This window comes from Mucilaginibacter ginsenosidivorax (genome assembly GCF_007971525.1).
Taxonomy (GTDB): Bacteria; Bacteroidota; Bacteroidia; order Sphingobacteriales; family Sphingobacteriaceae; genus Mucilaginibacter; species Mucilaginibacter ginsenosidivorax.
Genome location: NZ_CP042437.1, coordinates 916,560 through 1,147,245, shown reverse-complemented (window position 1 = coordinate 1,147,245; position 230,686 = coordinate 916,560). Strand labels below are relative to the sequence as shown.

General features: G+C 43.4%; 152 protein-coding genes, 2 pseudogenes and 1 riboswitch (2 of these 155 only partly in view). Of the genes and pseudogenes, 100 read left to right on the top strand and 54 right to left on the bottom strand.

Annotated elements, in window-relative coordinates; translation table 11 throughout:
- The 3 genes in view from FSB76_RS04545 to FSB76_RS04535 are tightly spaced (each overlapping or abutting the next) and all read left to right on the top strand, a layout consistent with a single transcriptional unit that may run on beyond the window.
- Positions 1-1,030, top strand: partial view of a CitMHS family transporter gene (locus FSB76_RS04545; protein ID WP_147052396.1) — the 3' portion only. Its footprint begins 269 nt before the window's first position; the window shows 1,030 of its 1,299 coding nt (coding positions 270-1,299); the start codon falls outside the window, past its left edge; its stop codon occupies positions 1,028-1,030.
- Positions 1,031-2,365, top strand: a complete 1,335-nt coding sequence (locus tag FSB76_RS04540) for an acyclic terpene utilization AtuA family protein (RefSeq protein WP_147052395.1) — start codon at positions 1,031-1,033, stop codon at positions 2,363-2,365. It begins immediately after the preceding gene.
- On the top strand, positions 2,355-2,678 hold the full coding sequence (locus FSB76_RS04535) for an AtuA-related protein (protein WP_147052394.1): 324 nt from the start codon (positions 2,355-2,357) through the stop codon (positions 2,676-2,678). Before FSB76_RS04540 ends, FSB76_RS04535 begins: the two co-directional genes overlap by 11 nt.
- A gap of 8 nt (positions 2,679-2,686) precedes the next feature.
- Here the strand turns inward: FSB76_RS04535 and FSB76_RS04530 are convergent, their stop codons facing one another.
- A complete protein-coding gene (locus tag FSB76_RS04530; RefSeq protein WP_147052393.1) occupies positions 2,687-3,463 on the bottom strand; it encodes an NUDIX hydrolase in 777 nt (258 codons plus the stop codon).
- Positions 3,464-3,583: 120 nt separating this feature from the next.
- Between FSB76_RS04530 and FSB76_RS04525 the strand changes: the two genes are divergently transcribed.
- The 6 genes from FSB76_RS04525 (at position 3,584) to FSB76_RS04500 (ending at position 12,427) form a co-directional block, all read left to right on the top strand.
- Complete coding sequence (locus FSB76_RS04525; RefSeq protein WP_147052392.1) at positions 3,584-6,088, top strand: sugar-binding domain-containing protein; 2,505 nt, start codon at positions 3,584-3,586, stop codon at positions 6,086-6,088.
- Positions 6,089-6,107: 19 nt separating this feature from the next.
- The gene (locus FSB76_RS04520) at positions 6,108-6,485 is read left to right on the top strand and encodes a hypothetical protein (protein ID WP_147052391.1); all 378 of its coding nucleotides are present in this window, start codon (positions 6,108-6,110) and stop codon (positions 6,483-6,485) included.
- 35 nt (positions 6,486-6,520) lie between these two features.
- The gene (locus FSB76_RS04515) at positions 6,521-8,830 is read left to right on the top strand and encodes a beta-glucosidase family protein (protein ID WP_147052390.1); all 2,310 of its coding nucleotides are present in this window, start codon (positions 6,521-6,523) and stop codon (positions 8,828-8,830) included.
- Positions 8,827-11,205, top strand: a complete 2,379-nt coding sequence (locus tag FSB76_RS04510; RefSeq protein ID WP_225976424.1) for a glycoside hydrolase family 3 C-terminal domain-containing protein — start codon at positions 8,827-8,829, stop codon at positions 11,203-11,205. Before FSB76_RS04515 ends, FSB76_RS04510 begins: the two co-directional genes overlap by 4 nt.
- A gap of 5 nt (positions 11,206-11,210) precedes the next feature.
- The gene (locus FSB76_RS04505; RefSeq protein WP_147052389.1) at positions 11,211-11,510 is read left to right on the top strand and encodes an SDR family oxidoreductase; all 300 of its coding nucleotides are present in this window, start codon (positions 11,211-11,213) and stop codon (positions 11,508-11,510) included.
- A gap of 137 nt (positions 11,511-11,647) precedes the next feature.
- Positions 11,648-12,427, top strand: coding sequence for a DUF3667 domain-containing protein (locus tag FSB76_RS04500; protein WP_147052388.1), 780 nt, complete (start codon positions 11,648-11,650; stop codon positions 12,425-12,427).
- A gap of 658 nt (positions 12,428-13,085) precedes the next feature.
- Here FSB76_RS04500 and FSB76_RS04495 read toward each other — a convergent pair.
- A complete protein-coding gene (locus FSB76_RS04495; RefSeq protein WP_225976423.1) occupies positions 13,086-14,606 on the bottom strand; it encodes a cellulase family glycosylhydrolase in 1,521 nt (506 codons plus the stop codon).
- 115 nt (positions 14,607-14,721) lie between these two features.
- Complete coding sequence (locus FSB76_RS32330) at positions 14,722-15,027, bottom strand: hypothetical protein (protein ID WP_192910178.1); 306 nt, start codon at positions 15,025-15,027, stop codon at positions 14,722-14,724.
- A gap of 651 nt (positions 15,028-15,678) precedes the next feature.
- Between FSB76_RS32330 and FSB76_RS04490 the strand changes: the two genes are divergently transcribed.
- The 12 genes from FSB76_RS04490 (at position 15,679) to FSB76_RS04435 (ending at position 40,598) form a co-directional block, all read left to right on the top strand.
- A complete protein-coding gene (locus tag FSB76_RS04490) occupies positions 15,679-19,884 on the top strand; it encodes a hybrid sensor histidine kinase/response regulator transcription factor (RefSeq protein WP_147052386.1) in 4,206 nt (1,401 codons plus the stop codon).
- Between the two features lie 856 nt (positions 19,885-20,740).
- Positions 20,741-23,938, top strand: coding sequence for a SusC/RagA family TonB-linked outer membrane protein (locus tag FSB76_RS04485; protein WP_147052385.1), 3,198 nt, complete (start codon positions 20,741-20,743; stop codon positions 23,936-23,938).
- Positions 23,939-23,970: 32 nt separating this feature from the next.
- Positions 23,971-25,584, top strand: coding sequence for a RagB/SusD family nutrient uptake outer membrane protein (locus tag FSB76_RS04480; protein ID WP_147052384.1), 1,614 nt, complete (start codon positions 23,971-23,973; stop codon positions 25,582-25,584).
- Positions 25,585-25,610: 26 nt separating this feature from the next.
- On the top strand, positions 25,611-27,113 hold the full coding sequence (locus FSB76_RS04475; protein ID WP_147052383.1) for a glycan-binding surface protein: 1,503 nt from the start codon (positions 25,611-25,613) through the stop codon (positions 27,111-27,113).
- A gap of 257 nt (positions 27,114-27,370) precedes the next feature.
- On the top strand, positions 27,371-27,922 hold the full coding sequence (locus FSB76_RS04470) for a hypothetical protein (protein WP_147052382.1): 552 nt from the start codon (positions 27,371-27,373) through the stop codon (positions 27,920-27,922).
- 638 nt (positions 27,923-28,560) lie between these two features.
- Positions 28,561-30,036 (top strand): cellulase family glycosylhydrolase, encoded by a 1,476-nt coding sequence (locus FSB76_RS04465; RefSeq protein ID WP_147052381.1) that lies wholly within the window; start codon positions 28,561-28,563, stop codon positions 30,034-30,036.
- A gap of 114 nt (positions 30,037-30,150) precedes the next feature.
- Positions 30,151-31,968, top strand: a complete 1,818-nt coding sequence (locus FSB76_RS04460; protein ID WP_225976422.1) for a family 43 glycosylhydrolase — start codon at positions 30,151-30,153, stop codon at positions 31,966-31,968.
- A gap of 328 nt (positions 31,969-32,296) precedes the next feature.
- Positions 32,297-32,605, top strand: a complete 309-nt coding sequence (locus tag FSB76_RS04455; protein ID WP_147052380.1) for a hypothetical protein — start codon at positions 32,297-32,299, stop codon at positions 32,603-32,605.
- A gap of 88 nt (positions 32,606-32,693) precedes the next feature.
- Entirely contained in the window at positions 32,694-34,850 is a 2,157-nt protein-coding gene (locus FSB76_RS04450; protein ID WP_147052379.1) for a glycoside hydrolase family 3 C-terminal domain-containing protein, read from the top strand.
- Between the two features lie 117 nt (positions 34,851-34,967).
- Positions 34,968-37,082 (top strand): alpha-L-arabinofuranosidase C-terminal domain-containing protein, encoded by a 2,115-nt coding sequence (locus FSB76_RS04445; RefSeq protein WP_147052378.1) that lies wholly within the window; start codon positions 34,968-34,970, stop codon positions 37,080-37,082.
- A gap of 45 nt (positions 37,083-37,127) precedes the next feature.
- Positions 37,128-38,702: a glycoside hydrolase family 43 protein gene (locus FSB76_RS04440; protein WP_147052377.1), complete on the top strand. Its 1,575-nt coding sequence runs from the start codon at positions 37,128-37,130 to the stop codon at positions 38,700-38,702.
- 453 nt (positions 38,703-39,155) lie between these two features.
- Positions 39,156-40,598 (top strand): DUF1593 domain-containing protein, encoded by a 1,443-nt coding sequence (locus tag FSB76_RS04435; RefSeq protein ID WP_147052376.1) that lies wholly within the window; start codon positions 39,156-39,158, stop codon positions 40,596-40,598.
- A 788-nt stretch (positions 40,599-41,386) separates the two neighbouring features.
- Here the strand turns inward: FSB76_RS04435 and FSB76_RS04430 are convergent.
- From FSB76_RS04430 to FSB76_RS04415, 4 genes are all read right to left on the bottom strand, one after another.
- Entirely contained in the window at positions 41,387-42,562 is a 1,176-nt protein-coding gene (locus FSB76_RS04430) for an FAD-dependent oxidoreductase (protein ID WP_225976421.1), read from the bottom strand.
- Between the two features lie 73 nt (positions 42,563-42,635).
- Positions 42,636-43,493 (bottom strand): AraC family transcriptional regulator, encoded by an 858-nt coding sequence (locus tag FSB76_RS04425; RefSeq protein WP_147052375.1) that lies wholly within the window; start codon positions 43,491-43,493, stop codon positions 42,636-42,638.
- A 259-nt stretch (positions 43,494-43,752) separates the two neighbouring features.
- Entirely contained in the window at positions 43,753-44,091 is a 339-nt protein-coding gene (locus FSB76_RS04420; protein WP_147052374.1) for a zinc ribbon domain-containing protein YjdM, read from the bottom strand.
- A gap of 6 nt (positions 44,092-44,097) precedes the next feature.
- The gene (locus FSB76_RS04415) at positions 44,098-44,349 is read right to left on the bottom strand and encodes a hypothetical protein (protein WP_147052373.1); all 252 of its coding nucleotides are present in this window, start codon (positions 44,347-44,349) and stop codon (positions 44,098-44,100) included.
- Between the two features lie 601 nt (positions 44,350-44,950).
- Here FSB76_RS04415 and FSB76_RS04410 point away from each other — a divergent pair.
- Together FSB76_RS04410 and FSB76_RS04405 are read left to right on the top strand one after the other, a co-directional pair.
- On the top strand, positions 44,951-47,938 hold the full coding sequence (locus FSB76_RS04410) for a SusC/RagA family TonB-linked outer membrane protein (protein WP_147052372.1): 2,988 nt from the start codon (positions 44,951-44,953) through the stop codon (positions 47,936-47,938).
- Between the two features lie 11 nt (positions 47,939-47,949).
- Positions 47,950-49,680 (top strand): RagB/SusD family nutrient uptake outer membrane protein, encoded by a 1,731-nt coding sequence (locus FSB76_RS04405; protein ID WP_147052371.1) that lies wholly within the window; start codon positions 47,950-47,952, stop codon positions 49,678-49,680.
- 73 nt (positions 49,681-49,753) lie between these two features.
- On the opposite strand, the gene FSB76_RS04400 is transcribed toward FSB76_RS04405, so the two are convergent.
- Positions 49,754-51,382: a DUF6377 domain-containing protein gene (locus tag FSB76_RS04400; RefSeq protein WP_147052370.1), complete on the bottom strand. Its 1,629-nt coding sequence runs from the start codon at positions 51,380-51,382 to the stop codon at positions 49,754-49,756.
- 403 nt (positions 51,383-51,785) lie between these two features.
- Here FSB76_RS04400 and FSB76_RS04395 point away from each other — a divergent pair, with 403 nt between their 5' ends.
- Positions 51,786-53,951: a TIM-barrel domain-containing protein gene (locus FSB76_RS04395; RefSeq protein ID WP_147052369.1), complete on the top strand. Its 2,166-nt coding sequence runs from the start codon at positions 51,786-51,788 to the stop codon at positions 53,949-53,951.
- 88 nt (positions 53,952-54,039) lie between these two features.
- Here the strand turns inward: FSB76_RS04395 and FSB76_RS04390 are convergent, their stop codons facing one another.
- The gene (locus FSB76_RS04390) at positions 54,040-54,648 is read right to left on the bottom strand and encodes a sigma-70 family RNA polymerase sigma factor (RefSeq protein ID WP_147052368.1); all 609 of its coding nucleotides are present in this window, start codon (positions 54,646-54,648) and stop codon (positions 54,040-54,042) included.
- A 171-nt stretch (positions 54,649-54,819) separates the two neighbouring features.
- On the opposite strand from FSB76_RS04390, the gene FSB76_RS04385 reads away from it, so the two are divergent.
- The 5 genes from FSB76_RS04385 (at position 54,820) to FSB76_RS32050 (ending at position 65,009) form a co-directional block, all read left to right on the top strand.
- Positions 54,820-55,965 (top strand): FecR family protein, encoded by a 1,146-nt coding sequence (locus FSB76_RS04385; protein WP_147052367.1) that lies wholly within the window; start codon positions 54,820-54,822, stop codon positions 55,963-55,965.
- A gap of 240 nt (positions 55,966-56,205) precedes the next feature.
- Positions 56,206-59,646 (top strand): TonB-dependent receptor, encoded by a 3,441-nt coding sequence (locus tag FSB76_RS04380; RefSeq protein ID WP_147052366.1) that lies wholly within the window; start codon positions 56,206-56,208, stop codon positions 59,644-59,646.
- Between the two features lie 10 nt (positions 59,647-59,656).
- Positions 59,657-61,525, top strand: a complete 1,869-nt coding sequence (locus FSB76_RS04375) for a RagB/SusD family nutrient uptake outer membrane protein (RefSeq protein WP_147052365.1) — start codon at positions 59,657-59,659, stop codon at positions 61,523-61,525.
- A 379-nt stretch (positions 61,526-61,904) separates the two neighbouring features.
- Entirely contained in the window at positions 61,905-64,487 is a 2,583-nt protein-coding gene (locus FSB76_RS04370) for a glycoside hydrolase family 31 protein (RefSeq protein WP_147052364.1), read from the top strand.
- A 381-nt stretch (positions 64,488-64,868) separates the two neighbouring features.
- Positions 64,869-65,009, top strand: a complete 141-nt coding sequence (locus FSB76_RS32050) for a hypothetical protein (protein ID WP_158642838.1) — start codon at positions 64,869-64,871, stop codon at positions 65,007-65,009.
- Between the two features lie 535 nt (positions 65,010-65,544).
- Here the strand turns inward: FSB76_RS32050 and FSB76_RS04360 are convergent.
- Together FSB76_RS04360 and FSB76_RS04355 are read right to left on the bottom strand one after the other, a co-directional pair.
- Positions 65,545-66,432 (bottom strand): NmrA family NAD(P)-binding protein, encoded by an 888-nt coding sequence (locus FSB76_RS04360; RefSeq protein ID WP_147052363.1) that lies wholly within the window; start codon positions 66,430-66,432, stop codon positions 65,545-65,547.
- 199 nt (positions 66,433-66,631) lie between these two features.
- Positions 66,632-67,615: a helix-turn-helix transcriptional regulator gene (locus FSB76_RS04355; protein WP_147052362.1), complete on the bottom strand. Its 984-nt coding sequence runs from the start codon at positions 67,613-67,615 to the stop codon at positions 66,632-66,634.
- A 914-nt stretch (positions 67,616-68,529) separates the two neighbouring features.
- Between FSB76_RS04355 and FSB76_RS04350 the strand changes: the two are divergent.
- From FSB76_RS04350 to FSB76_RS04280, 15 genes and pseudogenes are all read left to right on the top strand, one after another.
- Positions 68,530-70,448: pseudogene (locus FSB76_RS04350) on the top strand (glucosamine-6-phosphate deaminase).
- A gap of 58 nt (positions 70,449-70,506) precedes the next feature.
- Positions 70,507-71,856, top strand: coding sequence for a Gfo/Idh/MocA family protein (locus FSB76_RS04345; protein WP_147052361.1), 1,350 nt, complete (start codon positions 70,507-70,509; stop codon positions 71,854-71,856).
- A 440-nt stretch (positions 71,857-72,296) separates the two neighbouring features.
- Positions 72,297-73,679 (top strand): Gfo/Idh/MocA family protein, encoded by a 1,383-nt coding sequence (locus FSB76_RS04340; protein ID WP_147052360.1) that lies wholly within the window; start codon positions 72,297-72,299, stop codon positions 73,677-73,679.
- A gap of 168 nt (positions 73,680-73,847) precedes the next feature.
- Positions 73,848-74,627: a glucosamine-6-phosphate deaminase gene (locus FSB76_RS04335; protein ID WP_147052359.1), complete on the top strand. Its 780-nt coding sequence runs from the start codon at positions 73,848-73,850 to the stop codon at positions 74,625-74,627.
- A 48-nt stretch (positions 74,628-74,675) separates the two neighbouring features.
- Entirely contained in the window at positions 74,676-76,784 is a 2,109-nt protein-coding gene (locus FSB76_RS04330) for a glycoside hydrolase family 20 zincin-like fold domain-containing protein (protein ID WP_147052358.1), read from the top strand.
- A gap of 77 nt (positions 76,785-76,861) precedes the next feature.
- On the top strand, positions 76,862-79,978 hold the full coding sequence (locus FSB76_RS04325) for a SusC/RagA family TonB-linked outer membrane protein (protein ID WP_147052357.1): 3,117 nt from the start codon (positions 76,862-76,864) through the stop codon (positions 79,976-79,978).
- A gap of 12 nt (positions 79,979-79,990) precedes the next feature.
- Positions 79,991-81,412, top strand: a complete 1,422-nt coding sequence (locus FSB76_RS04320) for a RagB/SusD family nutrient uptake outer membrane protein (protein ID WP_158642837.1) — start codon at positions 79,991-79,993, stop codon at positions 81,410-81,412.
- Between the two features lie 144 nt (positions 81,413-81,556).
- Complete coding sequence (locus FSB76_RS04315) at positions 81,557-82,750, top strand: glycoside hydrolase family 88 protein (protein ID WP_225976420.1); 1,194 nt, start codon at positions 81,557-81,559, stop codon at positions 82,748-82,750.
- 10 nt (positions 82,751-82,760) lie between these two features.
- On the top strand, positions 82,761-83,891 hold the full coding sequence (locus tag FSB76_RS04310; protein ID WP_158642836.1) for an SGNH/GDSL hydrolase family protein: 1,131 nt from the start codon (positions 82,761-82,763) through the stop codon (positions 83,889-83,891).
- 3 nt (positions 83,892-83,894) lie between these two features.
- Entirely contained in the window at positions 83,895-84,980 is a 1,086-nt protein-coding gene (locus tag FSB76_RS04305; protein WP_147052354.1) for an acyltransferase family protein, read from the top strand.
- 30 nt (positions 84,981-85,010) lie between these two features.
- Entirely contained in the window at positions 85,011-86,123 is a 1,113-nt protein-coding gene (locus tag FSB76_RS04300) for an acyltransferase family protein (protein WP_192910127.1), read from the top strand.
- A gap of 38 nt (positions 86,124-86,161) precedes the next feature.
- Positions 86,162-87,331, top strand: coding sequence for an amidohydrolase family protein (locus FSB76_RS04295; RefSeq protein ID WP_225976419.1), 1,170 nt, complete (start codon positions 86,162-86,164; stop codon positions 87,329-87,331).
- 105 nt (positions 87,332-87,436) lie between these two features.
- Positions 87,437-88,723, top strand: a complete 1,287-nt coding sequence (locus FSB76_RS04290; protein WP_147052353.1) for an MFS transporter — start codon at positions 87,437-87,439, stop codon at positions 88,721-88,723.
- Positions 88,724-88,758: 35 nt separating this feature from the next.
- Positions 88,759-91,464 (top strand): alpha-L-rhamnosidase, encoded by a 2,706-nt coding sequence (locus tag FSB76_RS04285; RefSeq protein ID WP_147052352.1) that lies wholly within the window; start codon positions 88,759-88,761, stop codon positions 91,462-91,464.
- 167 nt (positions 91,465-91,631) lie between these two features.
- The gene (locus FSB76_RS04280; protein ID WP_147052351.1) at positions 91,632-92,648 is read left to right on the top strand and encodes a LacI family DNA-binding transcriptional regulator; all 1,017 of its coding nucleotides are present in this window, start codon (positions 91,632-91,634) and stop codon (positions 92,646-92,648) included.
- 140 nt (positions 92,649-92,788) lie between these two features.
- Here FSB76_RS04280 and FSB76_RS32930 read toward each other — a convergent pair.
- From FSB76_RS32930 to FSB76_RS04250, 6 genes and pseudogenes are all read right to left on the bottom strand, one after another.
- Positions 92,789-93,016: pseudogene (locus FSB76_RS32930) on the bottom strand (adenylyl-sulfate kinase); the annotation flags it as partial.
- Positions 93,017-93,138: 122 nt separating this feature from the next.
- Complete coding sequence (locus FSB76_RS04270; RefSeq protein WP_225976527.1) at positions 93,139-93,402, bottom strand: adenylyl-sulfate kinase; 264 nt, start codon at positions 93,400-93,402, stop codon at positions 93,139-93,141.
- 97 nt (positions 93,403-93,499) lie between these two features.
- Positions 93,500-94,549: a class 1 fructose-bisphosphatase gene (fbp, locus tag FSB76_RS04265; RefSeq protein ID WP_147052349.1), complete on the bottom strand. Its 1,050-nt coding sequence runs from the start codon at positions 94,547-94,549 to the stop codon at positions 93,500-93,502.
- Positions 94,550-94,706: 157 nt separating this feature from the next.
- A complete protein-coding gene (locus tag FSB76_RS04260) occupies positions 94,707-95,813 on the bottom strand; it encodes an alginate lyase family protein (RefSeq protein ID WP_147052348.1) in 1,107 nt (368 codons plus the stop codon).
- 46 nt (positions 95,814-95,859) lie between these two features.
- A complete protein-coding gene (locus FSB76_RS04255) occupies positions 95,860-96,222 on the bottom strand; it encodes a cupin domain-containing protein (RefSeq protein WP_147052347.1) in 363 nt (120 codons plus the stop codon).
- Between the two features lie 5 nt (positions 96,223-96,227).
- Positions 96,228-97,454, bottom strand: coding sequence for a glycoside hydrolase family 88 protein (locus tag FSB76_RS04250; RefSeq protein WP_147052346.1), 1,227 nt, complete (start codon positions 97,452-97,454; stop codon positions 96,228-96,230).
- A gap of 618 nt (positions 97,455-98,072) precedes the next feature.
- Between FSB76_RS04250 and FSB76_RS04245 the strand changes: the two genes are divergently transcribed.
- From FSB76_RS04245 to FSB76_RS04160, 18 genes are all read left to right on the top strand, one after another.
- Positions 98,073-99,500: an alpha-L-fucosidase gene (locus FSB76_RS04245; protein ID WP_147052345.1), complete on the top strand. Its 1,428-nt coding sequence runs from the start codon at positions 98,073-98,075 to the stop codon at positions 99,498-99,500.
- Positions 99,501-99,535: 35 nt separating this feature from the next.
- Entirely contained in the window at positions 99,536-100,426 is an 891-nt protein-coding gene (locus tag FSB76_RS04240) for an AraC family transcriptional regulator (protein WP_147052344.1), read from the top strand.
- Positions 100,419-102,587: an alpha-galactosidase gene (locus tag FSB76_RS04235; RefSeq protein ID WP_147052343.1), complete on the top strand. Its 2,169-nt coding sequence runs from the start codon at positions 100,419-100,421 to the stop codon at positions 102,585-102,587. The genes FSB76_RS04240 and FSB76_RS04235 overlap by 8 nt, the downstream gene beginning before the upstream one ends.
- A gap of 21 nt (positions 102,588-102,608) precedes the next feature.
- Complete coding sequence (locus tag FSB76_RS04230) at positions 102,609-103,409, top strand: DUF4350 domain-containing protein (RefSeq protein ID WP_147052342.1); 801 nt, start codon at positions 102,609-102,611, stop codon at positions 103,407-103,409.
- 382 nt (positions 103,410-103,791) lie between these two features.
- Positions 103,792-104,355, top strand: a complete 564-nt coding sequence (locus FSB76_RS04225; RefSeq protein WP_147052341.1) for an RNA polymerase sigma factor — start codon at positions 103,792-103,794, stop codon at positions 104,353-104,355.
- A 97-nt stretch (positions 104,356-104,452) separates the two neighbouring features.
- Complete coding sequence (locus FSB76_RS04220) at positions 104,453-105,340, top strand: FecR family protein (RefSeq protein ID WP_147052340.1); 888 nt, start codon at positions 104,453-104,455, stop codon at positions 105,338-105,340.
- Positions 105,341-105,504: 164 nt separating this feature from the next.
- Positions 105,505-108,870 carry a SusC/RagA family TonB-linked outer membrane protein gene (locus tag FSB76_RS04215; RefSeq protein ID WP_147052339.1) on the top strand — a complete coding sequence of 1,122 codons (3,366 nt, stop codon included), beginning with the start codon at positions 105,505-105,507 and terminating at the stop codon, positions 108,868-108,870.
- An 11-nt stretch (positions 108,871-108,881) separates the two neighbouring features.
- Positions 108,882-110,591 carry a RagB/SusD family nutrient uptake outer membrane protein gene (locus FSB76_RS04210; protein WP_147052338.1) on the top strand — a complete coding sequence of 570 codons (1,710 nt, stop codon included), beginning with the start codon at positions 108,882-108,884 and terminating at the stop codon, positions 110,589-110,591.
- A gap of 57 nt (positions 110,592-110,648) precedes the next feature.
- Positions 110,649-112,205 (top strand): rhamnogalacturonidase, encoded by a 1,557-nt coding sequence (locus FSB76_RS04205; RefSeq protein ID WP_147052337.1) that lies wholly within the window; start codon positions 110,649-110,651, stop codon positions 112,203-112,205.
- Between the two features lie 16 nt (positions 112,206-112,221).
- Positions 112,222-113,505, top strand: a complete 1,284-nt coding sequence (locus FSB76_RS04200) for a PQQ-dependent sugar dehydrogenase (RefSeq protein ID WP_147052336.1) — start codon at positions 112,222-112,224, stop codon at positions 113,503-113,505.
- 8 nt (positions 113,506-113,513) lie between these two features.
- Positions 113,514-113,954 (top strand): c-type cytochrome, encoded by a 441-nt coding sequence (locus tag FSB76_RS04195; RefSeq protein ID WP_147052335.1) that lies wholly within the window; start codon positions 113,514-113,516, stop codon positions 113,952-113,954.
- A gap of 27 nt (positions 113,955-113,981) precedes the next feature.
- The gene (locus FSB76_RS04190; protein ID WP_147052334.1) at positions 113,982-115,199 is read left to right on the top strand and encodes a glycoside hydrolase family 88/105 protein; all 1,218 of its coding nucleotides are present in this window, start codon (positions 113,982-113,984) and stop codon (positions 115,197-115,199) included.
- Positions 115,200-115,201: 2 nt separating this feature from the next.
- On the top strand, positions 115,202-116,803 hold the full coding sequence (locus FSB76_RS04185) for a glycoside hydrolase family 28 protein (RefSeq protein ID WP_147052333.1): 1,602 nt from the start codon (positions 115,202-115,204) through the stop codon (positions 116,801-116,803).
- 26 nt (positions 116,804-116,829) lie between these two features.
- Complete coding sequence (locus tag FSB76_RS04180; RefSeq protein ID WP_192910126.1) at positions 116,830-118,884, top strand: glucosidase family protein; 2,055 nt, start codon at positions 116,830-116,832, stop codon at positions 118,882-118,884.
- 28 nt (positions 118,885-118,912) lie between these two features.
- Entirely contained in the window at positions 118,913-119,758 is an 846-nt protein-coding gene (locus tag FSB76_RS04175; protein WP_225976418.1) for an SMP-30/gluconolactonase/LRE family protein, read from the top strand.
- A 31-nt stretch (positions 119,759-119,789) separates the two neighbouring features.
- Positions 119,790-122,225, top strand: coding sequence for a glycoside hydrolase family 2 protein (locus FSB76_RS04170; protein WP_225976417.1), 2,436 nt, complete (start codon positions 119,790-119,792; stop codon positions 122,223-122,225).
- A gap of 2 nt (positions 122,226-122,227) precedes the next feature.
- Positions 122,228-124,792, top strand: coding sequence for a glycoside hydrolase family 95 protein (locus tag FSB76_RS04165; RefSeq protein ID WP_147052331.1), 2,565 nt, complete (start codon positions 122,228-122,230; stop codon positions 124,790-124,792).
- A gap of 1 nt (position 124,793) precedes the next feature.
- Positions 124,794-126,947: a glycoside hydrolase family 31 protein gene (locus FSB76_RS04160; protein ID WP_147052330.1), complete on the top strand. Its 2,154-nt coding sequence runs from the start codon at positions 124,794-124,796 to the stop codon at positions 126,945-126,947.
- Between the two features lie 210 nt (positions 126,948-127,157).
- Here the strand turns inward: FSB76_RS04160 and FSB76_RS04155 are convergent, their stop codons facing one another.
- Complete coding sequence (locus FSB76_RS04155) at positions 127,158-128,792, bottom strand: ABC-F family ATP-binding cassette domain-containing protein (RefSeq protein WP_147052329.1); 1,635 nt, start codon at positions 128,790-128,792, stop codon at positions 127,158-127,160.
- Between the two features lie 355 nt (positions 128,793-129,147).
- On the opposite strand from FSB76_RS04155, the gene FSB76_RS04150 reads away from it, so the two are divergent.
- The 3 genes from FSB76_RS04150 (at position 129,148) to FSB76_RS04140 (ending at position 134,579) form a co-directional block, all read left to right on the top strand.
- Positions 129,148-130,791, top strand: a complete 1,644-nt coding sequence (locus FSB76_RS04150; RefSeq protein WP_225976416.1) for a glycoside hydrolase family 43 protein — start codon at positions 129,148-129,150, stop codon at positions 130,789-130,791.
- 44 nt (positions 130,792-130,835) lie between these two features.
- Positions 130,836-132,452, top strand: coding sequence for an alpha/beta hydrolase family protein (locus FSB76_RS04145; RefSeq protein WP_147052328.1), 1,617 nt, complete (start codon positions 130,836-130,838; stop codon positions 132,450-132,452).
- Between the two features lie 96 nt (positions 132,453-132,548).
- Complete coding sequence (locus FSB76_RS04140) at positions 132,549-134,579, top strand: alginate lyase family protein (RefSeq protein WP_147052327.1); 2,031 nt, start codon at positions 132,549-132,551, stop codon at positions 134,577-134,579.
- Positions 134,580-134,695: 116 nt separating this feature from the next.
- Here the strand turns inward: FSB76_RS04140 and FSB76_RS04135 are convergent, their stop codons facing one another.
- A complete protein-coding gene (locus FSB76_RS04135) occupies positions 134,696-135,088 on the bottom strand; it encodes a DUF1801 domain-containing protein (RefSeq protein WP_147052326.1) in 393 nt (130 codons plus the stop codon).
- Positions 135,089-135,124: 36 nt separating this feature from the next.
- Here FSB76_RS04135 and FSB76_RS04130 point away from each other — a divergent pair, with 36 nt between their 5' ends.
- Positions 135,125-135,526: a hypothetical protein gene (locus FSB76_RS04130; protein WP_147052325.1), complete on the top strand. Its 402-nt coding sequence runs from the start codon at positions 135,125-135,127 to the stop codon at positions 135,524-135,526.
- Between the two features lie 104 nt (positions 135,527-135,630).
- Here the strand turns inward: FSB76_RS04130 and FSB76_RS04125 are convergent, their stop codons facing one another.
- Positions 135,631-136,374 carry an SDR family oxidoreductase gene (locus FSB76_RS04125; protein ID WP_147052324.1) on the bottom strand — a complete coding sequence of 248 codons (744 nt, stop codon included), beginning with the start codon at positions 136,372-136,374 and terminating at the stop codon, positions 135,631-135,633.
- 60 nt (positions 136,375-136,434) lie between these two features.
- On the opposite strand from FSB76_RS04125, the gene FSB76_RS04120 reads away from it, so the two are divergent.
- Positions 136,435-136,806 (top strand): winged helix-turn-helix transcriptional regulator, encoded by a 372-nt coding sequence (locus FSB76_RS04120; protein ID WP_147052323.1) that lies wholly within the window; start codon positions 136,435-136,437, stop codon positions 136,804-136,806.
- On the opposite strand, the gene FSB76_RS04115 is transcribed toward FSB76_RS04120, so the two are convergent.
- The 3 genes from FSB76_RS04115 to FSB76_RS04105 form a co-directional block, all read right to left on the bottom strand.
- Entirely contained in the window at positions 136,790-138,376 is a 1,587-nt protein-coding gene (locus FSB76_RS04115) for an ABC-F family ATP-binding cassette domain-containing protein (protein ID WP_147052322.1), read from the bottom strand. The genes FSB76_RS04120 and FSB76_RS04115 overlap by 17 nt on opposite strands.
- Before the next feature lie 539 nt (positions 138,377-138,915).
- Entirely contained in the window at positions 138,916-140,247 is a 1,332-nt protein-coding gene (locus tag FSB76_RS04110; protein WP_147052321.1) for a HupE/UreJ family protein, read from the bottom strand.
- A gap of 17 nt (positions 140,248-140,264) precedes the next feature.
- Positions 140,265-141,695: a DUF3500 domain-containing protein gene (locus tag FSB76_RS04105; RefSeq protein ID WP_147052320.1), complete on the bottom strand. Its 1,431-nt coding sequence runs from the start codon at positions 141,693-141,695 to the stop codon at positions 140,265-140,267.
- A gap of 527 nt (positions 141,696-142,222) precedes the next feature.
- Between FSB76_RS04105 and FSB76_RS04100 the strand changes: the two genes are divergently transcribed.
- Complete coding sequence (locus FSB76_RS04100; protein WP_147052319.1) at positions 142,223-143,716, top strand: glycosyl hydrolase family 28 protein; 1,494 nt, start codon at positions 142,223-142,225, stop codon at positions 143,714-143,716.
- A gap of 6 nt (positions 143,717-143,722) precedes the next feature.
- Here FSB76_RS04100 and FSB76_RS04095 read toward each other — a convergent pair whose 3' ends face one another.
- Positions 143,723-146,434: a bifunctional YncE family protein/alkaline phosphatase family protein gene (locus FSB76_RS04095; RefSeq protein ID WP_147052318.1), complete on the bottom strand. Its 2,712-nt coding sequence runs from the start codon at positions 146,432-146,434 to the stop codon at positions 143,723-143,725.
- A 155-nt stretch (positions 146,435-146,589) separates the two neighbouring features.
- Between FSB76_RS04095 and FSB76_RS04090 the strand changes: the two genes are divergently transcribed.
- On the top strand, positions 146,590-147,516 hold the full coding sequence (locus FSB76_RS04090) for a hypothetical protein (RefSeq protein ID WP_147052317.1): 927 nt from the start codon (positions 146,590-146,592) through the stop codon (positions 147,514-147,516).
- Between the two features lie 3 nt (positions 147,517-147,519).
- On the opposite strand, the gene FSB76_RS04085 is transcribed toward FSB76_RS04090, so the two are convergent.
- The gene (locus FSB76_RS04085; protein ID WP_147052316.1) at positions 147,520-148,395 is read right to left on the bottom strand and encodes a glycoside hydrolase family 25 protein; all 876 of its coding nucleotides are present in this window, start codon (positions 148,393-148,395) and stop codon (positions 147,520-147,522) included.
- A gap of 84 nt (positions 148,396-148,479) precedes the next feature.
- A complete protein-coding gene (locus tag FSB76_RS04080) occupies positions 148,480-148,836 on the bottom strand; it encodes a group III truncated hemoglobin (RefSeq protein WP_225976415.1) in 357 nt (118 codons plus the stop codon).
- A gap of 135 nt (positions 148,837-148,971) precedes the next feature.
- Between FSB76_RS04080 and FSB76_RS04075 the strand changes: the two genes are divergently transcribed.
- The 5 genes from FSB76_RS04075 (at position 148,972) to FSB76_RS04055 (ending at position 152,816) form a co-directional block, all read left to right on the top strand.
- Positions 148,972-149,409 carry a MarR family winged helix-turn-helix transcriptional regulator gene (locus FSB76_RS04075; RefSeq protein WP_147052315.1) on the top strand — a complete coding sequence of 146 codons (438 nt, stop codon included), beginning with the start codon at positions 148,972-148,974 and terminating at the stop codon, positions 149,407-149,409.
- A gap of 27 nt (positions 149,410-149,436) precedes the next feature.
- Entirely contained in the window at positions 149,437-150,702 is a 1,266-nt protein-coding gene (locus tag FSB76_RS04070) for an MFS transporter (protein ID WP_147052314.1), read from the top strand.
- Positions 150,703-150,771: 69 nt separating this feature from the next.
- The gene (locus tag FSB76_RS04065; RefSeq protein WP_147052313.1) at positions 150,772-151,338 is read left to right on the top strand and encodes an isochorismatase family protein; all 567 of its coding nucleotides are present in this window, start codon (positions 150,772-150,774) and stop codon (positions 151,336-151,338) included.
- A 149-nt stretch (positions 151,339-151,487) separates the two neighbouring features.
- Positions 151,488-152,339 (top strand): YitT family protein, encoded by an 852-nt coding sequence (locus FSB76_RS04060; protein ID WP_225976414.1) that lies wholly within the window; start codon positions 151,488-151,490, stop codon positions 152,337-152,339.
- A 48-nt stretch (positions 152,340-152,387) separates the two neighbouring features.
- Positions 152,388-152,816 carry a VOC family protein gene (locus FSB76_RS04055; RefSeq protein WP_147052311.1) on the top strand — a complete coding sequence of 143 codons (429 nt, stop codon included), beginning with the start codon at positions 152,388-152,390 and terminating at the stop codon, positions 152,814-152,816.
- On the opposite strand, the gene FSB76_RS04050 is transcribed toward FSB76_RS04055, so the two are convergent.
- From FSB76_RS04050 to FSB76_RS04025, 6 genes are all read right to left on the bottom strand, one after another.
- The gene (locus FSB76_RS04050; protein WP_147052310.1) at positions 152,817-153,590 is read right to left on the bottom strand and encodes an SGNH/GDSL hydrolase family protein; all 774 of its coding nucleotides are present in this window, start codon (positions 153,588-153,590) and stop codon (positions 152,817-152,819) included.
- A 48-nt stretch (positions 153,591-153,638) separates the two neighbouring features.
- Positions 153,639-156,107: a glycoside hydrolase family 95 protein gene (locus tag FSB76_RS04045; RefSeq protein ID WP_147052309.1), complete on the bottom strand. Its 2,469-nt coding sequence runs from the start codon at positions 156,105-156,107 to the stop codon at positions 153,639-153,641.
- Positions 156,108-156,198: 91 nt separating this feature from the next.
- Positions 156,199-156,585 (bottom strand): acyl-CoA thioesterase, encoded by a 387-nt coding sequence (locus FSB76_RS04040; RefSeq protein ID WP_090648882.1) that lies wholly within the window; start codon positions 156,583-156,585, stop codon positions 156,199-156,201.
- 224 nt (positions 156,586-156,809) lie between these two features.
- Positions 156,810-157,814 (bottom strand): beta-ketoacyl-ACP synthase III, encoded by a 1,005-nt coding sequence (locus FSB76_RS04035; protein WP_147052308.1) that lies wholly within the window; start codon positions 157,812-157,814, stop codon positions 156,810-156,812.
- Positions 157,815-157,872: 58 nt separating this feature from the next.
- Positions 157,873-160,179 (bottom strand): 5-methyltetrahydropteroyltriglutamate--homocysteine S-methyltransferase, encoded by a 2,307-nt coding sequence (gene metE / locus FSB76_RS04030; protein ID WP_147052307.1) that lies wholly within the window; start codon positions 160,177-160,179, stop codon positions 157,873-157,875.
- A gap of 168 nt (positions 160,180-160,347) precedes the next feature.
- Positions 160,348-160,549: riboswitch (cobalamin riboswitch) on the bottom strand.
- A 496-nt stretch (positions 160,550-161,045) separates the two neighbouring features.
- Complete coding sequence (locus tag FSB76_RS04025; protein ID WP_225976413.1) at positions 161,046-161,663, bottom strand: phosphatase PAP2 family protein; 618 nt, start codon at positions 161,661-161,663, stop codon at positions 161,046-161,048.
- 184 nt (positions 161,664-161,847) lie between these two features.
- Here FSB76_RS04025 and FSB76_RS04020 point away from each other — a divergent pair, with 184 nt between their 5' ends.
- Genes FSB76_RS04020 through FSB76_RS04010 form a run of 3 tightly spaced genes read left to right on the top strand, consistent with a single transcriptional unit; the run spans position 161,848 to position 163,819 of the window.
- On the top strand, positions 161,848-162,591 hold the full coding sequence (locus FSB76_RS04020; RefSeq protein WP_147052306.1) for a dioxygenase family protein: 744 nt from the start codon (positions 161,848-161,850) through the stop codon (positions 162,589-162,591).
- A 12-nt stretch (positions 162,592-162,603) separates the two neighbouring features.
- On the top strand, positions 162,604-163,155 hold the full coding sequence (locus tag FSB76_RS04015) for a hypothetical protein (protein ID WP_147052305.1): 552 nt from the start codon (positions 162,604-162,606) through the stop codon (positions 163,153-163,155).
- Positions 163,118-163,819 carry a pirin family protein gene (locus FSB76_RS04010; RefSeq protein WP_147052304.1) on the top strand — a complete coding sequence of 234 codons (702 nt, stop codon included), beginning with the start codon at positions 163,118-163,120 and terminating at the stop codon, positions 163,817-163,819. Before FSB76_RS04015 ends, FSB76_RS04010 begins: the two co-directional genes overlap by 38 nt.
- 396 nt (positions 163,820-164,215) lie before the next feature.
- Here FSB76_RS04010 and FSB76_RS04005 read toward each other — a convergent pair whose 3' ends face one another.
- The 5 genes from FSB76_RS04005 to FSB76_RS03985 form a co-directional block, all read right to left on the bottom strand.
- Positions 164,216-164,371 (bottom strand): Sec-independent protein translocase subunit TatA/TatB, encoded by a 156-nt coding sequence (locus FSB76_RS04005; RefSeq protein WP_147052303.1) that lies wholly within the window; start codon positions 164,369-164,371, stop codon positions 164,216-164,218.
- Between the two features lie 140 nt (positions 164,372-164,511).
- The gene (locus tag FSB76_RS04000; RefSeq protein ID WP_147052302.1) at positions 164,512-165,768 is read right to left on the bottom strand and encodes an aspartate kinase; all 1,257 of its coding nucleotides are present in this window, start codon (positions 165,766-165,768) and stop codon (positions 164,512-164,514) included.
- A complete protein-coding gene (locus FSB76_RS03995) occupies positions 165,769-166,563 on the bottom strand; it encodes an RsiV family protein (RefSeq protein WP_147052301.1) in 795 nt (264 codons plus the stop codon).
- Positions 166,564-166,837: 274 nt separating this feature from the next.
- Positions 166,838-167,257 (bottom strand): GNAT family N-acetyltransferase, encoded by a 420-nt coding sequence (locus FSB76_RS03990; RefSeq protein WP_147060872.1) that lies wholly within the window; start codon positions 167,255-167,257, stop codon positions 166,838-166,840.
- 194 nt (positions 167,258-167,451) lie between these two features.
- Positions 167,452-168,141 carry a YggS family pyridoxal phosphate-dependent enzyme gene (locus FSB76_RS03985; protein ID WP_147052300.1) on the bottom strand — a complete coding sequence of 230 codons (690 nt, stop codon included), beginning with the start codon at positions 168,139-168,141 and terminating at the stop codon, positions 167,452-167,454.
- 43 nt (positions 168,142-168,184) lie between these two features.
- On the opposite strand from FSB76_RS03985, the gene FSB76_RS03980 reads away from it, so the two are divergent.
- From FSB76_RS03980 to FSB76_RS03965, 4 genes are all read left to right on the top strand, one after another.
- Entirely contained in the window at positions 168,185-168,793 is a 609-nt protein-coding gene (locus tag FSB76_RS03980; RefSeq protein ID WP_147052299.1) for a DUF4296 domain-containing protein, read from the top strand.
- Positions 168,777-171,146: an endonuclease MutS2 gene (locus tag FSB76_RS03975; protein ID WP_147052298.1), complete on the top strand. Its 2,370-nt coding sequence runs from the start codon at positions 168,777-168,779 to the stop codon at positions 171,144-171,146. Before FSB76_RS03980 ends, FSB76_RS03975 begins: the two co-directional genes overlap by 17 nt.
- 243 nt (positions 171,147-171,389) lie before the next feature.
- On the top strand, positions 171,390-171,752 hold the full coding sequence (locus tag FSB76_RS03970; protein ID WP_147052297.1) for a VOC family protein: 363 nt from the start codon (positions 171,390-171,392) through the stop codon (positions 171,750-171,752).
- Between the two features lie 199 nt (positions 171,753-171,951).
- Entirely contained in the window at positions 171,952-173,037 is a 1,086-nt protein-coding gene (locus tag FSB76_RS03965; protein ID WP_147052296.1) for an SGNH/GDSL hydrolase family protein, read from the top strand.
- A gap of 183 nt (positions 173,038-173,220) precedes the next feature.
- On the opposite strand, the gene FSB76_RS03960 is transcribed toward FSB76_RS03965, so the two are convergent.
- Complete coding sequence (locus FSB76_RS03960; RefSeq protein WP_147052295.1) at positions 173,221-173,763, bottom strand: hypothetical protein; 543 nt, start codon at positions 173,761-173,763, stop codon at positions 173,221-173,223.
- A gap of 228 nt (positions 173,764-173,991) precedes the next feature.
- Between FSB76_RS03960 and FSB76_RS03955 the strand changes: the two genes are divergently transcribed.
- The 4 genes from FSB76_RS03955 to FSB76_RS03940 all read left to right on the top strand — a co-directional run bounded on the left by FSB76_RS03955 (position 173,992) and on the right by FSB76_RS03940 (position 176,238).
- Positions 173,992-174,687 (top strand): CoA transferase subunit A, encoded by a 696-nt coding sequence (locus FSB76_RS03955; RefSeq protein ID WP_147052294.1) that lies wholly within the window; start codon positions 173,992-173,994, stop codon positions 174,685-174,687.
- A 56-nt stretch (positions 174,688-174,743) separates the two neighbouring features.
- Positions 174,744-175,094, top strand: a complete 351-nt coding sequence (locus FSB76_RS03950; protein ID WP_147052293.1) for a four helix bundle protein — start codon at positions 174,744-174,746, stop codon at positions 175,092-175,094.
- Between the two features lie 57 nt (positions 175,095-175,151).
- The gene (locus FSB76_RS03945; protein WP_147052292.1) at positions 175,152-175,808 is read left to right on the top strand and encodes a 3-oxoacid CoA-transferase subunit B; all 657 of its coding nucleotides are present in this window, start codon (positions 175,152-175,154) and stop codon (positions 175,806-175,808) included.
- Between the two features lie 94 nt (positions 175,809-175,902).
- The gene (locus tag FSB76_RS03940; RefSeq protein ID WP_147052291.1) at positions 175,903-176,238 is read left to right on the top strand and encodes a superinfection immunity protein; all 336 of its coding nucleotides are present in this window, start codon (positions 175,903-175,905) and stop codon (positions 176,236-176,238) included.
- Positions 176,239-176,329: 91 nt separating this feature from the next.
- Here FSB76_RS03940 and FSB76_RS03935 read toward each other — a convergent pair whose 3' ends face one another.
- From FSB76_RS03935 to FSB76_RS03925, 3 genes are read right to left on the bottom strand one after another with little or no spacing between them, the layout of a single operon-like run.
- Complete coding sequence (locus FSB76_RS03935; protein ID WP_147052290.1) at positions 176,330-176,962, bottom strand: uridine kinase family protein; 633 nt, start codon at positions 176,960-176,962, stop codon at positions 176,330-176,332.
- The gene (locus FSB76_RS03930; protein WP_147052289.1) at positions 176,955-177,980 is read right to left on the bottom strand and encodes a LysM peptidoglycan-binding domain-containing protein; all 1,026 of its coding nucleotides are present in this window, start codon (positions 177,978-177,980) and stop codon (positions 176,955-176,957) included. Before FSB76_RS03930 ends, FSB76_RS03935 begins: the two co-directional genes overlap by 8 nt.
- 6 nt (positions 177,981-177,986) lie before the next feature.
- The gene (locus FSB76_RS03925; protein ID WP_158642834.1) at positions 177,987-178,766 is read right to left on the bottom strand and encodes a DUF4905 domain-containing protein; all 780 of its coding nucleotides are present in this window, start codon (positions 178,764-178,766) and stop codon (positions 177,987-177,989) included.
- Between the two features lie 95 nt (positions 178,767-178,861).
- On the opposite strand from FSB76_RS03925, the gene FSB76_RS03920 reads away from it, so the two are divergent.
- A complete protein-coding gene (locus FSB76_RS03920; protein ID WP_147052287.1) occupies positions 178,862-179,341 on the top strand; it encodes a Dps family protein in 480 nt (159 codons plus the stop codon).
- Between the two features lie 182 nt (positions 179,342-179,523).
- Entirely contained in the window at positions 179,524-179,931 is a 408-nt protein-coding gene (locus FSB76_RS03915; RefSeq protein WP_147052286.1) for a DUF6855 family protein, read from the top strand.
- 29 nt (positions 179,932-179,960) lie between these two features.
- Here FSB76_RS03915 and FSB76_RS03910 read toward each other — a convergent pair whose 3' ends face one another.
- From FSB76_RS03910 to FSB76_RS03900, 3 genes are all read right to left on the bottom strand, one after another.
- The gene (locus FSB76_RS03910) at positions 179,961-180,632 is read right to left on the bottom strand and encodes a DUF4272 domain-containing protein (RefSeq protein WP_147052285.1); all 672 of its coding nucleotides are present in this window, start codon (positions 180,630-180,632) and stop codon (positions 179,961-179,963) included.
- Positions 180,633-180,639: 7 nt separating this feature from the next.
- Positions 180,640-180,996 carry a hypothetical protein gene (locus tag FSB76_RS03905; RefSeq protein ID WP_147052284.1) on the bottom strand — a complete coding sequence of 119 codons (357 nt, stop codon included), beginning with the start codon at positions 180,994-180,996 and terminating at the stop codon, positions 180,640-180,642.
- Positions 180,997-181,076: 80 nt separating this feature from the next.
- On the bottom strand, positions 181,077-182,009 hold the full coding sequence (locus FSB76_RS03900) for a helix-turn-helix domain-containing protein (protein WP_147052283.1): 933 nt from the start codon (positions 182,007-182,009) through the stop codon (positions 181,077-181,079).
- A 226-nt stretch (positions 182,010-182,235) separates the two neighbouring features.
- Here FSB76_RS03900 and FSB76_RS03895 point away from each other — a divergent pair, with 226 nt between their 5' ends.
- Both FSB76_RS03895 and FSB76_RS03890 read left to right on the top strand, forming a co-directional pair.
- Positions 182,236-183,018, top strand: a complete 783-nt coding sequence (locus tag FSB76_RS03895) for an SDR family oxidoreductase (protein WP_147052282.1) — start codon at positions 182,236-182,238, stop codon at positions 183,016-183,018.
- 136 nt (positions 183,019-183,154) lie between these two features.
- The gene (locus tag FSB76_RS03890) at positions 183,155-183,583 is read left to right on the top strand and encodes an SRPBCC family protein (protein WP_147052281.1); all 429 of its coding nucleotides are present in this window, start codon (positions 183,155-183,157) and stop codon (positions 183,581-183,583) included.
- 295 nt (positions 183,584-183,878) lie between these two features.
- Here FSB76_RS03890 and FSB76_RS03880 read toward each other — a convergent pair whose 3' ends face one another.
- The 6 genes from FSB76_RS03880 to FSB76_RS03855 all read right to left on the bottom strand — a co-directional run bounded on the left by FSB76_RS03880 (position 183,879) and on the right by FSB76_RS03855 (position 200,310).
- Positions 183,879-185,702 (bottom strand): glycoside hydrolase family 35 protein, encoded by a 1,824-nt coding sequence (locus FSB76_RS03880; protein WP_147052280.1) that lies wholly within the window; start codon positions 185,700-185,702, stop codon positions 183,879-183,881.
- 84 nt (positions 185,703-185,786) lie between these two features.
- Positions 185,787-187,124 (bottom strand): vanadium-dependent haloperoxidase, encoded by a 1,338-nt coding sequence (locus FSB76_RS03875; RefSeq protein ID WP_225976412.1) that lies wholly within the window; start codon positions 187,122-187,124, stop codon positions 185,787-185,789.
- Between the two features lie 4 nt (positions 187,125-187,128).
- Positions 187,129-190,464, bottom strand: a complete 3,336-nt coding sequence (locus tag FSB76_RS03870) for a VCBS repeat-containing protein (protein WP_225976411.1) — start codon at positions 190,462-190,464, stop codon at positions 187,129-187,131.
- A 96-nt stretch (positions 190,465-190,560) separates the two neighbouring features.
- Complete coding sequence (locus FSB76_RS03865; RefSeq protein ID WP_147052279.1) at positions 190,561-192,420, bottom strand: RagB/SusD family nutrient uptake outer membrane protein; 1,860 nt, start codon at positions 192,418-192,420, stop codon at positions 190,561-190,563.
- 10 nt (positions 192,421-192,430) lie between these two features.
- Positions 192,431-195,703, bottom strand: coding sequence for a SusC/RagA family TonB-linked outer membrane protein (locus tag FSB76_RS03860; RefSeq protein ID WP_147052278.1), 3,273 nt, complete (start codon positions 195,701-195,703; stop codon positions 192,431-192,433).
- A 500-nt stretch (positions 195,704-196,203) separates the two neighbouring features.
- Positions 196,204-200,310: a hybrid sensor histidine kinase/response regulator transcription factor gene (locus FSB76_RS03855; protein ID WP_158642833.1), complete on the bottom strand. Its 4,107-nt coding sequence runs from the start codon at positions 200,308-200,310 to the stop codon at positions 196,204-196,206.
- 436 nt (positions 200,311-200,746) lie between these two features.
- Here FSB76_RS03855 and FSB76_RS03850 point away from each other — a divergent pair, with 436 nt between their 5' ends.
- Positions 200,747-203,908, top strand: a complete 3,162-nt coding sequence (locus FSB76_RS03850) for a GH92 family glycosyl hydrolase (RefSeq protein ID WP_147052276.1) — start codon at positions 200,747-200,749, stop codon at positions 203,906-203,908.
- A 660-nt stretch (positions 203,909-204,568) separates the two neighbouring features.
- On the opposite strand, the gene FSB76_RS03845 is transcribed toward FSB76_RS03850, so the two are convergent.
- From FSB76_RS03845 to FSB76_RS03830, 4 genes are all read right to left on the bottom strand, one after another.
- Positions 204,569-206,842, bottom strand: coding sequence for a GH92 family glycosyl hydrolase (locus FSB76_RS03845; RefSeq protein ID WP_147052275.1), 2,274 nt, complete (start codon positions 206,840-206,842; stop codon positions 204,569-204,571).
- A 312-nt stretch (positions 206,843-207,154) separates the two neighbouring features.
- Positions 207,155-208,564 carry a sugar porter family MFS transporter gene (locus FSB76_RS03840; RefSeq protein WP_147052274.1) on the bottom strand — a complete coding sequence of 470 codons (1,410 nt, stop codon included), beginning with the start codon at positions 208,562-208,564 and terminating at the stop codon, positions 207,155-207,157.
- 46 nt (positions 208,565-208,610) lie between these two features.
- The gene (locus tag FSB76_RS03835; RefSeq protein ID WP_225976410.1) at positions 208,611-210,422 is read right to left on the bottom strand and encodes a class I mannose-6-phosphate isomerase; all 1,812 of its coding nucleotides are present in this window, start codon (positions 210,420-210,422) and stop codon (positions 208,611-208,613) included.
- An 80-nt stretch (positions 210,423-210,502) separates the two neighbouring features.
- Positions 210,503-211,237 (bottom strand): GntR family transcriptional regulator, encoded by a 735-nt coding sequence (locus tag FSB76_RS03830; protein ID WP_147052273.1) that lies wholly within the window; start codon positions 211,235-211,237, stop codon positions 210,503-210,505.
- A gap of 290 nt (positions 211,238-211,527) precedes the next feature.
- On the opposite strand from FSB76_RS03830, the gene FSB76_RS03825 reads away from it, so the two are divergent.
- From FSB76_RS03825 to FSB76_RS03780, 10 genes are all read left to right on the top strand, one after another.
- Positions 211,528-212,826 (top strand): glucosidase family protein, encoded by a 1,299-nt coding sequence (locus FSB76_RS03825; RefSeq protein ID WP_147052272.1) that lies wholly within the window; start codon positions 211,528-211,530, stop codon positions 212,824-212,826.
- 1,060 nt (positions 212,827-213,886) lie between these two features.
- Positions 213,887-217,033, top strand: a complete 3,147-nt coding sequence (locus FSB76_RS03820; protein ID WP_147052271.1) for a SusC/RagA family TonB-linked outer membrane protein — start codon at positions 213,887-213,889, stop codon at positions 217,031-217,033.
- A gap of 22 nt (positions 217,034-217,055) precedes the next feature.
- Entirely contained in the window at positions 217,056-218,999 is a 1,944-nt protein-coding gene (locus tag FSB76_RS03815; protein WP_147052270.1) for a RagB/SusD family nutrient uptake outer membrane protein, read from the top strand.
- Between the two features lie 56 nt (positions 219,000-219,055).
- Positions 219,056-220,228, top strand: a complete 1,173-nt coding sequence (locus tag FSB76_RS03810; RefSeq protein WP_158642832.1) for a DUF5000 domain-containing lipoprotein — start codon at positions 219,056-219,058, stop codon at positions 220,226-220,228.
- A gap of 18 nt (positions 220,229-220,246) precedes the next feature.
- Positions 220,247-221,458: a DUF4998 domain-containing protein gene (locus tag FSB76_RS03805; protein WP_147052268.1), complete on the top strand. Its 1,212-nt coding sequence runs from the start codon at positions 220,247-220,249 to the stop codon at positions 221,456-221,458.
- A 715-nt stretch (positions 221,459-222,173) separates the two neighbouring features.
- Positions 222,174-224,525, top strand: a complete 2,352-nt coding sequence (locus FSB76_RS03800; protein ID WP_147052267.1) for a GH92 family glycosyl hydrolase — start codon at positions 222,174-222,176, stop codon at positions 224,523-224,525.
- A gap of 108 nt (positions 224,526-224,633) precedes the next feature.
- Entirely contained in the window at positions 224,634-226,331 is a 1,698-nt protein-coding gene (locus FSB76_RS03795; protein ID WP_147052266.1) for an RICIN domain-containing protein, read from the top strand.
- 325 nt (positions 226,332-226,656) lie between these two features.
- Complete coding sequence (locus tag FSB76_RS03790) at positions 226,657-228,042, top strand: SGNH/GDSL hydrolase family protein (RefSeq protein WP_147052265.1); 1,386 nt, start codon at positions 226,657-226,659, stop codon at positions 228,040-228,042.
- A gap of 27 nt (positions 228,043-228,069) precedes the next feature.
- A complete protein-coding gene (locus FSB76_RS03785; RefSeq protein WP_147052264.1) occupies positions 228,070-228,891 on the top strand; it encodes an alpha/beta hydrolase in 822 nt (273 codons plus the stop codon).
- Between the two features lie 310 nt (positions 228,892-229,201).
- On the top strand, positions 229,202-230,686 hold the 5' portion of the coding sequence (locus FSB76_RS03780; RefSeq protein WP_147052263.1) for a RagB/SusD family nutrient uptake outer membrane protein. 267 nt of this gene lie beyond the right edge of the window; 1,485 of the gene's 1,752 nt are visible here — the first part of the coding sequence; the start codon lies at positions 229,202-229,204; the stop codon falls past the right edge of the window.

The following is a 230,686-nucleotide window of genomic DNA, read 5'->3' as shown; positions in this document are numbered from 1 at the left end:
TGCCAAAGGCGATCCGTTGAAAATTACCCTGGGAACCGCTATTTTGGCTATGCTAGTTCACCTGGATGGAGACGGTACGGCCACTTTTATGATCACCATCACTGCTTTATTCCCTATTTACAAAAAGTTGGGAATGAATAAGCTGATACTCCCCTGCATCGTCGCGCTCAGTGCGGGCGTTATGCATTTGGTGCCCTGGTCGGGCACTGTAGCCAGGGCTTTAAATGTGATGAAAACCGACCCTGCACATTTGATAATTCCGATTCTGCCGTCCATGATCGGAGGGATACTTTGGGTGTTATTTGTGGCATTTTGGCTTGGCAAAAAAGAGCGTAAGCGTTTAGGCGTTGTTCAGCTGGATTATAATCACCAACAGGAACTTTCTGATGAACAAAAAGAAAGCCGCCGTCCGGCTTTGTTCTGGTTCAACGCGGTTCTGACCATTATTTTGATCGCAGCGCTTATTTTGTCGCTGGCGCCCCCATCGGCTTTATTCATTATCGGTTTTGCCGTAGCGATACTGGTTAACTATCCCTCGCAGGCCGAACAAAGAAAAAGGATACAGGCACATGCAGCCAACGTGTTTTCGGTTTCTATCATCGTTTTTGCAGCCGGGGTATTTTCCGGTATACTCACCGGAACCAAAATGATCGACGCTATGGCATTATCGATGGTTTCCATCATTCCCAAAGAGCATGCGGGTTATTTGCCGGCATTGGTCGGCGTCACCAGTATGCCATTGAGTTTGGTTTTTACCCCCGATGCCTATTATTTTGGCGTAATCCCGGTTTTAAAAACCGCGGCTACCCATTATGGCATAAATTCCATAGAAATTGGCCGGGCGGCAATTTTAGGGCAGATGACAACAGGTTTCCCGTTAAGTCCATTGACTGCCTCAACATTTGTTTTGGTAGGATTGTCGGAAGTTGAATTGTCGGATCACCAGAAATTCACTTTTAAATGGGCTTTCGGTACCACTATAATCATGACAATAATAGCAATAGCATTTGGGGCGATAAGCATATTATAAATGAAACAGAGAGATAAAGTCCGTATTGGTTGTGGTGCAGGTTTTTCGGGGGACCGGCTCGAACCCGCCGTGATTTTAGCCGAAAAGGGTGATTTGGATTACCTGGTGCTGGAGTGCCTGGCCGAGCGTACCATCGCGTTAGCTCAAAAAAGGAAAGCGACAGACCCGGCGCAAGGGTATGATCCGCTGCTGGAACGACGCATAACGTTGCTGTTGCCCTTGCTTAAAAAAAATAAAATCCGCCTCATCACCAATATGGGGGCGGCAAATCCGGTCGCGGCAGCAGGGAAAATTATTGAAATAGCAAAAAGACAAGGCATCTCCATCAAAGTAGCGGCAGTTACTGGTGATGATGTTTTGAAATCTATCAGCGGCGATGAGATCGCTATGGAAACAGGTAAGCCTATTTCCGAGTCAGGACAAGTCATTTCAGCCAATGCCTATTTAGGTGCGGATGCTATTTTACCGGCGCTGGAAACAGGCGCCGATATTATCATAACCGGGCGTGTTGCCGATCCATCGTTATTTGTCGCGCCACTGGTACATGAGTTCGGCTGGTCTTTGGATGATGTGGATATAATTGCCAAAGCAACGGTGACCGGGCACCTGATGGAATGTGCGGGGCAAATTACAGGTGGTTATTTTGCCGATCCGGTTAAAAAGCCAATCGAGAATATGAGTACATTGGGTCATCCTTTTGCAGATGTTTGGCCGGACGGCAGTGCAACTATAAGCAAAGTAAATGAGACGGGAGGCAATATAACCTTAGCGACTGTTAAAGAACAACTGTTGTATGAAGTAACAAATCCTCATCAATACCTGACGCCTGACGTATCAGCAGATTTCACCACGGTATTCTTGAAACAGGATGGAAAAAATCGTATTAAGGTAACCGGCGGCAGCGGCAATAAAAAGCCATCCACCTTGAAAGTCAGCATTGGGTACAAGGCAGGCTTTACCGGCGAAGGGGAGATCACTTATGCGGGGGCAGGAGCACGAGAAAGGGCGCATTTAGCAGGTGAAATTATTCAGCAACGATTAAAAAGCCAATTTCCTGATTTAAGGACCGACTATATCGGCCATACATCGGTTCATCCTTCTTCGCTTGCAAATGACTGTCAGCCTTATGAAGTACGTTTGCGAGTAGCCGGAAAGGGTGCCACAGCTGATCAGGCAGCGATTATAGGTGAAGAAGTGGAAGCGCTTTATACCAATGGGCCGGCGGGTGGTGGCGGGGTGCGAAAATACGTAAATGAGGTGATCGGTATAGTGTCGGTACTGATCGACAGGAACAAAATAAAACCATCGGTAATTGTGAAAAGTTATGGGCATTAAACTTTATGAGATAGCTCACAGCCGAGCAGGTGATAAAGGCAATACCTTGATTTTATCGCTGATACCTTATGAAGAAAAGGATTATGAACTGCTGCGCAATTTGATAACTGTCGATAAAGTAAAAGAACATTTCAAAGAGATCATACATGGAGAAATTGTTCGGTATGAGCTGCCCAATATTTCAGCCCTGCAGTTTGTATGCCTGCAGGCTTTGGCAGGTGGGGTTACTACTTCCTTAGTGATGGATACCCACGGCAAAACCTTAAGTTATGCACTGCTGGAGATGAATCTTGAGTTGCCGGAAATTACCTGATATTAGCTTTAAAACACCAACGCCACCCCGCTTTTTAGTCCTTCCTGATAATGTTCCTTATCAAACTTGTAAAGGAAAGGCGACCGATGCCTTCCTATTTTGCGGGTTTCGTCTAATTTGGTAATGATTTTAGTCAGCAACAGTTTTTTGGTGAAGTTACGGTCATCAAGTGATTTACCCAATATGGTTTCATAAAGGCTGTGGATCTCGGGTAAGGTGAATTTCTCCGGTAATAACTCGTAGCCGATTGGAAAGTGGGCGATGTGCAAGCGCAAAGCAGATAATGCTTCATTGATGATATGCGCGTGATCAAACATCATGGGCGGCAGTTCATTAACAGGCCACCATCTGGAATCTGCCTCCAGTTCGCCTTTCGTGGATTCTACTTTCGAAAACTCGGTAAGCGTGTAGAACGCTACGGAAACAAAATAGTCAAAGATCCATGAATCCGCCGGGAGCTCAAAACCTGTTATTTTCCCTATACGTTGGGGTGTAAAGCCATCATCGATTACACGCTGAGGGTTCCCGAATGAGCCGAATTGCTTCAGGTAAAGACCTTTGATACCAGTGCGGTCAAAAGCAATTCTGCTGGCGGCATCTTCGATGGACTCTGTTTTTTTGATGTATCCACCTGTCACTGTCCATTTTTCTAAGGTGTAAGGTTGTTGCAGCAATACTTTCAATTCTTTTTCGTGATACCCAAAAATTACATTGTCTACAGCTACGTTCCTGAGGAATTGGTCGGAATATTCGGAGAAACTGGCGAAGCCTGGCGGTATAATCATGATTCAAATTTGCTTTCCAAAGATACAAAAATTATTAATTCCGTTAAAAATACGGAATTAATTTGGATATGTGAAAGCGCCACCATATCTTTATTCCGTTTTTAATACGGAATTAAAATTATGAAAAGCATCCAATTCTTTTTTATCTTACTTGTCTTGCTTTTGTCAGTTGGAATTACCCACGCTCAGGACAGTAGTGAGATATCATTTGACAACAATTGGCGTTTCAGAAAAGACACCTTAAATGGTGCACAAAATCCGGCGTTTAACGATTCGGGTTGGCGTATTTTAAACTTGCCGCACGACTGGAGTATTGAAGATCTCCCAAATCAAAAAGAAGGTGAAGTTCAGGGACCTTTTACCAAAACATCTGTGGGCAAAGCCGCGACAGGATTTACCGAAGGTGGGACCGGCTGGTATCGTAAAACTTTTACTTTAAACAATAATTACAAAGGAAAAAAAACATACATCCTGTTTGACGGCGTCTACATGGATGCTGACGTCTGGATCAACGGGCACCATTTAGGCAATCATCCTTACGGCTATACGTCATTTTCTTATGATCTCACTAATTATTTAACAACCAATGGCAAATCAAATGTAATTGCCGTACGGGCTAAGAATTTAGGTAAGAACAGCCGCTGGTATTCAGGCTCCGGTATTTATCGCCACGTCTGGTTGTTGGCTGTCAATCCAATCCATACGAAACTTTGGGGGAATTATATCACGACACCCGAAGTCTCAAAGGATAAGGCAACAGTAAAAGTTCAAACTTCGATAGAAAACAAGTCATTAAACCAAAAGACAGTAATTGTAAAACTCGATCTGCTTAATCCTTCAGGCCAGGTTGTGGCTTCACGAAAAATGCCGCTGACTGTCCCTGCTGATAGCAGCGCTGACTTAACTCAAAAGTTATCCGTAACTAATCCGGGTTTATGGGATTTAGATCACCCAATACTATATAAGGCCAGGGTTACGCTGATTGATGGCAGCCAAACCATCGATCAGACAATCACGCCCTTTGGCATTCGCAGCCTGCAATTTGATGGGCAAAAGGGCCTCCTGCTTAACGGACAAGTGATAAAATTGAAAGGCGGATGCATTCATCATGATCTCGGCCCTTTGGGGGCAGCGAGTTTTGACCGGGCTGAAGAACGAAAAGTGGAACTGATCAAAAAGGCGGGTTATAATGCATTGCGCATGAGCCACAATCCCCCTTCGCCGGGTTTGCTCAATGCCTGTGATCGCCTGGGAATGCTGGTTCTCGACGAGGCATTTGATATGTGGGAACTGCCTAAAAACCCTCAGGACTATCATCTTTATTTTAAAGATTGGTGGCAAAGAGATTTAACCTCAATGGTTTTGAAGGACAGGAACCACCCATCAGTGATCATGTGGAGCATAGGTAATGAAATTTACGAAGCCCCTGACTCATCGGGCATTCAAAATGCAATGCGACTTTCAAATGAAGTCAGAAGACTTGATCCAACAAGGCCAGTTACTGATGCCATCGTTTTCCTACCACCCTACACCAAAAAACCGTGGAAGGATTATGAGGCGCACGTAGCCAATCTCGATGTTGATGGCTACAATTACTTCCTTGACCAATCTGTTTATTTTCAAAGGGACAGCGTGACCCTCCACAGGTTCGAGACCGAACGGGCCAAACACCCCAATAAGTTGTATATGTCAACAGAATATCTTCCAAATGCAGCATTGGAAAACTGGGATGCGACTGAAAAATATCCCTGGTTCTTGGGCGGGTTTTGCTGGACGGCTATGGATTATATAGGTGAGGCCGGAATAGGTAAATCGATATTGGTTCCTGAATCTCAAAAGCTATCAAAGGGTCTGATGGGTATGGGCTTGTTCTACCGCAACAATTGGCCGGTATTTAACGCCTACTGCGGCGATCTTGACCTGATTGGCGACCGCAAAGCGGAATCCTATTATAAGAATGTAGTATGGCGCAACAGCCCGATAGAAGTCCTGGTGCGCCGTCCGATTCCTGAGGGACAGAAGGAAGTGATCGCTACCTGGGGAATGCCGGACGAAATCAAATCATGGACCTGGCCCGGCCAGGAGGGCAAGAAAATGCAGGTTGACGTATATACGCGTAGCAAAAATGTGAAGCTGGAACTCAACGGAAAAGTGATAGCCGAGCAGACTGTTCCTGAAGGATCGATTACAGCGACGTTCCAGGTCGAGTACCAGCCCGGAACATTGGTAGCTAAAAGTTATGACAACGGAAAGGAAGCCGGTTCAAGCGTATTATCGACCACTGGCAAACCTACTGCGATCCGGCTTATTGCTGATCGTAAAATAATAAAGTCAAATCATAACGACCTTTCATTTATAAGTGTCCAGATTGTTGACAGCAAAGGCAATGTTGTTCCTTCAGTTGATGACACAGAAATCAATTTTAAACTTTCAGGCAATGCGACGATTGCTGCTGTTGGGAATGGTAACCCATCGGATATGTCCAGTTTTCAGCAGCCGCATAAAAAGGCTTACCAGGGCAGAGCGCAGGTGATCCTTAAGTCATCATCGAAACGAGGCCTTGCGACTTTAACAGCCTCGGCTCCAGGACTAAAAGAAAATACTATTCAAATAAAAATCAATTAAACATAAAAAATAAAAGATCATGAAAAAATTAAGCTTCGTTTTTACAGTAATCATCGGACTATTTATCTCCGTAAATGTTAACGCTCAAACTAAACCGGATTATTATCCGGGCAAGTGGAATGTCCTTGTGATGGGCACCCCTAACGGCGATTCTAAAATGACTTTCATTCTCGAAAGGAAGGATGGTAAGTTAACCGGAGCTGTACAGGATTCAGCAGGTAAGGAAATAACTAAAATTACTTCTATAGAAGAGAAAGATAAAACCGCAACCTTAGCATTTACGGTCCAAAGTTATGATGTTACACTTTCGCTTGATCCGGTAGATGACGACCATGTAAAAGGCAGCCTGATGGGCATGTTTGATGCTAAAGGAGTACGTGTAAAGGAAAATAAATAACCTGAATAATTTAACCATATTCCTAAGTAGTTACCATGAAGACTGTCCAGTTTCGTCAAGTTATTGCCGTTGCCTTTTTGTTGGTTGGCCATACCGCATTTTCACAGGAAAAGTTACCCCAACTGGGTCATGCCCCGGTTAGTGAGATCATTAAGTTAATGACACTTGAGGAAAAAGCGTCTGTAGTCGCCGGAACCGGCATGCGCTTCCAGGGCCATGGCGCTGTCATTGGAGAAGCAGACGGACGTGTGCCGGGCGCTGCCGGAAATACCATGAGCATTAATCGTTTCGGCATTCCGGGTACGGTTCTTTCTGACGGGCCCGCCGGGGTACGTATCGATCCTTTTCGCAAAGGTGATAGTACGAAATCTTATTATGCTACGGCATGGCCGGTTGGCACCTTACTGGCTTCTTCATGGGACACGGCTTTGGTTAAAAAGGTTGGCGTAGGATTTGGTAATGAAATTAAAGAGTATGGCGTAGATGTGATCCTGGCACCAGGTATGAACATTCAGCGCAACCCATTGAATGGCCGCAACTTCGAGTATTTTTCGGAGGACCCCTATGTTTCCGGATATATGGCTGCGGCTATGGTAAATGGCATCCAATCAAATGGGGTAGGCACCTCTATAAAGCATTTCGCAGCTAACAACCAGGAGAGCAACCGTAATGCGGTAAATGCAATCATCAGTGAGCGGGCGCTTAGGGAATTATACTTGCGCAGTTTTGAGATCGCTGTTAAGCGGTCGCAGCCTATGACGGTAATGAGTTCCTATAATAAGATCAATGGAACGTATACTTCCGAAAGCTATGACTTACTGACAAAGATACTGCGTGAAGAATGGGGATTTAAAGGTATGGTAATGACGGACTGGTTCGGTGGTAAAGATCCTGTTGCTCAAATGAAAGCCGGAAATGATTTACTTGAACCGGGTACTCCGAGGCAGCAACAAGCAATAATTGACGCCGTAAAAAATGGAACTTTAGAGGTCAAAGTGCTCGATCAAAATGTGGAGCGGGTATTATTGTACATCCTTAAAACTCCTTCGTTCAGAAAATATCAATATGCTAACACACCCAATCTTAAGTCACACGCAACCTTATCCAGGAGTGCGGCAGCGGACGGCATGGTACTATTAAAAAATGACAATTCCGCTCTTCCGCTAAACAAAAGCCAAAAAGTGGCATTATTTGGTATCGGATCTTACAAACCGGTGATTGGTGGAACAGGAAGCGGAGCCGTTGTGGTAGCTTACACTGTTGCTCTTGAAAAAGGCCTTTCCCAAATCGGCTATGTGCCCGATACGGCTTTGAAAACAATTTACGTTACCCAGATCAAAGCTGACCTGAAAACGCACCCCGAAAAAAACATGGTATTAGGTAGTCCGCATTTGGTGCCGGAGCCTGAATTAAGAGCGACAGATATCAGCTCAGCAGCAGACCAGGATGATATCGGTATTTTTACCATAAGGCGGAACGCCGGTGAAGGTGCTGACCGAAAAGTGGAAGATTTTTATCTTTCAGAAGCCGAGAAAACACAACTAAAAGCTGTGGCTGATGCTTTCCACGCCAAAGGGAAAAAACTAATAGTTGTATTGAATATTGGCGGCGCTATAGAAATGGAAAGCTGGAACAAAAATGTTGATGCCATTTTATTAGCCTGGCAACCCGGACTGGAAGCAGGAAACGCTATTGCCGATGTTTTGAGCGGAGGGGTTGATCCATCAGGTAAGCTGGCAACAACGTTCCCGGTTAAATATGAAGATGAGCCATCTGCAAAAAGTTTTCCGGGTACACCCGCTAACCGCCCGGCTGAAAGTATATACGACGAAGGAATATATGTAGGCTACCGGTATTTTAATACGTTCAGCGTAAAGACCTCGTATCCGTTTGGCTATGGCCTAAGCTATACCAGATTTGCCTACAGTAATCTAAAATTGAGTGCGGCTACCTTCAGCAAAAAACTAACTGCAACAGTTACTGTCATCAATTCCGGAAAAGTTGCAGGTAAAGAGGTTGTGCAACTTTATTTAAGCGCCCCGAATAAAACATTGGACAAACCTTCAGAGGAATTGAAGGGATTTGGCAAAACAAGGTTACTTCAGCCTGGTGCATCACAAACACTCACTTTTACAATTGATCCTAAAAATCTTGCTTCTTTTAATACTGAAAAGTCAAGCTGGATAGCTGATGCCGGAAAGTATACCGTAAAGATCGGGGCTTCGAGCGAGGATATCAGAATGACTAAGCCATTTGTATTAGCTAAAATGCTGATCGTTGAAAAGGATCATAAAGCAATTGTTCCACAGGTCAGCATCAATGAATTAAAAAAACTGACGAAATGATACCATCAAAAAAATTATCACCCCATATCCTCTTGCTTTTATGCGTCTGCGGATTTTCGTTATCAGTTCGGGGACAGCAATTGACAGAGTTGCCACAGTTAGGAAAGTCTTCTGTAAAGGAAGTGATTGCCGCTATGACGCTTGAGGAAAAAGCCTCGTTGGTTGTGGGTGGAGGGCTCAATATCCCTCCTGCGATGAGGAAGAATAAAATGTTTGCTGGCATGGTTGCACAGCCGGGTACTTTAGCAGCAAATACGGTTAATCCTGTACCAGGTACTGCCGGAAACACGATTGCGATACCAAGGCTGGGCATACCCTGTATTGTGGTAAACGATGGCCCGGCAGGCTTACGCATGATAGGGGGCTTTGGAGGGCAGAAGTATAAATGCACGGCGTTCCCGGTGGGAACGCTGTTAGCATCAAGTTGGGATAAAGACCTGATTTTTAAGACCGGGCAAGCGTATGGCAATGACGTATTGGAATATGGGGTGGATATATTGCTCGCCCCTGGTATGAACATACAGCGAAATCCGTTATGCGGCAGGAATTTCGAATACTATTCTGAAGACCCATTGTTGTCAGGCACCATAGCTGCAGCCATGGTAAACGGTATTCAATCGCAGGGTGTAGGCGTATCAATAAAACATTTTGCCGCAAATAACCAGGAGACAGACCGTCAAACGGTAAATACGATTGCAAGCCAACGGGCACTTCGCGAGATATATCTTGAAGGTTTCAGGGTCGCATCCAGGGAATCACACCCATGGACCGTCATGTCCTCCTACAATTTACTAAACGGGAAATACACATCCGAAAACTACGATCTGCTAACTACAGTATTAAGAAAAGAATGGGGTTACCGCGGGCTTGTGATGAGCGATTGGGGTGCCGGAAAAGACGCGGTTGCACAGATGAAAGCAGGCAACGATCTGCTGATGCCCGGCCCTAACCAGGTTAGCACCATAATACAAGCTGTTCAAGATGGCAAATTGGATGAGAAGGTGCTCGACAGAAATGTGGAAGATATCCTCAACCTTATTCTCAAAACTCCCCGTTTCAAAAATTACAAGTATTCAAATAAGCCTAATACAGTAGCAAATGCTGCAATGTCGCGAGAGGCAGCTACCGAGGGAATGATCTTATTGAAAAACACCGATAGCGCGCTTCCGTTTACCAAAAAAACAAAAAGTGTTGCACTGTTTGGCAACACCTCCTATCAGGCTTATTTAGGCGGTTCAGGAAGCGGCTATGTTGCCGTAGCTTATTCCGTAAACTTGATAGACGGTTTGAAGAACGCTGGTTATGTAACCGACGAACCCCTGAAAGAAAAATACAAGACCTATATGGCGGAAAATGCTCCCAAAGGCGGCGATATGATCGCGAACATAATGGGTGGCAAAAAACGTGCGCCTGAGATGCCTGTAACAGACTCGCTGGCTGAAGAAATGGCTGGGAAATATGATATAGCGATTTTTACAGTTGGGCGCAACTCGGGAGAGGGTGAAGACAGAAATCTGGATAACGATTTTAATCTTTCGAGTGCGGAAATAGCTTCAATAAACACTATTTGCAAGGCATTTCATGCGAAAGGGAAAAAGGTTGTTGTAGTCCTCAATATCGGCGGGGTTATAGAAACAGCCAGTTGGAAAAGCAACCCTGACGCCATATTGCTCGCCTGGCAGCCGGGTCTTGAAGCGGGAAATGCTATAACAGATTTACTCAGTGGTAAAGTAAATCCTTCCGGTAAGCTGGCGCAAACGTTTCCGGTATCTTATGCCGATGTTCCATCGGTGAAGAACTTTCCCGGTATTGAAGTAAAAGATGATTCGACCGTAAAAAGAAAAGTGGTTTATGAAGAAGGTATTTATGTAGGTTATCGCTATTATAACACCTTTAAGGTGAAACCTGCCTATGAATTTGGCTATGGTTTATCTTATACCAATTTTACCTATAGCAACCTCAAATTGAGTTCAACTTCATTCGCCGGCAAGATCGCGATAAGTGTTGACGTAAAAAATACAGGAAAAGTTGCCGGAAAAGAAGTTGTACAGGTTTACCTGAAAGCACCCAAAGGAGATCTGGATAAACCTGCGGAAGAATTGAAGGCGTTTGCTAAAACCGGATTATTAAAACCAGGCGAATCGCAGACACTCAATTTTACTATCAATGCAAAAGACCTTGCGTCGTTCAACACAGACCAATCAGCCTGGGTCGCGGACCCAGGACGATATGAAGTAAAGATTGGCGCTTCCAGCGAGGATATTAAACAAACCACTTCGTTTACATTGAATAGAAGAACGATCGTTGAAAAAGTTAGCAATGTGCTGATGCTTCCACTGGCCGTTTCTGAACTTAAAAGCAAAAACCAGAAATAACGAAAATGAAAGCTGAGAACTTGTCGGGCACGAATGTAAGAGTGACTGTAGTATTTCCAGGCGGTGTTAGCACCAATATCCTATCCAATTCGGGCCTTGTAGACCGACTGCCCTCTTCCGCAGAAGGGGCACGGAAGATTCTTTCTGCCGATAAGGCAGCGGCGATGATTATCGCGGGGATGGAGCAAAACCGTTACCGGGTGTTGGTGGGCAAGGATGCTAAAATGTTGGACCTCCTTTATCGCTTGAACCCTGCGTATGCGGCAGGACTGATCGCAAAGAAAATGGGGGCATTACTTTTTTGAAAATAAAGATAATTCATATGCGATCATGGATACAAAGAACCGGTGTTTACCGGATATGACCATTAATTAAACTTATAAACTCAATACAAAATCGTAAGTTTAAGCATTGTTAGTTCAAAGTTGAACAAAGAAAGCAAATGGGGAAAACATTGAAAAAAACTACTCAGAAAATAAATACTACGATCATTTGCAAAAATTGCGGTTGCCAGGTATCGGGCGATTTTTGTAGTAGTTGTGGACAACGGGCAGACACCCAGAGACTGAACATGCATTTTATTTTGCATGAGCTGCAACATGGACTGATTCATTTTGACAAAGGGGTTTTGTACACTGCTAAGCAACTTCTGACAAGACCCGGTCACACTATCCGCGATTTTTTGGAAGGAAAAAGAGTCAGGCATTTTCAGCCACTATCCTTTGCTATTGTACTTGCCACTTTTTATGGATTACTCTGGCATTACTTAATTTTCGACCGGCTTCACGCGAGTCTAATTGACCCCAGAAACGACATAACCAGGGCTTCCGGAAAAATCATTACCTGGATAACTGAGCATTTTGCTTTTGACGGTCTGATCCTGATCATAACCAGCACCATGGTTTCTTATGTCATTTTTAAAAAACGGAAATATAATCTTGCAGAACACCTCGTTTTGAATACATACTTAATGGGATTGTTTTTAATTGTTAGCCTGCTCGTTTTTCCCATTGTATATATTTTCGGTAACGCATTAACTCTCCAATATGGCATAGTCCAACAGGGTTTTCTACTCGTTTTAATGTGCTGGTGTTATTCCCAGTTCTTCAACAATACTTCGAAAGCTAAAATAATCGGCCTCACTTTAGGTGCCTTTTTTATTATTTCGCTTCTAAATCTGGCTATTGGATATTTTGCCGGTTGGATTGTGACGCAATTTTAGAGGCAGAAATAAAAAATGAAGTATTACAAAACCAGCGATAAAAGATTTATAAAAATGGCTTCAATATTCATTCGGTTTTGTGGCAAAGTGGATCCAATGGGAATTGATCTCTGAACTTCATTTTAGACTCCTGCCAAAATCTGCAAACTAGTAATTAAATGATTCGGGTTTAATCGTGCTGCGGCTCGTGTTTTGTCAGGCGAACGTTAACCGTTTTGAACTTTATCACGACTCTACTGTAATTAAAAAGGCTGTACTGCGTTTTCGTAAGGCTCTGATAATAGCGCTTGAGAAATTTTTTTGTTATTGACGTAGTTTTCGCGTTGGTTCGAATTTGCCCCATGACCGTACTCAAATTCGAGCAATTTTTTTCAAGTCAGCAATAAAGTTATTTGAAAATAAACCTATGACCGACCCGGTTTTTTAAAAAGTCTTTTTACTATGGTAAAAGGCTTTTTTATGCTCTCATGGCAGGTTTGTCGATAAAAATACTACACATCAAGCAGAGTTTTTATGAAAGCCAGGCTCATCTGACCAGCACAAGTCATTCAATCCATCAATATCTAATAAAAAATCTCTAACACCTCATTTGAAACAGGGGTATTAGAGATTTTTGGCAGTTTTGTGAAATAACTTAATTGATTTCTTTGTGTTTTACTTATATTTTCACAAACGCCCATTGCTGGTTTTTGCCTCCAAAGTAATCAAATTGGTCGGCCACACTACCATTTCTGAATGGAACTGCCGCATTATTTCCTAACCCAACTTCGAGGGCTTTTCCGCTATTTACGTTTATGATTTTATAGAATCCATCGTAGGTGGGCTGAATTAACCAGTTTTGATTGGGATTGCCAGTACCTGTATAATCCCAAATATCCACGGGACTGCTGTTAGCGCCAGACCAACCCCATACCTCCAAACACCTACCGCTAATGTGCATGGGGGTTAACAGGTAGCTGCCATTTGCCGCAGCCTGCACTTTAAATTGCTGATTTGCTCCGCCATTATAATCCCATTGATCTGCCAGCGACCCATTAGCACTTAACCAGCCACCTATCTCTAAAGGCTTAAAACTATACCTATTGATGATTTGGTACACACCACCAGCCTGAAATGTTTGAGTTGAGTTAGTTTGTGTCCCTTGTACAAGGGCCGCTAATTCACGTTGATCTTGTACCGCGTAAGTTGACCTGTTGATGAGATGCCCAACGTCCCAAAGAAATGGGTGTAAACCGTTCGCCAAAGCCTGATGCACATTGTAATTATACCAATATGCTTTGGAAGCAAGATTGAAATTTAAAGAGTCGCCCGTAAGGGGTCGCTCCATTACTGCAAATTCGCCCATTATTACCGGGATGCCTTTGCTTGTAAACTTTCTCTGCATCCTTTGGTATTCTCCGCTAATATACGATTCCTCACCCCAGGTCGGATTGTTCGCAACATCGAAAGTGGTGTGATATCCCGAGCCCCAATAGAAAAACCTGTTACCATATGATGCGTCTTTGTCCAACAAAGTGAAGTTCCAGGGAGTGTAGTTATGGATTTCCACCATCAAACGACTGGATGCCGGATCAGTTGGCATGGTGTTCATCAGACTGTCTGTATAAATCATATCACCTCCCTTGGGACCCTGGATTACCAGCGTCCTGTAACTGTTGTGTCCGCCGGTTGACCTCACCGCGTTGATAAAAGTTTGATGATAAGAGAGCAGAACTCTCATCCCTGTAGTATCCGTTGCGTTAGGCTCATTCGCGCTGGCAAAAAGCAGGTGTTGATCAAAACCACGCATTTGTGTTGCAATTTGTTCCCAAAGTGCTTTTTGTTTGGCATTAACGGCGGCCTGCGCGGCGGTTGTGCAATTAAGTTCCAACCATCCGCCGTCCCAATGTATATTTAATATCGCATACATCCCATCGTTAATGCAGTATTGCACAACCTGCTGCACACGGGCAAGCCAGGCTGGGTCTATTTTTGCAGTTGTTGAATCTGGTACATGCGACCAATTCCAATTGCAGGGAATCCTTATGGCGTTAAACCCCATTCGTTTATAGCCGTCGATGAGTGCCTGGGTAATATTGGGTTGTCCCCACCCGTTTTCGTTATATTGGGCTTCCAGTGTGTTGCCAATATTGATACCTAAGGTCATATTTGCAGCGATTTGAGGTGCGGTACTGGTCATCCCTGTTTGATCGGGAGGTAGCGGTGAAATGTTGTAACTCGGGTAACTGGCGGCGGCGAGTTTTTTAGTGCTCGTTTTAGCAAGAGGTTTAACATCCGGAAAAGCGATTTGTTGCTTAGTGCACCTTGTCAATGCCGGGATTGCAAGAATGCATAAAAAATAACTTAAAGTTTTCTTCATAAAAAATTGGTTTGGTTGGCAGATATTTAAATCTGCCGCTATTAATAAATTGGTTAATTGCGAGTGAAAGTGTCAGGCAACCAGGTAAAACGATGATATATTTATCATTGGTTTTAAGGTTTATATAGGTATTGGTGTAGGCAGTTAGGTGGATAACTGCCTTTAGCCAACGGGGTATTAAAAAAAATAACGATAAGGCAGTTGCCGTTCCACGTAAGGCGGAGTTTAATATTAGTTTCATTTTTTGATAGGATAAACAGGCCGGAACCGGTTTATTTATTTAATTGGTTAAATTTTGTTTTTCAGAAAGCTGGAGTACAATTAATACAAGCAGTGCAATTAAAATCAACATAATACAGCGGTTGGAACAACGGTAATGTATTATTGAGCAATAGTTGAATTGGTACCAGGTTTATTAATTGAGTAGTAAAACTACAGAAGAGATAATTTAATGATGGGACGCAAATGTTAGTAAATAGGCAGGTAAATGTTAAGCTTTAAGAAAAAAGCTTGGGTTCGGCAGGAATTTTGTATAAACAATCGTCTTATCCGAAGTGGAATTTATAAAACGGTGTAGAGAATATGTGTTAATTATTTAATAAACTGTAGTAAGTTAAGGGTGTTTCATCGCTTTTTTAACCAGATGATCCGGGTAGCCTCTTAAAGGCTCTCTTGTAACAAGCTTTATTTCACGGTAATTTCGGGCATGGTTTGTACCATAGCACCGGCAATAGGTTTCCTTCAGAGGTTGGTTTTTTTTTCCGCTGATCAAATCACAGAATCGGCACTTTTATCTCGTTAATTACGAATTAATCTTACTTTTATGCTACCTTAGGGTACCGGCCTGCTAAAGGGCCAAATTCCTGATTTCGAAGATCTCAACCAAATTTTAATGCGTATAAAACTTTATATTGTCGTTTCAGCATTGTTTTTTGCTTACACGAACAATTTTGCGCAAAACAGCCAATACCAGTTTTCGCGGCTCAATATAAGCAACGGGCTCTCTCACAACAAGGTTACTTGCATATTTAAAGATGCCAAAGGCTTCATGTGGTTCGGTACGGCTTCGGGCCTTAACCGTTATGACGGTTATACTTTCAAGGTATTTAAGCACGACGCAAATAATAAAAACTCCATTAATGACGATTTTATAAACAATATTTTTGAAGGGCCTGACAAAAAATTATGGATAACAACCCCGGCCGGATATTCCTTTTATGACCCCGAAACGGAGCAGTTTAACAATGACGTATCTTCAGTGCTCCTTGCTTGCAAACTTCCGGGGTATCCGTTTGTTTCCAAAATACTTCACAACGGGAAAGGCGACTTCTGGTTTTTGTGCCCCAATTCGGGCCTTTACAGGTATAATGAACTAAAAAAAACTGCCACGCGCTATTATCATCACCACAGTTCCAGCCCATCATTATATTCAAATTCTGTCACAGACATGGAGCAGGATGCAAGCGGGAATTTATGGCTTGCTTATAACGATGGCGCGGTAGAGTTATTTGATGTAAAACGCAATGCAATTACGTACCATACCGATATTTTTAAAAAAGCCGCTAATAACAGGGGGCGGGACTATTCGATAACTATCGATAGCGATGGCGATCTCTGGGTGTTTAACCCCAATATGGATTCCGGCGTTTATTATTACAGCCGCCGTACCGGCCGGTTTCGGTACATCACAAAAGAATCGGCAGAAACTCCGCTTACATCCAATAACATTACTAATATCGTTCAGGCTGACGACGGCCTTATGTGGATCTCCACCGATCATGGCGGAATAAACTTATTGGATAAAAAAAGCGGCAGAATTACTTATTTACTGAACAGGGAAGATGATGCAAAATCGTTAGGGCAGAACACGGCATCGCTTTACAAAGACAACAAAGGCATTATTTGGGCCCGTACACTCAGAGAGGGGATAAGTTATTATCATAAAAATATTATCAGGTTCCCGTTATACAGGCACTTTGCCTCAGATCCCCGGAGCCTTAGGTTTGAAGATGTTAATAAGTTTGCCGGGGATAAAAAAGGTAATTTATGGATTGGGACCAATGGGGGCGGTTTAATTTATTTTGATCGTAAAACAGGCGAGTTTACCCAGTATAAACACGATCCGGCAAACCCGAACAGCCTCAGTAGTGATATTATTGTAAGCTTATGTATCGACCATGATCAGCAACTATGGATAGGTACCTATTTTGGCGGGCTGGATCATTTTGACGGAAAAAAATTTATACACTACAAACACAATGACAAGGTACCCACAAGCATTGCTGATGACCGGGTATGGAATATCCTGGAAGATTCATCGAACCGGTTATGGATAGGCACTTTTGCGGCGGGTTTGCAAATATTTGACAGAGACAAACAAATATTTTCATCTCCCTTTAAGCAAACGGATATCAGGGCGCCTTATGTATCCGCACTCTTTGAGGACACCAAAGGTAATCTCTGGGTAGGAGGATATTTGGGCATAGATAAAATATTAAAAAACGGACGTGGCGTTATTCATTATAATAATAAGAATAACGACCCTAACAGTTTGACCGGCGATGATATCAATAGTATCACCCAGGATAGTCGCGGCTTGATGTGGATAGCGACAAGGGACGGACTGAGCATATTGAACCCCGAATCCAACCGTTTTATTTCGCTGACTAAAAAAGACGGGCTGCCCGACAACCAGGTGTTGAATGCATTGGAAGATAACAGCGGGGCCATGTGGCTAAGTACATCAAACGGGCTGGGCCGGATAACGTTGATACCAGGCAACGGCACCTATAAGTTTCAATTTGAAAACTTTGACGAAACGGATGGCCTGCAGGGCAGGGAGTTCAGTATAAATGCAGCTTTAAAAACTAATAGAGGGGAATTGGTATTTGGCGGCTCGCACGGCTTCAATATTTTTGACCCACAGAGTATACATCCGAATATTGATGAGCCCAAATTAATTTTCACCGGGTTTCAATTATTCAACAAAACCGTAGCAGCCAATGAAGAAATTGACGGCCATATCGTATTATCTAAAGCAATTTCGGCCACACAGGAGATAACCCTGAATCACAGCGAAAATGTGTTTACCATTGAATTTGCCGCCATCAATTTCTTTAACCCCAATAAAATAACGCACCAGTATATGATGGAGGGTTTTGATAAAGGGTGGCTTACTGCAAGCAATGCCACTCGGAAAGCTACCTATACCAACCTTGACGGAGGCGATTATACTTTTAAGGTACGGGCTATTGGCCAGGACGGAAAATGGAAACCCAGCTATATAAAATTAAAAATTAAAGTATTGCCCCCGTTCTGGAAATCTACTTTGGCTTATGTTATTTACCTGTTGCTGATAGCCGGAACGCTTTTTTTGATACGCCGGCGCGGAATACAAAAAATAAGAAGACAATTTATAGCAGAGAAAGAAAAATTTATAGCAGAGAAAGAAAAACAGGAAGCAAAGCTGTTAATTGAACAAGAGCGGCAGGAAGTTAAGCGAATGCAAGATCTTGATCAACTGAAAACTAAATTTTTGACCAACGTAAGCCACGAGTTCCGGACACCGATTTCGCTGATTATGGCACCGGTCGAAAAAATGCTTACCCGCGCTGATCAGGAACAGCAACAACAGCTGGGCATGATAGGGAAAAACGCCAGGCGATTATTGAACCTGGTAAACCAGTTGCTTGATTTTAGGAAAATGGAAGTTCAGGAGTTGAAACTACATAGCAAGCCAGGAGATATTGTGAAGTTCATCAACGAGATATACCTTTCATTTACTGATATCGCTGAACAAAAAGAGATTGATTTTATTTTTGATACCTCGATTGATTCGCTGTTTACTGATTTTGACCATGATAAGATAGAAAGGATATTGTTTAACCTGTTATCAAATGCCTTTAAATTTACACTGCCCGGCGGCCAGGTAAGCCTATTGCTTAATGCAGATAGCGAAATTGGCGACGCTCCGCTTGAAATTAAAGTGATTGATACCGGTATTGGTATTCCGCATGAAAAACAGGGTAAAATTTTCGAACGTTTTTTTCAACACGATATTCCCGAGTCGATGATTAACCAGGGCAGCGGCATTGGCCTTGCCATTACGCACGAGTTTGTGAAGATGCACGGAGGAGAAATAACAGTTGAGAGTGAGCCCGATCATGGCAGTTGCTTTACCGTTAAATTACCGTTTGTTATCTATAACAGTAGGGAAACAGAGATGCCATCTGACGATGACATTAATTACGATAGTGTAAACGAAATTATTCATAATGAAGATAAAAGTATTGTCAAAGAGCCGCGATCAAATAAAAAGCCGGTAGTTCTGTTAGTTGAGGATAACGACGATTTTCGTTTTTACCTGAAAGACAATTTAAAGGATGTGTTTTTTTTAATCGAAGCTTCAAACGGCAGGGAAGGCTGGCAAAAAGCCCTATCGCAACATCCTGATATTATCATAAGTGATATCAGCATGCCCGAGACGACAGGAATTGAGTTGTGTAAAAAGCTAAAGAAGGACAAGCGTACATCGCACATCCCCGTTGTGCTGTTAACCGCCTTAACGGGTGACGAAGAACAGATAAAGGGCCTGGAAATTGGCGCCAATGATTACATAACAAAACCATTTAATTTTGAAATACTCCTTTCAAAAATCAAAAATATCTTAACTCTTAGGGACACCTATAAACGCACGTACAAAAAGCAGATGGATGTGCAATTGCAGGAAACTCCCTTAGAAAATGAAGATGAAAAACTGTTAAGGTGTATTGTTGAATATATAGAATCGAATATAGTAAACGAAAACCTTTCGGTAATGGAACTAAGCAGCAAGATGAATATGAGCCGGGTATCACTTTATAAAAAAGTTTTAATGCTTACGGGTAAGTCACCTGTTGACTTTATCCGTTCTATAAGACTTAAAAAAGCCGTGTACTTGCTGGAGACCAGCCAGTTGACGATCAGCCAGATTGGCTACGAAGTTGGCTTTAATTCGCCCAAATATTTTACAAAAGCATTTAAGGATGAGTATAACATCCCGCCCTCTGCTTATGTCAGTTCAATTCGTCAACAGAAACTGGAAGAAAAGAACAGTTAATCAAATTTAACCAATTATTGCACGGGGTCAACACAGTTAATTGGGTTAACATAATAACACACTTCGAATGTATTTTTTATAAATATTTGATAATCAATATTTTATATTTAATCATGGTTAGCGCTAAACTGATGGCGCAACTCAGCGCATCCAAATATTTGTGCTTGTTGTTGGCCAACACAAGCCCCTTTGGTACCCGGATCAGCCAATAAAAACGAGGCATCGTTTGATGGTTATATCTTACCAACGTCATAAGCTTATTCCGTTAGCTATTATTAAGTAACAGGTTATCGCCGTTAACTATTTAGATGCGTTTCCCCGATTTATTGCCAGCCCTTTCTTGTCTGCATTGTAACATCCAATTACTCCCGATTGTTGTCATTGAAGTCAATATTTTGCAAAAAAATAAAGGAAACATGAAAGTTAAGTTGTTTAAATCAATTTAAATAATTGATTTTCAGTGTTTTATAAAGTGGTTAACATTTTGGGTCGTATTCATTATCAAATTCGGTAGTCCTTTCCTTTTAACAATCATAGTTTCATCCCCCGGAATATTAGCTCAAGGTAATGTATTTAAAGATGTTGCTTTTGAACAATGTTCCACCAATAACCAATAGGACCAACAGTTAACTTTTTTTGAATTAGTAAACATGCGTCTGACTGCACCTGAAGTTTTTTAACTGATTGTTCAGGCAGCTGTTCCATGTAACGAAACTAACAGTAAAGTAGTTTTCAAAGGTTGTTTTGGGCTATCTAAAATGCGATAGCAAAATAAATTATGAATGAGAGAAAAACCAATTAATTACTAACCAAACACCAATGTACCAATTATCAAACCTTAAAATCCTTTTAAAAGATGGATAAAAATTTACAAAAGAGAGTGAAATACCAAATTTCATTAATTATCGCGGGCATATTTCTTTATATATCTGCACATGCACAAACCGTAAGTATTACGGGGAAAATAACAGGCGCCGACGATGGCCAGCCAATGCCGGGCGTAAGCATCAAAATTAAAGGGACAGTCCTGGGCACAATCTCCAGCATTGATGGCAGCTATAATATAGCCGCTGAGCCAGGCAAAGTGCTTGTTTTTAACTTTTTAGGCTATGCGCCACAGGAAATAACTGTTAAGCAAGCCGGTGCAATTAACGTCAGGCTCAGTTCAAATTCCAGCAATTTGAACGAGGTTGTTGTTATTGGTTATGCTAAGGCAAAAAGAAAAGACGTTACAGGGTCTATAAGTTCATTATCAGGAGCCAGTTTGCGCCAAACGCAGCCAACTACTTTTGACCAGGCCTTGCAGGGCAAAGTTGCAGGGGTTGTGGTTCAACAGGTGTCGGGCCAGCCTGGTGGCGGGGTATCAATTCAAATACGTGGCGTGTCGTCGATAACCGGCTCTAATTCGCCATTGTACGTAATAGATGGTATTATTATTCCACCGGTGGGTGATCCCGGAAGCGGTTCAAATCCATTAAATACTATCAATCCTGCCGAAATTGAATCAATAGATGTATTGAAAGATGCTTCGGCAACAGCCATATACGGTTCGCAGGCAACCAATGGCGTAGTTGTTATCACTACAAAAAGGGGTAAAGCCGGGGCACCGCAGATATCGTATGATCTTTATGGCGGTTACCAGGAAATAGCAAAGCGGATGCCTGCGGTGAATTTGCCGCAGTTTGCGTCTATCATTAACGACCGGTCTGTTGCCTGGGGGTTTGATTTCAGGCCCCAATTTGCCAATCCTCAATATTTAGGCCCCGGTACCGACTGGCAAAAAGCATTATTCCGGAAAGCGCCCGAGATGAGCCACACAATTACCGTAAGCGGTGGAGACGACAGAACCCAATATTTACTGTCAACCTCGTATTTTGACCAGACCGGGATAGCCCTTGGCTCTGATTTTAAAAGATCCTCGGTAAGGCTGAATTTAGATAACAAAACAACTAAATGGCTAAAAATAGGAACGAGCCTTCAGTTGGTGCATGTTGATGAAAATGTAGCTGCGACCGGTAATAGTGTAATCAATACCGCGCTAAGCGTTACTCCAGATATTGCGGTAGTCAACCAAGACGGCTCCTATGGTGGTCAAACCGACCCCAACGGTTGGGTGGCAGCTTTTCCCAACCCGGTGGCATTAGCAAAACTTATCAAAGACCAAAGAAGGAGGAATCAAATATTCGGTAATGTATATGCCGAAATACAGTTGGCTAAAGAACTGTCGCTGCGGAGTGAGCTATCCGGTAACTTCGATTTTAGTACAGAAGATAGGTTTTCACCAACTTTTAAATTTGGTAAAGGTAACATCAGCCAGAACTATGGTTCCTCTAATTCCTACCAAAATTTTTATACGGTAATACGCAACTTTTTAAATTACTATCATAATTTCAAACCAGTTCATATTGATGCTTTAGCAGGGCACGAATCGCAGGAAGGCACTTTCCAAAATGTTGGCGCCTACCGAAGGAATTTTGCTTCAGACAATGTGCAGGCAATCAATGCCGGTGATTATACCACGGCCACAAACTTCGGCGATAATTCACAATCTACCCCTACCGGCGGTTCTGCACAAGAATCCTGGTTCGGCCGTTTCAATGTTTCCTTGCATGACAGATACATGCTAACAGGCAACGTACGGAATGATGGTTCTTCAAATTTTCCAAGCAACCATCGTTGGGTTACTACCTATTCGGGTGGATTCGCCTGGAAAATTAATAACGAGACATTTTTGAAAGGTGTGAAGAGTATAAATGAATTGAAACTAAGGCTTGGTTATGGGGTAACTAACAACCAGGGCATACCGGGCAATACCTTTGTAACCCAACTTAACACGGTTGCAAGTAGCTTATCAGGTACCGCACAGTCTCAAAACAATTTGGCAAATCCGGACGTGAGGTGGGAAAAAACCAATTATTATAATGCAGGAATTGACGGAACATTTTTTAATGGGCGGTTAAGTTTTACACTTGATGTTTACGACCGCGAAGTACATGGTCTCTTATTACAGGTGCCGCTTCCGGAATACTCAGCTACTGTAGCGGGTTGGGGGCCGGGGGCCATGCAAGCGCCTTATGCCAATGTCGGCTCGCTGAGTAACAAAGGGGTCGACTTCCAGATCAACTCTACAAATATTAATTCTAAAAATTTTAGCTGGAAAACCGGTTTTACCATATCGCGGAACATTAATAAAGTGACCAGTTTAGGTGCTGGTGGAGACCAGGCTAACTTAAGCCAGAAAACTTATCTTCCACAGGTTAACGACATAGTAGAAAAAACAGTGGTGGGCCAGCCCATTGGCGAATTTTATGGTTATGTATTTGATGGGATTTTTTCAAAGCCAAGTGATTTTCTAACTCATGCCCGGCCTGCTGACGCAAACGGTAACCCCTATCCTGTTTCTGCGGCAGGAGGAGGTATCTGGTACGGCGATCGTATGTTCAAGGATTTGAACGGCGACGGTGTCATCGACTCAAGGGACGAAACCTTTTTAGGCTCGCCGCTCCCAAAATTCCAGTACGGTATCAACAATACATTTACCTACAAAAATTTCGATCTGAATATTTTCTTCAGTGGCAGCTATGGCAACAAGGTATTCAATCAAATGGCTGTACCGGAAAACGATCCGGGAAATCATGGCACTTTTTTTACATCGGTACTAAACTATGCGAAACTGGCTCTGGTAGATCCTAACGGCTCCGCCTCCGATGTTAACAATGTATATGTTACCAACCCGAATACAACGATTGTAGGCCTGAGAAATGATAACACCAACGGTAATAACCGTCCTAATAGTTTGATGTTTGAGGATGCTTCATACCTGCGTTGCAAAAATATCACCTTAGGTTATAGGTTGCCAGAAAGCCTTTTATCCAAAATAGGCGTGCATTCAGTTAGGGTGTTTGCTACTGTGGCTAATGCATTTGTAATTACAAAATATAAGGGCATGGATCCTGAGATAGGCTCGTGGAACCCGCTTCAGGCAGGTTGGGACGGCGGTTATTATCCGCAGCCAAGGGTAGTTACCATGGGTGCAAACATAACCTTAAAATAAAAAAACGATCAACGATTTAAAAATATATGATTATGAGATCAATTCACAAAATTATCGTCGTCCTGTTATTTGCAGCCGCAATAGCCGGATGTAAAAAGAGTTTTTTGGACCGCCCGTCCAACTCGCAGATCAGTTCTGTTAATTTTTATAAAACCACTTCCGATTTGCGGCTGGCTACAGCAAGCCTGTACGGCGGTCAAACCTGGTGGCAATTCAGCAATGAGGCCTGGATACAACTTGGCGACGTATTGGCCGGTAACGCCAGTTTTCCGTATAACGGCGATCTGGTACAGCTTTTTACACGTACCGTTACCAGCTCAAATAATCTTATGACCAATGGCTGGGTTGGGTTGTACAATACCGTAGGGCAATGTAATGGCGTTATTAATGCTATACAGAAACAGGCGTCTTCGTCCATTTCGGCAAAAGACAAAAATGCGGCTATAGCCGAGGCAAGGTTTATACGTGCCGTAGCTTATTATCACCTGGCGGTTTATTTTGGAGATGTACCAATTATCGAAGATAACAGCAAACTGATAAAAGATCCGTTGCTTAACCGCAATATTCTTTCAGATGTCTATAAATTCGCTGCTAACGACCTGACTTATGCAGCAAATAATCTCCCAAAAACGGATGACAAAGGCCGGGTAACTACCTGGTCGGCACAAGGGATGCTGGGCAAGGTGTATTTAACAATGGCAGGTTTAGGCCAAAGTGGCGGGCAGCGCGACCAGAAATTGCTTGACAGTGCCAAAAAGTATGCGGGCAACGTGTGTAAAAATAGCAATTTACAGCTTTTTGGGCAGAATGATCCGAACCATCAAGGTTATTATGACTATTTCAGGCCGGCAAATAACGATAACCCTGAATCATTATTTTCTTTACAATGGGTTGGGGGCACAGGTTATGGAAATGGCAACGCCATACAACTCCTTTTTTCGCCAAATTCAATCCTTGTCCCTCAACGGGGAGGCGCATGGGAGCCCCTGCAGCCAACCTACGATTTATACCTGAATTATTCCCATAAAGATTCCATACGCCGCAAAGCTACTTTTATGCTCACCGGGGATCATTATCCAGAATTAGATCAAATCGATGGTGGTTATAAGGCAACCCAGCCGGGCTTGAAGAAACACGTTATTGGCACCGAAAAAGATAACAATTCGCCATCAATGGATGCCTGGTCAGATATTGAACACAATACAATTCTTAGGTTGGCCGATGTGTACCTGGTATATGCCGAGGCTATTCTCGGGAATAATGGTTCTACATCCGATGGGGATGCTCTTAAATATTTCAACCTGGTGCGCGCAAGGGCTGGCGTAGATCCTGTTCTTTCGCTGAACGCCGCAACATTGCTTAAAGAAAGAAGAATTGAACTTGCTTATGAAGGGCAATACTGGATAGACTTGGTTAGATATTCTTATTATGATCCGGCTAATGCCGTGCAGTTCGTTAATAGTGCGGATGTTAATCATGCCCGTATTTCGTTTACTTATGACCCTGCAACAAAAAAAACTACAAGAGATTCAATTGCGCCACCAATTACGCTTCCGGCAACTATAAGCTCATTTAGGCTGCCAATTCCGGCATCTGAGATGGTCTCCGACCCCAAATTGCTGGATCCACCGGTACCTTATTATTAATTTTTAGCATTTAAAAATATATTAACATGAAAAAAAATTTAGACATCCGCTTGTATTTATTGCCGCTATTACTGATGGTGGTGGCTTTATTGCCAGCTTGTAAAAAAAATATTGAGAGCTCTTCTAACCCACCGGTAATTACAGGCGTTAGGAGTTATGTTGCTTCACCCAATGACACTGTTTTAACCAGTGCCGTTCCAAAGGGCCAATGGGTGGTGATAACCGGGCAGAATTTAAAAAGTGCAACCCGAATAGAATTTGACGGCGTACCCGCAACTTTCAATTCTGTATTATTTGCGGAAAATAGCGCTGTTGTGCAAATTCCCCAGATAACGTTTTCAACTATTGACACAGCGAAGCTTTATACAGTAAAGGTTACAACAACAGGGGGGGCCGCCTCGTTCAATTTTAAACTGGGTCCGCCAGCGCCTGTTGTTTGGGGCATTTCAGATGTATTTGCCGCCCCGGGCGATTCGGTTTATCTTTTTGGTGGGAATTTGCTATTTGTAAAGAGCTTAACGTATGGAGGACTCCCCGTTCCACATTTTAATACAACTTTGTATGGAGACTCTCTTGGGTTTGTGATGCCGAGCGGAGTACAAAGCAGCAAACTGGTAATAGTAACGGCTAAATCTGGTACGGCCATGGATAGCATAACTGCGAAGCCAATCATTACCGGCATTTCCTACGTTAATCCCAAACTTGGCGATTCGGTTTATGTTTATGGTGCTTACCTTAAGACTATCTCGTCATTTTCTTTTGGCGGTGCTACTATTACTAATTTTACAGAAGGTCCACGTGGCGCTTATGTGAAATTTGTAGCTCCTGATGAGAACAGCTACTCAAGTGGGCCAGTGACCATTGTTACCAGTTATGGAACGGCTTCTACTGTTAATAAAGTAAATACTCAAAATAACGATAAAGTAGGTCTTTTAGGAGATTTTGAGTGGGGTGATAATTTTGGTTTTGGCTGGGCCCAATTTGAACATTTAACCGGGGAGTGGGAATATCCCCAATTTAATGGTCCCATGGGAAAAGATCATAGTCAGATGATGGTTATTGATTGTCCTAAAGATAACCCTGTTTTAGCTGCCGGTGCTAAGCAAGACATCCCATTGGGTAATTCTAATACGGGTAATCACTGGGTGCCTGTGGCAAATATTACAGATCCTCCTGCAAACTGGGCTTTTCAATTTGACATAAGTGTGGCCAAGCCATGGATGGGAGGTACTCTTCTTATTAAAACTCGATTTGCAGGTGACACTTATGTTGCGCGTTACGAGCCATGGAAAAGTAGTAAAGCTGGTTTTCAAACGAGAGGTTGGGAAACCGTAATTATTCCTTTATCTGCGTTCAAATCAACAGTTGACCAATTGGGCGATGGTGTATCAATTACCCGCATAAGCGATTTATTAGGTCCTACCGGTGCGAATCCTTATGATATGTACCTTCAAAATTTTGGTTCTTCGTCTATTGAAACTGGTTTTTATGCCGCTATCGACAATATTAGGTGTGTGAAAATTAAATAATTTATAACCCCGCGGCAGCATATAGCCGTGGGGTTTTTTAACCAATCGAAAGCATTGGATTCGCAAAACGGAGCAGGATTTTGGAGCCACGAAATTAACAGTAAAAAAATGATCAACGTACAATTGAGCCCCTATCATAGCGGGCAAAAAAAGATATCATGCCCGTATTTTTTTGCAGGGGATGTTTCTGCAATTTTTTCAAACAAATAATGAACAATTTTTAAACAACAATTAACAATATTTAAAACTCAAGTAAAATGAAAAAAATCGCACTATTATTTTGGGCTCTTACAACAGGGATGTTAGCAAAAGCACAGCAAACTGTGTATGCCGAAAATTTTGAATCAAATGTAGCCTACGTGAGTGATGCCTATATGTATTCATTTGCCCCATCTACAAAGGCAGGAACATGGAATGGTGGAGTAAATTTAAAAACCGATGGCGATGCCAAAATAAATTTGCGTCAAGGGTGGGGTAACGGATTTCTATTGAAAATAGAATTTAAAGGCGCTGCTGTTACTATACCTAATATCAATGTGGCTGGTTTTACAAATTTAAAGCTGTCTTATGAATTTGTTGTTGAAGATGAAGGAGATGCTGTAGTACCAAAAATTGAAGCAAGTATTGATGGCGGTGCTTCCTGGGTAACTCTACCTACAGTTGCCAGTGGTGCAGGGTGGAATAGAGATGCAAAATCGGTTGCTTTGCCTTCAGGAAATTATAAAACAATAAGCCTTAGAATGAATGCTAATACTTTGAGTGCCAATGCTATAATGTTTGACAATTTTGTAATTACCGGAACGAAGTAAGCTTGGCGACAGAATCGAACCAATCATGTGACAATTCAATTAAGATTTATCCAAATTCTATTTGTTAACGAATTTAAAGGTGAAGCTGTAAATTCTGATCAATCATTTTTTGTTTCCACTTTTGATATACCTGGAAGAAAAGTAGAGACAATAAATTTTTAAGCTAATTATCAATGGGATCTTCAATGAAATCAGGATTGTATATAGTTCAGATTGAAGGAGTAAAATCAAATTACTCCTTCAATCATTGAAGTTGGTTGAAAATAAATCATTAAATTTTTTACATGCAGGGCGGACGCATTACTATTGAGCCAGACCGCAACGCCACTAAATTAAAAGGATATCCGGCCGATCCGTTTTATTGCCGGTAAGTTCTTAGAGGCATTTTTTTAATTATTTAACAAAAGGCCAAAGCAAATAATGTACTGCCGCTTTTATGACCAGCAGCGTATTTGACCGGGCAACTAATACTGCAGGATGTAAGCAAATATCAGATTCGCTGAAAAAAGGTGCAGGGCTTTAGATAGGCAGCTTTAGTTAGTATAAACCGTTCCGTTAATACGCCTATTGTGGCCGAAGAAAAAATCCTCTGAACAGTATTGTTCAGAGGGCTCTTTTCAATAAAAATTAAGACAAAAATGAAAAAAATGTATTTTTTTAAATCAGTAATATTTTTTACTGCGATTATTGCACTTCTCGCATGTAAAAAGGCGAAAAGTCCGGCTCCAGAACTCATGGTTAGTATGTCGACCATGATGTTTGCGCCTGATGGTGGAAGTCAGGACATTACCGTTACCAGCAATGCCGACTGGAACATAAGCAACCCTGCTTTTTCATGGCTGCAACTAAGTGCTACATCCGGCACGAGCGGCAGTACCGTTATTCATGTAACAGTGACATCGCCAAATGGCACCGGGGCAAGCCAGTCTGCCATTTTAAACATAAGTTCGTCAAACGGGCAGGCAAGAAGGTTGACGGTTACCCAGGCCCCCACCTTATACCCAAGTTATAATAAATCGCCTATAGCGCCAGACATGACTGGAGTGGCCAGTACTGCCGTGCAACTGGCTGCAAAAATGGGAACGGGAATGGGAATGAATTTTGGCAATACCATGGACTCCCCGAACGATGGTGATTGGGTGACTGGTAAAATTACCGACGCCCAGGTGAAATTTGTAAAGCAAATAGGTTTCAGTGCTGTGCGGATTCCCATGAACTGGGTTTGGACCCATTTAAGCGATCGGAAAAAGGCAACTATTGACCCTGCATGGCTTGCGCGAGTGAAAGAGGTGGTTGGATATTGTGTGAATAATGGTGTGTATGTGATAGTAAATGCTCACGCGGATCTTGGCTGGCTGGAAGATAATGTCAACGCGTTAAAGAAAGATTCCGTTAATGCAATGCAAAAGGCGATTTGGGAGCAGATTGCTACAACCTTGCGTAATTTTGACGAGCACCTTATATTTGCCGGCACGAATGAAGCCAAGGCTGATAATGCCGGGCAAATGGCCATACTCAATGGTTATCACGAAACATTCATCAAAGCAGTTCGCTCTACCGGAGGCAGGAACGCTTACCGGGTGCTGGTTGTGCAGGGGCCTCACACTAATACTTCTATAACCCATACTTTGATGACTACTATGCCTCACGACCCGGTACCTAACAAGTTGATGCTCGAGGTGCACGACTATACGCCTTTTCAATTTACGCTAATGGATGCAGATGCAAGCTGGGGTAAAATGGTTTATTACTGGGGGGCTGGAAATGTTTCTACTATTGAGCCAGACCGCAACAACACCCCTGGAAATGGAGAAGAGGCTGCGATCGCTGCTCAACACCAATTGATGAAACAGGATTTTGTTGATAAAGGTATCCCTGTGGTGCTGGGTGAATATTCAACCATGAGGAGGAATGACCCTCATAATCCTATGCCTAAGGATACGTTGATGCACAACAGGTCTGTGGATTACTGGACAAAATATGTGACCAAAACAGCTAAAACGAATGGTATGCTGCCATTTTTTTGGGAGGTAGGGCAAATGTTAGACAGGGCTAATAATGTGATAAAAGACCAGCGTATGTATAATGCCCTTGTGGCTGGATATAAACAGTAATGTTGGATTAAAGCTTTTTCTGGAATAGCGGTACTGTGAACAGATTACACAGTACCGTTTTCTTAACGTACATGATTGGTATTGATTATGAAAATATAAATTAAACTAACAAAAATGAACAATATAATAAATATGAGAAAGGGTCTTGGTATATTTTTAGCCTTACAACTCTTTTTCACATTGCTTTCTTTTTCCTGTAATAAGAAACAGGCTGCGCCTCAACCTCAACTTCAATTCACTGTTTCGTCTGTGCAAGTTGTTTTTGGGTCGGAAGGAAGTAGTTCTAATGTTTCTATCACCAGCAATGGTACTTGGACAGCGACAACCAATAGCTCAACTATATGGTTCACGATAAGTCAGTCATCGGGAGGTCCGGGAAATGTTATGCTTAAATTAAATGCGGAAGCTAACAACACGGGGGCTGGCCGCGATGCTATAGTGACTATCAAAGCTTCGAATGGTGATACCAAACAAATTAAAGTTTCACAGCCAGATAATCAAAATCTGGAAGCAAAATTCGCAAGAGTTTCGCCGAAACTTCTCACCAATAATGGGAATCCTTTATTAGATTTTATGTTTACGGCCGACCCAACAGCTATAGAATACAATGGAAGAGTTTATGTGTATGCCACGAATGATAACCAACAGTATGAGAAGGTAGGAAAGAATGGACACAATAGTGCTGAGTCTATCCGTGCACTGGTCATGATGTCTTCCGCTGATATGGTTAACTGGACTTATCATGGCCTCATAAATACAGCAGTACTGGCGCCATGGAATGCTTCGTCCTGGGCGCCTTCTATTGAATCCAGAATGGAAGCAGATGGTAAAACGCATTTCTATATGTATTACTCCAATAACGCTTTTGGCACAGCCATGCTTACTGCCACCTCTCCCGTTGGCCCCTGGAAAGACCCATTAGGAAAGAACTTAGTCGACCGCTCTGTCCCCGGTGTGGATGTCGATGTTCCATACGATCCCGGAGTTGTGATTGACGGCCAAGGTACAGGCTGGCTTGTTTTTGGAGCCGGAACGCCTAAAACAAAGTATATGCCGGATAATGCCAGAATCGTCAAATTAGGAGCGGATATGATCAGTTTGGCCGGCAGTATTTCTAAGATACCCGCTCCTTATTTTAACGAGGCCAGCGACCTTAACTATATCAACGGAACCTGGGTTTATAGCTATTGTACAAATTGGGATGAACGCACCGTATGGCCTTATAGCAATATTGCTAAACCAACCGCATGCAACATATCTTATATGACGAGTAAAACACCCTTAGATCCGAATAGTTGGCAGTATCGCGATAATTATTTTAGAAATCCTGGCGAAAACGTGGGTGACAAAATAGGTCCTTTGACAAACAATCACTCTCACTTGTTCAAGTTTCAAGGGAAATGGTATTTTGCTTACCATGCCATGTATTTACAGGATTATTTTAACACTGCGGGCGGTTTTCGTAATGTGGGTATCGAAGAAGCAACGGTGGATGAAGGGAATGGCGTGAATATCCCTATGATCAACGGAACTTTTAAAGGTCCGTCACAAACTCACCTATTAAATCCGTTCGTTGTGCAGCAAGCAGAAACCACCGCAGGTACTTCGGGGCACGTCCAGTTCGATACTGTTGGTACTGTGGGTAATATGGTTGCCAAAGGGCAAATAGATAAACAATGTCTCATGGTCCGGGGTGCCGATTTTAGCAAACAGATTCCTTCCAAATTCGAAGCCCGGGTGAAAGGAACAGGTAGAATTGATGTTTATGTAAATAATCTTAAAGGCCCGGCTCTTGTTTCCCTTATGTGTGATGCGAAGGACTGGACTACGCTCTCAAAGCAAATAGAACTGAACATACCTAAAGGAGTGGGGAATATCTATTTTGTATTTTATGGAGAGGGTTTTTTGTTTGATGAATGGAAATTTTATTAAGCCCGGTTGCTGGTTTATTGATGCTATTTATAAGTAGATGTTCGATCAAAACGGGCTGGTACCGCCGCTTCGGTGAAACCGTTAAACCTTTCTTTTGGGAGCAAGGTAAGGTGCTTGATCAGTATGATGGATGCCATTAAAGCAGTGTATAACCAGTAAGGTTAGATTAAAGCTTTTTCTGGAATAGCGGTGCTGTGAACATATTAGTCAGTACCGTTTTCTGGTGAAAATTAAATAAGAGAGAGTTTAGTTGAATATAAGTGGATGCCTGGGGCCTTTACTGAGAGGTCCCGGCATTTTTTCTAACTCTGACAATTCTGTCTTCAACATGATGGAAATCAACGGTGATCTATTTGAGCGCATGACGGTTGCCGCGGCGAATGATACCTGGTTAAAAAAAGAGAACATGGAAAATCAAATTATTTCAAAAGCGCCGGAATTAGATGAAAGTGAAATTAAAGCTTTGATAGAGAATTTTGATACGATTGGTATGTTGCTTAAGGAGCACCCTGCTTTCTTCAGTAACCCTATCATATCGCCTGACTCGAAAAAAACACTTAACGAGGGCTTGGTACTTATTAAGAACTTCACTCAAAAATGTTTAGAACATTATGGGTTGCGTTACCTGTCAAAATAAGATTTCAACTACACGCTATGTGGATATGGGCCAGCGCTTGCCGCAACCAGGTAAAAAGCACCGATAAGAAGAAAAGAAATAATATTTTATGAAATATACCATTGCCTTTTTTATGGCATTTTTAGTGGCCGGCGGCGTTTCGGCACAAAACAAAAGTGAGGTTGCGCTTAAAGCGAAGATTAATAGCATCGTCGGCAAAATGACGCTGGAAGAAAAAATAGACATGCTCCATGGCAACGCGCTGTTTTCTTCGGCAGGTGTAAATCGTTTAGGTATCCCGGAGCTCACCTGCGATGACGGCCCGTTGGGTGTACGTGAAGAAATAAAGCGCTTTGATTGGGCATCGGCTAACTGGACAACCGATTCTGCTACGTTTTTACCAAATGGTTCGGCAATAGCAGCCACATGGAACCCCCTAATGGCCAACCGGTATGGGGTAGTTATAGGGGAAGAAGCAAATGCCCGTAAAAAAAATGTAATGCTTGCACCTGCATTCAATATTTGCCGAATGCCCCTTTGCGGCCGTACCTATGAATATTATTCGGAAGATCCTTATTTGAACAGCCAATTGGCTGTTCAAGCTGTAAAAGGAATTCAAAGCCAGCATGTAGCAGCCTGTATAAAACATTTTGCCGCCAATAACCAGGAACTTAACCGCGACAGCGTAAACACGATAGTTGAAGAAAGGGCCTTGCGAGAAATTTATTTCCCGGCATTTAAAGCAGCCATACAGCAGGGGAATGCTTACACCATTATGTCGGCTTACAATAAACTAAATGGTTATTGGTGTTCCGAGAATGATTTTTTATTAAATAAGGTGTTAAAAAGCGAATGGGGCTTTAAAGGCGTGGTCATGTCAGATTGGTCTGGGACACATCATACCGTTGCAGCGGCCAACAACGGGCTGGACATTGAAATGGGGTCAAGCGGGCCGTATGATCAATGGTATTTTGCGAGCCCGTTACTAAAAGCTGTTAAGGAAGGCCAGGTTCCGGTAGAAACGATTGACGATAAGGTACGCAGGATTTTGTGGGTAATGTACCACACCTCCATGAGTAACAATCATCCTGTAGGATCTATTGCTACAGCGGCACACGCCAAAACTGCCTATGATATTGCCTCAGAATCCATCGTTTTGCTAAAAAACGACAACCATTTATTGCCTTTGAAAGCGGGTAACATTAAAAGCATTGCAGTCATCGGTGATAATGCCATCCGCACATTTGCTTTGGGCGGGTACGGTGCTGGTGTAAAAGCCAAAAATGAGGTTACCGCGTTGGCAGGCATAAAATCAAGATTCGGTAAAACGGCCAGCATCTCCTTTGCCCAAGGCTATAAAGCAAATTATCTTGCAAGTAATAGTGACGAACAAAATCGTGGCTATGACTGGCCCGATCAAAAGCTGATTGATGAGGCGGTAGTGCTTGCAAAAAGCAACGATGTTGCCATTTTATGTATCGGTTCCAATCGTGAATATGAAAGCGAAGGTCATGATCGTAAAACCCTGGCACTGCCTTTTGGAGAGCAAGCGTTGGTTAACGCGGTTACAGCCGCTAATCCTAACACCATTATTGTAATTATGGCCGGTGCCCCATACGATCTTAATGAAATTAAAAAATCGAACCACGCGGTTGTTTGGTCGTGGTTTAACGGATCAGAGGCCGGCAATGCACTGGCCGACGTGTTAAAAGGTGTTGTAAATCCATCAGGCAGATTGCCATTTACTTTTCCTGTATCGTTAAAAGATTCTCCTGCTTCCGCATTAAATACTTATCCGGGTAAAGACCTGACGGCTGATTATAAAGAGGGCATACTGGTTGGATATCGTTGGTACGACACTAAGAAAATTCAACCCGAATTTCCTTTTGGTTATGGCCTTTCCTATACTGATTTTTCTATCAGCAAACTTTCTACAGATAAATCAAGCTATAGAAAGAGTGAAACCATCCGTGCAAAATTCACCATTAAGAATACGGGAAAAAGTTACGGGGCGGAAGTTGTGCAATTATATGTGAGCGATCCGGTTTGTTCGGTTTTGCGCCCTGAAAAAGAGCTTAAAGGTTTTGAAAAGATATTTTTAAAACCCGGCGAAACAAAAACAATTGAAATGCAGGTGAAAGTTGCCGACCTGGCATTTTATGATGCATTAAAAAAAGCATGGAATACCGAAGCCGGTGAATACATCCTTCAGTTAGGTAATTCATCCCGCAACATCATGCAGAAGGTGAAAATATCAGTTAAGTAAACCAAAATACAGGTTATCCTGAATACCGATAAACGCAAAAATAATTTTCAATGGAAATTACCCATTGGCTCTATAAAATAAGTGTAAAAAACACAATAAATAATATTAAATTTCACGATGAAAAAGTTATTATCCATTTCAAGTTTGTGCCTGTTTCTGTTCACAACAACAAGCTTAAAAGCGCAAAACCCTAAGCTAACGCTTGATTTAACCAAACCCGGCGCAAATGTAAGCTCGCAACTGTATGGCTTGATGACCGAAGAGATCAACCATTCGTACGATGGGGGTTTGTATGCCGAACTGATCAGAAACAGGATATTTAAAGACAACCCAAATACGCCGGAAGCATGGAGCGTGATCAGGGAAGGTTCTGCGAAGGCCACCATTCAATTAGTTGCCGCAAACCCCGGCAATGTACCCAACAATCAGCAGCGCCACGCCATTAACGGCGCGTTAACCACCTGTTTAAGGCTATCGGTGGACACCGGCGGCGGCCGGGCCGGTATTGCAAATGAAGGTTACTGGGGCATACCTGTTTTGCCTAATACAACTTATAGCGCTTCGTTTTATATGAAGGGCACGGACAGCAAGCCATTTCCCCCTCGCCCCTGGGAGCCCAAGCCTACGGTTACTGTTCCGGTAATTGCTGATAACACCGCCGGGCCTGTAACCGTAAGTATAGAAAGCAATGACGGTAAAACGGTTTATGCTTCGGGAACTATTAATTTGATAAAAAGCGCCTTTTGGAAAAAATATGAACTCAAATTAATAACAGGCGCCGGTGTTAAACCAACAACTGACGCCCGTTTTGTTATTTCGACAAACCGTACCGGGGTTTATTATTTTAACCTCGTCTCTTTATTTCCGCCAACCTATCATAACCGCCCGAATGGGAACCGGGTAGACATCATGAAATTACTGGCCGATATGAAACCCCGTTTTTTACGTTTCCCCGGCGGTAATTTTCTTGAAGGCCCGAAACTAACTGATGCCTTCCCGTGGAAGACCACTTTAGGCGCGCTTGAAAATCGTCCTGGCCATACCGGCTCATGGGGCTATCGCCCTACCGACGGAATGGGTTTACTTGAATTTTTAGAATGGTGCGAAGACCTGAAAATGGAACCGCTGCTTGCAGTTTATGCCGGCTATTCACTCGACGGCGACCATGTGGATGCCGGCCCGCTTTTAAAGCCATATGTGGATGATGCGCTTGATGAAATTGAATATGTTACGGGCGACATACACACCTACTGGGGCGCTAAGCGTGCGGCAGACGGGCACCCGGCGCCTTTTAAACTCAGCTATGTGGAGATTGGTAACGAGGACGGGTTTGACGAGTCTGGCAGTTATGACGGACGTTTTGCCCAGTTTTATGATGGCATTAAAGCCAAATACCCGAACCTTCATTGTATTGCAACCATCGGCGGTAAGGACTGGCTTGGGAGTAGGAGTAAATTAACTATCCGCAAGCCCGAAATTGTAGATGAACATTATTACCGCAATGCCTGGGGGATGGAAGAGGACGCAGCACACTATGATAAGTACGACCGCAATGGATATAAAGTGTTTGTAGGTGAATGGGCAACAACGGAAGGCATGCCCACCACCACTTTGAATGCTGCCCTTGGCGATGCCGCCTGGATGACCGGTATGGAGCGCAATTCGGACCTGGTTATCCGTTCATGCTATGCGCCATTACTTGCAAATGTAAATAAGGCTACTGCAACCGTGCCGAAAGCATGGCAATGGGAATCAAACCTGATAGGTTATGATGCATTGACAAGTTTTGGTTCGCCCTCGTACTATGTACAGGTAATGTTTAACAGCTATATCGGCAATAAAGTGGTGCCTGTAGCAGGCGCAAATATCCCCACCCAAACCAGGCCTGCCACCAAACAGGACAGCGCGGCGAACAACATGCCCAAACCTATACCAGGCATGTTTTATGTAGCTACCCGGGACACCAAAACGGGGAAACTGTTTCTTAAAGTAGTAAATGCAACAGGAAAGCCGCAGCAGGTTGATATTGATTTAAAGGGTGCCGGAAATTTGTCACCAGAAGGTACTCTGGTAGTAATAAAAGGTGATAAACCCGAAGATACGAACACGATCAGTGATCCGGTAAAAATAGTTCCGGTTACCTCCAGGATAAAAGTAGCCGGCGCTAAGTTTACCAGGACCTTCGATCCATATTCAGTAAGCGTGCTTCAAATAAATACATTAACTAAATAATTGAAACCAGGTAAGAATACCAGGACAAAAAAACCAAATGTCAATATGAGAAGTACGATATACAAGCTATGGATAACAACCTTAACTATCACCCTTACAGTGCCGTGTTTATACGCACAAAAAGCCACTAACCCTATTATTTATGCAGATGTACCGGACATATCAATAGAACGTGTAGGCAATAGCTATTACATGAGCAGCACAACAATGCATATGAGTCCCGGTGTCCCGATTATGAAGTCGAACGACCTGGTGACCTGGAAGACGGTGGGTTATGCGTATGATACTTTAGCAAATATTGATGCAACAAATCTTACAAATGGCAAAAACATGTATGGGGAGGGTTCGTGGGCAAGTTCTATTCGTTTCCATAATGGTACTTATTATGTAAGCACATTTTCTGCAAATACCGGCAAAATGCACATTTACAGTACTAAAAATATCGAAAAAGGCCCATGGAAAGCCAGGTCATTTGCCCCCGACCTGGGTGATCACTCCTTGTTTTTTGATGATGACGGAAAAGCGTATATGATTAGCGGGAGCGGAGATTTAAGGTTAGTTGAATTAAAGGACGATCTTTCCGGTATAAAACCTGGCGGAACGGACCAGGTTATCATTAAAAAAGCAAACGTGCCATCGGGCGGCATCGGCCTCGGTCCGGAGGGCTCTCAGCTGTTTAAGATAAACGGCAAATATTATCTTTTCAATATTACATGGCCACCGGGCCACGTACGCACTGTTATCATACACCGGGCAGATAAGATCACCGGCCCGTACGAAGGACGGATTGGCCTCCAGGATCTGGGTGTTGCCCAAGGCGGATTGGTTGAAGCGCCAAATGGAGCCTGGTATTCTTATTTGTTCCGTGATTATGGCTCGGTGGGCCGTATTCCCTATTTGGTCCCTGTAAAGTGGGAGGACGGATGGCCCGTTTTCGGCAACCACGGCAAAGTGACCGATACACTCGACCTTCCGGCCGGTAAAGGTTTGATCCCGGGAATTGTAGCTTCAGACGAGTTTGCCCGGAAAAAAGGTGAACGGGCATTACCATTGGTTTGGCAATGGAACCACAACCCGGATAATAGTTTGTGGTCTGTTACCGCGCGGAAAGGGTATTTACGACTCACCACCGGCAGGATTGACACCAATTTCCTGACGGCTCGAAATTCATTGACACAACGCACCATAGGCCCGGTATGCTCCGGGACAGTTTCGCTCGACGTTTCTAATATGAAAGATGGTGATTTTGCGGGTTTGGGCCTTTTGCAAAAAAATTACGGGTTGGCTGGTGTCAAAATAACCGGGGATAGCAAAGCTATCGTCATGATCAATGCAAGCACCGGAAAACCTGTAGAAGCGCAAACAATCCCCTTAAACCAAAAGGTAGTATACTTTAAGGCGGAATGCAATTTTACGAACAGAAAAGACGTGGCTAATTTTTTTTACAGCCTGGACGGGAAAACGTGGATACCATTGGGCACACAATTAAAAATGGCCTATACCTTCCCGCATTTCATGGGCTATCGTTTTGCTTTGTTTAACTACGCGACAAAAAATATAGGAGGGGCGGCCGACTTTGACTTTTTTCACATAACAGATTCCATTTCCCCGGAAAAATAAAGTGTATCAAATTAGCGAAAGCAAAAATTGAAAAATATATCTTACCGTTATTGTGCTTTGCGCCCCGGTTATTTCCGGGGTGCAAAACTACCAAAATTCGGTATTAGGTTTAAAGGCATCAGTTAATCGAATTTCGGATGATGTTCGCTTATTCAAAGACGGAATAGATACAAGGTCCATTACAAGCGAAACAGGGAAAATAAAAAAATCAAATACATTTCAGATTCAATGCCAGCCCAGAGACGGCTTCGCAGGAGGAGTGGGTGAGAAAGACTTGACCACACTTTAGCCGATATTGTTACAGTACAGATTGTCGTGTCCTAATAATGATTTTATCTCTGAGTATGGGGCGTTGATATTTTTTAATAAATTTATTGTCAACTATTTACGAGAAAAAATCACCCTTTGCTCTCTTTTTATATGCTTTTCTTATCCCGAACTCACGTTAAAATAATGAAAACAAGACTAAAACTAGTTGCGCTGGTTGTATTAAGTATTATACTTGTAACACACATTACGGCTTCTGCACAAACAATTGCCAAACATCGGCTGGTTGTTATTACAGACATCGGAAACGAGCCTGATGATTTTATGTCGATGGTCCGGTTAATGCTATACACAAATCAAATCGACATCGAAGGGCTCATCGCTTCAACATCCATTCATCAATCAAAAAAGGTTAGCCCGCAACTCATTGAAAAAGTTATTCGTAGTTATGAGAAGGTGCAACCTAATCTTCTAAAGCATGAACCGGGATTTCCGACAGCGCAAAAATTATTAAGCCTGGTAAAAAAAGGCCTCCCGGTTTATGGGATGGAAGGCGTAGGAAAAGGCAAAGATTCGGAAGGTTCGGACTGGGTGATCAAGATGCTTGAAAAGAATGACAGCCGCCCTTTATGGGTGACTGTTTGGGGCGGCCCGAATGTACTGGCGCAGGCACTCTGGAAAATAAGGGAGACTAAAAGCGAAGGGGAAGCAAAAAGGTTGATAAGCAAGCTCAGGGTATACACAATCTCCGACCAGGATAATTCGGGGCCATGGATACGGAGGAATTTCCCCGGTCTGTTCTACATTGCAAGCCCTGGAAATTATTATACGGCTACATGGTCGGCCATCTTGAGCGTATTTCCCGGCGCCAACAACGAAGTCGTGAGCAATGATTGGCTTATGCGAAATATCCAGCAGGGACATGGGCCGTTGGGGGCAATTTATCCCGATGTGTCTTTTGGTATGGAGGGTGATACCCCGTCCTGGCTCTCGCTGATTCCGAATGGACTGAACAACCCCGAGCATCCAAACTGGGGAGGTTGGGGTGGACGTTATGAATTTTACAAACCACCCTTCGACCCCAAACTGAAATGGATTGTTCCGCTGGAAGAAGAGACGAGACCATTTTGGACAAATGCCGAAGACGAATATACACCCTGGGTGCAGGGCAAATGGGGGCGTGCCATTGTAAAAGACACGGGTACATACAAAGACAACCATGTAACCATTTGGAGATGGAGAGAAGAAATCCAGCATGATTTTGCGGCAAGAATGGCCTGGTGCAATAAGGATTATAAAGCTGCCAATCACCCACCGGTTGCCAAACTCAATATGCCTGAACAGCTCACAGTAAAATCCGGCGAGACATTTAGTCTTGACGGCAGTGCATCCTATGACCCTGATGGGGATGCCCTGAGTTTTCACTGGTTTCAATACAAGGAAGCGGGAACGCTGCATAATACAATAGCGGTCGCTCCGGCAGAAAATATGTCTGTCATTCCAGAGTTAAAAGCGCCGGAGGTAGGTAGCCTCCAAACTACGCACTTCATTTTGAAGGTTACCGATAAAGGAACGCCCCGGCTAACCCGGTATAAAAGAGTAATTGTAACCATTCTTCCAAAGCAATGATTGCTCCTGCCCCGGCTGAACAATTTGTTTGATTTCGTTTTACGGGTTCTATTTCCCCGGAAAAATAAAGCCTGCTAAATTAACGAACGTAAAAAATATACCTTATTGTTATTGTGCTTACAGTCCCGGTTGTTTGCAGCGCGCAAAGCTATCAAATTACGGCATTAGGTTTTAAAGGCAGCAGTTAACTGAATTTCGGTTGAGGCTCACTTTTACCATCCAAAATAATCCGGGTGGTAAAAGTGCATAGGAAATGTTTTTTCCAAAGAAAGCCTTTCCATCGCCTAAAATTATAATCTCTCAACTTGCTGGTTTTTTGAAAATAGTGTATCTTTATTTAAGATTTACAGAGGTAATAAAAAGAGCGACATCTGTGGCGCCTGATTATCTCACGGTACTTAAAACGCTATAAATCAACATTATAATAGGCTAGGTTCCAATACCTCCCTCACCGCTGATAACAATATCAAAAACTAACAAAAGCCTGTAAATCATACGATTACAGGCTTTTGTATTTTCAGAAAACACTCAAAATATGCAATAAATCGCATATAAAAAATGTATAATTCGTTGAGTTGAATTCTTGGTAAAATTTACTCAATGAAAACCGATTAATTACCTGTATTGTAATATGTTAAGTGTTTGAGCGTCTTGAGTGCTGCCGAAAATTCGTGAAAATCAATCAGCTAAAATTGTAAACGTTTCGTCTATCGGCGGGAAATTGGCGATGCCATATCAGGGCTGGTATTTCGCTTCATGATATTGAGGAAAATCAATCTGATGTACTTTTAGCTGAGCATTTTAATCAAATCCTGCACGGAATCTTCCGTAGGGGCAGCAAAGTCGCTTATACCCTCAATCGTTTCTTTACACAATGGCGCAGCCCTGTCAAACATGATCTTTTCGTAAGCTGCAACAGCGTTTTTAAGGTTTGTAAAATGTGCATTAGCCAAACAATTTGACAGATCCAGGGCATCGAGCATGGCCAGGTTAACCCCCTCGCCATTAGGTGGCATCAGGTGGGCAGCATCACCTATAAGGGTGATGTTATCTTTGGTCTCCCATCTGTTTTCTAAAGGAAAGTAATTCAGCGGGCGGGGAACAAAATGGGTACAAGCTTTAAATAATGCATAAAACACAGGGTTCCAACCTTCGTAATGATTGATCAGGTAGTCTTGCACATCTTTAGGGTTACTGAAATCAATACCACTGGTTTTGACCCAGTTTTCCGGGTATAAGGATGCAGCGTAAAAAGTTAAGCCGCCATCGCCACGGGGTTGTGCTGCTATAGTTGCTCCGTTCCCCATGGCCATCAGATTCGCCTGGTTTACTAACTGGTAGAATTCCGGACAAGCTGTTTCCGGTTCATCTATTTCGCCCTGGATAATCGTCGCGCCGGAATATAGTGCTTTTACGTTAGTGAGGTAAGGCCGGATCATGGAGCGATAACCGTCTGATCCGATAACAATATCTGCGGTAGCGGTTTTTCCGTTCTTAAACTGCAATTCCCACTTATGATCAATTTCCTTCATGCTTACGAACTGGCTATCCCATATTACGGTGTCGGGCAGCAACCCGTCTATTAACAGATCTCTCAGTGCCCCTCTGTCTATTTCAGGCCTGAACTGCGGATTACCGAAATTTGGTTCGCCGGCCCGGTTACCTTCGTCTAACAAAATATTTCCCTTTGGGTCAAGCAAGCGGTATTTATCCGCACCTGCCATGTAATTTGTTTTGAATGCCTCCATGAGCCCGGTAGCTTCCATGGCTTTCAGGCCGGAATCGAAATGCAGGTCGACAATTGCACCCTGTACACGTGCTGCCTGGCTGTCATCGCGCTCATAAACTTTCACCCGCACGCCTTTTAGCTGCAAAAGCCTGGCAAGGGTAAGGCCACCCGGGCCGCCACCAACTATAGCAATATTTTTATGAAGTAACAATTCCGGTGTTTGCATTATTTCCATTGTGTGTTTTAATTAGCACAAAGGAACGGCGGAAATGAAAGAGAGACAATGATCGAATCTCGCAAGTGTAGGACTATTCGCGGTTTTTACTTCTGAAAATAATTGGCGACGAGCCCACAACCTTGGTGAACAATCGTGTAAAATAGGAATAGTCATTGTAGCCCAGTTCGCCGGCAATCTCTTTTACAGATTTGCCTGAATGATAAAGCAGCCGTTTCGCTTCCAGCACCACACGTTGCTGAATGTGGGAGGATACGGGCTTTCCCGAAGCAGCCTTCACGCATTCATTCAGGTATGAGGGGGATAAATTTAACCTGGCGGCATATTCAGATGGATTTTTTGTCGACTTATAATGTTTCTCCAATAAGGTTTTAAAATCCCTGGTTACATTCTCAAATCTGTTATGATGTTCAGATGGCTGGGATACTGTAAGATAATGCGAAATAATTAATGCGACCAGCGTATTAACGCTTTCCTTTAAAATGGAATGATAAAGTACGGCTGTTTTCTTTTCAGACAGTTTCATGCATAACGCCGCAGTTTCCGTGAGTATAGCAAGCGTGTCCGGAATAACCGGCAACACGTTTACCGGCGCAAGCCCTTCCAGCAGGCTTAAATATTCCGGGCGGAGGTTCTCCTCTGTTATAATCCAGGTACAGATCATCGCGTCTTCGAACGCTATAACCCTGTGCACCTGGTGAGGGTGGATAAAGATAACAGCCGGTGCCTGGATATGATGCGTTTGGAAATCAATTTCGATAAAGGTTTTCCCTTTTTCCTGGATAATAAAAGTATAACCGCCATCCCGGTGAGAACGTTCAACTTGTTCTGAATTGGGTGAACCGTTAAATGACTCCCGCATCATCATAATGCCACGGCAGCTTTCTTCGGGCAATTTATTTACAGGAATATGATTGGTTTTCTTGCTCATTATCTATCTGAAGGGACGCGGTGTCGTTGCCGTTATCAAAGGGATATTAAATGATAAAATGGAAATAAGGCCCGGACTATCAAATGTGATGAAGTGGATGAGCCGGGTCGCTCCGGATTTCTTCACAAAACTTATTAATAAAAATATAAAGAAGGCAAAACTAAAAGCCGCTACTATTTCTTTCTTGTGATGCCGGATGCCGCTGGCAGGCAAAGTGTAAGCCTCATTAACGCTAAGGAATAGCCCGATATCGGGGATATTAAGCTTTTTTAACAAATTCTGATTTGAGCGCCATCGCGCCGAAGCCTTCGATCTTACAGTCAATATTATGGTCGCTTTCTACTAAGCGGATATTTTTGACCTTAGTGCCGGCCTTAATGGTTTGGGATGTTCCTTTTACCGGAAGGTTTTTAACCGTAACCACCGTGTCGCCGTTCACCAGGATATTGCCGTTACTGTCTTTAACCACAAAGCCCTCCTGAGGTGTGGTTTCTGCTACGGTACGCCATTCATGCCCACATTCCGGGCAAACCAACAGGCTATCCAGTTCATAGGTATAGGGAGACCGGCAGACCGGGCAAGGTGGAAGTTCAGTCATGATAAATCAATTATGGAAAGCGCAAAGATAATAAAAGTGCCGAAATAGTCTGGTACATGGTTCGTCCGGCAGGTTGCCGGTTGTTGAACCTACCACTAAATTTAACGGCATACCATATTCTTTACCTTTTATACTGAATACCTGTTTTATGCCGCCAATGTTGATGATTTCTGTGATATCAATACCAGCGGGTTTAACTTGGCCGATAGCAATATATCCTGATAAAAATATTACAAAAAAAATAATAGCCTTTTTCATTTGGTAAATAGGGTGTCGATTAAACAAATGTACGAATGGTTTCGTATTTCTTGGTTTTAAGAAAACGATTTTTTTCATGAAAATAACATCAAAAAACTCTGTCGTTCAATTTAGGTAAGTTTTGACAATCAGTTGTGTTTGTTATTGAATGGCTGATAGTTAATTCATTGAATATTTGTTTGGTATTTCAACACGGCGGGTTGCCCGCCTCAAATAATTGTTTAGCATTACTCCTGATACTGCCGGTTCCACTTAATTCGTCGCCGTTTTAATGCAGGTATCCAATAACCCGGTACGTTATTTCTGTTGAGATTTTTTGTCAATCGAGCGATGTTATCGTGCTTGTATACAGTATTTTGTATTTTATTTCTCTGAGATTTTCTCCTGGCTGAAACCAGGATTGTGATTTTATAAATGGTTACTTTCTAATTTCACAACCAACCAATCGGCGATCTGCCACGCCGAACAACCAACAAAATCTAACATCATGAAAACAGAGAACAGGACACATTCACCTCCTTTATGGTACGCTTTTCGCCGTGGCCCGAGGCGTTATTTCCGGGCCAATTTAACCTCAAAAACCAATTTATAACTTCCTTTTATGTACAAGAAAATTTTACTCAGACTAAGCGCGTTAGCGCTCTGTTGTATATTTACCGCACCTGTGCTGGCTCAGAACAGAACTATATCTGGTACCGTTACGGATGTAGCCGATGGCACGCCTTTACCGGGTGTTAGCGTGGTGGTAACCGGTATATCGGTCGGCACTACATCTAACGCTAAGGGTGTTTATACACTTAATGTACCGGCATCCGCAAAAACTATCTCTTTCTCTTATGTCGGTTATGCTACCCGCGAGGTACCGATAACTCAGGATGCTACTTTAAACGTGGCACTTGCTGCCGCGAGTAATTCACTCCGGGAAGTTGTTGTAGTAAGCGTTGGATACGGAACGCTCGACAAGCGCGAGGTGTCAAGCGCTATCACACACGTTTCATCAAAAGACCTGCTTCCTGTGGCGTCAAACAGCCCTTTAATGTCATTGCAGGGCAAAGTTGCCGGCCTTAGCATCACTAATACAGCCGGCGCCGATCCAAATTCATCGCCTAACGTACAGTTGCGGGGCGTATCGTCGCGTAATGCCGGTTTAGGGCCGCTATACGTGGTAAACGGTGTACCAGGAGGCAATATCGATAATATCAACCAAAATGATATAGAAAGTATAGATGTGCTTAAAGGTGGGGCCGCTTCTGCTATTTACGGAACAAGGGGAAGTAACGGTGTTATTATTATTACCACCAAAAAAGGCTCGTCACAAGCGCGCACGTTTTATGAAGGTTATGCCAGTTTCGACTATTTAACCAACCGGCTGCAAAACCTTACCCCCGATGAGTTTATTGCCGACAGGGTAAAAAATAGTCAGGGGCAGGATTATGGTGCCAAAACAAACTGGATGGACGCGGTCACCAATTCGCCGGCTTTTGCTCAAAAACACACGGTTCAATTGTCGGGCGGTTCTGGTAAAACGAATTACTTTGCATCGGCCGATTATCGTAATGCCGATGGTATTGACCTGCGCGCACATAAAAAAGAGTATGGTGCAAGGATCAATGTGAACCATACTTCTGATAATGGCGTGTTTATAGCAACATTGAATATTGCTCCCAGGTACATGAATACCAAGAATTCCGACCAGGGCAATTTTAACAATGCGCTTACCTTAAACCCAACTTACCCCATCTATGATACCGCTGGGAAGTATAACTATATCAATACCGGTTTCTTCTCCAATAACCCGGTTGAGAATGCAAATGTGATTAAATCAGAAGCGCAAATTAAAGAGATGGACATTAACGGATCGTTAAGGGTGAACATCCTGAAAAACCTGAGCACAACGGTAACCGTATCTGAGATCAGCCGGTCGGTGAGGAGCCTGAACTTCACACCCTCAACGCTATCATCAATTGTGCACGCCGGTAAAATAACCCAAACCAACTTCGCGTCGCAGCGGCAGGAAGAAAACGATCAGAAAAATGTTGAATGGACGGGTAATTACTCGTTTAACCTGGGCCGAAATCACATCAAAGCATTGGGTGGCTATTCTTATACATTATATAATTACAACACCTTTTATGCCCAGAATTATGATTTTCCATTTGATTCATACCTGTGGAATAACCTTGGCTCCGGGCTGTATAATGGCGGTGCCGCGGGCCAGGGACAATCGGCTGTAAGTTCAACTCAAAATGGTTCTACATTGATCTCATTCTTCGGTCGTTTAAATTATGATTTCAATAATCGTTACATTTTGACAGCCAGCTTGCGCCGTGAAGGATCATCCAAGTTTGGTATTAAAAACAAATGGGGCAATTTTCCTGCTGTTTCGGGCGCATGGCGCGTTTCTGAAGAAAATTTCATGAAAGGTGCACTTCCATGGATAAACGACCTTAAGTTACGTGCAGATTACGGCATTACTGGTAATCAGGATTTCGATAACTATCTTTCCCTGCTTTTATATGGTGGCGCAGGCTATTTCCCGTATAACGGGCAGGTTTACCAGGTTTATGGCCCTACTTCAAATGTTAATCCGGATTTGAAATGGGAAAAGTCGATCAATTTCAACGCAGGTATTGACTTTTCTATACTGGATAATCGGATCTCGGGCTCACTGGATTATTACATCCGTAAAAACAAGGACTTACTGGGGTATTATAACGTGCCATTGCCGCCAAATTCTCAGTCGCAAACCTTCGCTAACGTAGGCACAATGAAAAATTACGGATTAGAGCTGGCACTGAACGGATCTGTTATCAGAAATACGGAATTTGGCTATAATATAACCGCCGCGCTGGCTTACAATCGTAATAAGTTCATTTCGTTTTCTAACAACGTTTATAAAGGCACACCCTTTGTGGAGCTGGCTGGTTTGCCTGCTCCGGGCTCTCCGGGTAATATACAGCGCATTCAGGAAGGCCGTAGCATAGGCGAGTTTTATACACTACGTTCTGCAGGGGTGAATAAAGATGGCGCCTTACAGGTTTATAAAAAAGATGGTACCATAGTTCAGGCCAACCAGGCATCGTCGGATGATAAGCAATTTGTAGGCAACGGTTTGCCGAAGTTTACAGGCTCAATAGGCAATACCTTCAGGTACAAAAGGTTTGATATGGGGATTTTCCTGCGCGGTACATTTGGCTATAAAATATTTAATACCGCGGCATTTTACATCGGTACACCATCAAGCCAGAGCGATGCTAACGTGCTTAAATCGGCCTACAATGGCAAAAGCAAATATTCTTTGCTAACCAACCCGGCAACAACCGCCATCGCGTCCGACTATTTTCTGGAGAATGGCTCGTTTGTAAAAATAGATAATGTGGCCTTAGGTTATACCCAGCCGTTTAAAATCAAATACCTCAAATCAATACGTGTTTATGCCACAGGCAGAAACCTGCACACGTTTACCGGGTTTACCGGAGGTGATCCCGACCTGGTGAATGTTAATGGGCTTACACCGGGTGTGAATACTTCACTGAACTATTATCCGGCTACACTTCAATTAATCCTTGGCCTGCAGGCAACCTTTTAAATCTGAAAGACATGAAAAAATATAAACTATATATCGGAGGTGTTTTACTGTCGGCCATGCTGACCGGCAGCTGTACCAAACTGGATGAACACGTATATGATAAGGTAGATGCTGCCAGCTTCCTGAGCCGGCGGGATGATGTGATAAGGGATTTCCTACGCCCGTTTGAGCACGCTTACTGGAGCATACAGGGTAATGACGTTTATGCGGCAAGCGAAGACTGCACAGATGAAATAGGTACTTACAATCGCCAGGGCGACTGGCAGGACGGCGGTTATTATCAGCGTATGCACTACCATACCTGGACCATAACTGATGGCTTTACCAGCGGCGCCTGGACAAACTTTTACCAGGGTATTGTATTGGCAACCAATTCATTGACAGATATGGAAGGCATCAAAGACCCTTCAAAGCTCAGTGTTACGGATGCTGAATTAACCGACTTCAAAGCGGAGCTGCATACATTGCGGGCCTGGTTTTACTTAAGGGCTTTTGATTTTTATCGTAACATCGAGATTGTTACCGATGTGAAAACCGCCACCCACGGTAACCCGCAGTCAAGCCCGCAGGAAATATTCAGCTATATTGAATCAGAACTGAAAAGCGCCATCGACGGCCTGCCTACCCGGCAGCAACTTGGAGCCCCGGGTATAGGGCGGTGGACTAAGGCCGGGGCCGCAGCATTGTTGGCCCGCCTTTACCTCAACGCTAAAGTTTATATCGGTACCGATAAATACGCCGAGTGTGAGGCCATTTGCCGGGATATCATCGGCGGCAAATATGGCGCTTACCAGCTTGATACGCGATGGGATGCGCCTTTTGATTATACCAACACCACTTTAAACTCAGAGGTGATCTACGGCTTTCCGGGTTCATTGGCACGTACGCACTGGCAGTACGACGGCGGGATGTTTTTTTGGGGGATGACATATGATGCGGCACCGCTATACTGTGGTTTTACCGACTTTAGTCAGTCAAATCCGCGTTACGCGTTACAGCCCGGCCGGGATGTGGATAGCGTTGAATATACTTTTCAATTGGGCAAGCCCTTTGTTAAGTTTCAGAAGTATCCGGATGACCTGCGTTTAAAAAAGTATAAAAACCTGGGTAACAGTACGCGTGAGGGTATGTTCCTGTTTGGGTATCTGCCTTACACCCATTTGGTAAACGGTGTAAGCCGTACGGATACGGTAAAAGGCAATAAAGGCCCATATCCACTGTTCATCCGCGACCAGGTGGGGATGTTCCTTGGAGCAAAACCCGGAATCAAAATTGCCGACAAGGAATCGGACATGAACCATGCCGATCATAACTCGGGGGTGTTCCTGGTAAAATATCCGTTTTACCCAACGCCAGATCCGAACCGGATTACCTCGGCTTACGCGGAGATCCGCCTTTCGGAGATTTACTATACCCTGGCCGAATGCCGTTACCGTGCAGGGGATAAAGCCGGTGCCGCTGGTTATCTGAACCAGGTACGGCGACGAAATTACCCGGATGGTTCATCAAGTCTTTATAAATCTGATGGTAGCCAACTGACCGACCAGGAAATGCTGGATGAATGGGGAAGGGAATTTATTGGTGAAAACCGGAGGCGTACCGACCTTATCCGTTGGGGAGTATTTAACACAGGGACCTGGTGGGACAAAAAAGCCGACGGTGATAAACACACGGAGATTTTTCCGATTGGCCGCGACATTATGAATGTTAACCCGCAATTCAAACAAAATCCGGGTTATTAACTCAGTTATTTAACAAAACAGCCGCCGATTGTAATGATGTCTGGTGGCTGTTTTATTTTGATATCTTTAGATTTTATGATGATGTGTTTATGGATTGTAAATCGTCAATAAACTTTATCTCCATTATTTTTCGTTCAAAATCTTCGGCAGGCACCAATGCCTTGACTTTTACGCGGTTTTTATAAGTATATACTGTGCTTACGCTGTAATCAAGGATTTTGGCAATAGTTTCCAATTCGCTTACGCCCAACCTAACCAGCGCAAAAATCCGGAGGGTGGCATTTAACATTTCGCCGGTTTTGGGCCAAATCTGGTCTTCCGTTTTTAACAGCGCATTAAAAGAAGTTACAAAATTGGGAAATAGGGTTAAAAACATCGTATCTAAAGTATCATACAACTGAGCTTTTTCTTTGTCGATCTGAACTTTTTCCAGCACAATGTTAGCATCATTATATTTGCCAAGCTTGATATTATGTTGCGCCCTGCGTTTAACTTTATCAAGCGTTTCAATATAGGATGAGCAGGTTTTAAAGAACAAGCCAATAAATTCCTCTTTGATCCGCGATGATTCCAATAGCTTACCATTAATGCTTTTTAGTTCGTTGTTTATTTCCTTAATCACGCGTTCGTTACTTTTTATCCGCTGCATCTGCCTCCGGTATACCACCAATACAAAAACAAGTATTACAGCAACAATCAGGAATATCAGGAAACCTATTAACAGTTTATCCCTTTCATGTTGTTTCTGGTCAATTACCTTACCGGCAACAAGCGGCAGGATCGATTCTATCTGTACTTCGCGGTTCCTTGCCCCATAAAACCGGGCATTTTTTACTGCGTGTTGCATCATGATATAAGCATCATCTGTTCGGTTCAATTGAAACAATTCCTGTCCGAGCAGGAATATCGCAAGTGTTTCTTTTGTTGATGACCGCACATCGTTTATAGCGGCAAGTGCCAGGAATAAAATCCGGTCATCGCCGGTGTAGGCAAAGCTTAGCCGGGTGGCTACCATAGCAATCTTGTGTTGGGACAGGCCGCGGCCGGTGATAAAGTTATAGTAAAAGTTGGGTGTGAGTTTTTTGTCCCTGACAGAATCAGGTTGGAAGGCTAAATTGATCGTCTTCTCGAAATCATTTGAGGGGGTGGTAATTTCTGCGCTTTTAAAATCCTGGTCCGAGCGCTGGCGATAAATTTTCGAAAAATAGGCGTCATTATCATAGTCGCCAATTCCTGCGTTTAACCTTGCACACAGGTTCAGATAATCTGATTTCAATGAATCTGATAAGCCATTTACATTAATGGTTGTAACAATATCAAATGCCTCTTTGTAAAAACCTGAATTGAGTAAAGTGCTGCCGAGTAATATTTTGCTTTTGATCAGGTTTTCAGGTTGGTTAAATTTCTCCGAAAGGGTAATCATTTTCCTCACATATACGAAAGCCGAATCAAATTTGAAAGAATGGTACTCTTCGAATATCCGGCCGCAAAGGGCGTATCGGTTATTGAAGTTTTTAATGTCTGTGTGATCGAGCTCATTGCGTAGTTGTTTTATCCGTTTTTCCTTATTAAGATCATAAAGGTGTTCCTTTTCAAGTTCCGATTTAAGGGTCGTTAATATTTTGTCAGATCTCAGCGCCTGGGGGTAACAGCTGGGGGCTATCAATAAAAATATAATGACGGATAGTAGATTTTTCTTCATTATCAACGTGTATTAATTCGAGCTGTTTCGGCCGGTGTCCATGTGTACTATAAGTATAGGGTATGGCATATACATTGTTCCAAAACCAGGTTTGTAAACAAAAAGAAGAATACTTTGTGCAAACGGTGATAAAATTACACCTAAAATGCACAACCTCAATTTTCAATAGTATTCTATCTGTTCGAAAACAATCGTTTTCTACTTCAGACGGCCCCTAAACAAGCCATTTTTATGAGATTTTCCGTGTGTGATTTTTGTTTAAGTATCTTATAATTAGAAAGTTGATGTTTTTTTATATTGGATTTTTTTGGTTATATAAACTTAGCGATACTGAAGATGTTGGGTTCATGTTTTACTTTGATCCTGGCGTTCAACTTTAGTATCCATCAACTATAAACTTTATATGACAACATCTTCCAGGTATTATCTTTTTCTCATTTTTTTGCTGGTCTTCGCTTCGGTTAAGGCAAAAAATATACCTATCCGGCAATCCGGGCTCATTGGGCATTCCATTGCAGAATTTATTCCCGAAGGTTTCGATGCTTCTCTCGTGCCATCCCTTATGCTTCAAAAGGAACCCGTTATAAAAAAGGCGCTTCCCGCCGGGTGGCATATCGTACCTGAATTTTCTTTTAATGAAGGTAAAGCCAGCGCTGTTGTCCATCTGCAGGGCGATATCAGCCTGTATGGCGGCGGCGAAGTTACGGGCCCTTTATTACGAAATGGCCAAACCATAAAACTCTGGAACACGGATAACGGAGCTTATGGTACAGACGGTGGAAAGCGGCTTTACCAAACGCATCCCTGGGTGTTGGGGGTAAGGAAAGATGGTACCGCCTTCGGGATACTTTTTGATAGCTATTGGAAGGCCGGGCTGAAAACGGATTCAAAAGCAATAGCTTTCAATACAGAAGGTGCACTATTTCGTGTTTTTGTGATCGACCGCAAATCGCCGCAAGAGGTAGTTAAGGGATTGGCTGAATTGACCGGTACTATCGAAATGCCTCCAAGGTGGTCATTGGGCTATCAGCAATGCCGCTTTTCTTATGCTTCTGAGCAGCAGGTAAAAGAAATTGCCGATACTTTTCGGGAAAAGCAAATACCCTGCGACGCCATTTGGATGGACATCGACTATATGGAAGGTTTTCGTGTTTTTACATTCAATAAAACCAATTTTCCTAATCCTAAACGGTTGAACAACTATCTTCATGCTAAAGGTTTTCATTCCGTTTTTATGATCGACCCCGGAGTTAAGGCTGATAGTACCTATGCTGTTTACAGGTCTGGCTCAGCTAAAGATATCTGGGTTAAAGATGTTGGCGGGCGGGAATATCATGGAAAAGTTTGGCCGGGAGACTGTGCTTTTCCTGATTTTACCATGCCCGATTGCCGCGACTGGTGGGCCGGTTTGTACAAGCAGTTTATGGCAACCGGTGTAGATGGCGTGTGGAACGATATGAACGAGCCGGCGGTTAATGATGAAGCTTTGCCAAAAGACCAGCGCCTGGGAACAATGCCTTATACTAATCAACATCGCGGCGGCGGCTCATTACCCGCCGGCCCGCATTTGCTTTATCATAACGCTTATGGCCGGTTAATGGTACAAGCTACACGGCAGGGAGTGATGGCTGCAAACCCCGGTAAGCGACCCTTTATTTTAACAAGGGCCAATTTATTAGGAGGCCAACGCTTTGCCGCAACCTGGACAGGCGATAACCTGGCCGATGAGCGGTTTATGAAGGTTTCTGTTCCGATGTGCATCACCCTTGGTTTATCAGGTCAACCGTTTAGTGGGCCGGATATTGGCGGTTTTTTGGGCAATACCAGTCCTGATTTGTGGGCCAAATGGCTTGGCTTTGGGGTGTTTTTGCCTTTTGCCCGCGGTCATGCCTGTGCCGGGACGAATAATAAGGAGCCATGGGCTTTTGGGGGCGCTGTAGAAGAGACATCCAGGATCGCAATCAGTCGCCGGTATCGTTTGTTGCCGTTGTTTTATACTTTGTTTTACAATGCCCATAAAACAGGGTTGCCGGTAATGCAGCCTTCGTTTTTTGCCGATCCTAAGGACCTGAGCCTGAGGGACGAGGAACAGACATTCTTATTAGGCAGCAACCTGTTGGTAGTCCCTTCTTTTGCCAAAGAACCAAAATTGCCTGCCGGAAAATGGGAAAAAATATCGCTTGTTGATGGCGAGCAGTCGGACCCCTATCAGGCTAAGTTATTGCTAAAAAGCGGGGCTATTATTCCGGCTGGAAACATTATTCAAAATACCGGGGAAAAATCACTGGAAACTTTGACGCTATTTGTTAATCCCGATAGCCGTGGCAATGCAACCGGCGAACTGTACTGGGACAGCGGGGAGGGCTGGGAATTTAATAAAGGTAATTTCAGCAGGCTGAAATTTCGGGCTAAAAAAAGCGGCAGCAAAACTATCCTCCATGTAGTTGCACATGAGGGTAGTTACCCAATCAATGAGCAGGTTGCGCATTTGAAGGTCATTGTTCTGAAAGATGGCAAGGAGTATAGCGAAACGGGGAGCTTAAAACAAGGTGTTTTGGTGCAGATGTGATCAAATGGTAAAAAGCATATATCATCAAGGGCCGGTGAGTTTTTGATACCGGCTTTTGATGCTTGAATAGAAACATCATGATTATAACTCACAACCGGAGCCTGGCATGTACAAGAATCAATTTTGCAACAATTAATACCGTTGGATAATGCTTGAAATGTGGTTTCAGATATTTGACAGCCAGGGAAATTTGGTTTTCGACGGCCCTTTTTGAAATGGACAGCCGTTCGGCGATCTCGGCATTTGTCAGTTGGCTAACCCTGCTCAAAAGGAAGATCTCTTTACACCTTGCCGGCAGTTTGTCCAGCAGTTTGTCCAGATCAGTGCTTAATTCATTAACCTCGAAATTGCTTTCGGCATTGTTATATACAACACTTAAATCATCCAGCTTTTCATAGTCTTCAACATATTTCAATTGTGATGTGTTGTTTGCTTTGATGGAATTGTATACGCGGTATCGGGCAGCAGCTGTGAGGTAATTTTTGAATGTGATAATGTTTAGCACCTCTCTCTTTTCCCATATATTAACAAATATGTCGTTCACAATACCCATACAGGACTCGGTATCATGTAAGTACGAAAAGGCTTTTTTATAAACCACCTCCCAATAACGATCATAAAGCTGGTTAAACGCTTTTTTATCATGGCGTTTAACTGCTGCAAATAAATCTTCATCTGTTTGTTGGGGATAGTTCATTTATAAGGATCTCAATCTAAGCTTGAATCGTGCAATTTAATAACAAACTTTTATTGTTGAGGGGGTAGCTGACTACCCGTTATCGATTGTTTGAAAAAAATCTAAAAAAAGAAACAAAAAGTGTGTGAGTTATTGCAAGGAGAATTGTCTATAAGAATAACCGTTATAGCCATGTCTTACGAAGAATTTATTAAATTATATGAGCGCTGCACTTTAGGCAACTGCACGCCGGAAGAGCAAAAAATATTTGAAGAATATCGTGACAACTTCGATTTGTCGGATATCCCATGGATCTCTGATTTCGGAGATAAAGCGGAAATTGAGAAACGTCTGAAAGTAGATTTGCATAGGAGGCTTTCTAAAAACCAGGTGCGAAGGCTTATGCCGGCGCGTTGGTGGGCCGCAGCAATTATAATTTTTGCTCTCGGAGGATTAATTGTTGTCAACAGGTATTTCAGTGGAAGTACTAAACCTTACGAGTTAACATCTGACAAAAACAGCATTAAACCGGGCAGTAATAAGGCTACGCTAACGCTTGCCGACGGAAGGCAGATTACCCTTGATGGCTCACGAAAAGGACGATTGTTTACACTTAACCATATTTCTGCCAATAACGACGTAGATAGCAGTGTGGTATATCAGAAAAACACATCCGAAATTACCACCACTCCACAACCTTATAATGTATTGTCAACACCTCGCGGCGGAAAGTACCAGCTTATCATGGCAGATGGGACTAAGGTTTGGCTGAATGCCGGTAGTACGATCAAATTCCCCGTCGATTTTACGAGTAACGAAAGAACTGTCGAATTGTCGGGGGAGGCGTACTTCGAAGTTGCTCATGATTCACACAGGCCGTTTAAAGTTTCGGGTGCAGGGCAGGTAGTAAAGGTGCTGGGTACACACTTTAATATTAATGCTTATCCCGAGGAGGGAGCAGTTAAAACAACCCTGCTGGAAGGCAGTGTGAAAGTTTATGCAAAGAGCCAAACTTCTGCTTCGCCGGGAATCATTATAAAACCAAATGAACAGGCGGTTTTTAAAAACGACAAATTATCTAAAACGACTGTAGATGCTGACGATTTTACTGCCTGGAAAAACGGTTTGATCTTATTCAGAGATGCTGATATCCACGATGTAATGCGCAAAATATCGAGATGGTACAACGTTGATGTGGAGTACCGGGGGCAGGTTGGCAATGATACCTACAACGGCGAAATCCCCAGGAATGCGGCTTTTTCCGAAGTTCTCAGAATCCTGAAACTGGACGATATCAATGTAAAACTAAGTGGTCAAAAACTGATTGTTTCCCAATAACAGCTATGATTCCCCAAAAACAATTATAAAACCAATAACCGATTATTAACCTCAAAATCCAAATTTCGATGAAGAAAAAAGATACTTAAAAAGCGCCCACCAAAATCTCATTCAAAAAAAATGCCGGCAGTGCTTCCAACACAACCGGCTGTATCCGCTTGCGCGGTAGTTTCTGGATTCGAGATTATTAGAAAACCGACGAAGTTTACTTTTTAACCAAACCAAAAACCAAACGAAACTATGAAAATTAATCTACGTAGTTCAAAAAACTACGAATTTCTGTTTTTAAGTCGAAGAACATTTTTAGTGATGAAGCTAATTATTTTGTTAACCATAGCTTTTGCTTTTCAAGTTAAAGCAGATGTGTTCGCCCAAAAGATCACCTTGTCAGAAAAGGGAGTACCGCTCGAAAAAATATTAAAGGATATCAACAAGCAAAGCGGCTACACTTTCTTTTATAAGCATAAGTTGCTGCAAAATTCGTCGCCTGTATCTATTAATGTTAAAGATGCTGATATAAAAGATGTGCTCGATGTTTTATTAAAAGGGCAGGCGCTGTTGTATAGCTTTGCCGAAAAAACCATCGTCATAAAAGGCAACGGCGAAGCAAACGGGGAAAATGTTGATAAAAACAAAGCCACTGTTGCAAATATCGAAGTTAAGGGAACCGTGGTAGACGAAACGGGCAAACCTTTGCCCGGCGCTTCGGTAAAAATTAAAGGAACAGGGCAGGGGATGACCACCAACGAAAAAGGTGAATTTGCCTTTAAAAATGTCCCCGAAAACAGCACACTGGTCATCTCTTTTGTAGGTTATGCAAATAAAGAAGTTCAGGTGGCCAAAGACCTTGGTGTTATTGCGCTCAGTCCGGGCACCGGCCTGCAGGAAATTGTTGTAGTAGGCTACGGAACCCAGCGTAAAGAACGGGTAACCGGTGCAATAGCAGCGGTGGGCACTAAAGAACTGCAGCAAAGCCCGGTTGCCAATTTAAGTAACGCCCTGGCTGGTCGCTTACCTGGTTTATTAACCATTCAAAACAGCGGTGAACCGGGAGCAGATGGCTCTTATTTAAATATCAGGGGCTTTGGTACCACTAACAATTCTGCCCCATTAGTCCTTGTTGATGGTATTCAAAGAGATTTTAGCGGCCTGGATGCCAATGAAGTAGAGAGTGTGAGTATCCTGAAAGATGCGGCCTCTACTGCGATATATGGTATTCAGGGTGCCAACGGTGTTGTGCTGGTGACCACCAAACGCGGAAAAATAGGCACATCGCGCATCTCTGCAACAGCGCAAAATGGCTGGCAATCACCAACTGCTTTACCGCAATATGTTGATTCATATACCGGGCGCAAGCTTTACAAAGAGGGCCTGGTGAATGATGGCCTGTTTGCAGATACCAGCGCTTACACGGATGTTTTATTGAATAAATACCGTGACAGATCGTATCCGGCATACCAGTATCTATATCCAAATGTCAATTGGACAAAAACAATGCTAAAGCCGTTTTCCTACCTGTCACAGGGTAATTTGAACGTAACCGGCGGTACTGAAAAAACAAGGTATTTTATCTCCTTATCCTATCTGCAGCAAAATGGTTTATATAATTATGAAGACGCGGTAAGCCAGTATGATATTCAGGCCATAACCCATAAATACAACTTCCGTTCAAATATCGACCTTAACCTTACCAAAAACCTGTCGATGGAGCTTAACCTGGGCGCCATTGTATATGACAGGAATTACCCGGGCGCAAATGCCTCGCAGATATTTAACGATATTAAACAAACGCCTTCGTGGTATTACCCGATAATCAACCCCGATGGTTCGCCGGGTGCCGCGCCCAATACTAATCAATCACCTTATGTCGATCTCACGCAATCGGGTTATCAACGGAACTTTGAAACCTCGCTGCAATCAACAGCTGGCTTTAAATGGGATTTGGGTTGGTTAACCAAAGGCCTGAGCACACGTGTCCGGTTATCTTTTGATAACGATAACTTCCGGAATGTAAGCAGGCCTTTATCTAACATTACCTACCAATATTTACTCAATCAGGGAGTTGCTGATACCGAAACGGATTTGGCCACCAACGGTCATTATGTAATTGTAAATAACGGTAATGGTACCCTCGATTACCAGGTAAACGCCAACGGCTCTCGCCGTACAGTGCTCGAAGCCTATATTAATTACGACCGCGATTTTGGCAAACACTCCGTAAAAGCTATGGCCATCTATAACCAATCGAGCTTTTTTGATGCTGTTGGCGGCGGCGTTGGAAACGCGAGCGCTGGTTTACCTTACAAATACCAGGGCGTTTTGGGCCGTGCCGCTTATGCTTATGATGATCGTTATCTTGCCGAGTTTAACTTCGGTTATAATGGGTCTGAAAACTTTGCACCGGGGCACCGGTTTGGATTTTTCCCCGCGGTTTCGGCAGGCTGGATAGCATCAAACGAACATTTTATTAAAGATAATTCATCACTTAGTTTTATTGATCAATTTAAATTAAGGGGATCGTACGGTATTGTTGGTAACGATAAAATAGGCTCAAGCAGGTTTCTTTATTTAAGTACATGGGTAAAAGAAGGTAATGCTTACAAGTTTGGTTTTAATAGCGATGGTAATGGTTATGACGGCTACCTGGAAGGCCAGGCCGGCAATACTTTATTAACATGGGAACGGTCAAAAAAGTTAAACCTGGGTCTTGACCTTAGTTTATGGAAAGGGATGTTCTCCCTTTCGGCAGACGTGTTTAAAGAGCGCCGCAACAATATATTGGCTACCTCACAACTGATACCGGCATTTATCGGTTTACCGCAGATACCCGCGGTTAACGCGGGTATAACCGATAACAGGGGGTATGAAATCTCGCTTACCCACAGGCATGATTTTAATAAAAAACAAGGATATAATATCACCATCAATTATGCTTACGCCACTAACAAAATCCTGTTTTACGCCCAACCTGATTACCCCGGCCGCGAATGGCAGGCTTTAAAAGGTACCAGCATCAACGAGATTTATGGGTATACAGCCCTCGGCCTGTTTAAAAGCCAGCACGATATTGACAACAGCCCATCGCAATCAAGCCTTGGTGTTACCAAGCCAGGAGATATCAAATATAAAGACCTGAACGGCGATGGCGTTATTAACAGCCTTGATGCCGGCTATCTTCCCGGAAAAGTGGCCAATCCAAAATCGCAGTTTGGTGTAGCATTGGGGTACCATTACGCTAACTTTGACGTGAGCGTACTGTTCCAGGGAGGCTTAGGTGGTTCTACTTTACTATCCGGATCAGGGGTATATGCCTTTTCGAGATTTGCCAGCGCATTAACCCAGGTTGTTGATAATCACTGGGTAGCTTCAAATCCGGATGCTAATTATATGTTCCCGCGTATTTCATCTGCTGATAATGTAAACAATCAGCAGGGTTCCACCTTCTGGATCTATTCATCAAATTATCTCCGTTTAAAAACTGTTGAACTGGGTTATACCCTGCCAGCAACCTTGATGAAAAAGATAGGGATAGAAAACGCACGCGTTTTTGTTAACGGCATTAACCTGCTGACCTGGAGCAAGCTTAAAGATTTCAATTTCGACCCTGAAATTGGCAACAACGGTACCGGAACATATCCGCAGCAAAAGGTGATCAACGCCGGTTTAAGGTTTACATTTTAAAACATTCAACATGAAAAGCAATAAATTTATATACCTGTTTTTATTTGCCTGCATCACTGCCATTTCCTGCAAAAAATATCTTAATGTGGTTCCTACAGAACTGGTTACACAGGATGCTGTTTTTAGCAATATCCAAAATGCAGAAGGTGCGTGGGCTCACTTATATAAATCGTTAAATAATAACGATGTACAGTTCATCCACGGCGGAGGAACCATTTTAGGAGCCTGTACAGATGAATGCAAAAATCACTGGGAAAATGTACCCGAACTGGCTTTTAATTCAGGTGCGTGGAATGCTACCAATAACTCGCTTGATATTTGGGGCAGCGCTTACCAGTATATCCGTTCGGCCAATATTTTTCTGGCAAGTATTGATAAAACACCCATCCCTGCCTCACGGAGTGATTATTACTCGCCCCGCATTCCGCTTTATAAAGCGGAAGCAAGGTTTCTGCGTGCCAATCAATATTTCGAATTGTTCAGAAGGTACGGTGCCGTGCCTCTGGTAAACACAGTTTTAGCCACTACAGATCCCGCCGCTACAACAACGTCAAGAAACACTGTTGACGATGTGGTGAAATTTATCAGTTCGGAGTGTGATGCTATTGCCGAAATTTTGCCGGTAAATTATGCCAATGGTTCGGCCGATTACGGGCGCATCACCAAAGGAGCGGCCTTAGCGCTTAAAGCGCGCACTTTACTTTATGCGGCCAGTCCGCTGTTTAATGGTAATACCATGTATGCCAATATTAAAAATGCCGATGGTACACAGTTGTTTCCTCAAACTTATGATAATAATAAGTGGTTACAGGCTGCCAATGCAGCTAAAGCCGTGTTGGATTTGAGTGCCTATTCATTATCCAACCCAAACCCGTTAAATCCGGTTGATAACTACGCTCAGCTGTTTTTTACCCGTAATTATAATGAAATTATACTGCCGCTGATTATTGGAGGTAACCGGGATTTTGAAGGTACTTATATGCCTAATGGCAGGGATGGAAACGCAGTTAACGGTAACGGAAAGATGAGCGTTTTCCAGGAGTTGGTTGATTCGTATGAAATGAATAACGGACGACCGATAACAGATCCGCAATCCGGCTATCAAACTACCGGCTTTTGGAACGGGCAAATGTGGGATGGTGTAAGGAATACCCCTGTCTCCAATATTTCGAACATGTATAAAAACAGGGATCCCCGTTTTTACGCTACTATATTTTTTCAGTACGATGTATGGAACTATAGCAACAATGCAAGGCCATTGAAATTTGCCTGGTTTGGCAACAATGGCGGAGGCTGTGACGGCTGGCCTAAACCGGGCACCAATTGTGAAACCGGTTATAATTGGCGAAAATGGGCCGATCCTGCTGTTAACTTAAAGGGCAATGGTAGCGCCAACCGGAATTTTCCGCTTATCCGCCTAGCCGAGATCTATTTAATTTATGCAGAGGCGATGAATGAATATTTGTCTGTACCTAACAGCGATGTTTACAATGCTGTAAACGCTGTAAGAAGCCGGGTATCTATGCCGGGGCTGCCTATCATAGCATCCGATAATACCAAAGAGGGCATGCGTAAAAGGATCCAAAACGAAAAGCGCATTGAATTTGCCTTCGAGAACCAGCGTTTTTGGGATGTGCGCCGTTGGCTGATAGCCAAAACTGCAGATAATGGAAATATGCATGGCATGAACGCCAGGCCAACGCCTGAAGAGCTGAACTCAACCGGATTTGATCCTAACAGTGAAGCCGCCGGTGTTGCGGTGTTTTACAAAACAGTGGTTGACCAGGCTCGTGTTTTTGCCGATCGACATTACCTGATGCCCATACCACAAACGGAGATCAATATTGATCCTGCATTGGTGCAAAATTATGGATGGTAACCCCGCGGGTATACCGATCATTTAGTTTTTAATAATAAAAGGTACCGGTTATAGCTATATCAATCATTCAACATTCCTATAAAATAATTCGGTTGTTCTTAAGGAGCAACCGAATTTAACCAAAAAGTTGGCCACGAGTTGCTGTATTTAAGAAATATACGCGGTTCTCAAAATGATTGCTCGCCGTATGCTTGTTCAGCTTTATAGAAAATATGTGATTTTTTAGTCTTTTTTTATTGACATGCAATTGATTGACAGTTAGATGCTGTTGCTGGTGTTGAGATTTTTTTTTGACAGTCCGTCGTAAGCTCATTTTATGCTGTTATACAATGCTTCCTTTGTGGCACTCACCCTGATCATGATTTAAATACACGTTAAAATGTCTATCATCTACAAACAAAAAATAAAAATACTTTTTCAGGCATTGGCTTGTGCTTTTGTCTTATTTACTACCAGCGCGCGCGCTCAGAGCGGCAGTCAATTGACACCAGATTCAAAGGCTGTTATACAATTGGGAAATGCCCGTTTTACCGTACTTACAGATCAACTGGTCAGGTTACAATGGGGGCAGCCCGCAAGTTATGATAATAGGGCCTCACTGGTTGTGGTTAACCGTAAGCTTCCTGTTCCTACATTTACCACCCGTACAGAGGATAACTGGTTTCATCTGAAAACGAAAAAGATAGAACTTGCTTATAAAATCAATTCCGGGGTATTTGATAGTACTAATCTAAAAATTCGCTTTTTGAACGCCGATACCGTTTTGTGGAAACCGGGGCAAAAGCAGAAATTTAATTTAAAAGGGACCTACCGCACTTTGGACGGGCAGGATGGTGAATTGAATTTATATAGCAGGCAAAAGATTCAACTGGAAGATGGGATACTTTCCAGAGATGGCTGGTTTTTCCTGGATGACTCTCAATCCCTCAGACTGGATAATTCTGAATGGCCATGGGTAGCTGCTCCCGGTACTCCAAAATTGGATTGGTATTTTTGGGGTTATGGCGACGACTATAAATCTGCCTTACTGGATTTTAGCAAAATTGCAGGTCACGTGCCAATGCTGTCACGATATGTGTTTGGCTACTGGTGGTCGCGGTATTGGAGTTATTCGGACAATGAGCTACGGGAATTGGTACAAAACCTTAAACGGTTTGATGTGCCAACCGATGTTTTGGTAATTGATATGGACTGGCATACCAAAGGCTGGACTGGCTACACCTGGAACAAAAACCTTTTCCCCGATCCCTCCGGCTTTCTGAAATGGACGAAAGAAAATCATCTGAAAACAACATTGAATTTGCATCCGGCAGATGGGATCCAACCAACAGAGGAACGTTACAACAGTTTTGCTGCCTACATGAAGGCGGATACATCTCAAAAGAAACCAATTCCGTTCGAAGCTTCCAACAAGGCTTTTATGCGTGGCCTGTTCGATATAGTGTTAAGGCCGATAGAGAAAGCAGGAGTTAATTTCTGGTGGTTGGACTGGCAGCAGTGGCCAAATGATAATAAGATCCCGGCGCTAAGTAACACCTGGTGGCTTAATTATACTTTTTTTACAGATAAGGCTATGCATGGTCAAACGCGGCCGTTGTTGTATCACCGTTGGGGAGGATTGGGTAATCATCGTTACCAGATCGGTTTTTCGGGAGATACCTTTATGTCGTGGGAATCGCTGGCCTACGAACCCTACTTTACAAGCACAGCTTCGAATGTGTTGTATACCTATTGGAGCCATGATATTGGCGGGCACATCCTCAAGGGAAATGAAAAAGGAGTAGAACCTGAGCTTTATACCCGTTGGTTGCAATATGGTTGTTTCAGTCCGATAATGCGAACGCACTCTACCAAAAACGCGGCAATTAAAAAAGAGATCTGGAATTTTGGGCCGGAATATGCCAAAGCCCAACATGATGCCATCAGGCTGCGGTATGCGCTTGTGCCCTACATCTACGCCATGTCCAGAAAAACCTTTGAAACGGGCATTGGACTTTGCCGGCCCATGTATTACGATTACGCAAAACAGCCCGAATCCTATATCTATAAAGAAGAATACATGTTTGGGGATAATATGCTGATCAGGCCGGTGACAACGCCATCTAAAGATGGGTTTGCTGCTGTTAAGGTTTGGCTTCCGTCAGGAAACGATTGGTATGAATGGCAAACAGGTACTTTGCTAAAGGGAGGACAGGTAATTGAGCGTTCGTTTTCTATCGATGAATATCCCATATATGTGAAAGCGGGCGCGGTGATACCGATGTATAATGATAAGGTCCAAAACCTCGATACCCTTCCCGGCAGTTTAATCATTGGGGTTTTTCCGGGAAACAGCGGTAAGTTTCAGCTTTATGAAGATAACGGGAACGATAAAAACTATGAAAGTGAATTTGCCACCACCAGTGTAACCACACGGAGCATTGGTGCTGAACAAATGGTAAATATCAATCCTGCAGTAGGTAAGTATCACAGCATGCCTTCGCGCAGAAAATTTACCGTTAAATTGTTCGGTACTCAACCTCCGTCAAAAGTATTGTTGAACGGTAAGCCGCTGCAATTTAATTCGGAAGGCAGGGATGGTAGCTGGAATTATGACGGATCTGATCTTTGTTTAAATATTTTTCTCCCGGATAAAGACTGCCGGGTTGCGCAGCAAGTACGTATAAGTTATAAAGGCGCACAGCAGCCCGGGATAACCGCCGGACTTGTTGAGCGTTTTAAACGCTTGTCGATGATAACAGTGGCCCTCAAAAGCGGTGATAACGGTAATGAAGGTATGTATATTCCCCAAAACCTTGGTTTTGCAGAAGAAACCAATCGTTTACTGGGCTACCGTCCGGATAATTTTCAACGTTATTTGCAGCAGTTCGAACACTCATATCAGCAAATACCAGATGAACTAAAACTGATCAGGCAACTGGATGAACAAAAACGTAGTAAACTAATAAGCCTGCTTCAATAAGAAGAGGATAATCAATTTGCTATACCTTAAACAGAAAGCCTTCAGATGATGTCATTTGGAGGCTTTTGGTGTTTTAATACTTAGAATTGGGCCACCCTTTTAACTGGTAGTAATACAAGGAGGGGTATACCTCGGCTATAGATGCTCAGTTCTACCCGGCTTTGGCACGGAAGGCGGCCCGGTTGGGCAAAGCTATCGAAGGTCATACGCTGACGATCAGGAACCAAATGCAATTGTCCAGCTATCTCAACCTCATACAGAAAAAACTGACCGATATTGCGGATGCGCTCTGCCGGATCGCTGAGCGGCCCGGGCCGAAAAGCTTGCAGGACTACGGTTGACTCAAACACAACATACAGAATAGCTGTAATACAAGTGATCATGATGGCCGCGAAAGTTGATTACAATTGCTATGCCGAATGCAGGGCATTGCAACTGGTGCGGTGGGATGAACTGAAACTATTTATACTTACCCACAGCAGCTCATCTGGCCCAGCTCAGCGGCCTATTGACCGAGATTAGCCTTGCTTTCGATCCTCCCGAGTTGTGCTAACCTTTTATTCCGTACTTTTTACTTTCAATGCGTTTCCTTATTCGGCTCAACGATGGGTTGGTGATACCCAGGTAAGACGAAATATGATAAGCTGGTATCTGCCTGGTAATAGCCGGGTGTGCTTCCAACAACCGGGTATATCGCTGCTCGGGCGAAAAAAAAAGGTTCTTCTGTCAGTATTTGAGCGATATTAAAGAACGATTCAGCCAACAGCCTACCAAATTTTCCCCAGTTCGGCAGGCTTCCATAAAGGTAGTTCAGGTCATGGTAGGCGATAACATAAGTTGTGAGTTCTCCAAACCGCTTGACTAATATTCCCTGCGCTCGGCTGTTGATATACCGGTCGAACTTATTTCTTCAGGACTGAAACAAAACGGTGCCGGGCAAAGGTATTTCATAAGATCGATAAATATTCTATCATAGTCACCTGTGTTTCCTCCGAAGGTCTATAATTTAACTTTGTTTGTTTCCATGATTTTGTGCGATATTATATACAAAAATGGTTTAAGCACGCAGGTACGCTGCTTTGAACTCTTCGGCAAACTGTTCCAGCTTAATGTGACCGGTTATCCTTGCGCCGTTGGTGAAAAAATCCCTGGTAATAATACCTGCCCTTACGCCCTGGCCCATTTCAACGATAAGGCCGGCTAATTCCGACGGTAATCCTCCGCCGAGCATGCCCTGTTTGAGTTGTTCATCAGGAATAACTGTCCAAACCAGTTCCGGTTTTCCAATGGCCTGGCCAAATATTGCCGCTATTTCGTCTCCGGTCGAAATATCACTCACCACGTATTTCACTTCAACCCCGTTTCCTACAGACTGTAATTCCTCTGCGATGGCTGTCGAAAGATCTTCCGGGTGTGTAAGGGTTAATTGATCGTGTCCGTTGTAATTATTGCCGAAGATTCCCTTGCTTTTAATTAGTGGGATATCGCGAAGAAAATTAATATAGAAAAATCCAGATCTCAGAATGGTCACCTTTACGCCGTCTAATTTCTCTAATATCCTTTCAACACGATGTACACCTTGTACAGGGCCAGTACCTTCGGCGGCATCGGCGCCAACGCTGCTCAGCATGACCACGCGGGTGACGCCTGCCGCTTTAACGGCGTTTGCGTAAGCCTGCCCCGCATCGGCAATGTTCTCTATCATGTTAATTGGCCCCATTGACGGCGGCATCATGATGTAAACCGCATCTGCATCGCTAAAAGCTTCAGTCAAAAATGCCTCGTCACGGATAGAACCGATAGCGGCCTTTGCACCTAAAGTCTCAATTTCGCCTTTACGGTCTTCTTTTGTGCTGATCACGGTTACTTCATGTCCGGCGGCGATCAGCTTTTTTACTAATGGCCTGGCTATATTTCCTAATGAGCCAGTGGTGGTAATTTTCATAGTTGTATGTTGTAATTGTTAAAAATTAGTAGCGTACGGGTAAATAAATTGGGGCTGGGTGAAATGCGGCTTTGCTATAGGGCGTGAGTAACTTTTTCATTTTGCATTATATATTTTTGTTTATACAGCAAAATTGCGCCTAATATTTAGGCGATAATAGCCTGAAAAGGCAAAAAATCAGTCCGATACGACGAAGAAGTTATGGCCGGGAAGAATACCGCTTAGGTGTAAGGCCGTAATGTTTTTCAAACAGCCTGCTAAAGTGACTTAAGTTGGTAAAGCCCAGTTCATAACCAACCTGAGCAACAGACCGCTTACCTTGTTTTAACAAAAAGGCCGCCTCCTCCATCCGTGCGCGTTGAAAGTAATTGTAAATGGTATCTCCAAAGGCCTGCTTGAAAAGTTGTTTGAGTTTGGTCTCGCTCATAGCGGCAATTTGTGCCAGTTCGGGCAAAGCAGGTGGTACGCCCAGGTTGCTGATAATTTCGTTACGGATATGAAGAAGCCTGGCGGCATCTGCGCTGTTTATGTTTTGATGCGGCAAGCTTTCCCGTTTTGATAGCTTTTGAAAAAGCAGGTAAAGCAGCTCCTGTACTTTTATCTGCATATAGAATTGGCTTAAGCTATCGTTCATATCAACCGCGCTTAAGTTTTTGAGCAGCAGTTTGGCCTCAGCCGTCATATTCTCAAAGTATAGAAATGTATTACCGGAGCCAGTAATTGTTTCGATTGTGGAATGTAGATTATTTAGGGCCAATAGTGTTTTTAGATAGGTTGGCATTATGGCAATTACAGCGTAACGTATTGTGTGCCCCGCCGGGAAGCGGATGGTTGAGTTAAGGTCATTAGAGGTAACCTGGATAGCGGAATCATCGCGTTCGGAAAATTGAATATTTGGATTGTTGTCAAACGCTATGCCGAGCGTTTGCTCGTTGCTGTAAAAAAATATAGTGATCAGTTCGTTACCCAGGCCGGATGCATTACGTTTGATGACCAGGTCCTCCTTTAGTACATAATGGTGCAGGGTAATCTTGAACTCCGGGTCAAACAAAATTTTGCGGATGTATCCATCCCCGATATGACCAGGAATGACCAGCAAGTTATGATGCACTGTTGCCCCGATATAACGGGCAAAATAAGTCATGAAATCAAACTCCGGTGTGGCCGTAAAACTAAAGATCATTAGCTTATATTATCTTAACGACCGAATTTAAGCATATTACAGAAAAAAATGCTTGCACCTGATTGTAAACATATAAAGCTTGTGGGGAATTATGCATTTTGACCTGGATGACTTTAATAGTAAACCGGCAAAATAACACAAAAAAGGGGATTCAATCAGCACCAGGCTCCCGGTGTTATTGTTAGGCATTAAAAAAAATGCAACTGGGAAAAGGATAAAAACTAACGAAGATGGTGCTGATGCCTCTTCAATATGAATAATGTTTTTAGGCTAAAAAAACGAGATTTCAATTTTCTGGTACAGTTAATTTGAAGACGAGACTCATAAAAAGCCGTATCACTCGTGCAAATGGTAAGCATCCTGTTTTGCCAAGTTACGACCTTACAGGACCGAAAAATGTCAAATATCGGTAGTGTACGCCCTTATCTAAAAGCTTTTGATGTTCTATAAAAGCAATGAAACACTGTTTTTTCGATAACGTTCTCGCTGATTTATATCCCAATGTCCGATACAAGGGTTTCATTTTTAATTAGTTTTACCTCAGGCAAGTGTCGGTTACCGGCTCAGGAAACTCACAATTTGATCATTTTTCCTGGTCGCTGGTTGTGTTTTAATCAAACAGTTTTTTATGGTTTTTGGTATTGTCAAAGGGCTGAATAGACAGGTGTGGGCTTTTTTTAGCATACAGTAGTGGATTTGTATAAGCCTACACGCCCGTTAGCCCAGATTCAATTATTTAAAATGCTTGAATCAAAAAGCACAAACTAACCGATATAATACAACAGGAATGGCTGCTATTAAAAAAAGATTTAAGGGTTTTGAATGCCTGAACCAATAAAATAGAATACGAGAAACAATCTGGTACTTATCCGGGCAGGTTGCCGGCAAACCATTAAATACATATCACATAAAGTATGCGAAGTTTAAATCTTTTAGAAGAAACAAGATTTGAGAAAGTTCCCGTTTCGGTTTTTCCGCATATGCTGGTTGCCTCTAAAGAGGTAGCTAAACGTATTGAAGCACTAATACGGCAAAAGGCGGCCGAAGGAAAAAAAGCTGTATTGGGTTTGGCTACCGGCGCCACGCCAATTATGGTTTACCAGGAGTTAGTGCGCCTGCACACAGAAGAAGGCCTGAGTTTTAAAAATGTGGTCATCTTTAATCTTGATGAGTATTTTCCAATAGAAGCATCTTCCGTTCAAAGTTATAAAGTGTTTATGCAAAAGCACTTGTTTGATCACGTAGATATCGACATCAATAATGTTCATATCCCCGATGGTACGATCAGAAAGGAAGATGTTGCCTTGTTTTCCATTGATTATGAAAGAAAAATAATTGCCAACGGCGGCCTTGACTTACAAATATTGGGTATAGGTCGTACCGGGCATATCGGGTTTAATGAACCCGGGTCGGCCCCTAATTCGGGTACCCGCCTGGTTTCTTTGGATGAACTTACCCGGAGCGACGCCGCACGTGACTTTGGTGGCAAAGCAAACGTGCCGTTAAAAGCAATTACCATGGGGATTGGGACAATATTGGCGGCGCGCAAAATAATTTTAATGGCCTGGAGTGAAAAAAAGGCCGAAATAGTCAGAAAAGCCATTGAGGGCGCAATCTCTGCCAAAATACCGGCGACATACCTCCAACTTTCAAATAATGTAGAATTTGTTCTGGACAATGATTCAGCATCGTTACTTACGCGCTACAACACGCCCTGGCTGGTAAAAGATTGTAACTGGGACGAGCCATTGATCAGGAAAGCAGTAATATGGCTGGCGCAATTGCTTCATAAACCAATATTGAAACTTACCGAAGATGATTATAATAACCATGGCATGGCACAACTGGCAACAGCAAAAGGCCCGGTTTATGACATCAATATACAGGTTTTTAATAAACTGCAGCATACGATAACCGGATGGCCCGGTGGTAAGCCGGGCGCAGATGACAGCAAACGACCGGAGCGTGCATTGCCCGTTAAAAAAAGCGTTATCATCTTCTCGCCTCACCCGGATGACGACGTAATCTCGATGGGTGGTACGTTTATACGGTTGACCGATCAAAATCATGATGTGCATGTGGCTTATCAAACATCCGGTAATACCGCTGTTTGGGACGATGATACCTTACGTTATATGGAGTTTGCAATTGATTTTGCTAAAAGCCAGGGGCATAGTACGCATCAGCTTGAAGCGCTTTATGAAAAGATGTGGCATTTTTTTCAAACAAAACAACCTAACCAAGCCGATTTGGCCGAAATACAGACGATAAAAGGGCTAATTAGAAAAGGCGAGGCGACGGCCGGCGCCCGGTTTGTTGGCTTGCCGGAGTTTTGTATCCAATTTATGGATCTTCCGTTTTATGACAGGGCTAAAAATCAAAGGCTTATAAGCTATGAAGATGATATTTTACAAACGATGGAATTGTTACAGGCAATTAAACCTCACCAGGTATTTGCCGCAGGTGACTTTGCAGACCCGCACGGGACCCATAAAGTTTGTTTCGATATTATTCTCCAGGCCTTAATCCGTTTAAAAGATACTGGAGAGTGGGTAAAAGATTGTTGGCTGTGGTTATACAGGGGGCCTGGCATGAGTTTGAAATTCACGAAATAGAAATGGCGGTACCGCTTTCGCCCGACGAGGTTAGGCGCAAACGTTTGGCAATTTTTAAACATCAATCACAAAAAGATATCCCGGTTTTTCCGGGTGATGATGCCCGGGAATTTTGGGTGCGGGCAGAGCATCGCACCGGCGAAACCGCCAGGATATATAACCAATTGGGCCTTGCAGAATATGAGGCTATAGAAGCTTTTGTGAGATTTAAATTTTGATTAAAAACCAAAGTTCCCGGGTAAGAGGATAACCGATTTAATACTTAATTAAACAAACATGAAAAGGAGAACATTTATAAAGCAAAGTGCAGTTGCCGCCGCCGGCATAGCTATGCTGCCTGCCGGCAGCCTGTTTGCTGCTGCCCCCCAAAAAGTAAAATTAGGATATATTGGAGTAGGAGTACGCGGAATGAGCCACATAAGCGAAGGACTGCTTCGGGACGATGTGGAAATTGTTGCGATATGCGATACGCAGGAACGTTCGCTAAAAATTTGCCGGGAATTTATAGCCAAAAACGGGCACCCTAAGGTAAAGGAATATACCGGCGGCCTGGATGCCTATAAGCGCTTACTTGATCATGAAGATATAGATGCGGTAATTATTGCTACCCCCTGGCAATTCCATTGCCAACAGTCGGTAGATGCCATGAAAGCCGGCAAATATGTTGGCTGCGAAGTTATAGCGGGGCTAACTGTTGAGGAGCACTGGGATATCGTAAAAACCTCGGAGGTAACAGGTATGCCTTATATGACCCTCGAAAACGTATGCTATCGTCGTGATGTAATGGCCGCACTAAACATGGTAAGGCAGGGCCTTTTTGGGGAGTTGGTTCACGTAGAGGGCGGTTACCAACATAACTTAAGGGCGGTGCTGTTCAATAATGGCAAGCAATTTCATGGCGGCGGGGTAGAATTTGGGCCCAATGCCATAAGTGAAGCCCAGTGGCGCACCCAGTTTAACGTTGATGTAGACGGCGATATATATCCAACCCATGGCGCAGGCCCATGTATGCATTATGCAAATATTAATGCGGGCAACCGCTTTACCAATTTGGTATCATTCAGCTCCAAATCGCGTGGTTTAGCGGCTTATGTACAGGAATTATCGCCCGGGCATAAAAATTCGAAGATCAATTATAAAAACGGCGATGTAACAACAACCATGATTAATTGTGCTAACGGCGAAACAGTAGTGCTAAGTCACGATACGCACTTACCAAGACCCTACTCGTTGGGTTTCCGAGTCCAGGGCACAAAAGGAATTTGGATGGATGTGGCCGACAGCATATATATAGACCATCTGGCAAAAGAGGATGATGCATGGGATCCGGCGAAGTTATGGTTTGATAAGTATGATCATCCGCTTTGGAAAAAATATGAAAAACTGGCCGAAGGTGCAGGCCACGGCGGCATGGATTGGTTTGTATTTAATGCATTTATCGAATCGGTTAAAAACAAGAGGCAAACCCCGATAGATGTTTATGATTCTGTTACAATGAGTGTAATAGCTCCATTATCTGTAAATTCCCTAAAATCAGGAAATGCATTACAGGATTTTCCTGATTTTACAAAAGGCAAATGGAAAGAGCGGAAAAATAATTTCGCTCTCGACGATAGCGGATTTTAAAGAACACCAATTCAACAGGCGGTTAAGCTCTGGATAGAATACCATAGCACATATTTCATAAAAAAACAGCCCTGTAGCCGATACGGAATAAAATACTCCGGGCTGCAGGGCTGTTTTTGTTATAATTAGCAGAAAAAAAACAGGCGATATTGTAACAGCTAACGCTTTAAATCACAGTATTTAATGGTCCTGAAATAACGGGCAACCGGCTACATTATTTTCGATAACGTTCTCGCTGATTTATTCGGCCAAACCCTCGCTAACTGCTTCTGTTTTCGTTAGTTTTACTTCAGGCAAGTGTTAAGATAGTATTAAACAACACTGTATCTGCCAATTATTAAACTAACATACTGCTGTTTTTATTGATTATAAAAGCAGCAATAAATTAATAGAAGTACACACTATTTTAAGGCTTTTTCAATTATAACATATAACAATACATGAAAAATAACCGGAGAGATTTTATAAAGTATACCGGCATTGCTGCCTCGGCACTGGTGGGTGCAGCATTGCCGCTACTTGCAGTTGCCGATGATGCCAACAGCAAACCGTTTAACACGATTAAGGGCAGCCAGCGTTTTAATATGCATGGTTATGCTGCCCCAAAAATCGATAAAGTAAGGATCGGGTATATCGGGTTAGGAAGCAGGGGATCAGAAGCTGTTCCGCGTATCCTTAATATCGAAGGAGTAGAGGTGAGGGCCTTGTGCGACACTAAACCAAAGCAGGTGCAGTTAGCAAAGGAAAGCCTTAAGGGAACGCCAAACAACCCGGCCTTATATTCGGGCAATGACTACGAATGGAAAAAGTTATGCGAACGCAGCGATATTGACTTGGTTTACATTTGCACCCCGTGGAACTGGCATGCGCAAATGGCCGTTTACGCAATGGAGCATGGCAAGCACGTTGCCGTAGAAGTGCCGGCCGCGCAAACTATCGATGAATGCTGGCAAATGGTAGAAACCTCAGAAAAAACCAAGTTGCATTGCGTAATGCTGGAAAACGAATGCTACGATTTTTTTGAATTGCTGACACTTAATATGGCACGCCAGGGCTTTTTTGGCGAAGTACTTCATGGAGAAGGCGCTTATATTCACAGCATCGGCAGATCGCTTTTCGACCCGATACAACGGCCGGGTTTATGGCGGCTTGAAGAAAACGCCCATCGCAATGGCAACCTTTATCCAACACATGGGTTGGGGCCAATTTGCCAGATTATGAATATCAATTGCGGCGATAAAATGGATTTTTTAACCTCAGTAAGTACCAATGATTTCACTTTACATGATATAGCCGTAGAACTGGCTGCCAAAGATGCTATGTATTCCAAGTACGTCGACAAGCATTTTAGGGGTAATATGAATACATCCACCATACGCACTGCAAAAGGAAGGACTATTATGCTACAGCATGATACTTCTTCGCCCCGGCCTAAATCATCCAGGTATCTTATTAGTGGTACAAAAGCCACTATTCAGTGCGATGCCGGGCCTGCCAAAATTTCTACCAGTCATGATGGCTGGGTATCGCCGGAGGTTTTTGCAGAAATAGAGGCAAAATACACGCTTCCATTTATTGCAAAAGTTGGCGAACTGGCCAAAAAAGTTGGCGGACACGGAGGTATGGATTTTTTAACAGACTGGCGGTTAATTGATTGTTTACGTAACGGTCTTCCGGTAGATCATGATGTTTACGATGCTGCCCTTTGGAGTTCGATAGCGCCTTTGAGCGAGTGGTCTGTAGCCAATGGCTCGAAACCAATAGAAGTTCCGGATTTTACACGCGGGGCATGGCAAAATAATACACCTTTCAACATTTCGTAAGCCAACCGGAATGTCTGATAACTAAAACAGCGTTAATACAGGTGGTATTAAGCGTACCTGAAAAGGCAACAAAAACTTAATACTATCACAGATAAAGCAGGCAAAAAACCAGGCTACAGGCAGGGTTATGCATAATAGTTTATAAATAGAAAAACACGAGTCACCTTTATGAGAATTTATATCGAGAAAAATGCACAAGATTTAGGCGCTATTGCCGGCGATGCAGCTGCACAACACATTCGCGAAGCAATAGCAGGGCAGGGCACCGCCAACATCATCCTGGCAACAGGCACAAGTCAATTCGAAACGTTAAAACGGTTGATTAAGGCGCCCGGAATAGCATGGGACAAGGTGGTTATGTTTCATTTAGATGAATATATTAATATCCCTATATCGCATAAAGCAAGCTTTCGGAAATACCTGACAGAGTTGTTCCTTGACAAATTACCGCCATTGAAAGCAGCACACCTGATTAACGGCGAAGCAGACCCAACAGCAGAATGCGAGCGCCTGAACAAGCTTATTGATAAGCATCCGATAGACGTTGCCTTAATTGGTATTGGCGAAAATTGCCATTTAGCATTCAATGATCCTCCTGCTGATTTTGACACCACTGCCCCTTATATCATTATTGATAAATTAGATGAGGATTGTAAACAACAACAAATGAATGAAGGCTGGTTCGCTTCGCTGGATGAAGTTCCTGCACGGGCTATTAGTATGTCGGTTCAGCAAATCATGAAATCCAAACATATTATTTGTTCTGTTCCGGATTTGCGAAAAGCAAAAGCAGTTAAGAATTGCCTGGAACAGCCAATAAGCAATTTGTATCCGGCCAGTATTTTATCGTCGCACCAAAGTTGCGACTTGTTCCTGGAGACGCTGTCGGCCTCATTGCTGTCAAACGATGCCTCTCATTACAAAATGACTGCAAATTATGAAGGCTGATATTTCAGCATAAAATTTTTTAACCCTGGTTTTATAAACGTAAGTAACATGCTCAAAAAAGTAAAACATGCCCGCTACATCATGATATTGACCATGTTTGTATGGTTGTGTTCCGTATGCGTAGCGAAAGGTACCGGCACGTTCGACCGTTACTTTAAGCTTCTGCCGCGGCCTCAAAATGTTCAGGCGTTAAACGGCGAAGGGCTGTTATTTACAGATTTACATAGCATTTGTTTGAATAATGTTGATGCGAACCTGGTTATCCCGGGTTTGCTAAACACACTTCCACACTCAAGTATTAAAACAAAGGGTTCTCTTTTGCTGATACTTAAAAAAGACCTGGCGCTGCCATCAGATGAAGGCTATATTCTTTTGGTAAAAAGCAAAAAGGTTGTTATTGAAGCAACAAGCAACAGCGGGTTATTTTACGGCATGCAGACGCTGAATCAATTGTTGGAGGATGCACGCGATCAAAATGTGCCGATTCCGGCCTGCAGGATAACAGACTATCCGGCTATCCCGGTAAGGGCTGTGCATATCGACCTGAAAAATCACCTTGATGCAGGCAATTACTATTACCGAACTATCGACCGTTTAGCTGCAATCAAAGTAAACAATATCATTTTTGAATTTGAAGATAAGCTGCGGTACAAAAAGGCAAAAGATGTGGGCGCGGCTGATGCAATATCCATAGGCGAATTTGCTGCACTAAGCAAATATGCAAAAGATCGTTTTATCGAAATAAGCCCTCTTGTTCAGGGGCTGGGGCATGCATCTTTTATTTTAAAACACGATGTTTATAAAGATTTGCGCGATAACCCCGCATCGGATTGGTCATTTGATCCACTTAACCCAAAAACCTACGACCTGCAATTTTCGATGTACGAAGATGCCATAGCAGCTACACCCTATGGAAAATACCTGCACGTAGGCGGAGACGAGGTTGGATCCTTAGGCAAATCGGAGCTATCCAAGGCTTCGGGCAAAAGCCCCCTGGAGTTGCAGATGTACTGGCTCAAAAAAGTTACCGATTTTGCTGTTGAACATCACCGCATCCCAATTTTCTGGGACGATATGGTTTTTAAATTGGGCAATTTATACCAAACAACCTGGGATTCAACCTTAAGTAAAAAGGAGGTTGATGAGCTTTGGGAAAAAAACAAGAACACGCTGGACAAAAACATCCCCCTGTTCCCCCGAAACTGCATTTACATGCGCTGGAATTATGAGGCACCGGCGGCGGCCGGTAATATATTGGCGCTTGATTGGTATAAAGCGCACAACCTGGATGTAATGGCGGCCACATCGGCACAAATGTCTTATGCCATGCTGCAGCGTAATCAATCAAACTTTCAGTCAATTAAAGATTTTTGCCGGCTTACTGCCCATAAACAATTAAAAGGGATACTATGCACTGTTTGGGACGATAGTTCGCCCCACTTCGAGACCACCTGGCGCGGCCTTCATGACTTTGCATGGTTTAGCTGGAATGATAAAGATTATAGCGAAAAAGTTGTTCATGCCACGTTCAGGCACCGGTTTTATTCGCCCAAATTGGCGGGAGAACGGTACGAGTTCGAGGATATTTTAGAAAGAGCAGTAAGTGTTTGGGATACAGCCTTTATAGTTAATGGCGACAGGGAAAATTATCATCAATCGTTTAAGCTGGTAGATATGCCAAACAAATCCAAAAGCGGGCAATGGACCGCGTTGTATAAAGGCCGGTTAAAACAGGCCGAAAAAGCGGTTTCCATGTACGATACCGTAAAAAACCGGATAGCAGAAGCCATGGTACTCGCGCTAAGAAACAGGTACACCCTGGAAGTATTTGGGCAAATAAATGAGCTACAGGCCTATTCGTCAAAACTACTGATCCTGCTTAAGCAATACGACGATGCCCGTTCATTAGCTGATAAAAACCTGGTATTGCACAGGATTGATGATTATGAAAGTCAATTTCCGGTGATACGCTCTCGGCTGGAAAAAGTGTTTTCGGTAACCCGCATCATGGCCAGGCCTGCCGGCTACAAATTAGACTCAAACCTGCACGCCCATTTGGCAAGCAGCACCTATAATACCGATTGGATGTATTGGTACGAACTGGCCATGAACAGGAAGGTGTCGGAGTGGGTTAAGTCCAATCATGTTGAACAATAAATTTTGAATAAAGAAAACGGTACCCTATAACTTATACTACAAATAAACCCTTAGTATTTAACTGTAAACTTTTGACCATGCAACACTTTACTTATCCTCCATTAAAAAAAGGCATTTTGATATGGAAAGTTATAACAAGCCTACTGCTTGTCATAACCCCTATCCTGCTCTTTGCCCAAACGAAACCGATCTCGGGCATTGTAAAAGACGAAAACGGCCATAATTTGGCATACGCCACGGTAACATTGAAAGGTGGCGGCCAGGCAACCCAGACAGATTCGTCAGGCAGGTTTTCAATAGCTGTGGCGCCCGGTTCTGTGCTTATTTTTTCGGCTGTTGGCTATGAAAAAAGCCAGCTTACCATCGGTTCAAAAAACCAATACGTGATTGTGCTTAACTCGTTAACGGGCCAGCTGGGCGAAGTGATGGTAGTTGGCTATGGCACCCAGAAAAAGAGCGACCTTACCGGATCGGTAAGCCGGGTAAAAGGCGAAGACCTTAAACTGTTGCCGACACAGCGGGTTGACCAGGCTTTGCAGGGCCGCGCGCCCGGTGTATCTATACAAAATACGGATGGCTCTCCGGGCGGCAACACAGTGATCCGTATCAGGGGATCAAACTCTATAAATGGAGATAACAGTGCATTGGTTGTGATAGATGGATTACAGGGAGGAAACCTTAACTCATTAAATCCTAATGATATTGCTTCTATCGAAATCCTGAAGGATGCCTCGGCTACAGCCATATATGGGTCGCAGGGCGCCAATGGTGTTATATTGGTAACCACCAAACTGGGCAAACCCGGCAAGGCAATTATTAATTACACTTTTGACGGTAGCATTGCCAACCTTAATAACAAACCCAAGCTGTTAAACGCGGCCGATTATGCAAGGGAAATAAATAAAGTGCGTTTGGCGCAAAATGGTAATGGAGCACAACCCCAGCCAATTTTTTCGGACACAGAAATCCAGGCATTCCAAAAAAATGGCGGAACCGACTGGGTCGACCAGGTGTACAGAACAGCATATACCCAAAATCACCAGGTATCTGTTAGCGGCGCCGGCGAGAAGATCAGTTACTTATTATCGGGCGCTTATTTAAACCAGCAGGGTATCCTCATCAACTCTGGTTATGACCGCTATTCCATCCGGGCAAACTTTAAAGGCGATATTACTAAATGGGTTGGTTTCGGGGTGAATTTATCTACATCCAAAGAAAAATCAAATTCGGCCCTGTTCGGAGGCAGTATTAATTACCCGGCCAATCCTGTAATTGCAGCGCCAAGGTTTTCGCCTACCATACCTGTATATGATGCCAGCGGCAACTATAGCGCGGCTGCTTTGCGGTATGCCAATCCAACGCTTTGGAACCCCGTTGCCAGCGCCAGAGAGCCTATCATTAACAACGGCGTTATACGCAATAATATTAATGCCTACCTTGAATTTAAGCTGTTGGAAGGTTTAACGCTTAAAGTTACCGGCGGTGCCATACTAACCAATGTAAACAACTACAGCTTTTACAATAACAAAACATTCAGCGGCTTCTTGCTGAACGGAAGCGGTAATATTTTTACTGATAATAACAGCTATTTCCAAAACTCCAATATACTTACCTATGATAAAACCATACACAAAAGCCACTTTACTATTACTGCTGTAGCCGAACAAAAATATACCAAAGACCTTAACTCCACTATTAATGCCAACGACTTTGCCGTACAGCAAACCGGTATTTTTGATGTGGGCGGTGCAAAAACGTTAACTACTGCCTCAAATACTTATGAAAGGGTTATTAACTCATACCTTGGCAGGGTAAATTATATTTTTGATAATAAGTATCTCTTAACCGCCAGTGTAAGGGCCGATGGTTCATCTGTTTTTGGAAACGATAATAAATGGGGATACTTCCCCTCGGGGTCAATCGCCTGGAAAGCATCCGAAGAGCAGTTTATCAAAAAACTCAATATTTTTTCTGACCTCAAATTCAGGGTTAGTTATGGCGTAACAGGTAACCAGGCCATAAACCCTTATCAAACGTTGGCACACATTACATCGGGCTATAATTACCCTTACTTTGGTACCGATGTAAACAACCTGGGGTATTCCATTACTTCAACCGCTAACCCGAAACTTAAATGGGAAAAAACAGCCCAAACCGATGCCGGTGTGGATGTGGCCATATTAAACCGGAGGCTGGAGCTTACTTTTGATTACTATAACAAGCTCACAACAGACCTGTTGCTGCCAAGAGTCCTGCCAACTTATTCAGGACTATCTACCATCCTGGATAACGTGGGCTCTATCCGCAACCGCGGTATTGAATTTGGAATTTCGGGCGACCCATTTGTAGGAAAGTTCTCCTGGAATACAGGCGTTACATTCTCGGCCAACCGGGCTACCGTAGTAGATCTTGGAGGTATTGACCGCATTGCCTTTGCGTCGGGCGGCACAGGGGGGCAGGGAGTTGGCAGCTCATTTATGTACCTGGTAAAGGGACAGCCATACGGCCAAATGATTGGCTACGGATATAAAGGCGTATGGAAAACAAGTGAAGCGGCAGCGGCAGCCAAATATGGCCAATTGCCCGGCGATCCGCACTACGACGATGTAAACAACGATGGTGTTATCAATGCCAACGACGAAAAAGTAATAGGCAACTCGATGCCGAAATTTATTTTTGGGTGGACTAACAAGTTCAGCTATGCCCATTTCGATTTGAATTTCCTGGTACAGGGAGCGCATGGCAACAGTATTTTTGACATATCAAGAATCGCGCTCGAATCGCCCGGCGGCACCAGTGCCGATTTGTTAAACAGGTGGTCGCCAGGCAACGAGAATTCGTCTATCCCCGCCATTATTGATCAGGCAACAAGGGCCAGCGCAGGTTTGGTAAACAAGGTAAAAATACCGGGAGCATCGGCCAACAGAAACTCACGTTGGGTTGAGGATGGCTCATATGTGCGCTTAAAAAACATCACGCTGGGTTATAATTTGCCCGCAGGCATAGCACAACGCATTCATGTAAGCAACCTGCGGATATATGTAAGTGGTACCAACTTAATAACCATTACAAAATATAAAGGCAGCGATCCGGAAGTGAGTTCATACACAGGAAACGATGCCCAGTTTGGGTCGGACTTTGGCACCTACCCACAATCTAAAATATACAACATTGGATTAAATGTTTCATTATAAACAACCATGGCAATGAAAAATTTTAAATTATTTACCAGCAACACACGCTACCGGTTAGTAGCTGCCCTCATACTTTTATCATCGTGTAAAAAATTAGTAGAAAAGCCTTCAAGCGTTATCGTTCCTGATAATTTTTACACTACAGTAACCCAGGTACAGTCGGCCTATACCGCATCGTTAAACGCTTTATGGGGACATAATGTGGGCTACCAGGCCTATATGGATGATTTTAACCAGGACGATCAGATAGTAAGGGGGGATTTGAATATCCCCGAGAATTATGGAGCCGAATTATGGGCCGCCCACTATAATGCGCTGTTAAATATTAATACAGCAATTAAAGCATTAAAAAAAGGATTGCCGGGTGTAGACAAATCGCAGACGGATGTTTTAATGGGTGAGGGCAAATTTTTAAGGGCCTATAATTACTTTATGCTTGTCAGGATATTTGGCGGTGTACCGCTGATTGTTGAAACTACGCCCGACCCGGTTACTACTAAATTGGCACGCGCATCGGTTCAGCAGGTATATGACCAGATTGTGAGCGATTTTACCGATGCCATTGCCAAACTGCCGGTAACCCGTTCGGCCGATATGCGCGGGTTGCCAACCAGGGATGCCGCTAAAGGTTTATTGGCCAAAGCTTACCTTACAATGGCCACTTACCCGTTGAATGTGCCGGCTAACTATGCGAAAGCTGCAGAAATGGCCAAAGAGGTAATTGACAGCGCCCGTTATTCGCTGGTGCCTGATATTAAGGATTTGTTTAGTGTGGCAACCCAATATGGGCCCGAGATGATGTGGAGCCTGAATTCAAATTACCAAAACCTGGGCCCTGATCCACGTATATGGTCTGACATGAGGGGCTTTGGCGATATTTGCGCCGAGCCAACCTGGGAGCAAGCCTATCCAAAACAACCAAGGAAGGATGCCTTTATCGAGACAACATTAAATGGGGTGCTGTACTACGATCTGGGGGATTACTGGCCAGGAGTTAAAAAGTTTCAATATGACTCACCTGCCGATTTTGCCGCCGGCCGCTCTGTTATAAATATGCCCGTTATCCGTTTTGCCGATGTACTGCTGATTTTTGCTGAGGCCGAGAACATGTCAAAAGGTGGCCCCACACAAAACGCCGTTGATGCTATTAACAAGGTTATAAACCGTGCAAATGGTTACGTGGTGAATAACCAGGACCCTTTGGCCACAACCAGCCTAACGAAGGAAGCATTTGATACCAAGGTGATACAGGAAAGGAATTACGAACTATGTTTTGAAATAGACAGGTGGTTTGATTTGATAAGAAAGCATATACTTAAACGGGAAAGCCTGCCTGATGTACAAATTAATTTTAGCAACGACGATTACCTTTGGCCTATCCCCACAAATGATATCCAGGTAGATCCGTTGCTTACACAAAACCCTGGCTATTAATTTATCAGGCTGAATTGTTTACGCATCAACAGTAAATTTTCATAAATTAATTCAAAATTAATAAGGCGGGTGCAAGTAACGCCGGCATAGTAACAAGCCAATACTGCTATTTTATTTATTCCTAATTGTTTGGCAAAAGCTCAAATGAAAAAAATTATACTATCCGGGATATTAATATCTTTTTGCGCTGTGCTGTTTGCACAAAAAAGAACACCCGTGGAATCGATGCGAAAGTTAGTGACCGGTGATTTGGTGTTTTCGGTAAAGCAATACAAATCGCTGATGAACATTTTACCAACGGGTAAAATGCCTAAAACTTATGATGCAGCAACAAACAAACTGGTTACCAGCGATGCAGATTGGTGGTGCAGCGGATTTTACCCGGGTACACTATGGTATTTATATGAATACTCGGCTGATACCGTGTTAAAAAGAGAAGCAGAGCAGCGGATGGCAATTATAAAACAGGAGGCTTTTAATTCGGGCAATCATGATCTTGGATTTAAAATATTTTGCAGTTTTGGTAATGCATACCGCTTAACAGGGCAGGAGGAGTATAAGCAGCTTGTACAAACGGCTGCAAAATCGTTAGCAACGCGGTACCGTCCTTCTATTAAGTCAATTCAATCCTGGGACTCTTCTGCAATGTACAAATGCCCGGTAATTATTGATAATTTAATGAACCTTGAATTGCTGGAGTGGAGTAGTAAAAACGGGGGTGACAAGCAATTTGACGATATTGCCGTAAACCATGCCAACACAACGTTAAAAAATCACTTTCGCCCCGATTATAGTTCCTATCATTTAATTGATTATGATTTATCAACAGGTAAGGCAATGCGTAAAATAACCAGGCAAGGCGCTGCCGACTCATCTGCATGGAGTAGGGGGCAGGCATGGGGTTTATATGGTTATACCATGATGTACCGGTTTACTAACGACAGCCGGTACCTGGTACAGGCAAAATATATTGCACGGTTTATATTAACCCATCCGCGCCTCCCGGCCGATATGATACCCTACTGGGATTTTGATGCACCTGGTATCCCTAACACCTATCGTGATGCTTCGGCGGCGGCAGTAATGGCATCAGCCTTTCTTGAATTAAGCAGGTATACCGGGGGCCAAAGCAAAACATTGTATATCGTTGCGGCAGAAAAGATAATTAGAACACTTTCCTCGCCCCTATACCGGGCTAAGCCTGGCACAAACGGCGGTTTTTTGCTTAAGCATAGTGTTGGGGCTATACCTTTTAATGCCGAAGTTGATGTACCGTTAACCTATGCCGATTACTATTTTGTTGAGGCTTTAATAAGATATAAAAAATGGTACTTGTAATATGCGGCAGATGATGAAAAAAATACAACTTGTTTATTTAAAATTTGTATTGCCAATTTTAGCAACAGCCGTTTTTGCATTTGATGCAAGGTGTTTGCCCGGAAATCATAAAACCGCAGATTCGCTGGCTTTTTATGATGCCCGCCAGTTCACGGTGATAGGCCGGTTTCATAATGAAGAAAACTACAGGCGCTTTCCCGCCCGGTATCAACATGTTTTGAGGGCCGCGGTATGGGAAGAGAGTTTGAGTTCGGCCGGCATTGCTATCCGGTTTCGGACCAATGCAACACGTATAGTTGTAAGGTGGTCTTTGCGGGAAATTGAGCCGCTATCAAAAACGGCAGGATCTATCGGATCCGATGGTGTTGATTTGTATTGCAACACCGGCGTCGGCTGGCAATATGTAAATACCGGAAAGCCCAAACAAAAGGTAAATGAGTTTATACTGCTGCGCAGTGGCGATGGTGCATACAAAGAGTATTTGCTAAACCTCCCTTTGTATAACGGGGTGGATTCACTTGCCATCGGGGTAAATGTGGGCGCAGAGATTTCAAAGCCGGTTGAAAAATACCTGGTTGAAAAAAAGCCGGTTATATACTATGGTAGTAGTATTGCCCAGGGTGCGGCAGCCTCCCGGCCGGGGATGGCTTTTACTAATATTCTGTCAAGAAAATTAGATGTACCATTTATCAATTTTGGGTTTAGTGGCGAGGGGAAATACGACCTGTCAGTGGCCCGGGCAATGAGCGAGGTTGATGCTGCTTTATATATTATTGATTGCAACCCAAATTCAAAAAAGGAGATTATTTGCGACAGTGCAATTAAGGTAGTGAAACTTTTGAAAGCGAAAAGACCATTGATCCCGGTTTTATTGGTAGAAGGGTTTTATTATGAAGATAGTTATTTTAATAAGGATGGCCTGGCTAACATCGACGCTAAAAGAAGCGAGTTGAGGCGGGCCTTTAGTTTGCTTAAACAATCGGGCGTTACGGGATTGTATTATAAAACCGGAGATGGCTTAATTGGATATGACCATGAGGGGACCGCAGATGGAGTGCACCCAAACGATGTTGGCATGGTAAGGTTTTCTGAGCAAATGTTACCTGTTATTAAGTCTGTTTTAAAAAAGAAAATCAAGTAAAAAATGATAAAGCCGGATAAACTGAATCCTGAACAGGAGCGCATTCTTTCTGTTGATTTTTTTCGTGGCTTTACCATGTTTATGCTGGTATCGGGTTACGGGCAGTTGTTTAGTACGGCCAGCAGCAACCCGGTTGTTTCGCTCCTGGGCCGGCAAATGGACCACGCCAACTGGCAGGGACTTACCGCCTGGGACCTTATTCAGCCTTTTTTTATGTTTATTGTTGGCGTTGCAATGCCATTTTCTTTTTCAAGAAAATGGGCCAAAGGCGAAAGCTGGAATAAATCGTTACGGGGCGTTTTACAACGGTCGCTTTTATTGCTCTTCCTTGGCTGGCTTGTATCTTCCGAAACAAAATCTTCTTTTACCAATGTCCTCGCTCAGTTATCAGTTACCTACCTTATTGCCTTTTTGGTAATGCGTAAGGCCATCAAATGGCAGGTGCTGGTTTCGGTTATATTAATTGTTTTAACCGACGTCATCTACCGGGCCTGGCCTGTTCATGGCTTCAATCAGCCTTTTACTGCCGATCATAATTTTGGCTCATGGTTCGATGTTTTCCTAACCGGGGGGCTAAGCGAAGACAGATGGGTTGCATTTAACGCTATTCCTACAACGGCCCACACCATTTGGGGGGTAATTGCCGGGATGATACTAATGAAAGATTATGCGCCTCAAAAAAAAGTGGGGATACTGCTTACCATAGGTATTGCTGGTATTATAGCCGGGTATGCCCTTGGTATGTATATTCCTGTTATTAAGCGTATTTGCACAAGCTCATTTATCATATTAAGCGGAGGATATGCATTTGTTGGCCTAGCCGTTTGCTACTTGCTGATTGATGTGCTTCATTTAAAAAAGGGTGTTGTTTTTTTTGCAATTGTTGGCATGAACCCTCTATTTATTTACCTATTCTGGCACTCAGGAGGCAGGCTTGTGCTGATGAACCTTGCTAAACCGGTTACCAACAGGCTTTTTGGCTGGATAAGTCCTGACGCCATTACTACCGCCACAATACTTGTTGTATCTGGTATGATGTGGTATATCTGTTACTTTTTGTACAAGCGAAAAATATTCATCAGGATTTAAAAGTATTAAAGCTTCAAATAAAAAACGCTCATGGTTAATCCAACTCATTCTTTTGAGCCCCGGCAACGGTTGATATCCCTTGATTTTATGCGTGGGTTTATCATGATTTTGCTGATATTGGAGGGTACCGGCTTATTTGAAAAATTAGATGCCGCAACAGCCGGCACTGGTTTTACTGTTATTGTGCAGCAATTTTTCCATCATCCCTGGAACGGACTCCGGTTTTGGGATCTTATTCAGCCCGGCTTTATGTTTATTGCCGGTGCCGCAATGTCCTATTCATTGCACCGGCAACAGGAGCACGGTTCGCCCTGGCGGCAATCGTTTATAAAAACATTAAAACGGTCGGCCCTTTTGTTGTTCTGGGGTGTATGGACAAGGATTGTAAAACCCGAAGGCCTTAATTTTGAGCTGTGGAATGTTTTGGCTCAGCTTGCATTTACCACGTTGATAGCCTTCCTTATTTTTAGCTGGTCAGTTAAAAACCAAATCCTTTTTAGTTTTTTTTTGCTGCTTTTTACCGAAATTGTATATCGCTTTACCAATGTAAGCGGCTTTAATCAGCCCTTTACCAATCAGCATAACTTCGGGAACTATGTCGACCTTTTATTGGTGCACAAGATCAGTAAAGGTGGCTGGGTTACCATCAATTTTATTCCAACAGCATGCCATACCATCTGGGGAATGATGGCCGGGTCGCTGTTGTTGTCAAATAAACCAGCCGGTTTAAAATTAAAGTGGTTAATGATGGCCGGAATTATTTTGCTTGCTATGGGATACGTGGAAGGAGTTGCTCTTACCCCAATTATTAAAAGGATTGCTACAAGTTCATTTGTACTGGTTTCGGGTGGATGGTGCCTGCTTGCTTTGGCCGTTTTATACTGGTGGAATGATATTAAAGGGCATACCCGATACGCCTGGATCGTTACGGTAGTGGGCATGAATTCGCTGTTTATTTACCTTTTTATAGAAACCATTTCCAGCGGAATTAACGAGTACGTTAATAGTATAACGGCGGCTTTCCTCAGCCCAACTCATCTGCCGGTATTGTTCATCGGGATAATTGCGTCTGCACTAACCTTTTTACTTGAGTGGTTTTTGTGCTGGTACATGTTCAGGAAAAAGGTATTTATCAAAATTTAGGTTTAACGGCTTAGTATTTAACAAAACAAGTTTAATATATGATTAAAGGTACATCAATGCTTAAAATGATCACAAGGCTTACCTGCCTGGGTTTGCCGGTAATTTTACTGTCGTCTCAAGATTATCCGCAGAAAAAAACGAACAAACTACCAAATGATGTTTTGGGAGGACAATACTATACTTTTGATGATTTTAAGAAGGTTAAAAAGATTGACTCACATGTACATTTAACCGAGGATATAGATACGGCATTTATTAACCAGGCAAAGGCAGACAATTTTAGGATGCTGACGATTAACGTATACAGCTCATCTGGTACACCCATTGAAGAACAGCAGGATTATGCCATCAAGTTGGTAAAGGCCTATCCGGGGCTTGTTGCCTATGCAACTACCTTCTCTTTAAAAAACTATAATGAACCTGGCTGGCAAAGTGAGGTTATCGCCTATTTGAGGAATTCATTTGCCAAAGGTGCAGTTGCAGTTAAAGTGTGGAAAAACGTGGGCATGCAGCTGAGGGATAAAAATAACAAATTGGTTTTTGTTGATAATGCAAGGTTCGATACCATATTTAACTACCTTGCTATTAATCATATTCCACTTATAGGCCATTTAGGCGAACATAAAAATTCATGGCTTCCGCTGGATAAAATGACGGTAAAAGGCAACCGCGATTATGCTGCAGCACATAGTGAGGAGTATATGTACTTACATCCCGACCGCCCATCGTACGAGTATTACCTGAAGGTAAGAGATCATATGCTGGATAAAAACCCCAAGCTGCAATTTATCGGGGCGCATTTAGGGGCTTTGGAATGGAGCGTGGCCGAATTGGGCAAAACACTGGATAAATATCCCAATATGGCAGTGGATATGGCCGAGCGGGTATCGCATTTGCAATACCAGGCAAAAACAAATTGGCAGGGCGTGCACGACTTTTTTATAAAATACCAGGACAGAATACTATACGGAACAGATATGCGGCATGATGCAATGGATATTGTAAATGAACATATAACAACACCCGAAGGGCTACGAAAACATGCGCATGAAGTTTGGCTAAGGCATTGGCGATTTTTTACAACCAACCAAAAAATGCGGGTTCCTAAAGTTGAAGGAGAATTTTATGGTTTAAAACTACCGCGCACGGTGGTTGATAAAATATATTATAAAAATGCTCAAAAATGGATCCCCGGGGTCCCAAAGTAATAGGGAATTAAGCCAGGGTGGAGAATATGTATTGGAGATTAGATAACAAACGATCTTGAATTAAGGATAGCGTAAAAAAATACAAATAAATATAAATCAATAATAATGTCAGGATCAAAGATCAAAAATTACCGGTGGATTGTCTGTGTCTTTCTTTTTGCGGCTACCACAATAAACTATATCGACAGGCAAATATTCGGATTGTTAAAACCGGAACTGGAGAAAGTATTCAGTTGGACTGAAATGGACTACAGCCGGATTGTGATGGCATTTACCGCTTGTTATGCCTTGGGCCAGTTGGTTTACGGAAGGATAATTGATAAAATTGGTACAAAAATGGGTTACACCATATCTATAACGCTATGGAGTATTGCCGCAATGCTGCATACCGTTGTTAAAAGTACCCTTGGCTTTGGACTGGTGAGAGGCTTTCTTGGTTTAGGTGAATCCGGAAATTACCCGGCGGGCGTTAAAACTACTGCAGAGTGGTTTCCTAAAAAAGAAAGAGCGCTGGCTATTGGTATACTTGATTCAGGTTCTAATATCGGGGCATGTGTTGGTCCTATATTGGTGCCATGGTTATTGGCGGTTTACGGCTGGCAGGCGGCGTTTCTGATAACCGGATCATTGGGTTTCATCTGGCTTGCATTATGGCTCATTTTTTACGAAATACCCGCAAAACAAAAGCGCCTTACAAAGTCCGAATTTGACTATATCCATAGCGACGATGAATATAATGCAGAGGTTACTACCGGCAATGTAACCTGGGGCAGGCTGCTTAAATTGAAGCAAACATGGGCGTTTATAGCGGGCAAGTTTTTTACCGATCCTATTTGGTTTTTTTTTCTGTTCTGGCTTCCATCTTACTTTAGTTCCTATTTTCATCTCGACCTTAAAAAGCCCAGTTTACCGTTGGCCATCATTTATTCAGGGGCTATGTTGGGCAGCCTCGGCGGGGGCTATCTTTCATCCTGGCTGATAAAAAAAGGTTATCCTGTTTATAAAGCCCGGAAAATTGCGCTGTTTATATCAGCAATCTGTGTTATTCTCATCATTCTTTCCAGGTATACTACCAATATGTGGGTTGTGGTTACATTAATAAGTATTTCAGTTGCAGCAAACCAGTCATGGAGCGCAAATATTTTTGCCATAGTTCCGGATATGTTTCCCAAAAAAGCCATCAGTTCGGTTGTTGGTTTAGGCGGCATGGCAGGGGCCATAGGCAGCGTACTTTTTCCAGTCTTTATTGGTTATATTCTTGATTTTTATAAAAATGCAGGCAACATTGTGGCCGGATACAATATTATCTTTATCGTATGTGGAAGCTCGTTTATGCTGGCCTGGGTAATTATTCATTTTATAATACCCAAAATGCAAAAAGCTGTCCTTTAGCCCCCTAAAATTCTTTTTATTGAATGATGCCCGCCATGAAAAAGATCATTTGCCTGCTTATCAATATGCTGCTTATTGTTACCAGTTCGGTTGCACAGCTTTCCGTTTATAAGCTATTGACAGAAAATCGAACTAATCCAATAGGGTTAGATGAGACGATGCCCCGTTTCAGCTGGCAACTGTCAAGCAGCAAAAGGAACGTTTTCCAGGCAGCTTATCAGATACAGGTATTCACTTCGGCAAAAGGCAAAGTTTTTTGGGATTCGGGTAAAGTGCTGACTTCCGAATCTGTATTTGTACCGTACGCCGGCAGCCCGCTTCAAAGTGGTAAGCCGTATTTTTGGGTAGTAAAAGTTTGGGATAACTATAATAAAAAGCCTGCGGTTAGCGACACGGCATCCTTCCGGATGGCATTCTTGAACGTAAGTGACTGGAAAGCTAAATGGATAGAACCGGGCTATACAGAAGATAGCGTAATGCGCCCAAGCCCGCTATTCCGGAAAGTGTTTTTGGCCAATAAAAAAATTTTATCTGCCATAGCGTATATAACGGCCCACGGGTTATATGAAGCACAAATAAACGGGGTTAAGATTGGTGATGCTTATTTTACACCGGGATGGACATCATATAATAAACGGTTACAGTACCAGGTGTATGATGTAACCAATATGGTAGCAAAAGGCAATAATGCTATAACAGCCACCCTTGGCAATGGCTGGTACCGTGGTATTATCGGTTTTAAGAATAAAGAGAACATGTATGGAAACGATATAGCCCTGCTTTTTCAACTCGAAATTACATACGCCGACGGAACTACCTCTACCATTACCTCCGATGATAGCTGGAAATCATCCACCGGCTCAATTCTTTACTCGCAGATTTACAACGGCGAAACAATTGACGCGGGGTGCGAGAAAAAAGGGTGGATGTTGCCTGGATATGATGATACCCGCTGGGCCAGTGTAAAGGTTACCAATCATCCTATGAATATATTGGTAGCCACCGTTAATGAACCTATCAGAGAGAAAGAATGCTTTAAGCCCGCAAAGATATTCACAACCCCTGCCGGTGAGCACGTAGTTGACTTTGGCCAGAATCTGGCGGGTTGGGTGACGCTTAAAGTAAACGGCAAAAAAGGAGATAAGATCATCGTATCGCATGCCGAAGTTTTGGACAAGGACGGAAATTTTTACACTGCCAACCTGCGCGCGGCAAAAGCGCAGGATACATATATTTTAAAGGGGGGTGGAGAGGAATCGTTTAAACCGCATTTCACATGGCACGGTTTCCGTTATATAAAGGTTGAAGGATATCCAGGAGAGTTGAAGCCGGAAAACTTTACGGCGACTGCCTTATATTCAGATATACCACCTGCAGGCACCTTCAGTTCGTCAAACGCTTTGATTAACCAGTTGCAGCATAATATTCAGTGGGGGCAAAAAAGTAACTTTATCGATGTTCCTACCGATTGTCCGCAACGCGACGAGCGTTTGGGTTGGACCGGCGACGCCCAGGTTTTTTTCAGGACCGCCGCATTTAACATGAATGTCGATAATTTCTTTACCAAGTGGTTAAAAGATGTTAGCGCAGATCAGCTGCCCAATGGCAGCGTTCCTTTTGTTATACCGGATGTATTGGGCCAGCGCAGGTCCGGATCGGCCGGTTGGGACGATGCCGCCTGTATTGTGCCCTGGAATTTATATGTTGCTTACGGTAACAAACGAGTTCTTGAACAGCAATACCCGGGTATGAAAAAGTGGGTTGAATTTATCCGGAATAGCAGCCACAATAATTTGTGGAATACAGGCATACATTACGGCGACTGGTTATTTTACAGCCCGGATGATGATAGGGACGGCAAAGCGGCTGTAACAGATAAATTTCTGATAGCACAATGCTTTTACGCCAATTCTATCCAATTACTGATAAACGCCGCCAGGGTTTTAGGAAACAAAGAAGATATACCTGTTTATGAGGCTTTGCTGGCAAATGTAAAACAGGCATTCGTAAAGGAATATGTAACCGCCACCGGGCGGTTGGTATCCGGCACACAAACAGCCTACGTACTTGCCTTGAATTTTGATATGCTTCCCGACGAGCTTAGGCAGCAAGCCGCCGTGCGCCTGGTAGAAAATATTATAAGTTACGGTAATCACCTCACTACCGGTTTTTTAGGCACGCCTTATCTGTGTCATGTTTTAAGTCGGTTCGGGTATGCAGATATAGCTTATAAGCTTTTATTGCAGCAAGATTACCCGTCGTGGTTGTATCCAGTAAAAATGGGGGCAACAACAGTTTGGGAAAGATGGGATGGGATAAAACCCGATAGTACTTTTGAGTCGCCTGCTATGAATTCATTTAACCATTACTCCTATGGCGCCATAGGCGACTGGATGTACCGGGTTATGGCCGGGCTGGATAGTTATGATGACGGGCCGGGATATAAGCATATTAAAATTCAGCCTCATATTGGCGGAGGATTTACAAACGCTTCCGCTGCTTTACAAACCTATTATGGCAAACTGAGCAGCAGCTGGGTGCTTGAGAAAGGCAAGGTTTTGATGGATGTTGAAATTCCTGCAAATACCACTGCAACAGTTTTTGTTCCTGCAAACAGTGCCGATGAAGTAACAGAAAGTGGCGCAGCGTTAACATCATCTACCAAAATTGAACCTGAAAGCGGTTACGTGGTGCTTACATTGGGGTCGGGGATTTATCATTTTGTTGTATCAGAAAAGTAGCTGCCGATGGTAATTCCTGTTGATTTATTATAAAACATCAAGAGGCTTTAATTCAATGGAAGGGTGAAGTTCAGTACGTTTAATAATATATTTCAAATCATTTTCTACTTAAATTGAATATTAGTGTTTTAAAAGATTAAATTGTATCTCTTTAATCACTTTTAAAAATGAAGCCCCATGCTGTTACTATAAAAGATATCGCAAAAGAATTAAATATATCGGTTGCCACTGTTTCAAGGGCGTTAAGAGACACTTATGACGTCAATCAGGAAACAAGGCAACTGGTGCTGAATAAAGCCCTCGAAATGAATTATAAGCCTAATTATAATGCGATTGGCCTGGTAACAAATAGCTCTCATAACATTGGTATTGTTTTGCCGGCAGTTGTGAATTATTATTTCTCTACTGTTATTTCCGGCATCCAGGAAGTGGCCTATAAAAACGGATATAATATCGTGCTTTATGTAACTAATGATTCCGCCGAACGCGAAAGGGATATTCTACATGATATTTCGCCAGGGAATATTGACGGACTTTTACTTTGTGTATCATCCGAATCGGACCAGGACGAGCACTTTACCAAGATTATAAATATGGGAATACCCATCGTTTTTTTTGACAGGGTAGCATCCAATATAGATACATCAAAAGTAATGCAGGATGATTTTAACGGCGCATATGCAGCAGTAGATCATCTAATAAAAAATGGCTATAAAAAAATTGCACACATTACAGGCCCGCCAGGATTGTTGTTTACAGAAAGACGGATGGAAGGGTACCTTTTGGCATTAAAAGAACATAACTTTCCTGTTAAAAAAGAATGGATCATTCATTCTGGCTTCACCCAAAATTGCGGCACGGCAGATATGATGCAATTACTAAAGTGCAAAGAAAAACCAGATGCCGTTTTCGCCGTTAACGACAGAAAAGCGATTGGAGCAATGCTCACCCTTAAAAAAAAGAACATAAAAATAGGGAAGCAAATAGGTATTGTAGGGTTCACAAATGATCCGATGTCTGAAATTATTTCTCCTACCTTAACCACCGTAGAAGAACCCGCGAAGGAGATTGGCAGAAGGAGTTGTGAACTACTGATGAAGCATATTTTTAAAAAATATTTTATTGCCGAAGAAGTGATTCTGCCAACAAAACTCATCGTCAGAGAATCCACTCAACGATTGTGATCAGCTTATGGCCCCTGCTTTCAACTCTGGCACGAATGGTTATTTACGCACAAAACATGAGGGTTAAAAAAGGCCAAATATAGTAGGCAGATAGCGGTCCGTCAGATTAAAAAAGATCATTCCCGGAGGTAAAATAGTTTTTAAAATTCATCTGCCTTTATTAATGATATTACCCTGTTGTAAAGCCTGGTTATGCTTTGATATGGATATTCCGGCGATGAGTCTAACACCAAATTGGCATGAAGCGGCGAAACGAACGGTGCCGAGATGCCGGTGAAGGCTTTTATTTTATTTTGGCGGGCCAGCTGGTATAATCCCTTTACATCCCTTTCCTCGCAAATAGCTATCGGGCAATCAACAAAAACATCAAAGTAGTTAGTTTTAACGGGGCTGTATCATAAATCATGATAAGCTTCTTTTTTTTGTGATTTATTCGGGTACCTGATGGAGTCTATTTTCGTACAGGCGATTCTCAGAGGGGTATTTTGATTTATGATGCGGCCTCGTTTGTTGGTGAATGGGTAATGGAGTAATGAGCGGGCAAATGGCTACTATATTGTTTTATGCCAGCATCTGGGCTATTAAGGTCACTCGGCACATTTTCCAGTCTGTCTTCCGTGCTAAACCCCAGGTACTTATTGATGGTCTCCCGCATCGTATCGCCGTCAAGAACAATGGCGAAGAAGTCTTCATCCGTCAGTTTCTCCTTCAATAGCCCGGCAATGGTTGTTTTGCCGGCACCAGACAGGGGTATCAGCCATAATGAAAATAGATTAAAAGCCTTGAATCATATGATTTTCAGGCTTTTTTATTCCCATGGGGTAATCTGACGTTACGTTGCCTGCAAAAAATCATTGAATAGAAATTTTTCCTTCGAAAGACTTTTTGAAGGTTTGAGGCGAAAAGGAAAGCATAAATTCTTCTGCTTTCTTAACCATATCGGTAGAGCCAATAAAAATAGCTGATCGCTGGTGAAGTTCTTCTACTTCAATATCAAGTATTCTGTTGTAACCGTTAGAGGCGCGTCCACCAGCCTGTTCAACAATAAATGCCATCGGATTACATTCGTATACTAATCGTAGTTTACCTTTGTTAGCGCCCGAAGTAGGAGGATAAATAAAAACACCGCCTTTTATTAAGGTCCGGTGCAAATCGGCTACCATTGATCCTGTATATCTTGAAGTGTAGGGCCTGTTGGTTAGCTTATCTTCTACCTGGCAATATTTTATATACTTTTTTACTCCATCAGGGAAGTAATTATAATTCCCTTCATTTATAGAATAAATATTTCCGGAATTTGGTATTTTCAAATCTGGGTGAGATAAACAAAACTCGCCAATCGACGGATCAAGTGTAAAACCATTTACCCCTTTTCCGGTGGTATAAACAAGCATTGTGGATGACCCATAAATAATATAGCCAGAAGCAACCTGTTCTGTTCCTTTTTGAAGTGCATCGTTGAGTGTAGCATGTCCGGTTAGCGATTTTCGTCGATATATAGAAAAAATTGTTCCAACTCCTACATTGACATCAATATTAGATGAGCCATCCAATGGGTCAAGCGCCACAATATATTTTGCATCCTTTGATACTTCAGAATCAATGTAAATGTATTCATCGTTTTCTTCTGAAATAACTATGCAGCACTCACCTCCGCATTGCAGGGCCGCGATAAATTGCTCATTGGCGTAAAGGTCTAATTTCTTTTGATGTTCACCCTGTACATTGGTGGAGCCGGCTTCGCCCAAAATATCAATAAGCCCTGCCTTATTAATAGCCCTGTTAACAATTTTTGCGGCGATACCTAAATCCCGGAGTAGCCTTGACAACTCCCCTTTGGCAAATGGAAAGTCTTTTTGCCTTTCAATTATAAACTGACCTAATGTTTTAACAATGCTCATATTGTTTTTATATAAATTTGCTATACCGATACATTATAAATATGCTCCAAATAATACCGATAGAAAATTATTGAGATTATTCACCATAACGATGTTGTTCTGCCGGTACTGGCTTATTACGCTTATAAAATTTGGTGTTTAGATAAATCAAGTTCAATTATTTACTATTCCCTGTGAAATCATTAATGGCCATGCGCCAGTTGAAAAATTTACTCCCATCGCTGGCGACCCTGGCGATAACGGACAGGTAACTTTCATCAAAAAATGAAGCTAATGCAAATACCTGTAAACCGTTTTGAGGGTTAAACAACGTGCCGGGAATATAGCCTTTCTCATTATTTTTAGCGCGTTTCTGATCAAATGACACTTTACTATTCGCAAATTCGGGATGTGTTTTTTCACCTGTCATATATGGTATCATGTAATCGACCGATTTTTTGATAGAGGCTCCATTGGCAGTTTTAAAGGTAAAATAGTTTTTGCCAGTAGCTCTGTAAATGGCAATACAGGTAGTTAGCAGCGGTTCAAGGTCATAAATGTGGTAATGAAAAGCATCTCTTTCCAGGAGGTCATGAGTAGTTCCGTCGGGATTTAAATTAACGGCCAGTTGTTTTTCCAGTTCATTGGTGATGAGGCTATCGTACTGATGATTGTGCAAAGTATAGGTAATAAGTGTGATCATTTTGATACGGTGCGAATTCCAGTTGTTTATCGCGGTGCCTTTACCGGGCTTTGCCGAATCACTGTTTACCTCGGCATCGGCAATACTTTGCATCCATTTATCAATTATTACCCTATTGGTCAATTGTATATTATTCCTAACCAGGTCATAAGCTGTAACCATATCCTCCAACTTTGTTTCATTAATTGGATCGCCCGTGGCCATGTTGGTTTTTGCCCAGGCAAGCAGGTATTCGGTAGCTTTATTCAAATAGTTATTGTTACTATTATATTTATAGACAATTGCCAATGCATATGCTTTATAGGCATCCTCAACGGCCTTTAGGCTTGCTGTTTTTTTGGGGTCGCCTTCCAATAATCCCTGCGATAATATTTCCTTTATAGGATTTGGCGATTGGCTAAGTGCCTGTTTTGCGGCCGTCAGGTACGGTTCAAAAACCTTGTTATAACATGATGAGTCGTTTGCATCAATATGTATAGTTTTACGCATTACAATCAACTCTTTATCATTTAAGCTTATCAATTGTGCTTTTGCCGGCAACATCATTGCTATCCAACCTAAACCACATAATATTTTCTTCATCAATTTTAAAAGTTCTAATTTTTAGCTATTCAACAATATGTGCAGCTTATAAAACGTAATTTTTGCCATCGAGCGTAATAAAGTCCCATCGCGCGGGGCTAAAAGCATCAACCAGCATACCTTCTTCTAAACAAACGCAGCCGTGAACGGTAAACGGAGGAACATAGTAACCATCACCTTTGCTAATAATTTTGATGGTATCGCCCATGGTCATTTCAAAAACACCACTTTCTACATAGCTCACCTGCGAATGTGCGTGGCTGTGCAAAGTACCCCGGCTGCCTTTGCTGAATTTTACCTTTACAAGCATAAGTTTATCATCAAATCCTAAAACCTGGCGTAAAACTCCTGCTCCGGCCTGTTGCCATTCAACCTCATCGCCGTACTGAAATAAATTACTTTGTATCATAGTGCTTAGTTCTTTAAAAGCCCCTCCACGTTAATAACAGGCTTTTTGTCGGTTAGTCGTTTTTGGCGTAACAATGCTTCCATGTAATAATAATCAGCGTAAATAATTGGTACATCTATCTCGCTTTTGGCCGGTTTATGACCGGTGCTGTGAAGTAGTAAAAAACCTTTAGCGCTATCGGGCTCCGCCTGGTAAAATTTGCTCAGGCTATTCATTATTTTATCTGCTGTATTTTTATATGACCGAGCATTTTTGCTATAGGTGCTTAACTCATATAAGGCAGACGCCGCAATTGCTGCGGCCGATGCATCACGGGGCTGGCCGGGTAATTTTGCAGCGTCATAATCCCAGTAAGGAACAAGGTCGGCAGGCATTGTTGGGTTGGTGAAAATAAACCTGGCAATTTTTTCTGCATGTTGAAGGTATATTTTATTTCCTGTTTCCCGGTAGCACATGGTATAGCCATATAATCCCCAAGCTTGTCCCCTGGCCCAGGATGAGCTATCGGCAAAACCCTGGTGAGTTTGTTTATGGAGTACCTGCCCGGTCTGCGGGTCATAGTCAATCACATGGAACGAACTGTAATTGGGCCTAAAATGATTTTTCATGGTAGTATTGGCGTGCGCTACAGCTACTTTGTAAAAACTGGAATCGCCACTTAATTTGGTTGCTTCAAACAGCAGTTCGAGGTTCATCATATTATCTATGATGACAGGAAACTTCCAGTCTTTACGGTTATCCCATGATTTAAGACAGCCGACCACCGGATTAAAACGGGTTATTAACGTTTTGGCCGATTGAATGATAACCTCCTTATACTCCGCATTGTGCGTAAGGCGATAGGCATTACCCACACTATTGTAAACTTTAAAGCCCATATCATGTGTCCCTCCATCGTTTTTTTCAGTTTCCATAGTAGCTGTATAAGGAGTGGCCTGTTCTTTCCAGAATTTATCACCGGTGTGCTCAAATAGGAACCAAAGGTTGCCCGCAAAGAAACCGCTACACCAATCTTTAGGAGCTACAATTACCACATCGCCCGCGGGGTTTAATGTGCGCGGTGATAAAAGGCCTGGGTTAGCAGCTGTTTTTTTTGCTTTTTCTGTTTCATTAAGCAATAACCTGGTTTGATGTTGCGCGAAAATAAAGCCTTTAGCAGTGCTATTTTGCGCAAAAAGAGGGAACACTGTTCCGTTTAACAAAGCCAGCAGAAATAGATGTTTAACTTTCATAGCGTACTTTAATTAAAAAATACCGGCATTAATTGGCCGCTTTTATTTTGATTTTGGGTTTATGTTGTCGTCCTTAACTTGAGCGGTAAATTAGGCGTTTGCCATAGCTATAAAAAATATCATGGCTAACAGCAACCGGAGAAAAGGATAAATTTTTATTGTTTTCACTGGTTTAGTTAGTAAACTAACCCATACAGCTATTGGCAAAACAATACCGCAATAGCCAATATTACTATGTATTCTCTTTACTTGCATTGCAAATGGGTATTAATTCTACGCAAACGTTGTCGTAATACCCGATGGAGTTTAAAGCTCATTACAACAACATGTTTGTATCCTGAATTCAAAGGCTTTTAGGTATTAAAGTATTGATTATTAATAAAATAACAAGAAGAAAACGATTGCAGATGTTTCTTCATGTAAACAATTGAAGGCTTAAACGTTGCAGTAAAGTTTGACGCTTACTACAACGTTTGCGTAGATTGTTATAAACCAATATAGTACCAAACATCATTGCTGTTGTATTGATAAGCATGAGCAGTATAACACCTGCTCATTAACCAATCAGCATAATCACAGTCATTATAAACCAAGGCGGTGACGCCCTAAATAACCAATATGAAAAAACCTTTTATAGCCTGTTTGCTATTGCTATTTTTTACGCACGCTGTTTTTGCTCAGAAAGAACTTAGCCGCGACGAACGGATGAAATGGTGGCGCGAAGCCCGTTTCGGGATGTTTATTCATTGGGGCGATTATGCCGGATTGGCGGGTATGTATAAGGGATATGAAGTGGGGCATGGCGGAGAGTGGATCATGAACAGGGCTAAAATTCCGGTGGCCGAATATCAGCAGTTTGCTCAAAAGTTTAATCCTGTAAAATATGACCCCGATGCCTGGGTGAAGCTGGCCAAAGAAGCAGGCATGAAATATATTGTTATAACTGCAAAACATCACGATGGCTTTGCCATGTTTAAATCAAAAGCCAGCAAATGGAATATCGCCGATGCTACTCCTTACGGCAAAGATGTTTTAAAGCCTCTGGCTGCAGCGTGCCGTAAGTATGGTATAAAACTGGGTTTTTATTATTCGCAGGCCCAGGACTGGAATAATCCCGGTGGGGCAGCGGCACGTAAAGTGAGCAGCGAAGGCTGGCCAAACCCCGATTCGGCCAGGATTGATGCCTATACTAAAGAAAACAGCGGTCATTGGGACCCCATACAAACTTCAGGCACCATGGCTCAGTATATTGATAAGGTAGCTGTACCACAGGTAAAAGAACTGCTTACCAACTATGGCGATGTTGCGGTAATTTGGTGGGACACACCTACCGCCATGACGGATGAGTTTGCGCAGAAGCTGCAGGACTTGTTAAAATTACAGCCCAATATAATAACCAACGACCGCCTGAAACGGCCAAATTTTGCAGGTGATTATAAAACCCCGGAACAAAAAATTCCAAACCTTAGCGAGCTTGATGGAAAGGATTGGGAAACCTGCATGACCATGAATGGTACCTGGGGTTATAAAAGTTATGACCATAAATGGAAAACCCCCGAAACATTGATCCATAACCTGATTGATATAGCTTCAAAAGGAGGAAATTACCTGTTAAATGTTGGCCCTACTGCCGAAGGCGAGCTTCCGCAGGAAAGTATAACCACTTTAAAAAAGATGGGCGAATGGATGAAAGTAAACAGCGAAGCTATTTACGCTACCAAGGCAAGCCCGTTGCAGCCGCTAAACTGGGGGCGTTGTACAATGAAGCCTGATGGTAAAAATACTATCCTGTATTTTTCTGTATTTAACTGGCCTATAGATGGGAAACTGACCATTCCCGGATTGAAAAATGAAGTTATTAGCGCCATAATGCTTAACGGTGGCAGCAATTTAAAAACAGGTTTAAGTAATGACGGCATCACTATAAATGTAGCCGATAAAGCCACAGATAGCATTGCCTCAGTAATTAAGGTGGAAGTAAAAGGGCTTATAGATACCCAGGCAGCAAAGCCTGCTGAAAAAATGAAAACAGGTGCGCTGGATTAATAAACTGAACTATTGTTAACAGTAAATCAACTTAAATGAGACCACAATTGCTAAAAGTATCATCCGGTCCTGCACGGTCCTTCAGTGTACGGCAGGATCTGGTTCCTTCTATTAATAATAAATGGCACTATCATCCCGAAGTAGAGTTGCTCCACTTTGAAAAAGGTAGCGGAACTCAATTTATAGGTGATAACATCCGGCCGTTTAACGCCGGCGATATTGTTTTGGTAGGGGCATACTTACCGCATTACTGGCGTTTTGATGATATCTATTTTTCGCTGGATAAAAATGCCGGGGTTGACATAAGGGTTGCCCATTTTTGCGAGAATTTTTGGGGGAATGATTTTTTACAGTTGCCAGAGAACAAGAGCATAAAAACCGTGCTGGAAAAAGCCCGGCGTGGCATTCAAATTACCGGTAAAGTAAAAAAACAAGTTGCCGAAATTATGCAGAGACTGCTGGCTGCCGAAGGCGCAAAACGAATATTGTTATTAATAGAGGTGTTAAATACAATTGCCGAAGGCGACCACACCAATTGTTTATCATCAATTGGCTTTAGCCCGAATGTTGAGGAATCACGCAACGATGGTATTAATATAATTTATGAGTACTCGCTGGCAAACTTCAAAAACAAAATACCAATTGATGAGCTGGCCGAACTGGCCGGCATTAGCCCCAACTCGTTTTGCAGGTATTTTAAAGCCCGTACACAAAAAACCTATTCTAAATTTTTACTGGAGATAAAAGTTGGCCATGCCTGTAAACTACTTATTGAAAACAGGCTGCCGTTAAAGCAGCTGTGTTACGAAAGCGGTTTCAACAACTTTGCAAACTTTCATAAATACTTTAAACAGATTACCGGCAAAAGCCCTTTGAACTATCAACGGGAGTTTATCCAGGTAAAATCAAAGGTTTCATATGAATAAATTGATACTTTTCATTTTCCTGGTCTTTTTCGACGGCTGTGCCGTTTTAAACGCCCAAACAAATAGGCAAATAATTATCGCGACAAAAAATGTAAATTTGGTGTTTGTTGTGGGTAGTAATATCAAGTTGTACCAGGCATACCTGGGCAAACGTTTTTTAAACCAGGCAGATAATCACTTACTTCCGAATAGTAAACATGAGGCCTATATTGCCGGGGGAATGGAAGACCAGCTGCAACCTGCCATCCGCTTAATTCACAGTGATGGTAATCCATCACTCGAACTAAAATATCTAAACAGTACCACAAAAAGTGTGGATGAAAATACCGTTGAAACCGAGATATTATTGCAGGATCCCAAATATCCGGTCAAGGTAGTACTGCATTACCAGGCGTTTAATAAAGAGGATATCATAATATCATGGGCCGAAATTAAAAATGATGAAAAAGGCGAAATAACCTTAGAAAATTATGCCTCGTCAATGCTTCATTTTGAGGCTAATGATTATTGGCTTACGCAGTTTCACGGCGATTGGGCTTCTGAAATGAAAATGCAGGAAAGTAAGCTTACAAGCGGCGTAAAAGAGATTGACAGTAAATTGGGCACCCGTGCCGATATGTACCAAACCCCGGCATTTTTCCTCGCACTTAATAAACCGGCAGATGAAACAAGCGGGGAGTTAATTGCAGGCACCTTGGCCTGGACAGGAAATTTTCAATTTCATTTTGAAATAGACGAACGTAACGCGTTACGGGTAATATCGGGCATTAATCCTTATGCATCTGCCTATAAGGTAAAAAAAGGCGAAACTTTTAAAACCCCCGCATTTGTCTTTACTTACTCAACTACAGGAAAGGGACAGGCGAGCAGGAATTTGCATCAGTGGGCGCGCAATTATGGTGTGCTGGATGGTAATAAACCGCGCCTCACCCTGTTAAACAACTGGGAGGCCACACATGTTAATTTTGACGAAAAAGAACTGGTGGGCTTATTTGACGATGCTACAAAACTGGGTGTTGATTTGTTTTTGCTTGACGATGGATGGTTCGGAAATAAATATCCCCGCGATAACGACAAAGCCGGATTAGGAGATTGGCAGGAGAACAGGGCAAAACTACCAAACGGGATAGGCTATTTGGTTAAACAAGCTGAAGCTAAAGGATTAAAATTTGGCATCTGGCTTGAACCGGAAATGGTAAATCCTAAAAGTGAATTATATGAGCAGCATCCGGATTGGATTTTAAAATTACCTAACCGGGATGAAAATTATCAGCGCAACCAGTTAGTATTGGATCTTACAAATCCTAAAGTAGCCGACTATGCATACCATACCGTGATTGATATGCTTACCAAAAATCCTGGCCTGGCTTATATTAAATGGGATTGCAACCGAAGTATGAGTAATGTATGGTCCCCGTATTTGAAGGATAGGCAGTCGGCTCTGTTTGTTGATTATACTTTAAGCCTTTATAAAATCTTAGATCGTATAAGGCAAAAATACCCGCATTTGCCAATTATGTTGTGTTCAGGAGGCGGGGGGCGTACCGATTATGGGGCTTTAAAATACTTCACCGAGTTTTGGCCCAGTGATGATACTGACCCTTTGGAGCGTGTGTATATACAATGGGGGTATAGTAATTTTTTCCCGGCCTTAACCATCTCAAGCCACGTTACATCCTGGGGAAAACAATCTATCAAATTCCGCACAGATGTTGCCATGATGGGTAAGCTGGGGTATGATATTAAAGTAAGCAAAATGACCGATGAGGAATTGCAGTTTAGCAAACAGGCTGTTAAAAACTATGGCCGGTTAAGCAATACAATCTGGTTTGGCAATCTGTACCGTATTATCTCTCCCTACGATGAAAACCGTATGGTGGCTATGTATGTAAATGCAGAAAAGTCAAAGGCGGTTTTGTTTAATTACAACCTTAACACAAGGTATAAGGAAGTATTTAACAGGGTGCGGTTACAGGGGTTAGACGATCAAAAACTATATAAGGTGGAAGAAACCAACCTTATGCCGGGTGCCACGTCAAACCTTGCTGAAAACGGCCGTGTTTTTAGCGGTGATTATTTGATGACTATGGGGCTTAATTTAACCCCGGGAAAATTAATACCGTTAACCAGTATGGTAATAGAGATAAATGCAGAGAATTGATAAAATTAATATAAACTACTGATGCAATTTAAACAATATGCAATAATAGCATTGCTTGCAGGATTAATTATACCTGCGGCGAAGGCTCAAACTAAAACGGTTACCCTTGATTGTTTCTTTAATAATGAATACCGTAAAAATGCATCCGGTACAACGGAGCGTTTCCATTATACCTGGGAGGATACCAAAAGTTCGGGATACTCAATATGGGGAGATATTTTTAAACAGAATGGCGCAAACCTGCAAAGCCTTACAACGGAACCCACTGCAGAAAGTTTAAAAGGCACTGATATTTATATTATTGTTGACCCCGATACCAGGAAGGAAACGGCTAATCCTAATTACATTGAATCGAGGCATATTAAAGCTATAACTGATTGGGTTAAAAAGGGCGGTGTATTGGTAATGCTTGCAAACGACAGCGCTAATGCCGAACTTCCTCATTTAAATAACCTGGCAGAAAAATTCGGGATCCATTTTAATGACGATTTATATAAGCACGTTATTGACAAACAATTTGAAATGGGAGCAATAACGGTTTCGCCGGGTAACCCCATATTTAAAACGGCCCGCAAGGTTTATTTAAAAGATATAGCAACCCTGAAACTATCATTAAATGCCCGGCCGGCGCTTACAGATAGCGGTAAAGTAATTGTGGCCATAGCACGGTATGGCAGGGGGATAGTGTTTGCAGTTGGCGACCCATGGATATATAATGAATACACCAACGGAAGGCTTACGCCTTCAATGGGTTTTGAAAACGATAAGGCCGCAGAGGATATAACCCAATGGCTTTTGTTGCAAATACCTAAAAAGCAATAACTCATTACATTAAAACTAAGTTTGTTTGCAGAAAAGTAAAACGCACTGAGTGAATGTTTTAAGTATTGTGTTTAATGCAAACTTGGAATTGTTTTTATTTGAATATTTTGTGCTGATTTAATTTTTATATACTTTTAGATGGCGGCCTGCCCATGCGTCGAAAAAAATATAAACCAGTTAAACTTATTTCAATAATTAACCTATTAAAGCCTGCAAACTAACTTTAGTGTAATCAACAGGGTAGCAATATAGATGAATAAATTGCTAAATTAATTGCATAAACAAGCAGTAATTATAATTTAATTGCAGTACCAATTATAAAAACCAATTAGTAATAGTACAAAGTTGGCAAAAGCAGAGTGTATTATTTGATACGTAAAAGATGCTGTCTGAAGTAGAATTAATAACATTAATTAAGCAGGGAGATATCCGGGCTTTCGACGAGTTTTATAAAAGAAGCTGGCGCGGCTTATACCAGGTTGCTTATCGCTCAACAGGTTCGTCTGATGACGCCAAGGACCTTGTGCAAACCGTTTTCATAAGTTTATGGAAATGCCGGTTTACCCTTTGCCCCGAACAATACAATTCATCGTATTTGTTAAGAGCCCTAAAGAATAATATTATTAATTTTTATAAAAAGGACGCGATCAGAAAAAGGGGAGTAGATGAATTAATGCAGCAAAGCACCAGCAACGAATTTACTAATGAAGATGATTTAATTGCCAAAGAACTCTCCAATACCATTGAAGGCCGTATTAAAGAACTTCCCGGCAAAATGCAGCAGGTGTTTGTATTATCCCGCCAACAAAACTTATCCATCAGCGAAATATCTGAAATGCTTGATATAGCCCCGCGTACAGTAAAAAATCAAATCTCAAACGCACTTAAAATATTACGTACAGGATTGGATGTGTTCCTGGTGATAACTTTTCTTTTTATAAAATAAATCTGGTACCAAAACCAGTTGCGCTTGTATTATAAGTGCCAATGCATAAACTGCCTTGTAGGCAGATATTTAAAAACCAAAATACAATTTTATAATAATGATAAAATGGCTGAAGCCTGGTCATAAGCCTATTGGCGGTGAAGCACATCTGCATGATGAGGCGGCTATGCGGGCGATAGAAAAGCAGATGTTAAATGCTATTCATAAAGAAATTTATGGCAAATGGTATTTTATAAAAACAACATCGGGCAAATACGCTGTTGCAGCATCATTTGTACTTTTATGCTGCTCAATTGCATTAGGCCTTAAACTCTCATTAAAAAGTAAAATCAATTTTGTTACGGTAGCTGCGGCAAACGGCCATATCAACATTGTTGACCTACCCGATGGGTCGAAGGTTTGGTTAAACTCGGGCTGTACCATTCGTTATCCCGACAGGTTTGATAAAACCCGGGAGATCCAGCTGATCAACGGCGAAGCTTTTTTCGACATAAAACATGATGAAAAGAGTCCTTTTATTGTTCATTATGGTAGTTTGCATGCACGTGTTTTAGGTACGGCATTTAATATAAAATACTTTAAAAAACTTAGTGATGTAAGGGTAACCGTAACAAGGGGACTTGTTGAGGTTGGGAAAAATCGCGAAAGTTTCGGCGTGCTCGCGCATGATAACGAAGTTTCTTATGATCAGCTAAGCAATCAGCACACCATTCGCAAGGTCGACTCGCGAAAAATTGCAGCCTGGATAACAAATGAAGTTAATTTATATGATGTTTCATTTGCCGAACTGATGCTCAGGCTCGAAAATATCTATAACGTTCACATCACCTACGATCATGCAAAATTGAACGCGTTGCCAACAACCATTCATTTTTCAAATAACGATAACCTGCAACAGGTACTCGAAATTATTAAAACAATACATCGTGTAAACTATACGATAAACGGAAAGGAGGTTTTATTAGAAAAAACACATAACAAATAATAAAAAAAAATGCCAATGTCTGTAAGCAAAACTTAGCAGACATTGGCACTGAGTTAATGTAAGTTATTGGCAGGTTCCAAGCTAAACCAATGATTTACATAGTTTTTTAAGACAAAAACTTTGTAAAGATGATAAAAAAATTGACTAAATTTTTTACTTTTTTCATGAAAGTATCAATAACTGTAGTAGTATGCTCGCTGGTGTGTTGCCAGCTACTGCTTGCTAAGACAGCAAAGAGCCAAATTTCGGCCACGCTTGTCAAAATTTCCTTTGGCAAGGAAAGCCTTCAGAGCTCTATCAATAAGCTCGAAAAACAAACGGGCATCAAATTCTCCTATAACCCCGAAGATTTAAAGGGTTATTCGGTTAAACCTAATAAATTTAAAGAGGAAAAGCTGAGCAGTATCCTTAATTATCTGTTCGCTAAAACACAGCTCACGTTTAAAGAAATTAGTGATGGTATTGTAATATACGACAAAACGGCAACGCTAAAAACGGGTTTGCTAACCGATAAATCCTCCGGGCCGGATATAAAAACAGAATCGGCCGATATTACAGTTACGGGTATTGTATCTGATATAAATGGCCCTTTGCCGGGTGTTTCTGTCGTTATTGATGGCGGCACAAAAGGTGTTATTACCAATACTAATGGTTCCTATTCACTTAAAGCTGCTCCTGATGCAGTGCTGATATTTTCTTCTATCGGTTATAAAACGCAAAAAATCAATATCAACAACCAAACGGTAATAAATGTAACCATGGTAAGCGATCTGAGGTCGTTAAGTGATGTTATAGTGGTTGGTTATGGTGTGCAAAAAAAATCGGATATAACGGGCGCAATAGTTTCTGTTAATGAGCAGGCGCTTCGTGATATCCCGGCTTCAAATATTGGCCAGGCATTACAAGGTCAGGCTGCCGGTGTTGATATTCAAAAAAGCGGTGGAAACAGCCATCCAGGGGCAACACCGTCTATTCTGATTAGGGGAAACAGATCAATAAACGCCTCAAACGCTCCGTTGATTGTAGTTGATGGCCTTCCTTTTAACGGAAGCCTTAACGATATTAATCCCGATGATATTGTTTCGCTGGAGGTGTTAAAGGATGCCTCTTCAACAGCTATTTATGGTTCAAGGGGTGCCAACGGTGTTTTATTAGTATCTACTCGCCGTGGCAAAAAAGGCGGTACAAACATTACCTATAGTGGCTATGCCGGTTTCAACAAACCTTTAGGCAATTATAATATCATGAATGGCCCGCAATTTGAAGATCTGAAAAAATGGGGGCTTATCAACGGAAATCCTGGCAAATATTCGGGTTTAGATGATCCTGCCTTTTTAACAGATGGCTCTTTTGCTCCCCAGGAGGTAGCTTCAATCAAAAGCGGGCGCAGTACCGATTGGCAAAAGCTCATCTATAAAACGGGTTTTGTGACCGACCATCAATTAGGTGTTTCGGGCGGTACCGATTTAACCCAGTACGCCATATCAGGCGGGTATTATAATGAAACCGGTATATACTTTGGCCAATCATTTGTGCGGTACTCTATCAAGTTAAGTATCGATCAGCAATTGGGCAAAAATGTTAAAATTGGCCTAAGCAGTTTAAACACTTTAAGTTATACCAATGGCGAAAATGCCAACCCACTTGGCCAGGCGTTAAGGGCAAGCCCGCTCTCTACCCCGTATGATGATGCTACCGGGCAATTAGTAGGTTTTACAGCAGGCAGTGCCAACCAGGTATGGAACCCTCTTGCCAATTTTGTGCCTGGTGCGGCGGTTGAAACCCGTAAGCGGTTCGGAACTTTTACCACCGCTTATGCAGAGGTTAACCTGGCTCCCGGCCTGAAATACAGGTTCAACGGCGGTGCCGAGATCAGGCCCGATATATATGGCAATTACTACGCCAGCGCAACCACCAATAACCTGGGCGGCGCATCAACAGCAAATAACCAAAGTACTTACAGTTATAACTATACGCTTGAAAACATTTTAACTTACGACAGAACAATTGCCCAAAAGCACCATATCAATTTTACCGGGCTTTACAGTTTACAGGAAAGCCAATCGCAGTCTAACTCATTCAGCTATAATAATATTCTGTCAGATGGGATTCAGTATTTTAACCCGCAGTACGGGGCCAATTTGAGCGGATCCGGCTCCTACTCAAAATGGGATATTATATCATACATGGCAAGGGTAAATTATGGCTTTGCCAATAAATACCTGCTTACATTAACCATGCGTTCAGATGGGTCATCGCGCCTGGCGCCAGGTAATAAATACCATGTCTTCCCTTCGGCTGCAGCTGCCTGGAACGTTACACAGGAACCTATGTTTAAAGATTCGCATGTGTTATCAAATCTTAAATTACGTGTAAGTTATGGCACCGTTGGTAATACGGCCATTAACCCATACCAAACATTGGGTGCTTTAACATCGGTTAACTATAACTTTGGTTCTACAAACCTCACCGGGGCTTATCCAACCAACGTTCCTAACCCTAATCTTACCTGGGAGTATACATCTACATTAAACGCTGGTGCCGATTTTGGTTTTCTTGATGGACGAATTACAGGTGCTGTTGAAGCCTACCATCAATATACCAGGTCGTTATTGCTTCCTTTATCTTTGCCGCCGACGTCTGGTATTCCCAATAGTATTTTAACCAATGTTGGCCAAACTCAAAACAAGGGTATCGAGATAAGTTTAGCCAGTGTTAATATACAGGGTAACGGCAGAAACAGCTTCAGCTGGACTACCAGTGCCAATATTACCTTCAACCGCGGAAAAGTAACCAAATTAGCAAGTGGTGTAACCCAGGATATTACCAATGGCCTTTTTGTTGGCCAGCCTATTAATGCCATATTTGATTATAAAAAAGTTGGAATCTGGCAAAATACTGCCGCCGATACCGCACAGGCAAAAAGCCTTGGGCTTACCACTACCGGTACCGGTTCTGTTATAGGTACCATCAGGGTAGAAGACGTAAACAAGGATGGAAAGATCAGTGCAAGCGACAGGATAGTACTTGGGTCAGATCAGCCTAAATATACCGGCGGATTTACCAACCGTATTGCTTACAAAGGTTTTGATTTTACTGTAGTTGGAGTTTACAGGGTAGGTGGTTTAATTACTTCCAAATTATTCCAGAGCGGCAGTTTTATCAATACCTTCCAGGGTAACTATAATAATATAAACGAAGACTACTGGACCCCAACCAATCATCAGAATTTTTACCCTAAACCAAATTCTGCATCAACCAATACACCTTATTCATCATTGCTGAGTTATTTTGACGGTACTTTCCTTAAAATAAGGAGCGCGACATTGGGCTATTATATGCCCGAGTCGATAACAAAACGTATCAAAGCAAGGTCATTACGGATATATGCAACAGCGCAAAACCCATTTATACTTTTTTCGCCGTACCGCAATACCTTTCATGGTCTTGACCCCGAAACAGCCGGAAGCTTAAACGTTGATACGCCGCCTACCAAGTCATTTACGTTCGGTATTAACATGACACTTTAAATTAAAATAAGATGAAAAGGATATCTATATATTTATACACCTGTTTATTTTTAGGTCTGATGCTTACCGCGTGTAAAAAAACACTGGTAGAAGCTCCTAAATCAACCTTGACCCCTGCTTTTTTTACAACAACGCAGGGTTTCCAGGCAGGTCTTACAGCAGCATATGCAGGGTTCAGGACTATTTGGGGACCAGATACCTATTTTGAAATGACGGTACCCGGTACCGACGAGTTTATTGCCGGTAACGATGGTAATAACGGCCTGGTTAAATACAACAGTAATTTTAATACTGCCGATGGTATAGTAGCCGGCATCTGGAAAAACTGTTACACTTATATCAACACCTGCAACGGACTGATTGATAATGCCCCGTCCGGGCTGGATGCTGCTACCAAAGCAAGCCTGATTGGCGAGGCTAAATTTCTGAGAGCCAACTATTACTTTATATTAGTTCAGTTTTGGGGCGATGTTACTTTAAACAAAAGCTTCCAGGCAACCCCAACAACTTCTGCCACCCGCGCGCCCATGGCCGATGTGTATACTTTTATAATTCAGGACCTTAAAGATGCCATTGCAGCTTTACCCACCGGGCCATTAACCAATGGTGTACAGCCGGGCAGGGCAACCAAAGCTGCTGCCGAACATATGCTCGCAAAAGTTTACCTAACCAGGGCAGGCTCATCGGCCAAACAAGCGGATGATTACAAAAACGCCTATACCAACGCTATTGATTTAATTACTAATGTTGCTCCCGGTGCCGGCTTAAAGCTACAACAGGATTTTGGAAAGGTTTTTGCCGAGGGCAATGAAACCAACAGTGAAATATTGTGGACAGTGCAGCATACAACTACATTGGCTTACAACGGTTCGGCTACGCAAAACAACAGCGGGCCTGATAACCTGCTTTGCCATTTGTTTGTGCCTAAATATGAAGTACAGCCGGGTATGCAGCGCAGTACCCTTTACGGTCGCCCTTATATACGTGTTGTGCCTACCCACTGGCTTACCGATACTGTGTTTAAAGAAAGGGTAAACGATCAGCGGTATAATAAAACGTTTCAAACCATGTGGTTGTGTAACAATGCCGCATCAATACCTAACTGGCCCAATCCTTTGCCGGCAGGTGCTCCGGCAGGCGCGCAGCCAGGTGCGCCTAAATATACTGTAGGCGATACCGCTATATGGATGCCAGGCTACGCCATGACCTCCAGCCAAATTGCTGGGTATCGTTACCAGGTAATTCCGCCAGGTAAATATAGTATTGCTCTATCGCCCGCCATGATTAAATATTTTGATACCAAGCGGCCCGACCAGAATTCACCATCCAGCAGGCCTATCATTATATACAGGCTGGCCGAAACCTATTTAATAGCCGCCGAAGCATTATATATGGATGGCCGTGCGACTGATGCAGTATCATATATCAACGCGGTGCGCGAAAGAGCTGCTTACCCTTCGGGCAATGTTGTAGCAATGGATATCACCGCTGATAAGCTTTCATTAGATTTTATTTTGGATGAACGCTCAAGAGAGCTATGCGGCGAACTGGTACGCTGGCTTGACCTGGTGCGCACAGGCAAGTTACTGGAAAGGGTGAAACTGCATAATACCGATGGTAAAAGCAATATCAAACCATTTCATGTGCTGCGCCCAATTCCGCAAACACAAATCGATGCCACTATTACCGGCACTCCTTACCCTCAAAACCCTGGTTGGTAAAACCAGGGTACTTTTAACATCTATTTATAACAAACAGAACGCGATAATTAAAACCATATGAAAAAGCATAACCCGGTTACTGGTATTCTTTTTACTTTACTTTTCTTTTTTTATGGCCTTACAGCTTATGCAGGTGCTTTCCCGGCGCCCGAAACATCTCCTTATAACGTAAAGCTTTACGGTGTAAAAGGTGATGGTAAAACAATTGATACCAAGGGTATTAATAAAGCAATAGAGGTTGCAGCTGCCGCCGGCGGCGGTACTGTTTACTTTCCGGCGGGGAATTATTTATGCGGATCTATCCATCTTCAAAACAATATCTCTTTATATATTGATCAGGGGGCCACTATTGTAGCGGCCCCCATTGCTGATGAATCCGGTTATGATTTACCCGAAGACAAGATCGACAACAAATACCAGGATTTTGGGCACAGGCATTGGCATAACAGTTTAATATGGGGCGAAAACCTGCATGATATTTCCATATTAGGTCCCGGTACCCTTTGGGGAAAAGACCTGGTACGGAGTAATAAAGGAGAGGATGACAAGCGCCCGAACAAAACCATCAGCCTTTATTTATGCCGTAATGTGATTATTAAAGACATATCCATATTGCATGGCGGCTGGTTTGGCATCCTGGCTACCGGGATAGATAACTTTACTATTGATAATGTGAAGATGGATACCAACCGCGACGGGATGGATATTGACTGCTGTCGTAATGTGCGTATTTCTAATTGCAGCGTTAACTCGCCCTATGATGATGGTATATGTTTGAAAAGCACTTTTGGGCTTGGCTTTGCCCGCGCTACAGAAAATGTTACCATCACCAACTGCCAGGTAAGCGGTTATGATGAAGGTTCGTTTTTAGACGGCACTTTTAAACGGAACGAAAAGAAATACTCCGACGGCAATCCTACAGGCCGTATAAAAATGGGCACCGAATCAAATGGCGGATTTAAGAATGTCACCATTTCAAATTGTGTATTTGATTATTGCCGTGGTTTGGCCCTTGAAACTGTTGATGGCGCGCTTTTAGAAGATGTTACCATTACCAACATTACCATGCGCGATATTGTAAACGCACCAATTTTTGTTCGTTTAGGAGCACGTATGCGCGGACCCGAAGGTACACCGGTTGGCGTGCTCAGGCGCGTTATCATCAGCAATGTGGTATGTTATAATGCCGATAATAAGCACGGCGCAATCATAAGCGGAATCCCTGGCCATGACATTGAAGATCTGTGGTTAAGTAACATCAGGATTTATTATAAAGGTGGCGGTACTAAAGAGCAATCAACACGTGAAGTGCCTGGTTTAGAAAAAGAATATCCCGAACCATACCGTTTTGGTACAATGCCGTCCTATGGTTTCTTTATCCGCAATGTTAAAGATCTTAAAATGAACGATGTGGAGGTAAGTTATATTGATGAGGACCTGCGCCCGGCATTTATACTTGACCATGTAACCGGTGCCGATTTTCAGCATATCAAAGCGCAGAAAGCGGCCAATGCACCGGCATTTGTTTTAAATGAAGTAAAGGATTTTAACATATATAACAGCTTTCCGGTAGCAAACACCAGGATGGCGGATGTGAATAAAAAGGAACTTTAATAAAATAAATAATTGCATGAAAAGTAAACTATCCAGGTCAATAATAATACTTACAGCGCTCGCTATAAGCGTAACACTTTATTCCCTAAAACCGGCAGCCCATGTAGTGCCAGATGCCGATAATGCCGGTTTAAAATTGCCCGCCGGATTTGGCGCCTTAAAAGTTGCCGAAACCGGTGCCAAGGCAAGGCATTTGGTGGTTACACCACAGGGCGATATTTATGTAAAGCTTGCAAAGGTTAATAAAGAAGGTAAAGGTATTTTAGTATTTCATGAAGCTGCAAATGGCAAGGCCGAACTCAAATCGGGCTTTGGCACTTACGGTGGTACCGAGGTTTATTTAAAAAACGGTTACCTGTATGCTTCATCCAATACCGAGGTATTCAGGTATAAGGTGAATGATAAAAATGAAGTTATTAACCCGGATCAGCCCGAAAAAATAGTTACCGGTTTAAAGGCGGGCCGCCAGCATGAAACCAAATCGTTTGCATTGGATAACGATGGCAATATTTATGTAAACATAGGCGCCTGGTTTAATTCGTGCCAGGAAAAAGACCGCGGGCTACATTCTCCGGGGATACCAGGCTGCCCTATTCTTGATTCGATGGGTGGGGTGTGGCAGTTTAAAGTCGATAAATTAAACCAAACCTATGGCGATGGTGTGCGGTATGCAACCGGGTTAAGAAATATGGTAGGTATGGACTGGAACCAGCAGGACAACCAGCTTTTTGTAATGCAGCATGGCAGGGATAACCTCAACAGCTCATGGCCCGAACTTTATACCACCAAGCAATCTGCCGAGTTACCAGCCGAATGCTTATATGCCCTTAAAAAGGGCGATAATGCCGGCTGGCCGTTTATGTATTATGACCAGATTCAGCATAAGAAGATACAAGCCCCTGAGTATGGCGGCGATGGAAAAAAAGAAGCCGATGCTAAATTTATCGATCCGGCAGCTGCTTATCCAGGCCATATGGCGCCCAATGGTTTGCTGTTTTATACCGGCAATCAGTTCCCTGAGAAATATAAAAACGGGGCCTTTATAGCATTTCATGGTTCATGGAACAGGGCTCCCGAACCGCAGGCCGGATACTTTGTAGTTTTTCAGCCATTTAAAAATGGAAAGCCCGATGGTGATTGGGAAATATTTGCAGATGGTTTTTCGGGCTCGCCCGAAAAAACTGCGGCTGGCCGGGCCGATCATCGTCCCTGCGGGCTTGCCCAGGGTGCCGATGGTTCTTTGTATGTTACTGATGATTCAAAAGGTACCATATACCGCATTATGTACACTAAAAAGTAATTGCTGCAATGAGAAAATATTTAATCATTATTTTCATTCTTAGCTGCTCCCAGTTAATAGCCCAGGTTAAAACTCCGGCAAAAGCCAGGACTAAACCCCGGCAACGCCTGGCAAAGCCGGCGGTTGATGGTAAAGCTGTATACACAAAATATTGCTTAACCTGCCATCAGGCCGATGGGGGAGGCGTGCCTAATATGAATCCCCCGTTAATAAAAACATCTTATGTGCTGGGTGATAAAAATCGCCTCATTAAAGTTGTGCTTAACGGGTTTTCGGAAAATGTTGATATCGATGGCGAATCCTACTCTAACGTGATGCCGGCCCATGATTTTTTGAAAGACCAGGAAATCGCGGCGGTGTTAACCTACATAAGGAAAAATTTTACCAATAAAGCCGGCGCTATAACTGCAGTGCAGGTAAAAACGGTGAGAGCTACTAACAAAAAATAAATAATTTTTTAAAACAGATACCTGATTATGAAATCATTTTTATACCTGTTATTACTGGTTTGCCCGGCGATAGCTTTTGGGCAGGAAACCAATACCGAGACAATTGTTCGCAAGGTTGCTGATAATATAATTCAAAACACTTCATTTAAATTTATCAATTCGGCTACCAAAGAAAAATATGATTCCACCAAAGGTTTGGCATCATCGGCTGATATTAAAGCTGATAGCAAATACAATAAGTGGGCTTATGTAAACGGTGTTTTGGCCATTGGCATGGTGCAAACCGCCGATGTGCTTAAGGATAAAAAGTACTCGGACTATTCCCAGCACAATTTTGCATTCATTTTTGATAACCTTAATTATTTTGAAACGCTTCAAAAAGCTAAAACCCCCAGGGTAGAATATGGCTCTGTATTCAACATCACTAACCTTGATGCTTGCGGAGCAATGTCTGCCGGGTTGTTTGACGTAAATACGCTTGCACAAAGAAAAGATTACCAGGCCTATTTAGAAAGATCCGCAGCTTATATTTTAACTAAACAGATGCGCCTGGCAGACGGAACACTTGCCCGCCCGCAACCTCGTTTTGGTACCCTTTGGGCCGATGATATGTTTATGAGCATCCCGTTTTTAGCGCGTATGGGCAAACTTACAGGCGACAACAAATACTTTGATGACGCTATAAAACAGGTAGAAAATTTTAACAAATATTTGTATGATCCTGCTACCGGCCTTTTCTTTCATAATTATTATTCTGACGATCAAACCAATGGTGTAGGTCATTGGGGGCGCAGCAATGGCTGGATAGCCATGGCACAGGTTGAGCTGTTAAATAATTTGCCGGCAAACCATCCCAAACGTCCCGAACTGATCAAATTGCTGTTGAGGCAAATTGTGGGTTACTCGCGCTACCAGGACCAAACCGGTTTATGGCACCAGTTATTGGATAAACCCGATTCGTACCTGGAAACATCAGTTACAGCTATGTACACTTATGCCGTAGCACGTGCAGTAAACCAGGGCTGGATAAATGAAAAATATATAGCTATAGCCCAGGAAGGCTGGAAAGGCCTGGCTACCAAAATTACTGCAAACGGCGAACTGCAGGATGTTTGCATTGGTACCAACATGGATACCGATATTAAATTTTACTACACCAGGCCAACCGAGCTAAACGATACACATGGTTTAGGAGCCTTATTACTGGCCGGGACAGAAGTGCTTAAAGCAGAAAGGAAAAAATAACCATGTACAAGCTAACCAGGCTATTGCTGGGTATTATCCTTACAGCGGTATGCAATTTAAGTTTGTTTGCTGCCAATGTGGATATCACGGCTTACGGTGCAGTAGGTAATGGCACCACTTTAAACACCGATGCTATTCAAAAAGCAATTGACGCTTGTTATAAGAGCGGTGGTGGTAAAGTTGTTATCCCTTCGGGAGTGTTTTTAACAGGTACAATCGCACTGAATGATAATATTACCCTGCAGCTAAACAAAGGTGCTGTTTTATTAGGTAGCACCGATGTTAACGATTATAAAAATCTTGATCCGTTTGTGGATGGGCTTGGCATAAGTGTAGGTTGGGCGCTGGTTGTAGCCGTTGATAAAAAAAATATAGGCATAGCGGGCGAGGGTACCATTGATGGCCAGGGATCAAAACTCAAAGCGCAGCAAATATTAACCGATACACGCGCCGAGTCGCAGCGCTGGGGCAGGCGGCCGTTTTTATTGCGTATTGTACGCTGCCAAAATGTTGCTTTAAATGGTGTTATCCTAAATTATGCCGCAGCCTGGACATCGCATTACTTTCAATGCAAACAGGTAAGTATTAAAAATGTAAAAATTGTAAGCAGGGGTGTGGCGCACAATGATGGTATGGATATAGATGGCTGCCAGGATGTTACTATTAAAGATTGTGATGTGGAAAGCGGCGATGACGCTTTGTGTTTTAAAACAACCTCAAGTAAAATGGCCTGTAAAGATATTGTTGTTTCGGGCCTGCGGTTAAAAAGCGGCCAGGGAGCTATCAAGATCGGAACTGAATCCATGGCGGCATTTGAGAACATCAACATATCACAATGTTATATTTACGATACAACCAATGGCGGTATCAAGCTGCTTTCGGTTGATGGTGCAAATATCAGGAACATTCAAATCAGCGATATTACTATGGTTGAGGTAAAAACGCCTATACTCATTCGTTTAGGTGCCAGGTTAAGTGTATTCCGTAAAGATCAGGATAGCCAGCAACCTATAGGGACGCTTGAAAACGTAACCATCAAAAATGTAAAAGCAAAAGCGGCAGATAACGCGCAGCTGATGCCGCCATCGGGTATCCTTATAACGGGTATCCCCGGGCATAACATTAAAAACCTGGCATTAGAAAACATAGAGATAAACCTTGCAGGCGGCGGAAACAATGAAAATGCCAGGCAGGTTGTACCCGAGGCCATTGATAAATATCCGGAAGTAAAAACATTTGGTCCGTTGGTACCGGCCTATGGTGTTTGGGCTAGGCATGTGGATGGATTAAAGGTTAGCAATGTAAAATTTACCTTAAGCCATAATGATCTTCGGCCAGCCATTATTTGTGAAGACGGGAAAAATATAGAACTCAATTCCTGCATCATTCCAGAAACTACTAGTGCCCAGGCGGTAATAAGATTAGAGAATGTTGCCGGGGCCCGCATAAATAATACTACGGTAGCCGGATCTGCGGATGCGTTTGTGCGTGTTGAAGGCAATGCAAGCCGTGATGTACATATCCTGGAAAATAAAATCCCCGGCATACAAAAAAAGGTTGAGCTATCTGCCGATCTGAAAGCCGGAACAGCTGTTTTGGATTAGAATAATAAATTGATGATCAATATAAAATGAAGGCAACTATTTGCAAAATATTTTTAGGCTTGGTTTTTCTGCTGCCCTGCAGGCTTTATGCCCAGCAGAGTGCATTACCAAAACAAACCGACCGCTGGGCCATCCAACCAGATGGAAGTATCAAATGGACCATTAATGGCAGGCTGCCGCATACAGATCATATCGAAATGTCGGGAGAGAAAGTCTCTGTTTGGGTTCAGTATGGGTTAGATAGCGCCGGCAGATCATCTGTTTTGCGAACAGTAGTGTTCCCAACATTCAGGATGCTGCCCGATGCCACCCGGAGCCATATTGATTATACCTTTCAGGATAGCGGGCTGCCCCGGTTTTACATTAATAACCGGCAGTTAAAAACCGACCTGGCCAGCGGGAAAAAATCGGGCGATCTTTCGTACAACATCAAAAGCATCAGCCACAAGGGCATTATGCGGATTGAGGCGACAACAAGTAACTCGGCGCTGGTAAAAATTGAGCGGAGTATTTTCCCATCGGTTGATAAGCCTATGGCTATTGAAAAGTTTGTGTTCACTAATATTACCGATAAGCCACAAAACATTTCTATGGAGTACGTGAGGCATGAGGTGAGGACTGATAGCCTTAAAAGTAAAGTAAGGCCCCATTTCATCATCATGGGATCTGCCAATAGTGGCAGCCGTGTAGTGCAACCCGGTGAGCATACAACTTTCGCGGTTTACTATTTGGCAACAGATTTTCCCGGCCGGCCCATTGCCGTTAATGCAGATGCGGAAGAAAAAGCCCGTGAAAATCGTGTAAATACCATTTTATCGCCGCTGCAATTAAAAACACCCGATACCTTGTTGAATACCGCGTTCTCATTTGCCAAAATCAGGGGAACAGAGAGTATTTACAAAACCAAAGCAGGCTACCTGCATGGGCCGGGCGGGCTGGCATACTATGCCGCCATTTGGGCAAATGACCAGGCCGAGTATATTAGTCCTTTCTTCGCGTTTTCCGGAGATAGCATCGGCAACCTGTCGGCCATGACCTGTTACCGTTTATTCGCCAGGTATATGAACCCGGAGTACAAAGCTATACCCAGCTCTATAGTTGCCGAAGGTGATGCCGTATGGAAAGGCGCGGGTGACCGTGGCGACCAGGCCATGATTGCCTATGGCGCTTCGCGGTATGCATTAACCTATGGCCGTCCAGACTCCGCAAAAGTATTGTGGCCGCTCATTACCTGGTGCCTGGAATATAGCCACCGGAAGCTAAACGACCAGGGTGTGGTTACCTCAGATCATGATGAGCTGGAAGGTCGCTTTCCATCAGGTAAAGCCAATCTGTCAACCAACTGTCTTTATTATGACGCCTTGATATCGGCGGCTTACCTTGGCAAACAATTGCATCAGCCAAAAACACAAACAGACGAGTATTTAAAACAAGCCGCAACGCTTAAAAGTAATATCGAAAAATACTTCGGGACAACCATAGAAGGCTTTAAAACCTATAAATACTACGAAACCAATGATGTACTGCGTGCCTGGATCTGCCTGCCCCTTACCATGGGTATTTTAGACAGGAACGAAGGAACCATCAATGCCCTGTTTTCGCCTCGCTTGTGGACGGCTGACGGATTAGCTACCGAGGCAGGCAAAGAAACTTTTTGGGACCGCTCAACTCTGTATGCGCTTCGTGGCGTACTGCAGGCCGGTAAAACAGAAAAAGCAATGGACTACCTGCGCTATTATTCGCGCAGGCGACTATTGGGAGAACATGTGCCTTACCCGGTTGAAGCCTATCCCGAGGGTAACCAAAGGCATCTATCTGCCGAGAGCGGACTTTACTGCCGAATATTCACCGAAGGGTTGTTTGGTATGCGGCCAACAGGCTTTAACAGCTTTAATTGCACGCCACGACTACCTGATGGCTGGAATGAAATGGCACTAAATAATATCCATTCATTTGGGCACGTGTTCAACCTTAAAATATCGAGGCTGAATAAGGAGAAGGTAAATATTACCATAACCGAGGGTAGCAAAACAATCAAATACAAAGTAAATGACGGGGGTACACAAGCGGTCACTTTGTAAGTAGCAACAACCAATAAATAATATAACGATGAAAAGCAAACTTTTTAAATACATCCTGCCTGTTTTAATGATAGTTACTGTTTATGACAGTAATGCCCAAACACATCAACTGGAAAAGCTTTGGGAAACGGATACGGTTATAAGGGTTCCCGAATCAGTTTTGCCGGATTTTAAAAAAGGTATATTATATGTATCAGAGATTGATGGAAACCCTAATGCTGTTGATGGTAAAGGTGGTGTAGCCAAAATTACAGTTGATGGAAAAATTATTAACCTTGATTTTACAACCGGTTTAAATGCACCTAAAGGGCTGGGTCGGTTTGGTAGTGAGTTATACGTAGCAGATCTGTCGGAGGTGGTAGTTATTGATATCAATACGGGTAAGGTTAAAAGCAAGATTGCTATTGATAGTGCCAAAGCCTTAAATGACATTACTGTTAATGATAAAGGCATTGTTTATGTATCGGATAGTAAAACAAAAAAAATACACCGTATTGAAAATGGCCGTTCAATCACGTTTTTAACAAACGTAAGCGGCGTAAACGGGCTCAAAGCCATCGGTACCGATCTTTACATACTGGGTGGACAAAAATTTATGAAAGCAGATAGCCAGGGTAATTTAACACAAATAACCATGCTAAGCTGCGGAGGTGATGGCCTTGAACCTGTTGGTAACGGCGATTTCCTGGTCACCTGCTGGTCGGGACATATATTTTATGTAACTACCGATGGAAAAATAGAAACCCTGCTTGATACACAGGAGCAAAAGATAAATACTGCCGACCTGGCCTATGATACCGTGAAACACATTTTGTATGTGCCCACCTTTTGGGCTAAAAAGGTAATGGCCTTTAAACTAATAACCGCGCCCTAATATGCAGATAAAGTATTTAAGGTTGTATTTAATGATCATATGCCTTTATGGCGGCAGGCCTGCATTTGCCCAGCAAAAGGCTCGGTTAAATACAGGTTGGGAGTTCTTAAAAAAGGATTTGGGCGGCATATGGGAAGCCGTGCGTGCCGAAGAAAAAGGAGTTCCGCCGGGTATACCACGTTGGGAGCAGGTAACACTTCCGCATTGCTTTAATGCACGTGATGCCGTTGATCCCGATATGAACTACTATCAGGGAGCAGGGTGGTACCGCACCCGTTTAAATATTGAAAATCCGTATAAGGATGGCCACACATTACTGCATTTTGAGGGAGCCGGGCAAAAAACAGATGTATATGTATATACCACCAGGGTTGCATCGCACGTTGGCGGTTATGATGAATGGATAGTAGATATAACCCAGGCCGTTAACGATTTTAGAAAAACAGAGGCCTTTCAACAACAATTTAAAGGAAATATACCGATATCGATAAGGTGTGATAATTCGCGCGATTTGGAGAGTATACCCTCGCGCTTATCTGATTTTAATGTGTACGGCGGAATATACCGTTATCTAAACCTGATATATACACCAACTACATCGTTCGATAAAGTTTTTGTTAAAACGGAGGTAGACAAGGAAGGCAAACAAGGTAAATTAAATATAAGTGTCCGCTTTAACGATGCCGCAAAAGTTAATTCTGATGAAGGGGTTATAAAGATCATTGATCCACAGGGTAAAGTTATACAACAATCAAAGTATAATTTACACACAGTTGCTGGAGATATTCCTCTTGGCCTGTTTACTGTAAAAAAACCGCAATTATGGTCGCCGGATAACCCTGCGTTATATACCGTTGAGGTTACTGCAAGTGAAAGTGGCGGTGCATTTAAACAAACCGAGAAGATAGGGTTCCGGAATTTTGAATTTGTCGACCATGGCCCATTTATGCTTAACGGAAAGCGCTTATTGTTAAAAGGTACCCATAGGCATGAAGACCAGGCAGGAGTGGCAGCCGCTATGACAGAAGGTATGATAAGGCAGGAAATGCTGCTGATGAAAGATATGGGTGTTAATTTTATCCGTTTGGGCCATTACCAGCAATCCCGTATAGTACTTAACTTATGCGACAGCCTGGGGATTTTGGTTTGGGAAGAAGAACCCTGGTGCCGTGGTGGTTTAGGAGGCGAGGTTTATAAAAAACAGGCCAGGCAAATGCTTACCAACATGATTGAACAGCATTATAATCATCCGTCTATTATTTTATGGGGGCTGGGAAACGAAAACGACTGGGAGGGAGATTTTTCAACGTTTGATAAAGAAAAGATCAGGGCATTTATGAGCGAGCAGAACGACCGCGCTCATCGTCTTGACTCCACACGTAAAACCACTATTCGACGTTGCGATTTTTGTAAGGATATTGTTGATGTGTACTCACCATCAATATGGGCAGGATGGTATCGCGGCACTTATAACGAGTATAAGCAAACCACCCTGGAAGAATTTAACAAGGTAAAGCATTTTTTTCATGCCGAATGGGGGGGAGACAGCCACGCGTTGCGCCATTCTGAAGATCCTGATAAAGCTTTTGTGAATATTAAAACAGGCAATGGTGCAGATGAACGTGCGGGCGACGCGCTGCTTTCTGGTGGAGATGCGCGTGTTTCGAAGGATGGTGATTGGAGCGAGACATATATATGTAACCTGTTCGACTGGCATTTAAAAGAACAGGAAATGATGCCATGGTTAACGGGATCGGCCTTCTGGATATTTAAAGATTTCTCTACGCCTTCAAGACCAGACAACCCAATACCTTACGTGAACCAAAAAGGTGTTCTTGAACGCGACATGACCAGGAAAGAGTCGTACTACGTCTTCCAGTCATACTGGACAACTACACCTATGGCGCATATATATGGACACACCTGGCCTGTAAGATGGGGAGAACCGGGAGAGCAAAAGATAGTAAAGGTTTATTCAAATTGTGAAACGGTCGAGCTTTTTTTGAATGGTAAAAGCTGCGGCGTAAAAAAGCGTAACAGCCAGGATTTTCCTGCCGCCGGCTTGCATTGGGTAGTTACCTTTAATAAAGGCCCCAATAGCATACGTGTAGTTGCGCAAAAAGGAAAAGCCATTATAACCGACGAAATTAACCAGGTTTATCAAACTGATAAATGGGATAGGCCGGCCAAAATGATACTTGAGAAAATAGCAGATGAAAACGGTTTTGCCACGGTGCAGGTCAAAATATTTGATAAAAATAATGTTCAATGCCTTGATGCTGCAAACTGGATCAGTTTCTCGTTAAGCGGCGATGGCGTATTGCAGGATGACCTGGGCACATCCGGCGGGTCAAGAAAAGTGCAGGCTTATAACGGGCGGGCTACTATAAAAGTGCAAACCAATAATGGCAAAAGTGTGGTAGGTGTGCAATCGCCCGGATTACAAACGGTATTCTTAAACCTTTAAATATGCATCAGCTTAAAAAATATTTGATTTTTGCAGGTTTAATAAGTGCCAAACTTGCAGCGGCGCAGGTACAGCGTAATGATGAAGATTTGAAGCTGTGGTATATTAAACCGGCCGTTGCCTGGGAAGAGGCCTTGCCCCTGGGTAATGCCACCACCGGCGCTATGGTATTTGGCGGTGTTAACCACGAGCATTACCAGCTTAATGACCATAACTTATGGTCGGGCTACCCCGAAGCCGGGAACAATCCACAGGCAATAGCGCATTTGCCCGAAGTACGCAAGGCCGTGTTTGATAACGATTTTGAAAAGGCAGCAGAGATCTGGAAAAAGTATTTACAAGGGCCATACACGGCCAGGTATCTGCCCTTAGGCGATCTGCTGCTTAACTTTAAGCTGAAAGACAGTATACATTACTACCGCGACCTGAACTTAAACAACGCGGTTTCGACAGTGAGGTTTGAGGCCGGCGGCGTGCATTATCAACGGGAGACATTTATAAGCTACCCGGATAAAGTAATGATGGTACGTATTACCGCGGATAAAAAAGGCGCTATTAATTTCACAGCTAATTTGCAAAGCAAGCTTCGCTTTAGCATCGAAAAAGATGGTAGCAATAAGCTGATTTTAAAGGGGAAAGCCCCAAGTTATGTGGCCAACCGGGAATCCGAACCACGGCAGGTAATTTACGATGAGCCCAAAGGCGAGGGCATGAGTTTCCAGATCAACCTCAAAATAAAAAATGATGGCGGGCGGGTGACAGCCGATAACAACGCATTACAGGTTACAGGCGCCAACCAGGTTATACTTTATTTAACCGAGGCAACCAGCTTTAACGGGTTTAATAAGTCGCCGGGGTTGCAGGGTAAAGATCCGGCCATTGAAGCTAACGCCAGCCTGTTTGCCGCATCGCAAAAAACGTATGAGCAACTCAGGCAAAGGCACATTGCCGATTATCAGCGCCTGTTTAAACGTGTCGATTTTAATTTGGGTGCAGATGCCGGGATGGTAAAACAACCTACGGATGAACGGCTCAGGAGTTTCAGTGTAGCCAATCCCGATAAGCAATTACAAACCCTGTATTACCAGTTTGGCCGGTATTTGCTTATTGCAAGTTCAAGGCCGGGCAGCGCGCCCGCCAACCTGCAGGGTATCTGGAACGACCAGGTGATACCACCCTGGGGCAGTAATTATACCACCAATATCAATACCGAAATGAATTACTGGCTGGCCGAAAATACCAATCTTTCGGAGTGCCACCAACCCTTATTTGATTTTCTGAAAGAGCTTGCCCTGAACGGCGCAATTACAGCCAAAGTAAATTATAACATTAATGAAGGCTGGGTACAACACCATAACACCGATATCTGGGCTAAAACATCAACCGTTGGTAATTTTGACCACGACCCCAGGAGCGCGGTACGCTGGACAGCCTGGCCAATGGGCGGTGCCTGGATGAGCCTTCATTTATATGATCATTACCTTTTTACCAGCAATAAGCTTTTTTTGAGCAAAACCGCATACCCTATTATTAAAGGCGCTGCACAGTTTATGCTGCACTGGCTGGTAACCGATCCTAAAACAGGTTACCTGGTAACAAATCCTTCTACCTCGCCCGAAAATACTATTAAAATCAGTGGTAAGGAATACCAGGTAAGTATGGCTTCTACAATGGATATGTCTATCATCCGCGAGTTGTTCCAGGATTGTATAAGCAGCGCGGAGATATTGGGTACCGATAAAGTGTTTGCAGCCCGGGTAAAAGCTGCTTATGATAAACTTTATCCATTTCATATAGGTAAACATGGCCAGGTACAGGAGTGGTTCCAGGATTGGGATGACACCACGGATACACATCGGCACATATCAAATTTGTTTAGTTTATTTCCGGGCAGGCAGATCTCTGTGTTTAATACGCCCCAGCTGGCAGCTGCGGCAAAACAATCAATGATCTATAGGGGTGACGTAAGCACAGGCTGGTCAATGGCCTGGAAAGTGAACTGGTGGTCGCGGATGCACGATGGCAACCATGCCTATAAAATATTAGGAGCCGCATTTAACTATATGGACCCCTTACAAAAAAAGGGACAAATGAGCGGCGGCGGTACCTACCCCAATTTGTTTGATGCCCACCCGCCCTTCCAGATTGACGGAAATTTTGGGGGAACGGCCGGTATGACCGAAATGTTATTGCAAAGCCAGGATGGCGAAATAGAATTGTTGCCCGCCCTGCCCGATGCCTGGGCCGATGGCAGCATCAAAGGCATCAAAGCCCGCGGAAATTTTGAGGTAGCCATCGACTGGAAAAAAGGAAAACTGAGCAAAGCGCTGATCAAATCGAACATTGGAGGCAATTGCCGCTTACGAACCCCGATACCTGTAAAAGTGGTTGAGGTAAGCAGTAAAGCGGCTACCGGTATTAACAAAAATATTTTAGATACGCCACCGGTAATACCGGCTTATCAGAAAGCTGCTGATGCCAAATTACCGGAGCTATCCTTTAACAAAGGTTATATAATTGATTTTGCTACAGAAAAAGGTAAAACCTATACCATTATACCTAACTAACATGATAAAAAATTTGAAACGCTTTTTGCTGATTTGTTTGTTTTGGAGTTTCACCGCAGGTCTTCACGCGCAATCTATAGCCTGGACGGAAGTAGAACCCGGTATATGGAAAGGCATTATAGGCAAGCCCGAAGAATATGACTTATTGAAAGTGGCGGGGGGGCAACCCTATCATGCCGGTTTAGCGCAAATGCCAAAGGCTGCCTTCCCCTTGCCACAGCAGGAAATCACTGGTAATGTACAGGGTGGTAAAACTTACCTGCGCTTTCCGTTAGAAAAAAAAGAACAGTTGTTTGGTTTCGGCTTAAATTTCCAGACTGTATTTCAGCGCGGCAAAGTGCTTACGCTGCATGTTGACAATTATGCCGGCAAGGATAACGGGCGCACCCATGCACCTACACCTTTTTATGTATCATCAAATGGTTATGGTGTGTTTATCAACTCGGCCAGGTACATCAGTGTATACGCAGGTACAGCAGTAAGGCGCGACAGTAAAGTACCACCCGAAGTAAAAGACAGGAACCTTGATAAAACATGGAGCTCGCATCCATATTCAGATGGTGTGGAAATGCTGGTGCCCGCGTCTGGGGTTGAGATTTATGTATTTGCTGGTCCAACTACTTTAGATGCGGTACGGCGTTATAATTTGCTAAACGGCGGTGGTTGTTTACCACCACGCTGGGGCCTGGGCTTTACACAGCGTATGCAGCGCTTAACCGATGCGCAGGGCGTTGCGGCTGAAGCAAAGGCATTTGAGGAAAAAGGCTACCCGCTTGATTTTATCGGGCTTGAACCAGGCTGGCAAAGTAAATCATACCCCTGTACTTTTGGGTGGGACACAAGCCGGTTTCCTGATCCTAAAGGTTTTGTACAGGACATGCTGAAAAAGAACATCAGGCTTAATTTATGGACTAATCCTTATGTATCTCCCGGGGCGCCGGTTTATAAAAGTATTTTGCCTTACAGTGGCTCGCATACCGTTTGGAACGGCATAGTACCCGACATAAGTATGCCCGAAGCTCGTAAGATATTTTTTGGCGAACTGGAAAAAGGTAAAATAGATATTGGCATCAGCGGTTATAAAATGGATGAGGTTGATGGCGGGGATAATTATTTATGGCCCGATGTGGCAACTTTTCCATCGGGGCACGATGCCGAACAAATGCGCCAAACCTTTGGCCTAATGATGCAACGCTATACCGCCGAAATTTACCATGAACGCAATCAGCGTACATTTGGCCTGGTGCGTGCTTCAAATGGTGGTGGTTCATCGTTCCCTTATGTTATCTATAACGACTATTACGATCACAGGGATTTTATAACTGCATTGGTAAACAGTGGTTTTGCAGGTGTGTTATGGACGCCCGAGGTACGCTCGTCAAAAACCGGCGAGGAATGGTTACGCCGGTTTCAGTCGAATGTTTTTTCGCCTATGGCTATGATCAATGCCTGGGCCAGCGGTACAAAGCCATGGTCGTTTCCGGAGGTTGCCGAACAGGTAAAAACAATGGCCAACATGCGCATGCAGATGATGCCTTACTGGTATAGTGAGTTTGCCAAATATCATTTTGAAGGCATCCCGCCTTTCAGGGCCATGTACCTGGAAGATGGCTTTGTTGGAGGGGATGCCAAAAATGAAAACAAAAAAGTAAACCTGGAGGAAAATCCTTATGAAGAGGCCATAACCAAAGAGGTTAAAGACCAGTATATGGCCGGCGAATATTTGCTGGTAGCCCCAATATTTGCCGGGCAAACCAGCAGAAAGGTGATATTGCCAAAGGGTAAATGGTACGATTTTTATACCGGGAAGTACGCGGGCGACGGTGAGGTCATCAACGTTACACCGGGCCTGGATAAAATACCGGTTTATGTAAAGGACGGTGGCATTATACCCATGATGCCGGTAATGCTGCACGCACCCAAAGCAGGGCAGAAGGTTGACCTGGAGGTGAGGTATTATGGCAGCAAACCAAGTACTTATTCGTTATATGATGACGACGGAGAAACCTATGATTATGAAAGAGGTAATTACACCTTCCGGACGATCATGGTGAGTAAAGTAAACGGGAAATTAAAAGGTACAATCACCCCTGCATTAAAGGGGAAACCAGATAATATAGCTAGTGTAAGCTACAAAGCAATGACGGAATTATAGTTTTAACACAAAAAACCATTTTTAATATTTGGATGCGCCGAAATTGTATCATCATTTTAGTGTTAACCATGATAAAATATAAAGTGTTGATTGTTAAATATTTATAAATATTTAATCTGAAATGTGTTAAGTTATGTTAACCCAATTTAATGCGTTTGCCCTGCTTTTAGAACATCGTATGCAAAATTTTAATCTTCCCGGCTTTTCATTTTAGCTTTGCTCTATCTGCTTTAAGCTATCCATTTTTTTGTAGGCTAAAAATCCCTTGATGTCCTCGAAATGCTCACGGACGCGTTTATTCCCAAACTCAAATACCTTTTTCACCAGCCCGTCCAGGAAATCCCGGTCATGGGATACCAAAATCAGGGTTCCATCAAAATCCCTCAGGGCGTCTTTGATAATATCCTTGGTTTTCATATCCAAATGGTTAGTTGGCTCATCCAGGATCAATACGTTTACCGGTTCTAAAAGTAACTTGATCATGGCCAGGCGCGTTTTCTCGCCACCCGAAAGTACTTTTACTTTTTTGGTGGTATCATCACCGCTGAACATAAATGCACCCAACAAATCTTTGATCTTTATTGTGCCATCACTTAAGGGAATCTGGTCGATGGTTTCAAATACCGTTAAGCTCTCGTCTAACAACGACGCCTGGTTTTGGGCGAAGTACCCTATCTTAGCGTTGTGACCTACTTTTAAAGTTCCTTCAAAATCAATCTCGCCCATGATGGCTTTGATCATAGTCGACTTGCCTTCACCATTTTTCCCTACAAAAGCTACTTTTTCACCCCGCTCAATCACCATTGCTGCTTTTTGGAACACTACATGATCTCCATAGGTTTTTGTCAGCTCTTCAACCATCACCGGATACTGACCGGAACGGGGCGATGGCGGAAACTTCAATCGTAAGGCCGACGTATCTACCTCGTCAATCTCGATGATCTCCAGCTTTTCGAGCATTTTTACGCGTGATTGTACCTGCAATGTTTTGGAGTAGGTACCTCTGAACCGGTCTATAAATTCCTGGTTATCGGCAATAAAGCGCTGTTGTTCCTCGTAGGCTTTTAATTGGTGCACCCGGCGGTCGGCGCGTAACTGCAGGTAATGGCTGTATTTGGCCTTATAATCGTATATTCTACCCATCGTCACCTCGATGGTACGGTTGGAAACATTATCTACAAAAGCACGGTCGTGCGATATCACCATGACTGCTTTTGCCGAATTGATCAGGAAATCCTCCAGCCATTGTATACTGTCAATATCCATATGGTTTGTAGGCTCATCAAGCAAGATCAGGTCCGGTTTCTTTAACAGGATTTTAGCCAGTTCGATACGCATGCGCCAACCGCCCGAGAACTCGGCAGTTTGGCGGGTAAAATCTTTGCGCTCAAAGCCTAAGCCTTTCAACACCTTTTCAACCTCGGCATCATAGTTAACCTCTTCCTGCGAATAAAATTTCTCGCTCAGCTCCGATACCCGTTCAATCAGTTTCATGTAATCATCGCTATCGTAATCGGTACGGATAGTAAGCTGCTCATTCAACTCATCGAGCTCTTTTTGCATCTGATTGGCCTCTTCAAAAGCTTTCATCGTTTCTTCAAAAACGGTAACATTATCGTGAGTGAGCAAATGCTGGGGCAAATATGCTATTACCGCGTCTTTCGGACCGGTTACATTGCCGGTAGTAGGTTTGGCCGCGCCGGCAATGATCTTGAGGATGGTAGACTTGCCCGCGCCGTTTTTACCCATCAGGGCAATCTTATCGTTCTCGTTTATGGAGAAGGTTACGTCACTGAATAAGGTGGTTCCGCCAAATGAAACGGAGATGTTGTTGACATTAATCACAGTATGCAAATATTGAATTGTGCGAAGATAAAGGAAAGACACAGAATTATGGCAGGAATAGCACAACATACCGCTAATGGCTTAATACCTGCGTAATAGCCAATATCGGGCGGTTGAAATAAGTTACATCAGATATTAAATTGCCCTGCAATACATCTCTCATAGTAAATAAAGCGAAGGGGAAATCAAAAAAAGCTCCCGGGTGTTGTTTATACCATAGAGGGCTTAAGATTTTTCATCTTTTTGAACAAAGATTGCTGAATTCTTGCCAACCTCGCTTCTTATCCCCCTTGTTTGACCGGTTGCTCCCCCATGTGAACCCTTCATTTACACTAATTTCGAACTATATTTGGCTATGAACAATAAGATGGTGGTTTTTTTTGTTGCGCTATTAGGCGTCATAACGATTACGTTTAATGCAATAGCGCAAATAAATCCCCTTTCAAAAACATGGGTATCAGATCAGGGAAACGGTACCTATAAAAATCCTGTTCTTTATGCAGATTATTCAGATCCTGATGCCATACGTGTTAAAGACGATTATTACCTGGTTTCATCGAGTTTTAATTGTATGCCCGGTTTGCCCATTTTGCATTCCAAAGACCTGGTTAACTGGACGCTGATTAATTATGCGCTGACAAGGCAAATCCCGGAAGCTGTTTATGATAAGCCACAGCATGGCAAGGGCGTTTGGGCTCCCGCCATCCGTTTTCACAAGGGCGAATTTTATATATACTACCCCGATCCTGATTATGGTATTTATATGGTGAAAGCCAAAAATCCGGCTGGTGAGTGGAGTAAACCCCTATTGGTACTGCCTGGCAAGGGAATTATTGACCCTTGTCCTTTTTGGGATGATGATGGTAAAGGCTATCTGGCAGTTGCCTGGGCGGGCAGTCGTGCCGGGGTTAATAGTTTGCTGACCGTCTTTCGGTTAAATGCGGCAGGCACTGGCGTTACCGATGATGGTAAACATGTTTATGATGGACACGGTGATAACCATACCATAGAGGGCCCTAAATTTTATAAGCGCAACGGTTATTATTACATACTGGCGCCAGCGGGTGGTGTGGCTACCGGCTGGCAGCTTGCCTTGCGCTCAAAGCATTTATACGGCCCGTATGAAAGCAAAGTAGTGATGGATCAGGGCGGAACGGTTGTAAATGGTCCACACCAGGGTGCGCTGGTAGAGACACAAACCGGTGAGCCCTGGTTTATTCACTTTCAGGATAAAGGACCTTATGGCAGAGTTTTGCATCTGGAGCCTGTTAAATGGGTAAATAATTGGCCGGCGATTGGAAAAGATGATGATGGCGATGGAAAAGGAGAACCGGTATCTGTTTTCAAAAAGCCCGATGTGGGTAAACGCTATCCGATGGCAACTCCTGCTGAAAGTGACGAGTTTAATGCTGATAAGCCCGGTTTACAATGGCAATGGCACGCCAACCCCAAAATTCAATGGAGCGCGCTGATTCCCGGCTCGGGTTATTTACGGTTGTTTGCTTATCCAACAGATCAGGATGCCTCAAACCTTTGGCCTGTTCCCAATCTGCTGCTGCAAAAGTTCCCGGCCGCTGATTTTACGGCAACCACCAAAGTAGACTATCAAGTGGAATGGGGAATATGGCAAGGTAAGAAGACAGGCTTGCTTATTATGGGGAATGACTATTCGTACCTGTGTGTTTCTAAAGATGAAAAAGGGTTTAAAGTAAACCAGATCATCTGTAGGGGATCATTAAATGGCAATTTGGAGGAGGTTTTGGCTGAGGATAGGATCAATCAATCCGCAGTTTACTTCCGGGTGCATGTGAGTTCGCCCGATGCCCGGTGTAGTTTTAGTTATAGCGAAGATGGGATAAATTTTAAGGATATTGGACAGCCGTTTTCTGCGCAGTCCGATAAATGGATAGGAGCCAAGGTGGGGTTATTTTGTATCAGCAAGCCTGATGTACGCATGGGAGGTTATGCCGATTTTGACTGGTTTAGGATAACTCCATAAATCAAATCCTGGTTAAAAAATAATAGAAATTAATTGTAAGCTCCATGATCCGTAATATCACCCTGTTGTTGCTGGCTGTTTTTGTTTTGGTTAGCAATTGTAAAGCGCAGTATAGGCCTGAAGATCACGTTTACCAGTATAGTGTAAAGGTTGGTACCCGGAATGCTTATTTATGGATACCACCAAATTGTAAACAGCTTAACGGTGTAATTGTATCCCTTGCTAATTTGCTGGAACGTAACTGGCTGGAGGATCCGTTCATCCGGCGCACGGCTGCTGAGATAGGTTTGGGTATCATTTGGATTGGGCCTGCACAAAGGGGGGATCAATCTTTAACTGCTGATATGAAACCCGGAATGGAAAATATTTTTCAGCAAATGATGGATGACCTGGCCCTGCAATCGGGTTATCTGGAATTAAAAACGGCCCCGGTTATACCCATGGGACACTCGGCTAACGGGCATTTTGCCTGGACCTTTGCGAATGCTTTGCCTGAACGTACCATTGCATGCATCCCCGTAAAAACCATACCGCTTCCGGATTCCCTGAAATTTAGCGGTATCCCGCTTTGTTACGTAGTGGGAGAAACTACCGAATGGCCGCAATACCGTGTGCCCGACCCCGCTACGAAGCCAGGAGATCGTGACTTTTACTGGCCTGTGGTAAAGCAAACCGCTTTAGCCTTGCGCAGCCAGGATTCAGATAATTTGGTTGGCGTAGTAACTGATCCGGGTGGCGGGCATTTTGACTGGTCGGCACGCCTGGCAAAGTTTATCGCGTTGTATATCCGTAAAGCATGTCAGTACCGTTTGCCGCAACCCGGACAGTCGGCTTTAAACCCTATTGAAAGATCATCGGGATGGTTAACAGGTACCGGCGGTATGGAAAAGGATGAGTTTTTACCTGCCCCTTATAAATCATTTAAGGGAAATAGCGCCAATGCATATTGGTTTTTTGATCAGGAAACAGCAGTGGCAGCTATGAGATTTGAAGGCGACCGTGTAAAGCGCAAAAGGCAAATGATTACTTTTATACAAGATGATCAGCTATTGCCGGTTGCTAAATTGGGTTTTGCGGCCTTGGGATTTGAACCAGGACAGGATGGTGTTTCATTCCAGCTAAAAGGAGGTTTTTTATCAGAAATGCCGCCGGAACTTATTGGCGGTGGCCAAAAATTGGGGCATGCGGCAGGCGCCATTAGTTTTAGGGTAATCACTGGTCCGGCAATACAAACAGGCGCCTCTTCATTCAGATTACAATTTGACCGGTCGGGCATGGGAGGTGATCTTTGGATACAGGAAGAAAATGCAGGCGATGCCGAATATCGGCATGCGGTACAACCTGGTAAGATGGCTATCCCAGCTAAATTAACAACTGGTAAACCCCAGAAAATAACATTTCAAAAGATACAAGATGTTAAATATGGCACCAAAGAACTTGCTTTACATGCCACGTCAGATTCGGCATTACCTGTGGATTATTATATTATTTCGGGGCCGGCATATGTGAAAAATAGTGTCATTAAATTTACACCTATCCCTGTCAAAAGTAAATACCCCGTAAAGATTAAAGTTGTAGCTTATCAATGGGGGAGGGTAACAGCACCTTTATATCAATCTGCAGAACCGGTTGAACAAACTTTTTATGTAACCAGGCGATGAATCTTATTGGTATATCGCGAAGCACAAGGCAGAAAGTTTTTAGCTATTAAAGCCATAAAATGAGCATCTTATAAATTACAATACCATAAATAAATCATGAATTATATAAAAGGAATATGTTTACTTCTGTGCTGCTTTTTATTATTGTTGCTGGCTGATTTTGCAAAAGCACAGTCGTTTACACATCCCGGATTATTGCAAAACACGCAGGATATAGAGCGGATGAAAACAGCCATAAGAGAAAAACAGGAACCTATATACAGCGGGTTCCTGGTTCTTCAGGCGCATCCGCAATCACAAAATACCTATCGTATGCAGGGGCCTATGGAAATAGTAGGCCGGAACCCCACCATTGGGCAGGCTGTTTATGATGCGGATGCTAATGCTGCTTATCAAAATGCATTGATGTGGGCGCTTACAGGTCAACAGGCTTATGCTGATAAAGCTATTGAAATTGTTAATTCCTGGTCATCAACATTAAAATCAATAACCGGGCGCGATGCTGTATTAATGGCCGGGCTTGGGCCATTTAAAATGGTGAATGCTGCCGAAATTCTGCGCTATACCCATTCGGGTTGGTCTGCAGCGGATATCGAAAAAACAGAGCATCATTTTCATGAAGTGATATACCCGGTTATCAAAGATTTTGCTCCGTTTGCCAACGGTAATTGGGATGCGGCTGCCATGAAAACCATGATGGCGATAGGCGTTTTTTGCAACGACCGCCCCATATTTGAACGGGCTTTACATTATTATATTGATGGCGCAGGCGACGGAAGTTTGGTTAATTATATTATTAATGATGCGGGCCAATGCCAGGAAAGCGGCAGGGATCAAAGTCATACCCAGTTGGGCATAGCCCATTTGGGTGATTGTGCCGAGATGGCCTGGCAGCAGGGATTAAATTTATATGCTTATGCAGATAACCGTTTATTAAAAGGTTTTGAATATACCGCCAGGTATAACCTGGGGCTGGATGTTCCTTATACACCCGCAATGGACAGAACAGGTAAATATTTGCATCAGCAGCTATCATCAGAAGGCAGGGGGAGACTGCGGGCGGTGTATGAACAAATTTATAATCATTACGTAAACCGGATGGGTTTAGCAGCCCCCTATACCAGGCAGGCTGCCGAAAAGATGAGGCCGGAACAACAGGGGCTACCGGGCGCCGACCATGTGGGATTTGGAACGCTGCTTTATTCCAGGACGGCATCGGTAAAAGGGAAATATGATGTAAATACCATTCCGGAAGCACCGTCGGGTCTGTTAGCTAAAACGTCATTAAACAGCAATACTGTAACCTGGATAGCCGCTGTAGGAGCGGATTACTATACCGTTAAAAGAGCAGGAAATAGAAATGGACCTTATTTGGTCATTGCAGACCATCTCACTCATGCGTTATACCAGGATAATAAAGTGGTAAAAGGGAAAACTTATTATTATGTAGTGTCGGCGGTTAATAAATGGGGCAGGGGCGAAGCTGCTTATCCGGTTAGCATCACAACGGATTTCCGGGCAAATTGGGAACAGGCAGATGTTGGAGATAGCGTAGGACTAGGACAAAAAAGTACGGCCGTTTTTGATGGACAGCAATTTACCATAACAGCGGGCGGAATGGGTATCGACAGCTCACGTAATCAGTTTAAGTTTATTTACACTACCTTAAACGACGATGGGGCCATCACATGCCGGTACGTTCCGCAGGTCAGTTCGCAGTTTACCAGTTTTGGCCTGGTTATCCGCGAAGGATTAACGGTTAATGTGCCGCAGATAGCTTTAATGGTAAAACCTGAACCATCGGGTCAGGCGGAGGCGCCACGCTGGTACACCTGTTTGCTTTCCCGGGAGTTAGCGGGAAAACAAACAAAAACTGTTACATCAAACCAGTTGCTTGCTGAGCCGGTAGTTACTTTCAGCCGCCTCACGGGGTATTATTGGCTCCGTTTACAACGAAAAGGGGAGGTTGTTTCTGGCTTCTCTTCAGTTGATGGAAAAAACTGGACAAAAATTGGTTCAGTAACTGGCCAAACAAAAAAAATGTTATTAGCAGGCCTGGCTGTTTCTTCCGGCTCAATGGCAACGCCTACTACCATCAGCTTTGATCGGGTAACTTTGGAGAGATAATCCCACTTTTATTGACCATGGCCCTGTTTACTATCATTTATAGGTGCGGCACATAGACATATGCAACCGCGCCGAACAAGCCCTCAAATTTGGGACGAGTATAGTTCATTGGCTGGCTATTTTCTTTTTCGTTTTTCCAGCATGTCTGCGATACTTATACCCGAACATGCAGCGATCAGTGTGGCGAGGGCCGTGGCGGGCATTTCAGATTCATCTTTAAAATTGATGCAACCCTTCTGGAATTTCGCATCCGGCAACAAATTTTCAAATTGCCCGTGCAGTGTGGGGTTCATGTACATGGGCAGGCAGTGCAACGACATATAAGCCTTTGCACTCGCCAGTCCGTATTTCATAAAGCCACGCTCCTCGTATAAAATCATTTCTTTGCCCATCATTAGTTTGATTACAGGGGTGATTGTTGGGTCGTTAGCTATGATTGCTTCATGCAAAGTGATCAAAAAGGCCTGCCTTTCTGCGGGCGCATCGCTGATAAATTCCGTAATGCTCATATACTAAAGATAAGCAAAACCAATTGATTATATTTAATGGACAAAATACTGCCAATGAAAAAAGCGATGCCTTTTGACTTCCTGTTGGATTACCTGCCTGCCGGCGTAATTGTTAAGCCGGCGGTGGGTATGTTTTATCTCTATTTCGACGGAAAGATCATACTAATCTTCCGGGAGACCGAAAAAAATCCGCAGCATAACGGCATTTGGATATGTACAAAACGGGATGATCACGCCAGTTTGAAGGCGGAAATTCCGGCGATCACGAATTTTTCTTTTGATGAGGGCGAGTCATTTGATACAGCCTGGTTGCTGCTCAGTAACAGCCACGATGATTTTGAGAGTGCCGCCATACAGCTTTGTGAATTGGTATTGCATAAAGATAAAAGGATAGGCAAAGTGACGCCTAAAAGCGTGGCTTTATTTAAAAGCTTTTAAGCACGGTTTTTGTTGCGCCCCGATGTTCTGGCTATGTTTGTTGGTTATAAAGTTAAACTGGCGGATGCTTTAAATTCAGCCTGCCGCCAGTTATTATTGTTACCTCATGCCAGGCTCATGCCGCCATCCATCACAACTTCGGCCCCGGTTATGAATTTTGCTGCGTCGCCCGAGAAATAGGCCACCATTTTGGCCACATCCCCGGGCTGGCCCATTTTCTTTAAAGGGATGCGTTCAATCATCCAGTTGTCCAGGTTTTTTCGCGCTGTTTCATCCATGCCAATTTTATTAAGTATCTCTGTTTGAGTGGGGCCCGGACTAACTGAGTTTACGCGGATGCCGCGGGGAGCCAGTTCAAGGGCGGCGATGCGCATGACCGAATTCAGCGCAGCTTTACCCGAAGAATAAATAGATGAATGTACCCCATTCATGCTGGCCGTATTGGATGAAAGGAACACAACCGATGCACCATCGTTCAGCAACGGTATAAATTTGCTGAGCGTAAAATACGCACCTTTGAAATTGATGTCGATAATGCTGTCAAAAAGTGTTTCGGTAGCCTGTTCGATGGGCGCGGTACCTGCAATGCCGGCATTGATGAACAGGATATCTATTTTGCCGAATTGTGTTTCGATCTTTTTTACGAGGTCTTCAGTCTGTATTATACTTGATTGATCGGCGATAAAACCCGTTACGCCGAGTTCGTTTACAGCCCGATCTAAGGCTTCCGGCCTTCGTCCTGTTATGATTACTGTGGCACCCTGCGCTTTCATTTCTTTAGCGGTGGCATAGCCTATACCGCTGTTGCCGCCGGTTATAACGGCTATTTTATTTTTTAAAGTTTCCATGATACAAATTTATGGCGAAAATGGTATAACTTTGTTACCAGTATCACAGAGTATACCAGTATGGGAGTAGCAGAGAAAGCGGCAGAAGTTTTATCCACACCGCGTAACCAACAAGAGGAAGTAAGGGCCTTACAGGACACAATTTATGTTATTGGCGGCAAATGGAAGCTGCCGATCATTAACTCACTTTGCAACGGCAATAAGCGTTTTCGCGATATTGAGCGGAGCATACCGGGTATTACAACGCGCATGTTATCCCGCGAACTTAAAGAAATGGAGGCTAACCAGTTGCTTAAACGCACGGTAACACCAGACACCCCCGTGCTGGTGGAATATACCGTGACGGAATATTGCCGGAGTTTCGGCGATATTATCCTCGAGATGATTAAGTGGGGTAAACAACACCGCGAGAAGATCAGGTCAGCCGAATGATACTGTTGATGCCTGTTTGTTCGGCAAACCAGGCATCGTGCGTGATAAGGATTAGCGTTCCACCAAAATCTCTTACCGTTCTGATCAACATTTCCATGCTTTGCAGGTCAAGGTTATTGGTGGGTTCATCCAGGATGAGTATATCGGGAGCAACGTGGCGGAGTGACAGGCAGCAAAGGGCCAGTTTCAGTTTCTCGCCCCCGCTTAAAGTTGCACATCTCAGGTTCCAGGTTTCGGCGGGAAACTGGGCATAAACCAACAGCGACCGCAGTTCGTGCTCAGGTAACAAGCGGCTATTGCATTGTTGCGCCTGTTCAAAAATACCTAACTTTTCATCAATCAGGGTATACTCCTGGTCAAGATATGCGTAGCTAAAAGCGGCGCAACTAATATAACCCGTGGTGGGTTGTAATTGGCCCATGAGTATGCTGAGCAGCGTGGTTTTCCCGGAACCATTGGCCCCGGTAACCTGCACGCGGTAGCCCGAACGGACCTGGAACGTTAAGGGCTGCCATAAGGAGATTTCGCCGTACCCGAAACTGATTTCCCGGGCATCAATCAATACTTTGCCGGCGTGCAGGCCAGAGCTTTTGAGCATGATAACAGGAGGCTGATACGTTTGAAGGCTGGCTCTTTGTTCGCTGAGCTTTGCAGCAATCTGGCTTATTTTTTCATCCTGAACACCGCTTATCCTGGCACTGCTTTGTTGTGCCTGGGCTTTGCGCCGACCGGCCAGGATCCGGGGCAACGAGCCGCTATTACCCTGTGCTTTGCCGCGGGCTTCCTGCTGCTGGCGTTGTTCTGTTAGTTCCCGGACTTTTGCTTTGGCCTGTTTAAGAATTTTAGTTTGTTCATGAACGCGGGCCTGCAGGGCATCGATGTCCTGCTGTTTTTGGCTTTCATAAAAATCATAGTTACCACCAAACCGCTCCAGGCCAACAGCGCTTAATTCTATAGTCAGGGGCAATAAATTTAGCAAGGTGCGGTCGTGGCTTACCGCAAGGATAGTGGCCTTACTGGTTTCAATTAACCGGTAAAGTTGCTCCCTGCTTTGTGTATCAAGATGATTACTGGGCTCATCCAATAAAATAATGCCCGGCTGATGCAATGTGATGCCTGCCAACATCACTTTGGCCTTTTCCCCGCCGCTAAGCATGCTCATGGTTTGCTGCGGCTCAAGGTATTGCAGTTGCCAGTGTGCCAGGCTCGCCTTTATTTTTTCTTCAATTTCCCAATCGTCATGCAATTCAACAAAATGATTAGGGTGGACATCGCCGTTCAGGATGGCCCTGAAGGCCGTGAGCTTTTTACCAACCTGTAAAGCTTCGGCAATGGTTTGGTTGGTATTACCCACTTGCTGCGGAACATACCAAAAGGGTTCGGAAAGCGTAACCGTTCCGCCGGTGGCTTGTAATCGTCCGGCAAGCAACTGTAATAGCGTTGATTTTCCGGTGCCGTTAAAACCTACAAGTGCGGCTTTTTCGCCTTTAGCTATGGCAAGGTTTATATTTTCAAAAAGGGTTTCCCTATCGGGATGAATATACGCGAGTGAACGGATGAGGATACTCATAATAACAAAGTAAAAGCATTGAAAAGTCGGTGACCAAAAACTACCGCGGGCTGCGGATTGTATGATGGCACATGACCATCGGTTTTACTTTGTTATTTTCATTGGAGTAATATTCGTGAACGGATGTGCAAATATAGAGTTTTCTGAAAATATGGCAAAATAGTTCATCCAACGCCCCGGGCATCTAAATAGTTAACGGCGATAAGCAGTTATTTAATAATAGCTAACGGAATAAGCTTAAAGCGTCGATACCTTTGTTTTTATTGGCTGATCGTAGTTAAATGATCCAGGTACCAAAGGGACTTGAATTGGCCGGCAACGGGCACAAATATTTGGATCGTTCTACATTGCGCGATCAATTTAATGTTAACCATGATAAAATATAAAATATTGATTATTAGGTATTTGTAAATATTTTATCTGAAATGTGTTAAGTTATGTTAACCCGGGTTTAAAAGCGATTGCTGACCCAACCGTGTAACCTGGAACACAGTCGGCTCCGCTTCAAATAATGTCGCCAACCGGCGGTACCTGTTTCATTATGAACGGGCAACACGCCTGTTTAACACGAAGCTTGCCAATGCCAAAATTGCCAGCAATAGTATGGCCCACACGGCCTGTTGCGCAGCCTTATTTACAAAAGCCGAAACAAAATTAGGCGTTTGTGTGGCACGTTCCAGCATCCATGCCATGGCAATTATACCCGAGATAACGGCGCCGCCAACCCGCACGTACTTATAAATTGACGTTTGGCTTAGTAAAATTAACCACGGAATGGTAATTAAAACAACAAAAAGCTGCATCGCCTCTATACCCAAATTAAAGCCTAAAATACTTAGGGCCATGGTGCCAGCGCCCAGGTTAAGGTTAGCTAATATAGACGCGAACGCCAAGCCATGTATTAAGCCAAAACCTGCTGCTACAAACATCTCTTTCCCCGGAAAAATGGGCTTTATAGCATGAACCGCGGAAACTAAAATGGAAAACGCAATCGCTATTTCTACGGGTTGCGCAGGCAGTTTTAACCAGCCTAATGCGCCAATGAGCAACGTAACAGAGTGGCCAATTGTAAACGAGGTGACAATTTTCAAAAGCCTCATGATACTGTATTTTGCGCCACCAAACTTGCCCCATTGCTTGTTTTTTGCCAATAGTGCTGCAGGTAACAGTAAAACTATCAAAAACAGCAAATGATCGGTGCCTTCTTTAATATGCTGCATACCTAAGGCAAACATGCTTTTGAAACCCTTAAACCAGCTTCCCTGCTGCAAATTTATTTCCAGTGGGTATATCACATTATCTTTGGTATTCCAGCTGATAACCATGGCATCGGCCGAAGTGGGATTCAAATTTCCTGTCTCCCAATCACTGCGGATGGAAAGAAGAGCTGCATGGTTAATAACCTGGTGCATGATCACATCATAATCGAGCATAAACTTCCGCGTACTTTCGCCGGGCTGCGGGATGATAACAACGTTGGCTACTACCTCCCAATAATTAATGCCATTTTCGATATATGTGCCTTTATCCATCCTCAGGGCTTGTATTTCAACGTGCCATGGGGCAGTTTTTTTCAGGTAGGCATGGATGTGCCCTTTAAGATATTCTTTTAACTGCGGCCCAAATTTTTCGATAAGTGTTTCGGGGTTTTTAGATATGTTGTTGCCAAAAGCAAGTTCAAGTTCTGATAACGGCATCTGGAGTTCCAGGGCAACCCTGTTCGGGCCCGCATCTAAAAAAACAAGTGTGTTTGGCGTTTGATGCGCGTGTAAAATGGTTGGCCTTAATGCTGTAACAGCAAAAACGGATACAAAAATAAACAGCCGCCAACTGTTTTTATGGCGACTGTTTATCGAAAAGATGTTTTGCATAATTTCTATGATTCTTGTTATAAACCTATGTAATCGCGGCTATGATCTCGCATAACGCTGTGGTAGTGAATGCCCGAAAGTACCACGCCCGTTTGGCAGATGAACTCTATCCAAACGCTCGGCCCGTCTATCCTTACATAATCGGTATTGGTTGTTAAAAATGAACTGGCAGTACCTGCAACGGCAGATGTATTACTTGAATAGCAAACATAGGTGCTTGCAAGCTCATTTTGATAAATGGTGGTAAATGCGGCGGCCGAAGTGGCATCCAGATCGTTTATCCACGGCATCATGGCTGCCAGTACCTTAGCTTGTGCGGCACTGCTTAGCGTACTAACTTTAATACCCTGTTTGGTAGTTGGGAACGTATTGGTGGTAGAGCCCGGTATCATCAAACAATCTGAAAAAGTACTGGTTATTTTTGCCGAAGCCAATTCGGTACTTGTGAAAGAGCCAAGCATATCCTGCATAGCGCTATGTTCAGATTCCATCGGGCCGCTGTAAGTAGTTCCGCTTAAAGTAAATGAGCCTTTGGGTTCAACTCCCTGGTGCAAAGGTGTAATACTGGTAACAACACCGGCATCATAAGTAATATTTTGCGCGTAGTGGTGTCCGCCAATTTGCAGCATCCATTTTCCAGTTGTAGTTGGGGTGCCTAAAAACGCAATAACATAGTTACCTGAAGAATAGCCGGAAGCAGTTTGGCCCAGGTAATCATCAGCGGCCATAATTTGTGTAAACTCGTCATAACCTTCGCCGGTTGTTGTTCCGAAAGCAGCCTGTGCAACAGCTTTTGCAGCGGCCAATTGAGTGCTGGTTAAGCTGCTGAATGCTAATCCGTTCCTGCATGAAAGCCCGCAAGGCAGGTTCGACCATCTTTTTGCATTGCTAAGGTTGAGTGTAAGTACAACAGACGATTGCTGCGAGGTACTAAGCGTTGCCAGGAAAGCGTTGGCCAGGCATACTACTTTTGATGCAATGGTGTTTGAGGTAGAGCAACCTGTTGTAGATGTGCTGGCGGCATCTACCGTGACTGTGAAACTGCAGGTTTGCCCGCCAAAGGTAATTGAAAAAGAGGCAGTGCCTGTTGATGTGGGCGTACCGGCAATGGCATAAGTAATATTACCTGCCCCACTGGCCAGGGTACCCGCAGCCAAAGTTGCCGTTAGGCCGGTAACCCCGGTTGAAGATATTGCGCTACCGGCGGTATAAGCAACCCCATTGCCCCCTGTATACGGTATGGTGGCGCTGCCGCTAAATACGGTGTTAACGGTTGCTGTTGATGATACCACCGCCGAACCACAGGTTAAAGCAGAAACCGAAGCCGTTGTGGTTGTTGTGGTAGTAGTAGTTGTTGTTCCATCAGTTGAGCTGCTTTTTTTACAAGCTACCAGGATGCAGACCGTCAGTAGCAAGCCTGACCCTACAGAAAGTATTAACTTTTTCATGATTTAATTATTTAATAATTTGTTATCGTTTACTTATCCGAAAGTATTGTCAATATTTTTCGGACGATAGATGTTATCGATAAACGGGGCTATTGTGGTGATGAAAGGGTGGTAACCGGCGATATTTTATATGAAATATGAAGAATACGTTTGTTAAATCTGGAAAAATAAAGCCCGATAATTGGAGCTGCAACCATAGTTTGTTTAATTAAAAAGTAAGCATTAAGTTATAACTGTTACTTATGCTCTTTGGGTGCCTGGTGTTTAAATAGGACCAGATAGGCCATTTTTGCTTGTTTTTAACGGTGATACACTAAAAATACCCCCTCTGTTTGGCCTGACAACCGCCTTTCTCTTCTTTTTTTTCGGGCGATTTTTATAAAATCTTCAATCAGTAACCATTACCAACCCATTTGCTTTTCTGGATACATTACAGGAGGCGGCCGGAAGTTAGATGTGGATAGATTTGACGCGAAGATTTGTGCCGACGGGAAGTATGCGCCGGGAGTTTTAACTATTTATATTTAATGAAAAAAAGAATTATCACCCTGTTTTTATTGTTGTTGTGTATTGGTAACCTTGCAAAAGCTCAGCTTATAACCTGTAACGCTCCTGACGGGGCAGCCTTAACCACCGATTTTACTGTAAGAGTAAGGCAAAATGGAAAGGGATGGAAAACCGTGCCTACCTATATGGCTAAGGTTACTAATAAGGTAAATACAAATAGCGAATATCAGCTTAGTTCTTTCGCCTATTTTGATTTTTCTGGTGTAGTTGAAGTTGCCGTTACTTACAACAGAGGCATCGTTAAACAAGCCCGGGTGAGGCCGTTGAGTTTTGGCATATCGCCGAAAATACAATCAAATAAAGTCAGTTTTTTTTTGGACAAACCAAGGAACCTTTCCATCGAGATAAACGGAGACATATTTCATAACCTCCAGTTGTTTGCAAATCCACTTGAAACTTTTCGTCCATCGTGGGCCGATACCAGTGTAACCTATTTTGGCCCGGGCATACACCAGGTAGGGGTTTTAAAGGCGCGGTCAAATCAAACTATTTATATAGCGGCAGGTGCCATAGTACAGGGGCAAATACTTATTGATAAAGTAGAGAATGTACGTGTACTCGGCCGTGGAATTTTGACCCAATTGCCCGTTTCACCAAAAGCGGATATTAAGAACACCAGCCCAGCTATTATACCCGGTTCCCGTAATGATCAGCTGACCATCACTTTTTCAAAAAACGTTGAAGTAAATGGAATCATCGTTTTACCACATAAGTACAGCGTGCTTATCGGCCAGTCGGCAGGGGTGAAGATCAGTAACTTTAAGTCGTTTAGCTTTGAAGGAAACGCCGATGGTATTGATGTTTTTTGTAGCTCGGATGTTGCCATCAGCGATATTTTCATGCGGAATTCTGACGATTGCATCGCCATTTACGGCCACAGGTGGAATTATTATGGCAACTCCAAAAACATAACTGTTGCCAACGCAACGCTTTGGGCAGATGTTGCCCACCCGATATTAATTGGTACCCACGGAGACACCAACAACCCGGATACGCTTGAAAATATGACTTTTAAAAATATAGATATACTGGAACAGCACGAGCATCAGATTGATTACCAGGGATGTATTGCGCTAAATGCGGGCGACAGCAACCTGTTGAACCAAATTAGCTTTGAAAATATCCGGGTGGAAGATTTCAGGGAGGGGCAGCTTGTTAATATCAGGGTAATGTTTAATCACTATTACAATACTTCGCCGGGTAGGGGAATACAAAATATTTATTTTAAAGATATTTATTTCAAAGGTAGCCATGCCAATATCTCGGTAATTGCCGGGTACGATAATGACCGCCGCATAAAAAATGTTGTATTTGAAAATTTAAAGATTAACGGTATTGGCATTGCCGATGATATGCCCGGAAAGCCGTCCTATTATAAAACGGCAGATATGGCCAATATCCTCATTGGCGAACATACCGATGGTATACGGTTTATTTCGTCAAAAAATAAGTAGCCCTGTTTAATCATCATCATCCTTGTCGGCTTTGCCGGTTAATTTAACAGGGTAAGTTTTTTTACCTTTTGCGGCGTACCATAAAATACGGTTCAGCATGTCGTCGTTACCGCCGTCAATATGGTCAAACTCCGGTTTTGAGGATGCTTTGGCAAAATACAAAGCTTGTCCCTTAAGTACGGCAAGTTTTGGGTTGATATCATTAAGCGGGATGCGGTTTGGCACGGTGCTGTAAGTGTAGGCAGTTGGCCTGTCGCTAAAGCAGCTGAACATGGGCAGGGCGGTTGCGTCAATAATATTCATTGGCGGTATGCCCAATATTTGCTCTATCGACCTTACAACGCAAGTTTGGTTATAATTTGTTGATACGGTTTTTTGCAGCTGGCTGTACGGACTTACCACAAAACCTGTTGTACGGTAAGCAGATACATGATCCCACCCGGCTTGCGAGTCATCCTCGGTAACAAATATTACGGTGTTTTTCCAGAAACGGCTTTTGGATACGGCTTCAATGATGCGGCCGAGGGCAAGGTCGTTATCGGCCACCATAGCTTCCGGTTTAGGAAGGCCTGGCCGGGTACCTTGCGTATGATCTGTTGATAGGGCCATTACCATCAGCTCAGGCAGTTCGTCGCCGGGTTGGTTTTCATAACCTTTTAACTCGCTGATAAAAGCAGAGGCCCGTATCTGGTCGGTTATTTTCAACTCGTCCGATCCGGGGTAGTTTTGCGATAGCATGGGCCTCACTCTTGATATGGTGCTGGTGTTATAAAACTTAAGCGGGATGCCGGCTTTATAGTTATTGTATATATCCGTCCAGCTTAATTTTTCGTCATAATGGGGTGCCGATGCCTCGCCGTAAATCCTTACTTTTTTACCGTGATCGGCGGCGTTGTTCCATATAAAACCTTTCTTGTCGTACACCAGGGCGTCTTCCTGCACATGCGGGTAACTGCGGAACCAGGCGCGAACGTTTTTCTCCACGTAGTCGGTAACCATAGCGGCATCGGTCCACTGATGCCCTTCCGCCGAGCATTTGCCCGATGCGTAGTAGTTATCAAGCAGTACAAAATCTTTAGCCAGCTTATGCTGATTGGGGGTGATGCTATCGCCGTAAATACATAAAGAGGGCATGCCTTTGCCTTGTGGAAGATCGCCTAACACCTGGTCGTAAGTGCGGTTTTCTTTGATGATATATAGTACGTGCTTAAATACCGATGGTTCGCCAATACGGTCGGGCATGGGTTTTGGAGCAATGTTTTTGCGTGGTACCAGCTGCGCAATATCCTGCCTGAAGGTTAGGTTAAGCGTTTTTACCCGATTGGCATATATTTTTAATAACTCATCATCAGGCAATGGAATGATAGATACCGTAGCTTTTTCGTGGTGCGAGTTATAAGCGGTAACATCATCAGGTACCTGCGAGCCAGCTTTAAACTCTTTGGTACTTACCCTTGATCCTTCGCCTTCCAGGTTGGTTACAAAAAGTGTTTTATCAACAATCAGCAAGCCGCCGGGATAGGCCTCGGTAGGGATAAAGCCTTTAACAAATGTTTTGCCCTTGCCGTTGGCTGATGAAGTTGAACCAAGCTCAACTACCGCAACCGCGTTATCAAGCCCGTTAGCAACGTACAAAGTGTTACCATCGTTACTAAGCGCAAGTGCGTTTGGCGAATCGCCGATATAGCCATTTTTATCCTGCATCAACCTTACAGGGATGGTTTCAATCACCTTAAAAGTTGCGGTGTTTATTACAGATACGTTATCGCTGTTGGCATTGGCAACATATAAAAAGCGGTTGCTTTTATCGGCTATAATAACATTGGGGTGCAGGCCAACAGAAATTTCTTTCAATACATTGCCACTTGCAATATCAATTACCTGTATGCTGCCTGTACTCGTAGCGCCCGTTTTGGGGTCGATGTAGGTTTTTCCGTAGGGTACACCCGCGGTTTCCCGGCCGGTAGTATCGGTAGGTTCGGCGCCGCCCCAGTTGGTAATGAACAGGTGTTGCCCAACAAGCGCAAGGCCATACGGCGCTACCCCGGTTGGTTTGGTGTAAACGGTTTGTTGGGTAGATAAATTGATTTTGGCAACCTGGTTATTTCCATTTAAGGCTACATATAAATAATCGGTACCAGCCTCATTATTAATTACCAGTTCGTTGGGTAATGCCAGTGGTGATGGCGCAACGGGTTTAAATTCAAATGCGTTTTTGATGCTGATATCCTGCCCGTTCCATGCGCCCTGCATTACAAACGATTTATGCGAATCGCCATTGGCAGCGCTCCAGAAAATCTGCGTTTCCGAACCATTTTTATGAACCTTTAAGCCCGAGTAAGTGCTCATCAGGGCGTTGTATCGTTTATCTTTGTTATAAGTCCATTGTGCTATAACCTTTCCGCCAACCGAATCAATGAGGGTAATGCCGTACCGGTCTTCAACTGCTAAAACCGAGGTTCCCGGAATCAGTTTGATATCAAGGCTATGGTTTTCAAAATTGGGGTCGCCAAAACGCACCACTTTGCCGGCAGGGTCAATCAGCCGGTTATAAGGCATCATTACTGGTAATATCTTATTGTTTAAGGTGCTATCGTCATAGGTACTGTGCATATCGGTTTGCTCCTGGCTGCCCCCAGTGCTATCGGTAATAACCGAATGACAGGCGGAAACCACCCCGATAATTAAAACACAAAAAGATAATGTAGATATTTTCATAGTAAAAGATGTTCTGATGATGGAGGCCTTTTTGGCGCTGAAAGTTTTGATATATGATAGGCTTGCGAAGTATATGCCGTAGCCATCAACTTATGGTTGCGCTTTCTGTTTCCAAACAAATTGCTCATATTTATGCAAGATACTTTCATTCTGCCATGAAAAACTGTGTACTCCTGTGTATGTGTTTAACTGTGTTGTGCGCTTGTTCACATAAAAAGCAACCTTCGGCAGAAACAAAACATGTTGTTAAGGCTAATAAGTCGGCTAAAACTTCAACCATCAATAAGCCGCAATATACAAACCCCTTGTTTAATCAGTATGTGGTATTTATTAAATCTTTAAATTTTACGGACCCTGAAAATGCCACAAAGGCCGCGAAAAAATATGCAGACCTATTCAACGGACAAGCCCCTGCCACCTGCGATACTGCTTTTTTGATGTTTAGCGCGTACTACGATAAGTTGGATAATAGCCTGGACAATATTCACTACGACCGTGCCGACAGGAGCGACACGATACTTGTTGGTAAAGTAAAACCGGGCAAACTGCCGGCAAAAGTTGCAAAGTACCTAACGCAATTAAATGATAACGGCTTTACAATTATTATGGAAGAAGGCGATACCTATGTAGGGCAAGACCGGGATTTTATCAGTAAATGGTTTTATGATTATGTTTCGCCGGTGATGAAGGTATATCTGGAGCAATTGAATAAGGAGAATAAAGCTGTTTACATGGAAGATGCTTCGATAATTATAAGTGCAAAACAGCTGGTTGACAGGGAAATATGGTGGGAGCGATTTGTTGAGGAAAACCTTGGTTTTATAAGCATTGCCGACGCAGCCATCAACCAAAAAAGTTATTTGCAGGTACTGCTCCAGGGAACCGATAACACCTGGGTTATGGATGACCAGAACCGCTTGAGCGATTATTTTAAAGAAGCCTACAACTACCTGTCAGATAAATACCCCTCATCCGCTGCCGCTAAACTGGTAGCGCCTTACTATACCTTTTTAAAGGAGGGGCACAGATATCGGGCCGATAGTTTGATGAATGTTTATAAGAAGGAAGGGGTAACGGGGTGATTTTTACTTCACCAGCAATTTTTCAAACGCGGTAGTGTCGCCTTTAAAAATACTCATATCAACCCTTTGATTAATGCCATTGATGTGCGCCCTATCGGAGTGTTGCCAAAATTGCCAATTGGTATTACTGCTCACATTTAACTGGGGTTGGTAATAATGGGCTATCCACAGCGGGTATTCGTCAAAATAACCTTGCAGGTAGTCCTGGTAAAAGCTCAGGTTGGTGTAAATAATGGGTTTTACACCGGTTTTGGTTTCTATTTGGTGAATGAACAGCTTAAGCTGGATACGCATTTTTTCGGGCGTAGTGCGGTATAGCCTCTCCACATCTACAACCATCGGTAGGTCGCCTTTTTCAATTTTTACCGTTTGCAGCATGAATTTAGCCTGCCATAATCCACTTTTTTGCGGCAAAAAGAAATGGTATGCACCACAAACGAGGCCGGCCTTGGGAGCTTCGCGCCAGTTGCGTTGAAAATAGGGGTCGGTCATTAAAACGCCTTCGGTTGCCTTAATAAAGGCAAATTTGATATGTACACCATCCTCGTTCATCTGCTTTACCTTTTGCCAGTTTATTTTGCCCTGGTACGATGACACATCAATGCCATGCACTGTATAGTTGGCCGGTATGCGTACACCAAAACTTTTGTAAGTGCGGTAATTGGTAGGTTCGCCGGCGTCAAGTATCCATCGCCAGGTTGCGGTTGCCGTTTTTAAAACGTAGCCATAATAAAAAGGCGAAAGCACTATGAGCAATAAGCCAATAGAGGCAAATATCCATCCTGTAGGAACTGCGGAAGATGTTTTTTTCTTCGCGGCAGCTTTCCGTTTTGCGGGAACTGTGGTTTTAGGAGGTGTTTTTTTAACAGGTGGCGGCACAAGGCAAAATTACTAAAATGAGCCCGCATATTGCCCGGTAAATAAATAGCTAAATAATATTAAGCGGATTATTTTTAAAATAGGCTATTTTATATTGAAACATTTCGGCCATTTTACCGGCCCTCCATTTGGCCTCATCGGCCTTTCGCCGGTAAAAAGGTTATCAACTGTAGCTGTAAATAAATTCAGCCATTCATTAAAATGCTTTTCGTCAATAGGTAAGCGCGCATGGGGCGGAAACGGCGCACCGTTATACGTATGTTCTTGCAATAGCAGGGTTTGCCAAAAGGTATACATTTTTTCAAGGTGCGGCAACCAGCCATCACCTAAGCGTTGGTTAAAAACAGGAGCCAGTAAAACGTCTTCGCCAACTTTATTGTAAAACGTATCAACCAACAGTTTAATATCATCTAATGAAGCTATATCGTGTTTTATACCCATGGCTATACCTGTTATTCCACACCAAAGCTACCCAATGTCATATAACACCAATGTAAAAAAAGCGGACAATAGGGACAAATCCTAAAATTGTGTTATATTTGTAAGGTAAACTTACAAGTTTACCTTATTATAAAAATGACAGATCAAAAAGATATTCAACTGGCGGCCGACCTGCGTACGGTGGTAACCAGGCTTATTAAGGTACTGCGGAAGCATTCGGTAACCGCCGATAAATTGTCGTTAACCGAACGATCGACGATTGCCCTGCTTGATCAACACCAGGAATTGTTGCCTAACGAATTGGCGGCCATGGAAAAGATAACTACCCAAAGCATGTCGCAGATATTAGCAAACCTGCAGCAGCGTGGTTTAATCAAAAGGCGTATCTCGGAAACCGATAAGCGTAAAGCCATCATCAGTTTATCTGATCTTGGTCGCGATATGCTGTACCAGGTACGCAACGAGCGCAATGCCTGGCTTAATGATGCCATAGCTGCAACCTGTACACCCGAGGAACAGGAGCTTATTAAAAAAGCTATTGGCCCGCTAACAAAAATTGTTGATTTTGAATAAGGCCTTTGTGCAAAGGATAGGGGAGTAATGAATATAAACACTTTTAATGCATTTAAAAGCCGCAACTACAGGCTTTATTTTACCGGACAATCCATATCACTGGTGGGCACCTGGATGCAGAAAACCGAAGTAAGTTGGGTAATATACTCGCAAACACATTCTAAATTTTTATTGGGGGTTACCCTTTTTGCAAGCTTGTTTCCGTCGTTTTTATTTTCATTTTTGGGCGGGGTAGTGTCAGATAGGTATAACAGGTATAAATTATTGCTGCTTACCCAGGCTGCATCAATGGTGCAGGCTATTTTACTTACGGCGCTGGTTTTTTTTGGACGATATGTAGTTTGGGAAATCATCGGTTTAAGCGCTCTTCTGGGTATCATTAATGCTTTCGATGTGCCTGCCCGTCAATCGCTGGTTTATGAGATGGTTGACGATAAAGCCGACTTGCCCAATGCGCTGGCACTTAACTCATCTATGGTGAACCTTTCGAGGCTGGTTGGGCCGGGTATTGCAGGCCTGGTGCTGGAGAAGTTTGGCGATGTAATGTGTTTTGGCGCAAATGCCGCCAGCTTTATTGCTGTAATTGGGTCGCTGTTGTTAATGAGGCTGCCCAAATCAAAACCCAAAGCACATACGCACAATATCTATTTTGAACTTAAAGAGGGCTTTAGTTATATCAAAAATACACCTTCAATTAAGTTTGTGTTGGTGATGCTGGCTTTAATAAGCCTCATGGTTTTACCATTTAATACGCTGATACCGGTTTATGCCAAGGATATTTTTAAGGGAACCGCATCAACTTTTGGAGTAATAGACAGCCTGATAGGTTTAGGGGCATTTTCGGGAGCTATATTCCTGGCCTCAATAAAAGCGGGCCGAAACCTTAAAAAGATTTTGGCCTTAAGTACGCTGATTTTCGGCGGAGGTTTGGCTGTCTTTTCTCATATGCCTAATTATTACATCGCCCTTTTGTTTGCGGCTGTTACAGGTTTTGGGATGATGGCCCAGATCACCATCAGCAACACACTCATTCAAACTACGGTTGATCCGGCTATGCGCGGCCGGGTAATCAGTTTTTATGCCATGGCATTTTTTGGAATGCAGCCCTTGGGCGGCTTGCTGGTAGGAGCTATTTCGCAAAAAATAGGCGTTCCGGATACCGTTTTAGGCGAAGGCCTTGTAGCGCTGCTTTTGGGTTTATTGCAACTGAGCTATCTGAGGAAAACCAGGCTTAAAAAGACTACCGAAGCAACTTTACAACACCCGCCTGTTAATTCACTAACCTCAAACTGATACACACGAGTTTGATGAACACGAATGGAATAGATACTAACAGCGATAATCGAAATAAATACAAATTATATGATAACTACAATTGATAAAAACACCGCGCTCGTGTTAATTGATTTACAAAAGGCTGTTGTGCAAATGCCAACGGCGCATCCTATGAGCCAGGTATTGGAAAACTCGGCTAAGTTGCTTGCCGCTTTTCGTAAGGCAAGGCTGCCGGTTGTAATAGTAAATGTTAACCCTGCAGGCTCGGCTGCATTTGCCACCCGCAGGGATAGTAACCCAAACGCCGGTTCGGTGCCCGGTCCCGATTTTTTGGATATAGTGCCCGAAATTAAAGTAGAGGACGGCGACATCAGGATAACAAAAAAAACTTGGGGAGCTTTTTACCAAACCGGCCTGCATGACGAGCTGCAAAAACGCGGCGTTACCCAGATTGTGCTGGCCGGGTTGGCTACCAGCATAGGTGTAGAAGCTACCGCCCGCAGCGCCAATGAATTTGCCTATAATATTGCATTTGCCAGTGATGCCATGAGCGATAGGTTTGCCGATGCACACGATAGCAGTTTTAAATATATTTTCCCCAGGATTGGCGAAGTAGGTACCACAGATGAGATTATTGCTAAACTGGGTTTATAGGTTTAGCACTTTTTTGAATAGCCGGGATATTTAGGTTCCGGCACGTTAAACTGTTTACATTTTATACCTCAAAACCAACCCGTTCTTAATTATCTGATTTATTAAAACCCGTTTTAGCTCCGGATAAATTATATTTGGGCATGAAGGTAATGAAGATCATCAAAGAATCAATATCTATTGGCTTGGGTATCCTGGCGGCCGGTTTTGGCCTTAAGGGGTTCCTGTTATCCAGCCATTTTATTGATGGAGGGGTAACGGGTGTATCAATGCTGGTTGCAGATATTTCGGCCATACCCATTTCTTTGCTTATTTTTTTAATTAATGTGCCTTTTTTATGGCTCGGTTATAAAAAACTTGGGCTGTGGTTTGCCATAAAAAGCACCATTGCCATTGGCTTGCTGTCGGTAAGCCTGGTAGTAATTAATTTTCCGGATGTAACGCATGATAAGCTGCTTACAGCTGTTTTTGGCGGCGTATTTATAGGTACAGGCAGCGGCCTGGCCATGCGCGGTGGCGCCGTGCTTGACGGTACCGAGATAGCAGCGGTACTCATCAGCAAACGAACTCAATTGCTAAAGGTGAGCGATTTTATTTTGCTGCTTAACGTAGTGATATTTGGGCTTGCTGCCTTTTTGCTGGGCGTTGAGCCGGCTATGTACTCCATATTAACGTATATGGCTGCCGCTAAAATGATCGATTTTATTTTGAACGGTATTGAACAGTATTCGGGTATCACGGTAGTATCTACGCATAGCGAGGCTATTCGCCGGGCAATTACGCTTACGTTGGGCAGGGGTGTTACCATTTACCAGGGTAAAAGCGGGTACGGAAAGGATGGCCACGTAAACGACCCGCGGGATATTATTTTTACCGTTGCCACCCGGCTGGAGATTCCATCGTTAAAACAAACCATCCTGCGGATAGATCCCAAGGCATTTATTGTACAGCAAAGCGTGGATGATACCACCGGGGGATTGTTAAAACGCAAAGGATTACATTAGTTGTGAGTTGTCATTAAAATGGGCGGTTAATTTAGAGTTTAAATAGTTATGGATAAAATAACACCTTTTCACGTTGCTGTGCCGGTTTATGACTTGGACGAGGCCCGCAAATTTTACCGCGAAGTTTTAGGCTGTGGCGAGGGCCGTAGCGATACTAACTGGACAGACTTTAACTTATACGGCCACCAGTTTGTTATTCACCTGAAGCCTAAACCGGTTGATGATGCCAAACATCATTTTAACCCGGTTGATGGCCACGATGTACCCGTACCTCATTTTGGCGTGGTACTGGAATGGGATGACTGGGTTGCGCTGGAGGCGAAACTAAAAAGCCTTAACGTGAAATTTGTAATTGAGCCCTATATCCGTTTTAAAGGCCTGCCGGGCGAGCAGGCCACCATGTTTTTCCTTGATCCGTCCGGAAATGCGTTGGAGTTTAAAGCTTTTAAGGATATAGGGCAGTTGTTTGCGGTTTAACTACCCCGGGAAACCGTAATTCTTTTTTGCTGCTTTAATCCATTCACGGGCTATCAATTCGTGCCCGGCCGGCATGGGGTGCACGCCATCCCATATCCAGAATTCGGCGGGCGCTTTTTTGAGCGCTGCATTAAATATGGTCTGTAACGGTACAAAAACAGCATTGTATTTTTGCGCCAGTTGTTTAGCCACTAATTGTCGTGGTGTTAATTCGTCCTGCCAGCGTTTTAAATCAGCATTTACCTGGCCAACCGGCAAAATAAATGGTTCGCAAATCAACAATTTTATATCGGGGAGCGCGGTTTTAGTTTGATTAAGCAGGGCATCATAATCGTTCCTGAACTGATCAACCGTAGTAGGATTGTTATTGTGGATTACATGGTGTACGTCGTTTACACCAATCAGAATATTCAGGATATCGGGCTTTAAATCTAATGTGTCTTTTTGCCAGCGGGCCTGCAGGTCACGTACGGTATGGCCGCTGATGCCACGGTTTAAAAACATCATTTGCTGGTCGGGATGATCAAACCAAAGCCGGCCCGCTACCAGGTACGGAAAACTTTGGCCCATAATATGGTTCCAGTCTTTATCATATGATCGCCCGCCATCGGTTATTGAATCGCCCTGGAAGAGGATGGTTTTGGCATTGGTGCTATCTTTAAATACCGTTGATAAAGGCGTGGCAAAAACATGGGGTGCAGCAATGGAGCCCAGGGCGGTTAAAGTAACCTTTTTTATAAAATCGCGTCGTTGGTTTGTTTTGTCGTTCGTCATTTCGCTTGTTTGTATTTGTTGGCAGGTTACCCGTTCCTATGAAGTTGATTATATTTTTGAGCCGGTTATTTTATACAACATTCCTTTTTTAGTATTAAAGCCGGTTAAATAACCATTAGCTGTTTTTACCGACCTTGCCTGTACCCCCGTAATTTTTAACGGCGTGGCCGTACGCAATTTGCATATACCGCCGGTTACCGATAAAACTGACGCTGTAACTATCTGCTTGTTTTTCCAGTTCATGGCTATCTGGAAATTGCCGCGAGCTTTTAAGCCCGAAATATTGCCTTCGGCCCAGGCATCCGGAATGGCTGGTAACAGGCTGATCTCGCCCGACTGGCTTTGCACCAGCGTTTCGCACATTCCGGATAATGCCCCAAAGTTGCCATCTATCTGGAATGGCGGATGGGCATCAAACAAATTGGCATATGAACCGCCGCCATTGGCATAATTGGTTTTTGACGATCCGGTGAGCCTTAACAGGTAATGGATCATTTTGTAGGCATGGTTACCATCCAGCAATCGAGCCCAAAAGTTAATTTTCCATGCCAGGCTCCACCCGGTACCGGCATCTCCTCTAAGTTCCAGTGTTTTTTTTGCGGCAGCGGCCAGTTCCGGTGTTTGGATAGGAGAGATCTCATGGCCCGGAAAAACGGTGAATAAATGCGATACGTGCCTGTGATGCGGATCGGTATCTTCCCAATCCTTATACCATTCCTGCAGGTTTCCTTTTTTGCCGATGTGCAGCGGGTATAATTGCTTGCGGTAGGCAATAACCGAATCGCGGAAGGCCTTATCTGTACCTAATTGACCAGCGGCATCTATCACGTTGGTAAACAAATCCCAGATGATGGCCATATCCATGGTAGTGGCTACAGATACGGTACCTTGTTTGCCCTTATCGTCAATAAAGCTATTCTCTGGCGATAGGGAAGGGGCAGTTACCAGGTAACCCTTGTAAGGCACCAAAAAATCCATGCAAAAATGGGTGGCACCTTTCATAAGCGGGTACGCAGTATCCTTAAGATAGGTCTTATCGTTGGTAAACTGGTAATGCCACCATAAATGCTGCGATAACCATGGCGATCCCATTGTCCAGTTGGCCCACATGGGGTCGCCATGACCCAAATCGCCAACCGGGTTTGATAATGCCCATATATCGCTGTTGTGGTGCACGGCCCAACCCCGGGTGTGGTAAAATTCTTTGGCTGTTACGTGGCCAGTCACAGCAGCGTTTTTTATAAAGTTGATAAACGGCAATTGCATTTCCGACAGATTGGCTGCCTCGGCAGGCCAGTAGTTCATTTGCACATTGATATTGGTGGTGTAATTTGAACTCCATGGCGGCCGGATCTCCTTATTCCAGATACCCTGCAAATTAGCCGCCGGACCGCCGGGGCGCGAGCAGGAGATCAGCAAATACCTGCTGAACTGGAAATATAATGTTTCAAATGACGGATCTTTAGCCCCTTCCGAATAGTTAAACAGCCGCTCATCTGTTGGTACCAATGCGTTTGCATCACCGGCAAGAGTGGCAAGATTAAAGGATACCCGGTTAAAATATTTATGGTAATCGGCATAATGATGCGCCAGTAGCGCCGGCCAGCTATATTTTACCGCCTTATCCAGATAATCTTTAGCTAATTTATGCTCATCCTTACCTTCGGCATCCGGGCATTTATCAAAGCCGTTAAAGCTGGTTGCTGCCGATAAAAAAATAGTTACATCGGTTGCGTTCTTCACTGTAATGCCGTTGGCATCGGCACTTACTACACCATCTTTATTAATGGCTTTAACCTGTAATTCATAGCGCATGCCACGGCAACCAGGTTTATCATTAAGGGCAACAGTATCTTTGAAATCAACATAGTTAGGCTGCAGGTGCGCCGGGGCTTGCCCTTTCATTAAAATTTGGTTGTTGGATACAGCAACGTTTTGGTATTTCAACTGGTTGCCGATGCCCAGGGTGAAATTTAATTGCCCGGTTTTACTTGCGGTAAACCTGATAGCGATAACCTGGTCGGGTGCTGAACTGATGATTTGCCTGCTGTACTCTACGCCATCGATTGTGTAACGGGTTGTGGCAATAGCATTACTGATATCCAGGTCGCGGTAGTAAGTCGTGGGGACGGTATCTGTTAACTGTTGGGTGATGGTGAGATTGCCAAGTGGTAAATAGGATTCTGAATAATAGCCCTGCATTTTTTTTGCATACTCGTTGGCCTGGGCATAATCTTCATTTTTTAACAGCGCTTCCCTTGCCAGCAGTAAATTGTCATAAGCATGCGGGTTTACGTTGGTGCGCACGGGGCCGCCGGTCCATAAAGTGGCTTCGTTCAGTTGGATGAGTTCGTGGCCTACACGGCCAAATACCATGGCACCAAGCCGGCCGTTGCCCAAAGGCAGCGCCTCTGTCCAAACCTTTGCAGGTTGTTTATACCAAAGTTTTAAATTTTGCTGGCAAAAGGCCGTGAATGGCGTCAGCGCCATCAATAAGGTTGCTATTTTTTTGTTCATGAAGCCGATGTGCAGATTTATAAGCAACTAAATTATAAAACTTAATTGGCTTTAAATAGGCAATGTTATCAGCGGTATTAACATAAACGTATTAATCTACAACCTTTACAGGGTGTTTATGTTCGTCAATAGCCACAAACGTAAAAGTGCCGGTAATGGCCTTTTCGCGCACAAAAGAGTACATTTCTTCAATAAATATCTCCACTAAAACTTTCATACTGGTGTTGCCAATATGCGATACGGTGCCCACCAGTTCGATAATGGTGCCCGCCGGGATAGGTTTATTAAAATCAATCCTGTCGGATGATACGGTAACCATCCGTTTTCGTGTAAAACGGGTAGCGGTTATAAATGCTACCTCATCCATCATGGCCATAGCCGAACCGCCAAACAGCGTATCGTAATGGTTGGTATTATTAGGAAACACGGTTTTGAAAATCCGCGTTTCGGATGCTTTTATTCTTTCTTCGATGGTCATGGAGAGGTATTTTGATGGCCTATGCCAAATAAAAACGTCATTGGGAGTATTCACATCAGGCAAACCTGAAAAAAAAATTATGAAGTGCAACGAAATATAGTTAAACCCAATGTCCTAAAACTACCGTCATTGCGAGGTACGAAGCAATCCCGAACTATTTGGTACTTAGCATGTCGTGGATTGCTTCGTACCTCGCAATGACGGTAATTTAATATTTTCGGAGCTTACGCTTTCCTCAAGGTACCCCATTTTAACAAGGTTGCACCCCATGAGAAGCCGGCGCCAAATGCGGTAAAAATAACGTTATCGTTGTGTTTAAAGTCGTCTTTAAAATCCCAAAGGCAAAGTGGTATGGTTGCAGCTGTGGTATTACCATACCTGTCAATATTTACCTTAACACGGTCTTCGGATAAACCCAGGTTTTCGCCAACAGCATGGATGATGCGGTAATTGGCCTGGTGTGGTATCAGCCAGTTTACATCATCAATCGTCATATCGTTGCGTTTTAACACCTCGGTACAGGTTTCTGTCATGCCTTTAATGGCTGCCTTAAATACAATCCTGCCTTCCTGGCGAATGTAATGCTGGTTAGCCTCAACAGAATCAACAGTAGCCGGGATTTTTGAACCGCCGCCAGGTACCAGCAGGTATTCGCGGCCATGGCCGTCAGTTTTAAAAACGCTATCCATTAAACCAATATCTTCTGTGGTTGGCTCCAGTAAAACAGCACCGGCGCCATCGCCAAAAAGGATACAGGTATTGCGGTCTTTATAATTAATGATAGCACTGTTTTGATCGGCGCCAATTACAATAACTTTTTTGTACCGGTTGCTTTCTACAAGGCTTGCACCAAGCGTGTAGGCATATAAAAAACCACTGCAGGCAGCATTTACATCGGTAGCCCAGGCATTGCTTAAACCAACTTTATCGCACACGATGCTGGCGGTTGATAAAAGCAGGTGATCGGGGGTTGATGTTGCTATTATAAGGCAATCAATTTCTTCTGCGGAAACACCTGTATTTTCTAACAAATTTTTCACAGCGGCAACGGCCATATCCGAGGTGGCAAGCGTAGGGTCGGTTAAAATTCTTCTTTCCTTAATTCCTGTACGTGATACAATCCAATCGCTGTTTGTGTCAACCATCTTCTCTAAATCACTGTTACTTAATATATTATCCGGAACAAAACCCCCAACCCCTGTAATAACCGCGTTACTTTTTAATCTCATAAAATGCCAAAAATCTGAAAAAACAGGCAAGTATACGCAAATTGCCTGTTTTTACCCGTCAGGATACTATTGTTTCTACAACTAACTGACGAAGATGTTTTGCTGCGGCCACCATATTTATGAGCGCCACCTGGGTTTCGGGCCATTTACGGGTCTTTAATCCACAGTCGGGATTTACCCATAAATTGCCGGCGGGCAACAGTTCAGATGCCTTTTCCAGCAGACTTACCATTTCATCAACCGTGGGTACGCGTGGCGAATGGATATCATAAACACCGGGGCCAATTTCGTTTGGATATTTAAAATCGGCGAAGGCAGCCAATAATTCCATTTGCGAGCGCGAGGTTTCAATTGTTATTACATCAGCGTCCATATCGGCAATGTTGCCAATGATATCGTTAAACTCGCTGTAGCACATGTGCGTGTGGATCTGCGTTTCGTCGCGTACGCCGCTGGCCGAAATACGGAATGCTTTTACCGCCCAGTTCAGGTAATTTTGCCAATCTTTTTTACGCAACGGCAAGCCCTCACGAATAGCAGGCTCATCAATCTGGATCACTTTTATGCCGGCTGCCTCCAGGGCTACAACCTCGTTGCGGATGGCCAAAGCTATCTGGTTGGTAGTTTCGGATCGTGGCTGATCATCCCGCACAAACGACCATTGCAGTATAGTTACAGGGCCGGTTAGCATACCCTTCATCAGCCTATCGGTGTTTTGCTGCGCAAAGCTGCTCCAACGTACCGTCATATCCGCCGGGCGGCTTACATCGCCATAAATAACCGGTGGCTTAACACAGCGGCTGCCGTAGCTTTGCACCCAGCCATTTTTGGTGAACAGGAAGCCGTCTAAACGTTCGCCAAAGTACTCTACCATGTCGTTACGTTCAAATTCACCATGTACCAGTACATCCAGGCCTATCTCTTCCTGCCAGCGGATGGCATCAATAGTGGCTTTTTCTATCTCAGCATCATATTGTTTTTCGGTTAGTTCGCCTTTTTTTAGCCTTGCCCTTAAAGAGCGGATATCATCAGTTTGCGGGAACGATCCTATGGTAGTTGTAGGGTACAGTGGTAATTTAAAGCGTTGCTGCTGAATTTTCTGGCGGGTGATGAATCCGCTTTCGCGCTGTGCATCGGCATCAGTAATGGCCGCCACGCGTTGTTTGATATCCTGCTTATGAATGAGTTTTGAAAGGTTGCGGCTGGTGAGGGCGCGCAGGTTTTCCTGCAGCAGTTCATTATTACCGCCGATGATCTGCGCCAGCTCGTTTATCTCGTTTAGTTTCTGTTTGGCAAAGGCCATCCAGTTTTTTATCTCGGGGATGATGGCAGTTTCCAAGTCCAGGTCGAACGGGGTATGCAGCAGCGAGCAGCTTGGGGCTATCATCACTCTATCGGTACCTAATACAGCAATTGCCTTTTTAATGTGGGTTAACGAGCGTACATAATCGTTTTTCCAGATGTTGCGGCCATCAACAACGCCTAACGATAAACTCAGGCTATCGGGCAATACAGTGAGTACTTTATATAACTGACCGGGCGCACGTACCAAATCAACGTGAATAGCGCTTACCGGCAGTGTTACAGCCAGCTCGGTGTTTTCGTGCAGGCTCTCGAAGTAGGTAGTGAGCAATACTTTAATACCGGGACATTGTTTGTTTATCTCCATATAGGCATAGGCATAGGCCGCTTTTTCCTTGTCAGTAAGGTCAAGCGCCAGGAAGGGCTCATCAAGCTGCACCCAAATAGCCCCATAACTTGCCAGCCGTTTTAATACTTCAATATAAACCGGCACCAGTTTTTTAATCAGGTCTATCTTATCAAAACCGGGTTGTTTTTCTTTACCTAACAAAAGGTAGGTTACCGGGCCAATTAATACCGGTTTTGGTGTGTTGCCGGTGTGTTGTTTGGCCAGTATAAACTCGTCAAAAACCTTTTCGCTAAATAGTTTAAACTGCTGGTTTTGTACAAACTCCGGCACAATGTAGTGATAGTTGGTATCAAACCATTTGGTCATTTCCATGGCTGTAACATCCAGGCCGTCTTTTTGGTAGCCGCGGGCCATTGCAAAATACAGGTCAATTTCGGTATTGGCCTTGTTTTGGGTTAATACCGGGGTGTACCGTTCGGGGATGTTGCCCAGCATAAGCGAGGTATCCAGTACCTGGTCGTAAAAGCTGAAATCGTTACAGGGGATCAGGTCGATACCGGCATCAACCTGGGTTTGCCAGTTTTGCAGGCGAATTTGTCGTGCGGCGGCAAACAAATCGTCGCGGGTAATTTTACCTGCCCAGTACTGTTCACTGGCTTTTTTGAGTTCACGGTGGGCACCTACACGAGGGTACCCGAGATTGTTTTTGAGCATACGCTAAAACGTTTTTGGTTAAACATTAATTTGACTTAATGCTCCTTACGGTTTTCGGTATGCTTTCGGAGTAAAATGGTAATAAAAGGCAAAAGCATAACATACAGGCGTATTACAGCCATGTACATCATTCTTTTTTCTTCGACTACTGCTTCATTGCGCGAAAGCATTGTCTTTTACATAGGGGCAAGTATCCTGGCTTGTAACATTGTTGCCGTCCTTCTCATTCGCGCGGGGGCGAACAATGGACATTGTTAAAGGCAACAACCTTTTCTGTTACTTACAGTTGCGCGACAGCCCGTGATTTACACACGGTTCCTTATTAATCCCTGTGCTTTAAACACCGGGAACCACTCTGCAGAAAAAAAGTAAAGAACTTTATTGGCTGTAAAGATGGGAAAAAATGTGCAGATTTTTGATGTGCAGATTTCAGATGTGCAGGCGATTTTTTGATCTATGACGCATGGCGTTGGCGTCAAAATTGAAAGAAACTAATTCGTGCGAATAAAGTGGCACCCGTAAATCCAATGCGGTAAAAAACAACATAGAAACCGTTTTTTGTGGGTATACAGTACAAATTTACAAGCTTCCTTTTATATTTCAAAACCACTCTTTATTCATGTATAAACAAGTAAAAAAAGATAATTAATTAGAACTTTTCAGCAACAAATACGCTATTTATTGATACAAATAGTGCATTTATTTACACAAAAATAAAATTGAGGTTTTTTGTAAAAAATAAAAAAAACAGCCAGAAAAATCGGGTATCTTAACCTTTAAAACTGCCAGATTCGCTACCGTTTTGTAAGGGGTAAATTAAATACCTTTTTATAAAGCAGGACTAAATTAAAAAATTGCCTAAATCACTACTTTTTCAAAAACAACATCGGCAATGCGCTCGCAGCTCCCAATCCTGCACCGGTAGCTACATCTGTAGGATAATGTACACCCAGGTACATCCTTGAATACGCGGTTGAGCCTGCCCATAAATAAGCCGGGACTATCACATACCACTTGGGGTAAGCGGCCGATAAAGCCGTTGCGGTGGCAAATGATGATGAGCTATGCCCCGACGGAAAAGAGTAGTTTCCGGGACGGTAAACGGGGCTGATATTGATATTCTGGATAAATGGTCGCGGGCGTTTTACCAGCACCTTAATCAGTTGGGTTAATCCGGCAGAGATGGCTGTGCTGCTGGCCACGTATAATGCATTTTGCCGCATCCCTTTATCGTTGCCAATAATACCACCAACCAGCAAACCTGCAGGCACACCAATATTGCCATATTCCAGGTGATTGCTTATAAACAGGAAAAAACCGGTTTGGGCAGGGGTACGGTGCTCCTGTAAATCTATCATGATGGCATCATCAAATCGTGGGGTACGCAACTGGGCAGCGGCGGTGTTAATATGCAGGCATAAAAGCAATTGCCATGGAAGCGCGATGACTAAAAATCTGAAACTTGAATACCCGCGCATTGCCATTTTTGCTTTTATGGATTTGTATTGCCCCAATATAAGGCTATTTACAACGAATTGTTTAGCCGGCTTACCTTTTCATCGACACAAAACTCTCGCTTACCGACACATCATGTGTCACTTTCCTGATACATTTTACTTTTGAATCATTAACCGGCATCACAAAATATAAACTAAAAAGATTAAAATCATGGAACGTAAAAATTTTTTAAAAAGCCTGATGATAGGCGCAGTGTCTACATCTGTATTGGTTGAAGCCTGCAAAAAAGATTCAGTAACAACTACCACCAGCAGTACATCAGGCACCACTTCTTCATCAAGTAGTTCTTCCGGGTCAAGTTCCAGCTCAGGCACCTGCAGCGTTATCGAAACTGAAACCGAGGGGCCTTATCCAACCCATTCACCAGCATCATATGTACGAAGCGATATTACAGGCGACCGTACCGGTTATAAAATGACTGTTAATATCACTGTTAACAACAGCAATAACAGCTGCAATGCCTTATCTGGCGCACTGGTTGATATCTGGCACTGCGATGCCGAAGGTAATTATTCAGAATATGGCGGCAGCGGCACACAATCTACCAATTACACATCGGTACATTTTTTACGTGGCAGGCAAACTACCGATGCTAATGGCCTGGTTTCTTTTACATCCATCTTCCCGGGTTGGTATACCGGCCGTGCCACGCACATTCACGTGCATATATACAATTCGGCAGGCACATCATTAAAAGTTACACAAATAGCTTTTCCTGAAGGAACAGGTACGGCTTTAGCTACTGTGGCAGGCTATAGTAAAGGTATGAGCGGTTATACCTACAACGCTACCGATGGCGTGTTCAGCGATGGTTATACCCTTGAACTGGCTACCATAACCGGCAGCAAAACAGCCGGTTTTGTATTATCTATCAGCATGAGCGTACCTGCTTAACCGTATTATAACATGGATACCCGCGTAATTACACTTTGCTACCGAAAGGTCATCGATATAAACTCAGCCAAACAATGGGATAAAGTGGTGTTTGAGGCATCGTACATGGAATTTAAAATGCAGGCCCAGAACTATAGCCACGGTACCGCTTTTACCAGCTATGCCGACCTGCTAAAACACGTGCCAAACGCGCAAAGGCTTGCCGGTATGGTTACCCCGGCCATAACCGGGTATTTACAGCAATTAGGCGGCATTGTGCCCGATGTGCTTAATAACGTGGGTAAGCGTTTTTTAAAGTTCAATAAATTTCAGTTCGAGATCATCAACTCTGATATCAACGATAAAACCCGGCACCAGGTGGCTGTTAATTTTTATACAGGCACACTGGTTTGGCACGATACCATTGCCGATTTTTTGCTGATAGCCGATTACCGGCCCGAAGCAACCGGCGACGAAGAAGTGCTGAGCAACCTGTTTAAACTGCCGCCATACGTAAACATTCATTCACTCCAAAAATTGCAACAACATGGAAAAGACCTCACCCGGGCAGATTCACCTTGCTGATCAGCGGGTAATTACCGAAAATAATACCTTCAGGCGGTGCAGTACTTTTAATTACGACGGGCATTTTAATGAGCACCGTAAAGCATTTGGCCCGCTGCGGGTGTTTAACGACGAGATTTTGGCTGCCGGTAAATCAATTACCATTCAGGTACAACATGCCTGCTATTTTGTAGCGGTGCCGGTAACCGGCGCCCTGCTTGTTGAGGATGCCGAAGGGAAAAGTACGGTAGTGGATGTAGGCGAGGTATATATTAATTACGCAAACAGCGGCGATGTTTTAACTTTAAATAACCCTTACCCAAACCATTGGGTTAACTTTTTGCAGCTGCAGATAGATGCTGATACAGAAGTGTTTCCGTTTTTTAAGCAAACGTTCAGCTTTGATTTTGAGGGCAGGCAAAATGAATTGATAAGTATTATCCCTACTTTATTCAGGCTGCCTTTTAACCTGCACATTGGCCGGTTTGATGGCCGTGCCGACGCGCTTTATCGCTTGAAAGCACCAGGTTCGTTGTTTTATGCGTTTGTAATTGCCGGCGCCTTTGAGTTACAAGGCCGCCTGATGCACGAACGCGACGGCCTTGCTTTGTGGGGTGTGGAAGAAGCTGATATGGAAGCTTTAAGCAATAGCGCGGTGATGCTGGTTTTGGAGATGGAGGGCTAAAAAGCATTGCGAGGTATAAAATATTCAAAATCTTTCGCCCAACCTCAAGGCCTTATCATGTAACCGCTTCTTTGGATCTTATCAATGATAAAACGGTGTCATTTCGAACGAACCGGGGTGGGAATTGAGCGCCGGAGTGAGGAGAAATCTTCGACGATATGCTATACAACAGTGCTTAGTGAATGCATATCATATAGGATTTCTCTTTCGCGCCCCCCTCTATCTCCCTCAAGCTCTATCGAAATGACAATTTTTTTTTGTTAAAAAGATATGTCCACACCTCGTTTGTTTATGTAGATAGTATATTGCTGTAAAAAGTTTTACCGTGTTTGCAACCAAAAAAGGCGCATCGAGATACCTCATGCGCCTTTTTTGGCTTTCCTTTTTTAAGTTAAATTATTCTTTAATGGCGGCGTCTTTTTCGGTCTTACCGTCATTAAATGCCTTTAAGCCCTGGCCCATGCCGCGCATCAGCTCAGGAATTTTTTTGCCGCCAAACAATAACAATACTGCAATAATGATGAGTATTATTTCGGGTGCTCCTAATCCCATAATTTTAAGTTTTTTTGATGAATGTTTTAATTACTAAACCTTTATTTATCTAAAAGTACCAAAGCCACATATTATACAGTGTATTGTATCGGCGAGGTGGTAATTTGTGCCGATGAATCCACTGCCGATCCCTAAAATACTTACCTCACCACTATTTGTGCCGTATTCCTGCTGATTTGCTCCAGTAGTATTGTCTTTCCGGCGGTTAATTCTTTCAGCGAATTTTCATCGTAATGCCTGGTGGTAATCAGCGTTAATCCGCTATTGTATTTTACTTTAAATTCCTGTTTAAGATTGCGCAGCAGTTTTTCAAAGCGCTCTTCGTAATAATCAAAACAAACCGTAAAACTAAGGGCCGACGTTTGCATTACGTTTACTTTTACCTGGTTTTGGGCAAACAGGCCGAAGATGCCACTCAGATGATCTTCTGAAACAAAGGAATAATCAATAGGCGATATAGAAAGCAATACCTGGTTTTGTTTAAGAATGATAACAGGTTTTTCGAATTTGTTGAAGCCATCTTCTTTAATCACTGTGCCGGGGGCATCGGGATGGGTAAAGGGTTTCACCAGCAGGGGTATTTTGGCGTTTTGTAAAGGTTTTATTGTTTTTGGGTGGATAACGCTGGCGCCGTAATAAGTCATCTCGATGGCTTCGGTATAAGATAGCTCATCAAATTTTACTGTGTCGTCAAAATACTTGGGGTCGGCATTCAGGATGCCGGGAACATCTTTCCAGGTGGTAACCGATTCGGCACCCAGGCAGGAGGCGAAGATGGACGCGGTATAATCTGATCCCTCGCGGCCTAAGGTAGTGGTAAAGTTTTCGGATGTACCACCCAAAAAACCTTGTGTTACCACCGTTCCTTTTTGCAGCATAGCCGGAATATCCTTGCTGATGCTTGCCCGCGTTTTATCCCATTGTACAATGCCTTCCCGGTAGCTGTTATCGGTATGAATATAACCGCGCACATCAAGCCATTGGCTTTTTATGCCGGCTTTGTTCAGGTAAGCAGATACGATGCGGGTTGATACCAATTCGCCAATGGATACTATTTGGTCGTAAATAAAATCGTAGCTATCATGCGGTTCATCTTCAATGGCCCAGTCAATCTCCACAAAAGTATTGGCCACATCGTCAAAAACAGGATCGTTGGCCTCAAACAGCTCGTGCAAAATATCAAAGTGATATTTTTTGATGCTGTCGAAGATCCCGTGCATATCCTCTGTTTGATCTACATAGGCTTTAGTAAGCTTCTCCAGCGCGTTGGTGGTTTTGCCCATGGCCGATACCACTATGAGTAATTGTTGGCCATCGTATTGTTTAACAACATTGGCCAAATTGATAATACCATCGGCATCCTTAACTGATGCCCCTCCGAATTTAAATACAAGCATTTATTTAATAAATTTACCCACAACCGAATTTGGCCGGAGTAATGTTTTAATTTGTGAATAGGGGATAAATAACTCGGTTATCCCGGCAGCGTACGGCTTGATTTCATATTGGTTATAAATGAATTTAAGCCCGATTGGTGTAACTGAGAAATTATCATTCAGTGCGAATTTATTATCCTTGAAAAAATAGTCGCGCGCCAGGGATGCTGTATCGCTTAGTTTTTCATCTTTCCTGAAAATGCGTTCAGCAACAGCTTTTAATTTATCAGCATAACCATCAATAAAAAGATCATTTAAGGTGATGCTTTTATTGGCTTTGGTATTCCAGTTGATAAAATAGGTACCTGATGATCCGTGTGCGCCGCCCTGGTAGGTATAACCACTAACTTCAAGCGTGGTAATGCTGGAATCCTGCATCAATACCTTGGCATAGGCGCTTACAATCCACCCGGGATGCTTTTTTAAATAATCGGCATAAGCCAGTAAAAATTTGGATGTGTTATGCAGGTATTTAATATCGGCATTGCCATTGGTAAAAATGCCCGATAATTTCTGCATAATTGAATCATTAAGCCTTGGTTGCCCATCAAAAACCACGTAACTGGCTTTTACAACCGTATCCTTATGATTTGCAGGTTGTCCTGGAAGCGTTACCGGAAATGTAATGAGGCCATCTGTTGAATAACGAAGCGTATCTTTAAAAACCACCTTATCTTCTTTGGTTTTAACGCTCCATTGGCACGATGCAAATGCAAATCCAACTAAAATAAAACAAAGCTTGCTTAGGGTTTTCATGTTAGATGATGTTTTATATAGCTTAATACACCAATAGTTGGTTTGGTTTTACAAGGACATTTGTTTTTGAACGCTGGCTAAGACTCACCCGGCTACGCTGCGCTGGCCACCCTCTCTTCGGCTTCGCCGGAAAGAGGGGCTTGAAGACGGGGTGTAGTCGGCCATTGGCTGTGTTTATTAACTTTTCAAGCCCCTCTTTCCACCGCAGGTGAAGAGAGGATGACGGGCGTAGCCTCGTCGGGTGAGTCTTCCCCGCCATGCAACGCCGCTCTCGTTAATACCGCTCCAACTGCTCTTTTGACAACGACACATTAAGCCATCCCGCCTCAATACTGGCCTCGTATTTTTTGTAAAAGTTGATGGCCGGTTCGTTCCAATCCAGCACTTGCCAAACCATGCCGCTAAACCCAAGTTCTTTGGCCTCCGCCATTAGCCTTTCAATCAAAAGTTTACCAATTTTTTTGCCGCGCCAGGCTTCAGTAACAATTAAATCTTCCAGGTAAAGGCGGCAGCCTTTCCATGTGGAGTAGCGGATATAATAAAGCGCGAAACCTACTATCAGCCCGTCAACTTCGGCCACATAAGCCTTCCAAACAGGTTTAGCGCCAAAACCGGCGTCAATAAATTCGTTTAAAGTAACGGTTACTTCTTCCGGCGCCCGTTCAAACAGGGCCAGCTCATGTACCAGTTCCATCAGTCGCGGACAGTCTTCAACGGTGGCAACACGCAGGATAGGCCCCCCTGCCCCCTGATGTGGGAGCTTTTGATTAATATTGTTTGTTATTTGTTCGTTTTCCAATTCTGTAAATTCTTTAATTCTGCTAATTCTGATTCAGACAACCTAATCAACCCAATCCAACTTAATCAACCCACTCAACCACTCACCAACTAATTATTCTTCCAATGCTTCACCACCCTGGTGCCAAAAATAGTGCTGCCCAGGCGTACCATGTTGCTGCCTTGTTCAATGGCTATTTTATAATCGGACGACATGCCCATCGATAAAATGTTAAAACTATCATCTTTTCTGAAATAGCTCACTTTTATTCCGTCAAAAAAGGTCTTCAGTTCGTAATATTCTTCTTTTATCTGTTTCTCGTTATCGGTATTGGTGGCAATGCCCATCAGTCCGCGGATGCGGATGTTTTTACAAGCTGCAAATTCATCCGATCGTAGCAGATCTATCGCTTCATCAAAACCCAACCCAAATTTGGTTTCCTCGTCGGCAATATAAATTTGCAGCAGGCAATCAATTACCCTGTCGGCCTTTTGGGCGTGTTTGTTTATCTCCTGCAGCAGCTTTATGCTATCAACAGATTGTATCATGCTTACAAAAGGTGCTATGTACTTTACCTTATTGGTTTGCAGGTGGCCAATCAGGTGCCATTCAATATCTTTGGGCAATTGCTCATACTTTTCAACCAGTTCCTGTACCTGGTTTTCGCCAAATAAACGCTGCCCGGCATCGTATGCTTCCTGCACTTCGGCAGCCGGTTTTGTTTTTGATACGGCTAACAATATTACCTTGCCGGCCTCCGTTTCTTTTTTTAAGCTTTTGATATTATCTGCAATGCTCATTTATCCGTAAATTTGCTTAATTAATCAGCCGCTAAATTACAGAATGTATAAATACTTGACCTTGTTTTTTTCAGTAACACTTTTTTTGTGCGGTTGCAAAAGCGATAGTGTCCCCTCAAAATTTATCCAGCCCCAAAAAATGACTGGCTTACTGGTGCAGATACACCTGATAGATGGATCGTTGTATAACGGCTTGCAGGGGGGCGATAGCCTGTACAAATATGGCATGGGCAAATATTTAGATGCTTTCAGGAAATTCGATACCGATTCGGCCCAGTTCAGGAAAAGCATGCAGTATTACGCCAGCGAACCCGACAAGCTGTTTAAAATATATGATTCTGTTGAGGTTAGGATAAAAACCATGTCAGATTCTGTTAACCTGGCTCAAAACAAACAACGCGCAACTACCCAAAAGGCCGATTCGCTAAAAGCAGATTCGGTACGGAAAGCGCTCCTTAAACCAAAAACACCTGCCCAAAAAGCCGATTCGGTTAAGCAGGCAAAAATCAGGGAAAGGGTAATGGCCCACAAAGCCGATTCGTTAAAGGCCGATTTGGCTAAACAAGCAAAAACTAAACGAGCAATGAATTCAAAAATCGACTCGGCAAAAAAATTAAAACATAGAAAAAAACTTAATGCTGTACCCAATTAATAGTGTAGATAAGCTTGGGTTTACCGAAGTAAAGGAATTAATAAAAGCTCATTGCCTGAGCGAGATGGGCCAGCAAATGGTTGATAAGATACAGGTGATGAGCAATTACGACCAAATTGCCAAGTTTTTGAGCCAGGCCAACGAGTTTAAAAATATCCTGGTAAACGACGCTGCACTACCCATTCACCATTTTTTTGATATTAAATCCCTGGCCAATAAAGCCCGTATAGAAGGTGTTTTTTTGAGCGAGGAGGAGTTTTACCAGGTGCAGGCTTCCCTGCAAACCGTATTTGCCGTTATCGCTTATTTTAGCGAGCGAGAAGGACTTTACCCTAACCTGGAGGCGCTTTTTGAGCACCTGCCTATTGAGAAAGCCATCCTGAAAAAGATAGATGCCGTTATTGATCCCAAAGGGAAAATACGCCCCAATGCATCGCGCGAATTGCAGGAAATAACATCGGGCATAGCCAAAGCCGAGCAGGAAGCCCGCAAAAAAATCGACCAGATTTTTAAAAATGCATCATCAAGCGGCTGGACTGCAGATGGATCGCTTACGGTACGCGATGGCAGGTTGTGTATCCCGCTACTTGCCGAAAACAAGCGTAAGCTAAAAGGTTTTATTCACGATGAATCGGCCTCGGGCCAAACCGTTTACATGGAACCCGAAGAGGTATTTACCCTCAACAACCGCGTACGCGACCTGGAATTTGAGCGCCGCCGCGAGATTGTAAAGATATTGACAGCCTTAACAACCGAGTTAAGACCTTATGCGCCGCTTTTGTTATCGTACCATGCCTTATTGACCAAGCTTGATTTTGTACGCGCCAAGGCCCTGTTTGCCATTGATATTGAAGGCGAAATGCCCCAGGTGGTGAACGAACCAAGGCTGAAATTATTTAACGCCCGCCACCCATTGCTGTTTCTGAACTTTAAAAAGGAGCAAAAAACGGTTGTGCCTTTAAATGTACAGATTGATGAAGGCACACGCATTATCGTGGTATCGGGCCCCAATGCCGGCGGTAAATCTGTTTGTATGAAAACCGTAGGCCTGTTGCAAATGATGGTACAGGCTGGCTTGCTGATACCGGCTGCTGAGGCCAGCGTGATAGGGGTGTTTAAGCAAATGTTTGTTGATATAGGGGATGATCAATCTATCGAGAGCGATTTGAGTACTTACAGCGCCCACCTATCCAAAATGAAAAATTTTGTGGAGCAGGCTAATGGTAAAACCCTGATACTGATTGATGAGTTTGGTACCGGTACCGACCCGCAATTTGGCGGCCCCATTGCCGAAGCCGTACTGGAATCGCTGAACCATAAAAAGGTGAGGGGGATGGTAACCACGCACTATAGCAACCTCAAGATATTCGCCAGCAATACCGAAGGGATCGAGAATGCATCGATGCTGTTTAATAACGTAGAGATGAAGCCGCTTTACCGCCTGGAAGTTGGTAAACCCGGCAGCTCGTACGCTTTTGAGATAGCCCAAAAAATAGGCCTGCCGCCAAACGTACTTAACCTGGCCCGTAATAAAATAAGCGAAGGCCAGAAAAAGGTAGATACCCTGTTGGTTGACCTGGAACGCGAAAAACGCGAGATATTTGAAACCAAACAAAAACTGGATAAGCAACAGCGCAAGGTTAACGAGTTGCAGGCCGAGAACGAAAAACTGAAAAGCTACCTGGACGAAAATAAAAAAGTACTGATACGTGAGGCTAAAGACCAGGCCAAAAATATTATCCTGAACGCCAATAAGCTGGTTGAAAACACCATATCCGAAATTAAAAGCAGCAATGCCGATAAAGAAAAAACCCGCACCCTGCGCGAAAACCTGAATATTGAACTTAAAAAGAACACGGTAAAGGTTGAGCCGGTAAAACAAAGCCCGGCTGCAGCCGCTGAGGAGGAACTGAAGCCTGGCGACTGGGTAAAATTAACCGACTCGGAAACTACCGGGCAGGTGATAGAGATCATCCGCGATAACGTGGTAATTGCAATTGGCGATTTGCGCACCGTGGCTAAAAAGAAAAAGGTGGAGCGGGTGAGCAAATCATCGGTACCCAAAGAGGTAAGGCGGACGATGAACTCGCATACCAGCGATTTTGCTAATTTTAGTCCGGAGATTGACGTACGTGGCCAGCGCACCGAGGATGCCCTGCACAATATTGAAAAACTGTTTGACCGTGCACTGATGATGGGTTTTGGTAACCTTAAAATCATCCACGGTAGAGGCGACGGTATTTTGCGCAAAATGATTCGCCAGTACCTCAAAAAATACGACCAGGTTGACAGATTGGAAGACGAGCACGCCGATAGGGGCGGCGATGGGATAACTTATGTTTATTTGAAATAAATTATCCTTTATAAAAGCTATGGAAAGGTGTCGTTTTCTGTTATAGCTTATTGTTTTTCTCGCCGGCTACTATAAGCGCCGCGGTACTATAGCAAATGATAATGCCTATAAAGAGGGATAACCGCGACAAAAAGATCAAAAATAGTGCCCTGAGTAACTTGTTTGATGCAAACGAGGCTCAAAGATCAAAGGATGGTTTTGGATATTGAAAAAGTTAGTATATTTTCCAAATATTATAAACCAATGGCCTTAAAAACTATCACTCCAATGTTATATACCCGGCAGGTACGGGAAACGGTAGATTATTACATCAGTAACCTTGGCTTCACCTGTATTGGCTATGATGAACGCTGGGGCTGGGCAACAGTTAGCCGGGATGATATCGAGATCATGTTTGCCTTACCCAATGAGCATGAGCCTTTCGGAATGCCTAAGTTTACCGGCTCGTTGTACATCCGCACCGATAAGGTTGACGAGTTGTGGAAAGAATTGAAGGAGCAGGCCATTATTTGCTACCCCATTGAAACCTTTGATTTTGGCATGCGCGAATTTGCCATTTACGATTACAACGGTTACCTGTTACAATTTGGCACACCGGTTGATTAGGGCTTCGCGTCATTGGTCATTTCGCTGCGCTGTCATTGGTCATTAGTTGGCTGGGTGCTTCAACAGCGCTTGTAAAGGTATTCAAAGGTGTGGGTTTGGTGTTTGAAAGGGTTTAGAAAGATGCCTGGCAGGACGGGTATTTGCAGGCTTGTTTTGCGTCGGCAAATTTCATAAATTAGGCCTGTAAACCGGCAAAAAAATGCGTAGACTTTACTTTATAATTCTGTTCCTGGTAACTTCAGGAGCCCTATCAACTTGCCAGGCGCAAAGCCTGGTGCTCAAAAGCAAGGATACCCATATCCGCTATACCGGCCGTATTAACATGACCGATGAGGCTGCGGAATTTTACTGGACAGGGTCATCGGCTGTAATTAACTTTAAAGGCACCGGCGTATCAGCCGTGTTACAGGATGAGCGAGGCGAAAATTATTTCACAATTATTGTAGATGGTAAGGTAATCAATACCTTACACCTGGAGAATGCCCAAAAAACATACACCCTTGCCGAGGGCCTGCCCGACGGTAACCATAGCCTTGAGCTGTTTAAGCGCACCGAATGGGATAAGGGCAAAACCACTTTTGTGCAGTTTATTTTAGATAAAGGGTCATCAATATTACCGCCGCCAGCGGTTAAAAAACGCAAAATTGAATTTTTTGGCAACTCCATCACCTGTGGTTACGCTGTTGAGGACACCACCGGGCAGGATAGGGGGAGTGCGCCTTATGAAAACGGCTACATTAGCTACGCCGCTATAACGGCTCGTCATTATGATGCAGCTTATGTGGCTACAGCTAAAAGTGGCATCGGCGTAATGGTTAGCTGGTTCCCGCTCATCATGCCCGAAATGTATAACCGCCTTGACCCAACCGACCCGACAAGCCTATGGGATTTTACAAAATATACACCCGATGTAGTGGTTATCAACCTGTTCCAAAATGATTCGTGGATAGTTAAAATACCTGATAACCCGCAATTTAAAGAGCGGTTCGGCACAAAACCACCCGAGGCCGATCAAATTATCAAAGCGTACCGGGAGCTGGTGAAAAATATCCGCAAAAAATATCCAAAAGCTCAAATTCTTTGCATCTTGGGCAGTATGGATGCCACTAAAGACGGTTCGCCATGGCCCGGATATATCGAAAAAGCGGTTGCAAGTTTAAGCGATAAAGGTATTTACACCCACATGATCCCCTACAAAAATACACCGGGACACCCAAGCGCCAAAGAGCAGCAGGCTATGGCCGATGACCTGATAGCCTTTATGGATAAGAATATTAAGTGGTGACAAATGTGCAGATTTCAAATTTCAGATGTGCAGATGATTTTGTCCGAACTTGGTTAACAAGATTTACCGGATTTTTTAGATTTTGATTTATAAAACCACCTTTCTTGTAAATCCTTTAATCTGAAAAATCCGAGTTCAGAAAACATCTGCACATCTGAAATCTGTAGATATGCATATCTATTTTTATTCACCAACTTTCTGCTGATCTGGAACCTCATTTGGTCCGGGAATGTTTGCCTGTTTGTTTTGGCCTTGACCGTCATCATCGGCAGTACCTTCCTGGTATTGTTGCTGCGATTCATCTGGTTTTTCGTCTTTCTCGCTGCCGGCATTTTCGCCGTTACCCTGACTACCTGTAGCCGCATTGTAATCGGAATACCCTGACTGGTTGAGATCCTTAAAATTATTATTCTCCGGGTGCTCTTCAGATGGCTGCGTGCGGCGGAAATACTCATTGTTATAACCAGCGTTTTGCGATGGGTTGGCCGGATCATCACCCGATGGGGTCAGGTTGTTTTCGCCAAAACTTTGCCCGCCCATGCCGCGGCCTTCCATACCCGGAGCATCTTGCCTTTTCATGTTGTCTTTTGAAGTCGGGTAGCCATGCTGCAGGTTTTCTTCCGTCAGGTTATCATCGTCATCTACGCGATATGCGTTAGGTTTATTTGGCGTTTGTTCGTTTGGTAAGTTATTACTTTCACCAAACCCGGTGTCTTTTAATTCCATAGGTTTTATGTGTTGATGCATAATTATAATATTTGAATTTTCTAATTGTTTTAATTTTTTAATTATTGAGATAGAGTTGAAGGTCGAAAGTTAAAGAGCAAGATTTAAGACAGCTTCAATATGGTGGAAGAATAATTTATCGTCGGTGAACGCCAATTAAAAAATCTTGATTCCTGACTCTTGATTCTTGACTCTTATCAGTAGTTTTGAAATAACCAATTATAAAACATGAACAAAGTAGTTAGTGATGCCGATGAGGCCATCCGCGACATCCGGGATGGTATGACCCTGATGCTGGGTGGTTTTGGTTTATGCGGATTACCCGAAAAATGTATAGCCGCACTGGTAAAAAAAGGAATAAAGCAGCTTACTTGTATTAGTAATAATGCCGGCGTTGATGATTTTGGCATCGGCCTGATGCTGCAGCAACGCCAGGTAAAAAAAATGATTTCATCATACGTAGGAGAAAATGCTGAATTTGAACATCAGCTGTTGAGCGGCGAACTGGAGGTAGAATTGATACCCCAGGGCACCCTGGCAACCCGCTGTATGGCTGCGGGGTACGGCATGCCCGCTATTTTTACCCCGGCTGGAGTAGGTACCGAGGTAGCTATAGGCAAAGAAGTGCGCAATTTTAATGGTAAAGATTACCTGATGGAGATGGCCTTCGATGCCGATTTTGCCATTGTAAAAGCCTGGAAAGGTGATACCATGGGCAACCTCATCTATAAATCAACCGCCCGGAATTTTAACCCAGTTATGGCCATGGCCGGCAAGATAACCATTGCCGAAGTAGAGGAACTTGTTGAACCAGGACAGCTGGACCCCGATCATATCCATACGCCAGGAATTTACGTTCACCGGATTTTTCAGGGGAAAGATTACGAAAAACGGATTGAACATAGGACAGTGAGGTTAATTTGAAAATTTGAGAATTTGAAGATTTGAAAATGAATAAAAATTGGTAGAATAATATTTTAATGAGAGACGATAAAGAAAACCTGATTGTTAAATTGACTTTTGAGTTTGCACTTGATATTATAGAGTTTTCAGAGGAGTTGGAAGCCAATAGGAAATTCGCTATTGCGAAACAAATTATCAGATCCGGGACATCAATTGGGGCTAATGTACGCGAGGCACAAAACGCAGAAAGCAAAAATGATTTTATACACAAATTTAAAATAGCTGCCAAGGAAGCCGACGAGACTGAGTATTTCCTATTGCTTTGCCAGTTTTCCAAGGGTTATCCATTTAGTATGTCATTGATTGAGAAGTTGAAGGTGATCAATAAAATAGTATCAAAAATTATAGCGAGTGCAAAAAATGGGTAGTATGAAAATTAAATTCATCTTCAAATCCTCAAATTTTCAAATCCTCAAATTAATTGTATGTTAGATAAAAACGGCATCGCCAAACGCATCGCCAAAGAAATAAAAGACGGTTACTATGTTAACCTTGGTATAGGTATCCCAACATTAGTGGCCAATTACATCCCCGAAACCATGGACGTAGTTTTACAATCGGAGAACGGATTATTAGGGATGGGGCCTTTTCCGTTTGAAGGAGAGGAAGACCCGGATGTAATTAATGCGGGTAAGCAAACCATTACAATGTTGCCGGGTTCGTCAATTTTTGATTCGGCTATGAGTTTCGGGATGATCAGGGCCAGGAAGGTTAACCTGACTATACTTGGCGCCATGGAAGTATCCGAAAATGGGGATATAGCTAACTGGAAAATTCCCGGTAAAATGGTGAAAGGCATGGGCGGCGCTATGGACCTGGTGGCATCGGCAGAAAATATCATTGTAGCTATGCAGCAAGTAAACAAAGCGGGCGAATCGAAGTTATTACCTAAGTGCACCTTGCCATTAACCGGCGTGCACTGTGTAAAAAAGATAGTAACCGAATTGGGCGTATTTGACGTTTTGCCGCAGGGTGGCTTTAAATTGTTGGAGCGGGCACCTGGCGTAACAGTAGAAGAGATAATAAAAGCGACTGCCGGGGAGTTAATTATAGAAGGGGAGGTGCCGGAAATTGTGGTTTAAAAAAAATACCTATAATGAGGTATGGCATTAATAGAAAATTATTTGCATCTTACAGGTAAGTTATTGCGTATAAATGACAATATTAAATTAAGTTATGATAGATTATCCAGAACTGATACTAATTTTTATTTTGTTATCCATTACAATGCCTGTTTATCTGCTGCCATCTATAATGGCCAGGGAAAAAAATAACTTTTTATCAGTGCTACTGTTGAACGTGCTTTTAGGCTGGACTGTGATAGCCTGGATAATTTCGTTAGTGTGGGCGCTCCGCACCGATAAAGACCCACTACGCTCCTATAAACTTAATACCCACAACTGCTGCCCTAAAATAGAAGCCGAACTCACAAAGCTGAGAAACTTATTCAGGGCCGGTGTAATTACTAAAACTGATTACCACAACGAAACCAGGAAAATTATAGGAAGCTAAATAATTTGAGGATTTGAAAATTTGAAGATTTGAAAATGTTTGAAATAATCTGTTAATCATTTTCAAATTCTCAAATTTTCAAATCCTCAAATCAAAATAGTTTTTCTCTCAAATCAGCTGATATTTCTTCAGTTACCGCGATGATATCATCTGCAATGTGTGTGTTGTTGGTTATCACCCTATCACATTCATCTTTGTAGGGTAACAGGAACTCTTTATAGGCTGGTACCACATGGTTTACCCATTTGTACATCACATCATCGTGGGAGTAGCCACGTTCCAGCAAATCGCGTTTAAGGCGGCGCTGCAGGGCTATGTCGTTTTCGGCCTCTATAAAAATTTTCATATCCAGCATGCCGGCAATTTCTTTAAAGTGCAGTATAAACAGGCCTTCTACTATCAGGATTGGGGCAGGCTTTATTTCCAACACCTTTGAGATGGCATCGGGGTTATTAAAAGTATACTCATGCTTAATCACGGGCTCTTTATTTAAAAGCTTGCCAATATCGTCATGAAAATGTCGGTCATCTATAGTCGAGGGTAAATCAAAGTTGTACAGCTTGTTTTCCTCCTTGGTCATGTTGTGTGCCACGGGGATATAGTAGTCATCCTGCGACACCAGGGATACTTCATCGGCAGTAAAATGCTCCAGGAAACATTTCAAAAAAAAAGTTTTGCCAGATCCGCTTCCACCGGCAATTCCAATAATATAAGGTTTATTCATTCGGGCTTCCGTAGCTGATATTTACGTTAATGCGTTTATCTAAGGCGCCTAAAGCATCGGCAGTATTTTTGGTCATTACAATGAGCACATTTTTGGTAGCCTCGCTATCGGTGAAACGGCCCACTACTTTAGCATAAGTAGTATGGTTATTCATTGGGTTGGTAATTTTAATAACCGTGCCTATTGGCGCGGTGCGGTGTAAAACCAGCTCCTTTTTAGGGTCAAGGCTGGTGTCATCTATCCAGGTGGCTACACCTTTTTCATTTTTTTCATATAAGCCAAAGCGGTTGGCTTTAAATTTTGCGTCGGCGCTGTCAATGGGCATGTTTGCCGAATCGGTTTTCAATACATCCTGCTTGGCAACCGTACGTTCTTCCGGTGGCATACCGGTGCGAACTTTGATGATCTGATCGGCTTTTAGGTCATCCGAACTTAAGTTGTTTAAATTTCTGATATCCTCAACTGAAGTATTGAACCTTTTGGCTATGGAGTAAATCGTTTCGCCTGCCGATACCTTGTACTGTTGTACATTATCCATATTTACAGCTGCGGATGGCTGTGTTGTTGGTGGTGCGGGTGTAGCTGGTTTTGGCGCTGCTGCAACGGGTTGCTGAACTACCGGCTGTGGCTGTGCAACCGGTTGTTGAACTACAGTTGGCGTTTTGGCAACAGGGGGCTGAACCTGGGGCTTTTGCTGTACTACCACTGGTTGAACAGCCGGTTTTGCAGGCTGTGCTGTAGTAACTGCCTGCGTTTCATCAAACGGCAGGTCGGTAGGTACTTTAATGGTGCCGCCAATTTTAAGCGGGGCGTTGTTATTAAACTGGATAATGGCTTTTGGGCTTACTTTATAGCGCCTGCCTATAGAGTAGTAATTGTCTTTAGGATCTAATTTGTGGAGGATGATTTTTTTACCATTCTGATTTTCAACGCCGATAGAATCTTTAGCAGTGCTTGCAAAAACGGAGACAGAAATGGTTAGTACGGGAGCGATCAATAAAAGGACCTTTAATTTCATAATATGTTATAATACAGTATTTTGTAAATTTAAAACGATTAATACCGACCTGTTTTTAAGGTAGATCAGTTTATTATTATGTACTACAAACGCCTCGGGCTGCAATTTTTGTATATCGGTTTGCAACAAATCGTGATAAACCGTATCACCTTCATCGTCAAAAATATAAAGGACTTGCTTCAGTTGCCCATCCAAAAACGTGTGCAAAGATACAATTCTAAAATTATTGTGTTCAAGGTAATCCACGGTATTTCCGTAGGCTTCAACACCGTCAGGCAAACTTTTAAACGCCTGCACCGGTAACACCTGCGGGCTTAAAATACGGTTGTTTAAAACTTCATCAATAATAGGCTGATAGTTTCTAACCGTTTCGCCGGTTTTGATATCCGCCAGAAAAAGTTTTTTAGGCTGTATCTGTGTATTGTAAACCACCGGGCCATTTACCGACAGGTAATCAAATGCCAGGTTGTAATTGCTCCACAAGGTTTTTCCGGTGTGCCCGTCAATGGCTGTTAACCCTTTATGTGCCGGCCCTTTTTCTGACTGATAGTTGTGCAGAACAAACACCCCGTCAAACGCCGTCTCGATACCCGTAAGCCATCGCTCGGGCGTTGTAAGGCCGTCAAAATTTACCATGCCGTTATCTAAACCGATCGATGTAAACGATACCAGCTTGTCCGCACCGTTGCGCACCTCCAGGAATATAATATTACTCAGCTCATCAATTTCCATACGCCATACGGGCCATTTACATTGATGTTGAATGAACGGTAGCAACTTTGTCATAAAGTGTGTAAATATGCTTAATATCTTCAAAACAGTGGTAATTTTACCAAACATTGCCGTTGTGGTAATGTTAAAAGCACTAAATCACCACTACTATGAATGCTGAACAAATTAGCTTGGAAGAATCAAAAGTAAAGCCCGTTGTCGATCATTTAAACGACCTTTTGGCAAATTACCACATCCATTACCAAAAACTACGCGGATGCCACTGGAATGTAAAAGGGGCAAGTTTTTTTACATTGCACCTTAAATTTGAGGAACTGTATACTGCCGCTTTACTAACCATTGATGAACTGGCTGAAAGGATTCTTTCGTTAGGGAAACCGCCATACAGTACGTTTAAAGACTACATTGAAACCGCGCAGATCAAGGAAATTCAAACCATAGGATTAAAGGATACCTTGATGGTAAAAGCTATCATTGATGACCTGGCCGCGCTGATTGCCAAGGAGCGGGAGATATTAGATATCACAGCCAAAGCCGGCGATGATGGTACCAACGATATGGTTAACCGCTTTATGCAATTTAATGAAAAAAACACCTGGATGCTTCGTTCATTTGTGAACGAGGATTAAGCCTAATAAAGAGAATCAAGAATTAAGACAGGAAGCCGCTTACATTGTAAGCGGTTTTTTTTAGAGATTTTTTGCTGCTTTTTCTGAAGATACGGGCAAAACTTATGAGTGTATCTGATTATCTGCTAACTTTAAAACCAATTGATAAAATATCAAACAGACGTTAATTTAGCTTTGATACGATGAAAGAACAAATTGGTACTAAACAAGCCCCGTTGGCGCTTAAAACGCCGCCGCTATCATCAGAATATACCATGCACACAGACGTGAAAGATGGTAAAGAAGTTTTGGTATGCACCGTTGGCAAAACAGTGTTGCTGTATGATTACCGTTGCCTTGACGATTTGTATGCAATGCTTAAGCAGCACGGCGATTGGATGGAACTGGGAAGTGCCGACGAACAAAAACCGGCTAAAGAAGGTACCGTTGAAGCATGGGGACGCTCTCCCGAAAATCCTGTTGGCGGCTGGTACGGGCTCAAGAAAGGTTTACGTGGCCGTTTTGGCATGTACATTCCGCCCCTAATGGAAGCAATGGGGCTCGCCGAGGTAACACATGAGGCAAAAGGGAATAAAATGCGGGCAAAATAACCATATAAACGCTATCGCATATCGCAATTTTAGGTTGAGGTATCTGTTTCATCCCACTCTTCAATTCCGGAGAAGCGGCGAAGCCAGTTCAGCGCTTTATGTCTTTCGAAAGAAACGACGCTGTCTACGGTCGACGTGTTTGGGTTGCCATTGAAATAAATATCTCTCAGGTAAGTGGTAACCAATTCATTAAAAAGGTTTTCGTCAATAATGGTTGTTTCGTCGATATAATGCAGTTTGGTTAAAAAATCATTTAAAGGCTCGCCAACTGAAGGTATAACGGTATCAAATTCATTAAATTCCTCGTCGTCAATAGGCTGGCAGGAAGCGGAAAGTTTAGTAACTAATCCAAGCGACCAGGCCAATACATAAGCCGCTTCTATTTGCCATGAAAAATTTACCAGTGCCTTTCTGTCTTTAACTTTTCCTTCAAACAATTTTGTTTCCCGTTCACTAACATATTCCCATAGGCTCTCAGCTTTTAACCAGTCCATGATTTTTTGACGATGTTTTTCATGCTGTGCTGCAATCGAAACTGCATACAAAATGATAATCCGGCAGCCAATGTCAAAAGGTTTTGCTAAGCTTTCTGGATCAAAATCAAGATAAGGCAGGTACTGTATTTTAATATCGCTGATGCCATGATCGCTCAATCGCTTTTCAATCGCTTTTTTTCTACCAATGAATGATTTGTTTATCATAAGTAATTTATCCAAGTGGATATTTCAAATATATCAACACTAATGGTATAAGCAGAAAAGGTATCTCAATTAAAGCGGCTTTAAATTCCCCTACGTAAAAAAACATTATCATTAGGAAGAATATCAGGGCTGCATTAAGTAAGTTGCCCGCAACAAAAGTTTGGGGTATAAGGATAAGTATCCCGCTTAACAGTGTCAAAATAGATATTACTTTTAACGTGGCGTGGCTTAAATTTAATTTGCCAAATAAATCTGCTTCGGGGCCGGTGGCGTTTGGTTTCATGGTTAGTCCCTGCCAGCCGTGTTTAATGCTCATAAAGGCTGCAAATAAGATAAGTGCTCCGCTGATTAATTTGATGGTCATGATGTGATGTTTTTATAGCGCTAAGCTACGTGCCGTTATCCGTAACAGGTTTGCAATCATCAATCAGCTATTTATCAATTTCAAACAATTTTTGCCCGTATTTCAATTGGCGATAGTGATGTTTGTTTTTTAAAGAAGTTTGAAAAGTGCGATAGCTGTTCAAATCCCAGGCTGTAGGCAATTTCTGATATATTCCAATCGGTTTGTTTGAGCAGGATTTTGGCTTCCTGGATAAGCCGGTTGGTAATATGCTCGGTTGTGGTTTTGCCGGTATTTTCCTTTAATACTTTATTGAGATGATTACTGTGCACGGCAAGACGGTCGGCATAATCACGGGCAGTTCGCAAAGTTATTTTTTGCTGAGGCGATGCTATCGGGAATTGCCTTTCCAACAGTTCGATGAACAGGGAAGATACCCTGGCCGATGCATTATGGGCACTGTTGTAGGTGGTTAAGGGCTCCAGCTTTTGCCCGTAATGAATTACTTCCATTACATAATTGCGGATAAGATCGTACTTAAACAAATAATTAGAACCTATCTCCTGCTGCATTTTTTTAAACATGAGCTCCAGTTCGTTGGCCTGTGTATCGGTAACCTGGAAAACCGGGTAGCCACCCGGGCGAAAGATGGGTAATTCATCTAACACAGCCCCACTTTTTGATTGTATTAAAAAGTCGCTGGTGAAAATGCAGAAGTACCCGGCCTGGTCCATATCCTGCGGCACCCAGTTATAGGGTATTTTAGGAGTAGCAAAAAGTAAGGCGTTTTTTTCGATGTGAATCACCTTGTCTGCATACTCTGCAATATTTTTCCCCCTCACCAGGCTTATTTTATAGTAAGCCCGCCTATTGTAGGGCATATGCCCCGGGTCGTCTTTAAAGCGGGGAATCAGTTCTTCCAGGTTGAATATATTAAAATGTCCTATTTCTTTATTGATCCCGTCCGGTAACAGCGATTCTGCATCGTCTTTACCTACCTGTTTATAAAATTCGTCGATGGTGATGGCTTGCATACGTTTTGTGGCGTGTTGTAGTAAAGGTAATGATTGAATTGATATAAACAGCCTTTGTGGTTTGAATATGATAAATAGCTTACAGGTTATTTTGCGCTTAAAGCTTTTTTTTGACTTTTGAAAAATATGGCCGGTTTGAATCTGGTAAACAATAGATTGAATAATGCAAACCAGGCTTGTATAGCCGCCATACCTTTGTTTATCAATATTTATTAATAAACAAAAGATGGAACTTAAGCATAATACCATATTAATAACAGGCGGCACCAGCGGTTTCGGTTACGAATTTGCCAAAAGATTGCTTGATCTGGGTAACACCGTAATTATAACAGGCAGGGACGGGGCCAGGCTTGATGAAACAAAACTTAAATTGCCCGGCGTGCATACCTTTAAAAGTGATGTGAGCGACCCGGAACAAATTATTACTTTGTACAATCAGGTAATAGAACATTTTCCTGACCTGAATATCCTGATCAATAACGCTGGCGAGATGCGCAAGATAATCCTGCACGATGCTTCGATAACCCTACAGGATATCACACGCGAAGTCGAGATCAATTTAATGGGGCCTATCCGTATGGTACAGCAATTTTTGCCGCAGTTGAAAAAACAACAATCGGCTGCCATTTTGAATGTAACATCGGGGATTGCGATGGCGCCATTTCCAATTTCGCCGATATATGGGGCAACAAAAGCAGGCCTGCGTTCTTATACAAAATCGTTGCGGGTACAACTGAAGCATACCCATGTAAAAGTATTTGAGTTAGTAGCACCGGGCGCTAAGACCACCTTGAGCGATAAATTTACCGATGAAGAAAATTTTGACGGGAAAATGCTGATGGACCCCGTTAAACTGATTGATGATGCGATTAAAGGTTTGCAAAAAGATAACTACGAGATATATCCGGGGATTGCTAAAATATTAAAAGTTGTAAGCAGGGTAGCCCCCGGTTTTTTGCTAAAGCAAACCAGTAAGGTGGGGGCAAAATCTATGAAGGGCGATTTGTAGTTAGTCTTGCTAAAATGATTTTGCTTGTCAAACTTGTACCTGTAATTCACACCCGACAATTGTCGCATTTAGCCATATTCCTTTTTAAAATATTCTGCTAATTTTATCAAAAGTAAATCAACCAAAAAAATATAAAATGGAAACAGCAGACAAAACGGCTATTACAGTAGAGGCAACGGTAAACGCACCCATAGAAAAAGTTTGGGAATCATGGACTGCACCGGCGCATATTACCCAATGGTGTCATGCATCAGACGATTGGCACGCGCCTTATGCTGATAATGACGCGCAAACAGGCGGCAAGTTTAAAACCACCATGGCCGCAAAAGATGGAAGTTTCAGCTTTGATTTTGAAGGCGTTTACAGTAATGTAGTGCAATATAGCCTGATGGAATATGGACTTGGTGACGGCCGGAAAGTGAAAATTGAATTTGTTGGAGATGGTGACACCACTAAAGTAACGGAAACATTTGACCCGGAAGATCAAAATCCAATTGAAATGCAAAGGGGCGGCTGGCAGGCTATCCTGGATAATTTCAAAAAATATACTGAAACCGGCCTGTAACTATTTTTGCTAAATAAAGCCATACGTGTTATATTTGCACACCAGGCAGGTTTAATTCTGCCCGGTTGTTATTTTCCTATGGTGTAATGGTAGCACTTCTGATTCTGGTTCAGACAATCGTGGTTCGAGTCCATGTGGGAAAACGCTAAAAGCCCCTCCTTTAATTAGGAAGGGCTTTTTTATTTATTTGTTAGTATTCTGTTAGTTTTAAACTAACCCATTATTGCAATAGTGCTTGTTCCTAAGGCTTAATAAAGGGGACAGGATGTAACGCTATATCTATAGCCTGCGAATTTTAGGGCTGTAACTTATCTAAAACAGGTTTATTCAATCCGGATAATTGATCTTGTTCCGGTTTTAATAGTTCCAGGATGGCAATGTCGTTGTGTCCTTTTTTTAGCCACTCTGCAGGCAGGTATAGCGTTTGTTGCGGGCCGATATTCCAATACCGTCCCAGGTTATGTCCGTTTACCCAAACTACACCTTTGCCCCAGCTGCTCAGGTCGAGGTAGGTATCCGCAACCTTGTTAAGGTTAAAGCTTCCCTTTTTAATGAGCGGTGAATGGGAATTGTGCTTAGCTGTACCATACTTAACCGCATTTAAATTACCGAAGGGCAATGAATACATTTTCCAATGCTGCACTTCGCTGCCGGCAAAAAGCACCTTTTGGGTAATGCCTTTTTTGTTTTGCAACAGGTATTTGCCAAAGTTTATGCGCCCAAGGTTTTCCACTAAAATATCCAGTGTTGCTTTACCGGCAGGTAGCGTAAGCGTTAAACTATCCTGGTTTAAACGGCGGTCAAGTGTGCCAACGGTTTTACCGTTAACCATTACTACGGCGTAATCTCTCAGTTCTTTAAGCTTAAGCACACCCGCTTTGCCCCCTGTAATTATGTTTCGGTATAACACAAAGCCATAATCCTGGCGCAGGTCTTCAAAAGTAAGCGGAGTGATGTTTGTTTTGGGGGCTGGCAACGCATTCAACAAACTTACCGACTGAGCGAATTTAATTGCCGGTATAACCATAGCAGGTTTTGCTGCAGGTACAGCAGGCAGTTTCACGCCGGCGGGCAGGTGTTTTTGTATTACTTCTCTGAATTTCATAAACTTTGAAGTAGCATTACCTGCCTCGTCCAATGGGGCATCGTAATCATAACTGCTGATTTGTGGCTCGTATGGAGTTTCGTCTTTATAATTGGCACCGTTCATGAATCCGCGCGTTGTACCACCATGAAACATGTACATATTTATGGATATGCCTGCCGCCAAAACAGAATCAAGATGACCTGCATACTGTTCGGCTGGTACGGTATGGTGTTTGGTGCCCCACCAGTCAAACCAGGCCGGGTACCATTCGGCAATATAATACGGCCCTTTACCATCATGGTTATCGTTGATTATCTTTTTCACCTTAGCAGGATCATCCAACCCGTTAACGGCCGGCAGCAGGCCGGGCAAGTGGCCTTTTACCAAATCGGGCGCCGGATCGCAGGTGTACAGCAGGCCATCGAAACCGGCTTCTTTAAAGAATTTTTGATTGATAGATAAATATTCTTTATCACTACCGTACGATCCATACTCATTCTCTATCTGCACCATCAATATGTTGCCACCATGATTTATTTGCAGCGGTGCCAATTGTTTGCCTATTTCTTTAATGTAACTTTCGTATTCTTTAAGGTACCGGGGTTCTTTACTACGCACTTCCAAGCCTTTTTCGTTTTGCAGCCAATACGGGTAGCCCCCAAATTCCCATTCGGCACACACATACGGGCTTGGCCGTAATATTACCCATAGCCCTTCTTCCCGGGCTATCCTTACAAACTCCGCTACATCGTTATTCCCGGTAAAATCGAATTTGCCTTTTTGCGGCTCGTGCAGGTTCCAGAAAACATAGGTGCCTATTGTATTCAGTCCCATTGCTTTGGCCATTTTCATGCGCGAGCGCCAGGCCTGACGGGGTACGCGGGGGTAGTGCATCTCGCCCGATATCATCTGGAAAGGCTTGCCATCTAACAAAAATGATTCATTGCCCAGGGTAAAAGTATGGGTTTGGGCAATTGTATTAATGACATTTAAAAGGAGCAGTATAGATAGGATAAGGTGTTTTAATTTCATATTGGTGTTATTAAAGCTGTTTGTATTTTATAATAGTGCAGTTTAAGTTATAATTGATTTGTTGAGGTAAAAAAAACATGCCTTTTAATGATTTGGTACCTGGTTATTGTGTTTGGCCAATACCCATTGCCCAACCTTAACGCCTTGTATTATGCCATTGTCAATAGCATCTTTAAAATGAATACCTCCCCAAAACCGCGACATACCGGCCTCGGTAGCAGCTTGCGTAAATGAATTAAAACTACGGGGCGTAAGGCCATATTTTTCTTCTACGTTATCTGTATAATGAAAATTGTCGCCAAAATAATGCGTAAGTATTACCGCAGATGCTGATGATATTACAGAGTGACCGCTAATGTATTCGGGGAAGGGAGGGGTTTGCAGCAACGGTTTCCAGTTAACATCAATATATTTACGTATTGCAGTTTCGGGGCGTACCCTGTTGGTGCGGTACTTGTCGTCCCAGCAGCATATAAAACCATCCAGCAACCCGGTTGCTACCATGGTATGAATTTCCATCGCTTTTGAAAATCCGGTTTTTGCCTGCCGGCATGCTATGCCGGTAATTCCCATCCAATGCGCGCCTGGCGAAATCTTTTTTAAGCCTATCAGCATGTGCCCGTTATCCTGAACGGCAAATGGGTTGCAGTCCCAAAAGCCGGCTATTGTTCGCTGTTCGGCGGTTAATCCTTCTGCGCTTGCTTTATAATTCATCATCATGAATTTATAAAAGGCGCTGTTTTTATCTTTTGAAAAAGGTATTGGAGGCGCCGGCAGGAACTGCGAGGCAGAATCAAGTGTAAGCGGGCGGATGGTATTAAAATAAGGTTCAACAGGAGCCATATAAGCTGGTGGGGTAGGGTCCCAGGTGCCATCTTTGCCAAGTGGGGTATACCTGGTATAATTGCTTATCCTGTTGTATTTGTCTTTTTTGGCATAAGCCAGTATCTGTTTACTTATAGCCTGCGCGTAATGTTTTGAACTGTCAATTACCTCGTCAGTAAAACCTATTTTTTTGCACGAATCCAAAAAACTCTCTTCGTATTTGATCAGTAAACTGCCCGATGGCTGCATCTTTCCGGCAGTTTCCATCATGGCTATTAAAGCACTTAACTGGTAGACATATCCTTTAGCGTAAGCTGGTTTTTTTACAACGGGGTATTCATTTAAAATGCCATGCATGCTTTTAACACTTTTGTCATTTTCTGATACAACTTCGTAACCGGCAAGGCAGGTGTATGAAAAGAACCGGGCTGCCAGCGGGGGATTGGTTACATCATGGATCATAATAACCGTCATATGATCAATCACCTTGGTGATATCGGCACTTGTTAAAGCCGGCTGAGCCTGCTTTTTATTGCAGCCGGTATATAAAATAGCTGCCGCTAAAAGCATGGTTGATAAAAAAGCCTTCCTGCTCATATAATTAAAACTCTTTATAGGCTTTTACCCCTTGTTGATTAATTCCGAAATATAAAATGTGGTTAATTTCTATCACACTTCTTACATCTCCCCATAGTTTAAAGCCCGACTGAAGTTGAGGGATATAGTCAAAATGTCCCTTGCCATCGCCTTTCAACAGAATGCCATAATTGGCGTCGTATTTGCCTAAACGGAGCCTGGCCCTGTTAATGTTACCGCATAAAAGCAAATCCTGGTTGCCATCATGATCATAGTCAAGACCGGTTATTGTAAAAACGGGTGAATACTGCGCCTGTAAAGGCAACGACGATGAATGCAGCCTGCCCTGGCTATCACTTAAGAAAAGAGTAGTAGCCAGGTTATTGGCCTGTAAATGGCCGGCCCCTTTTAACTCTAAAGCTGTGAAAATATCTGTAAGTGTGGCATCGGCATAGCTCTTATAATCAGGGAAACGCGGGCGCATAATACTGAGTTGTTCTAACAACTCGTCCCTTGAAACGTATGGATAACTTTGATGCTGAATATAAAAACAAAGTATGGGGTCAATCGCGCCATTGTCATCAAAATCCTTAAAGTACATTTCTGCCGGTTCGTTGTCGCTGGCTTTGCATTGGGTATTTAATCCCTGGTTGCCAACAATAAGGTCTGGGTGTCCGTCGTGGTTAAAATCTGCCACCATAATTTTGTTCCACCAGCCGTTGTTGGGCTTATCAAAATAAGCCTTTGTATTATTTACAAGCTTCCCGCCTTCATTTATTAATACAGTTACCGGCATCCATTCTCCGACTAAAACCAAATCGGGCTTTTTATCTCCGTTCATATCTACCCAGGCGGCGTCGGTTACCATACCTATATGTTGCAGGGCAGCGTTATATTTTGCAGTTTCATCGGTAAAATGCCCTTTGCCGTCATTTACCAATATATAGCTTTGAGGCGTTTCGGGATACCTGCCGGGTATTACCCTGCCGCCTACAAATAAGTCGGGGTGGCCATCGGCATTAATATCGGCAACTCTTACGCAACTTTTACTGCTGCGCATTGTAGGTAATGCATCTTTCGCCTTTGTGAAATTGCCTTTCCCATCATTTAAATAAAGCCTGTCCTGTAATAAAGGGTCATCAGCTGTATAATTATCGTAGCCTCCGGAGGCTACATATAAATCCGGTTTACCATCGCCATTGGCATCAAAGAATACGGCATCCCCATCGTTGCTTTTTTTATCTGCTTCAAATGCTGGCTGTAATTTTGCGGCAAATTTACCATCTGCCTGTTGTATATAAATAGTGCCCGGTTTTCCGTTACCGCCACCTACGTAAACATCCTCCAGTCCGTCGGCGTTTACATCGCCTTTTATCATACACGGGGTTGTGAACGATAGCGGGTTTACCATAAGTGGTTGCCGTTTAAAATCATTAAGTGCGTTTTTTTCCTGTTTATTATTTATGGGAGAAGCCACTTCTGCGAAAAAAGGCGTTATAGGGCCCGGTAACTGAGAGGCGTTCACCGCATTTTTTTCTTCAAGCGTTAATTCCTGATTAGCTTTTATGTTTTTTAAAACCTGCTGTTTTCCCTGTTGCCATACTATCCGCAATGAATCAACCTCATGATCCTTACCCAGCCCGAAATGCAATATTGGCGAAACGCTTGATTGAAAGCCGCGGCTTGGCATTTGCTCAAGGTATTGCTTTTTATTTTTTATATAAATGGTAACTTTCGCCCCCACACCCTGTGTGTTTTTAGCCGCACCCTTTAGTTTAAGTTGCAGGTAGTGGTTGTTTACTTGTTTATCTGATTCATTTTGATAGATAAATGCCGGTTGATTAATATTATTGGTTACAAGGTCCAAATCTCCGTCATTATCAAGGTCGGCATAAACTGCGCCGTTACTGTTTGATGATTGTGTAATACCCCAGGCAGCGCTGGTGTTGGTAAAGGTTAAATTGCCATTGTTTTTAAAAAGGTAACTTTTTACTTGCGAAGACGGCATTTGCTGTACCAGGGTATATATATCCTTACGCATTAATCTTCTGTCTTTCAAAAAATCGCCCATATATTTCACAAAATCCATGTTGGTGAAATCGCGGGTATAGCCGTTGGTTACAAACAGATCTTTCCAGCCGTCGTTATCATAATCGGCAAATAGGGGGGCCCAGCTCCAGTCGGTATTTGAGATGCCCGATAGTTGCCCTGTCTCGCTGAAGGTGCCGTTCCCATTATTCACTTGCAGCATATTGCGCATGTACTGGTAATAGAACCCGGTACGAAGCGTTAATCCAAATTTTTCGTAATTATCCGGTGCAAATAATAGCTTTTGCCTGTGATTATCTTCGGGGAGCATATCCAGCGTGAAAATATCGGGTAAGGCATCGTTGTTGATGTCAGAAACATTATTTCCCATCGAAAACTGGGAGGTATGCCCTAAAGATGTTTGTAGTTTATTGGTGAAAGTGCCATCACCATTGTTAATATAAAGGAAATCGGGGATAGTGTAATCATTAGATATATAGATATCGGGCCAGCCGTCGCCATTGATATCGGCTATTCCTGCCCCAAGGCCGTAGGTTAAATCAGAACTGCTTATACCGGCCTGTTGGGTTACATTTTTAAAAACATTATTGTCGTTTCTATACAGTCGCACTCCATTTGGCGAATCTGATTTTTTTAAGATAGCTGTTGTATTTGCCTCATCTAAAACAGGCAACTGAATTGGGCTGTGGTTTAATAAAAACATATCCAGGTCGCCATCCCTGTCATAATCAAAAAAAACGGCCTGTGTACTGTACCCTGCATCTGCTAATCCATATTGTTGTGCCTGTTCTGTAAAATGCGGAATGCCGTCTTTGTCATTTCCAACATTAATAAACAGTTGGTTTTGGCGTTTGTCGGCCTTTAGGTTTCCTGAATAGCAAACATAAATATCCAGCTTGCCATCGCCGTTTACATCGGCCATGGTAACCCCTGTTTTCCAGGGACCGGGCCGGCCGGCTACATCGGCTGCGGTTGTAATATCGGTAAACTGCATATGGCCTTTGTTCAGGTACAATTTATTATCGGTCATGTTGCCGGTAAAATATATATCCAATAAACCATCGCCGTTTAAATCGCCGGTTGCCACACCGCCACCGTTATAAAAGTATTCATACATTAACACGTTGGTATTTAAGCCTTCGGTTAACGTATTGCTGAAATCAACGTGCGTTTGTTCGGGGGTGAGTAAAGTGAATAAAGTGTTGCCGTTGGTTCCGTCTGCCTCTTTATTTTCGGTTGGATGCCCGCAACTTGTTAATGCAATAATTCCGGTTAAAAGGAGTTGTGGAAATAATTTAATGTAAGTGTTCACCAAGCCGTTTAAATTTATAGGTTAAAACTTTAAAAGAATGCCGGCATTTTACCACCGGCATTCTTTAGGATAAATATATAAGAATTTTATACCCCTTTAATTATATCCGGGGTTTTGAATTAACTTATTATTTTTATTAATCTCGTCTCTGCTAATAGGTGGAAAATAAACTTTGTCCTTCCAGGTGCGGTTTTCAACTCCTGGGTCAAGTTCTTGTACCGTATAGGTGTAACTGTAATTATCTGTATTGTACCTATAAACACTTACCGATTTTCCTGGCTTTAAAGTACCCACAATTTTTACAATTTTTGCTTTATTGCCAAGTGTTTGCGCACCGATTAACCAGCGGCGGGCGTCATAAAACCGCTGCTCTTCAAACAACATTTCCACATTGCGTTCGTTCCGGTACCGTTGTACCAATGCATCGCCTGCGTCTGTGATGGCCGGCATACCCGAACGGAAACGAATCTTATTAAGCCAGGTTCGGGCTGTGGCCTCGTCGCCCAGTGCTAAGCAAGTTTCTACATAGTTAAATACAACTTCGGTGTATCTGATCATAGGCGATGGTACCTCCTGGCGGGTGTTGTTATCAACAATAGCCGGGTTAGGATCCATAAATTTCCTGATTGCATATCCGGTGCGGGTTCCGTTCCAGTTTTCAATAGGGCCATTCCTGGTATCCAAACCAAAGTAAGCAATAGCACCGCTGCCTGCGCTGCCGGTTTGATAGGTACCCATTTGAATCTCATTGTACGGGTCTATCCCTGCACCATCAGGCGTACGTGGTTTCCATGGCGCACCGTCGTATAAAATGGAAGCGTAAAAACGGGGATCCCTGTTTTGATAAGGTGCGGCTGCTTCAGCTGGTTTGCTCCAGTCAAATTTTGAGCCGTCCATCATCTCATAGTCGTCTACCATGTTTTGGGTAGGCTCGCTCGATGTCCAGCCGTGGTAGCCGTTGGTACAATTGTTACGGGCATACCATGCACCCCACTCATCTTTGGCATTGGCGAAATAACGGGCGAACAAAATTTCTTTTTCGCCACCATTTCTTGATAAATAAGAATTTTGATAGTTGGTAAAACCGTCAGCTGCAGAAGCTGGCGCAGATAAATCAAGCGCATAGCCATAGCCTAAATTCAACACTGCCTGTGCAGCGCTTTGCGCTTTTTTCCATCGGCCATTAACGTCGGCTGTGGTATATCCTAACAACTCGTAATTCTTAAAAGCTCCGTCAAGTGCGGTCATTTTCGCTTTCGCAGCCGATCCGTCTGACATGTCATGTAAAGGACTGGCGGCATATAACAACACCCTTGCCTTTAAAGCCAAAGCTGCATCACTTGTGGCACGTCCTTTTGCTAATGATTTACCTTGCAACAGGCTCGCGGCTTTGTCAAGGTCGCCTACTATAAAATCAACACAATCAGAATAGCTGCTCCTGGCAATCGTAAAGTCAGTCGCGCTGGCAGCATAGGACGATTTTACAAGTGGAACCCCACCATAATAACGCAACAACTGGTTATAATAGTAGGCGCGCATAAACAAGGCCTCGCCCATTAGCCTGTCGGCCAGTGTTTTGTCAATTGTGGTTTTGGCCAATTGCTCCAATGCGATGTTGGCAGACCTAATCCGGGCGTACATTGAACCCCACTCGTAGGTATGAGGTACGTTGCCCAGGCTGGCCGGGCTTATGTTGCCCTCCATAATGTTCTCTTTTCCAAAGTTATAGATCGCATTATCGGTTTGGCAATCGAGGTTCTCCTGATTAAGCTCCCCTTCATACAGGCCGTTATACAACTCCGTTACAAAAGCTTCAGAAAGGTTGGGATCTGCCCAGGTAGTAACTGACGATGCCTGGTTCAATGGTGTAGTACTTAAAAACTCCTTTTTACATGATGCAAGCAGCACTCCCGACAGTATCGCGATTGTTGAAATACTTTTTATAAATGTTTTCATATCGTTCTAATTAAAATTTTATACTTGCGCCCAAATTGATAACCCTCGACTGCGGATAATAGTGACCATCCGAACTGGTTGATTCAGGATCATATATGTGCTGCTTTGCTAACGTGAACAAGTTAAGCCCGTTTGCATAGAAACGCAAATTACTCATGCCAATTACTTTACCAATTGAAGATGGCAGTGTGTATCCAAGCTCAACGTTTTTAAGCCTCACATAGTTCATATTAAGCAGCCAATAGGTATTTCCGTTCGAGAAATATTGGTTATTCCGGTCAACAGTCCGGGGGTAAACCGTACTTGGGTTATCAACAGTCCAGCGATGGTCGTAACTGTACTGTGTGAAGTTACCTATAGTTCCCGACTCGGTTTGGAAGTAAAGCTGTGCGCCCGTTGCACCCTGGAATAAAACAGTTAAATCGAAGTTTTTATACTGTACCCCAAAACTTAAACCTCCCTGAAAAGTTGGCTGATTGTTTTTGTCATTCCTTACCTGGTCATCACCGTTAATTTTACCATCGCCATTTACGTCTTTATACATCATATCTCCGGGGCGAAGGGTACTGGCACCAACACCGCTGTAGTCAATTTTATTGGCGTCAATTTGAGCCTGTGTAGCAAATATGCCTGTGTATACATAATAAAGGTTGCTTCCGATAGGGTGGCCGGTAGACCTTTGCCACACTGGCACTCCTCCCGGCTCATTCCATAAGTCGATCTTGTTTTTAGCATAGCTGCCGGTAACTCCTACGTTATATCGTACCTGGCCAATATTATCATGGTAATTTACCTGAAACTCCCATCCTTTATTACTCACCTTTGCATAATTTACAGGAGGCAGCAGGTTGCCTGGTATACCAGTGGCAGGAATAGTTCCAGACTGTGTCCATAATATTTGGGTACGTTTATTTAAAAATGCCTCAAGCACAAAGTCTAATTTTCCATTCAAGGTAGTACCCTCTAATGCAACATCGCTGTTATTGGCCACTTCCCATGTAAAGTTCGGGTTTGGTGCCAGGCCTTCAGATAGCGTTTGTGCGGGCACGCCACCAATTATATACGAGCCGATATTATATAAGGAAAGGAACGCGTATTCGGCCGGCGTACTGGTGCCGGGTAGAATAGCCTGGTCGTTACCTAATTGGCCCCATGAACCGCGAAGCTTTAAATTTTGAATAAACTTTATATTGTTTTTAAAGAAATCCTCTTCCGAAATTCTCCAACCGGCTGATATACCAGGGAAAAAGCCGAAGCGATGATCTGGTGGGAAGATGTATGAGCCATCCACCCGCCATAAAAACTCAGCCAGGTACTTTTCTTTATAGTTATATCCAGCCCTGCCGAAGTAACTTAAACGGGCCTTTTGCCAGGCACCGCCATAGTTACCTATCTCTGCGTTTCCACCAGCAGATAATTGATCGAGAGCAGTTGAGCTGTAATATTTACGGTTGGCGCCAAAATAGCTGGAGTTTGACTTTTCCTTGTTTACACCTGCAAGTAACACAACGTTGTGGCTGCCAAAACTATGGTTATAGCTTACTATACCTTCAAGCATGCTGCTAAACTGATCCTCGGACCCTTGGTTAAGATTTGCCTGAGCCGGGCCGCGTGCTACTTTGGTTAGTACAGGGGTGCCGCTCGCATCTTTGGTCACGTTATCCCAGCTGTATACAAACCAAGGTGTTTGCCATGATTTTGTTTGCTGTATATATTTATCCAGGCCTACGTTTCCTGTAAATTTTAATCCGTCTACGCCAGGTACGGTTATCTCTATTCTCCCGTTGGTCTGAACATAGTAGCGCGTATCCTTATTGTAACCTGTTTGATTAGTTGTAATCAGCACGGGTTGCTGGCCGTTTTCAATATCCGGCCCCGGTAACCCATTTGGCCAGTAAGCCGGTTTATTAGGATAACCACGCATCAGCATCCTGAATATATCACTGGCACCTCCTCCGTTAGGGAAGAAACGATTTTCCTGACGACCTGATACGCCAAACGAGGTGTTAACATATTTATTTATCTTGGAATCGATATTCGTACGAAAATCGTATTGTTTGTAACCGGTAGCTGAATTTTTATAATACCCGTCCTGGTTTTGATAGCCAATAGAGGTAAGGTACTTTATATTTTCTGTACCGCCCGATAATTGTATGTTTTGGCGTGATTGTGGAGACCAGGTTTTCAAAGTTTCTTTAAACCAGTCGGTATTAGGGTGTCCCCATGGGTCAGATCCGTCAGCAAATTTTTTAAAGTCGGCTGGCTGAAATGAAGCTGTAGAAGTAGCGCCATTATCGGGCCTGGTAAAGCTTCCGGTTGTTTTAAACGCAGCGGAAGCGGCGCTCCAATATTGCGATGGCAGGTTATATAAGTCAATTTCATTTGCCAGAGTAGCATACTCTGTTGAATTGGCCATTTTAGGAAGGACAGTTGGCTGCGACCATCCGTGATTATAAGTATACGATATCTCTGGCTTGCCCGATTTACCGTGCTTTGTAGTGATCAGAATAACACCGTTTGCTGCCCGGGAGCCATAAATAGCTGCGGATGCATCCTTTAAAACCGAGATACTTTCAACATCTGCCGGGTTTATACGATCAATAGTGTTCTGACCGGCTGGCGATGGCACCCCGTCAATTACCACAAGCGGGTCGCTATTACCCAAGGTATTGGTACCACGAATCCGGATGGTTGAACCGTCATAACCAGGTTCGCCACCTGGATTAGTAGCGGTAACACCCGCCATACGTCCGGCTATGGAGTTTGAAAGGTTAGTTGCAGGCGACTTTACCAGCTCGTCACCTTTAACGGCGACAACCGCACCGGTAACGGTTATTTTCTTTTGTACACCGTAACCAACCACCACAACCTCATTCAAACCTTTGGATGATGATTGTAGTTTGATGTTAAGCAAAGGCTTACCGTCTACAGGTACCTCTTGTGTGGTATAGCCAATATATGATACTACTAATACCGCATTTTCGGCAGCTGTAATTGTGAATTTTCCATTCACATCGGTTACAGCTCCCACATTTGTACCTTTGATAAGTATTGATACGCCAACCAGCGTTTCGCCGGTGGCCTGGTCGGTAACCTTCCCTGTAACTTTAATGGGGGCATTTTCTTTGATCCCCTTTTCGTTCGTTTTTGTAAATTTTGTTTTTTCGATTTTTGCTACGCCGGCGTATGACGATCCAACAAATATTAATGCTATCAATATTTGACTCAGCGCAATTTTAAAGACCCTTAACAAGTTTACAGTCTTATGTAAATTGTATTCCATATTAGCTTATTTAAGTTAATTAACATTTAATGCACGCTATAAAAGCGGGTTAATAGGATAGGGGGTAGATTAGTTCCTTAATCTATCTCCCGGGTTGTGGGTGATGATGTTATTTGTCTTCCATATACATTATTGGGGTTTATATGTTAAATTAAAAATTGGTTCTTTTTGGTAACGGTTCACTACAGGTAATAATGGCAGCAGTACTCATTGTTGCAATAAGTTGTACTATTCGCTTGTTATCATTATAAGTTATATAGCTGCGCAAACCTTTGTAACTTTTTTGTTCCTAAAATAATATGGTCGGTAAACCTGCGTTTATCGATGTGATATTACGGTAGACTGTTATCTAAATAAAATTAAATGTGGTTAGTACATTTATAATTGGCAGCACTAAGATGAGCATAATAAATACCGTGTACGAGAGGTAAATTCATACAACTTGAGGGGGTAATTGGTAAAATTCGACGAATATTTAAGTTCTTCGGGTTTTTAAGAATTTAGCTTTTGCTGATTTTTACCTTCACCACACTCCTGGTGATATTGGCGTGAAAAGGAACGCGGAATTTTTTGATGTAATCAGATGGATTGAGCCCAAAAAGTTTGCTAAACTGTTCTCTGAAATATTTGGGGTCATTAATGCCAACTTTGTAGGCAGCTTCAGAAACTGTACAATCCGTATTAAGGAACAGCTCCGCAGCTTTTCGCAGGCGTATAAACCGTATAAACCCGTTGGCAGATTGACCCGAAATAGCCCTGATTTTTTTATAAAGATTGGAATGGCTCATTCCTACCTCATCTGCAAGGGTTTTTATGCAAAAATCCCCATCGCTTAAGTTATCTTCCACAACCTTGATGCAAGCTGCTAAAAACTCTTTATAATCAGGCGGCACCTTAAGGTCATTTGATTTTAGGGTGATTTCATTATAAAAATATTTCTGCAGGCTGTTTTTACTTTTAAGAATACCTTCAACACGCGCTAAAAGTAATTCGCGTTCAAATGGTTTACTGATATAATCGTCGGCTCCGCCCTCAATCCCTTTAAGTTTAATTTCGGGCGATGAACTTGCGGTTAATAATAACACCGGTATGTGGCTTAGGGTAGCATCTTCTTTAACCCTGCTGCATAACTCAATACCGCTTAATCCTTGCATCATTACATCACTAATAATGATGTCTGGCAAAAACTGGTACACCTTATCAAGCCCGTCGGCGCCATCTGCGGCTTCAAAAATTTCGAACTTTGGCGAGAAAATTTGTTTTAAATATTGCCTCATTTGTTCATTATCGTCCACAATAAGCATAGATTTTGACTCAAAATCAAAAGGGTCGCTTTTTTTATTTTTAGCAGCATTTGAGTCTTTGCTCAAGCCGGGCACTTCCTCATAACTTTCAATAAGCTCATCCAGAAAAACAGAGGTTTCTATAACATCTTCAAAAATAAGATTTGGGCTTAAATGCTCTTTACCTTTTAACAGGCAAACCTTAAATATGGTGCCAGCGCCGTTTAAACTGGTATAGCTAATGTTTCCTTTATGGCTTTCAACAAACTTTTTTACCAGGTAAAGGCCAATACCAAAGCCGCCATTAAATGACGATTCATTTTGCACCTGGTAAAACTTATCAAATAATTGTTCGCCTATATTTCCTGCTATTCCACACCCTGTATCTTTAATTTCTATGTTTACAAAAGTTTCTGTTTGCGAAATAAAGCAATTTACCATGCCATTGTCCGGGGTAAATTTTAAGGCATTTGATATTAAATTGAATAAAACAATTTCTATCTTCTCCCGATCGGCAAAAACTTCTATAGCATCGGTTTCAGAAACAAAATCAAACAATATATTTTTGCTTTTGGCCTGGTGGCTAAAGCATAAAAAAACCTCTTTACATAAGTTTACAATATTCAGCCTCACAATTTTAAGGCTGTCGGTTTCGCTCTCTGCTTTTCTGAATAGCAATAGTTGATCAACCAAACTTAAGAGGCGACGAGCATTACGGAAAACTATACTTAAGTTGGTGGTTTCGTTTTCTTTTGCCCCTGGGTTAAATAGCAGCTCTTTAACAGGGTTTATTATTAAGGTGAGTGGTGTCCTGAACTCATGCGAAATGTTGGTAAAAAAAGATAATTTCCGTTCGTTCAGCTCTTTTTCTTTTTCGGCAGATATCTGGGCTATTTTTACTTCGTACTTTAACCGCGCGGCGTTGCTGCGGTAGCTTAAGTAGTAATAAATAAGTGTGGAAATTATTATCAAATAGCTTAGATAAGCCCACCATGTTTGATACCATGGGGGCAAAATTTTTATCTTAAATGTTGCATAGTTTTCAAACCAGATACCATCCTGGTTGGCTGCTTTAACTTTAAATACATAGTCGCCGGGTGGCAAATAGCGGTAGGTAACTGATTTTTGATTTTTTACGTAATTCCAGTTTTTTTCTAATCCAGCCAGTTGATACGCAAATTCACTTTTTTCGGCATAGGCATAGTTTAACGCCACGTATTGTATCGAGAAAACCGGTTGATCGGGATTTAGGGTGATTTGGGTAGATTCATTAATACCTGTATTTAATATACTGTCTTTTTCACCTACTTCAACTTCTTTGCCGAATAACTGGAGGCCGGTAATCAAAACTTTGGGCTTAAATAAGTTTTGTTTAACATTGGCCGGATAAAATACATTGTAACCTTCGGTACCGCCAAATACCATAAATTTTTTAGTACTGCTGTACATGGACGAACCCGGGTTAAACTGCCCGGCTTGCAGCCCTTCAGAGCTATCGTAATTAATAATCTTACCCGTTTGCAGGTCAATCCGCGATAGTCCTCTGTTGGTACTTATCCAAATACCGCCGGCCTCATCTTTTTGTATCGCATTTACAGTATTGTCAGCCAATCCACTTTTCTCGGTATATCTTTTAAACTTTTTGTTTTTTATATCATATACAACAAGGCCATCTCCTTCGGTACCTATATAAAGATTCTTTTTTTCATCTAAATACAAAGAATAAATAAAATGGCTGGGCAAATACTTTTCTGCCTCGTTGTCACTAAAATAGTTAACAAACTTATTTTGATTTTTTATATAATATTTAAGGCCGGATGCCGAGGTCCCTATAAAAAGGTTGCCATTACCATCTTCGGCAAGTGCCCGTATATAATCTGATCCAATGCCGCTATTTTGTGGGTTGTAGTTAATAAACTTATCACTGCCTGCTGGTAATAAGCTCAAGCCTCCTCCATTAGTACCAACCCATAAATTATTTTTTGAATCATCAATGATCGACCTTACATCGTTTAAGCAGATACTTGTAGGATCATTTGCTTTATGGTAAAAATTAGTAAAAGAATCAGTTGTTTTATTGTACCTGAATAATCCATGCGTGTACGACCCAAACCACAACGTGTTAGCGTGATCTTTATACGCGCAGAGTATATTATTACTGGTTAAGGAGCCTTTTTGTCCGTTGGCCCTATAATATTTTACAACCTCGCCACTTAATTTTTTCTTATATATCCCATCGCCATCGGTACCCATCCACAGGTACCCTTCATCATCCATACACATTCCATAGTATCTTAAAAAGCTACTGCCATAGTTATCTTTTAGTTCGCTCTGGAATTTTTGAAATTTTTCCGGAACGTTGCTCAATAAATAAATTCCATCACCATAAGTGCCAACCCATGTGTTTTTATCCCGGTCCTGGAATAAAGTTTCAATAGTACGTGCGGTAATGCTATAATTATCTTCCGACCTAACCGGATCAATAGTAATATCTTTATAAGATGACTTTTCCGCCTTGTCGAGATTTATAGTATATAAGCCTCCATCCAACAGGCCAACAAGCAGATTTTTATGTTCATCCTCTAAAAGCGAAAAAAAATAGTTGCTTCGTAATTTATAAGTTGATCCTAAAAAAAGGTGGAAGTTATTTTCTTTTCTGTTGTAAAGTACCAGGCCTTTACTGGTTGCTATCCAAATGTTGTGATTATGATCTTCATAAATACAAGTAATGAGGCCCTGAGGTATAAGTTTAAGTGGAAACTCAGCGTTTATGTTTTTTGAAACCACGCCATTGCTGGTATTAAAAACATTAAGTCCACCGTCTCTTGTTCCTACCCATAATAGTCCATAACTATCTTCGATAACATTAGTGACAGATAAATCGCCTAATAAACCAGGCTGCTCTTTTTTAGTGTAGTTTTTAAACTGGTGGGTTTTTATGTTATATGAGGAGAATCCCGATGCACCACAAGAAAACCACAACAGCTTTTTTTTATTTTCGAAAATGCTGTTTACGTTGTTTAAATAGTTTGACGGAACACCTGGCGGGCTAAATTTTATAAAACGCTCTTTATTGGTATCAAATTTATAAATCCCCCTTCTTGATGATATCCAAATATCTCCCTGGCTGTCTTTAAATATACTTTGAACATAATTACTTGGCAGGCTATAAGGATTATTAGGTTCAAATTTAAACACCTTGAAGTTTGTACCATCAAACCGGTTTAAGCCATCGCTGGTTGCAAACCAGATAAAGCCCTTGTTGTCCTGCGTTATCCCGTTGATTATACCAAATGAAAGACCATCTTTCAATGAGTATTTCATTATCTTTTTTGTAAATAAATTTTGAGAAAAACATACAGAAAGGGCAGATACTCCCACCAGGGTAAATAATAATTTTCTCATTAAGTGTTTATAACAGGTTTTGTAAAGGCCGGGTGTTCTGTAAAGAGCCACCCTACTCAAATGTAGTTTATTTTAAATAAAATAATAATATATATAAAACAATAAATTTCAAACAATGGCGCTCGCGCCCGTTTAATTTATAGCCCAATTATATGGTGGTCGCATCTATGGCCTGTTTTTTTTCGGTAGGCATTCCGTTGATGGTACCCTGTCAATAAAAATTTATTGGTTGTATTGTATAAAAAATTTGCGCAATGAAATATTTTATGTATTTATGTACATACATTATAATGTAATTCATTTTACAGTTATTAATGTACCGGCAATAATTTATGCGCAAATCAATTTTGAATATATGTTTATAAGGATTAATAGAAAAAGTGTGCTTTTAATGGCCGCATTGTGCTTTACATTAAACAGAGGTTTTGCCCAACAAGGCACAATCTGGCAAATAGGCAAGGCCGACCGCAGTAGTTTGGGGATGGCGTTGGCTCCTGCAGCATACCAACATTTTTTAGACCATGACTTTGGATGGGAGGACCGCTTTTTTCTGATCGGGCTATCTAAACCCGAAATTGATTGGCCATATGTATTACCTGGCCCGAATGATGACTGGGGCGGCACGGGCGGTACTTCGGGCATTCATTCGCAGGTGCTTAATATTTTGTTTGGTGTAAAAACTTTGCCGGTTAATGGGGGGTATAGTTTTACCATAAACATGGTTGGCTATAATGCCGCCTCGCCGCCATTGGTAAAGGTGGTCATCAACGGCCAGTCGTTTGAAACCCGGCTGCCAAACGGCAAAAACAATAAGGTTGTTGAGGGCGACCTTAGTGAAGCCAATCCTTATACGCTAACCATCCCCATAAAAAACGGCCTGTTGCACAAAGGTGGAAACGAAATCCAAATTACCTCGATAGATGGCTCATGGCTGGTATTTGACCAGGTTAAACTGGATGGTCCAAAGGAACTACAACTAACCGCTCCCGGTAATATCTTTTTGCGCAGCGTTAAACCCGCGGCATATGATATTGAAGATGGTAAAAAAAGATATCAGCCGCTGCTTGTTGATGCACAGCACCTGAGCGGAAAACCTAAATTGCTGGTTAAGCTGGACGGCAAGATAATTTTTTCCGATAAACTGGATTCGGCGAGGTATGTGTTTGAAGCGCCTATGCCGGCTGTTGCAGCCGCAAAAAAAAGCAGCTACGAGGTTTTTTGCAACGATACTTTGCTTGAAAAAGGAGTAGTGCTGCGGTTGCCCAATAAGCTACAAACACCTGCAGATTATGTTGATACGCGCCTGGGTTCGGCTCACTCCAGGTGGATGATTGCACCTGGTCCCTGGATGCCTTTTGGGATGGTTAAACTGAGCCCCGATAACCAAAACGGGGGCTGGATGGGTGGTTACGATCCCACTTTTGAAAGTATAGGTACATTTAGCCACATTCATGAATGGACAATGGCCGGCCTGGGTATGATGCCCACCAGCGGCCCGCTGCAAACCCGTATTGGCGACGAGCGTAAACGCGATGGCGGTTACCGCTCGCAGATTGATAAATCGAGCGAGGAAGCGCCTTTAGGGTATTATAAAGTAATGCTGACCGATTATCACATTAAAGCCGAGCTTACGGCAACCACCCGTTGCGGTTTTGAACGTTATACCTACCCCAAAACCGAAAATGCAAGGGTAATGATTGACTTGAAAATCCCGGCGGAATATGGTTACAGCCTAAAGGATGTTACATTAAAGAAGGTTAGCGATACCCGGATAGAAGGATCGAGCAAGCAATTTACCAAGGATGCATGGTCGGGCGGGGTCGATCAAAACTATACAGTTTATTTTGTGATTGAGTTTGACCGCCCAATACGCAAATTTGGCACCTGGGTAAATAATAAAGTAGGGGATGGTGATATTGTAGGTGCTATTGACCCTAAAAATGCGGGCGCTTATGTGGAGTTTGGTACCCGCGAAAACCAGGTGGTACAAACCCGCACCGGCATATCACTGGTGAGCCTTGATAACGCGGCACAAAATTTAACAGAAGAAATTACCAAACCGTATAACTGGAACTTTGAAAAAGTACGTGAAGGCCAAAAGGAAACCTGGAATAAGCTATTGGGGCGCCTGGAGATAAGCACCAACGATAGCCGCGAAAAAATGCGGTTTTATAGTAACATGTTCCGGGCGCTGGCCAGCCGCAATACCTGGAGTGATGTAAACGGGCAATGGATTGATGCCTCGAAAAAACTGCAGCAATTGAAAGACCCTAAATCGCCGGCAATGGGTTGCGATGCGTTTTGGAACACCTTTTGGAACCTTAACCAGTTTTGGAACCTGGCAACGCCCGAATGGTCGTCAAACTGGGTAAAATCTCAACTGGCTATGTACGATGCTGATGGCTGGCTTGCAAAAGGTCCCGCCGGGATGAACTACGTGCCGGTGATGGTAGCCGAGCACGAGATCCCGCTGATGGTGGGCGCGTACCAGATGGGCATCCGCGATTATGATTCGCAAAAGGTGCTTAAAGCTGTGGTGAAAATGCAGACTACGCCCGCACAAAAAGTAGGAAAGGCAGGCTTTGCAGGAAATGAAGACCTGGAAGCCTATTTAGAATACAAATATGTGCCGTATGATAAAGGGCGGTTTTCAAACACAATGGAGTACGCTTATGACGATTGGACAGTTTCGCAACTGGCAAAGTCATTAGGCCGTAATGATATTTACGACACCTTTAAAACCAGGTCGGGCTATTGGAAAAATGCGATGGATACAACAATTGGGTATTCGCGGATGAAAAATTCAGATGGTATCTGGTATCCAAATTTTGATCCTTTCCGGTCGGGCGCTAATGAGCATTATGTAGAAGGAAATGCGTGGCAGCTCACGTTTTTTGTACCCCAGGATGTTCCCGGCCTGATACAGAAAATAGGCCAGGATAAGTTTATCGACAGGTTGAGCTGGGGCTTTAAAGAGAGCTACAAGCTGAGGTTTAATGCCCCCGGCGATCAGTATTGGGACTACCCGGTGATACAGGGCAACCAGCAAAGTATGCAGTTTGCGTTCCTGTTTAACTGGGGCAAACACCCCTGGCTTACCCAAAAATGGAGCCGCTCGGTGGTCGATCGTTTTTACGGCTTTGGTGTAGCCAATGCCTACCTGGGCGATGAAGACCAGGGGCAAATGAGTTCGTGGTTTATAATGAACGCCTTAGGGCTTTTCCAAACAGATGGCGGTGCCGGTGCACACCCGATATACGAAATAGGAAGCCCCATTTTTCCTAAAGTAACCATTCACCTTAACGGCGCGTACGGCAGGGGGCAAAGCTTTACCATCGAGGCTAAAAACGTATCGAGGGATAATAAATATGTACAAAGCGCTACACTTAACGGTAAAGCGCTGCAATCCTTCTGGTTTCCCGCATCTGAATTGTTAAAAGGAGGGGAGCTAAAGCTGGAAATGGGCCCCGAACCTAATAAGTCATGGGGTATTAAGGACTTGCCGGTTACGCAGTAGGTAATTATAGCTCCCGCATTTGCCTGGGACTAAACTTGCGAAGTTTTTAAACTTCGCAAGTTTTTTTGATTATACTCGGATCGGACAGTTGTATGTAATCTACAATGCGAGGTTCGCAAGCGGATACTTGGTTACTGACTATGATATGTTTAAAAACGAAAGTCATCCCGAACTTGTTTCGGGATCCCACAGGATAGGTGACCCGCATGAAGTACACTTAGCATGTGGGGTGCCGAAACAAGTTCGGCATGACATTGAAGATTAAACCGATGTCACACCTCCTGTCATCCTGAGGTACGAAGGATCTATCAGCTATGCATGAGCGATAGAAAAGTTCGCTAATAGATGCTTCGTTCCTACCCATGACAAGTTTCATTTTCTGTCATCCTGAGCGATAGCGAAGGATCTATTGTACGCCATGCATAACCGCCAATAAAGTTCGCGAATAGATCCTTCGTGCCTCAGGATGACAGTGGTTTATTTTTAATTGTCATTCCCTCTTTCAGAATTTCGCTAAATTTTACCACTCAGCATGACAGTATTTTATTTTTGAATGCTATTTCCCTTCAGGATTTTGTGAAATTTTATCACCCAAACATGACACTTTAAGGGATACCATTACCGGCAGATTCGCTGGATTTTACAGCTCAGGATTAAAGTTTAATTAGCGGCAGCGCTCATATACAACTCCAGCTTGCCGCCGTTTACAATATCTTTAAAGCTGATATGGTTACCCTTTAAGGTTTTACCGTTTAGCTTTGCCGTACGGATGTAAATGTTTTTGGCCGAATTATGATATGCCTTAATCTCGAATGATTTTCCCTTGAAATAGGATGGGTTCAAATTGATTTTAATATCGCTAAACAGGGGGCTGGTAATATCAATCCTTAAATCGGGCGATGTGCCGCCGTTCATTTCAAATAAACCCATCGAGCTTAATACAAACCAGGCACCCATCTGGCCTTCGTCTTCGTCGCCATTCCAGCCAACGTAGGGCGAGGCATCATAAAAAGTGTTCAGTATCTTCCTGGTATAATATTGGGTAAGGGATGGCTTGCCTGCATAATTAAACAGGAAAGCTGCCTGCATATTTACCTCGTTGCCCTGGTTAATATAATATTCGGCCGATTGCCCCATAGTACGGTCAAGCGCGTGCGCCGCAAATTTGTGTACCTCAGATTTTTGAAAGCCGATGGTTAGCCGCTTTAAAAATTCATCCTTATGGATATAATTGATTAAACCCGGAACATCATGCGGCACATATAACGAATATTGCCAGGAGTTGCCCTCCACAAAATGACTAACAGAAAAAAGGTCGAAATCAGGGATAAATGAGCCATCTGCTTTCCTTGGCGTAACGTAGCGGCTTGCCGGGTTAAAAACGTTTTTCCAGCTTGCAGATCGCTTTAAAAAAAAGTTATAATCATCATCCTTATGCAGCAATTTAGCCATCTGGGCTACGCACCAATCATCGTACGCATAATCTAATGCTTTTGAGGTGGCACCTTTTTCAACAGGTACAAAGCCAAATTTGGCATAATCAGTTATCTGTGGATTGCCCGGATTGCCCCCGCAGGTAGGAGTGGGTTCAACCTCCATCGTCTTTTTCATGGCGCGGTAAGCTATCTCAGCATCTTTGGTTACTATGCCTTTTAAATACGCGCTGGAAATCAATGCCATTTCATGCGAGCCCTCCATAATGCCCGAGTACTCAATCCCCGCAGGGCCTTTAGATAGCCAGCCTGTTTTTTCATACATTTCCAGCTGCGTATCTACCAGTTGCTGCACCATATCAGGCGATGTCAGGGTCCATAGCAGGTTCAAATTCCAAAAGGTATTCCAGTAAGCATCGCCACCTATCATTGCAGTGCGCCCGGCCGGTAATTGCTGTACATTTTCGCAGGCATCGGTATATTTTCCGTTGGCATCGCTCATGATCATCTTGGCAGTGAAACAGCGGTAAAAATTGGTGTAAAATTTCTTCTTATCGGTTTCGCTGCCACCGGTTACCGCAATGCTTTTTAGGGTATTATTCCATATTGTCCGGTTATGTTTTACCAGGGCGTCAAAATTCCAGCCGAAATCTTTCAACTCGGTTTTAAGATTGAGCCGGGCCTGGTCCATATTAACAAATGAGATCCCTGTTCTGAGTATTACCTGTTCGGTTTTGGAGGTTGGGTAGGTAACGTATGCACCCAACTCGCCCGATCCTTTGATCTCTTTATTGCTCTTAACTGCCGATTGGTTTCCATATCCCTCAAAATCATGAAAAGGCTTGTTAAACTGCATTACAAAATACAGGGTATAGTCATTAAAATTGGCCGATGCTGTTTTGGCATAACCCTGTATCTCGGAGTTGGACACTTTAGTAATAACAGCATCTTTCAGGTCATAACCATACTCTGCCGGGATGTTAAGCTGGATCATGATCCGGTTCGAGCTGTCTTTGGCAAAAGTATAGCGCTGCACACCGATACGTTCGGTTGCAGTCAGTTCCACCTTAACCTGCGGGTCCAACAGGAAAACAGAATAGTACCCCGGCGAGGCCTTTTCATCCTCGTGCCTGAACCTGGAGTGGTAACCGGCCCCGGCCCCTTTAAACGGTTCGTCGGGCGCGCCTGGTGATGTGGACAGATCGCCGTTGGCAGGCATGGTCAGTAGGCCCGCCATTGTCCAGCCGTGTAAAAAGCTAAAGCCATGGATACTCCCTACGGCATACTCATAACCGCCCTGCCAAACACCTCTTTGATTATCGGGGCTAAGCTTAACCATTCCGTTGGGCATGGTGGCACCAGGGAACAGCATCCACCGGGAATTAGATGTGCCGATGAACGGATCAACATAATCAACCGGCTGTTTTGTTTGCGCGGCGCCGCTTAAATACACGCATGAAATTGCCAGGAACAATACAGCCGTTTTGCGTATCCTTATCATATTGCTTATTTTATATATCGTTAAGAGCCTCACCTAAATCCTCTCCAAAGGAGAGGATTTAAAAAACATGTAAATCAAGAACCCTCTCCCCAAGACTGCTGGGCACACACAAGTCCCTATAAAAAGAAGTTGTCATTTCGAACGAGGTACGAGGAGAAATCTTTAACGCCCTGCATCAACATGGCCCCTCGGAATGCAAATCGCATAAGATTTCTCCTCACCCCCTCACACAATCCCACTCTGTTCGTTCGAAATGACATTTTCTTTTGGTAAAATGTGTACTCACATTAGTCTTTGCGGGCAGAGTGAGGCCTAATGCCCCGCCCAAATCTCCTGAACCTCCTCAAGCGATTTACCCTTGGTCTCGGGCACCAGTTTATATACTACCCAGAATGATAGCAGGCAGCAAGCCGAGAAAAACCAAAAGGTAGCTGCCGGCCCAACCGAGCCTAAAAACATGGGTGTAAGCTGCCCCACAATAGTATCGGCAATCCACATCACCATGATACTTAAAGCCAAAGCCCTGCCACGTATTTTGGTAGGGAAAATTTCTGAAGCGATAACAAATTTGAGCGGCCCGATAGAGAATGCGAAACAAGCCAGGAATAGTATAATGCTGATAACTAACGAGATGCTGCTGGTTGTACCTGCGTAAAAACAAATGCCCGTAAATGCCAGGCACACTGTGGCACCCAACGAACCTGCAATGTATAATGGCCTGCGCCCCATTTTATCAACCTTCCAGATGGCTATAATGGTAAACAGGAAATTGGCGATGCCAAAAACGATTTGCCCAAGTAGCGCATTGGTGATGTTAATGCCCGCATCGCTTAAAATACGCGGCCCGTAATATATTACAGCGTTAATACCGCTAAACTGCGAAAACAGGGGCAGCAGCAGGCCGATAAGCAAGGGTTTGCGCATGGCCGGCGAAAACACTTCTTTATATGATCCTTTCTCCTGGCTTTTGGTGTTTTGTATTAGCAGAGCATCTTTTTGCGCCGAAGCCATATTGGTAATTTTTGCCAAAATAGCTATCCCTTCATCATTTTTACCTTGCTGGATAAGCCAGCGCGGGCTTTCGGGTACAAAACATAAGCCTGTAAAAAATAGCAAGGCGGGCACTGTACCTAAACCCAACATGCCGCGCCAAACTTCCTTAACCAGTACCAGGTTTAAAATATCGCCCAATCCGCTGCCTTTATAGTTTAACGAAAAACTTAGTAAGCCCGCGTTGGTTAAATAGGCCACCAGTATCCCCGCGGTAATAGCCAGCTGGTAAAAGGTAACCAGGCGACCCCTCACGTTTGCGGGGGCAATTTCTGAGATATACAAAGGTGCTACAATTGATGCCACGCCTACGCCCATGCCACCAAGCATGCGTGCCAGTATGAGTAAGGTAAAGCCCGATGATAACGCCGAGCCAATGGCCGAAAGCAGGAATAATATGGCCGCCAACATTAACATCTTTTTGCGGCCTATCCGGTCGCTTAAATCGCCCGAGAAGGATACGCCGATAATACAGCCAACCAATGCCGATGATACAAACCAACCTTCTGTAGCTGATGATAACGAGAACTGGCTTTTAACAAAAGGCAGTACGCCCGAAATTACGGCCATATCAAAACCGAAAAGTAAACCGCCCAATGTTGCTACCAAAGTAATGGCCACCAAAAATAGGGTAGACCTGCTTTGTACAGACTTTGAATTTTGCTGGTTCATGAAATGGTAATTTAGGTAATGGTTTATTTTTATTTTAGATTTTTAATTAACAGCATTCATCCTTAACAAAGGCTTTTACCACTTTTGCCCTGCTGTTGCCGGTATTGGTCATTGTGTAGTTTATCGCATTGGCCGGTACAATAAATGTTTCGGCATAATGGATAACTTGCGTTAACCCGTTGGTGGTAACTTTTATGCTTTCGCCTTCTACCAGGCTTAATACATGGCATTGGTTATTGGTGTTTTCTTCAACAACGGTGTCAAATTCAAAACGCTCAACGGCGTAAAAATGCTCGGGATGCGTGGTAAGGTTAATTACCTGCCAATCTTTACCTTGTTTGGCTACCCTTTGTTTTGATATTAACGTGTCGGTAACCACGCTGCCTTTTCTGTCGAAGTTTAGATTTTCAAATGCCCTGTCGATATTTAATGTACGCGGGTTTCCGTTTAAATCCGGGCGAAGCCAATCGTACATTTTAAAGGTGAAAATATAGGGCGTGGCGCTTATTTCAAGTACCATATTGTTTTTGCCCGAGCAATGTACCGTGCCGTTTGGAATCAGGAAAAGGTCATGCTTTTTTGCCGGGAATGTTTGCACGTAGTCCTTTATCTCAACGGGCTGGTTGTTTTGAAAACTGTCTTCCAGTACAGCTTTAAATTCCTGTGCGTCAATATTATCCTGGAAACCCAGGTACACCTCGGCCCCCGGTTCGGCATCAAGAATATAATAAGTTTCGTCCTGGGTAAAATCTTCGCCAAAATTTGCCTTGGTGTAAGCTACGGTAGGATGACATTGCAATGAAAGGTTGCCGCCGTCAAAGGTATCCAGGAAATCAAACCTGATGGGGAAGGCATCACCAAATCTATCTGCCGCTTTACCTAAAATAGCCTGGCTGTTGTATAAAAACAGGGTATCTAATGATACTTCAAGCATATGGTCATCATATTCAAGTATAATGCCGTTTTCGGGTGCTATCAACTCAAACGACCATGCATAGTTTACCACGTCGTCGTTTAAGCCATTAATGTTATCTTTTATCCAGCGGCCACCCCATACGCCTGGTTCAAACCACGGCCGGGCCCTGAACATATGGCCAGATAGCTGTTTTAACGCGTTCCTGAGGGTATCGCCGGTTGCCCAGCTGATATCATCAATTCTTTGCTCGTCAACAATGATATCAACAGCAGGTAGTAATTGCTTTTTATGTTTATTAAGTACCGGCCAGTCAACAAAATAGAACCGTTTGTACTGTATTTTAGGGTCTGCAGGCTGGTGATCGCCAAGGTTACAGATCTTGTTGGCTCTCGACCTGAATTGGATTTCGTTTTTGGGTACATCCAGGTAAATAAGGGGTGCCTGCCAGCCGCTGAGTGCCGCGCCGCAGCCATAAATAATGTTCAGGCAGCCGTTCAAAGGCGTTATTTCGCTTAACAGTTCCTCGTCAAAAAAATCTGCCAGGGTATCTTCGTAAATCTTCCCAAACAAGGGGTCGTTGCCACCCATAAAAGGTTCTATTGTGGCATGGATAACCAATTCGGGTTTTAAGGCTTCATTAATGTTTATCCAGTTTACGTTTGCTCCCTTATTAATAAGCTCATTATTAAGGTGATTTACAAAAATATCCCAGTACACGCCCGAGTATCCATCAATAATGATGTTTTGCTGCTGCGCTATGATCCAGCTTGCCAGCTTTCCAAATCCGTTAAAAATAGGCCCGTCAATTTTAAACGTAGGGTAGATATCGTATCCAGATTTTTGTGCCGATTGCTTTTCAGCCGGAATAAGGAATTGGCTGGTCGACCTCAGTTCTTGAATATCAGGTTTGACATCATTTTTTAAAACGGGACCTCTGTTCATACAATCGTTATATGTTATAATGTGCAAACATATTAGATTTCATTTAAATTACAAACAAGTAATTAATATTTAGTTTCGGCTTAGCTTGTCCTTCGGCTTTCTACTGTATACTCAAAACTTTCGGCTTTGTAGTAACCCAGGTTATACTCCATTGGCCGGTCGCCCTGGTCAAATACAAAACGCTTCCTGAAAAGTACCGGGCTGCCAATATCAATCTCCAGTTTGCCGGCAATAAATTTATCGGCCGCTTTGGCGCTAATTTCTTCTTTTGATAAATCGGCAACTACAGAATGCTCATTTTCAAGCATTTCGTATAGCGGTTTTTTAAAATCCTCATCACCGGTAAGGCCAATCCTGGGGTGAAAATACGATACAAAATAAACAAAAGCTTCGTCGGCATTTCCTCTTAAGCGCTCCAGTTTCAGGATCTTTTTTTCGGTTTTTATATCAAAAAAGTTGGCTATATAATCGTCCGGGTACACCCAGCTTACATGTAGTTCGTAGTTTTTAATGATAATACCGCGAGCCTGCATTTCCTGGGTAAAACTTAGCCAGTTCATTGCTTTTGAGCTCATTTTGGGCTGGGCCACTTTTGTTCCCAGCTTTTTTTTCCTGATCAGGAGTTCCTCATAAACCAGTTTGTTGATAGCCTGGCGCAGCGTGGTCCTGGAAATGGCCAGTTTTTTTGCCAAATCTACTTCGTTGGGTAAAAGCTTACCTGCCTGGTATTCAGGGTCTTTTATCAGTTCTCTCAGCAGGTTTTCGGCCTGTATATGAAGAGGAACGCTGCTTTTATGATCAATTGAAAATTTCATGTTGGTATTTATCCAGGTTTTACAAACAGTATGGTGCAAATTAAATAATTTGTTAATTAACGGCCACTGTTTTATTAATATGTTTATCCCTTATGTGCTAAACAAAACATTCGGCTGTTTTTACCGGGATTGTCTGAAACTTAAAGATAGCTTTATATTTTCTGTAAATAAAACACGGAATAAATTTGGATTGAATTTTAATGTTTTTATGTTTGTACATATTTGTTGTCGGTGCCAGATAACAGCGTTATTATATCCTAAAATAGCTTCATTTATAAAATTAATCCTACATGAAAATACTTTTGCCTTTTTTTATTACGCTTTCTACGTTTACCGGCTTAGCTGCCAACGCTCAAACAACAGGTAAGGCGACGCTTGCCAAAGCTATCATGGCCGATGAACGGTTAGATACCATCCAGGCCAGGGCTTTAAAATTACTTTCGGGCTTTTCTGCAGGCACATCCTACAACGAGGTTTGGATCCGCGATTTTAATACTTTTATTAAGGGATCGCTCCGGGTGCATCCTAAGGATGAGGTTAAAACAAAGATACTACTATTTTTTAAGATCCAGGGCGACGATGGTAATATAGTTGATGGTGTGGTAGATAGCGCCAAAGCAAACGTGGGTTACAAATATCGTTACTCGCCTTTATTGCGTGGCTGGGCGGCCCATAAAAATACAGTGGAGACCGACCAGGAATCATCGCTGGTGCAGGCTGTAAAAAAGTATATTGATGTTACCGGCGATAAAACCATTTTGAATGAAGTGATTGGTGGCAAAACAGTATTGCAGCGTATGGAGGATGCTTTTATATACCTGCAAAAAGACCGCTGGTCTGCAAAGTACGGCCTGGTAACCGGGGCTACCACTATTGATTGGGGCGATGTGCAGGCCGATGGCGGCTGGGGTGTGGCTATTAACGATAAAACCAAATGGGCCATTGATATATATGATAATGCCATGTTTGTGATGGCCCTGCACGATTTTGTGGCCATGCAGCCCAAAGGCTATAAAGCCAAACAAAACTGGTCGGTTGTAGCGGCTGCTGTTACAAAAAACGTACGTAAATATCTGTGGGATAGTAAAGCGCAAAAGTATATCCCGCACCTGTACCTGAATGGCAGCCCCTTTACGCCCGATTTTAATGAAAAAGAGATCCTGTATTTAGGCGGGTCGATATGTGCGATACAGGCTGGTTTTAATACTCCGGCCGAGGTTAAAGAAATAAACCGCCAGATGGTGGCTGCAGCAGCTAAAGAAAAGCATGCAACTATCGGCATTACCGTTTACCCGCCATACCCAACAGAGCGCTTCCCGAACATGCACTCCTACGATTACCAGAACGGCGGCGACTGGACATGGTTTGGCGGCCGCATGATAGCCCCCTTATTATCATACGGTTATGCGAAGGATGCTTATGCCGAGTTATCGCCAATGCTGGATAGGGTTATAACCAACAAAGGTTTTTTTGAGTGGTACGATGTACGAAGCGGCACCCCGAAAGGTTCGGGCGATTTCAGGGGCGAGGCTGGTGTGCTTTATGATGCTATTACCGTTTTAAAACAATGGGCTGCCAGGAATAAATAAGGCTTGTGTAAGTAAAAAAGAAACACTCTCTTGAACGCCGGCTAAGACTCACCCGGCGAGGCTACGCCCGCCACCCTCTCTTCACCTGCGGTGGAAAGAGGGGCTTGAGTGCTCAATATCAATATATTATAGAGAAAAAAAATAATAAATTTTCAAGCCCCTCTTTCCGGCGAAGCCGAAGAGAGGGTGGCCAGCGCAGCGTAGCCGGGTGAGTCGTCGCCGCCATGCAATGTACGCCATCGCCCCTTTTCCGAGCTTCGCGAAATTTTATCAATCACCATGATGTGTTTGCAAGAAGCTGATTACCAATATCGAATATCCGTCATTGCTGGTAACCATCAGGTGAAACCTGGAGAAATCGTTATGACGTGCAATGGATATAGTTAAACGGATGCACTAAACGATCGTCATTGCGAGGTACGAAGCAATCCCCGATGTGCTAAGTCCCACATAGTTCGGGATTGCTTCGTACCTCATAATAGCGATACTTTAGTAAATTGATTTAGCTATATTTCGTTGCAAGTCATCTTCATGTTTTTACGTTTTATCTGCCGGATACTTACAATGACGCGTGGATGTGTACTTCATTAAAAGTATAAAAACATGATTGACAGGCCGCTTTGCGGCCTGTTTTGCGTTATGGCTTTCTGTGCCCTGCAAGATGTTTAAAACCCCTCACTTATGAGTTACTTTTATGTCATTAATTGAAACTTTTCTTTTAAAAAAGTTATACAAATGCACACAAATGCAATACAAATTACAACAACCTGTTTTGTGCCTTTTTAAAGTCGGTTTTTCCGTTGCATCCTCTCGTTTTTAGTGAATCTTTTTAAAATATTTTATAATGTATCAACATTTAATAAATATGTTCGAATGTTTACCATTATAATTAATATAATGGACACCTAAATCATTAAATCACAGGATAAAGTGACGTTTTAAGCACTGATTCACAACTTATTTAAATTTTATTTCAAAAAATTTTGTTTTTGTTATTTTAATATGTAATTATGTACATACAAATACCAAATTATATAGTCAACCTTTACACAAACCCATCATGAATGAAAGAATTTTTACCTATTTGAAGGTGAAGTACCTTTGTTGCTTACTGTTTTTATTGATCCTGGGGAAGGTATCCCTGGCGCAAACAGCATTTACTGTAAGTGGCAAGGTAACCGACAACAAAGGGCTGGTAATGCCCGGCGTAAGTGTTGCCGTAAAACATACCAAAAGCGGTACCATTACCACAGTTAGCGGCGATTACACCATTAAGGTGCCCAACGCCACCGATACCCTGGTGTTTTCGTTTTTGGGCTATGCCAAACAAGAGGTAGCCGTTAACCAGCGGCACACCATTAATGTAGTTTTGCTTGACGATAAAAACGACCTGAACGAGGTTGTGGTAGTAGCCTACGGTACCCAGAAAAAGGAAAGTATGGTAAGCTCTATCACTACAATTAACCCCAAAGAGTTAAAAGGGCCAACCAGCAACTTAACCACCATGCTTGCCGGCCGTATTGCCGGTTTAATATCGTACCAGCGCAGTGGCGAACCGGGGGCCGATAACGCTTCATTCTTTATCAGAGGGATAACCTCGTTTGGCTCGGGTAAAATCGATCCGCTGATATTGATTGATGGGATGGAGTCAACCACCAATACGCTGGCCCGCCTTCAGCCCGATGATATTGCCGGGTTTTCTATCCTGAAGGATGCAGCAGCTTCATCATTATATGGTGCACGTGGCGCTAATGGCGTTATCCTGGTTACCACCAAATCGGGCAAAGTGGGCGATACCAAAATGAATGTGCGGTTTGAAAATTCTACCTCAACAAACACGCAAAACTTTGCCCTGGCCGATAATATCACCTACATGAAATTATCAAACGAAGCGGCCCTTACCCGCAATCCGCTGTCGCCGTTGCCCTACACCCAAAACAAAATTGACCACACCATGGCCGGGGATAATCCGCTGCTGTACCCAAGTAACGACTGGATTGGCTCGTTAATTAAAAATTACACCAATAACCAAAGGCTTAACTTAAACATCAGCGGCGGTGTTAACCGGGCGCAATATTATATATCGGCATCGGCCAATAAAGATAATGGTGTGTTAAAGGCGCAAACAGGTAACAATTTCAACAACAACGTAAGCCTTAAAAGCTACGAGATCCGGTCGAACGTAAACGTAAAACTCACCTCATCTACCGAGGCCATCGTACGTACGTCCGGAGATTTTGATGATTATAACGGCCCAATAGGAGGTGGCGGCGCTGTTTTCGGCAGCGCGTTAAATGCCAACCCGGTGTTGTTCCCGGCCACATTCCCCGCGTCTGATCTGCCTTTGGTTAAGCACCCCTTATTTGGTAACGCGCCAAGGGGTTCAAACGGCGATGTTTATGATAACCCTTTTGCCGATATGGTATCTGGATTTCAGCAGTACAGCACATCAACCCTGAATGTACAGCTGGAAATTAAACAGGACCTGAAATTTATCACCGAAGGCCTCTCGGCAAGGGCCATGGCTTATACCCAGCGCTATGCTTACTTTAACCTGAGCAGGCAGTATACGCCGTTTTATTACGCGGCCAGCCCCTCGGCTACCGATCCTAAAGGTTATACCTTATCGTTATTAAACGAAAAATCGGCTACCGAATACCTTAACTACAACCAGGGCAATAAAGTAGTAAACAGTACCAACTACGCCGAGGTTGCCCTAAACTATAACCGCACTTTTAACAAATTACATAATATAAGCGGCCTGCTCATTGGTATACAGCGTAACTATGTTACCGGCAATGCCGGCGATTTGCAATCGTCGCTCCCTTTTCGTAACCAGGGCGTTAGCGGCAGGCTAACCTACGGGTACGATAACCGTTACCTGTTTGAAACCAACTTTGGTTACAACGGGTCGGAACGTTTTGCACGCAACAACCGTTTTGGGTTTTTCCCGTCAGTAGGCGTTGCCTGGAATGTTAATAACGAAAAGTTTTTTGAACCCTTAGTGCACACCATCACCAAGTTAAAGTTCCGCGCCACTTACGGTTTGGTGGGTAATGACCAGATTGGTAATGCCAACGACAGGTTTTTTTACCTATCCAATGTAAACCTTAACGATGGTACTTTCGGATCATATTTTGGCGAAAACTATGCCTACAACCGCCCTGGCGTTTCTATCTCCAGATATGCCAATGAGGGCATCACCTGGGAAAAATCAAAGAAAACCAATATCGGGATGGATTTGGGTTTGTTTGATGCCCTAAACATAACCATAGATGCCTATCATGAGCGCCGCAGCAATATTTTAATGCAGCGGGCCTATATACCCACTACCATGGGGCTTACGGCCCCCGTGAGCGCCAACGTAGGCGTGGCCGAAGGCAAGGGTGTTGATGTGGCTATTGATTATAATAAAAACTTTGGCAGCGCCTGGCTGCAAATGCGGGGCACATTTACCTATGCGGCCAGTAAGCTGCTGGTAAACGAAGAGCCTGCTTACCCGGCAAATGAACAATACCTGTCGCGCGTGGGGCAATCACTGGGCGAAGTGTACGGCCTTGTTGCCGAACGCTTGTTTGTTGATGACGAAGATGTAAAAAACTCGCCCAAGCAAAACTTTGGCGAGGTGAGGGGAGGCGATATCAAATACCGCGATTTAAACGGCGACGGGCAAATAACCGCGCTTGATATGATTAACGGCCTTGGTTACCCAACCACGCCCGAAATTATTTACGGCTTCGGCTTCTCGTTCGGCTATAAAAACTTTGATATCAGTACATTTTTCCAGGGATCGGCCCGGTCGTCATTTTTTATCGATCCTACGGCTATTTCTCCCTTTGTGGCCAATGGCGCTTACCAGCATGGTTTGCTTAACGTAGTGGCCAATGATCACTGGTCTGAAGATAACCGGAACTTATATGCTTTTTGGCCCAGGCTTGGTTTAACGCAAAATACCAACAATAACCAGCCATCCAACTGGTGGATGCGTAACGGGGCTTTTATGCGCATGAAAACCGCCGAATTAGGGTATAGTATTAAAGATAAAACCTTAAAAAAGTTCCATATATCGGGCTTAAGGATTTATGCCAACGGCACCAACCTGTTCCTTATCAGCGGCTTTAAGCTTTGGGATCCTGAGCAAGGGAGTAACGGGCTGGGTTACCCGGTTCAAAAAGTGTTTAACGTGGGGATAAATGTTCAACTGTAAATCCTGCTAAAATTTAATCGAGATGAAATTGTTAACTATATACACCCGGTATTCGGGCCTTTTGGGCCGGAAATCTATAGGCCTTGCCTTGTTGCTGCTCATAGTGGCAGGCATGTCGTCCTGTAAAAAAAGTTACCTTGATGTGGTGCCCGATAACGTGGCAACCATTGATAATGCCTTTGCCAACCGCAACGAGGCCGAAAAATATTTGTTTACCCTGTACTCGTACCTGCCGCAGGAAGGGCATCCCGATAAAAACCCTGCCTTCAGCGGTGGCGACGAAGCCTGGACCTACTGGCCCATGACCGAAGATTTCTTTTACCTTGACCCCTATAACATTGCCCGCGGCAACCAAAACCGGGCCGATCCTTACATGAACTACTGGGATGGCTATGATGGCAAATCGTTATGGCAGGGCATAAGGGCCTGTAATACCTTTTTAGATAATTTGGATAAAGTAACCGATTTGCAACCCTATGTTAAAGTACGCTGGGTAGCCGAGGCCAAATTTTTAAAAGCATATTTTCACTGGTACCTGTTCAGGATGTATGGGCCTATACCCATCATGGATAAAAACATATCCATAACAGCGCCGCCCGAAGAGGTTAAAGTATACCGCCAGCCGGCCGACTCGGTAGTGAATTACATTGCCCGGCTGCTTGACGATGCTGCCGCAGGCGACGATAACACCGGCTTGCCAAGTGTAATTACCAGCGCATCAACCGAGCTTGGCCGGGTTACCAAGGTAGCGGCCCTTGCTATTAAAGCACGTGTGCTGGTTACCGGTGCCAGCCCCTTGTTTAACGGCAATAATGATTTTGCAGGCTTAAAGGCCAATAATGGCAAACTGCTTTTTAACCCGCAGTATGATGCCACCAAATGGACAAGGGCTGCTGCCGCCTGTAAAGTTGCCATTGATGCTGCCGCGGCAGCAGGGTTAAAGCTGTATTATTTTGCACCGGGCATTACCGCTGTTGATGATGTAACCAAGGTAGAAATGAACATTCGGAATTCGGTTTGCGAAAAGTGGAACAGCGAACTGATCTGGGGCTTAACATCAAGCGGTAACCCAACCTTCCGGTTACAGGAGTATGCCATTCCGCAGCTCGACCCTAATAACATCAATCTTGATTTAAAAGGCAAGCTGGCGCCGCCGCTAAAAATGGCCGAGCTGTTTTACACCAAAAACGGCGTACCTATTGAAGAAGATAAAACCTGGGATTACGCCAACCGCTTTAAACTGCGCACCACCACAAGCGCCGATGCCGGTATGCAAAACGGCTACCAAACCGTGGGGCTGCATTTTGACAGGGAACGCCGTTTTTATGCCGATATGGCTTTTGATGGCTCAACCTGGTTTATGAAAAACGGCACCTATAATGTGCAAAGCAAACTGGAGCAATACTCAGGTAAAAAGCAAAGCCGCTTGTATTCCATTACCGGCTACTACACCAAAAAAATAGTGAACTGGAACCTGGTATTCTCATCAACCAACGTAACTGTTGAATCGTACCCATGGCCGGTAATGCGCCTGAGCGATTTGTACCTGTTATATGCCGAAGCGTTGAATGAGTCGGGCAATTCGGCTGCGGCTTTGCCCTACCTAAACCAGGTAAGGGCAAGGGCAGGCCTGCAATCGGTAGAGAGTTCATGGACCAATTTTTCTACCAATCCGGCCAAATATACCAGTGTTAGTGGCCTGCGCGACATCATCCGCCAGGAGCGCGGTATCGAGATGGCATTTGAAGGCAGCCGCTTTTGGGACCTTCGCCGCTGGAAAACCGCGCCGCAGGTATTGAGCGCACCAATTTATGGCTGGGATATTTTGCAAAGCAGCTATGAAGATTATAACCGCAGGGTGCTGCTGTACAGCCCAAGGTTTGTGGCCCCGCGCGATTATTTCTGGCCAATTAAAGAGTACAATTTGCAGGTTAATCCAAACCTGGTTCAAAATTCAGGATGGTAGTTAAAATGCAAATGATGTCGGTAAAAAAAATTATATCCATCAAAAAATATAAGATAATGAAAAAGATATTATTAATGTGCCTGATGAGTTTGGCTGTACTGGCCATTAACTCCTGTAAGCAGGATAAGCTTGAACCCGTTGCCAAAGATGGGGTTGCGCCGGGGCCGGTAACCAACGTAAGCGTCGAGAACCTGCACGGTTCGGCAAAAATAAGTTATGCCCTGCCTAACGATGCCGATTTGTTATACATCAGGGCCGTGTACACCACCAAACAGGGCGTAGTGCGCGAAACCAAAGTGAGCCGGTATAACAGTAACTTAACGGTAGTTGGCTTTGGCGATACCGATGCTTACCAGGTTACGTTGTACGCGGTTGATAAAAGCGAGAATGCATCGGCGCCAACCATGGTAACGGTGCACCCTTTAACGCCCTCGGTAAGGCTTGTTCGCGATAGCCTGGTGGTATCGCCCGATTTTGGCGGCATCAACGTAAAGTTTGTAAACGCTACCGAAGAGAGCCTGGCCATTGTTGTGCTTTCCAACGATTCGCTTAAACAATTTGTGCCTATCAATACCGATTATACCAGCCTTAAAAAAGGCGATTTCTCTACCCGGGGCCTGCCCGCAACACCTACCAAATTTGGCATTTTTGTGCGCGACAGGTGGGGCAACCTTTCAGATACCTTGATGGTAACGGTAACCCCATTGTTTGAGCAATTGCTCGATCGTACAAAAATGAAGGGCATAGTTTTACCTACCGATGCACCGCTTGGCTACGGCGGCAACATAGCCGGCCTTTTTGATGGCAACGTAAATGATGGCTTTTACCATACTGGCGATGCATCGAGGATGCCGCAGCAATTTACCTTTGATATGGGGGTAACTGCCAAACTAAGCCGCCTGGTGTGGTTTATGCGCCCAAGCTTCTTTTATACGCTGCACAACCCGCGGGTGGTTGAAATATGGGGATCAAACAACCCTAACCCCGATGGCAGTTATGATAGCAGCTGGACCTTGCTGGTTTCGCACACACAAATCAAACCGTCGGGCTTGCCCGAAGGGCAGCTTTCGCAGGCCGATATAGATGCGGCGCTTGCGGGCGAAACCGTAACCTTCCCGCTCAATACACCCAAAGTACGCTACATCAGGTTCAGGACATTAAAAAATTGGTCAAACGGGTCGTACGTCAATTTTTATGAGCTCATGATGTATGGAGATGCAACTAATTAATGATCAAAAAAAGAATTTATGAAAACGATAAAATATTTTGCCCTCCTGTATGTGCTTGGCCTTATTGCCGGGTTAAACTCGTGCACAAAAACAACGGGCGATGCTTATAAAAAATTTGAAAAGGGCGGCGAGATCACTTACCCCGGCCGGGCAGATACCGTGCTGGTACAGGCAGGTTACAACCGGGTACAATTGGCTGTAGTTTTGGGTAACGACCCGCTGGTTACCAAAATCAGGGTATACTGGAATAACCAGGTCGACTCTACCGATGTACCCGTAACGCATTCGGGCGGTAAGGATACCGTTAAAGTGATTGTTCCTAACCTTACCGAGGGCAACTATAATTTTACGGTATACACTTTTGATAGCCAAAACCATAAATCGGTAGTTATTAACGGATCGGGAATTGTTTATGGCCCAAGCTATCTGACCTCATTAACCAACAGGACGTTAAAATCCTTAACCGAAAGCGCCGATGGCAATAAAATAGAACTGAGCTGGGGCGTACCTGCCGGCGGAGAGTTAGGAGTGGAAATTAGTTATACCGGGCAAAATGGAGCCGCCCGCAAAATAGTGATACCTCCAACCGAAACCAGCACCGAGCTGCCCGATTATAAAGAAAGCACGCAGCTTACCTACAAATCATTATACAAGCCCGATTCAACCGCGTTTGAAACGTTTTCGCCCCCCGCGTCAACAGTTACTTTGCCAAAGTTTGAAAGGCAGCTTGATAAATCGAAATTTGCCCTGGTTACTTTACCTACCGACGTAAATGAAGGCGGGTACGGCTGGCTGCAAAGCTACCTGTGGGACGAAAATTACAACCCGCCGGGCTTTGCCACGCAATCCATCATCCCTTGCTGGTTTACGTTTGATAGCGGCGCATCGGCCTCAATAAGCCGTTTTAAAGTTTGGCAGGCCAATGACAGGCTGTACAACCTGGAGAGCGTAAAAACCTTTGAGCTGTACGGCAGCAACAGCCCGTCGGCAGATGGCAGTTTTTCCAGCTGGACAAAAATAGGCTCCTATACATCAGTGAAGCCTTCAGGTTTACCTCCGGGACAAAACACGGCGGCCGACGTAGCCTTTGCATTGGCCGGTGAAGAATTTACCGTGGCCGATGGTACGCCCAAATTCAGGTACTACAGGTTTAAGCTATTAACCAACTGGGGCGGCGGACATTTTATGACCATGGAAGAAATTGCTTTTTATACGCATGACCGGTTGTAGTTTGATGCAACTATATATAAAGTAAACAAATAGCCATTCCGCATTCGCCGGGTGGCTATTTGTTTGTAAAGAAGACCGGTGTGGGCCAATCTTTTTATTTCATGTCATTAATAAATGGATTGTCATAAGAACGAACCCGATAGGGATGAGTGCCGGGGCTACCGTGTATCTATGTGTTTTATATAAAAGAAAAATGTCATTTCGATGGAGCAAGGGGGCAAAGAGCGGGAGCGCGAAGGAGAAATCTTGTACTCCCTGCATCACCACAAGCCCTCGGAATGCGAGGCGTACAAGATTTCTCCTCACCCCACCGCTCCAACCCATCCCAGTTTCGTTCGAAATGACAACGGGTTTCATTAATTGATGAGATTCAAAAGATGTGTGTACACGGTAGGTGCCGGAGGGAGATGAAATCTTGTACTCCCTGCATCACTACAAGCCCACAGAATGCGAAACGTACAAGATTTCTCACCCTTTCCCCACACGTTCCAGCCCTTCAAGGGATTCGAAATGACATTCGGTTTTATTAATTGATGAAATCCAGCAGATTCAAACTGTGTTAAAAAAGCCCTGTCACCATAAACCGCAGCGCCCTAAAAAAACTTTGTAAAAATTATCATACAAAATTTTGCTAAATCGTTTTTATTAGATAATTTGGTCGATAATTACCAATTATAAAAAGAGTTTCTAAAATATATTTCCAGGGATTAAAAAGATGACCAATAATAAAAGGGCTGGTTTTGTTGCTTTGTCGGGCAAAAAATGTTTTACTGTGCTGTTAACTGCTGCGTTAACTTTTGGGGTGGCAGGGTTAAAGGCTCAAACACCGGCTGCTTACGTAAATCCTTTTATTGGTGCAACTACCAATGCAGATGAGGCCGGAGTTTACCACGGCCTGGGTAAAACATTTCCGGGGGCTACCACACCTTACGGTATGGTACAGATAAGTCCAAACACCATAACGGGTGGCGATAATGGACCGGGTTACAGCTTTGAGCATACCAGTATTGAAGGCTTTGCCATGACCCAAATGAGCGGTATAGGCTGGTACGGCGACCTTGGCAACTTCCTGGTGATGCCTACCGCCGGTAAAATGTACACCATAGCCGGCAAACTGGATGGCTCCATGAAGGGCTATCGTTCGCAATACGACAAAAAAAGTGAAAAAGCATCCGCAGGATATTACAGCGCTCTGCTTACCGATCATAATATTAAAGCCGAAATGACCGCTGCACAACATAGCGGCATGCTGCGTTTTACATTTCCGCAAGGTACTGATTCGCGTATTCAAATTGATTTGGCGCGCAGGGTAGGGGGCACCTCAACCCTGCAATATGTAAAAGTTGTTAATGATCATACTATTGAAGGCTGGATGAAATGTACGCCAGATGGCGGCGGCTGGGGCAATGGCGACGGCCATGCCGATTACACCGTTTATTTTTATGCCGAGTTTAGCAAACCGCTGAAGGACTTTGGTGTTTGGAGCGCCAATATCCCCGATGACTGGAGCCGTAAGCTGGACGATGTAACCGGGAAAAAATATTTAGATAGGGTGGCCGAAGCCGAAGTATTAAAAGGCGCAACAGAAAAACAAGGTAAGCACCTGGGTTTTTATACCCAATTTGCCACCCGGGCCAATGAACAGGTACTGCTTAAAACAGGCATATCCTTTGTAAGCATCGCGGGAGCAAAAAATAATTTGAATACCGAGATTAAGGATTGGAATTTTGATGCCCTGCACCAAAAAGCCATTGCTTTATGGAATAAAGCTTTGTCAAAAGCAAGTGTGCAGGGCGGCACGCCAGATCAAAAAACGGTATTTTATACGGCGCTGTACCATACCATGATAGATCCGAGAATCATCAGCGACGTGGATGGCAGGTATCCGGGCGGCGATGGTAAAACACACCAAACTGCCAATTTTAACAAGCGGACTATTTTTAGCGGATGGGATGTGTTCCGGAGCCAGATGCCCCTGCAAACCATCATAAACCCGGGCCTGGTAAACGATGAGATCAATTCGCTGGTAACATTAGCGCAGGAAAAGAAAATGGATTACCTGGAACGCTGGGAGATCATGAACGCTTATAGCGGCTGTATGATTGGTAACCCGGCTGTATCGGTAATTGCCGATGCTTACACTAAAGGTATCCGCAATTATAACGTGCCCGAGGCTTATCGCCTTGCCGTGGGCTCGGTTGAAAAATTTGGTAATGGCGATAAGGGTTTTAGCGGTGGCGATATAAGCATATCCTTAACATTGGAATATGCCTATACCGACTGGTGTACCGGTCAGCTGGCTAAATGGCTGGGTAAAACTGCCGACGCTGCAAAATATAGCCAGCGCGGACAGGCATACAAAAATGTGTTCGACACCGAAAAAGGCTGGTACAGGCCCAAAGATGATAATGGCAACTGGAAAGCCTGGCCCGATTCGGCACGTACCAAACAATGGTATGGCACTATTGAAAGTAACCCCTACCAGCAAGGCTGGTTTGTACCACAGGACGTAAAAGGCATGGCCCAAATGATGGGTGGCAACGCCAAAACCATTGCCGACCTTAACAACTTTTTTGAAAAGGCCCCAAATAACATGATGTGGAATGATTACTACAACCATTCCAACGAGCCGGTTCATCATGTGCCGTTTTTGTATAATCGCTTAGGCGCACCTTGGCTGACACAAAAATGGACCAGGGAAATTTGTCGTCGTGCTTACCTTAACTCGGTTGATGGCCTGGTTGGGAACGAAGACGTAGGGCAAATGTCGGCCTGGTATGTGCTGGCAGCCAGTGGGCTGCATCCCGTTTGCCCTGGTGATACCCGTCAGGAAATTACAAGCCCGGTATTTAATAAAGTAGTTTTAAGGCTCGACCCTAAGTATGCCAAAGGACAAACGTTTACAATAACCGCGCTTAAAAACTCGGCGGCCAATGTTTACATCCAAAGCGCAAAGTTAAACGGCAGGGCTTACAACAAGTGTTACCTCGACTTTAAAGATATAGCCGCGGGCGGCACACTGGAACTTACCATGGGCAGCAAGCCCAATAAAAACTGGGGAATTTAATATAAGTAATGTTTTAATTAAGAGTGGTTGAATTGTGAAGATATGCTAAATCGATTTATGAAAAACCAATAATAAATTATATATCTATCAATTAATTAAAACCAAATTATGAAAACCAAATTATTTACCCTGCTTATTGTGGGCACCGCCTTACTCACTGCCTGCAAGCGCGAAAAGTCGGCTAAACCCGAGCCTCCTGTAACTAATTCCGGAGGGGCCAAAATTCCGTTGTCCGGTTCGTCCGTGTCCGCGTATGGCACTTTTTATATCAGTAATGTATCCAGCAGTAAAATCATCGAAATAAATGGCGTGGGAATGTTAAATGATGGTAACGCCGCCCAGCAATACCAGTATTTTGGCAGCGGTACTGCAACTAACCCTAACCAAAAATGGTACATCGTTCAGCAAGGTACCGGCGCCATTACCAGCAGCACCAAATTTAAACTCATGAATGTTGCCAGTGGCAAATACCTTGAGGTACCCCTGGCATCTACCACGCCGGGAGTAGGTTTATGGCAGGATAAAGCCAATACCAACAACGCCCAGCAGTGGTACATCCAATCGGTAGGTACCAATGTGTACAAGATTATTAATGTAGGCAACGTTTTGGCGGTAACAAACGAAGGTGCGTCAACCAGTAATGGTACGGCCATCACCCAGGAGCCTTTTGTATCGGGCAATACCTCCCAACAATGGGTGTTGAACAGCATTGCTGCCGAATCATATCGTGATGACGATGTGGTAAACTTTTTTCACCGGGCAAACGGTACAGTTGCTTTTGATGAAGGTAAAAGTATTGCCCTTACCTATGGAGCCAATAGCGGAAAGGTACTTTGGATAACCGAGGATGCTTATGCGGCTGATCAGCTACAATCAAACGGACAATTGTATTGCCAGTTTTTTAAATACCATAATTCGGCTTTATTACAGCCGGCAAGTCATAGCTGGGATCAATCATTAACGCCTAATATAACTACTACAAATTCGCCCATTAGCAACCTGGAGATCATTGAGAGCCCCGGCGACCATAACAGTACTTATCGCTGGCCGGGCATTGGGATTGAGGCAGGTAGCAAAGTTTTGTTGTATACTTATGAATCAGCAAACGGGTCGACCCCTGCAAACCAGGCTGTTTACTCCATTAACCAAAACACGGCAGGTTTAAATTGGGGGGCGGCAACAAGGCTTACGCCTAACGGTATGTCGGGCCAAACTGATGTCGGTTTTTCCAACGGGATGGTGAAAAATCCGGCTGGCGACTCGGTTTATGTATATGGCAGCAAAAGTGTTTATTTTAATTTATCAAATGTATTCCTGGCGCGGTTTGCGGCAAACAACCCAACCAATTGGACATTCTGGACAGGCACAGGCTGGTCGGCCAGCCTGCAATCTGCATCAACAGCTGCAATTACAGTTGGTTCGGGCAATACAACGCAGCAAAACGTAATCATATCAAAAGTGAACGGCAAATACGTAATGATGCAAATGGATCTGGGTTACTTCTGCGATCCGGGCAACCACAATATTTATATATCTACAGCAACCAGTCCGAAGGGGCCGTTTACTGCGCCGCAATTGGTATTTACCATTAATGATATGTACAACGGGCACCTGGCTAAATATTATACGCCGGCAATACATCCCGAGTTTAATAATGGGCATAATGAGCTTTTGGTTACCTATTGCTTAAACTATAATGCCGATGGTGGCAGCTGCTCAACCCAAACCTGTTTTAATAATAACCAGGACCCCAATTATTACCAGGTAAAAGGGGTACGGATACCGTATTCGCTGGTGGGATTGTAACAGGAAACAGAAGGGAATTAAAAAGAAAAAGCGGGGAAAGTGCGATCCTCTTGAGAGGGGGGGGGCGATACGGAGGCTAATGAACGCCGCCTAACACACCCCTGCCATCGCTCAACCTTTCGCGCCCCCCTCTTGAGAGGGGAATTAAAAAAAAAGCGCGGGAAGGTGCGATTCCCCTCTTGAGAGGGGGGAGGGGTGTGTTTTATACGAGCAGCTAATTAAACGCCGGCCAACACACCCCTGCAGCCGCCCGGTCTTTCGCTCCCCCTCTCGAGAGGGGAATTACAAAGAGCGCAGAAAAGAATATAATTTGAACAACCATACAATGAAAAAAGCATTTTTACTATTAGCCGGCATTAGCCTTTCCGTTTGGGCCAGCGCGCAAAAAATCGCACCGTTTAAGGCGGGCGACAGGGTGGCATTTGTGGGCAACAGCATTACCGATGGCGGGCACTACCACTCGTACATTTGGCTGTATTACATGACGCATTACCCCAACATGCGGATAACCTGTTTTAATGCAGGCATTGGCGGCGATGTTATAGGCCAGATTTATGACAGGTTTGATGATGATGTGCTTGATAAAAAGCCTAACGTTTTAACCCTTACCTGGGGCATGAATGATAGCGGCTATTTTGAATGGTACCGTGCCGATGCGCAGGATGTTATGGATAAAAGGATCCAGGGGAGTTACAAATACTACGGCATGCTGGAGGATAAGCTGAAACGTCTGTCGGATATTAAAAAGATCTTCATTTTGGGTTCGCCGTATGATGAAACTTCTAAGTTCACCACCAAAAATATCTATCCTAAGAAAAGCATAGCGTTTTCGAAAATTATCGATTTTCAGCAGGAAGCGGCTAAAAGAAACGGCTATGGTTATGTCGATTTTTATCACCCCATGGCAGCCATTAACCTGCGCGAACAGGCGAAAGATTCCACTTTTAGCCTTACGCCTAACGATAGGGTGCACCCCGATAACGACGGACACCTGGTAATGGCCTACCTGTTTTTAAAGGCCCAGGGGCTGGATAATCAGTATGTTGCCGATTTAAGCATCAATGCCCAAAGCAAAAAAGTGTTAAAAGCCGTAAACTGCCGCATCAGTAACGTAACGGCCGGTGCAGATTCGGTTGCGTTTAATTACCTGGCCAATTCGTTGCCTTATCCAATTGATACCATTCCGCGTGGCTGGGGCAATCGTAAAAAACAGGCCGATGCGCTAAAGGTAGTTCCGTTTACCAAAGATTTTAACCAGGAATTGTTGAGCGTTAAAGGCCTAAAAGACGGCGATTATAAGGTGATGATTGACGGCGAGCAGATAGGCAACTGGTCGGCCCGGCAACTGGCCGATGGCGTTAACATGGCCGAAATTACCACTACTCCCCAATACCAGCAGGCCATCCAGGTTCGCGAACTTAACGAAGAGCGCTGGGATATTGAACGCCGTACAAGAATGTACGTTTGGATGCAGTATGATTTTTTAAAGGGTAAAGGTTTGTTGCACAACGATAGCAACGCCGCTATGGATACCGTAAAAAAATACGCTGTGAAGGACATTTTTGTGAACGGCAATAAAGATAACTACAGCCGCGCCCGTTACAAAAGCCTGCGCGATGCCTGGCAAAAAGAAACGGATGTATTAACCGACCAGATTTATGCCATTAACAAACCCAAAAATCACCGCATTACTATCATAGCTGCCAAATAACCACAACCGGAAAACACCTATACCCATATGAATAAAAAAACAATAATAGCCCTTATAGCCTTTTTTATAAGCTTTATAAAGGTTGATGCAGCTACGGTAGATACCGTTTTAACGCACAGCAATGCCATGCGCCAGGATATTAAGGCGGTAGTAATAAGGCCTGCAGGTTACCAGGCAGGCAAAAAGTTTCCGGTGCTGTACCTGTTGCATGGCTTTAGCGGCAATTACAGCGATTGGATTTTAAAAGTACCCGCCATTACCAAACTGGCCGATGAGTATCAAATGATGATTGTATGTCCCGACGGCAATTTTGCAGGCTGGTATTTTGATAGCCCCATGAATAAGGACTGGCAATACGAAACCTATGTTGGAACCGAACTGGTGAACTGGGTTGATAAACATTACGCTACAATTGCCGATAGGAGCGGGAGGGCCATTACAGGCTTAAGTATGGGTGGACACGGTGCCATGTACATCGCCTTTAAACACCAGGATACTTTTGGCGCGGCGGGCAGCATGAGCGGCGCGTTGGATATCAGGCCCTTTTCGGATGCGTTTGGTATCGAGCAGGTATTGGGAAAATACAGCCAATATCCCGAAAGGTGGGAAAAAAACAGCGTTATCAATATGATATACCTGTTAAAACCAAACTCGCTGCTTATTACGTTTGATTGCGGTTACGATGACTTTTTATACCCGGCAAATGTTGCTTTTCATAATGAGCTTTTAATGCGTAAGATTCCGCATGATTTTACAGTAAGGCCTGGAGCGCATACCTGGGAATTTTGGAGCAACTCGGTTGTTTACCAGGCGCTGTTTTTTAGCCGCTACTTTAACAAAATAAAGTAGGGGATAGTGTTACGAAATTTAATTACCGGGCTTGTAATATTTGGCCCGGTTTTTAAACACTTTTTTAATTTTTATCAGATTTTAATGCAAACAAAATAAATTAAAAAAAAGTGTTCAAAAAATTTGCTAAATCGTTTTTATGATTTAAATTAGCAGTCAGATTAAACATCTGTTGTAAACCAACTAATACCAATATACTTTTTTTTAGGCAATCTGCGTAAAGCTGTCAAATTTAGCTAAATCGATTTTTCGATATTGTTTAAATGGACTTGTAGTGTTAAAAATATGCTATTGTAAATAAACCTGTAATATGAAAAAAATTTACTTCAAGGTTCTTACTTTTTCGATGATCGGGCTTGCGCTTTGGGGCATGTCATCCTGTAAAAAGGATGGTTTCCTGGGGCAAACCACTACATCAAACTTAACCCAAAGCACGGTATTTGCCGATAGCGCCAATACGGTGGCGTTTTTGTCAAACATCTACAGTAATGTGGGTTTCAGCTTTAACCCCGGCCGCTTTTTATACGGGCCTATTTTATCGCCCACAACCAACGGCGGGCTCGATGCCGCATCTGACGAAGCCGAGGTTTACACATCGGCCGGCTCTACCGCTTTGGCTTTTGAATCGGGCACTATAAACGCAGCTGTAGTTACCGATGATGCTTATAAAAACAGCTATACCAACATTCGTGCGGTAAACCAGCTGCTGGCCAATTTGCCAAAATCGCCTATAAATAATTTTACCAAAACGCAGATGCGCGCCGAAGCTCATTTTTTAAGGGCCTGGTACTATGCTATATTGTTGAAACACTATGGCGGGGTGCATATAGTTAACGATAAAATTTACAACTACACAGATGCCATCCCCGCAAAACGGAATACCTACGCCGAAACGGTAAACTATATTTTGGCCGATTGCGATACCGCCGCGCTGGAGTTGCCAACCGTTCAAAGCGGCTTAAACTATGGCCGCGCTTCAAAGGGTGCCTGCCTGGCCTTAAAATCAAGGGTTTTGTTGTACGCTGCAAGTCCGTTATTTAACGGGCAATCGATAGGCGATGGCGCTACAAAAGAACTGGTAGGCTATGCCACTTATGATAAAGAACGCTGGAAACTGGCCGAGGATGCCGCTATTGCAGTAATTGGTACAGGAGCCTATAAACTCAATGTGGATAATGCTACGGCACCCGGGTATGGCTTTCAGCACCTGTTTACCTTGCCCCTGAATACCGAATACATTTTTGAACTGATGCGCGGCAATAATGCCGATTTTGAGAGCCTGTGGCAACCACCATCGCGTACGGGCAAAAATGGCGCTCTGCCTTTGCAGGGTTTAGTTGATGCATTCCCGATGAACACGGGCAAAGCCATCACCGACCCAACATCCGGCTACGACCCGCAAAACCCTTATGCCAACCGCGACCCACGTTTAGATTATACGGTTATCCGCGATCAAACGCTTATCCAAAACAGGCTGTCGTCGGGCAAATCGCCTATTAATATTTTTACCGGTACCTATAATGGCCAATCGACAGGTCCCGACGCAGTTAACGTGGGCACCCGTACGGGCTACTACACCAACAAAATGCTCGATCCGGATGCCGTATCGCAGGATTTTACACATCCAACCAAAAGATGCTGGCCATTAATACGCTATGCCGAAATTTTGCTTAACTACGCCGAGGCGGCCAACGAATATGAGGGCCCAACCACACAGGTTTACCAGGCTGTTGAGGCTATCCGCCAGCGGGCAGGGTTAAACCCGTACCAGTTGCCAACCGGCTTAAACCAGGCC

Excerpts from the sequence above, each read along its gene's own strand:
- FSB76_RS04540 (WP_147052395.1), top strand. The coding sequence starts at position 1,031 with ATGAAACAGAGAGATAAAGTCCGTATTGGTTGTGGTGCAGGTTTTTCG.
- FSB76_RS04535 (WP_147052394.1), top strand. The coding sequence starts at position 2,355 with ATGGGCATTAAACTTTATGAGATAGCTCACAGCCGAGCAGGTGATAAA.
- FSB76_RS04530 (WP_147052393.1), bottom strand. The coding sequence starts at position 3,463 with ATGATTATACCGCCAGGCTTCGCCAGTTTCTCCGAATATTCCGACCAA.
- FSB76_RS04525 (WP_147052392.1), top strand. The coding sequence starts at position 3,584 with ATGAAAAGCATCCAATTCTTTTTTATCTTACTTGTCTTGCTTTTGTCA.
- FSB76_RS04520 (WP_147052391.1), top strand. The coding sequence starts at position 6,108 with ATGAAAAAATTAAGCTTCGTTTTTACAGTAATCATCGGACTATTTATC.
- FSB76_RS04515 (WP_147052390.1), top strand. The coding sequence starts at position 6,521 with ATGAAGACTGTCCAGTTTCGTCAAGTTATTGCCGTTGCCTTTTTGTTG.
- FSB76_RS04510 (WP_225976424.1), top strand. The coding sequence starts at position 8,827 with ATGATACCATCAAAAAAATTATCACCCCATATCCTCTTGCTTTTATGC.
- FSB76_RS04505 (WP_147052389.1), top strand. The coding sequence starts at position 11,211 with ATGAAAGCTGAGAACTTGTCGGGCACGAATGTAAGAGTGACTGTAGTA.
- FSB76_RS04500 (WP_147052388.1), top strand. The coding sequence starts at position 11,648 with ATGGGGAAAACATTGAAAAAAACTACTCAGAAAATAAATACTACGATC.
- FSB76_RS04495 (WP_225976423.1), bottom strand. The coding sequence starts at position 14,606 with ATGACCAGTACCGCACCTCAAATCGCTGCAAATATGACCTTAGGTATC.
- FSB76_RS32330 (WP_192910178.1), bottom strand. The coding sequence starts at position 15,027 with ATGAAACTAATATTAAACTCCGCCTTACGTGGAACGGCAACTGCCTTA.
- FSB76_RS04490 (WP_147052386.1), top strand. The coding sequence starts at position 15,679 with ATGCGTATAAAACTTTATATTGTCGTTTCAGCATTGTTTTTTGCTTAC.
- FSB76_RS04485 (WP_147052385.1), top strand. The coding sequence starts at position 20,741 with ATGGATAAAAATTTACAAAAGAGAGTGAAATACCAAATTTCATTAATT.
- FSB76_RS04480 (WP_147052384.1), top strand. The coding sequence starts at position 23,971 with ATGAGATCAATTCACAAAATTATCGTCGTCCTGTTATTTGCAGCCGCA.
- FSB76_RS04475 (WP_147052383.1), top strand. The coding sequence starts at position 25,611 with ATGAAAAAAAATTTAGACATCCGCTTGTATTTATTGCCGCTATTACTG.
- FSB76_RS04470 (WP_147052382.1), top strand. The coding sequence starts at position 27,371 with ATGAAAAAAATCGCACTATTATTTTGGGCTCTTACAACAGGGATGTTA.
- FSB76_RS04465 (WP_147052381.1), top strand. The coding sequence starts at position 28,561 with ATGAAAAAAATGTATTTTTTTAAATCAGTAATATTTTTTACTGCGATT.
- FSB76_RS04460 (WP_225976422.1), top strand. The coding sequence starts at position 30,151 with ATGAACAATATAATAAATATGAGAAAGGGTCTTGGTATATTTTTAGCC.
- FSB76_RS04455 (WP_147052380.1), top strand. The coding sequence starts at position 32,297 with ATGATGGAAATCAACGGTGATCTATTTGAGCGCATGACGGTTGCCGCG.
- FSB76_RS04450 (WP_147052379.1), top strand. The coding sequence starts at position 32,694 with ATGAAATATACCATTGCCTTTTTTATGGCATTTTTAGTGGCCGGCGGC.
- FSB76_RS04445 (WP_147052378.1), top strand. The coding sequence starts at position 34,968 with ATGAAAAAGTTATTATCCATTTCAAGTTTGTGCCTGTTTCTGTTCACA.
- FSB76_RS04440 (WP_147052377.1), top strand. The coding sequence starts at position 37,128 with ATGAGAAGTACGATATACAAGCTATGGATAACAACCTTAACTATCACC.
- FSB76_RS04435 (WP_147052376.1), top strand. The coding sequence starts at position 39,156 with ATGAAAACAAGACTAAAACTAGTTGCGCTGGTTGTATTAAGTATTATA.
- FSB76_RS04430 (WP_225976421.1), bottom strand. The coding sequence starts at position 42,562 with ATGGAAATAATGCAAACACCGGAATTGTTACTTCATAAAAATATTGCT.
- FSB76_RS04425 (WP_147052375.1), bottom strand. The coding sequence starts at position 43,493 with ATGAGCAAGAAAACCAATCATATTCCTGTAAATAAATTGCCCGAAGAA.
- FSB76_RS04420 (WP_147052374.1), bottom strand. The coding sequence starts at position 44,091 with ATGACTGAACTTCCACCTTGCCCGGTCTGCCGGTCTCCCTATACCTAT.
- FSB76_RS04415 (WP_147052373.1), bottom strand. The coding sequence starts at position 44,349 with ATGAAAAAGGCTATTATTTTTTTTGTAATATTTTTATCAGGATATATT.
- FSB76_RS04410 (WP_147052372.1), top strand. The coding sequence starts at position 44,951 with ATGTACAAGAAAATTTTACTCAGACTAAGCGCGTTAGCGCTCTGTTGT.
- FSB76_RS04405 (WP_147052371.1), top strand. The coding sequence starts at position 47,950 with ATGAAAAAATATAAACTATATATCGGAGGTGTTTTACTGTCGGCCATG.
- FSB76_RS04400 (WP_147052370.1), bottom strand. The coding sequence starts at position 51,382 with ATGAAGAAAAATCTACTATCCGTCATTATATTTTTATTGATAGCCCCC.
- FSB76_RS04395 (WP_147052369.1), top strand. The coding sequence starts at position 51,786 with ATGACAACATCTTCCAGGTATTATCTTTTTCTCATTTTTTTGCTGGTC.
- FSB76_RS04390 (WP_147052368.1), bottom strand. The coding sequence starts at position 54,648 with ATGAACTATCCCCAACAAACAGATGAAGATTTATTTGCAGCAGTTAAA.
- FSB76_RS04385 (WP_147052367.1), top strand. The coding sequence starts at position 54,820 with ATGTCTTACGAAGAATTTATTAAATTATATGAGCGCTGCACTTTAGGC.
- FSB76_RS04380 (WP_147052366.1), top strand. The coding sequence starts at position 56,206 with ATGAAAATTAATCTACGTAGTTCAAAAAACTACGAATTTCTGTTTTTA.
- FSB76_RS04375 (WP_147052365.1), top strand. The coding sequence starts at position 59,657 with ATGAAAAGCAATAAATTTATATACCTGTTTTTATTTGCCTGCATCACT.
- FSB76_RS04370 (WP_147052364.1), top strand. The coding sequence starts at position 61,905 with ATGTCTATCATCTACAAACAAAAAATAAAAATACTTTTTCAGGCATTG.
- FSB76_RS32050 (WP_158642838.1), top strand. The coding sequence starts at position 64,869 with ATGATGGCCGCGAAAGTTGATTACAATTGCTATGCCGAATGCAGGGCA.
- FSB76_RS04360 (WP_147052363.1), bottom strand. The coding sequence starts at position 66,432 with ATGAAAATTACCACCACTGGCTCATTAGGAAATATAGCCAGGCCATTA.
- FSB76_RS04355 (WP_147052362.1), bottom strand. The coding sequence starts at position 67,615 with ATGATCTTTAGTTTTACGGCCACACCGGAGTTTGATTTCATGACTTAT.
- FSB76_RS04345 (WP_147052361.1), top strand. The coding sequence starts at position 70,507 with ATGAAAAGGAGAACATTTATAAAGCAAAGTGCAGTTGCCGCCGCCGGC.
- FSB76_RS04340 (WP_147052360.1), top strand. The coding sequence starts at position 72,297 with ATGAAAAATAACCGGAGAGATTTTATAAAGTATACCGGCATTGCTGCC.
- FSB76_RS04335 (WP_147052359.1), top strand. The coding sequence starts at position 73,848 with ATGAGAATTTATATCGAGAAAAATGCACAAGATTTAGGCGCTATTGCC.
- FSB76_RS04330 (WP_147052358.1), top strand. The coding sequence starts at position 74,676 with ATGCTCAAAAAAGTAAAACATGCCCGCTACATCATGATATTGACCATG.
- FSB76_RS04325 (WP_147052357.1), top strand. The coding sequence starts at position 76,862 with ATGCAACACTTTACTTATCCTCCATTAAAAAAAGGCATTTTGATATGG.
- FSB76_RS04320 (WP_158642837.1), top strand. The coding sequence starts at position 79,991 with ATGAAAAATTTTAAATTATTTACCAGCAACACACGCTACCGGTTAGTA.
- FSB76_RS04315 (WP_225976420.1), top strand. The coding sequence starts at position 81,557 with ATGAAAAAAATTATACTATCCGGGATATTAATATCTTTTTGCGCTGTG.
- FSB76_RS04310 (WP_158642836.1), top strand. The coding sequence starts at position 82,761 with ATGATGAAAAAAATACAACTTGTTTATTTAAAATTTGTATTGCCAATT.
- FSB76_RS04305 (WP_147052354.1), top strand. The coding sequence starts at position 83,895 with ATGATAAAGCCGGATAAACTGAATCCTGAACAGGAGCGCATTCTTTCT.
- FSB76_RS04300 (WP_192910127.1), top strand. The coding sequence starts at position 85,011 with ATGGTTAATCCAACTCATTCTTTTGAGCCCCGGCAACGGTTGATATCC.
- FSB76_RS04295 (WP_225976419.1), top strand. The coding sequence starts at position 86,162 with ATGATTAAAGGTACATCAATGCTTAAAATGATCACAAGGCTTACCTGC.
- FSB76_RS04290 (WP_147052353.1), top strand. The coding sequence starts at position 87,437 with ATGTCAGGATCAAAGATCAAAAATTACCGGTGGATTGTCTGTGTCTTT.
- FSB76_RS04285 (WP_147052352.1), top strand. The coding sequence starts at position 88,759 with ATGAAAAAGATCATTTGCCTGCTTATCAATATGCTGCTTATTGTTACC.
- FSB76_RS04280 (WP_147052351.1), top strand. The coding sequence starts at position 91,632 with ATGAAGCCCCATGCTGTTACTATAAAAGATATCGCAAAAGAATTAAAT.
- fbp (WP_147052349.1), bottom strand. The coding sequence starts at position 94,549 with ATGAGCATTGTTAAAACATTAGGTCAGTTTATAATTGAAAGGCAAAAA.
- FSB76_RS04260 (WP_147052348.1), bottom strand. The coding sequence starts at position 95,813 with ATGAAGAAAATATTATGTGGTTTAGGTTGGATAGCAATGATGTTGCCG.
- FSB76_RS04255 (WP_147052347.1), bottom strand. The coding sequence starts at position 96,222 with ATGATACAAAGTAATTTATTTCAGTACGGCGATGAGGTTGAATGGCAA.
- FSB76_RS04250 (WP_147052346.1), bottom strand. The coding sequence starts at position 97,454 with ATGAAAGTTAAACATCTATTTCTGCTGGCTTTGTTAAACGGAACAGTG.
- FSB76_RS04245 (WP_147052345.1), top strand. The coding sequence starts at position 98,073 with ATGAAAAAACCTTTTATAGCCTGTTTGCTATTGCTATTTTTTACGCAC.
- FSB76_RS04240 (WP_147052344.1), top strand. The coding sequence starts at position 99,536 with ATGAGACCACAATTGCTAAAAGTATCATCCGGTCCTGCACGGTCCTTC.
- FSB76_RS04235 (WP_147052343.1), top strand. The coding sequence starts at position 100,419 with ATGAATAAATTGATACTTTTCATTTTCCTGGTCTTTTTCGACGGCTGT.
- FSB76_RS04230 (WP_147052342.1), top strand. The coding sequence starts at position 102,609 with ATGCAATTTAAACAATATGCAATAATAGCATTGCTTGCAGGATTAATT.
- FSB76_RS04225 (WP_147052341.1), top strand. The coding sequence starts at position 103,792 with ATGCTGTCTGAAGTAGAATTAATAACATTAATTAAGCAGGGAGATATC.
- FSB76_RS04220 (WP_147052340.1), top strand. The coding sequence starts at position 104,453 with ATGATAAAATGGCTGAAGCCTGGTCATAAGCCTATTGGCGGTGAAGCA.
- FSB76_RS04215 (WP_147052339.1), top strand. The coding sequence starts at position 105,505 with ATGAAAGTATCAATAACTGTAGTAGTATGCTCGCTGGTGTGTTGCCAG.
- FSB76_RS04210 (WP_147052338.1), top strand. The coding sequence starts at position 108,882 with ATGAAAAGGATATCTATATATTTATACACCTGTTTATTTTTAGGTCTG.
- FSB76_RS04205 (WP_147052337.1), top strand. The coding sequence starts at position 110,649 with ATGAAAAAGCATAACCCGGTTACTGGTATTCTTTTTACTTTACTTTTC.
- FSB76_RS04200 (WP_147052336.1), top strand. The coding sequence starts at position 112,222 with ATGAAAAGTAAACTATCCAGGTCAATAATAATACTTACAGCGCTCGCT.
- FSB76_RS04195 (WP_147052335.1), top strand. The coding sequence starts at position 113,514 with ATGAGAAAATATTTAATCATTATTTTCATTCTTAGCTGCTCCCAGTTA.
- FSB76_RS04190 (WP_147052334.1), top strand. The coding sequence starts at position 113,982 with ATGAAATCATTTTTATACCTGTTATTACTGGTTTGCCCGGCGATAGCT.
- FSB76_RS04185 (WP_147052333.1), top strand. The coding sequence starts at position 115,202 with ATGTACAAGCTAACCAGGCTATTGCTGGGTATTATCCTTACAGCGGTA.
- FSB76_RS04180 (WP_192910126.1), top strand. The coding sequence starts at position 116,830 with ATGAAGGCAACTATTTGCAAAATATTTTTAGGCTTGGTTTTTCTGCTG.
- FSB76_RS04175 (WP_225976418.1), top strand. The coding sequence starts at position 118,913 with ATGAAAAGCAAACTTTTTAAATACATCCTGCCTGTTTTAATGATAGTT.
- FSB76_RS04170 (WP_225976417.1), top strand. The coding sequence starts at position 119,790 with ATGATCATATGCCTTTATGGCGGCAGGCCTGCATTTGCCCAGCAAAAG.
- FSB76_RS04165 (WP_147052331.1), top strand. The coding sequence starts at position 122,228 with ATGCATCAGCTTAAAAAATATTTGATTTTTGCAGGTTTAATAAGTGCC.
- FSB76_RS04160 (WP_147052330.1), top strand. The coding sequence starts at position 124,794 with ATGATAAAAAATTTGAAACGCTTTTTGCTGATTTGTTTGTTTTGGAGT.
- FSB76_RS04150 (WP_225976416.1), top strand. The coding sequence starts at position 129,148 with ATGAACAATAAGATGGTGGTTTTTTTTGTTGCGCTATTAGGCGTCATA.
- FSB76_RS04145 (WP_147052328.1), top strand. The coding sequence starts at position 130,836 with ATGATCCGTAATATCACCCTGTTGTTGCTGGCTGTTTTTGTTTTGGTT.
- FSB76_RS04140 (WP_147052327.1), top strand. The coding sequence starts at position 132,549 with ATGAATTATATAAAAGGAATATGTTTACTTCTGTGCTGCTTTTTATTA.
- FSB76_RS04135 (WP_147052326.1), bottom strand. The coding sequence starts at position 135,088 with ATGAGCATTACGGAATTTATCAGCGATGCGCCCGCAGAAAGGCAGGCC.
- FSB76_RS04130 (WP_147052325.1), top strand. The coding sequence starts at position 135,125 with ATGGACAAAATACTGCCAATGAAAAAAGCGATGCCTTTTGACTTCCTG.
- FSB76_RS04125 (WP_147052324.1), bottom strand. The coding sequence starts at position 136,374 with ATGGAAACTTTAAAAAATAAAATAGCCGTTATAACCGGCGGCAACAGC.
- FSB76_RS04120 (WP_147052323.1), top strand. The coding sequence starts at position 136,435 with ATGGGAGTAGCAGAGAAAGCGGCAGAAGTTTTATCCACACCGCGTAAC.
- FSB76_RS04115 (WP_147052322.1), bottom strand. The coding sequence starts at position 138,376 with ATGAGTATCCTCATCCGTTCACTCGCGTATATTCATCCCGATAGGGAA.
- FSB76_RS04110 (WP_147052321.1), bottom strand. The coding sequence starts at position 140,247 with ATGCAAAACATCTTTTCGATAAACAGTCGCCATAAAAACAGTTGGCGG.
- FSB76_RS04105 (WP_147052320.1), bottom strand. The coding sequence starts at position 141,695 with ATGAAAAAGTTAATACTTTCTGTAGGGTCAGGCTTGCTACTGACGGTC.
- FSB76_RS04100 (WP_147052319.1), top strand. The coding sequence starts at position 142,223 with ATGAAAAAAAGAATTATCACCCTGTTTTTATTGTTGTTGTGTATTGGT.
- FSB76_RS04095 (WP_147052318.1), bottom strand. The coding sequence starts at position 146,434 with ATGAAAATATCTACATTATCTTTTTGTGTTTTAATTATCGGGGTGGTT.
- FSB76_RS04090 (WP_147052317.1), top strand. The coding sequence starts at position 146,590 with ATGAAAAACTGTGTACTCCTGTGTATGTGTTTAACTGTGTTGTGCGCT.
- FSB76_RS04080 (WP_225976415.1), bottom strand. The coding sequence starts at position 148,836 with ATGGGTATAAAACACGATATAGCTTCATTAGATGATATTAAACTGTTG.
- FSB76_RS04075 (WP_147052315.1), top strand. The coding sequence starts at position 148,972 with ATGACAGATCAAAAAGATATTCAACTGGCGGCCGACCTGCGTACGGTG.
- FSB76_RS04070 (WP_147052314.1), top strand. The coding sequence starts at position 149,437 with ATGAATATAAACACTTTTAATGCATTTAAAAGCCGCAACTACAGGCTT.
- FSB76_RS04065 (WP_147052313.1), top strand. The coding sequence starts at position 150,772 with ATGATAACTACAATTGATAAAAACACCGCGCTCGTGTTAATTGATTTA.
- FSB76_RS04060 (WP_225976414.1), top strand. The coding sequence starts at position 151,488 with ATGAAGATCATCAAAGAATCAATATCTATTGGCTTGGGTATCCTGGCG.
- FSB76_RS04055 (WP_147052311.1), top strand. The coding sequence starts at position 152,388 with ATGGATAAAATAACACCTTTTCACGTTGCTGTGCCGGTTTATGACTTG.
- FSB76_RS04050 (WP_147052310.1), bottom strand. The coding sequence starts at position 153,590 with ATGACGAACGACAAAACAAACCAACGACGCGATTTTATAAAAAAGGTT.
- FSB76_RS04045 (WP_147052309.1), bottom strand. The coding sequence starts at position 156,107 with ATGAACAAAAAAATAGCAACCTTATTGATGGCGCTGACGCCATTCACG.
- FSB76_RS04040 (WP_090648882.1), bottom strand. The coding sequence starts at position 156,585 with ATGACCATCGAAGAAAGAATAAAAGCATCCGAAACGCGGATTTTCAAA.
- FSB76_RS04035 (WP_147052308.1), bottom strand. The coding sequence starts at position 157,814 with ATGAGATTAAAAAGTAACGCGGTTATTACAGGGGTTGGGGGTTTTGTT.
- metE (WP_147052307.1), bottom strand. The coding sequence starts at position 160,179 with ATGCTCAAAAACAATCTCGGGTACCCTCGTGTAGGTGCCCACCGTGAA.
- FSB76_RS04025 (WP_225976413.1), bottom strand. The coding sequence starts at position 161,663 with ATGGCAATGCGCGGGTATTCAAGTTTCAGATTTTTAGTCATCGCGCTT.
- FSB76_RS04020 (WP_147052306.1), top strand. The coding sequence starts at position 161,848 with ATGGAACGTAAAAATTTTTTAAAAAGCCTGATGATAGGCGCAGTGTCT.
- FSB76_RS04015 (WP_147052305.1), top strand. The coding sequence starts at position 162,604 with ATGGATACCCGCGTAATTACACTTTGCTACCGAAAGGTCATCGATATA.
- FSB76_RS04010 (WP_147052304.1), top strand. The coding sequence starts at position 163,118 with ATGGAAAAGACCTCACCCGGGCAGATTCACCTTGCTGATCAGCGGGTA.
- FSB76_RS04005 (WP_147052303.1), bottom strand. The coding sequence starts at position 164,371 with ATGGGATTAGGAGCACCCGAAATAATACTCATCATTATTGCAGTATTG.
- FSB76_RS04000 (WP_147052302.1), bottom strand. The coding sequence starts at position 165,768 with ATGCTTGTATTTAAATTCGGAGGGGCATCAGTTAAGGATGCCGATGGT.
- FSB76_RS03995 (WP_147052301.1), bottom strand. The coding sequence starts at position 166,563 with ATGAAAACCCTAAGCAAGCTTTGTTTTATTTTAGTTGGATTTGCATTT.
- FSB76_RS03990 (WP_147060872.1), bottom strand. The coding sequence starts at position 167,257 with ATGGAACTGGTACATGAGCTGGCCCTGTTTGAACGGGCGCCGGAAGAA.
- FSB76_RS03985 (WP_147052300.1), bottom strand. The coding sequence starts at position 168,141 with ATGAGCATTGCAGATAATATCAAAAGCTTAAAAAAAGAAACGGAGGCC.
- FSB76_RS03980 (WP_147052299.1), top strand. The coding sequence starts at position 168,185 with ATGTATAAATACTTGACCTTGTTTTTTTCAGTAACACTTTTTTTGTGC.
- FSB76_RS03975 (WP_147052298.1), top strand. The coding sequence starts at position 168,777 with ATGCTGTACCCAATTAATAGTGTAGATAAGCTTGGGTTTACCGAAGTA.
- FSB76_RS03970 (WP_147052297.1), top strand. The coding sequence starts at position 171,390 with ATGGCCTTAAAAACTATCACTCCAATGTTATATACCCGGCAGGTACGG.
- FSB76_RS03965 (WP_147052296.1), top strand. The coding sequence starts at position 171,952 with ATGCGTAGACTTTACTTTATAATTCTGTTCCTGGTAACTTCAGGAGCC.
- FSB76_RS03960 (WP_147052295.1), bottom strand. The coding sequence starts at position 173,763 with ATGGAATTAAAAGACACCGGGTTTGGTGAAAGTAATAACTTACCAAAC.
- FSB76_RS03955 (WP_147052294.1), top strand. The coding sequence starts at position 173,992 with ATGAACAAAGTAGTTAGTGATGCCGATGAGGCCATCCGCGACATCCGG.
- FSB76_RS03950 (WP_147052293.1), top strand. The coding sequence starts at position 174,744 with ATGAGAGACGATAAAGAAAACCTGATTGTTAAATTGACTTTTGAGTTT.
- FSB76_RS03945 (WP_147052292.1), top strand. The coding sequence starts at position 175,152 with ATGTTAGATAAAAACGGCATCGCCAAACGCATCGCCAAAGAAATAAAA.
- FSB76_RS03940 (WP_147052291.1), top strand. The coding sequence starts at position 175,903 with ATGATAGATTATCCAGAACTGATACTAATTTTTATTTTGTTATCCATT.
- FSB76_RS03935 (WP_147052290.1), bottom strand. The coding sequence starts at position 176,962 with ATGAATAAACCTTATATTATTGGAATTGCCGGTGGAAGCGGATCTGGC.
- FSB76_RS03930 (WP_147052289.1), bottom strand. The coding sequence starts at position 177,980 with ATGAAATTAAAGGTCCTTTTATTGATCGCTCCCGTACTAACCATTTCT.
- FSB76_RS03925 (WP_158642834.1), bottom strand. The coding sequence starts at position 178,766 with ATGACAAAGTTGCTACCGTTCATTCAACATCAATGTAAATGGCCCGTA.
- FSB76_RS03920 (WP_147052287.1), top strand. The coding sequence starts at position 178,862 with ATGAATGCTGAACAAATTAGCTTGGAAGAATCAAAAGTAAAGCCCGTT.
- FSB76_RS03915 (WP_147052286.1), top strand. The coding sequence starts at position 179,524 with ATGAAAGAACAAATTGGTACTAAACAAGCCCCGTTGGCGCTTAAAACG.
- FSB76_RS03910 (WP_147052285.1), bottom strand. The coding sequence starts at position 180,632 with ATGATAAACAAATCATTCATTGGTAGAAAAAAAGCGATTGAAAAGCGA.
- FSB76_RS03905 (WP_147052284.1), bottom strand. The coding sequence starts at position 180,996 with ATGACCATCAAATTAATCAGCGGAGCACTTATCTTATTTGCAGCCTTT.
- FSB76_RS03900 (WP_147052283.1), bottom strand. The coding sequence starts at position 182,009 with ATGCAAGCCATCACCATCGACGAATTTTATAAACAGGTAGGTAAAGAC.
- FSB76_RS03895 (WP_147052282.1), top strand. The coding sequence starts at position 182,236 with ATGGAACTTAAGCATAATACCATATTAATAACAGGCGGCACCAGCGGT.
- FSB76_RS03890 (WP_147052281.1), top strand. The coding sequence starts at position 183,155 with ATGGAAACAGCAGACAAAACGGCTATTACAGTAGAGGCAACGGTAAAC.
- FSB76_RS03880 (WP_147052280.1), bottom strand. The coding sequence starts at position 185,702 with ATGAAATTAAAACACCTTATCCTATCTATACTGCTCCTTTTAAATGTC.
- FSB76_RS03875 (WP_225976412.1), bottom strand. The coding sequence starts at position 187,124 with ATGAGCAGGAAGGCTTTTTTATCAACCATGCTTTTAGCGGCAGCTATT.
- FSB76_RS03865 (WP_147052279.1), bottom strand. The coding sequence starts at position 192,420 with ATGAAAACATTTATAAAAAGTATTTCAACAATCGCGATACTGTCGGGA.
- FSB76_RS03860 (WP_147052278.1), bottom strand. The coding sequence starts at position 195,703 with ATGGAATACAATTTACATAAGACTGTAAACTTGTTAAGGGTCTTTAAA.
- FSB76_RS03855 (WP_158642833.1), bottom strand. The coding sequence starts at position 200,310 with ATGAAATACTCATTGAAAGATGGTCTTTCATTTGGTATAATCAACGGG.
- FSB76_RS03850 (WP_147052276.1), top strand. The coding sequence starts at position 200,747 with ATGTTTATAAGGATTAATAGAAAAAGTGTGCTTTTAATGGCCGCATTG.
- FSB76_RS03845 (WP_147052275.1), bottom strand. The coding sequence starts at position 206,842 with ATGATAAGGATACGCAAAACGGCTGTATTGTTCCTGGCAATTTCATGC.
- FSB76_RS03840 (WP_147052274.1), bottom strand. The coding sequence starts at position 208,564 with ATGAACCAGCAAAATTCAAAGTCTGTACAAAGCAGGTCTACCCTATTT.
- FSB76_RS03835 (WP_225976410.1), bottom strand. The coding sequence starts at position 210,422 with ATGAACAGAGGTCCCGTTTTAAAAAATGATGTCAAACCTGATATTCAA.
- FSB76_RS03830 (WP_147052273.1), bottom strand. The coding sequence starts at position 211,237 with ATGAAATTTTCAATTGATCATAAAAGCAGCGTTCCTCTTCATATACAG.
- FSB76_RS03825 (WP_147052272.1), top strand. The coding sequence starts at position 211,528 with ATGAAAATACTTTTGCCTTTTTTTATTACGCTTTCTACGTTTACCGGC.
- FSB76_RS03820 (WP_147052271.1), top strand. The coding sequence starts at position 213,887 with ATGAATGAAAGAATTTTTACCTATTTGAAGGTGAAGTACCTTTGTTGC.
- FSB76_RS03815 (WP_147052270.1), top strand. The coding sequence starts at position 217,056 with ATGAAATTGTTAACTATATACACCCGGTATTCGGGCCTTTTGGGCCGG.
- FSB76_RS03810 (WP_158642832.1), top strand. The coding sequence starts at position 219,056 with ATGAAAAAGATATTATTAATGTGCCTGATGAGTTTGGCTGTACTGGCC.
- FSB76_RS03805 (WP_147052268.1), top strand. The coding sequence starts at position 220,247 with ATGAAAACGATAAAATATTTTGCCCTCCTGTATGTGCTTGGCCTTATT.
- FSB76_RS03800 (WP_147052267.1), top strand. The coding sequence starts at position 222,174 with ATGACCAATAATAAAAGGGCTGGTTTTGTTGCTTTGTCGGGCAAAAAA.
- FSB76_RS03795 (WP_147052266.1), top strand. The coding sequence starts at position 224,634 with ATGAAAACCAAATTATTTACCCTGCTTATTGTGGGCACCGCCTTACTC.
- FSB76_RS03790 (WP_147052265.1), top strand. The coding sequence starts at position 226,657 with ATGAAAAAAGCATTTTTACTATTAGCCGGCATTAGCCTTTCCGTTTGG.
- FSB76_RS03785 (WP_147052264.1), top strand. The coding sequence starts at position 228,070 with ATGAATAAAAAAACAATAATAGCCCTTATAGCCTTTTTTATAAGCTTT.